The organism is Mycobacterium sp. NGS16 (genome assembly GCF_059813225.1).
Map to the genome: position 1 here is coordinate 223,999 of NZ_JCALEE010000003.1, position 169,420 is coordinate 393,418.

Sequence of the window (169,420 nt, forward strand, 5' to 3'; positions counted from 1 at the left end):
CGCGGCAAGGCGCCGATCGCCGACGTCGCCGGACGGGTGCAGCTCGAAGAGGGCGACAAGTTCTACAAGATCACGATCGTGCCGGACGACGGCGGCGAGGAAGTGGTCTACGACAAGTTGCCCAAGCGTCAGCGGCTGCGGGTGTTCAAGCACGAGGACGGCTCCGAGCGGCTGCTGTCCGACGGCGACCACGTCGAGGTCGGCCAGCAGCTCATGGAGGGCTCGGCCGACCCGCACGAGGTGCTGCGCGTGCAGGGTCCCCGCGAGGTGCAGATCCACCTGGTCAAGGAGGTCCAGCAGGTCTACCGGGCCCAGGGCGTGTCGATCCACGACAAGCACATCGAGGTGATCGTCCGGCAGATGCTGCGCCGGGTGACCATCATCGACTCGGGCGCCACGGAGTTCCTGCCCGGTTCGCTGACCGAGCGGGCCGAGTTCGAGACCGAGAACCGTCGGGTGGTGGCCGAGGGCGGCGAGCCCGCGGCCGGGCGTCCGGTGCTGATGGGTATCACCAAGGCGTCGCTGGCCACCGACTCGTGGCTTTCCGCGGCGTCGTTCCAGGAGACCACGCGCGTGCTGACCGATGCGGCGATCAACTGCCGCAGCGACAAGCTGCAGGGTCTGAAGGAGAACGTGATCATCGGCAAGCTGATCCCGGCCGGCACCGGCATCAACCGGTACCGCAACATCGCGGTGCAGCCGACCGAGGAGGCCCGGGCCGCTGCGTACACGATCCCGTCCTACGAGGATCAGTACTACAGCCCGGACTTCGGCGCGGCCACCGGTGCCGCGGTGCCGCTGGACGACTACGGCTACAGCGACTACCGCTAGATCAACGACGAGAAAGCCCCGGGTGCGCCCGGGGCTTTTCTCATGCCTCCTGCCGAATCGGAATCTGGCGACGGATTCACGGCGTGTCCTGTCGCCAGATTCCGATTCGGCGAACGACGAGCACCTGCACTCGGGTTGCGGTGCCCGCGCCCAGCAGGTTGCATCGTGGGCATGGGGGACGAGGTCAACCGCACCGACTACAGTCGCACCCAACGTCAGCTCTACCGGCGCAAGATCCAACAGTGCCTCGACGTTTTCGAGACGATGCTGGCGCAGTCCAGCTTCGACTGCGACCAGCCGCTGACCGGCATGGAGATCGAAGCCAACCTGATCGGCGCCGACTACCGGCCGGTGATGGCCAATGCCAACGTGCTCGCCGCGATCGATGACCCGGCCTACCAGCGCGAGCTGGGCGCCTACAACATCGAACTCAACGTCGCGCCCCGGCCGCTGCCCGGACGCCTGGGGCTGGAGCTGGAGGCCGACGTGCGCGCCAGCCTCAATGCCGCCGAGGCCAAAGCCCACGCCGACGGGGCCCGCATCGTGATGATCGGCATTCTGCCCACCCTGATGCCCGAGCACCTGACGGGTGACTGGATGAGCGACTCGGCCAGGTATGCGGCGCTCAACGATTCGATCTTCGCCGCACGAGGCGAAGACCTCGCCATCGACATCGACGGCCCCGAACCGCTCGCCCTGCACGCGGCGACCATCGCACCGGAATCGGCGTGCACCAGCATGCAGCTGCACCTGCAGGTCTCGCCGGCCCAATTCGCCGACCACTGGAACGCCGCCCAGGTGCTGGCCGGACCCCAGCTGGCGCTCGGCGCCAACTCGCCGTACTTCTTCGGTCACCGGCTGTGGGCGGAGACCCGGGTCGAGTTGTTCGCGCAATCCACCGACACCCGCCCCGACGAGCTGAAGAACCAGGGCGTGCGGCCCCGGGTGTGGTTCGGCGAGCGGTGGATCACCTCGATCTTCGACCTGTTCGAGGAGAACGTGCGCTACTTCCCGTCGCTGCTGCCGGAGATCTCCGAGGAGGATCCGGCCGCCGAGCTGGCGCAAGGCCGCACACCGCAGCTGGCCGAGCTGCGCCTGCACAACGGGACGGTGTACCGGTGGAATCGGCCGGTTTATGACGTGGTGGACGGACGGCCGCATCTGCGGGTGGAGAACCGGGTGTTGCCGTCGGGACCGACGGTCGCCGACATGCTGGCCAACGCGGTCTTCTACTACGGCCTGCTGCGGCGGATGGCCCGGGAACGACGCCCGCTGTGGACCCAGATGAGTTTTGCCGTCGCGCATCACAACTTTCGCGCGGCCGCTCGCCACGGCATGGATGCCCGGCTGTACTGGCCGGAGCTGGGCGAGGTCAGTGTCGCCGAGCTGACCCGGCGCGAGCTGCTCCCGATGGCCCGCCAAGGCCTCGACGAGTGGGGGGTGGCGGCCGAGGTGTCCGACCGGTTTCTCGGCATCATCGAGGGCCGGGTCGCCTCGGGTCGCAACGGTGCCACCTGGCAGGTGTCGACGGTCCAGGCGTTGCAGGCGCAGGGCATGACCCGCCCGGACGCGCTGGCGGAGATGCTGCGCCGCTACTGCGCGCAGATGCACACCAACCAACCGGTGCACACCTGGGAGGAGGTTGACCCTCCGGCTCCTCCCTCGCCGGCATCGTCGCCGAACTAAGCCGACTGTCCGGCTCCTCAGTCGGCTCCTCCCTCGCCGGCATCGTCGCCGAACTAAGCTGACCGCCGTGTTGATCGGTTCCCATGTGCGCCCTGCTGATCCGTTGGCGGCCGCGGAGGCGGACGGCGCCGATACGGTGCAGATCTTCCTCGGCAACCCGCAGAGCTGGAAGCCGCCCAAACCGCGGGAGGACGCCGAGCGCCTGCGGCAGGCCGCGCTGCCCATCTACGTCCACGCGCCGTACCTGATCAACGTGGCCTCGCCCAACAACCGGGTGCGCATCCCCTCGCGCACGGTGTTGCAGCAGACCTGCGATGCCGCCGCCGACATCGGCGCTGCCGCGGTGATCGTGCACGGCGGACACGTCACCGCCGACGACGACGATCCCGAGGCTGGGTTCGTCCGGTGGCGCAAGGCGCTGGACCAGCTGGAGACCACCGTCCCGGTGTACCTGGAGAACACCGCTGGAGGCGAGCACGCGATGGCGCGGCGCTTCGACACCATCGCCAAGCTCTGGGACCACATCGGCGACACCGGGGTCGGGTTCTGCCTGGACACCTGCCACACCTGGGCGGCCGGGGAGTCCCTGCCCGACGCCGTGGAACGGATCAAGGGCATCACCGGCCGCATCGACCTGGTGCACTGCAACGACTCCAAGGACGCCGCCGGCTCCGGCCGGGACCGCCACGCCAACTTCGGGACCGGCCAGATCGATCCTGACCTGCTGGTCGCCGTGGTCAAGGCCGCCGGCGCCCCGGTCATCTGCGAGACCGCCGACGAGGGCCGCAAGGCCGACATCGCCTTCCTGAAGGAGCGCGTCGGCTGACCTGCCGCCGGGACCCACGTCCCAGACTGATCGTTGTAACACCCGGCCTTTAATCATCCGTTTGGACTGATTTCCCATGAAGCAGATGACAAGCGGTTGGCGGTGTGCTATCAATTTGCTATGACTCCGCCAGTAAAGACGGCTTGCGCGTGCGAACTGGCGGGAACAGTCCTGATGACGAAGCGGCACCGTGGCGGTGCGGCAGGAATGAGCAGCCCATAGCGCGGCGCCCCATAGACGCGGCGGTCACGGCCTGGAACCTCCCGACCTCGGGCCGTGACCGCCGTTTTATTTGCCGGCCATAACTGTAGTTACATCTATTGTGCGTGCGTCGAAATACTGTAATACTGCGCTATGGCCGACACGCATATCGTCACCAACCAGGTCCCTCCGCTGGAGGGCTACAACCCGGCCTCATCGCCGGTTCTCATCGAAGCACTGATCCGCGAGGGCGGTCAGTGGGGCGTCGACGAGGTTACTGAACTCGGCGCCATCTCCGGCTCGCGACAGACCCAGCGCTGGGGTGCCCTGGCCGACCGTAACCGGCCCGTGCTGCACACCCACGACGTCGTCGGCAACCGCATCGACGAGGTGGAGTACGACCCCGCCTACCACGAGCTGATGCGCACCGCGATCGCGCACGGCCTGCACGCCGCGCCCTGGGCCGACCCGCGGCCGGGCGCCCATGTGGTACGTGCCGCCCAGACCGGGGTGTGGACCGCCGAGCCCGGCCACATGTGTCCGATCTCGATGACCTACGCGATCGTCCCGGCGCTGCGGTACAACGCCGAACTGGCCAAAACCTACGAGCCGCTGTTGACCAGCCGGGTATATGACCCGGTGCTCAAGGTGCCCGCCACCAAGGCCGGCATCACCGCGGGCATGTCGATGACCGAGAAGCAGGGCGGCTCGGATGTGCGCGCCGGCACCACCGCCGCGGTGCCCAACGATGACGGCAGCTACACCCTGACCGGGCACAAGTGGTTCACCTCCGCGCCGATGTGTGACGTGTTCCTGGTGCTCGCCCAGGCGCCGGGCGGTCTGAGCTGCTTCTTCCTGCCCCGGGTGTTGCCGGACGGCACCCGCAACCGGATGCGGCTGCAACGGCTCAAGGACAAGCTCGGCAACCACGCCAACGCCTCCAGCGAGATCGAGTACGACGGCGCCACTGCCTGGCTGGTGGGGGAAGAGGGCCGCGGCGTCTCGGTCATCATCGAGATGGTCAACCTCACCCGGCTGGACTGCGCCCTGGGCAGTGCCACCAGCATGCGGATGGGGCTGGCCCGCGCCATCTATCACGCTCAGCACCGAAAGGCCTTCGGCGCCTACCTGATTGATCAGCCGTTGATGCGCAACGTGCTGGCCGACCTGGCGGTGGAGGCCGAGGCCGCCACCATGGTCACCATGCGGATGGCCGGCGCCACCGACAAGGCGGTCGGGGGTGACGACCGGGAGGGGCTGCTGCGCCGGATCGGCTTGGCGGCCACCAAGTACTGGGTGTGCAAGCGTGCCACCCCGCACGCCGCCGAGGCGATGGAATGCCTGGGTGGCAACGGCTACATCGAGGACTCGTTGATGCCGCGGCTGTACCGGGAGGCGCCGCTGATGGGCATCTGGGAGGGTTCGGGCAACGTCAGCGCCCTGGACACGCTGCGGGCGCTGGCCACCCAGCCCGAATCGGTGGCGGTGCTCTTCGACGAGCTGGCGGGCAGTGCCGGGCAGGACCCCCGGCTGGACGCTCACGTCGACGCCCTCAAAGCGCAGCTGGGCGACCTCTCCGACATTGATGGCGCCCAGTACCGGGCCCGCAAGATCGCCGAGGACATCTGCCTGGCGCTGCAGGGCGCGCTGCTGGTCCGGCACGGTCACCCCGCTGTCGCCGAGGCGTTCTTGGCGACCCGGTTCGCCGGGCAGTGGGGCGGCGCGTTCGGCACCCTGCCGGCCGGCCTGGATCTCAGCCCGATCCTCGAACGCGCCCTGGTCAAGGGCTGACCCGGCGTGCGGCACCACATCGCCCCGGTCGAGTTCGACAACCTGCGGACGATGACCTACGAGGTCACCGACCGCATCGCCCGGATCACCTTTAACCGCCCGGAGAAGGGCAACGCCATCACCGCCGACACGCCACTGGAACTGTCGGCCCTGGTGGAGCGCGCCGACCTGGACCCGAACGTGCACGTGATCCTGGTGTCGGGCCGCGGCGAGGGATTCTGCGCCGGGTTCGACCTGGGTGCTTATGCGGAGGGATCGTCGTCGGCGGGCGGTGAGAACTACCGGGGCAGCGTGCTCGACGGCAAGGTCCAGGCCACCAATCATCGCCCGGACCAGCCCTGGGATCCGATGATCGACTACCAGATGATGAGCCGGTTCGTCCGGGGCTTCGCCTCGCTGATGCACGCCGACAAACCGACCGTGGTCAAGATCCACGGCTACTGTGTGGCCGGCGGCACCGACATCGCCTTGCACGCCGACCAGGTGATCGCCGCCTCCGACGCCAAGATCGGCTACCCGCCGATGCGGGTGTGGGGCGTGCCGGCGGCCGGGCTGTGGGCGCACCGGCTCGGCGACCAGCGCGCCAAACGCCTTCTGCTGACCGGGGATTGCATCACCGGCGCCCAAGCCGCCGAATGGGGCCTGGCGATCGAGGCGCCCGATCCGGCCGATCTCGATGAGCGCACCGAACGACTGGTAGGCCGCATCGCGGCCATGCCGGTCAACCAGCTGATCATGGCCAAGCTGGCGCTCAACACCGCACTGCTGCAACAGGGGGTGGCGACGAGCCGGATGGTCAGCACCGTCTTCGACGGGGTGGCGCGGCACACCCCGGAGGGTCACGCGTTCGTCGCCGACGCGGTGGCGCACGGCTTCCGCGACGCGGTGCGACACCGCGACGAGCCGTTCGGGGACTACGGCCGACAGGCTTCCGGGGTCTAAGCGATGACCGAGGCACCAGTTCGTATGACGGCCCGCTCGGTGGTGCTATCGGTGCTGCTGGGCGCGCATCCCGCCTCGGCTACGTCGGCTGAATTGCTCAGGCTCACAGCGGGTTTCGGCATCAAGGAAACCGCTATGCGGGTGGCGCTGACCCGGCTGGTCGCGGCCGGGGATCTGGTCCGCTCCGCGCAGGGCTACGGACTCTCCGAACGACTGCTGGAACGTCAGCGCCGGCAGGACGAGGCGCTGAATCCGCGCACCCGCCCCTGGGGCGGCGACTGGATCGCCGTGGTGATCACCAGCGTCGGCTGCGACGCCCGGACCCGGGCAGCGTTGCGGTCCGGGCTCACCGAGCGGCGATTCGCCGAACTGCGCGAAGGGTTTTGGATGCGGCCGGACAACATCGATGTTGATCTGGGTGCTGGTCTGTCCCCCTACATCCGGCTGCTCACCGCGCGGGACGAACACCCGGCCGACCTCGCCGGCAAGCTGTGGGACCTGACCGGGTGGGCCGCCACCGGCAACGGATTGCTGGCCGAGATGGCGCAGGCCCCCGAGGTGCCCGATCGCTTCATCGTCGCCGCGGCCATGGTGCGCCACCTGCGCCGCGACCCGGTGCTGCCGGCCGAACTGCTGCCACCGGACTGGCCGGGGGAGCGGATCCGCAGTCGCTACGCGGAGTTCGTCGACGAAGTGGCGGAACGGCGCGATGCGGCCCAAACGGTGGAGGTGCGATCATGACGGACGCGGTGCGGGTGGAGCGCAACGGTGCGGTCACCACGGTGATCCTGAACCGGCCGGAGGCGCGCAACGCCGTCGACGGGCCGACCGCGGCCGCGCTGTATCAGGCCTTCGCCGACTTCGACCGCGACGACACCGCGTCGGTGGCGGTGCTGTGGGGGGATCACGGAACCTTCTGTGCCGGAGCCGATCTCAAAGCATTCGGCACCGAGAAAGCCAACCAGACCCACCGCAGCGGACCGGGGCCGATGGGCCCGACCCGGATGACGCTGTCCAAGCCGGTGATCGCCGCGGTGAGCGGCTATGCGGTGGCCGGCGGCCTGGAGCTGGCACTGTGGTGCGACATGCGAGTCGCCGAGGCCGACGCCGTGTTCGGGGTGTTCTGCCGGCGCTGGGGGGTGCCGCTCATCGACGGTGGCACGGTGCGGCTGCCCCGGCTGATCGGCCACAGCCGCGCCATGGACCTGATCCTCACCGGCCGGGCGGTGGACGCCGACGAGGCGCACGCGATCGGATTGGCCAACCGCGTGGTGCCCAAGGGGCAGGCCCGCGCCGCGGCCGAGCAATTGGCCGGTGAGCTCGCCGAGCTGCCGCAGGGCTGCCTGCGCTCGGATCGGCTGTCGGCGCTGCGGCAGTGGGGGATGACGGAAGCCCACGCCATGGATCAGGAGTTCGCCAGTTTGTCGCGGGTGGCCGACGAGGCGGTACACGGGGCGGGCCGGTTCGCCGGCGGCGCCGGCCGGCACGGCGCAAAAGCCTGACGTCGGCCCCGCCTGACGCCCCGGATCAGCGCTTGCCGGCGATGGTGTTGCCCGACCCGCGATCGTCCACCGTCGGCTCGCCGCCGCGGTAGGTGACGGAGTTGTTGAGCCCGGTGACCGTCAAGGACTTCTCGACGCGCTCGACGGTGATCCGGTTGTCGGCCCCGGCGACGTTCACCGCCTCGCAGCGGCCCCGCACCGTCAACTTGTTGTTGGATCCGGCCACGAGAAGCGACTTACCGTCGGCGCAGTCCACCGCCGACGTCGTCCCGACCGAGCCGTAGTCGATCAGGTTGGGATCCGCGCTCGCCGGCAGGCGCCGGACCGGGGGCACCTCCGGCGAACCGGCGCAGCCGGTCAGCCCGCACAGCAGTGTCGTGATCGCGACGCCGACGACCAGAGGTGCTCGCCGGGTCACGCCGGTACGCGGGCGAGCCGGTTGGTCATGCCCAGCTCACGTCCGCGGTCGAACAGCAGCGGGTCGCCGTTGTGGTAGTAGACGGTCTGGTCGTAGCCGTAGACGGTGACGTCGTTGACGATGGTCTCCGCGATGACGGTGTTCTGCGAGCCCTGCATGGTCACCGCCCAGCAGTCCCCGAACGCGTGCACGGTGAGGTTGACCCCGTTGACGAACAGGGTGCCGCCGTTGCAGTCCAGGGTGCGGGTTTCGTGCACCCCGTAGATGTGGATGTCGCCGGGCACGGCGTGTGCGCTCGCGGCGCTACCCAGCGAACCGCCGGCGAAACACAGCAGCGCAGCACCCAGCGCGGTCCATCTCATCTCCCGTGCCCCTCTCGCCGGATGCGATTTCGGCAAAGCTTACGACGCGTCGGCTCGGCCGTACGCGGGTTCCCCCGGTTACCCGTGGATTAGAGTTCTTTGCTGATCTCACATCCGTCTCATCGGTCCGGCACGCACTGTTACGAAGGGCAACCGTCATGTCAGCTCGACCAGACCTGCCGGCGGCGGGCGGTCGCTCGCGTGGCAACGGCAAATCGGGGGCACGCCCGGTCAAGCTGAGTCGGGAGGTCATCGTCAACGCCGCGCTGAACTTCTTGGACCGCGAGGGCTGGGATGCGCTGACCATCAATGCGCTGGCCACCCAGCTCGGCACCAAGGGCCCGTCGCTGTACAACCACGTGCACAGCCTGGGTGACCTGCGCCGCGCGATGCGGATGCGGGTGATCGACGACATCCTCGAGATGCTGACCCAGGTCGGCCAGGGCCGGGCCCGCGACGACGCGGTGCTGGTGATGGCCGGCGCCTACCGCAGCTACGCCCACCATCACCCGGGCCGCTATTCGGCGTTCACCCGGATGCCGCTGGGGGGTGAGGACCCGGAGTACACCGCCGCGGCCACCCGGGCCGCCGCCCCGGTGATCGAGGTGCTGTCGTCCTACGGGCTCGACGGTGAGCGGGCGTTTCACGCGGCGTTGGAGTTCTGGGCGGCGATGCACGGTTTCGTGCTGCTGGAGATGACCGGGGTGATGGACGACGTCGACACCGACGCGATCTTCTCGGACATGGTGCGCCGGCTGGCTTCGGCGATGGAGAGCCGCACCGAGTAGCTGCGGCAGAGGCCGAAGCGGCCGGGGCGACGCGCTTTGACCTGCCGGAGTCCAGCCGGGTATTGTGGTAGCTCGTGCCTGGCCACCGAGGCGCGTTTGGTGACATAACGCGCGCGCCTGGCCCAATTCGCATGTCCATTATGCAGCGGAGCGATCCGAGGCCGGCGCATGCGACACGCCCGACCGCGGGGTAGCGGTAGGGCACAGACTGACATGTTTTACAGAGTTTGAACAGCGATACAGGAAGCCGGTAGATGCCAACCATTCAGCAGCTGGTCCGCAAGGGTCGCCGCGACAAGATCGGCAAAGTCAAGACTGCGGCCCTCAAGGGCAGCCCGCAGCGTCGCGGCGTGTGCACCCGCGTGTACACCACCACCCCGAAGAAGCCGAACTCGGCGCTTCGCAAGGTGGCCCGCGTCAAGCTGACCAGCCAGGTCGAGGTGACCGCCTACATCCCGGGCGAGGGCCACAACCTGCAGGAGCACTCGATGGTGCTGGTGCGTGGTGGCCGGGTGAAGGACCTGCCGGGTGTGCGCTACAAGATCATCCGCGGCTCGCTGGACACCCAGGGGGTCAAGAACCGCAAGCAGGCCCGCAGTCGCTACGGCGCCAAGAAGGAGAAGAGCTGATGCCGCGCAAGGGTCCCGCTCCCAAGCGTCCGCTGGTTTCCGACCCGGTCTACGGGTCGCAGCTGGTCACCCAGCTGGTCAACAAGGTGTTGCTGGCCGGCAAGAAGTCGCTGGCCGAGCGCATCGTCTACGGCGCGCTGGAGCAGGCACGCGACAAGACCGGCACCGACCCGGTCGTGACGCTCAAGCGCGCACTGGACAACGTCAAGCCGGCTCTGGAGGTGCGCAGCCGCCGCGTCGGTGGTGCCACTTACCAGGTTCCGGTCGAGGTGCGGGCCGAGCGCTCCACCACGCTGGCGCTGCGCTGGCTGGTGAGCTTCTCGCGGCAGCGCCGGGAGAAGACCATGATCGAGCGGCTGGCCAACGAGATCCTCGACGCCAGCAACGGGCTGGGTGCCTCGGTGAAGCGCCGGGAAGACACCCACAAGATGGCCGAGGCGAACCGGGCCTTCGCGCACTACCGCTGGTGATCCTGCGGGTGTAGCCGCCGGTCCCGGCGACAACAAGCAATTGAAGTAATCGACAGAGTGGGAAGACTGCTGTGGCACAGGACGTGCTGACCGACCTGAACAAGGTCCGCAACATCGGCATCATGGCGCACATCGATGCCGGTAAGACGACGACGACCGAGCGGATCCTGTACTACACCGGCGTCAACTACAAGATCGGTGAGACGCACGACGGCGCCTCGACCACCGACTGGATGGAGCAGGAGCAGGAGCGCGGCATCACCATCACCTCCGCCGCGGTGACCTGCTTCTGGAACAAGAACCAGATCAACATCATCGACACCCCGGGTCACGTCGACTTCACCGTCGAGGTGGAGCGGTCCCTGCGGGTCCTCGATGGCGCTGTCGCCGTGTTCGACGGCAAGGAGGGCGTCGAGCCGCAGTCCGAGCAGGTGTGGCGGCAGGCCGACAAGTACGACGTGCCGCGGATCTGCTTCGTCAACAAGATGGACAAGCTGGGCGCGGACTTCTACTTCACCGTGCGCACCATCGAGGAACGCCTCGGCGCGCGTCCGCTGGTTATCCAGCTGCCGATCGGCGCGGAGAACGACTTCGAGGGCATCGTCGACCTGGTCGAGATGAACGCCAAGGTGTGGCGCGGCGAGACCAAGCTCGGTGAAACCTACGACACCGTCGAGATCCCGGCCGATCTGGCCGACAAGGCCGAGGAGTACCGGACCGCGCTGCTGGAGGCCGTCGCCGAGACCGACGAGGCGCTGCTGGAGAAGTACCTCGGTGGCGAGGAGCTCTCGGTCGAGGAGATCAAGGCCGGCATCCGCAAGCTGACGGTGGCCTCCGAGCTGTACCCGGTGCTGTGCGGCAGCGCGTTCAAGAACAAGGGTGTCCAGCCGATGCTGGACGCGGTGATCGACTACCTTCCGTCGCCGCTGGACGTGGAGTCGGTGCAGGGCCACGTGCCGGGCAAGGAAGACGAGGTCATCAGCCGCAAGCCCAGCGTCGACGAGCCGTTCTCGGCGCTGGCGTTCAAGATCGCGGTGCACCCGTTCTTCGGCAAGCTGACCTACGTGCGGGTCTACTCCGGCAAGGTGGAGTCCGGCGCCCAGGTGATCAACTCGACCAAGGGCAAGAAGGAGCGGCTGGGCAAGCTGTTCCAGATGCACTCCAACAAGGAGAACCCGGTCGAATCGGTCTCTGCCGGCCACATCTACGCGGTGATCGGCCTCAAGGACACCACCACCGGTGACACGCTGTGCGACCCCAACCACCAGATCGTGCTGGAGTCGATGACGTTCCCGGCGCCGGTCATCGAGGTGGCGATCGAGCCCAAGACCAAGAGCGACCAGGAAAAGCTCAGCATCGCGATCCAGAAGCTGGCGGAAGAGGACCCGACCTTCAAGGTGCACCAGGACTCCGAGACCGGTCAGACCGTGATCGGCGGCATGGGCGAGCTGCACCTGGACATCCTGGTGGACCGGATGCGTCGCGAGTTCAAGGTCGAGGCCAACGTCGGCAAGCCGCAGGTGGCCTACAAGGAGACCATCCGCCGCAAGGTGGAGAAGGTCGAGTACACCCACAAGAAGCAGACGGGTGGCTCGGGCCAGTTCGCGAAGGTCATCATCGACGTCGAGCCGTTCACCGGCGAGGACGGCGCAACCTACGAGTTCGAGAACAAGGTCACCGGTGGCCGCATCCCCCGCGAGTACATCCCCGCGGTGGACGCCGGTGCCCAGGACGCCATGCAGTACGGTGTGCTGGCCGGTTACCCGCTGGTCAACCTGAAGGTCACCCTGCTCGACGGTCAGTACCACGACGTCGACTCCTCTGAGATGGCCTTCAAGGTGGCCGGCTCGCAGGCGCTGAAGAAGGCTGCCGCAGCGGCGCAGCCGGTGATCCTGGAACCGATCATGGCCGTCGAGGTCACCACGCCCGAGGACTACATGGGCGATGTGATCGGCGACCTGAACTCCCGCCGTGGCCAGATCCAGGCCATGGAGGAGCGCAGCGGTGCGCGTGTCGTCAAGGCGCAGGTTCCGCTGTCGGAGATGTTCGGCTACGTCGGAGACCTCCGGTCGAAGACCCAGGGCCGGGCGAACTACTCCATGGTGTTCGACTCCTACGCCGAAGTGCCGGCGCAGGTGGCGAAGGAGATTATCGCCAAGGCGACGGGCGAATAAGCACCACCCGCCCGTGCCGCTACGGTGGCACAAACTAAAAAAGATCAACCCTGCTGTAACCCAGCACCAACAAGTCCAGGAGGACAAGAAGTGGCGAAGGCGAAGTTCGAGCGGACGAAGCCGCACGTCAACATCGGGACCATCGGTCACGTTGACCACGGCAAGACCACGCTGACCGCAGCTATCACCAAGGTTCTGCACGACAAGTACCCGGACCTGAACGAGTCGCGTGCGTTCGACCAGATCGACAACGCTCCCGAGGAGCGGCAGCGCGGTATCACGATCAACATCTCCCACGTGGAGTACCAGACCGAGAAGCGGCACTACGCCCACGTCGACGCGCCGGGCCACGCTGACTACATCAAGAACATGATCACCGGTGCTGCCCAGATGGACGGCGCGATCCTGGTGGTCGCGGCCACCGACGGCCCGATGCCGCAGACCCGCGAGCACGTGCTGCTGGCCCGTCAGGTCGGCGTGCCCTACATCCTGGTGGCGCTGAACAAGTCGGACATGGTCGACGACGAGGAGCTCCTCGAGCTCGTCGAGATGGAGGTCCGCGAGCTGCTGGCCGCCCAGGAGTTCGACGAGGAGGCCCCGGTGGTCCGGGTGTCGGCTCTGAAGGCGCTCGAGGGCGACGAGAAGTGGGTCAAGTCCGTCGAGGAGCTCATGGAGGCCGTCGACGAGTCCATCCCGGACCCGGTGCGTGACACCGACAAGCCGTTCCTGATGCCGGTTGAGGACGTCTTCACCATCACCGGTCGTGGCACCGTGGTCACCGGTCGTGTGGAGCGCGGTGTGATCAACGTGAACGAGGAAGTCGAGATCGTCGGCATCCGCAACGAGGTCACCAAGACCACCGTGACCGGTGTGGAGATGTTCCGCAAGCTGCTGGACCAGGGCCAGGCCGGTGACAACGTCGGTCTGCTGATCCGCGGTATCAAGCGTGAGGACGTCGAGCGTGGCCAGGTTGTGGTCAAGCCCGGCACCACCACCCCGCACACCGAGTTCGAGGGCCAGGCCTACATCCTGTCCAAGGACGAGGGCGGCCGCCACACGCCGTTCTTCACCAACTACCGTCCGCAGTTCTACTTCCGCACCACCGACGTGACCGGTGTGGTGACGCTGCCGGAGGGCACCGAGATGGTGATGCCCGGTGACAACACCGAGATGAGCGTGAAGCTGATCCAGCCCGTCGCCATGGACGAGGGTCTGCGGTTCGCCATCCGCGAGGGTGGCCGCACCGTCGGCGCCGGCCGGGTCACCAAGATCATCAAGTAACACCTTCTCTGCGCGAGCAGACCCGAAGGCCCCCTTTCCCGGTGTGGAAAGGGGGCTTTTGGATCTGCGGGGCGGGCACCGGTGACCAGCGCTAATGTGACGCCCATGTTGTGGCGTTATGTGAAGGCCCAGGCCATGGTGCTGGGCTTCGGCGGCCTGGTCGGACCGATCTTCCTGGTCGTCTATTTCGCGACGGGCCAGCTGGCGGACCTGAAATGGATGTTCTACACCGGGCTGCTGGTCACGTTCTGCGACGTCCTGGCCGCGTTGTGGATGACCGACTACGGCGCGAAATCGGCGGCCAAGAACGAATTTCTGGAACAGCACGGCGTGCTGGCCCTGGCGCAGGTGACCGGCATCCAGGAGACCGGCACCCGGATCAACGACCAGCCCCTGGTCAAACTGGACCTGCATATCGAGGGCACGGGCCTGACGCCGTTCGACACCCAGGACCGGGTGATCGCCTCGGTGACCCGGATGCCGCTGATCTCCGGGCGCAAACTGGCCGTCCTGGTCGACCCGGCCACCAACAGCTACCAAATCGACTGGCAGCGCAGTGCGCTGCTGAGCGGCACGGTGCCCGCCCAGTTCACCCTGGCCGAGGAGAACCGGACCTACGACCTGACCGGCCAGGACGGCCCGCTGATGGAGATCTTCCAGATCCTGCGGGCCAACGGCGTCCCGGTGCAGGGCACGATCGACATCCGGTCCAATCCGGTGGTGCGCCAACAGGTGGCCGCGGTGGTCCGGCGGGCCGCCGAGCAGCGTGCCGGCGTGCCGGCTCCTGAGGTCCCGGAGCCGCGGTCGGCCGGGGAGCGGTTGCAGGAATTGGACGCCTTGCGCAAACAGGGTGTGGTGACCGACGCGGAGTACGCCCAGAAACGTCAGCAGATCATCGCGGACCTGTGAAGGTCCCCCGGCAATAGAACACGTTCCAGTTCCAGCTGCTAGCCTCGTCGCGTGAGCGAGAACCAGAACCACAACTTGGCGGGCAAGGTGGCGTTGGTCACCGGCGCGGCGCGCGGCCAGGGCCGGGCGCACGCGATCCGATTGGCGGCCGCGGGCGCTGACATCATCGCCGCCGACATCTGCGCTCCGGCGTCGGAGGCCATCACCTATCCGCCGGCCACGCCCGACGATCTCGCCGAGATGGTCCGCGGCGTCGAGTCCCACGGCCGCAAGGTGCTGGCTCGGGCTGTCGATGTCCGGGACGACGCCGGCCTGCGCGCCCTGGTCTCCGACGGGGTGGAGCAGTTCGGCCGCCTGGACGTGCTGGTGGCCAACGCCGGGGTGCTGAGCTGGGGCCGGCTCTGGGAGCTGACCGACGAACAGTGGAACACCGTCATCGACGTCAACCTGACCGGCACCTGGCGCACCATCCGGGCGGCGGTGCCGGCGATGATCGAGGCCGGCAACGGCGGCTCGATCGTGATCGTCAGCTCCTCGGCCGGGTTGAAAGCCACCCCGGGCAACGGTCACTATGCGGCATCCAAGCACGCCCTGGTGGCCCTGACCAACACCCTGGCGCTGGAGGTCGGCGAGCACGGCATCCGGGTCAACTCCATTCACCCGTACTCTGTGGACACCCCGATGATCGAGCCGCAGGTGATGGCCAAGATCTTCGGGGAGCACCCCGATTTCCTGCACGCCTTCCCGCCGATGCCGTTGCGCCCCAACGGTTTCATGACGTCCGAAGAAGTCGCCGAGGTGGTTGTCTGGCTCGCCGGCGACGGCTCCGGCGTCCTGACGGGTGTGCAGATCCCGGTCGACAAGGGCGCTTTGAAATACTGAGCGCTCTGCTGGGATCACAACGAGGGGAAGCGACGTGCCCGAACACGGGCCCAAACAGGGAGTAGTCATCGTCGGCGGCGGCCTCGCGGCGGTGCGGACCGCCGAGGAACTGCGCCGCGAGGAGTACGCCGGGCCGATCACCATCGTCTCCGACGAGACCCGCCTGCCCTATGACCGGCCGCCGCTGACCAAGGACGTGTTGCGCGGCGAACGCGACGACACCACCTTGGAGCCGCCGGAGTTCTACGCCTCGCGCGACATCGACCTGCGGCTGGGCTGCGGCGCCCGCGGCGTCGACACCGCAGCGCAGACGGTGGCCCTCGCCGACGGCACCGTGCTGCCCTACGACCAGCTCGTCATCGCCACCGGGCTGGTGCCGCGGCGCATCCCCAGCCTCGGCGAGCTCAACGGCATCCGGGTGGTCCGATCGTTCGACGACAGTCTGGTGCTGCGCGGCGACGCCGCGGCCGCCCGCCGTGCGGTGGTGATCGGTGCCGGCTTCATCGGCTGCGAAGCGGCGGCCAGCCTGCGCAAGCTGGGCGTGGACGTGGTCCTGGTCGAGCCGCAACCGGCCCCGCTGGCTGCGGTGCTCGGTGAGCAGATCGGCGAACTGGTGGCCCGGTTGCACCGGGCCAACGGTGTCGACGTGCGTAGCGGCGTGGGGGTGGCCGAGGTCCGCGGCGACGGCCGTGTGGAGACCGTCGTGCTCGCCGACGGTGCCGAGCTGCCCGCTGACCTGGTGGTGCTCGGCGTCGGTTCGCGGCCGGCCACCGAGTGGCTGGGCGGCTCTGGCATCGATGTCGACAACGGCGTGCTGTGCGATCTGACCGGGCGCACCAGCGCGCCCAACGTGTGGGCCGTCGGCGACGTGGCGTTCTGGCGCGGCCGGGGCGGGCACGAGACGCGGGTGGAGCACTGGAGCAACGTGGTCACCCAGGTCCGAGTCATGGTGCCGACCATGCTGGGCCGCGAGTCCCTGCACGACGTGGCGGTGCCGCCGTACTTCTGGAGCGACCAGTACGACGTCAAGATCCAGTGCCTGGGCGAGCCGCAGGCTACCGACACCGTGCACCTGGTCGAAGACGATGGTCACAAGTTCCTGGCCTACTACGAGCGCGACGGCGTGCTGGTCGGTGTCGTCGGCGCCGGCCGGCCCGGCAAGGTGATGGGCGCGCGGGCCAAGATCGCCACCGGCGCTCCGATCTCCGAGGTGCTCATTCCTTAGCGCGAGTCCGCGCGTCCCCGGCCGATACTCCGTGGCGTCGGCCGAGAAGGCGCACGCCCGAGCGGCAGATCTCCCGGATCGGCCCCGCCGGACCCTTCCCTTTCCCGCGGAGAACGGTATTCTCCGTAGGGAGATTGAAAGGTGCAGGCGATGGGTGGTGTGCAGGATCCTCGGCTCGACGCGGCGGCATTGGGACGCTGGCTCGACGCCAACGGTGCCCCCGGCAACGGTGAAGAGCCGTTATTGGAAGCACTGACCGGCGGCTCCCAGAACACCCTCTACCGGCTGCGCCGCGGCGAGGCCACCATGGTGCTGCGGATGCCGGGCACGCGGGCCGATGCCGCCCGGATCGACGGCCTGCGCCGCGAGATCCGCCTGGTGCGGGCGCTGTCGGGAACCGATGTCCCGCACGCGGAGCTGATCGCCGCCGACGACACCGGCGATCTGCTCGGCATGCCGTGCTACGTGATGGCCGAGGTGGACGGCTGGAACTCCACCGGCAACGCCTGGCCGGCCCCGTTCGACACCGACCTGACCGCCCGCCGCGGCCTGGCCTTCGAGTTGGTCGAGGGCGCCGCCAAGCTGGGCCGGGTGGACTGGCGCGCCCGCGGCCTACAGGGCTTCGGCCGCCCGGACGGCTTCCATGAGCGCCAGGTCGACCGCTGGCTGGCGTTCCTGGACCGCTACCGGGTGCGCGAGTTGCCCGGCCTGGACGAGGCGTCGGACTGGCTGCGGCGCAACCGTCCTGAGCGCTACACCCCGGGGATCATGCACGGCGACTACCAGTTCGCCAACGTGATGTACGGCCACGGTGCCCCGGCGAAGCTGGTCGCGATCATCGACTGGGAGATGACCACCATCGGCGATCCGCTGCTGGACCTGGCCTGGGCGCTGCTGGGCTACGACGGCGAAAACCCGCGCACCCAGGGTTATTACGCCGACCTGGCCGGCATGCCGACCCGCACCGAGCTGCTGGAACGCTACGAGCAGGTGAGCGGGTTGTCGACAGACAACATCGACTACTACCTGGTGCTGGCCAACTGGAAGCTCGGAATCGTGCTGGAAAAGACTTACGCTGCTTCGGTGACCAGCTCTCAGGTCGATCCGGAGATCGCGGCGGCGATGGGCCCGATGATCCCGAAGCTGATCGCCACCGCGGCCGAGTTGGCCCGTTCGTCGACGGGCTGCTGACATGGGTTACGCCGACGGGCTGTTCGACTTGACCGACCGGGTGGTGCTGGTCACCGGCGGCAGCCGCGGCCTGGGCCACCAGATGGCGCTGGCGGCCGCGCGCTGCGGCGCCGACGTGGTGATCGCCAGCCGCAAACTCGACGCCTGCCGGGCCGCCGCCGCGCAGATCGAGGCCGAGACCGGCCGCAGCGCACTGCCTTACGCCGTGCACGTCGGGCGCTGGGATCAGCTCGACGGCCTGGTCGACGCGGCCTATCAACGGTTCGGCCGGGTCGACGTGCTGGTGAACAACGCCGGCATGTCGCCGGTGTACGACAAGCAGACCGACGTCACCGAGAAGATGTTCGACGCGGTGGTCAACCTCAACCTCAAGGGACCGTTTCGGCTCTCGGCGCTGATCGGCGAACGGATGGTGGCCGACGGCCGCGGCTCGATCATCAACGTCAGCACGCACGGCTCACTGCGCCCACACCCGTCCTTCGTCCCCTATGCCGCGGCCAAGGCCGGGCTCAACGCCATGACCGAGGCACTCGCGCACGCGTTCGGCCCGACGGTGCGGGTCAATACGCTGATGCCCGGGCCGTTTCTCACCGACATCGCCGCGGCGTGGAGCTTCGAGGGCGGCAAGAACCCGTTCGGGCACTTCGCCTTGCAGCGGGCCGGAGAGCCGCGTGAAATCGTCGGCGCGGCACTGTTTTTGATGTCGGATGCATCCAGCTACACCACCGGCTCGATCGTGCGCGCCGACGGTGGCATTCCCTAACAGGAGGACGTGGACATGGCATGGGATTTCTCCACCGAACCGGAGTTTCAGGCGAAGCTGGACTGGATCCGGCAGTTTGTCCGCGACGAGGTGGAACCGCTCGAGGTGCTGTTCCCCGGCTGCGAATACCTGCCGCTCGACGACGAGCGCCGCCGGATCGTCGATCCGCTCAAAGACCGGGTGCGCGAGCAGGGCCTGTGGGCTCCGCATCTGGGTCCCGAACTCGGCGGTCAGGGCTTCGGGGCGGTCAAGCTGGCCCTGATCAACGAGATCCTGGGCCGGACCAGCTGGGCACCGATCGTCTTCGGCACCCAGGCTCCCGACACGGGCAACGCCGAGATCCTGGCCCGCTTCGGCACCGCCGATCAGAAGGACAAGTATCTGGCCGGGCTGCTGTCCGGAGAGATCTTCTCGTGCTTCTCGATGACCGAACCGCAGGGCGGTGCCGATCCGCGGGTATTCACCACCCGGGCCGTCAAGGACGGCGAGGAGTGGGTGATCACCGGGCGAAAGTACTTCTCCTCCAACGCTTCGGTCGCGTCGTTCTTCATCGTGGTGGCTATCACCGATCCCGACGTACCGGTGCACCGCGGCGCGTCAACGTTCCTGATCCCGGCCGGCACACCGGGTCTGGTCATCGAAGCCACCCACCACCTGGTGGGTTCGCATCCGCATGAGGCAGGGCACTCGCTGGTGCGTTACGACGATGTGCGGGTGCCGGCTGACGCGATCCTCGGGGAACCGGGGCAAGGCTTCCTGATCCTGCAGAATCGGCTGGCCGGGGGGCGGCTGCACCACGCCATGCGCTCGATCGGGGTGGCTCAGCGCGCCATCGACATGATGGCCCGGCGCGCGAAAAGCCGATTCACGCAAGGAAGTTCACTGGCCGACAAGCAGCTGGTGCAGCAGTTCATCGCCGACTCGTATGCCGAGCTGATCCCGTTCCGGTTGACGGTGTTGCACGCCGCCTGGCTGATCGACACCGCCGGCGAGCACGCGGCCCGCGCCGAGATCGCGGTGTGCAAGATCCTGGCGTCGCAGGTACTCAAGTCAATCGGGCTGCGCGCCATCCAGGTTCACGGCGCGATGGGCCTGACCGAACAGCTGCCGCTGGCCGGGGTGTTGCTGGGTGGGGTGGCGCTCGGGTTGGCCGACGGGCCCACCGAGGCGCACAAGGTGAACCTGGCCCGGCTGCTGCTCAAAGGCTACGAGGCCGAGGACCCGGAATGGCCCAGCGAATTCCTGGACAACCGCATCGAGGCCGCCCGCGCCAAGTACGGCGATCTGGTCGAGCACATTCCCGCGGTGCCCCGGACGTGAGCACCCGGGTCGATGCCGCCGTACACCGGGCACTCGACCTGCGCCAGCAGCAGGCCACCGCCGAGGTGGAACGCATCCTGGCGGCCGCCGTGACGGTGCTGGAGCGGGTCGCCCCCGACGAGCCGCGGGTATCCGACATCGTCGCCGAGGCCGGATCGTCGAACAAGGCGTTCTACCGGTACTTCACCGGCAAAGACGAACTCTTCCAGGCGGTGATGGAGCGCGGTGTCGCGATCGTCGTGTCCTATCTGCAGCACCAGTTGGCCAAGGAGACCACCCCGGCCGGTCAGGTGGAGCGGTGGATACGCGGTACGGTGGCGCAGGTGTCCGACCCCCACCTGTTGAGCATGAGCCGCGCGGCCAGCACCCAGCTGACGGCCGCCGGGGTCTCCGACGACGAAATCCTGCGCCCGCTGCGCGATCTGCTCACCGAACCGGTGGCGGCGCTGGGCGGTTCCGACCCGGGGCGGGACGCGGACACCGTCTTCACCTGCACGCTGGCCACCATGCGCCGCTACCTGGGCGGCAGCGCCCAGCCCAAGCGCGCCGACGTCGATCATCTGGTGGCGTTCTGCCTACGAGGACTGGGAGTCTGATGCGCGCGATCGTCTGCCAACGGTACGGACCGCCGGAAGACCTGGTGCTTCAAGAACTTCCCGACCCCACGCCCGGCCCCGGCACGATGGTGGTGCGGGTGCGGGCCGCGGCGGTCAACTTCCCCGACGTGCTGCTGATCGACGGCAAATACCAGCTGAAGATCCCGACCCCTTTCACGCCCGGCAGCGAACTGGCCGGTGATGTGATCGCCGCCGGTGACGGGGTGCCCTTCGTCCCCGGCGACCGGGTGGTGGGCACCTCGTTCGTGGGTGGCTTCGCCGAGCAGGCGCTGTTGCCCGCCGCGGCGGTCAGCGCGATACCCGACGGCGTCGACTATGCCGCGGCGGCCGGGTTCGGCGTCACCTACCGCACCGCCTATCACGCGCTGCGCTCGGTCGCCCAAGTGGACGAAGGCGATTGGGTGGTGGTACTCGGGGCGGCCGGCGGGGTCGGGCTGGCCGCGGTCGATCTGGGGGTGGCGCTGGGGGCGCGGGTACTGGCCGCCGCGTCCAGCCCGGAGAAGCTCACGGTGTGCACCCAACGCGGCGCCGAAGCCGTGGTCGACTACGACCGCGAGGACCTCAAGGAGCGGATCCGCGCGATCACCGGCGACGGCGCCCGCGCGGTGCTCGACCCGGTCGGGGGACCCTACGCCGAACCGGCGCTGCGCAGCCTGGGCCGCGGCGGGCGCTTCGTCACCCTCGGCTACGCCGCCGGGGCGATCCCGGCGATCCCGCTGAACCTGGTGATGCTCAAGGGCATCACGGTGCAGGGCATGGAGATCCGGACCTTCGCCACCGACTACCCCGAGCAGAACGAGCGCGATCTCGCCGAGCTCGCGCAGCTGTTCGCCGACGGCCGGGTCAGCCCCTACATCGGTGCCCGCTTCCCGCTCGCCGACACCGCCGCGGCGCTGCGCTATGTGGCCGACCGCAAGGCCATCGGCAAGGTCATCATCGACGTCTGACCCAGACCAGCGTGCTGTGGCTGGTCACACCTGAATTGGTGGTCGTCGCCGACAAGGTCAGCCGATCACCGTCCACGGTGGCGCGGCGTAGCTGCGGGGAGGCCAGTAGCTCCGGCAGCATCGACACGCTCACCTCGTGAAGCACCGTCGCGGTGTCCTCGTCGACGCGAAACCTCCCGCCGTAGGCGATGTAGCTCCCGGAGCCGTCGGTCAGTTGCGCCGACATGTAGCCGTCGGCGGTGTAGAGGATCAAACCGCGTGGGGCCGCACCGAACGGATGGGTGACCACGCCGCTGGCCGTGTCAACGGAACTGAACGACGACAGCTCCCAGCCGCCCAGGAGCGCTTCGCGCAGAGTGCTCATCAGGGCATGATGACGGTTCGGGTCACCGGCTCGGCGACCGCCTGCCGGCTACGCAGACCACGCCGCAGGGCGGAAAGCAGCGCATCGCGGGTCTCGCGCGGGTCGATGAGCTCATCGAAGCCGAGCTGTTTGGCGGAGTGATAGGACGCCTGCAACTCGGTGTCGCGCAGCTTGGCCGCCAGGTCCTCCCCGGCGTGCGAGGCGGCGCTGAGCGCGGCCGCACTCATCGCCCCCATCGTCGCCCCCGGATAGGCGAACGTCGCGACCTGGGCGTCGAACCCGAGCAACGACATCACCATGGAACCGAAGCCGTAGGCCTTGCGCAGGGTCAGATGCAGTTTCAGGGTGCTGGCCGCGGTCTGGGCGGCGAACATCCGGGCGCCGGCCCGCAGCACACCGCTGCGCTCCGAACGGCTGCCCGGCAGCATGCCGGGATTGTCGGCCAGGAACACGATCGGCAAATGGAATGAATCGGCCACCATGATGAAGTGGGCGGCCTTGTCCGCGGCGTCGGCGTCGATCGAGCCGGCCAGCACCTGCGGCTGATTGGCCACCACCGCCACCGGATGGCCGCCCAGATGAGCCAGCGCGCAGATGATCGCGGGCCCGAACCGCGGCTGCACCTCGAACCAGTCGGGCGCATCGAAGATGACGTCGAGCACCGCGCGCATGTCATAGACGCGACGGTTGTCGCGCGAGACGATGTCGAGCAGCTCCGGGGTCGGCCGCGACGCGGCGGCCGGGCCGGCCGGTGACGCCGGCGGATACGACCAGGCGCTCGACGGGAAGTAGGACAGGTAGCGGCGGATGTCGTCGAGCACCGCCGCGTCGTCGGCGGCCAAGTTGTGGATCACGCCGCTGTGCAGGGCGACCTCGGGACCGCCCAGGTCCTCCTTCGAGATGTCTTCGCCCGTCGACTCTTTGACCACCGGAGGCCCGGCGGTGAAGATCGCACCCTGCGGGCTCATGATCCGGAAGTCGCAGACCGGCCCCACCAGGGCCCCGTGGCCGGCCGACGGGCCCAGTACCGCGGCGACGGTCGGCACCTTCCCCGAGCACTGCGCCTGCGCGAGCAGGTCGGTGGGGGTACGCCCGTAATGCTCACCGGTGGGCCGGAAGCCGGCGCCTTCGAGCAGCATCACCAGCGGGATCTTGTCGCGCAGCGCCAGTTCGGCGATCCGGTAGCGCTTGGCGTTGCCGCCGGGGCCGATGCTGCCCGCCAGTGTGGTGAAATCCTCGGCGCCCACCATCACCGGGGAGCCGTTGATCTCACCGGAGCCGACCACGATGCCGTCGGCGGCGATCTCCCCGCCGACCATGGTGCCCAACTCACGGAACGTTCCCCGGTCGAGCAGGTGCTCGATGCGGGCCCGCGCGTCGAGCTTGCCCTTGGCGCGGTGCTTGGCCAGCCGCTCGGCGCCGCCCATCGCCTGGGTGTGCCGGCGCCGCCGGTCCAGGTCTTCCAGCGTGTCCTGCCAGCCGTTCGTCATCTACCGGACCTCATTCGTTGACCATACTGAAATTGTTACTGTAGCGTCACGCGGCATGGCCGCCCGGAGCATCGCAGCGATGAGTTCCGTTGCGCCGGAGCGTCCTCGATGAACCGCCGCATCCCGCGGCATCCGCAGGATGTCACCAGCGCGTGGCTCTCGGCTGCCGTCGGCGTCGAGGTGACCGCGGTCGACGTCGTGCCGGTCGGCACCGGACAGACCGGCGCCACCTACCGGGTGTCGGCCACCTACGCCGGCACTCCCGACGGCCTGCCCGGCACCTTCGTGATCAAGCTGCCGGCCGGCGACGACGCGGTCCGTGACCGCGTCGTCCTGGGCTATCGCAGTGAGTGTGCCTTCTACGCTGACGTCGCCGATCGCGTCCGGATACCGGTACCGCAGTGCTTCCACTGCGAAATCAATGCTGACGCAACCGAGTACGCCCTGCTGCTCGCCGACCGGGCGCCTGCAGCCCAAGGCGACCAGATCGCCGGCTGCGATGAGCGGCAGGCGCGGCTGGCGGTGACCGCGCTGGCCGGGCTGCACGCCCCCACCTGGTGCGACGAGCAGTGGCTGACGTTCCCCGGCCTGGCGATGACCCAGCTGGACGAGGCGGGCGCCAAGGGCATGGGCGACATCGCCCGGATGTGCGCCGAGGCCACCGTCGAGCGGCTCGGCGCGCGACTCGGGCCTGCCGACTGTGCGACGTTGACGGATGCACTGGGCCTGATCACGCCCTGGGTGTCCGCGCCGCTGGGCCGGTTCGCGCTGATCCACGGCGACTACCGGCTGGACAACATGCTGTTCAGCCCCGACGGTGAGCAGATCTGGGTGGTCGACTGGCAGACCTTGGGCGTGGGCCTGCCGGCCCGGGATCTGGCGTTCTTCACCGCCACCAGCCTGGCGCCCGAGCTGCGCTCGGCGATCGAGGCCGACCTGGTCGCCGCGTATCACGCCGCGTTGCTGGGCTACGGTGTGACCGCTTATGACTGGGAAACCTGTTGGCAGGACTACCGGTTCGGGATGCTGCAGGCTCCGCTGATCTGTGCGCTCGGGCTGGTCTTCGCGACCGGCACCGACCGCGGCGACGACATGTTCGTCACCATGTTGCGGCGTGCCTGTCAGGCGATCCGGGACCTGGGCACGCTGGAGCTGGTGGGAGAGGTCTGTGCACATGAATGCTGAGTCACCGCGACCGCCCGAAGGCGACTGGCTCGGAACCCCGTTCCTGAAGTTCCGGCGGGAGGGGCCGATCGCGGTGTGCACCCTGGACCGCCCCGAGGCCCGTAACGCGATGACCCCGGCGATGTACTTCGGTATTCGCTACGCGGTGGGCCGGGTCAACGCCGACCCGGACCTGGCCGGGCTGTTGATCACCGGCACCGGTGACGTGTTCGCCCCGGGCGGGGACATGGGCGGCGGCGGTGCGGATGACTGGATCACGTTCGGCTCCGCGCTGGGCATGGACGTCACCCCCTTCGACGCCCTGCGCAGCTCGGTCAAACCGATCGTCTCGGCGGTCAACGGACTGTGCCAGGGCGGCGGCCTGCAGATCGCCCTGTGCAGCGACGTCGCCGTGGTCAGCGACCGGGCGACCTTTCGGGTTCCCGAGCTGTTCCGGGGCATCGCCGACACCTACTACAGCCAGATGCTGGCCCGGGTGGTCGGGCCGGTGCGAACCCGTGACCTGATGTTCACCGGCCGCACCTTCGCCGCGCAGGAAGCGCTCGCGTGGGGCATGGTGGCACGTGTGGTCCCGCATGACGACCTGCCCGACGCCGCCCGCGAGGTGCTGGCGCAGTGCTGCCGGACCGCGCCGGCCGCGCGGGCGGTGGTCAAGTCGAGCCTGGACGCGTATCTGGGTCTGTTCGACCGGATCGGGATGAGCACCAGCCTGGGCGCGCCGGAGGCCGTCGAAGGCTTCCGGGCGTTCAAGGAGCGCAGGTCGCCGGAGTGGGTGCACCCGGCGTTACGGCTCGACGGACGGCTGTAGCTGCGTCGTTTGCTTCAAATGAGAATGCGTGTGCACGAAAATCAGAAGCTGCTATCGCACAAACCAGGAATCGGATAGGATCCACTCGCGTCGTGTCGCCAGTGTGCTGAAGGAGCCTGCCGCTATGGGGATGAAGGAGCTGATTCCGCGGTCCCCGCAGCTGGCGGTCGGGCGCTTGGCCGAGCCGATGCAGGCGATCGGCGGGCTTTTCAGCATGACCGTCGACGCGGTGAAGTTCATGTTCCGGCGCCCGTTTCAGGCCCGCGAATTCCTTGAGCAGTCCTGGTTCGTCGCCCGGGTCTCGCTGGCGCCCACGTTGCTGGTGGCCATCCCGTTCACCGTCCTGGTCAGCTTCATCCTGAACATCCTGCTGCGTGAGCTCGGTGCTGCGGACCTGTCCGGGGCCGGCGCGGCGTTTGGCGCGGTCACCCAGGTCGGGCCGATGGTGACGGTGTTGATCGTCGCCGGCGCCGGTGCCACCGCGATGTGCGCCGACCTGGGCTCCCGCACGATCCGCGAAGAGATCGACGCCATGGAGGTGCTGGGCATCAACCCGGTGCAGCGGCTGGTGACCCCGCGCATGTTGGCGGCCGGGCTGGTGGCGTTGCTGCTCAACAGTCTGGTCGTGATCATCGGCATCCTCGGCGGCTACGTCTTCTCGGTGTTCGTGCAAGACGTCAACCCCGGTGCATTCGCGGCGGGCATCACGCTGCTGACCGGTGTGCCCGAGCTGATCATCTCCTGCGTCAAAGCGGCGCTGTTCGGCCTGATCGCCGGCATTGTCGCCTGCTACCGCGGCCTGACCATCTCCGGCGGCGGCGCCAAGGCCGTCGGCAACGCGGTGAACGAAACCGTGGTGTACGCGTTCATGTCGTTGTTCGTGGTCAACGTGGTCGTCACGGCGATCGGCATCAAGATGACGGCGCGCTGAGCCGTGGCGCTGCGGGCCCTGCAGGCGGTCTATCCGGGCGTGACCCGGCAGGTTCGGCGACCCATCGCCGCGCTGGGCCGGCTCGGTGACCACACCCTGTTCTACGGCCGGGCGATCGCCACCGCGCCGTTCGCATTCACCCATTACCGCCGTGAGGTCGTCCGGCTGATCGCCGAGATCAGCATGGGCACCGGGACCCTGGCGATGATCGGCGGCACCGTGGTGATCGTCGGGTTCTTGACCCTGGCGGCCGGCGGCACCCTGGCGGTGCAGGGCTACAGCTCGCTGGGCAACATCGGCATCGAGGCGCTGACCGGCTTCCTGGCGGCGTTCATCAACGTCCGCATCTCGGCCCCGGTGGTCGCCGGGATCGGGTTGGCGGCCACCTTCGGTGCCGGGGTGACCGCGCAGCTGGGCGCGATGCGGATCAACGAGGAGATCGACGCGCTGGAGTCGATGGCGATTCGCCCGATCGCCTATCTGGTCAGCACCCGCATCGTCGCCGGACTGGTGGCCATCACCCCGCTGTACTCCATCGCGGTGATCCTGTCGTTCCTCGCCAGCCGATTCACCACGGTGTTTCTCTTCGGGCAGTCGGCCGGCTTGTACGACCACTATTTCCGCACGTTCCTCAACCCCATCGACCTGCTGTGGTCCTTCCTGCAGGCCTTCCTGATGGCGGTCACCATCTTGCTGATCCACACCTATTTCGGCTATTTCGCCGCCGGCGGCCCCGCCGGGGTGGGGGTCGCGGTCGGGAACGCGGTGCGCACGTCGCTGGTCGTCGTCGTGTCGGTGACGCTGCTGGTCTCGCTGTCGGTCTACGGCGCCAGCGGCAACTTCAACCTGGCCGGATAGCCGCTGCGACCCGGCCATGTGACATAAGTGGTATTGGCATTCTCATTTTTTGCAAGTACCGTATCCATCGATGAGCGACCCAGTGCAGACCTCCTCGGGAATCCCCCTGAAACCGGTGTACGGGCCGGACGACCGGCGCGAAGAGCCGCCGGCGCCCGGGACGTATCCGTTCACCCGGGGCAACTTCGCGTCCGGCTACCGCGGCCGGCTGTGGACCTTCCGGCAGTACTCCGGGTTCGGCACCGCCGAGGAGTCCAACCGGCGCTACCGCTACCTGCTGGACCAGGGCGGCACCGGCCTGTCGGTCGCGCTGGACCTGCCCACCCAGTGCGGGTACGACTCCGACGATCCCGAGGTCGGTGAGGAGGTCGGCCGGGTCGGGGTGGCGGTGGACACGCTGGCCGACGCCGAGATCCTGTTCGACTCGATCCCGCTGGAGGCGATCAGCACCAGCTTCACCATCAACGGGACGGCGGCGATCCTGCTCGCGTTCTACGTCGCCGCCGCCGAGCGCAAGGGCGTGCCCCGGGCCAAGCTCACCGGCACGATCCAGAACGACATCCTCAAGGAGTACGCGTCGCGTGGCACCTGGATCTGGCCGCCGGAGCCGTCACTGCGGCTGATCGCCGACACCATCGAGTTCTGCGCCGCCGAAGTGCCGCGCTTCAACGCGATCTCGGTGGCCGGTGCGCACTTTCGCGACGCGGGCGCCAACGCCGTGCAGGAGATGGCGTTCACCCTCGCCGACGGTGTCACCTACTGCGACACCGTGGTGGAACGCGGGCGGATGACCATCGACCAGTTCGCCCCGCAGGTCTCGTTCTTCTTCTACACCCACGGCGACTTCTTCGAGGAGGTCGCCAAGTACCGCGCCGGACGGCGCCGCTGGGCCACCATCGTGCGGGAGCGCTACGGCGCCGACTCCGACAAGGCGTCGATGTTCCGGTTCGGTTGCGTGGCCGGTGGGGCGTCGCTGTTCGCGCCCCAGGCGCAGAACAACCTGGTGCGGGTGGCCTACGAGTCACTGGCCGCGGTATTGGGCGGGGTGCAGTCGATGTTCACCGCGGCCTGGGACGAGCCGTTCGCGCTGCCCAGCGAGGAGTCCGCGACGCTGGCCCTGCGCACCCAGCAGATCCTGGCCTACGAAACCGGGGTGACCCGGGTAGCCGATCCGCTCGGCGGCTCCTACTTCGTCGAGGCGCTCACCGACGCCACCGAGGAACGCATCATCGAGATCATGGACGACCTGGAGCGCCACGGCGGCATGGTGCGCGCCATCGAGGACGGCTACCTGCAGGGCCTGATCGCCGACGAGGCGTTCAAGATCCACCACGAGATCGAATCGGGCGAGCGGCCGGTCGTCGGCGTCAACAAGTTCACCAGTGACGAGCCGCCGCCGGAGATCGCCACCTATGAGCTCGACGCCGAGGGCCGCGACACCCAGCTCAAGCGGCTGGCCCGGGTCAAGGCCGAGCGCAACGCCGGCGACGTCGCCGCCACGCTGTCCGCGCTGGCACGCGCCGCCGAAGGCGACGACAACCTCATGCATCCCCTGATCGACTGCGCCAACGCCTACTGCACAGTGGGCGAGATGGTCTCGGCGCTCAAGTCGGTCTGGGGCGAGTTCCAGCAACCGGTGGTGTATTAGATGACTTCTCCGCTCGCTTCTTCTGTGCCGGTCCCGGCCCGGGTCCTGGTCGCCAAGCCCGGCCTGGACGGCCACGACCGTGGCGCCAAGATCGTCGCGCGGACCCTGCGTGACGCCGGCTTCGAGGTCATCTACACCGGCATCCGGCAGCGCGTCGAGGACATCGTCGCCACCGCCCTGCAGGAGGACGTGGCGGTGGTCGGGCTGAGCATTCTCTCCGGCGCCCACGTCGCACTGACCGCCCGCATCGTCGAGGCGCTGCGCGCCGCGGACGGCGGTGACATCGCGGTGGTGGTCGGGGGCACCATCCCGCAGTCCGACGTGCCCAAGCTGCTGTCGCTGGGCGCCGCGGCGGTCTTTCCCACCGGAACCTCGCTGGACGACCTGGTGACCGGGGTCCGGGAGGTCATCGGGCAAGCGGAGGCGAACTGATATGCGACTGGGCGTGATGATCGGGGCCGAGCGCGGCGACATGGCGCGCAAGGTCAAAAAGCTGATCGCCGACATCGAGTGGGCTGACGGCGCCGGGCTGGACACCGCCTGGATGCCACAGGTGCCCGACGATTTCGATCTGATGACCATGGTGGCGCTGATGGCCTGCCACAGCACCCGGATCGAGCTGGGCACCGCCGTGGTGCCGCTGCAGGCTCAGCACCCGATTGCGCTTGCCCGCCAAGCCCTTTCGGTGAACGCCATCTCCGGCGGCCGGCTGGCGCTGGGCGTGGGGCCGTCGCACCACTGGATCATCCGGGACATGCTGGGCCTGCCCTATGACAAGCCGGCCGCCTACACCCGCGACTACCTGCAGGTGCTGGGCGCCGCCCTCGCCGGCCCGGGGCCGGTGGACGTCGAGAACGACACCTTCACCGTGCACAACCCGACCGCGCTCGGGGCCGAGCCCAAGATGCCGGTGCTGGTGGCCGCACTCGGCCCGGTGATGCTGCAGATCGCCGGCGAGCACGCCGACGGCACCTCGCTGTGGATGGCCGATGAGAAGGCGATCGCCGAGCACATCGCGCCGAAGATCAACAAGGCCGCGGCCGAAGCGGGCAAACCCGCGCCGCGCATCGTCGCCGGCATTCCGGTGACCTTGTGTGCCAACGCCGAGATCGAGACCGCCAAACAGCGCGCCAACCGCATCCTGGCCGAGGCCGAGACCTCGCCGAACTATCAGCGGCTGCTCGACCGCGGTTCGGCACGCGATGTCGGCGACCTGTGCGCGGCCGGCGATGAGGAATCAATCCTCAAGCGGTTCAAGCAGTTCGCCGACGCCGGGGTGACCGACCTGTCGGTGCGGTTGTTGCCGATCGGGGAGACTCGCGACGAACTGATCGCCTCCAAGCGCCGCACCCGCGAGGTGATCGCCGAGCTTGCCAAGGAGATTTAAGTGAGCGGACCGCTGTCGGGGATTCGCATCCTCGAAGTGGGAGTGATGCTGGCCGGCCCGTACGCGACCATGCTGCTGGCCGACCTCGGCGCCGAGGTCATCAAGATCGAACCGCCGGGTGGAGAGATCTCTCGCCAGGTCGGCCCGAGCTACTTCGCCAGCCTCAACCGCAACAAGCGCAGCATCACCTTGGACCTGACGTCCGAGGCCGGGCAGGCGAAGCTGGGGGAGCTGGTCGCGGAATCGCATGCGCTGCTGGTGAATATGAAGCCCTCGGTGATCCGCCGTTTGGGTTTGACCTATGACGCGTTGAAGCGTTTCAATTCGCGGATCGTCTGTGTCGCGCTGACCGGATTCGGGCTGGACGGCGGTGACGAGCCGGCCTTCGACTACGTGATTCAGGCGGCCACCGGGATAGCCGCGATGACCGGCGACCCGGACGGGCCGCCCACGCTGCCGGGCTACTCATCGGCCGACAACTCCACCGGGCTGGCGGCCGCCCTGGGCCTGCTGGCCCAGATCGTCAGCGGCCGCGGCGGCCAGGTCGAGGTCTCGTTGCTCGACGTGATGCTGTCCCAACTGAACTACCGTGCGTCGGCCTACCTCAACGACGGCGTCGAGCCGCAACGTCATCCGCACGGTGCGCACTCCTATTACGTTCCGGCTCAGCTCTTTCCGACGGCCGAGGGTTATCTGGCGCTGTTCGTCACCCATGACGGGTTCTGGAAGGCCTTCGCGGGCGAAGCGGGTATCGACGGCTTCGCGACCATGTCCGAGCGCGTGGCGCGGCGCGACCAAGTGCTCGCCGTGGTCACCGCCGCGCTGGCATGCGACACCGCGGCCGGCTGGGAACGGCGGCTGCGGCCGCTGGGCATCCCGGCGGCCGCCGTGCGCACCCTGCCCGAGGCGCTCAAGGAATACACCCACGCGATCGTGGCGGCCGGCGATTTCCGGCTGGTGGGCAGCCCGATTCGTGTCGCCGGGTACGAGCCGGACTACCGGCCGCCGCCCGGGTTGGGGGAGTGACCGGCGTTCTTTCGTGTCGACCGCTTCGTTATTGGAGCAGGGTGATCGCGACCGGGATACCGAGCTGGTCCGCGGCATCGGCCAAGCGGTGGTCGACGGTGACCACGGCCGCCGAGCGTTCCACGGCAACAGCGACACACCGACCGTCGTAGCTTGCGCAGTACGGCTTTGTGAAGGGTGCGTAGCACCTCGCCCGCCATGTGGGCCGGTGCGAGCAAGCCGTCGTCGCCCTAGCACATGCGCATGGCACTGGCTTAGCCGCGGCGGCTCAGACCGTGACGATCGTCGCCGACGCGGTCCCCGGCGCCCCGTAGACCTGGGCGAAGCCCACCTTGGGTTCGCCCGGCACCTGGCGCTCACCGGCCTGGCCGCGCAGCTGGCGCACCAGCTCGTGCAGCTGGCGCAGCCCGGACGCGCCGATCGGCTCGCCGTTGGCGATCAGCCCGCCATCGGTGTTGACCGGCAGCGAACCGGAGATCTCGGTGGCTCCGTCGGCGAGCAGCTTCTCCTGGTCACCGTCGGCGCAGAAGCCGCATTCGGCCATGTGGATGACCTCGGCGCCGGCATCGGTGTCCTGCAGTTGGACCACGTCGACGTCTTCGGGTGCTACCCCGGCCTTTTCGAACGCGGCGCGGGCCGCATAGACCGTGGGCGCGACGTCTTCCTCGATCGGCGCCGACGTCCCGTGCACCTCGTAGGCGCCGTAGGTGCGGGTGCGGATCTCGGTGGCCTGCAGGTACACCGGCTTGTCGGTGTAGCGGTGGGCGATGTCGCCGCGGCACATGATCACCGCGGCGGCGCCCTCATCGGGAGCGCAGAACATGTACTGCGTCAGCGGGTAGTTCAGCACCGTCGAATTGAGGATGACGTCCTCAGGTATCGGCTTGCGCCGGAAGGCATTCGGGTTCAACGCTCCGTTGCGGAAGTTCTTCGCAGCCACCTTGGCCAGCGTCGCCTGGGAGATGTTGTGCTTGTGCAGGTAGCGGTTGGCCTTCATGCCGAAGAACTTCGTGGTGACGAACTGGCCGTTCTCGGCGTACCAGGCCGGCAGGGCCAGCTTGGCCGGATCATCGGTGAACGCCCCGCGAGGGTGCTTGTCCATGCCGATCGCGATCCCGATGTCGTACTTGCCGGACCGGATGTTGTCGGCACAGACCTGGGTGGCGGTCGCGGCCGTCGCGCAGGCGTTGAACACGTTGGTGAATGGGATCCCGGTGAGCCCGACCAGCCGCGTCACTGCGTCCGGGTTGGAGATCTCGTAGCTGCCGCCGACTCCGAATTGGATGTCGCGCCACTCGATTCCGGCGTCGGCCAGGGCGGTGTGGATCGCCTCGGCGCCCATCTGCATCGCCGACTTGTCGAACCGGCCGAACGGGTGCAGGCCGACGCCGATGATCGCCACGTCGTTGTTCGCTACCGTCATGTTCCAGGTCTCCTTAGACGGGCTGGAAAGCCCAGGTGAGAATCTCGGTTCCGTCGTCGTCGACGTAGAACGGCACCATGGTCAGTTCGACGTCCATCCCGAATTTCAGCTTGGCCGGGTCGGATTCGGTCAGCCGGGCCTCAACCTGGATGACGTCGCCGAGTCGGATCAGCCCCACCCCGAACGGTGCGAAGCTCTCGGCGGTCTCGCCTCCGGCGTAGGGCAGCTTCGGGACGAAACCCTGGGTCGTCCAGGCTTCCAACGTGCCCCGGCGGGGCAGCAGCAGATCCTGCATCTGCGGGCCGCTGCAGCGTGGGCAGTGGTCCTGGCGGGGCCATACCGTCGCCTCGCAGGCGCGGCATTGGCTGCCGATCAGCGCCGGGTTCTCGTCGGGCCAGTTGGTGACATCGGGAGCGAGGACTTTACGCATGGGTGCTACCCGCCTCAGACGAGGTGCCGGTGCGCAGAGATGTGGAAATCACATTCTCAATTAGAGCATATGTGACTACGGAAGCGGAAGCCGGCTTCGTTGTCAGCGGAGTCGGGCCAGTGCGCGCGAGCGTGCACAGCTGCACACTTCCCCCCGGCGTGTCGCGGGCAGGCACGCACAGTCGCGGGGAGGGGGCTGCGTCAGTTGGCCAGGCCGTGGGCGCAGAAGTCCCAGACCTCGTCGGCGGTGATGGGATGGGCGGCCGGATCGTCGGTCTCGGCGCTGGACTGGGCCACGAACATGACGGTCTGCATGGTCATCGCCGCCATGCGCCGGGCGTTGACGCCGGGCCGCAGCTCGCCGGCCTCGGCGGCGGCCTCCATCAGCTCGGTGAGCAGAGCCAGCAACGGGGTGAAGGCCACCCGGACCTCCGTGGGGTGCGACACCAGCAGCCGCGGGGCGAAGTCGGTGAACAACGGGCGCTTGGCGCTCGGGTCCGGCCGGGAGAGCTCAAAAAGCAGCTCCACGGCCACTTTCAGCCGTTCCAGCGGTGTGGCCTTGTCTTCGGTGGCGGCGCGGATCTGGTCGGAAGTGCGCACCAGGGCGTCTTCGAACAGCGCCAGCAGTAGCTCGTGTTTGCCGTTGAACTGCAGGTAGAAGCTACGCAGCGACTGCCGTGAGCGCTCGACGACCTCCTGGACGGTGAAGTCGGTGCTGCCCTTTTCGATGATGATGGCCTGGGCGGCGTCCAGGAATCGCTGAACGCGCTGAGCGGCACGCAGGCGCGCGGTCTTGATCGACCGCTCGACCGCCCGCTGCTTCCAGACCGGCTCCTCTTCGGGGTTGCTCACCAGCGGCTCCGGCAGTTGCCTTTTTGGGAGAACACGAATGCACCCTACCGGAGAACGGGCGCAGACCGACGCCGCGGATCCGGAGGCTGCCGTCCCGACACCGAAGATGGTAACTTTCCCAGAATGAGAAGCAGCTTCTCGCGCGGTGCCGGCGGGTCGCGCTCCCGTAACTGACAAGGACGCCCATGTACATCGATTACGAGGTCGCCGAGAAGGTCGCGACGATCACGCTGAACCGCCCCGAGGCCGCCAACGCCCAGAACCCCGAGCTGCTCGACGAACTCGACGCGGCCTGGTCGCGCGCCGCCGATGACGACGAGGTCGCGGTGATCGTGCTGCGGGCCAACGGCAAGCACTTCTCGGCCGGCCACGATCTCAAAGGCGGTGGTCCGGTCCCGGACAAGATCACCCTGGAGTTCATCTATTCCCACGAATGCAAGCGCTACCTCGAGTACACCCTGCGGTGGCGCAATGTGCCCAAGCCGTCGATCGCCGCGGTGCAGGGCCGGTGCATCTCCGGTGGGCTGATGCTGTGCTGGCCGTGCGATCTGATCATCGCCGCCGACGACGCCCAGTTCTCCGATCCGGTCGTGCTGATGGGCATCGGCGGCGTCGAATACCACGGGCACACCTGGGAACTGGGTCCCCGTAAAGCCAAGGAGATGCTGTTCACCGGCCGCGCGATGACCGCGCAGGAAGCCGAGCAGACCGGCATGGTCAACAAGGTGGTGCCGCGGGATGAGCTGGACGCCGAGACTCGCCGGCTCGCCGAGCACATCGCCACCATGCCGTCGTTCGCGCTGCGGCAGGCCAAGCGCGCGGTCAATCAGACCCTCGACGTGCAGGGCTTCCACTCGGCGATCCAGTCCGCGTTCGACATCCACGAGACCGGGCACGGCAATGCGCTCTCGGTGTGCGGCTGGCCGGTGCTGGTCAATCTCGACGACATGAAATCCAAGGTGCAGTAGGCGCGCTCCGCGCCGCCCCACCTCGCCGCGAGATTGCGCGCACGCAGCTAATTGCGCGAACGTTCCTGCGCCAGCCCAATCTCGCGGGCCAGCGAGCGCAGCTCGCGCTTGAGCACCTTGCCGTAGCTGTTCTTGGGCAACGCGTCGACGAACTCGTAGCGCTTGGGGCGCTTGAACCGGGCGATGCGTTCCAGCAGGTGGTCGTCCAGCTCGGCGGCGGAGGCCTCGCCCACGATGAAGGCAACCACGATCTCGCCCCACTCGGAATCCGGGGCGCCCACCACCGCGGCTTCGGTGACGCCCGGATGCGCCAAGAGCGCCTCCTCGACCTCGCGGGGATAGATGTTGCTGCCCCCGCTGATCACCACGTCCTTGGAGCGGTCGCGCAGGCTGAGATAGCCGCGTTCGTCGAAGCAGCCCTTGTCGCCGGTGAACAGCCAGCCATCCCGGATCGCCTCGGCGGTGGCGGCCGGGTTGTTCCAGTAGCCGGCCATCACCACGTCACCGCGGCAGACGATTTCGCCGACCTCGCCCGCCGGCGCGGGGGTGCCGTCCTCGCGCAGCACCGCCACCTCGACACCCGAGCGCGGATAGCCGACCGAGCCCAGGATCGCGTCGTCGCCGGCATGATCGGCGCGCCGCAGGCCGGTGATGGTCATCGGCGCCTCACCTTGGCCGTAGAGCTGGGCGAACACCGGTCCGAACGCGGCCAGTGCGCGCTTGAGATCGCCGAGGTACATCGGGCCGCCGCCGTAGATGATGGTGCGCAGGTTGCCCGGCCGCTCGCGTCCGGTGCGCACCAGGCGGGCCACCATCGTGGGCGCCAGGAACGCGGTGGCGCCGGGGTGGTGCCCGCACAGGTCGAGGAACTCGCCGGCGTCGAACGCGCCCGAGGCCGGGATCACCTGCCGGGCGCCACGCAGCACGTAGGGCGCGATGTACAGCCCGGAACCGTGCGACATCGGGGCGCCATGGATCAGGCTGCAGTCGGCGTCGGGGTCGTCGAGGTCGGCTAGGTGCGCCACCGTCATCGCCATCAGGTTGCGGTGCGTCAGCATCGCGCCCTTCGAGCGCCCGGTGGTGCCGCTGGTGTAGAACAGCCACGCCAGCCGCGATGGCTCCGGGTCCGGCGGTCCGCACGGCGCGCTGGCCAATCGCTCCAGATAGGCGGCGCCACCGATGGTCTCGACCCCGGTGCCGACGACGGCGGTCAGGGCGGGGGCCAGCGTCGGGGACGCGAAGACCTGGGCGGCAGCAGCGTCGTCGAGGATCTCGGCCATCTCGCGCGGGTGCAGCTTGTAGTTGAGCGGCACGACGACGCAGTCGGCCGCCCAGGTGGCGAACATCAGCTCGATGATCTCGGGCCGGTTCTCGCTGGCGATCGCGATCCGCGCCCCGGGTGGCACCGCCGCGCGCAGCGAGGCCGCCAGCCGTCGTGCGCGATCCGCCAGCTCACCCCAGGTATGCAGTTGGCGCTCTCCGTGATACACCGCCCCCCGCTCACCGAATCGGGCCGCGGCCTGGTCCAGCACGGTGAACAGGTTCACTGCTGGACCCAGTGGGAGTCGAGGCCGAAGTCCGAGAGGTATTTGGTCGTGCTCCAGCCGCCGTCGACCACGATGGTCTGGCCGTTGATGAATGCGCCCGCTTCTGAGCACAGAAAGGCGACGGTGTTGGCGATGTCGTCCACTCGCCCCAGTCGCGGATACGGCGTCATCTCGGTGTTGATTTTGTGGAATCGGGGCTCTTCGAGGCGCTTTTCGACCATCGGCGTCACGGTGACCCCGGGCGCCACCGCATTGCACCGAATGCCCTGGGCGCCGTACTGGCAGGCGATGTGGGTGGTCAGGGCGGTCAGGCCGCCCTTGGCCGCGGAGTACGCCCCGCCGCGCAACCCGCCGACCACCGCGAAGGTCGAGGTGACGTTGATGATCGCCGATCCCGGGCGCAGGTGCGGCAGCACATCGCGTGCCAGCCGAAACGGCGCCCGCAGCATCAGGTTCAGGAAGTGGTCCAGGGTTTCGTCATCGGTTTCGTGCAGCGGTTTGGGACTGCCGACCCCGGCGTTGTTGATCAGGAAGTCCACCCGGCCCCAGCGGGCCAGTGCGGCATCGACGATCTGGGCGGGAGCCTGGTCGGTCGTCAGGTCGACGGCCACCGTGGCGATGCGATCGGCGTCGGCGACCTCGGCCGCCAGCCGCGCCAACCGGTTCGCGTCGCGGCCGGTGGCCAGCACCGCCATCCCGTCGGCGGCAAGCTTTGCCGCGCAGCCGAATCCGATGCCGCTGCTGGCGCCGGTCACAATCGCTACCCGCATGTCAACCTCCGATCAGAGCGGCCCGGATCTGCTGCTTGATGACCTTGCCGGCGTCGTTTTTGGGCAGGGCGTCCCAGATCTCCACTTGTTCGGGGGCCTTGAACACCGCGACACCGTGCGCGGTCAGCATGGCGCGCAGCTCCGCGACGTCGGGACCGGTGCCGCCGGCCGGAACGATGACGGCGCAAGCCCGTTCGCCGGTGCGCGCATCGGGCACCCCGACGACCGCGATCTCGGCGATGCCCGGATGGCCGGCCAGGATGTCCTCCACTTCGCGTGCGGAGATGTTCTCGCCGTTGCGGATGATGACGTCTTTGAGGCGGCCGGTGACGAGCAGGTAGTCGTCGTCGACCCAGCGACCCAGATCGCCGGTGGCGAAGTAGCCCTCGGCATCGAAGCAGTCGCGCTCGTCCTCGGGGTGCGCATAGCCCACCAGCATCTGCGGTCCCCGAATGTAGATCTCGCCCTCGCCCGGCGGCGCGCCCTGGTGGGGAACCACCTTGATGTCGGCGATCCCGGCCCGGCCGTCGGTCTCGGCGGCGTAGGAGAGTTCGCCGGCGCCGACGGCGCCGACGGTGCTGACCGGCACCTCGCTGCAGCCGTACACCCGGGTCACGGCGGCGGTGGTGAAGTAGCCGGCCGCGTCCCGGATCAACGACGCGGGGACCGATGCGCCGCCGCAGACGAAGAGCTTCAGGTCGGGCAGGCGGGTGCCGGCGCGCCGGGCGGCGGCCAGCAGCTGGGTCAGAAACGGTGTCGCGCCGGCCAGGTGGGTGCAGTGTTCGGCGAGCATGAGCTGCACGGCGGCATCGGCATCCCAGGTGTCCATCAGCACGGCGGTGGTGCCGAGCAGCAGGGGAGCCTCAAACGCATAGATGGATCCGCCGATGTGGGCGATCGGGGAGGGCACCAGGAAACGATCGCCGGGTTCGATCATCCAATGATCGCCCACTTGCCGGATCAGGGCGTTGATCGAATTATGGCTGTGCAGAACCCCTTTGGACCGGCCGGTGGTGCCCGAGGTGTACAGCAACAGCCGCACCGCGTCGGGATCGAGTCGCGGCAGGCGAACCGGTGCGGGCGGGCCGGCGATCAGCGTACGGTAATCGGCGCCCGGGGCGCCCGCCGCGGCACGCACCAGCACCACCTCCGGCGGCTCGGCGAGCGTGCCGGCTACCCGGGCCAGCATGCCCGCGTAGTCGTGGCCGCGAAAACGTTCCGGCGCGAACAGCATTCGGCTGCCCGAGTCGGTGAGGATGAACGTCAGCTCCGCGTCCCGCAGCGACGGCAGGATCGGGTTGACCACCATGCCGGCCAGGGTCGCGGCCAGGTAGACCACAGCGGCTTCGTGCCAGTTCGGCAGCATGAACGACACCACGCTGCCGGTCGGTATCCGCTGCAGCATCGCAGCGGCCAGCGCCCGCGCGCCGGCGTGCAACTCACCGCAGGTCAGCCGGGTGTCGCCGTCGACGAGCAGCAGGCGGTCGGGGGTCCGATCGGCTTCCTGCGCCGCGGCATCGGCCAGCGTTCGCGCCGTCACTGTTGTCCCGTCACCCGGTGCAGCGTCATCGAGTACCGGTAGTCGGCGCCGGCATGGGTATTCACCGTCACCTGGGCGATCTCGCCCTCGGAGGTGGTGTAGCTGCGTTGCATCTGCAGCGCGGCGGCGCCGGCGTCGACGGCCAGCTGCGCGGCGAGGTCGGCAGTGATGATCACCGCGCGGATGTGCTGGCGTACCTCGACGACGCTGACCCCGAACACGTCCTCGATCAACGGGAAGATCGGTCCCGAGTGCCGCTGCAGCAAGCGGCCGACGCCGGCGAAGGCCCGGTTGATGTAGTACTCGGTCCGGCAGATCGGTGCCGCCTGATTCTCGGCCCGCCGATTGCCACACACCGCCAGCCAGTCGCTACCGGCCGGCAGTCCGGTGCGCGCGGCGGTGTCGTCGTCGAGGGTGATCATGGCGTTGGAGTCGATCTCGAAGGAGGAGCCGGCCGCGAACGCGACCAGATCGTCGATCGACACCACGTCGTGGGCGTAGCAGTTCGTCGCGGTGCGCGGAATCACCACAGTGCCCGCCCGGGGCCGGGAGACCACGAGGTTGTCCTCGCGCAGCCGCCGCAGCGCCTCGCGCACCGTGTAGCGGCTGACGGTGAACCGTTCGCACAGTTCGTGTTCGGTGGGCAGCTGCGAGCCGATCGGATACACCCCGTCGGCGATCTCCTTGCGCAGCACCCGGGCGACCTTGAGGTAGCGGTGGTCGGTCACGGCCCGACCGGCTCTAGCGCCAACACGCTGCCGTCCCCGTCGGCGGCGACGAGCAGGGCACCGTCGGCGCCGCGGGCGATCCCGGCGAACGGGCCCTGCGGGCCGGAGAACGGCGGCATGCCCTTGAGCGGCTTGGGCACCACGCCCGCCGGGGGCCCGATCGGCAGCCCGTCGGCGATGGTGTGCCGCGCCGCGGTGTCGAGGTCGACGGCGAGCACCTGCCGGGCACCGGCATCGACGATGTAGAGCCGGCGGTCGGTCACCAGAATGCCCTGCGGGCACGACAATCCGTCGACCACCGTCTCGACGCCGGAGCCGCTGACCCGCACCACCCGCCCGGCGCCGGATTCGGCCACCAGGTAGCTGCCGTGCGCGCCGAGTGCGATCCCGACCGGGCCCGCCAGCCCGGCAGCGAGTACCTCGACGGTTCCGGCGTCCACGCCCAGCACCCGGCCGGTGCCGAACTCGGCGACGACCACGCCGCCGGATCCCGCGACCACTCCGTAAAGCTGGTCGAAGCCGTCGGCGAGCACCTCGCTGCGCGCCTCGGCCGGTACGTACCGGCTGACCTGCCCGCCGGAGGTGGTGACCACGAACTCGCCGGGACCGACCGCGACCACCCCGCGGATGAAGCCGGGATAGCCGGGGGTGAACAGCATTCCGAGCGTCTGCAGCTGCCCGCCCGGACCGACCGCGTAGAAGTAGGTGCCGTCGGCGACGTAGAGGGTGCCGCCGTCGTCGACCGTGAGATCCAACGGCCAGTTCAGCCCACCCGACAGCGCCGTGCTCACCTCGCCATCGGCGGCGATCTGGGTGATCTCGCCGCTGAAGTTCGAGACGAACAGCCGGCCGTCGACGAAGGTGCAGTTGTCCAGCCCGGGCGCCAGCTGCGCCAGCACGGTGCGCTCGCCGGTGCGCGGGTCGATGCGCAACACCGCACCGCTGGCCGCCTGGGTGGAGACGATGCAGCCGTCGGTGTCGAACTTCACCGAGTCGGGCACGCCCAGATCGGCGGCGACCCGTTGCGGTGCAGCATCTTCGGCGAACGGGTCGATCCGCCAGATCTCGTTGGCGGTCATCACCGGGAAGTACAGCAGCCCGTCCGGCCCGACCTCCATGGCATTGGGCGACGGCAGGTTCTCGGCCAGGATGCGCTGGGCGCCGGTGGCCCGGTCGAGCTCCATCAGGCGCCCGCCGTCGCGGCATTCCCCGACCAACAGTCGATCCTGATACACGGTGATCCCGTTGGCGCAGGGCAGGTCGTCGCGCAGCACCCGGGCGCGGCCGGCGGCGTCGAGCACACTGACCCGGCCGTCCATCACCTCGGTGGCGTACAGATTTCCCGCGCTGTCGAAAGCCACGTCGTCGGGTGCGACGACGTCCCCGCCGCGCGGGCTCACCGCGGCCAGCTCGCCGGTGGTCACGTCCAGTGCACTGATCTGGCTGCCGGTCACCTGCGCGACGTAGACCCGGCCGTCCGGCCCGGTGCGCAGGCCGTTGGCACCGAACAGCCGACTCGGGGCGGTGATCCGTGCCAGCCGCCAGCCCGCTGCGATCACCGGACTCGTGCGGCCGTCACGCGAGAGCGGGTCCGTCATGACTCCGGACGTTATCAAGCCTCGTTAGTCCAGACAATAGCCGCCGCTGATCGACGTCTCGGCCTTGACGCGCGAATAACCGCTGCGGAATAGTGTTCTGCAATACGCAGAACGGAGTATTTTGTCCGAACAATTGATGGCGGATGGCGCTGGGGAGGCCTCGGCGGGTGGTCCGCTGCGCGGGGTGCGGGTCATCGATCTGACGACGATGGTGATGGGCCCGTACTGCACGCAGATCATGGCCGACATGGGGGCCGACGTCATCAAAGTCGAGCCGCCCGAGGGTGACGCCACCCGCTACATCTCCGCCGGCCCCGCACCGGACATGAGTGGGGTGTTCGTCAACGTCAACCGGGGCAAGCGCGGCATCGTGCTGGATCTGCGCACCGACGAGGGCAAGGTGGCGATGACCGCGCTGATCACAGGCGCCGACGTGTTCATCCACTCCATGCGGGCCAAGGCGATCGCCAAACTCGGGCTCGACTATCAGGCGGTGGCCGCCATCAAGCCCGGGATCGTCTACACCAACTGTTACGGCTACGGCCGGCGCGGCCCGGACGCCGACCGCCCGGCCTATGACGACACCATTCAGGCCGAATGCGGGCTGCCCGCCGTGCAGCAGCAGCTCACCGGGCGCGCGGACTACGTGGGCACCATCATGGCCGACAAGATTGCCGGGCTCACGGCCCTGTACGCCACGATGATGGCGCTGTTCCACCGGGAGCGCACCGGGCAGGGCCAGGAGGTCGAGGTCGCGATGTTCGAGACCATGGCCTCGTTCATGCTCGTCGAACACGCCAACGGCGCGATGTTCGACCCGCCGCTGGGCCCGGCCGTCTACCCCCGCACGGTGGCGCCCAACCGGCGGCCCTACGACACCAGCGACGGGCAGATCGCCGCATTGATCTACAACGACAAACACTGGAACGCCTTCATCGACGCGGTGCAGCCGCCGTGGGCTTCGCAGCAGTACGCCACGCTGGCGCAGCGGGCGCAGCGGATCGACACCGTCTACGGCCTGGTGGCCGAGACGATGAAGGAACGCACCACTGCCGAGTGGCTGAAGCTGTTGCGCGAGTTGGAGATCCCGGCCGCCCCGCTGAACACTCCGGGTGCCCTCTTCGACGACCCCCACCTCAACGCGGTCGGTCTGTTCGAGACGGTGGACACCCCGTACGGCGCCGTGCGGTTCCCCGGCGTGCCCACCTGGCTGTCGCGCACCCCGGGCCGGGTCGCCGGCCCGGCGCCGGAGCTGGGGGCGCACACCGCAGCGGTGCTCGCCGAACTCGGCTTGGAGCAGGGCGCCTCATGACGCTGGACTTCGACATGGGCGTCCGGGCCGGTGAGCTGAGGGGGCAGCTGCGCGAACTGATCAGCCAGGAGCTACCGGAGCGGTTTCCGGGCGCGTTCACCGACGATCCCGCCGACCTGGCTGCCGCACAACGGTTCTGCCGCCTGCTGGCCGAGCGTGGACTACTGTGCCTGTCCTGGCCAACGGAGTTCGGCGGGGCGGACGCCTCGGTGTGGGAGCAGACCGTGGTGCGCGAGGAGATGTGGGCGCACCACGAACCGCGCGGCGCGCAGTACATGGGGGTGAACTGGGTCGGGCCGATCATCATGCGCCACGGCACCCCGGAACAGCAGCGCCGGCACCTGCCAACGATCGCGGCCGGGGAGGTGATCTGGTGTCAGGGGTTCTCCGAACCCGAAGCGGGCTCGGACCTGGCGTCGCTGCGCACCCACGCCCGTCGTGAGGGCGGCGGGTGGGTGATCAACGGCCAGAAGATCTGGACGTCGTATGCCACCATGGCGCAGTGGTGCTTCCTGTTGGCCCGCACCACCCGGATGGGGGAGGGCAAGGTTGAACGAAAACAACAGGGCCTGAGCGTCTTTCTGGTCCCGATGGACAACCCGGCGATCACGGTGCGGCCGATCCGCACCATGATGGGCCCGCACCATCTCAACGAGGTGTTCTTCGACGACTTGCGCGTCACCGACGCCGATGTGCTCGGCGACGTCGATGCGGGCTGGTCGATCGTGGCCGACGTGATGTCGTATGAGCGGGTGGGCATCGCGCGGTATGCGCGCTGCGAACGACTGCTGGCCGCCGCCCCGCATGCGCTCGGCGAGCGTTGGGAGACACTGCCGGCCGAACTGGCGGCCCGCTGGGTGCGCATGCTCACCCACTGCCGGCGCGCCCGGCTGATGGCCTACCGGGTGGTGTCGCTGCAGGCCAGTGGGCAGATAGCGCCCGGCGACGGCGCCGCCTACCGGATCGCGGTCACCCGCCTGGACCAGGAGAGCGCGGAGGTGCTGATGGAGATCGCCGCCGAAGCGCCGGCCGAGCCGCAGGCGCAGTGGTTCCGTGCCGAGGTCGAAGATCACTGGCGTTATTCGCAGGCCGCCACCGTCTCCTCCGGAAGCATTGAGATGCAGCGCATCCTGCTCTCCCGTGCCCTGCTGGCGGCGCCGCGATGAACCTCGAACTCGGCGCCGACGCGCACGAATACGGGCGGGCGGCACTGCGGGCGTTCGAAGCCGCCGGCGGTGACGCGTTGGCGGTGCGCGCCGACGCCGACCCGGCCGGGCGCGAACAACTGGTGGGGCCGATCCTGCACGGGCTCGGTGCTTTCGACCTCAAGCCCCGTGCCGATGCCGACGAACTGGAAGCCGCCGCCGCGCTATGCCGCAGCGCCGGCTACTGGGCGGTGCCCTATCCACTGGCCGAATGCCTCTCCGCGCCTGCCGATCTCGACGCCGACGGGCTGATCGTGGTCGCCGAGCATGCCCCGGCCGGTGCGGTGGCCGGCCTGTCGAAGCGCTGGGCGACCGTGACCCTGGCCGGGGCGCGCAGCACGGTGACGGCACAGTCCGCGGCCGGGCCGGCTCTGGTGGCCGAGCTGACGCTGACCGAGGTCGACCGCGACGGCGCCGACGACGTGGCGCTGGCGCTGGCGCTGGGATGCTGGACGCTGCTGGGGATGCTGGATCGGGCCGTGGATCTGACGATCGCCCACGTGCAGCTACGTCACCAATTCGGTCAGCAGCTGGCCAAGTTCCAGGGTGTGCAGTTCCAGCTGACCGACGCCGAGGTGGAGCGCAGTGGGCTGGAGATGCTGGCCAAGTATGCACTGTGGAGCATCGCGACCGGGCGCGGCGAGGCGGTGGACGATGCCCTGGCGCTGCGTTCGGCGGCGCTGGAAGCCGCCGACGTGGTGTTCCGGGTGTGTCATCAGCTGCACGGTGCCGTCGGGTTCTGCGACGAGACGGCGCTGTCCTGGCTGTCGCGCTACAGCCAGCCGCTGCGTCGGCTGCCGTGGGGACTCTCAGCCACCCGTGACCGGCTGGTCCGTCGCACCGGCCGCGCCGGATTGGCGGGACTTTACACATGACGTACGACCTGCCCCAGGAGATCACGGTGACCGGCGACGGGCCGGTGCGCACCGTGACGATCAACCGGCCGGCCGAACTCAACAGCGTCAACGCCGACTTGCATTGGGGGCTGGCCAACGTGTGGCGCCAGCTGGCCGCCGACAAGCAGACCCGGGTGGTGGTGCTCACCGGCGCCGGGCGGGCGTTCTCGGCCGGCGGCGACCTGAACTGGATCACCACGTTCCTTGACGACGAAACCGCCCGGGACGAGAGCATCCGCGAAGGCGCTCAGATCGTGGAGGAGATGCTGCGGTTCCCGCTGCCGATCATCGCCGCCGTCAACGGCCCCGCGGTCGGGCTGGGCTGCAGTGTGGCGCTGCTCTGCGACATCGTATTGCTGTCCGAGACCGCGTATTTCGCCGACCCGCACGTCGCGGTCGGACTGGTGGCCGGGGACGGCGGCGCCGCGCTGTGGCCGCTGCTCACCCCGATCCTGCGGTCGCGGGAGTACCTCTACACCGGTGACCGGATCGACGCCGCCACCGCCGTCGAACTCGGACTGGCCAGCCGCCGGGTCACGTCCGAACAGCTGCTGCCGCAAGCCCACCAGTTGGCCGAGCGGCTGGCCGCCCAGCCGCCCGAGGCGCTGCAGGGCACCAAGCGGGTGGTCAACATGTACCTGTCGCAGGTGCTGGGCGGGCCGCTGCAGGCCGGGTTCGCCGCCGAGGTCGCCACCATGAAGACACCCGAGCACCGGGAGCGCCTGCTGGCGTTCCAGAAGCGGGCGGGCGGGCGATGACACGCTCAGCCGACTTCCGTGCGCACGTGCGTCAGTGGTGCGCCGACAACATCCCGGCCGACTGGCGCCGCACCCAAACCGGGATCGGGGAACGGGATTTCGTCGATTTCCAGCGCAGCTGGTTCGCCACCCTGCACGGCGCGGGGTTCGCGGTTCCGCACTGGCCGCACGCGTGGGGCGGCGGCATGTCGGTAGCCGATCAGGCCGTGCTGTATCAGGAGCTGGCCGCCCACGACGCGCCGCGGCTGGTGCTGGCGTTCGTCGGCATCCACCACGCGGCGGCGACCCTGCTGGCCGCCGGCACCGAGGAGCAGCGCCGCCGGCACCTGCCGGCGATTCTGGACGGCGAGATCTGGTGCCAGGGCTTCTCCGAACCCGAGGCCGGCTCGGATCTGGCGTCGCTGCGCACCTCGGCGCGCCGACTGGGCGACGACTATGTGGTCAACGGCCAGAAGCTGTGGGCCAGCGGCGCGAGCTACGCCCAGTGGTGCCTGCTGCTAGCCCGCACCGACCCGGACGCCCCCAAGCGCAAGGGCATCTCCTACTTTCTGCTGGACATGGCCAGCCCCGGAGTGCAGGTGCGGCCGATCCGCAACGCCGTGGGCGACCAGCACTTCTGCGAGATCTTCCTGGACGACGTGGTGATCCCGGCGGCAAACCTGATCGGGGAAGAGAACGCCGGCTGGCAGGTGGCGCAGGCGACACTGGGCGCCGAACGCGGCATGACCATGCTCGAGCTGGCCGAGCGGCTGGGCTGCGCGGGCTTCCGCTGGCTGGTGCAGGCCGCTCCCACCGACGACCCGGTGGTGGCGGATCGGTTGGCGCAGCTGGAAACCGAGATCAGCGGCCTGCGCGCGATGTGCCGGCAGCTGGTACGCGACGTCGAGGCCGGCACAGCCGGACCGGGCGACGCCTCGATCGTGAAGCTGTTCTACAGCGAACTGCTGCAGCGGCTCACCGATTTCGGCGCCGAGATCGCTGGGTTGGACGCACATACCGCCCTGGCCAAACCGCTGTCCAGCGGCTGGGAGTCGGGTTCGTGGGTGCTGGACTTCATCGGCTCCTGGGAGTGGACGATTCCCGGCGGCTCCAGCGAGATCCAGCGCACCATCATCGGAGAACGCGGTCTGGGACTGCCACGAGAACCGAGCGCGCCATGAGGACAACGGATCTCGCCGAACTGCACGGCGAGCTGCGGGCGGTCGCCGCCGACGTGCTGGCCCGGGGCCGGGTGGCCGACTGGTCCGGGTTGGCCGGCGTCGGCTGGGCCGGGCTGGAGGTCGCCGACGGGCTCGGCGGCGCCGGTGCGACCTTCGCCGAAACTGCGCTGATCTGCGAAGAACTGGGCCGGGCCGCCGCGGCGACGCACTACCTTGGCAGCGCCGTACTGGCCGTCGGTGTGCTGAACACGTTGCAGGACAGCGCGGTCCGCAATGACCTGTTGTCCGGCATCGCGGCCGGACGGGTCCGGGTGGCCGCGGTGCTCGACCCCGGCTTCACGGTCTCCGGCGACCGGCGGCTGGCCGGTCATGCCGCGTTCGTGCCCGATGCCGATGGCGCCGACCGACTGCTGGTGCTGGCCACCGATCACACCGGCGCCGAGGTCGCGGTGGCCACCGACGGTCTCACCGTCACACCGCAACCGGTGCTCGACGAGACGCGTGCGGTGGCCACCGTGGCCGCCGACGGGATCGAGGTCCCCGAACCGCTGCGGTTCGCCGAGGATCGCGGGGCGCACCGAGTGCGCGACCGGGCCGCGCTCGCGGTGGCCTGCGACAGCCTCGGCTTGGCCGAGGCCATGCTCGCCGCCACGGTGTCGTATGCGCAGACCCGGGAGCAGTTCGGCCGCCCGATCGGATCCTTCCAGGCCGTCAAGCATGCCTGCGCCGATATGCAGGTGAAAGCGTCGGTGGCTCGCGCCCTGGTACGCGAGGCCGTAGCGGCCCTGGTGCACGACGACGCTGAGGCCGATGCCGCGGTCGCGATGGCGAAGTCCTACACCTGCGGTGCGGCCGTCGAGGTGGCCGGCAAGGCCATGCAGCTGCACGGCGGCATCGGCTACACGTGGGAGAGCGGCATCCACGTCTATTTGAAACGCGCGGTGTTCAACCGGTCGTTGTTCGGGTCACCGGCCGCGCACCGCCAACGTCTCGCGCAACGGTATTGACAAGCGAAGCAAGGAGTTTCGAGAAGTGGGTGTACCCGTTTACCGCCGGATCCTGGAATTGTTCGAAGCCGAGGGCGTCGACACGCTGTTCGGCATCCCCGACCCCAACTTCGTGCACATGTTCGTCGAAGCCGAACAGCGCGGCTGGTCGGTGGTGGCCCCACACCACGAGGAGAGTGCCGGATTCATGGCAGAGGCCGCGTCACGGATGACCGGCCGGCCGGGCCTGTGCATCGGCACCCTGGGGCCGGGGGTGGCCAACATCGCCGGCGCGATGATGTGCGCGAAGGTGGAGAACTCCCCGGTGGTGTTCCTGGGCGGGCAGCGGGCCCGCATCACCGAGCGGCGGGTGCGGCGCGGGCGTATCCAATTCGTCCGGCAGGAGGAGCTTTTCGCGCCGTCGGTGAAGTACAGCGCGTCGATCGAGTACGCCGACCAGACCGATGAGATCGTGCACGAGGCCATCCGCCGGGCCATGTCCGGCACCCCGGGACCGTCCTACATCGAGTACCCGTCGCACGTGATCCTCGAAGAGCTCGACGTCGCCGGTCCGCCGGAGCCGCACCGCTACCGACTGGTGAACCAGCGGGCCGGCGCGGCCGAGCTCGCCCAAGCCGTCGAGATCATCCGGGCCGCGGCCAGTCCGATCCTGCTGGTGGGCCACGGTGTGCACACTTCGCGTAGCGGGGCGGCGGTCGCCGAGCTCGCGGAGCTGATGGCCTGCCCGGTGATCCAGACCTCCGGCGGTACCGCGTTCATCCCTGGCCTGGAAGAGCGCACCTTCCCCTATGGCTTCTCGCAATCGGCGGTCGAGGCGGTGGCGGCCTCGGACGTCTGCGTGGCCCTGGGCACCGAGCTGGGCGAGCCGGTGCACTACGGCACCACCCGGCACTGGGCGCAGCGCAACGCCGACCGCAAGTGGATCTACGTCGAGCAGGACCCGCTGGCGATCGGGGTGAACCGGCCGATCGACGTGCCACTGGTGGGCGACCTGCGCGGCATCGTCCCGCAACTGGTTGCCGCACTGCGAGACACCCCGCGCACGGCGTCGGCCGAGCTGGACCGCTGGATCCGCCGGGACGCCGAGCAGTTGGCCGAGCTGGCCGAGACCGCGCCGGCCGGTCGTACCCCGGTACATCCGGCGCGCTTCGTGGTCGAGGCCACCAAAGCCTTTCCCGCCGACGGCATCATGGTCCGCGACGGCGGCGCCACCGTGATCTTCCAGTGGACCTATTCGCAGGCCAAGCCGCACGACGTGCTGTGGAACCAGAACTTCGGCCATCTGGGCACCGGGCTGCCCTATGCCGTAGGCGCCTCGGTGGCCGAGGGCGGCAAACGGCCGGTGATGCTGCTGACCAGCGACTCGGCGTTCCTGTTCCACATCGCCGAGCTGGAGACCGCGGCCCGGTTGGGGCTGCCGCTGGTCTGCGTGGTCGGGGTCGATCACCAGTGGGGTCTGGAGGTCGGGGTCTACAAACGGACCTTCGAGCAGCCGTCACCGCAGCCCGGGGTGCACTGGAGCAAGGACGTTCGGTTCGACAAGATCGCCGAAGGCATGGGCTGCCACGGGGAGTACGTGCAGGACGAGGCGGAGATCGGGCCGGCGATCAAACGCGCCTACGCCGCCGGCGGCACCGCGGTGATCCATGTGTGCATCGACCCCAAGGCCAACTCCGAAGAGATGCCCAACTACGCCGAGTTCCGCACCTGGTACGCCGAGGGGACCCAATAGACGAGAATGCTATTCTCGTTTCCGGCTAATGAACGTCCACAAGGGGTGCTGATGGGCTGGAGGAGACCATGTCCGGCGGAATGAGCTTCGAGCTGACCGAGGACCAGCAGCTGATCCGGCAGTCGGTTGCCGAACTGGCGGCGAAGTTCGACGACCACTACTGGATGACCAAGGACCAGGCGCACGAATTCCCGCGGGAGTTCTACGACGCCATCGCCGGCGGCGGCTGGCTGGGCATGACCATCCCCGAGGAGTACGGCGGCCACGGTCTGGGCATCACCGAGGCCACCATCCTGGCCGAGGAAGTGGCGCGATCGGGCGGCGGGATGAACGCCGCCAGCTCGATCCACATGTCGATCTTCGGCATGCAGCCGGTCGTGGTCTTCGGCTCGGACGAGATGAAGGCCGAAACCCTGCCCCGCATCGTCAGTGGCGACCTGCACGTGTGCTTCGGCGTCACCGAACCGACCGCCGGCCTCGACACGTCGCGTATCACCACCTTCGCCAAGCGCGACGGCAGCGACTATGTGGTCAACGGCCGCAAGGTCTGGATCTCCAAAGCCCTTGAGTCCGAGAAGATCCTGCTGCTGACCCGCACCACCCCCCGCGACGATACGGCCAAACCCACCGACGGTCTCACCCTGTTCCTCACCGACATCGACCGCGACCACGTCGACATCCGGCCGATCACCAAAATGGGCCGCAACGCGGTGTCCTCCAACGAGGTGTTCATCGACGACCTGCGCATCCCGGCCGAGCACCGGATCGGTGAAGAGGGCAAGGGCTTCTCCTACATCCTGCACGGGCTCAACCCGGAGCGCATGCTGATCGCCGCCGAGGCCCTCGGCATCGGCCGGGTCGCGCTGGACCGTGCGGTCAAGTACGCCAACGAACGCGTGGTGTTCGACCGACCGATCGGCATGAACCAGGGCATCCAGTTCCCACTCGCCGACTCGCTGGCCCGGCTGGACGCCGCCGAGTTGATCCTGCGCAAGGCCACCTGGCTCTACGACAACGGCAAGTCCTGCGGCCGTGAGGCCAACATGGCCAAATACCTTTGTGCCGACGCCGGTTTCGCGGCCGCCGACCGGGCGCTGCAGACCCACGGCGGCATGGGCTACTCGGAGGAGTACAACATCTCCCGGTTCTTCCGGGAGTCCCGGCTGATGAAGATCGCCCCGGTCAGCCAGGAGATGATCCTGAACTTCCTGGGCTCGCACGTGCTCGGACTGCCGAGGAGTTACTGATGGCCGGCTATTTCGACCTGTCCGGGCGCGCCGCGGTGGTGACCGGGGCGGCCGGCGGCATCGGGTCGGCGGTGGCTGCCGCACTGGCGCAGGCCGGGGCCGCAGTGCTGGTCACCGACATCGACGGTGACGCCGCCGCGCAAGTGGCCGAGCGGATTTCGGCATCCGGCGGCCGGGCGGAGCCGACGGTGCTCGATGTGGCCGATCGGGCCTCCGCCGATGCTGCCGCAGCCAAGGCCGCTGAGCTGGCCGATGGCAAGATCCACATCCTGATCAACAACGCCGGGGTGACCCGCCCGGCGATGTTCGAGAAGACCAGCGCCGAGTCGATGCGCCTGCTACTCGACGTGCACACCGTCGGCGCCTTGAATTGCACCCAGGCGGTGCTGCCGTATGTTCCGACCGACGGCACCGGGCGCATCGTCAACGTGACGTCAGCGGCGGGCCTGACCGGCACCCTCGGGCAGGTCAACTACTCGGCGGCCAAGGCCGCCCTGATCGGCTTCACCAAGTCGCTGGCCCGCGAGCTGGCCGCCAAGCGGATCTGCGTCAACGCCCTGGCACCGCTGGCCGCCACCCCGATGACCGAGACCATCCGCACCAATGAGAAGTTCGCGGCCAACATGATGAACCGCATCCCGATGAAGCGCTGGGCCGAGCCGAGCGAGGTCGCCGGCGCATTCGTCTTCATGGCCTCCGACGCCGCCTCCTACGTCACCGGGCAGGTCTTGCCGGTGGACGGTGGCATGGTGATGTGATGCCTCAACAATCAGCCCCGCTGGCGGGTGTCACCGTGGTGGCCCTCGAACAAGCGGTATCGGCACCGATGTGCACCCGCGCGCTGGCCGACTTCGGAGCCCGCGTCATCAAGGTGGAGAACCCCGATGGCGGCGACTTCGCACGCTACTACGACGACGTCGTCTGTGGTCCTGGAGGCCAGGCCGCACACTTCGTCTGGGTCAACCGGGGCAAGGAATCGGTCACCCTGGACCTGAAAAGCGCTGCGGGACGCGATATTCTGCACCGGCTGCTGGACCGCGCCGATGTGCTGGTGTCCAACCTCGCGCCCGGTGCCACCGCCCGGCTGGGCCTGTCCGCCGAAGACATGGCAAGCCGGCACCCGAACGTCATCGCCGTCGAGATCGACGGGTACGGCAGCGGGGGCCCGCTGTCGCACAAGCGCGCCTACGACCTGCTGGTGCAGGCCGAGTCCGGGGTGTGCTCGGTGACCGGCCACCCGGGTGCTCCGGCCAAACCGGGGCCGCCGGTGGCCGACGTGACCAGCGGCCTGTACTCGGCGCTGTCGATCATGGCGCTGCTGGTCGGCCGCGATCGCAGCGCGCCGGCGCCGTCGGTCACCGTGAGCCTGTTCGACACCATGGCCGAGATGATGGGCTATCACCTGACCTACGCCCGGCACGCCGGGATCGACCAGCAGCCGCTCGGCATGAGCTCACCGGCCGTGGCCCCCTACGGGGCCTACCCGACCGCCGACGGGCAGACCGTGGTGCTCGGCACCACCAACGATCGGGAGTGGCAGCGGCTGGCCCGCGAACTGCTGGGCCGCGACGACCTGGCTGACGACCCGCGGTTCGCCGGAAACGCCGACCGGGTCGCGCACCGGCCGATCCTGGACGAGGCGATTGGCGACTGGTGCGCCCGCCACGACCTGGCCAAGATCCAGGACGCAGCCGATGCCGCCGGAATCGGTAACGCCCGCTACAACACCCCCAGCGACGTGCTGGCGCATCCGCAGCTCGCCGAGCGCGCGCGGTGGCGGCAGATCGACACGCCGGCCGGGCCGATCCCGTCGTTGCTGCCGCCGCCGGTGATCGCCGGCTACGACCCGCCGATGGGGGCGGTGCCGGGCCTGGGTGAACACACCGACGCGGTGCTGGGCGAGCTGGGTTTCACCGCCGCCGAGATCGTCGCGCTGCGCGGACAGGGGGCGATCGGGCAGGCTGGCAGCTGATGGCCGCCGACGATTCCGTCCTGCTGCGCACCGACCGCGACGGCGTGCGCACGCTGACCTTGAACCGGCCCGCCCGCAAGAACGCGATCAACCCGCAGCTGTGGCGGGAACTGCGCGACGCGCTGCGCGACGCCGCCGACGACCGCGATCTACGGACCCTGGTCATCACCGGCGCCGGCGGTGCCTTCTGCTCGGGCGCGGACATCGGCACCGGTGATGACACCCACCCGGTGCGCAAGCTGCAACGACTCACCGACGTCGCGCTGGCCCTGCACGAGCTGTCGATTCCCACCATCGCGAAAGTGACCGGCGTAGCGGTGGGGGCCGGCTGGAATCTGGCCCTGGGCTGCGATCTGGTGGTCGCGACGCCGGAATCGAGGTTCTGCCAGATCTTCTCCAAACGGGGACTGTCGATCGATCTCGGCGGGTCGTGGCTGCTGCCCAAGATCGTCGGGCTGCAGCAGGCCAAGCGGCTGGCGCTGCTGGCCGAGACCATCGATGCCACCGAAGCCCAAGCGTTGAACCTCGTGACGTGGGTGGTGGGCGCCGACGAGATCGACGACTTCGTCGACGATCTCGCCGATCAGCTGGCGGCCGGCCCGCCGCGCGCGCTGGCGCAGACCAAGGCGCTGCTCAACCAAGGGGCCGATACCACCCTGTCGGCCGCCCTGATCAACGAAACACGCGCCCAGATAGTCAATTTCGCGGGCACCGACGCCGCGGAAGCCTATGCGGCCTTCGCCGAGAAGCGCAGCCCGCGCTTCACCGGCGGATGGCCGCCGAAGTAGATCGGAGTAGTTCAGATGCGATCAACGGTGATCGTCGGGGCGGTACGCACCCCAGTCGGCAAGCGCAACGGAGGCCTGGCCGAAATGCACGCCGCGGACCTGTCCGCGCTGGTGCTCAACGAACTGATGGGCCGCACCGGTGTGGATCCCAAGGCTGTCGACGACGTGGTGTGGGGGTGTGTGTCGCAGGTCGGTGACCAGTCCTCCAACATCGGGCGCTACGCGGTGCTGGCCGCGGGTTGGCCTGAGCACATCCCGGGCACCACGGTCAACCGGGCGTGCGGCTCCAGCCAGCAGGCGCTGGACTTCGCGGTGCAGGCGGTGATGTCAGGGCAGCAAGATGTCGTCGTCGCCGGCGGCGTCGAGGTGATGAGCCGGGTGCCGTTGGGGGCAGCCCGGGCCACCGGGGAGCCCTACGGGCCCAAAGCGCTTGCCCGCTATGACGGTTTCGCGTTCAACCAGGGCCTGTCGGCGGAGATGATCGCGCAGCGTTGGGGTTTCGGCCGCGCACGCCTGGATGAGTACTCGGTGCAGTCGCATCAGCGTGCGGCGGCCGCCCGCGGCAGCGGCATGTTCGGCGAACAGATCATGGCGGTGACCACCGGCGACGGCACCGTCGTCGACACCGACGAAGGGGTGCGGCCGGGCAGCACCGTCGAGCGGCTGGCCGGGCTCAAGCCGGCATTCGCCGACGACGGTGTCATCCACGCCGGGAACTCCTCGCAGATCTCCGACGGCGCCGCAGCGCTGTTGGTGATGAGCGAAGACGAGGCCGCCCGACGCGGACTGACGCCGCTGGTGCGCTACGTCGCCGGCGCGGTGACCGGAGCCGATCCGGTGCTGATGCTCACCGGGCCCATCCCCGCCACCGAGAAGGTGTTGAAGCGGGCCGGGCTGCGCCTGGACGAGGTCGGCGTGTTCGAGGTCAACGAGGCGTTCGCGCCGGTGCCGCTGGCCTGGTTGGCCGAGACCGGTGCCGATGAGAAGCGGCTCAACCCGGTCGGCGGGGCGATCGCCCTGGGCCACCCACTCGGTGCGTCCGGTGCGGTGCTGATGACCCGGATGATTCATCACATGCGCGACAACGGTATTCGCTACGGATTGCAGACGATGTGCGAAGGCGGCGGAACCGCCAACGCCACCATCGTCGAGCTGGTCGGGTAGGGGAGACACTCATGCAGCGCACGCTGTTCACCGAAGATCACGAGGCGTTCCGCGCGCTGGCCCGCGACTTCGTCGAAAAGCACGTGGTGCCCGAGTATCCGCAGTGGGAGAAGGCCGGCCGGATGCCGCGCGCGGTCTTCGAGCACCTGGGCTCGCTGGGGATGCTGGGCATGGCGATCCCCGAGCAGTACGGCGGCGCGGGCATCGACGATTACCGCTACAACGTGGTGCTGCAGGAGGAGGCGGCGCGCGCTCTGGTCACGCTCTCCACGGTGCGCACCCAGCTCGAGGTGATCCTGCCGTACTTCCTGCACTACGCCAACGACGAGCAGCGGGCACGTTGGTTCCCCGGGCTGGCGGCCGGCAGGCTGCTGACGGCGATCGCGATGACCGAACCCGGCACCGGATCGGATCTGGCCGGGATGCGCACCACCGCGGTCCGAGACGGCGAGGACTACGTCCTCAACGGCGCGAAGACGTTCATCACCGGCGGCATCCAGGCCGACCTGGTGATCGTGGTGGCGCGCACCTCCACCGACCCCGACAACCGTCGCCGCGGGCTGACGCTGCTGGTGGTCGAGGACGGGATGCCCGGGTTCACCCGCGGCCGCGAGCTGGACAAGATGGGCTGCAAGGTGCAGGACACCGCCGAGTTGTCCTTCGCCGACGTCCGGGTGCCGGTGGCCAACCGGCTGGGCGAGGAGGGCGAGGCGTTCAGCTATCTCGGCCACAACCTGGCGCAGGAACGGCTCACCGTCGCCGTGGGGTCGGTCGCCCAGTCCCGCTCGGCGCTGGCCGCCACCATCGACTACGTCAAGAACCGCAATGTGTTCGGGTCACCGGTGGCGTCGTTCCAGAACACCAAGTTCGAGCTGGCCGCGGTCTCCACCGAGATCGAGGCCGCCCAGTGCATGCTGGACCGGGCGGTCGCCGAACACGTCGAGGGCGAGCTGTCGGCGGCCGATGCCGCGCGGGTGAAGCTGTTCTGCACCGAGATGCAGGCCCGGGTGATCGACCGGTGCCTGCAGTTGTTCGGCGGCTACGGCTACATGATGGAGTACCCGATCGCGCGGCTGTACACCGATGCCCGGGTGGCCCGGATTTATGCCGGGACCAGCGAGGTGATGAAGATGATCATCGCCAAGTCGCTGGGGTTATAGGCCGCCGAGCGTGAAGGTGGCTTCACGTTCGACGGCGAGAGTGAACGCAACTTCACGCTGGGCGTGAGGTCGGCAAAAAAGATTCTTTGATGAGACCCTTGTCACAACTGCCCTAACCAACCTACTGTGTGTTCACTTGGTTGGTTGATCGAAGGAGCCCGGTGACCTCACCACGGCCGTACGCCACACTGCTCGCCAAAGGCGAGGACCGCCGGCAGCGCATCCTGCTGGCCGCCGAACGGCTGCTGGCGCGCAACGGCTGGCGCAACACCTCCCTGGCGCAGATCGCCCGCAACGCCGGTGTCAGTGCGGCGGGCCTGCTGCACCACTTCTCCTCCAAGGAACAGCTGCTGCACGCGGTGCTCGACGCCCGCGACGCCGACGACGACACCCACGCCGACCGAAGCGGCGACCTCATCGAGGAGATCCAGCGGGTGGCCGAGCGGTTCGCCCGCGCACCCGAACTGGTCGGAACGTTCACCGTGCTGCTCGCCGAGAACGTCCTGCCCGAGGCGCCGCTGCACGACCGGATGCTCAAGCGCTACCGCGCCGCGGTGGACATCGTCGCCGACCTGATCCGGCGTGGCCAGGACGCCGGCCGCTACCGCACCGACTTCGACGCGGGCATCAAGGCCGCCGAGATTCTCGCCTTTATCAACGGAATGGAGATGTCATGGCTTCTGGACCCCTCAATACCTCTGAACGAGGTGTTCACGGCGTACACGGAAACACTGGCCCGCGACTTCGCTCCGCCGGTAAAGGACGGGCAGCCGTGAGCAGCGATCCGGACATGCGCTACCGGTTCGACGTGGTCGGCCGCGGCGTGCTGGACGTGGTGACCGCCGCCGGCGGCTGGCTCTACGACCGCGCGACGGCCGGGTGGGACGTCACCGTGATGATCCTCGACGACCGGGAGGACATCCGGCCCTTGCAGATCCTCGGGGCCCAGGTGTTGGACCTGGCGTCGGTGCTCAAGCAGTGGGAGCAGTGGCCGCACCCCCAGACGATCGCTGTCTGCGCCGAGATGTTCGACGGCCACGCCCAAGTGCGCCAGGGCGTGCTCGACGCGCTGGAGCACAGCAGCACCGAGGTGACGCTGTGGGGAGCGGTGCCCGCCGAACTGCATCGCGACGTCGACACCCGACAGCACCGGCTCAGCGCGGCGGCTCGCGCCTTCAAGGCCCAGGCGTTGCGGGCGGCCGGTGTCGACCCGGCGGCCACCGGTTCGGGAACGGCCCAGATTGAGACGTTCCGCTGCGGTCCGGCGGCATGTACCTCAGTCGCTGCGGACCTGAGCCCCGCCAGCTGACGGGCGCTATCGCGCGTTGACCGTGAACGTGTCGGAGCCGCAGTCGCGCTCCCTGGTGTTGGTGACGGACTACCGGGTTCCGGATCCGGCCCGGGTTTGGCCGCTGTTGCAACGTCACCGCGACAGCCTGGCTCACCTGGGTGCGCGCCACGTCCTGATCTACACCTCGTCTGTCGATCCCGGCCGGGTGCTGGCGGTGATGGCGATCCGCGCCGCGCAGCCGGTGGTCGACCTGCTGCGCGACGAGGCGTTCATGGGCTGGTTCGACGCCGTCGGTGTCAGCGACATCCCGGCCGTCTTCGCCGGTGCGCTGGCGGAGCGGATCGACCTGGCCGAGCCGGCGAGCCTCGCCGAACCGCCGGGCGTAGTAGTCGCGGCGGTGGCCGAAGTCGTCGACGCCGGGACGCTGATCGCGCACGTCCATGCCACCGCCAGAGATTTCACCGCGGCAGGCATCCGTAAGATCCTGATATTCCAGGCTTTTGACAATCCCCGTGAGGTGTTCATGCTGCAGGAGGCCTCCGAAGAGGTGGACGAGTTCGGCGCCGCGCGGTGGATCAGCCAACCCGAATTCGCCGCCGAATGGATCACCCGGGCCGGCGTCGGCGTCTATCCGCCGGTCTTCGTCGGCCGGCTCCAGCACGTGATGCGCGTGACGGATCAGCAAGACGACCAAGAAGATCAAGCAGAAGGAGAACCCATTCGATGACCGCTTACGGCGTGGGACTGTTGATCGTGCGGCTCTGCCTGGGCCTGACCATGGCCGCACACGGCTACAACAAGATCTTCTCCGGGGGCCGGATCCCCGGCACGGCACGCTGGTTCGACAGCATCGGGATGCGGCCGGGCACGTTGCACGCCCGGATGGCCGCCGGCACCGAGATCGCCGCCGGATTGGGCCTGGCCGCCGGTCTGCTCACGCCGATTCCCGCGGCGGGCTTCGTCGCGCTGATGTTGGTGGCGGCCTGGACGGTGCACCGCGGCAACGGCTTCTTCATCGTCAAGAGCGGCTGGGAGTACAACCTGGTGCTGGCCACCGTCGCCGTCGGCATCGCCATGCTCGGCGCCGGGCCGCTCAGCCTGGACCAGCTGCTGTTCGGGCAGAACTGGTGCGACGGGTGGACCGGCCTGCTGATCGCGGCCGGGCTCGGCCTGGCCGGCGGAATCGGGCAGCTGGTGGTGTTCTTCCGGCCGCCGGCACCAGAGCAGGCCTGAGCGGGCCGGCGCTGCCGGTCAGTCGCTGGCCGGCAGCGGCTTGGCTTCCTTGATGGTCATCGGCACGTTGCCGATGCTCAACGTCCCGGCGCCGGCCTTGGTGACCAGCACCTCGGCGCCGGCGTCGTCGACGTAGCGCTTGCCCATCACGGCGCCGCCGGCGAAGGCGGGGTCCAGGGTCGCGCCGCCGGCCACGCTGTCCTCCAAGGGCACCATCGGGGCGCCGCCGGCACGCAGCTCATCGAGGCTGTCGGCGGTCTTCACCACGATGACCTGGGTGTCGCACACCTGACTCTTCAGACGGGTACCGGACTTGATCATTGCGCCCCTTCGGCTTGGACGGTTTGCAGTGCTTCGGTCAGTTCAGAAACGAGTTCCCGGCGCAGCACCTTGCCGGTCGGGGTGGTCGGCAGCTCCGGCCGGAAGACGATCCGGTCCGGCGTGCGGGACCCGCGCAGCTGTTGCCGAACATACTCGCGCAGCGCGTCGGGTTGCGGCGCCGCACCCGGTGCCGGGACCACGCACGCGACGATGATCTGACCCCACTCCGGATCGGGGGCCCCGACCACCGCGACCTCCCGGACCTCGGGGTGCTCCACCAGCACGTCTTCGATCTCGGCGGGGGCGATGTTCTCGCCGCCGCGGATGATGGTGTCGTCGGAGCGGCCGACGATGAACAGGTAGCCCGCGCTGTCCAGCACCGCCAGATCACGTGTCGGGAACCAGCCGTCGGCGTCGAGCACCGATCCGATGCCGGTGTAGGTGCCCGAGACCTGCTCGCCCCGGATGAACAGTTCGCCGGGCACGCCGGCGGCAACCGGCCGGCCTTCGTCGTCGCGGATGACGACCTCGATACCGGGCACCGGCCGCCCGACCGAGCCCAACCGCTTGCGGACGTCGTCGTCGCTGGATTCATAAGCGGTGCGGTGGTCTTCGGGGGTGAGTACCGCGACTGTCGAACTGGTCTCGGTCAGCCCGTAGGCGTTGACGAAGCCGACCTCGGGCAGCAGGTCCAGCGCCCGGCGCACCAGGGGCAGGGCCACTTTGGAGCCGCCGTAAGCCAGGTTGCGCAGGGTGGGCAGCGGGGTGGGGTGGGCTTCCAGTTCCGAGACGATGCGCTCGAGCATGGTGGGCACCACGGTCGCGGTGGTCACCGCCTCGGTCGTGACCAGCCGGACCCATTCAGCGGCGCTGAAGCGGCGCAGATACACCGATTTGCGGCCGGCGTAGAGGTTGCTCAGCGCGGCTCCGACGCCGGCGATGTGATACGGCGGAACGCAGATCAGCGCGGCGTCCTGGGGTTCGGCGGAACCGAACTCCACCGTGCCGGTTACGTAGCTGGTCAGGTTGTTGTGGGTCAGCTCAACGGCTTTCGGTGCGGAGGTGGTGCCGGAGGTGAACAGCACGACGGCCACGTCATCGGGATCCGGCCATTGCACCGCGGGTGCGGTGGTGCGGGCCCGCGCGCAGAAGGTGTCGGAGTCCATTACCGCGACGGCGATCCCGCCGCCGCCGAGGTCGCCGACCTCCCCGATCAGATCGAGGTACTCCTTGTCGACGACGACCAGCGGTTGCGGCAGCCGGGCGATCAGCTCTCGCAGCGCCTGCCCGCTGAGCCGGTAGTTCAGCGGCGCGAAGGGCTGCCCGGCGCGCGCCGCGGAGAACAGCAGCAGCGGCAGCATGTCGCCACCCATCCCGACGTAGGCCACACTGCGTGCGCCGGTCTCGTTGATCGCGCCGGCCCCGGCGTCGGCGAGGGCGTTGAGCTCCGCGGTGGTGTAGCGGGCCGATTCCGAGACCACGGCGACCCGGTCCGGGTCGGCGGACACCGCCATTTCCAGCAACAACGAAATGCTCACCGCTCGGCTCCCCGTCATGCGTCGTGAATGAGAACGACATTATCATTTTCTGGTAGTTCCGCTACCGTGCGGAGCATGGTCGCACCCGGCCCTCGGTACGCTGACGTGCGTCATGATCAGCGTGGTCGACCTCCAGGCGCCACCCGACGCCGAGCCCGGCGCCGGGATCATCATCGCGACGGGCACCCGCTTCGACACCGCGCACGCCGAACACTGGCTGCAGCGTGCCAGCTTCACCCTCTCGGAGACCGATGCGACGGATCACCGGGTGATCACCGTGGGATCGGTGGCCGAGGCGCTGGCCGACCTCGCCGATCGGTGCCGGCGCCGTCCGCATGCGGCGGCGATCTGCGACGACGTGCTGCGCGCGGTGGATCCGGCGGCGCCCGCACGCGCCGGGGTGGTCACCGAATCGCTGGCCTACTCGGTGCTGCAGGCCGGCCCGGAGTTCGCCGGCTGGCTGGCCGAGCGGGGGCCGGCCACCGCGCCCGACACCAGCGACCCGGTGGTCATCGATCGGGACGGCGACACGTTGCGGCTGCGGTTCAACCGGCCCCAGCGGCACAACGCCTTCACCAACGCGATGCGCGCCGCCCTGCTCGACGGGCTGGCCGTCGCTACCGCTGACACCTCGATCGACGAGGTGGTGCTGTGCGGGACAGGGCGGTCGTTCTGCAGCGGCGGTGACCTCGCCGAGTTCGGCGGCTTCACCGATGTGCCCAGCGCGCACCTGGCCCGCACCCGCTACAGCCCCGCGCTGGCGCTGGATGCGCTGACCGCTCGGCTCGGCAAGCGCTGCCGCGCCGAGATCCACGGCCAGGTGCTGGGCAGCGGCCTGGAGATGGCGGCCTTCTGCGGCCGGGTGCGGGCCCACCCCGAGACGGTGCTGGGTCTGCCGGAGCTGAACCTCGGGCTGATCCCGGGCGCCGGCGGCACCGTCAGCATCACCCGCCGGATCGGACGGTGGCGCACGGCGTATCTGATCCTGTCCGGCCGCACCATCGACGCACCGACCGCCCTGCGCTGGGGGCTGATCGACGAGATCGCGACGTTTTGATGGCCGAGGCGGCTTGGGGCGCATCCGGTTTGGCTTGGCTGACCGGTGCGCCCGACGGCCGCCCGGATTTCTCCCGCGCCGCGGTGCTGCAGCGCGCCGGGCAGCTCGTCGATCGGCTGGATCTGGGCGTCGACGCCGCGTCGCTGCTGGCCGGCCGCGCCGCGCTGCGGGGCTTTACCCGCGCCGGCCGGGTGTCGCCCGGGGGCGCCTCCCGGCTGCTGCCCGCCGTCGACGGTTGGTGGGCACTCACCTTGTCGCGTCCCGACGACCTCGACGCCGTGCCCGCCCTGATCGAAACCGATTGCCCCGGTGAGCCGTGGGCCGCCATCGCCGCATGGGCGGCCGATCAGCCGGTAGCCGACGTGGTCGGCCGTGCCCGGCTGCTCGACCTTCCCGCCGCCGGGCTGGGGGAGACCGCTGCCGCGCCACCGCTGATCCGCCGAGTCGGTCCTGCGGGCCCGAGCCGCGGACCGGGCGGGGCCCTGGTCGTCGACCTGACCTCGCTGTGGGCCGGGCCGCTGTGCGGGCAGCTGCTGGCGCGGGCCGGCGCCACGGTGGTCAAGGTGGAAAGCCCGGCACGCCCGGACGGGACGCGTGCGGGGGACCGCGCGTTCTTCGACTGGATGAACACCGGAAAACTGTCGTGCGCCATCGATTTCGATCACGACGCGGTGTTTCTGGCGCAGTTGCTGGCGGCCGCCGACGTGGTGTTGGAAGGCTCGCGTCCCGCGGCGCTGGCCCGCCGCGGTCTGGGGCCGCTCGACGTAACGGGCCGGCCGGGGCGGGTGTGGCTGCAGATCACCGCGCACGGCGGTTTCCCCGGCTTCGGTGACGACGCCGCGGTGGCCGGCGGGCTGGTGGGCTTCGACGGTGCTGGCGACCCGGTGTTCTGCGGCGACGCCATCGCCGATCCGCTGACCGGCATCGAAGCGGCCGTCGCGGTGTTCGAGGCGCTGGCCCGCGGCGGCGGCGAGCTGATCACCTTCTCGCTGGCCACCGTCGCCGCCGGGTATGCCGCGCTACCGCTGCAGCCCCCCGGTGAGCACCCGGCGTCGCCGCCAGGCCGCCCGCGGATCGAGGGCCGCGGCCCGCGGCTGGGGGCCGACAATGCGCGGGTCGGCGAACTCGTGCAGGCGGCGTCGCGGTGCTGATCCAGCGCGCGGTGTTGCTGGACGGGCCGGTGGTCGACATCCGGCTCGCCGACACCATCACCGAAGTCGCGCCCCGGCTGGAGGCGCGCCGCGGTGAAGATGTGCTCGATGCGCGCAACGCCACGGTGATTCCCGGGCTCCACGATCACCACCTGCATCTGCGATCGGCGGCCGCGGCGCTGGATTCAGTGTGTCTGGGGCCCCCGCAGGTGCGCACGGTCGATGAGCTGGCCGCCGCCCTGCGCTCCGCAACCCCGGATCGCGACGGTTGGGTGCGCGGCTACGGCTACCACGAATCGGTCGCCGGCGAGCTCAACGCCGCACTGCTGGACCGGCTTTCACCGGAGGTTCCGGTGCGGGTGGCGCACCGCAGCGGCGCGCTGTGGGTGTTCAATTCCGCCGGCCTGGCCCGGACCGCGATGGCCGACCACGGCGACGGACGGCTGCTGCGGGCCCACGGCGACCCGGTGCCCCGGCTGCCGCACCGGGAGCCGTCGCTGACGCGGCTGAGCCGGCGGCTGGCCGCGTGGGGCGTCACCGGCATCACCGAAGCCACCCCAGACCACGGGGATGCCGATCTGGCCGTATTTGCCGCGGCGCGGCGCACCGGTGAGTTGCTGCAGCGCCTGCACTGCCTGGCACCCGCCGGGGTTGTTGCCCCGCCCGGGGTCACCCTCGGGCCGACCAAGACCATCCTCGACGATGCCCGCCTGGACCTGGATGCGCTGGCGAAAGCGCTGTGCGACAACCACTCCCGTGATCACGGCGTGGCGCTGCACTGCGTCACCGATGCCCAGCTCACCGTCGCGATCGCGGCCTGGCAAACCGCCGGGGTGCATCGCGATGACCGCATCGAACACGCCGCGGTGGTGCCCGATGACCGGCTGGCCGACCTCGCCGCGCTCGGCATCATCGTCATCACCCAGCCCAACTTCGTGGCCGAACGCGGTGATGACTACCTGGCCGAGATCGAGGCGGATCGGCACCACGAACTGTGGCGGCTGGCGTCGTTGCGGGACAACGGGATTGCAGTGGCGCTGTCCACTGACACGCCGTTCGGCGACGGCGATCCCTGGGCGGCCATGCGGGCCGCGGTGCACCGGAGCACGCCGAGCGGTGTCGTCTTGGGCCGCACCGAGCGGATCGCGGCCCGCGAGGCGCTGGCGATGTTCACCGGCCGACCCGACCGGCCCGCGGCACTGCGCAGGATCGCCCCCGGTGAACCCGGCGACGTGTGTCTGCTGGCCGCGGATCCGGCCGAGGCACTGGCCGCGCTCGACGCCGACCTGGTCGCGGTGACCGTCGTCGCCGGCGGCGTGGTGTCCCAGCGCAGCGGAAGTCGGTAGCCTGTCTAGGTAACTTTGATCGGGATTTCGGAGGCACGACGATGACGCGCACGGACAGTGACAGCTGGGACCTGGCCAGCAGTGTGGGGGCGACCGCGACCATGGTGGCGGCGCAACGCGCGCTGGCCACGACCGGGCCGGACAAACTGATCGACGACCCGTTCGCGGCGCCACTGGTGCGTGCCGTCGGCATTGACTTCTTCACCCGCCTGGTGGACGGCGAGATCGCCTTTCCCGAAGGCGGCGACTTCGATCCGGTCCGGATGGGCCACGGCATGGGGGTACGCACCCGGTTTTTCGACGAGCACTTCCTGAGTGCAACCGCTAGCGGCATCCGCCAGGCCGTCATCCTCGCCGCCGGGCTTGACGCCCGCGCCTACCGGCTGGCCTGGCCGGCCGGCACCGTGGTCTACGAGGTCGACATGCCGCAGGTGATCGACTTCAAGACCACCACCCTGGCCGGCCTGGGCGCCGAGCCGACCACCGAGCGCCGCACTGTGGCCGTCGACCTGCGCGACGACTGGCCGGCCGCGCTGCGGGCCGCCGGATTCGACTCGCAGGCGCCGACCGTGTGGAGCGCCGAGGGCCTGCTGGTCTACCTGCAGCCTGCGGATCAGGACGCGCTGTTTGACACCATCACCGGGCTCAGTGCCCCCGGCAGCCGGCTGGCCTGCGAGTTCATCCAGGACACGTCGGTGTTCTCCAGCCCGGAGTGGCGCGAGCACCGGGAGAAAATGGCCGCGCTCGGGTTGGAGGTGGAGATCGGCGATCTGATCTATCACGGCGAACGCAGCCACATCGTCGAGTACCTGACCGCGGCGGGCTGGACCGTGTCGGGCCGGCAGGTCACCGAGCTCTACGCCGACGCCGGCTTGGAGTACGGCGATGACGCCTTGGCGGTGGCGTTCGGGGATCTGACCTATCTGAGCGCCGCACTGCCGGGCCCGGGGGTATGAAAAAGGTCACAGCGGCTGCTCCGGTGCTGCGGCGCAGCCGCCGCCACACCGACGTCGATGCGGTGCCCCCAGCAGGGCTCGAACCTGCGACCTGCGGATTAAAAGTCCGTAGCTCTACCAACTGAGCTATAGGGGCCGTGCCGGAACAGGATACTGCCTTCCCGATCGAGCCCGCGTTTGAGGATTGGGCCCGCCGTGCCCTAAGCTAGCGAAGCTCCCAACGTGAAACGTTGCGAGTCCCCGGAGAGATTCGGTTCTGGCCCCCTTCGTCTAGCGGCCTAGGACGCCGCCCTTTCAAGGCGGTAGCGCGGGTTCGAATCCCGTAGGGGGTACTCGTAACGCGGAAACGCGGAGCGAAGAGCAAGGCCCTGTGGCGCAGTTGGTTAGCGCGCCGCCCTGTCACGGCGGAGGTCGCGGGTTCAAGTCCCGTCAGGGTCGCTTCATGCGGCGAGGCACACGTGCCTTCCGGCCAGGTAGCTCAGTTGGTACGAGCGTCCGCCTGAAAAGCGGAAGGTCGCCGGTTCGATCCCGGCCCTGGCCACCAAGGGAACCACCTGGTAGCAGGTGGTTTTTCTCGTTTCTGAAGTGCTCCGAGAGCCGGTCTCGATGACCCACATGGGCCCAGTCCCGATCGGCAAGGCTCGGTTGGCGAGGCTTCCCCGGAAGACGCGTAGGGCACCTATCCTCCGGTCGAGGTGGACTCACGCCTGGCTCTTGGCATCTCGCAGCAGCAGTCGCGCTTGCGCCTCGCCGCTCCGCTCCGGTGGTCGGCAGAGCCGGTCATGGAACAATGTGTCTGGCAGAAGGGATGTCACCCACCTTCGTCGACACCGACAACTGCACCGCACCGTGGCGATCCCCGACCTGACAGGAAGGGATCGACATGCGACAGCAGCCACGCGACGGGCTGCACGAAGCCCTGAACTCGGGCCCGCTGTTCCACGGCCGCATGACCCGCAGGTCGAACGCCGGCACACACTGGATCCGCTGCGACCCCGCGAAGCCCAGCCTCAAGCGATTCGTCGAGGGGGAGCGGGCGCGGTGAGCGGAGCAGACGAGGGGACAGCCCCGGTGGCCGAGGAGTGGGCATGGCTGGAGGAGCATCCGGTGTTCACCACCGGCGGGGAGAAGGGCGGCAACGTCCCCCGGGTGCCGGTCGCAGCGGTCCTGGAGCCGCTGCGGTTCGGGTTCGGGCTCCTCGTGGTCGCGTTCGCCGTCAGCGTCGGATGCACGATCGCGGGTGTGGGGTTCGTCGTCGCCGGCCTCTCGGAAGGCCTCGGGGTGCTCTCCTGGTGGTGGCTCGCGCTCGGGATACCGGCAGCGGGCCTCGCGCTCTTCTGCTTTTCCGGCGTCTATGTGCGGGGCATGGAGCTGACGATGCGCGAGCGTGCCCGCAACCTGGTTCTGCTGGCCGGCCTGCTCGGCGGCATCGCCATCGGCCTTGCTGCGCTGGGCATCTGGTGGCCGTCGAGGTTCTTCGGCCTCTCGGCCGCGGTCACGGCGATCGCCTGTCTGATCACCGCGCTCATCGCCGCCCGCTGGGTGCGCTGTGCTCGACTCGACGTGGCTCGTATCCTCCGCCTGCGCGCCACGGGAACCCGGTACCGGGGCGTGGTGGCAGCGCTGCCCGACCCGGCGACCTGGAATCAGGGCGGGAACGTCCCGATCCGCTACCAGCATCAGACCGGGGAGCGCGTCGTGTCGGTGCGGGTGAACACGTACGCGCACAAGATCCCCGTGCCCGGAACGCCGGTGATCGTGTTCGCCGATCACCGCGGAGATCTCCTCGTCGAACTCGACCCGGCCCACCCGGTCGAATACCACCCCGACAACCGACCGTACGAGTCGGACAGCAGCGGAGGCGGGTCATGAGCGGAGTCCGCACGGGCAGCGGGGTAGCGACCACCGTAGCGACCGGCGGGCACGTCCGAGGATGGTGAACATGTTCAACCCGGCCAGGCACACCCACACCAAGGCAACGGTGATCGCCACCGTGCTGCTGGCGGCCTGCGGGGTACTCATCGGAACCTGGGTGGCAGCCCTCTACGACGTGCTGCGGGTCGGCGTTCTCGACAACGCACTTGCGAACCGGCTCGGCTACATCGGGGAGATCACCGGGGCCAGCGTGGACCCACGCCCGCATGGCATCTCCCGTTCCGCGTTGATCATCATGTTCCTCGTGGGTCTCGTCGGCGGGCTCATCACCTTTGCGACAACCGCCGTCTCGCGGCGAGCCGTGGGCGACCCGGAGGCGGTCGCCTATGCACTGGGGTGCGGATTCGTCGGTGCTGGCGCGGGGTTCGCGTGGCTCGCAACGGGATGGCCTGTGGTCGAGCGCGATCAGGCGGATGCGTTCGGGACGTTCATCCATTTCGGCGGTGTCTGGGTGCCGCTAATCCTGCTCGGCATCGGGGCGCTTTGCCTGCTCGTGTGGTGGGTGGATCCGGACGTCGATGAGCAACGGGACACCGACACACCAACGGAACCGCCGAGCGGCGAAGGCCACGCGTCAACCTCAGAGGACGGCCGTCGGGCAGGCCCATAGACTGGGCCGCTGTGCACGGTGCATCCCTTCGGCGCATAGCTGCGGTCATGGTGGCCGTGGCCGCGCTGATCACCTCGGCGCCGGCCAGCGCCGCAGCCGATGACAAGCTCCTGCTCGGCGGCGGCGCCGGCATCACGCTCAACGACGACACGCTGTGCACGCTGACCGCCATGGGCCACGACAGCACCGGTCGGCTGATCGGTTTCACCTCAGCCCACTGCGGCGCACCCGGCTCGCCCGTGATCGCCGAGGGTGCCGAAGAGCGCGGCACCGTGGGCACGGTGGTGGCCGCCGACGACGCTCTCGGCTACGCGGTGATCGAGTTCGATCCGGTGAAGGCAAAACCGATCGCCGACTACGAAGGCTTTGGGATCTACGGCATCGGCCCCCCGGACCCGGAACCCACCGATCTGGAACCCGCCGCCCCAGCACCCGACAACCCAGAACCCCTCAGCCCAGCACCCGCCGCTGCGACGCACGCCTGCAAACTCGGGCTGGGCACCGGCCTCAGCTGCTTCGACGTCGGGCCCGACGGTGTGAACACCGCCGCTGACCAGTGGTGGCAACCCGGTGACGACGGCGCGCCGATCACCGTCGACAACCTGATCGTCGGCATGATCCGCGACGGAACCGTCCCAACCGCGCCGCTGGACCAGCCGGGTTCGGGAATCGTGCTGTTCAAGGCGATCCTCGACGACGTCAACGCCAAGGGTGGCCCGGGCGCCGGGTTCTTCCTCGGCTAAACCGGCTAAACCTCAGGGCCGCAACGTCTCCGGGCAGAGCTCGGACTGCGCCGCGGCGATCTGGACGTCGGCGGCCTCGGGGCTGTAGTGGAACGTGTTGGTCAGCTGACGCACCACGTCGCCCGGCGAGATCCCGGCCCGGTAGGTCCCGGTGTGCCCGTACATCCGCAACAGGACGCAGACGTAGTGGCCCGAGGTCACCTTGACCTCATCGGCGATCGGGATCGGCACCGGTGATGCGTTGACCTTCGCCAGGTAGCTGGCGTCATCGGCGTGAGCGGCGGGCGCGGCAACTAAGGCCGCGGCGGCCAACAGGGGTGCGGCGATGCGCGCGGTCACATGCATGGTCTCCATCGTGCCACCGTCCCCGCCTTATCGACGTGACCGCTCCGTGCGGCGCAAATCCCCGCGCGCCATCCCGTGGCTGGCTATCGTTGCCAGCCATGGCAGTCAAGGATTCCCGCGAAGTGGTCATCGAAGCCAGCCCGGAGGAGATCTTCGATGTCCTCGCCGACGTCGAGTCCGTCCCCTCCTGGTCCCCGCAGTACCAGAGCGCCGAGGTGCTCGACACCTACGACGACGGCCGGCCGCGCCGGGTGCGGATGAGGATCAAGGCGGCCGGTCTCACCGACGAGCAGGTGGTCGAATACAGCTGGACGGCCGACAGTGTCGGTTGGACGCTGGTGTCGGCCGGCCAACTCAAGGCGCAAGACGCCAAGTACACGCTGACCCCGCAAGGTGACAAGACCAAGGTCCGCTTCGACATGGACGTCGACCCGTCCATCCCGATCCCGGGCTTTCTGCTCAAGAGCACCCTCAAGGGCGGCATGAAGACCGCCACCGACGGCCTGCGGGAACAGGTGCTCAAGGTCAAAAAGGGCCGCTGACTTCGGTTCGGGGAAACCCTGCCGGGCGCTGCCCACGCGGCTAGGCTCAAGGCAGTGGCTGTTCGAGCATCGCGGGAAATTGTCATTGACGCGCCGCCGGAGAAGATCCTCGACGCGCTGGCCGATGTGGCCGACTTGGTGTCCTGGTCGCCGGTGCATAAGCGAGTGGAGATTCTCGACACCTACGAGGACGGCCGTCCCCACCACGTCCGCGCCACCATCAAGGTTCTGGGGTTGGTGGACAAGGAGATTCTGGAATACCACTGGGGACCGGACTGGATGGTCTGGGATGCCAAGGCCACCGCGCAGCAGCGCGCCCAGCACGTCGAGTACACCCTGACCCGGGTAGGCCCGGACAGCACTCGGGTGCGTTTCGACATCACCGTCGAGCCTTCCGGCCCGATTCCGGCGTTCATCGTCCGGCGCGCCAGCAAGGTGGTGCTGCAGACCGCTACCGAGCGGCTGCGTGAGCGGGTGATGCGGGAGTGGACGCCTACCGAGCCGTGACCGGCCCGTCGCGCAGCACCGCCAGGCGGCGGATCGCCTCGTCAAGAGTCTCCTCACGCTTGACAAACGTGAAGCGCACCAAGTGATTCCAGACCTCGGGAGCCGCAGCTTCGGCCGCCGGCACGCAGAACGCCGACAGCGGGATCGCCGCCACCCCGGCCCGATGCGGTAGTTCGGCGCAGAACGCTGTGCTGTCGTGATAGCCCAGCGGCCGCGGGTCAGCACACAAGAAATAGGTGCCGAAGCTGTCGTGCACCTCGAACCCGACCTGGGCCAGCCCGTCGGCGAGCCGATCGCGGCGGGCCTCCATCGTCGCGCGCAGCGCCGCCACCCAGGCGTCCTCGGAGTTGAGGGCCAGCGCCACCGCCGGCTGGAACGGGGCCCCGCCGACATAGCTCAGGTACTGCTTGGCCGCGCGCACCCCGGCCAGCAGCTGCGCCGGCCCGCAAGCCCAGCCGATCTTCCAGCCGGTGCAGTTGAACATCTTCGCCGCACTGGAGATGGTGACGGTGCGCTGCGCCATGCCCTCGAACCCGGCCAGCGGCAGGTGGGTCCGTCCGGCGAAGACCAGGTGCTCGTAGACCTCATCGGCGATGACCAGCAGATCGGATTCCACCGCGATCCGGGCGATCGCCGCCAGCTCGGACTCGGTGAACACCGTGCCGGTCGGGTTGTGCGGCGAGTTGACGATCAGCGCGCGGGTCGCCGGACCGACAGCGCCGCGCAACCTGTCAATGTCCAACGCGAAGCCGCGGCCGTCGGGGACCAGCGGAACCGCAACCCGCCGCGCGCCGGCCATGGCGACCACCGGCGAATAGGAGTCGTAGAACGGCTCAAGCAGCAGCACCTCGGAGCCCGGCTCGACCAGGCCCAGGACCGCGGCGGCGATGGCCTCGGTGGCCCCGACCGTCACCAGGACCTCGGTCTCCGGGTCGTAGTCGATGCCGAAGTGCCGGCTGCGCTGGCCGGCGATGGCCTCGCGCAGGGCGGGGATGCCCAGGCCCGGCGGGTACTGGTTGACGCCGTCGGTGATCGCGGCGCGGGCGGCCTCCAGCATGGCCGGCGGCCCGTCCTCGTCGGGGAAGCCCTGACCGAGGTTGACCGCGCCGATCCGCGAGGCCAGCACCGACATCTCCGCGAAGATCGTGGTGGCATAGGGCCGTAACCGCGACACCGTCATAACCGGCCAGCTTAAAGAGCCGCGCGTCCTCAGCTCGTGGAACGTCGGCCGAACCCCTCGAGGATGTTCCAGGAGCGGCTGCCCTTCACCGCGTGCAGGTAGTAGGCGTAGTTAGCGGTGGTCATAGCGCCGGCGGCGAGCCCGATGCCGATCGCCCGCGCGATCTGGTCGCTGACATCAAGAGCCACCCCGAATGCGCCGAGGGTGATCGTGACTGCCGCCCACACCACACCCTTGCGCCACATGCCCTTGACGAAGAAGTAGAACGGGAAGAACAGGAATGCCAGCACGTTCGAGTTGATACGGATTCGGTCGCGCCACGGCAGCGCCCGCATCGCGTCCCGGGCCTCCGGAGACGACGACGGCAGCCCGTAGGCGTCGAAGAACGCAAAGCGCTGCTGCCAGGATGCGGATAATGGCGCGGGAGCATCGGTGCCGGTCACAACACGGCAGTGTATTCGGGGCGAACCGAAGAGCAGCAGCTCACACGGCCCAACCATCCGGTTGATCGGCCGTCCTGTTAGGGTGGCAAGCAGAGGTCTACGCTCCCAGCTGGGGGCGCCTCCCGCTTGCGGGGGAACGCAATCGAACAATCCGCATCGAACACCCAATACCGAAGAGGAACACCAGTCATGTCCGAAGAAGCCTTCATCTACGAGGCCATTCGCACCCCGCGCGGCAAGCAGAAAAACGGGGCGCTGAACGAGATCAAGCCGGTCAGCCTGGCCGTCGGCCTGGTCAACGAGCTGCGCTCCCGCTACCCGGACCTGGACGTGAACCAGATCAGCGACTCGGTGTTCGGCGTCGTGTCGCCGGTAGGTGACCAGGGCGGTGACATCGCCCGCACCGCGATGCTGGCCGCCGGTATGCCCGAGACCACCGGTGGTGTTCAGCTCAACCGGTTCTGCGCCTCCGGCCTGGAGGCCATCAACACCGCCGCCGCCAAGGTGAAGGCCGGGTTCGACGACCTGGTGCTCGCCGGCGGCGTGGAGTCGATGAGCCGCGTCCCGATGGGCTCCGACGGCGGCGCTTGGGCCAGCGACCCCAACACCAACTACCAGATCGGCTTCGTGCCGCAGGGCATCGGCGCCGACCTGATCGCCACCATCGAGGGCTTCTCCCGTGACGACGTCGACGCCTACGCGCTGCGCAGCCAGCAGAAGGCCGCCGCGGCCTGGTCGGGCGGCTACTTCGCCAAGTCGGTGGTCCCGGTGCGCGACCAGAACGGCCTGGTCGTTCTCGACCACGACGAGCACATGCGGCCCGACACCACCCTGGAGGGGCTGGGCAAGCTCAAGACCGCGTTCGACGGGATCGGCGCGATGGGCGGCTTCGACGACGTGGCGCTGCAGAAGTACCACTTCGTCGAGAAGATCAACCACGTCCACACCGGCGGCAACAGCTCCGGCATCGTCGACGGCGCCGCGCTGGTGCTGATCGGTTCGGAGAAGGCCGGCAAGGAGCAGGGGCTGACCCCGCGGGCTCGCATCGTGGCCGCGGCCACGTCCGGCGCCGACCCGGTCATCATGCTCACCGGCCCCACCCCGGCCACCCAGCGGGTGCTCGACCGCGCCGGGATGACCGTCGACGACATCGACCTGTTCGAGCTCAACGAGGCGTTCGCCTCGGTGGTGCTGAAGTTCCAGAAGGACCTCAACATCCCGGACGAGAAGCTCAACGTCAACGGTGGCGCCATCGCCATGGGCCACCCGCTGGGCGCCACCGGCGCCATGATCACCGGCACCATGGTCGACGAACTGGAGCGCCGCGGTGCCCGCCGCGCTCTGATCACACTCTGCATCGGCGGTGGCATGGGCGTCGCCACCATCATCGAGCGCGTCTGAGAGGGTTTTTCAAAAATGGCAGAGAACACCATCAAGTGGGACAAGGACGCTGACGGCATCGTCACGCTGACCCTGGACGACCCGACCGGGTCGGCCAACGTGATGAACGAGCACTACCGCGAGTCGATGCACAACGCGGTGGAACGCCTTGCCGCGGAGAAGGATTCGATCACCGGCGTGGTCATCACCAGCGCGAAGAAGACCTTCTTCGCCGGCGGCGACCTCAAGGCGATGATCCACGTGGGCCCGGACGACGCCCAGGCGGTCTTCGACCAGTGCGAGGGCATCAAGGCCGATCTGCGCGCCCTGGAGACCTTGGGCAAGCCCGTCGTCGCCGCCATCAACGGCGCGGCGCTGGGCGGCGGTCTGGAGATCGCGCTGGCCTGTCACCGGCGGATCGCCGCCGACGCCAAGGGCAGCCAGCTCGGCCTGCCCGAGGTCACGCTGGGCCTGCTGCCTGGCGGTGGCGGCGTCGCCCGCACGGTGCGCATGCTGGGCATCCAGAACGCGTTCATGAACGTGCTGGCCCAGGGCACCCGGTTCAAGCCGGCCAAGGCCAAGGAGATCGGCCTGATCGACGAGGTGCTCGGAAGCGTCGAAGAGCTGGTGCCGGCCGCCAAGGCCTGGATCAAGGCCAACCCCGACGCCGGTGTGCAGCCCTGGGATGTCAAGGGCTACAAGATGCCCGGCGGCACCCCGTCGACCCCGTCGCTGGCGGCGATCCTGCCGTCGTTCCCGGCGCTGCTGCGCAAGCAGCTCAAGGGCGCGCCGATGCCGGCGCCGCGGGCGATCCTCGCGGCCGCGGTCGAGGGCGCGGCGGTGGACTTCGACACCGCCACCCGCATCGAGAGCCGCTACTTCGTCTCGCTGGTCACCGGCCAGGTCGCCAAGAACATGATCCAGGCGTTCTTCTTCGACCTGCAGCACATCAACGGCGGCGGCAGCCGGCCCGAGGGTATCGGCCAGACCCCGATCAAGAAGATCGGCGTGCTCGGTGCCGGGATGATGGGTGCCGGCATCGCCTACGTGTCGGCCAAGGCCGGCTATGACGTGGTGCTCAAGGACGTCAGCACCGAGGCGGCGCAGAAGGGCAAGGGCTACTCGGAGAAGCTGGAAGCCAAGGCGCTCGAGCGTGGCCGCACCACCGCCGAGAAGTCCCAGGCGTTGCTGGACAAGATCACCCCGACCGGGGACGCGGCCGACCTCAAGGGCGTCGACTTCGTGATCGAGGCGGTGTTCGAGAACCAGGAGCTCAAGCACAAGGTCTTCCAGGAGATCGAGGACATCGTCGAGCCCAACGCGCTGCTGGGGTCGAACACCTCCACGCTGCCGATCACCGGACTGGCCACCGGCGTGAAGCGCCAGGAGGACTTCATCGGCATCCACTTCTTCTCGCCGGTCGACAAGATGCCGCTGGTGGAGATCATCAAGGGCGAGAAGACCTCTGACGAGGCGCTGGCCCGGGTCTTCGACTACGTGCTGGCCATCAAGAAGACCCCGATCGTGGTCAACGACAGCCGCGGCTTCTACACCAGCCGTGTCATCGGCACCTTCATCAACGAGGCGCTGATGATGCTGGGTGAGGGCGTGGAGCCGGCCAGCATCGAGCAGGCCGGTCTGCAGGCCGGCTACCCGGCGGCTCCGCTGCAGCTCTCCGACGAGCTCAACCTGGAGCTGATGCACAAGATCGCCGTCGCCACCCGCGAGGGCATCGAGGCCGCCGGCGGCAAGTACGAGAAGCAGATGAATGAGACGGTCGTCGAGAAGATGATCGAGCTCGGCCGTCCGTCGCGGCTCAAGGGCGCCGGGTTCTACGAGTACGTCGACGGCAAGCGCACCGGTCTGTGGCCGGGCCTGCGGGAGACGTTCAACTCCGGCAGCGCCACCCCGCCGCTGCAGGACATGATCGACCGGATGCTGTTCGCCGAGGCGCTGGAGACCCAGAAGTGCCTCGACGAAGGCGTGCTGACCTCGACCGCCGACGCCAACATCGGCGCGATCATGGGCATCGGCTTCCCGCCGTGGACCGGCGGGACCGCGCAGTTCATCGTCGGCTACGAGGGGCCGCACGGGGTCGGTAAGGACGCTTTCGTGGCGCGGGCCAAGGAACTGGCCGCGAAGTACGGCGACCGGTTCATCCCGCCGTCCTCGCTGCTGTAGCCAGGCGGAAACGACGTGGAGTCCCCCGAACCCTCGTGGCTTCGGGGGATTTCGCGTCTGTTGGACTACCGGGTGAGCATCACCGTCGGCAAGCTGCTGGAGGCGGCGCTGTGGCTGGGCCTGGTCTACGTGGTCATCGGGGTGGTGTGCCTGTTTTTGCGGCCCGACGGGGTGGAGCTCCTGCAGACCCGGGCCGAGCAGCAGTTTGGCATACCGCCCCACAGCATCTACGAGGTGGCGACGGTGGCCGGGGTGCTGCTGTGGCCGCTGATGATGCTGCTGCCCAGCGCCTGCGGGGGCTGACCGGTCAGCAACGGCGCGCCAACAGGTAGTGCCGCACCGGCTGGCCGCCATTGGCGGGCAGATAGTTCGGCTCGTCGCCGGAAGAGATCAGCTCCCACTGCGGGGCGAAGAGCCGGGCGATCTCGGCCTGGTCGACCCCGCGGACGCCGAACAACGCACCCGGGCCGAACGCGACGATCAGCAGCCGCGAATCCGGTCCGGTCACCGCGTTGACCTGTGCGGCGTAGACCCCCCGATCATGATCGTTCATCCCGTGCAGGCAACCGTTGTCGGTCACCAGGTCGAAGTCGTTACCGAGACCGGCCGCGGCGACTTGGGCGATGTCGGCGCAGACGAACCGCACCGACACCTTCCCCGCCTGGGCCTTGGCCCGCGCGATGCGCAGCGCCCGCGGCGCGAAGTCGACGCCGGTGACCCGCCACCCGTTCTGCGCCAGATAGATGGAGGTATCTCCGGTGCCGCAGCCGAGATCCAGTGCGGTGCCCGGCGGCAACCCCACGCCCGCATCCATCTCGACCAGGTTGCGCAGGCCGCGGGCCAGCGCGTGGCCGTCCCACGGGGTGAACCCCAGGCGGTACATCGCCCGGAACAGCAGCCTCCTGGCCCCCATCGCGTCTAGATGGCTCCCATGTCAGCGGAGAGCCAGTGCTGGGGGCGCAGATGAATGGCCACGTAGTCGCCCAGTTCGGTCCGCGCGAACTCGAGGAACTTCTCGGCCCGGTCGGGGGGAAGGTAGCGGTGGGCCAGCTCGGCGTGATGGTCGTCGGTGCCGGGCTCGATGCGGCTGACGGCCCCATCGACGGCGACATAGCGGACGGTCGGCTCCGTACGCTCCACCATGAGCGAAAAGCAGCCGGCGGCCTCGATGAGCCGCCTCTTGCGGGACTCGACGCCGGTAAGGACCCAGGGCTCGCCGCCCGGGGTGTACTGATACCAGATCGGCACGGTCAGTGGGCCACGGCCGTCTCCCGCACTCACCGACAGCGCTGCGATGTGTGGCTCGGCCAGAAAAAGTTCGCGTTCGTCCTTGGATAACGCCATGTTTCGAGGTTAACCGCCTGGCCCCGCCGCGCGCGGATAGCTTGCGCGCGGGTCGCGTCAGATCGCCGGGCCGAGCAGGTCGTCGGCGTCGCGGATGACGTAGCCATAACCCTGCTCGGCCAGGAACCGCTGCCGGTGCGCGGCGTACTCGGCATCCAGACTGTCGCGGGCGACCACGGAGTAGAACACCGCTCCGCCGCCGGCGGCCTTGGGCCGCAGCAGCCGGCCGAGCCGCTGGGCCTCCTCCTGCCGTGAGCCGAAGGTGCCCGAGACCTGCACGGCCACCGAGGCCTCCGGCAGGTCGATCGAGAAGTTGGCGACCTTGGACACCACCAAGGTGGACACCTCGCCGCTGCGGAAGGCGTCGAAGAGCTTTTCGCGTTCGGCGGTGCGCGTCGAGCCCTGAATGACCGGGGCGCCCAACTGCTCGCCCAGCTCTTCCAGCTGGTCGAGATAGGCGCCGATCACCAGGGTCTGCTCACCGGGATGCTGCTTGAGGATCGAGCGCACCACCGCGATCTTGGAGTGCACCGTCGAGCACAGCTTGTAGCGTTCCTCCGGCTCGGCGACGGCGTAGGTCATCCGCTCGCTCTCGGTCATGGTGACCCGCACCTCGATGCACTCGGCCGGCGCGATCCAGCCTTGGGCCTCGATGTCCTTCCAGGGCGCGTCGTAGCGCTTCGGCCCGATCAGGGAAAACACGTCGCCCTCCCGGCCGTCCTCCCGGATCAGGGTGGCCGTCAGCCCGAGCCGGCGCCGCGACTGCAGATCGGCGGTCATCCGGAACACCGGCGCGGGCAGCAGATGCACCTCGTCGTAGATGATCAGCCCCCAGTCGCGGCTGTCGAACAGTTCCAGGTGCCGGTATTCGCCCTTGGTGCGCCGGGTGATCACCTGGTAGGTGGCGATGGTGACCGGCCGGATCTCCTTGCGCTCCCCGGAGTACTCGCCGATCTCTTCTTCGGTCAGCGAGGTGCGCGCGATCAACTCGCGTTTCCACTGCCGGCCGGCGACGGTGTTGGTGACCAGGATCAGCGTGGTGGCACCGGCTTTGGCCATCGCCGCGGCGCCGACCAGCGTCTTGCCGGCGCCGCACGGCAACACCACCACCCCCGAACCGCCCGACCAGAACGAGTCGGCGGCCATCTCCTGGTAGTCGCGCAGCGCCCAGCCGTCCTGGCACAGCTCGATCGGATGCGCCTCGCCGTCGACGTAGCCGGCCAGATCCTCTGCGGGCCAACCGATTTTGAGCAGCATCTGTTTGACCCGGCCGCGCTCGCTGGGATGCACCACGACGGTGTCGTCGTCGATGCGGGCGCCGAGCATCGGGGTGATCTTCTTGTTGCGCAGCACCTCCTCGAGCACCGCGCGATCCAGGCTGACCAGGGTCAGGCCGTGCGCGGGGCTCTTCACCAACTGCAGGCGCCCGTAGCGCGCCATGGTGTCGACGATGTCGACCAACAGCGGCTGCGGCACCGCGTACCGCGAGTAGGTGACCAGCGCGTCGACCACCTGCTCGGCGTCGTGGCCGGCGGCGCGGGCGTTCCACAACGCCAGCGGGGTGATGCGGTAGGTGTGCACGTGCTCGGGGGCGCGTTCCAACTCGGCGAACGGCGCGATCGCAGCACGCGCCGCGCCGGCCTGCTCGTGGTCGACCTCGAGCAGCACGGTCTTGTCGGATTGGACGATCAGGGGCCCGTCGGTGCTCATGGGGCCATTATCCGGAGACCACCGACAGGGGCGCCGCTAACGCCCCGCCTCCCGGCCCTGTTCGAGCAGTCGTAACGGATGCATGCCGTCGACCGCGCCCACAAAAGGCGGATGGATGCTGTAGCCGAGCATGCGTTTGATGTCGTCGGACAGGTCCCGGGCGGTGGCCAACGGCACCGACAGGGTGAACGCTTCCATCGGACGCAACCACGGCTGGCAGTACTGCGCGGTGACGGCCAGCCGTGCGCCGGTCGAGACGTTGGCGCCGCCGCCATGCCACAGCGTCGAGACGAAGAACACGCAACTGCCGGCGGGCATCACGATCGGCCTGCGCTCGTCGGCGTCGCCCGGTTCGCGCCGGCCCCAGCGGTGACTGCCCGGCAGGACGACGGTGGCGCCGTTGTCTTCGGTGAAGTCGTCGATCGCCCAGATCGTTGCCGCTCCCAGCGGCGAGTGCGGCCGCGGAACGGGATAGAACCCGTCATCGACGTGCAGCAGCTGCGCCGATTCGCCCGGCCCGATGTTGATGGCCTGCAGGATCGACAGCAGATAGTTGGGCAGCAGCAGCCGGTCGAGGATCGCCAGCACCCGCGGGTGCTCGACGAGCCGGTCGCACAACCGGGTCTTGTTCAGCAGGCCGTAGGCGCGTTGCGTTCTCTTGCCTTCGAAGGAATTCCGTCCGGTGTGGCCGAGCAGCGGGCTTACCTCGGCGCGGATCGCGGCGCACTGGTCGTCGCTGAGCAGTGCTTCCCACACCAGGTAGCCGTCGCGGTCGAGGGCAGCGAGGTCTTCGCGTACCAGTTCGTCGTCGACAGTCGCTCCGGCACTGGGGGTGGGGTGGTAGCGACCGGCCAGATCACCGCGCAGGCCGGCGTAGTCCAGCGGCTGTTCACGATCGACGGTCACCATGGGCGGTCCCTTCACCCGAACCCGTAGACCATGCTACGAGCCACCGCGGGGAGGCGTGGCCTACTGATCCCCGTCGGCGGCGGAGATGGACGTGATGCGGTGGATGGTGAACTCGCGCATCTGACCCGACGTCGAGTCGAAGGCCACCAACTGCCCGCCGCGGACCAGCACAGGGGAGACCTCCCGCTGGGTGGCCACCCCTGCGGCGTCGACGTAGCTGATCAGCACCGTGGATCCCTCGGCCGCGGCGCGTTTCAACAGAATCATCGCGGTCACCGGCTCCAGGCGGATGTTGTCGAACGGCGCCGACGTCACCGTGCGCAGCACCCGGACCAACGAGGTGAGGCTCTCGCCGCTGGGCCCGGCGACCGGCCGGTGGCTGCGGCGCTCCGCCGGAGTCGGCACCCGCACCCCGCGCGGCCGGATGTCGACGATCGTTCCGGTGGCATCCTCGGCGGCCGGGGCGAAACCGGCATCGCGCAGCGTCGTCAGCACGTCGGCGATCGGGGCCTGGGCCACCGCCGCCGTCGGGGCCAGCAACCGCAGGCCGAGCGCCTCGGCGGCCGGAACCGCCACCGCTTGGGCCAGCAGGGCCGGATCCTCGCAGCGCACGAAGGACGCCGCCATCCCGATCCGCAGCTGCCCGTGCCGGCGCGCGACGTCGTCGATCAAGTAGGTGAGTCCTTGCGGGACCGGGGTTTTCGAGTGCTTGTGGAAGAACGCGTGCAGCCCGGCGCCGGTCCGGCCGACGTCCAGGGCAGCCCGGATGGTCTGTTCGGAGACCCGGTAGACCATCGCCGCGCCGGCCGATTCGACGCTGGCCACGACGCCCAGTTCCTCGGCGAGGTCCCGTTCCAGTGGCCCGGGCACCACCACGGTCAGATCGGCCTGCACCAGGAAATGGTCGATCGGCTCCGGTAGGGCCTTGGTCATCGATGAGACCGTCGCGCTGGTGGCGGGCTCGGCTGCGCCCTCAGACCAGGTTTCCGCCAGCAGAGCGCGCCCCGGGGAGCTGAGGGCGCCGCGGCCCAGCACGCCGAGCGCGTGCGCCTCGTCGAGCAACTCGCCCACCGGCCCGGGCTGCAGACGACTGGCCCAGCGCGGCCGCCGCCAGATCAAAGCCTGCGACGCCGACACCGCGTCGGTCCCGGCACCGTCGGGCAGTTCGGCGAGCATGCCCAGCAGCAGCCGGCGATCCAGCGGGGCGGCGGTGGAAAACAGCGGCGTGGACAGCGCCGCCCGCGGTTTGCCGTCCGCGCCCCGGCTGCCGATCAGGCCCGGCCGGGCCGGCAGCTGCAGCCAGGTGCCGGCCAGCAGGTGCCAGCGTTCGGCGGTTGATCGCTCGGCGAACCGGTCGGCGAGCACCGTCGGCGCCCAGTACGGCCCGTCCGCGTCGGGCCAGTCCCGCTGGTCGACGGTGGCCGGGTCCGGATAGTCGGAGGCGATCAGCCGGGCCGTGGCCGCCACCTCCAGCAGCAAGCCCAACCGGGTCTCGTCGATGCCGGTCGACTTGGCCAGGCGCTTGACCTCACGGACGCCCAACCCGCCGCTGCGCAGCTCCGGCACCGGCGTATCGCCCAGGTTGGCCAGGAGCACGTCGAGTTCGCGCAGCAGGTCGATCACCGCGCCGGCGGCGGTCGCGTCGACGTCGGCGGCCGTGGTCTGTGACACCACCGGGTCGGGCGCTTGCAGCGTGACCGGCCCGGGCTGCTCGCCGCGCAGCACCTGGCCGACCAAGCGCGGCAGGATCACCGTTTCGTCGTCGATGCGGCGCAACAGCCCCGCCGCCAGCAGCCGGGGCACCGGGTGTTCCGGCGGCGCGCCGGGGGCGGCGTCGCGGGTGCGGCCGATCGGGGAGCCCGCAAGCAGCTTGTCCAGCAGGTCCCGCTGCGGCGCGTCGAGGTCGGCGACGGCCTCCCTGATCTGCTCCGGGCTCTGCTCGGGATCCTCCCGGGTGACCTGACCCGGATGCCATGGCAGCCCGGCGCCGGCCTCGGCGACCACCCGCAGCACACCGTCGGGCTGGGGCGAATGCGGCGGTCCCAGCTTCTTCGCCTCTCCTTCGGCGAGCCTCGCTGAACCGCCGTCCGAACCCCAGCACAGGGCCCGTTCGATCAGGTCGGTCAACGCCGCGTGCACCGCGTCGGCGGGGGCGCGGTCACCGATCAACGCCAGCAGGTCGGCCAGCGGCACTGCGGCGGCATCGGCATCCAGCACCAACAGGGCGTCGAGGACGACGAGCCGCAGAAAATCCAGCTCGTCGGTGGCCGCCCGGACCGATTGGCGGGCCTGGGCCCGCGCCGCCAGGGCGGCGATACTGCCCGGCGGCGGCTGGGCGAGGTCGGGCCGCAGCTCCAGCAGCCGGATCAGGCCCTCATCGGGCAGCTCGGCCAGCCACGATCCCAGCGGCACACCCCGGGCGGGTTTGGTCATAGAAGACCAGCGTAAGGCCCGACCGGTGAGCGACGCCGATCGCGACCTGTCAGAATGGGAGCCGTGGCTGCGAAACAGGACAACAAGAACCGGTACGTCGACAACGGGTGGCCCGACACGGACGGCGAACCGGCAGTGAGCGAGCTGCGTACCGACCGGGCCGGTGCGCTGTCCCCGTTCGGGGACCTGGTATTCCCGCTCCCGTCCGACGAGCTGCCCTACCTGCATCCGGTCACCGTCGTCAACCGGTAGGCGTGACCACCATGACCGGGCCGCTCTCACACCTCGATGAACGCGGTGCGGCCCACATGGTCGACGTCAGCGCAAAGGCGGCCACCAAGCGCACCGCTGTGGCCGCCGGAGTGCTGCGCACCACCGCGCAGGTGGTGCAGCTGATCTCGGCCGGCGGGCTGCCCAAGGGCGATGCGCTGGCCACCGCGCGGGTGGCCGGCATCATGGCCGCCAAACGGACCAGCGATCTGGTGCCGCTCTGCCACCAGTTGGCGCTCACCGGCGTCGACGTCGACTTCACCATCGGCGATTCCCACATCGACATCACCGCCTCGGTGCGCACCACCGACCGCACCGGGGTGGAGATGGAGGCGCTGACCGCGGTCAGCGTGGCGGCCCTGACGCTCTACGACATGATCAAGGCCGTCGACCGCGCCGCCGTCATCGACAGCATCCGCGTGCTGAGCAAAGACGGCGGACGCACCGGGGCCTGGGAGCGTCAGTGACTGCCGCGAGGACCCGGACCGCCCACGTCATCATCGCCTCCACACGCGCTTCGGCTGGGGTGTACACCGACCGCACCGGGCCGATCATCGCCGACTGGCTGGCGCAGCGCGGCTTCGCGCCGGCGCAACCGGAGGTCGTCCCCGATGGTGAGGCCGTCGGCGCGGCGTTGCGGGCCGCGGTAGCCGCACCCGTCGACCTGGTCATCACCTCCGGAGGAACCGGGATCTCACCGACCGACGACACCCCGGCGCAGACGGTGGCGGTGCTGGACTACGAGATTCCCGGCCTGGCCGATGCCATCCGCCGCTCCGGGCTGCCGAAGGTGCCGACCTCGGTACTTTCGCGCGGCGTGTGTGGCGTGGCCGGGCGGACGCTGATCGTCAACTTGCCCGGCTCATCCGGCGGAGTGCGCGACGGCCTCGGTGTGCTTGCCGAGGTCTTGGATCACGCGCTGGATCAGCTCGCCGGCGGAGACCACGAGCGATGACGGCCCAGGTATTGCGGGCGGCGGTCACCGAAGCGCCCATCGTGCTGACCGAACACGAGGAGCTGGTGGGGCATCGGGCCGCGGGCGCGATCGTCGGCTTCGTCGGCATGATCCGCGACCACGACCACGGCCGGCAGGTCACCCGGCTCGAGTACTCCGCGCACCCGACCGCGGAGCAGGTGATGGCCGAGGTGCTGGCCGAGATCGCCGAACAGGCCCCCGGGATTCGCGCGCTGGCGGCCAGCCACCGGATCGGCGTCTTGCGCATCGGTGATGCCGCCCTGGTGGCCGCGGTGGCCGCCGATCACCGCCGGGAGGCGTTCGAGGCCTGTGCGCTGCTGGTCGACACCATCAAGGAGCGGTTGCCGGTGTGGAAGCACCAGTTCTTCGCCGACCACACCGAGGAATGGGTCGGCTCGGCTTGAGACCGAGAAACGAAAGAGGGGGCCGGCGAACCGGCCCCCTCTTTCGTGTGGTCGCTAGACGACGCGCGCGGGCTGCTGCGCGAACGCGGCCAGCGCGTCGTTGCCGCTGACGTTCTCCGACCGGATGGCCTGCCACAGCTGCTGGTGGAAGCCGACGGAGACCGCCTGAGGCTTCTCACCCTCGGGGGCCGGGACCGCCTCGTCGCCGGGAGCCGGCGCCTCGGGAGCGGGGGCCTCGGGGGCCGGCGGCAGCTCCTCGGCGATCGGGGGAGCCTCGGGGGCCGGGGCCTCGGGGGCGGGAGCCTCCGGAGCGGGGGCCTCGGGGGCCGGCGGCAGGTCTTCGGCGATCGGGGGTGCCTCGGGGGCCGGGGCCTCGGGGGCGGGAGCCTCCGGAGCGGGCGGCATCCAGCCGGCCGGAGCCACCGGAGCAGCGCCCTCCTCGGCGGGGGCCGGAGCCTCGGGGGCCGGCGGGGCCCACCAGGGTGCCGGCTCGGGGGCGGGCGGCGGAGCCATCGGGTTGTCCATGGCCACGGTCTGGCCGTTGACGTCCGGGTTGTCGATGGGAGCGTCAGCCGGGGTCGCGGGAACCTCCCGCGGGCTCGCGCCGGACAGGCCGCGGCCGCAGACCGGCCACGCACCGCGTCCCTGGGTCGCCAGCACGTGCTCGGCGATCGCGATCTGCTGCTCCCGGCTGGCCAGGTGCGCCGACGGGGCGTACTTGCCGCCGCCGTGCGCGCTCCAGGTGCTCGGGGCGAACTGTAGGCCGCCCTGGTAGCCGTTGCCGGTGTTGATGCCCCAGTTGTTACCGGATTCGCAGCGGGCGACGCTGTCCCATTCGTCATCGGTGGCTGCGGCGGCGTGCCCGGCGAGGGCAAGGCTGCCGCCACCGATCACGGCTCCGGTGAAGGCGATTTTGGCGATGTTGACGTTTGACTGGGTGGGCTTGCGATGCCGTCCACTCATACGGTGGTGAATTCCTCTCTGTCTACGCCTGCGAGGTCAGCGTCGGGTTCGGGCTGGAGAAGACTGCCCGGCCTTGGCGCACCGCGGTGCGTCCTACGGCTTCGCCCCAAGGGGCCGAGGGTGGCCCCAGGTCCGCTCGCGGCGGACCGGTCGGGTCCCCCGCCTCCATCCATCAGGTATTCGTTGGTGTTCCTCGCCCGTTGGATGGAGTTCGGCGCTACGGGAGGGGAAAGGTGGATCGACCGGAAGGTTTTCGATGCACCCGGAGATGTACCGTAACCGGTCTTACCGGCATCGTCACGCTAAGGCGCGCGGGGTGTTTTCTCTGCCGGTTCTTCTCAAAACACCAGGAAACGCCAGCGTTTGCGCAGGTCAAAGCGCTATGTATCAAGCCGTTGTCGGTCCGTGATCAATTCGTTATGTGACGTAGATCATGCTATCCGCCGGCGAACGGGGGCAGTACGTCGATGGTCTCGCCGGGCTTTAGCGCCGCCGCGTGGTCGCGCACCGCGACCCCGTCCCGGAGGTAGGAGCAGCGATCCAGCACCGTCGCCAGCCGCTCATTTCCGCCCGCGAGCGTCTCGGCCAGCTCGGCCACGCCGGCCCCGGAGGGCACCTGGACGATTTCCGATTCGACGCCGGCGGCCGCTCGCGCCGCGGCGAAGTAGCGGACGGTCACCGCAACGACGGTGCTGCTATCGGTCTGCTGCGTCATGGGTCAACCACCTATCGCGCTCATCGGCCGGTCCGGCTGGATGAAATCCGGATTGTTGATGCCGTGGCCGGCCTTCTTCGTCCACATCGCGGCACGCCATGCGTGCTCGATGGCGTCATCGTCAGAGCCGTTGCGCAGCAGGGCCCGCAGATCGGACTCCTCGGCGGCGAACAGGCAGTTGCGGATCTGGCCGTCGGCGGTGAGCCGGGTCCGGTCGCAGTCACCGCAGAACGGGCGCGACACCGAGGCGATGATCCCGAACGTTCCGGCCGGGTGGTCCGGGCCCTCCTCCACCAGCCACACTTCGGCCGGTGCGGAGCCCCGTGGCTTCGGATCGGGCCGCAGGGCGAACTGCGCCTGCACCATCTCCAAGAGTTGCTCGACACCGAGCCCGGCGTGGCGGTTCCAATTGTGGTCGGCGTCCAGCGGCATCATCTCGATAACCCGCAACTGGTAGCCGTGCTGCAGGCAGAAGCGCAGCAGGTTGATGATGTCCTCGCCGGCGACCTTGGGCGCGAGCACGGCGTTGACCTTGATCGGCTTCATCCCGGCCCGCGCGGCGGCGTCGAGACCGTCGAGTACGTCGGGCAGCCGGTCCCGCCGGGTGATCTCGGCGAAGTGGGCACGGTCGACGGTGTCCAGCGACACGTTGATCCGATCCAGCCCGGCGGCCACCAGGGCACCGGCTCGCCGTGCGAGCCCCAGGCCGTTGGTGGTCAGCGCGATCTCGGGACGCGGCCGCAGGCTCGCCGCGGCGGCCACCACGTCCTCGAGATGGCGGGCCAGCAACGGCTCGCCGCCGGTGAACCGGATGTCGGTGATGCCCAGCCGGGTGACGCCGATACGCATCAGCCGGATCAGCTCGTCGTCCTGCAGGAGGTGCTGGCCGGGAAGCCAGTCCAGGCCTTCGGCCGGCATGCAGTAGGTGCAGCGCAGGTTGCAGCGGTCGGTCAGGGATATCCGCAGATCGGTGTGCACCCGGCCGAACGTGTCGACCAGCGGCCCGGAGGTCGGCATCTGTTCGGCGATGGCTCGCTGCACGGCTTCGTCGAAGGCCTGCCGGGCGGCGTTCTTGTCGTCCGCGCCGGCAGCGTCCACCTGCGGTGGTGGTGTCTGCAGACCCCGTTGCCTCAACGTCATATGCGTGTCCGATTCGGTCGGCCGGCAAGCGCCCGGATCAGGTTCAACGTCCGGTGCATATCTTCTCCAGCGGCGCCACCAGCTTACCGAGGAAACCGGGGTGCTCCGCGGGCCGCCTTCCGAGTAGGATCAGCTCTTGACGCGTCCTGCGCAGGCGGGACGCTTCATTTATGTCCCTCAGGTACGTGATCAGTAAGACAGCAGGTGAGACCAGTGCCGACCGGCAAGGTGAAGTGGTACGACGCCGCGAAGGGCTTCGGCTTCTTGTCCCAAGAGGAAGGTGAGGACGTCTACGTCCGCGCCTCGGCTCTGCCGGACGGTGTGGAGGGTCTCAAGGCGGGTCAGCGGGTGGAATTCGGGGTGGCCGCCGGCCGTCGTGGACCTCAGGCGCTGACGCTCAAGCTGATCGACCCGCCGCCGAGCCTGTCCCGCACCCGTCGCGAGGCGGCTCCCGCCGAGCACCGGCACAGCCCCGACGAGCTGCACGGCATGGTCGAAGACATGATCACCCTGCTGGAGGGCACGGTGCAGCCGGAGCTGCGTAAGGGGCGGTACCCGGACCGCAAGACCGCCCGTCGGGTGTCCGAGGTGGTCAAGGCCGTGGCCCGCGAGCTCGACGCCTAAGTCCGCGCCGCGCAAGGTGTAGTGGCCGGCCCGTTTGGGGAACACCGGTTGGTAGTCGCTCAACGAGCGCTGTCGAACCGGGAGGTGCCCGATGGCACAACAGGTAGGCGTCACCGAGGAACAAGCCAGGGCTGTCGCGGAGGAATCCCGCGAAAGTGGTTGGGATAAGCCGTCCTTCGCCAAGGGACTGTTTTTGGGGCGGTTCCCGCTTGAGTTGATTCACCCGTTTCCCAGGCCCTCGGAGACCGACGCCGCCCGCAGCGAGGACTTTCTGGGCCGGCTGCGGGAGTTTCTCGAAACCCTCGACGGCACCGTCATCGAGCGTGACGGGCAGATCCCCGATGCTTACGTCAAAGGGCTGGCCGAGCTCGGCTGTTTCGGGCTGAAGATTCCCGCCGAGTACGGCGGTCTGAGTATGTCGCAGGTCGCCTACAACCGGGCGCTGATGATGGTGTCCAGCGTGCATCCCAGCCTGGGGGCGTTGCTGAGCGCCCATCAGTCGATCGGGGTGCCCGAACCGCTCAAACTGGCCGGCACCGAGGAGCAGAAGAAGAAGTTCCTGCCGCGGTGCGCGGCCGGGGCGGTGTCGGCGTTCCTGCTGACCGAGCCGGACGTGGGCTCTGATCCGGCGCGGCTGGCCGCGACCGCGACACCGATCGAGGACGGTGCCGCCTACGAACTGGACGGGGTGAAACTCTGGACTACCAACGGCGTTATCGCTGAGCTACTGGTGGTGATGGCCCGGGTGCCCAAAGACCAGGGGCGCAGGGGAGGCATCAGCGCCTTTGTCGTGGAAGCCGATTCGCCCGGCATCACCGTCGAGCGCCGCAACACGTTCATGGGGTTGCGCGGTATCGAGAACGGCGTGACCCGGCTGCACCGGGTCCGGGTGCCCGCCGAGAATCTGGTCGGGCGTGAGGGGGACGGCCTGAAGATCGCACTGACCACCCTCAACGGCGGACGGTTGGCCATCCCCGCCATGGCGACCGGATCGGCGAAGTGGGCGCTGAAGATCGCCCGGGAGTGGTCGCGTGAGCGGGTCCAGTGGGGCAAACCGGTCGGCGAGCACGAGGCCGTGGCCACCAAGATCGCGTTCATCGCCGCCACCGGTTACGCGCTGGAGTCGGTGCTGGAGCTCTCCGGTCAGATGGCCGACGAAGGCCGCAACGACATCCGGATCGAGGCGGCGCTGGCCAAATTGTGGTCCAGTGAAATGGCCTGCGTCATCGCCGACGAGTTGCTACAGATCCGCGGCGGCCGCGGTTATGAGACCGCGGAGTCGCTTGCCGCCCGCGGGGAGCGGGCGGTCGCGGTGGAACAGCTGGTGCGCGACCTGCGGATCAACCGCATCTTCGAGGGATCCAGCGAGATCATGCGGCTGCTGATCGCGCGCGAAGCCGTCGATCCACACCTGAGCGCCGCCGGTGATCTCGCCAACCCCAAGGCGAGTCTGCGGCAAAAGGCGAAATCGGCTGCCGGGGCCAGCGGTTTCTACTCAAAGTGGTTGCCGCAACTGGTCTTCGGTGACGGTCAACGCCCCGGCGGGTACCGAGAGTTCGGCCGGCTGGCGCCGCATCTGCGCTTTGTCGAACGGCACTCCCGCAAGCTGGCGCGCAACACCTTCTACGGCATGGCGCGCTGGCAGGCCGGACTGGAGAAAAAACAGGGATTCCTGGGCCGCGTCGTCGATATCGGCGCCGAGCTGTTCGCGATGGCGGCGGCATGCGTGCGCGCGGAGGCGCAGCGGGTGGCTGACCCGCGTGAAGGGCAGCAGGCCTATCAGCTCGCCGATGCCTTCTGTCAGCAGTCGCGGCTGCGGGTCGAGGCGCTGTTCGCCGCGTTGTGGGCCAACACCGACCGCAGCGATATTCAGCTGGCCCACGCGGTGCTCGAGGACCGCTACACCTGGCTGGAGGCCGGCATCCTCGATCCGTCCGAGGGCACCGGACCGTGGATCGCGCACTGGGAGCCGGGCCCCTCCACCGAAACCGACCTGGCCCGACGTTCCGGGGCCGCCTCCAGCGCACACCGAAGCTGAGATCGGCGCTGCACGACTGTGGCACGCTGGTAATCATGGCCAGCTACCTCGCCGGTGGTGACTACGAACGCGACACCGACTACATCACCACCCGGATCACCGCCGATGGCCGCGACGGGTATCCCGTCGAGCCCGGCCGGTACCGGCTGATCGTCGCGCGGGCCTGTCCGTGGGCCAACCGCACCATCATCGTGCGGCGGCTGCTCGGACTGGAAAACGTTCTCTCCATTGGGTTTTGCGGCCCTACTCACGATCAGCGCAGCTGGACCTTCGATCTGGACCCCGGCGGCGTCGATCCGGTGTTGAAGATCCCGCGGCTGCAAGACGCCTACTTCAAACGGTTCCCCGACTATCCCAAAGGCATCACCGTGCCCGCGATCGTCGACGTGCCCACCGGTGCGGTGGTCACCAACGACTTCGCCCAGATCACCCTGGACTTCTCCACCGAATGGGCGGCCTATCACCGCGACGGCGCCCCGCAGCTGTATCCCGAACCGCTACGCGCCGAGATCGACGAGGTGGGTAAAAGGATCTACACCGAGATCAACAATGGGGTTTACCGGTGCGGCTTCGCCGGCAGTCAGGACGCCTACAGCGCCGCCTACGACCGGTTGTTCAGCGCGCTGGACTGGGTCAGTGATCGTCTGACGCACCAGCGCTACCTGGTGGGCGACACCATCACCGAGGCTGACGTGCGGCTGTTCACCACCTTGGCCCGCTTCGACGCGGTCTATCACGGGCATTTCAAGTGCAACCGGCAGAAGCTGTCTGAGCTGCCGGTGCTGTGGGCTTATGCCCGCGACCTGTTCCAGACGCCCGGGTTCGGCGACACCATCGACTTCGTCCAGATCAAGCGGCACTACTACATCGTGCACGCCGACATCAACCCCTCCGGGATCGTTCCCGACGGGCCGGATCTGTCGAATTGGCTATCACCGCACGGCCGGGAAACGTTGGGCGGCAGGCCCTTCGGTGACGGCACCCCGCCGGGCCCGGTGCCGGAGTCCGAGCGGGTGACCGCCGGGCACGGAGCTCAACCGGCAGCGGTCTGACGGCTCCACTGCAGGCCCACCGCCCATTCGGCGTGCGGCACGGCGAATTTCTCGCCGGTGTCCCGGTCGACGACCAGGGTGAGCAGCTGCACCACCAGACCACGCAGGGGCCCGCGTTGCGGGTCGACGGTGGGGATGGTGACCGCCAGGGTGCTGCCCGGTGAATACAACTTGGCGGTGGCTTCGGCCGGATCGTCGTAGAGCCGCAGTAGCCGCCACGGTGCCCGGCCGATCGCGCTGTCCACCGACAGCTGGACCGGATGGCGCGCGTCGACCGTCAGCGTGCCCCGCGCCTCGGTGAGCACGCACTCGTTGAGGTCGAGCACATCGCAGTACATGTAGGGCCCGGCGTGGGTGAGGCGCCCCTTGGAGTAGGCACTGATCTGCGGCGGAGTCGGCTCGTCGCCGCGGGTGAACCACCAGGTCCCGATTCCGGCGAGCGCCGCCGCCATCACCACCAGCACCGTTACCAGCACGGCCGTCGAGCGTTTCACCTGGTCATCACCCCTGTCTGATCGCGGCGGGCGCCGTCCTGCTCGATCCGTACCGGACGGTTGCCACCCAGGCCGGGGATCAGCGAGTCGCCGTGGAAGGAAAGGATGGTCTGGGCCAGCCCCGGGATCAGCAGCGCGGTGATCGCGGTGAAGCCCACCCACAGGTCGGTGTATACCAAGACCCCCAGTGCACCGCCGAGCACCCAGGCCAGCTGCAGGGTGGACTCGGTGCGGCCGAACGCCGACGCCCGGGACTCCTCGGGCAGGTCGTCCTGCAGCGCGGCGTCCAGCGACGCCTTCGCGACCGCGCTGGCAGCGGAGGTGACCAGGGCGGCGATCGCTGCCATCACCAGGGTTCCGGCCACCGCCGCCGCCAGCGCGACGGCGGTCACTGCCATGGTGCAGCGCACCACCAACACCGCGGGCCGGCCCAGTTGCAGCCGGGCGCTGGTGAAGTTGCCCGCGAAGTTCCCCGCCCCGGCGGCGGCGCCGATCAGCCCGAGAATGCCCAGCTGCACCCAGCCGTTGGCGTCGTGCTGCTTGGCCACGAACGCGGGGTAGAGAAACAGAAAGCCGACCATGGCCTTGATGGTGCAGTTGCCCCACACCGCGGCGATGATGTTGCGGCCCAGCGGTTGACGCAGCGGTTGGCTCAGCGCCCCGCCGGCCCGCTTGACCTGTTCGGGCCAGCTGCGGCGAGGTTCGTCGAAGCGATAACTCAGGGTGGTCGGGACTTCACCGGCGGTCACCTCCACCCACCGCGGGATCCGCATCGCCAGGCCCGCCCCCGCCACCGAGACCGCGACGACCACGAACAGCGCCCCGGGCTGCGCCAGCAGCCGGGTGAACACGTATTCGGTGCCCGCGGCAACGCCGCCGCCCACGATCGTCCCGCCGAGCAGACCGAACATCGTCAAGCGGGAATTGACCCGCACCAGATCGATCGACGGCGGCATCACCCGCGGCGTCACCGCGCTGCGCAGCACCGTGAACGACTTCGACAGCACCATCATGGCCAGCGCGCACGGGTAGAGCACCCAGGAGCCGAAGGTGCCGGCGGCGCCGTCGTAGTTGGCGATCAGCACGAGCGCCAGCACGGTGCGCAGTGCGAACGACAAGGCCAGCGCCGCGCGCCGGCCGTGCTGGATGCGGTCCAGCGCGGGACCGATCAGCGGCGCGACCACCGCGAAGGGCGCGATCGTCACCAGCAGGTACAGCGCCACCCGGCCCTTGCTCTCCCCGCTGGCCGCGGCGAAGAACAGCGTGTTGGCCAGCGCCACGGCCATCGCCGCGTCCACCGCGAAGTTGGCCACCACCGGCCAGGTCAGCGCGGTCAGCCCGGATTTGTCGGCACCGTCGGCCGTGGCGGCCCGCTGCACCAGCCCATACATCCGGTAGCCCATTTCACGGCTGCGGGCCGCAGCCGCCCGGGTCACGGTGACGCGGTCACCGCTGCCCGCGTCGCCCGGCGGGCTGTGCCGCCGGGGTGTTTCAGTGTGTTCGCGCAGCGGTGGCAGGTAGCGGTTGGCACTGGGCATCGGCTTGCGATGGCGCTGCTCGCCGGGGCCGTTGCTGGGGTAATTGGCCATGCCGGGGTGCTCGCCGGGCGAGCCGTTGCGGGGCCCGCGGCGCCGGCCCGGTTCGGGGAGATCACGCCGCCGTACAGACACGACTCAATTCTTCCCTATCACCGTCGCCCCGCCGTGCAGGCCGCGTTCGTGCCTGCGTGTGGCTGAGCGGACCGCGCTGCGGCAGTATTAGGGACGTCATTGAAGGGAAGGGACCCGCGTGATGCGACCCAGCGCAGAATCACAGACCGCGACCGTCGCGGTGCCCGCGGTGCTGGCCGCGGCCGTCGAGCAGGCCCGGGCGGCCGTCGCCGAGTTCAGCGGCGCCGACACCGTCGGTGAGCACCTGGGCGTCGACTATGAGGACGCGACCGCCGCCACCCACCGGTTCGCCGCGCTGCTGCCCGGCTATCAGGGCTGGCAGTGGGCGGTCGTCGTCGCCGCCATCCCAGGTGCTGCGCACTCCACAATCAGCGAGGTGGTGTTGGTTCCGGGACCCACGGCGTTGTTGGCGCCGGAATGGGTGCCATGGGATCAGCGGATCCGTCCTGGCGACCTGGGACCGGGGGATCTGCTGGCGCCGCCGGCTGACGATCCGCGACTGGTTCCGGGCTACACCTCGACCGGCGACCCGGAGCTGGACGAGGTGGCTGGCGAGATCGGTCTGGGCCGGCGCTGGCTGATGAGCCCACTGGGCCGCGCCGAGGCGGCGCAGCGCTGGCATGACGGCGAGTACGGCCCGGATTCGGCGATGGCGCGGTCGACCAAGCGGGTCTGTCGTGACTGCGGCTTCTATCTGCCGCTGGCCGGCGCGCTCGGCACGGCGTTCGGGGCGTGCGGCAACGAGATGTCGGCAGACGGTCGGGTGGTCGACGCCGAGTACGGCTGCGGCGCCCACAGTGACACCCCGGCACCGGCGGGCACTGGTTCCCCGGCCTACGACCCCTACGACGACGGGGTGCTCGAGATCGTCGAAAGCGATGCCGCCACCGAGATCAGCACTGCCGAACCGGCTGAGGCGCCGGCCGAGCCGGTTGAGGCGGTGGCCGAGCCGGCCACGGTCGCCCCGGCCGAGACCGAACCGCTCGAACCAGAAGCCGACACCGGTGCTGCCGCCACGGAAACGCCTGCCGAACCCCCGGCCGAACCGGGGGAGCCGGGCACTCCTTAGCCGAAGTTGAAGAGGTACTCGCCCGGGAGCACCACGACCATGTTGAAGACGGTGTTGATCACCAGCCCGGGCAGCCCGAGCACATAGTTGATGATGTCCTGCGGGATGGTGACCGCCTCACTGAAGGCCATCCCGAAGTCGAGGTTGACCAGGCTGGTGACCACGTTCGAGACGTCATTGAACAACGTCCCGGGCAGGCTGAACAGACTATTGAAAAACCCTTGGGCCGCAGCCAGTTCCGCGTTGAACAGCCCGGCGATGTCGAACGCATCGGCCGGGCCGGGGGTGTCGTCGGAGGCCGCGAGGTCGGCGATGATGCCGTCGATGCCGTCGATCAACGCGCTGCCGGTCAACGCCACCTCGGTCGACACCTGGGCGGACGCCTCGGTGACCGCGTGCGTGCTGACCTCGGGTGCGGCCACCGGAGCCAACCCGGCGGCCAGCAGTACTGCCGTCGCTGCGATGCCGCTCAGCATGCCCGGGCCGGATTGCGTTGTTTCCATGGCTCCCTCCCACTTTCGACGCTGGGATACTACTCCACTTGCGGTGCGGGTCAGCGGTGTTCGGCGGCTGCCTTGATCCGATCCAGCGAGGCCTTCATGCCGGCAACCAACTCCTGCTCGAAGCTCTCGACCCCGCCCATGAACTTGTTCGTCAAAAACGTGGAGACCGAGGTGATTCCGTCGTCGGCGCGGCGGCTCTCGGTGACCCGGGTGCCGTCGGCGGTCGGCTCAAGTTCGTAGCTCCACACGCTGTGGTTCTCGGTGACCCGGAAGGCCAGCTTGCGATCCGGGACGAATTCGGTGATGACCGAGGTGGTCGGCCAGAACAACCGGCCGCGCCGGTTGACGTTGATGGTGCGGGTGCCCGGGCGTAGCGCACCGAGCGGTTTCATCCACCGGCACTGCGGGCTCCACTCCGGCATCCGCCGAAAGTCGGAGATCAGGTTCCATACCTCGGTGACCGGTGCCTTGATGTCGATCTCTGCCTTCAACAGCGGGGCTGCCATGTCATTCCTCCTTGATCGGCCGCAACTCTATTCGTGTTCCAGTCCGGATTGGGCGCCGCGCGCACCGCGGCGCGCCGCTTCGCGCTGCACCAGAAAGATCGTGGTGCCCAGGACGCCGACCCCCAGCCCGGCCACGCTCACCGGCCGCCACGACTCCAGGCCCGGTATCGCGAACGCGGCGATGGTCGCGCAGCAGAAGCCGGCGGCCCCGGCACCGATCACCGGCCAGACCCGCAGCAGCGCGGCCGGCAGTGGTGGCGGCTCGGGGGCGGTCTCAGGCGGCAGCTCGGGGGGCATCGCCGTTGACGTTAGCGCCTCGCCGGTAATGTCGCGGCAGTGGCCAGGGTCATCGACGTCGTCGACATCACCGACCCCGCCGATTCCCGGATGGACGATTTCCGCGATCTGAACAGCATCGATCGCCGCCCGGATCTGCCCACCGGCAAGGGGCTGGTGATCGCCGAAGGGGTGCTGGTGGTGCAACGGATGCTCGCCTCGCGCTTCACGCCCCGCGCGTTGCTGGGCACCGACCGCCGCCTCACCGAGCTGGGCGACGATCTGACCGGATGCGATGCTCCCTACTTCCGGGTGTCGGCCGAGGTGATGGCCGAGGTGGTCGGTTTTCATCTCAACCGCGGCGTGCTGGCCGCCGCGTCGCGGGTGTCCGAGCCCACGGTGGCCGACCTGGTCACCGGTGCCCGGACCATCGCGGTGCTCGAGGGTGTCAACGATCACGAGAACCTGGGATCGATCTTCCGCAATGGCGCCGGTCTGGGCGTCGATGCGGTGGTGTTCGGCCCCGGCTGCGCTGACCCGCTCTACCGCCGCGCGGTGCGCGTGTCGATGGGGCACGCCCTGCTGGTGCCGTTCGCCCGTTCGGCGGACTGGCCGAAGGATCTGGCGATGCTGCGCGAGCGCGGGTTTCGGCTGCTCGCCATGACTCCGGACCCGCGGGCCGACGCGCTGTCCACGGCCATGGCGAAGGTGCGCGGTGAGCCGGTGGCCGTGCTGGTCGGAGCGGAGGGGCCGGGCCTGTCGGAGAAGGCCATGCGTGCCAGTGACATGCGGGTGCGCATCCCGATGTCGCGGGGCACCGACTCGCTCAACGTTGCGACGGCGGCCGCGCTGGCCTTCTACGAGCGCACTAGGCTGCCGGAATGAGTCCGACCCAAACCACGCCGTGGGCAACGGGTTTGACTGTGGCGGCGTTCGTCGCGGCGGTGTCCGGGACCGCGATCGTGGTGCTGAGCCTGGGATTGATCCGGGTGCACCCCGCGGTGGCGGTCGTTCTCAACCTGATCGCGGTGGGCGGGCTGGCGCCCACGGTGTGGGGCTGGCGGCGCACCCCGGTGCTGCGATGGTTGGCGCTGGGCGCCGGACTCGGCGTGGCGGGGGCGTGGCTGGTGCTTGTGGTGCTGACGGTCAGCGGTTAAGGCGCTTCGGTTCGCCAGCGCAGCGCTTCCAACGCTACGGCCACCCGGACGCTAGAGACCTCGAGTGGTTGCGGTAGCAGTTCATTTGCCCGGGCAAGTCTGCGCGACAGGGTGTTTCGATGGGTGAACAGCCGGGTGGCGGTCCGCGAGGCGTTGCACTGTTCGTGGATGAATGTCAGGACGGTCCGCTGCAGTTCGGCGTCGGCGGACTTGAATTCCCCGAGCGTGTGGTCGATGAAGCGATCGGCCCGCTCGGCATCTGAGGTGATCAGGGCGATCAGCTCGACGTCGGCGAAAGAGGCGACCCGTCGCGCGGAGCCGAACTGGGTCATCATCTGCTGGGTTCTGACGGCGTCGTGATGGCTGCGCCGGAAGCCGTCGATCCCCGCCGCCGTCGGCCCTATCGCGACTTGCACCGGGGCGAGTGGAGCGATGGCGGTGGCGATAGCGGCCAGGTCCGGACCGGCTGCGCCGGCAAACCACACCCACCGAGCGGTGTCGTCGGCCGGCACCGACAGGGACTGGTGCCGCGCCAGGGCGTGCAGCACAGCTTCGGTGGCGCGGCCGAAACCTGCCGGGTCGACCGTCGATTCGTCGGTCCAGATCACGGCCGCGGTGTGGCTTTGCTCAAGTCGGTAGCCGAGCCTGGCCTCGGCCTGCTGCACATCGAGCGGCGCCTCGTCGAGGATCTCGGTGACGATCTCGCGGCGTTCGGCCTGTCTACCGCGCGCGGCGGCGTTCTGCTCGATCTGGACCTGGCGGCAGGTCTCGGCCACAGTCACGTCGGTGAACGACGTGATCGAGCGTGCTGAGACATCGAGAAGCTCGCGCAATTCATCGGGGTCAGTCGTCAACCCCAGCGCCGTGCGCATCCAGGTTCGCCACGTCACGGCCTGGCCGATCCGGGACGCCTCCACGATCGCGCGTTCGTCCATGCCGCGACGGATCGCGCGGCGGATGAGGTCCAGCGGCTCGGCTCCCTTGTTGGCCTGCACCGGCTCGCCGGGACGATCGAGGTTGGCGACTGCCCAGTGCAGCAGGTGCGAGCGATTGCCTCGGCGGATGGCTTCGGCAAGCACCGGGTCGTCGACCAAGGTCCGCATATACCGCGACCCGAGTGAGGCCTCGTTCAACTCGTCGAGCCACCGCTGAGAACCGTTGACGATCTCCGCCGCGCCTTGCCGCATCAGCTCGCGCACTCGCTCGGACGGCGGCTCCCAGATCACCGGCCCAGCGTATCCACCGCAGTGCAATGTGCACCGTGTGATCGGTGCGAGATGTCCTTGTCTGCGGCCGGCCCGGCTGCCGACAATTGGCGGAGCGCAAAGCGGTTTCATTGGTTACGCACAGGAGCATCACATGTCATATCCGCAGCCAGCAGGACTTCCGGCCGTCGAGCTCAGCAGCCGGCGCTGCTGGGTGCGATCCGGTGCGGTGCCAGCACTCGCAGTGGGTGCATCGGCAATGGTGCTGATGGCTTCGCCTGCGGTCGTCCCGCAGGCGCCGGCCGCCGCGAAGGCCGCCGTCCCGGCCTGGGCGCTGACGGCCTCGCAAGCAGCCAGCCACTACCAATCGGTGATCGACCAGATCATCGCTGCCCAGCAGCAGATCATCGAAACCAACAGCGCATATCCCTTTGCCACCGACTTCGACAAGACATTGTTGCCCGGCTACGTACAGGGCTCCGCCCTGATGCAGCTCTACTTCAATGTCGGGCAATTGAATCACGCCAACGGGTTCGATCAGGCGGCGGACAAATTCGTGTACCTGTGGAATGCTCCGGCGGCTGAGCCGCTGAACTTCTTGAACGACCCGAATCCGGACACCCAGTACTATTTCAACTCGCTCGGTGACGAAACGCAGGTGATCACCATCAGGCCCAACTCGGGAACCGAGGACCTGAGTTTCACGACGATGTCGGGTACCGGAACGCCGACCGGCTTCACCTCGCTACACGCCTACGACCTGTCGCAATTCACTCCCAATGCCGATGGCACCTACACGATCTACGTGAGCCCAACCGAGCATGCCGGAAACTGGGTCAATTCGGCCGGCGCGGAAACCCTGGCGATCCGCAACTCCATCGGCGACTGGGGAATGCCGCACGCTACATTGAAATTCGAATTGGAGAATCAGCCGGGGTTCACACTTCCGGTGCTGTCGGACGAGCAGATCTCGTCGATGCTGTCCAATATCGCGACGGATCTGCCGGGGGCGAATGCCAGCAGCCTGTTGTTCGGGGTTCAGCAAGCCACGAATTCGCTGCCCCCGAACTACATCACTCCGATATTGGGTACCACCGAAGCCACCCCCGGCGGGCCGTTGCTCCCCGGTCAGTTCGGCAGTGGGGTGCACTTCGAACTTCAGCCCGATCAGGCGCTGATCCTCAAGGTGCCTGTTCTGGACGCCTCCTACTCGGGCATCTCGATCGACGACGCCTGGACCACGGGCGCTCCGGCGGCGCTGGCGCAGTCGAGTCTCAACAACACCCAGGCGTTCCATGGCTCCGACGGCTTCGTCTACTACGTCGTGAGCAGCAAGGACCCGGGCGTCGCCAACTGGCTCGACAGCGGCGATCTGCGTGACGGATTGGCCGTGCTGCGCTGGCAGGGCGTGACGGGCACCGTCCCGACTGTGGCGCCGACCGCCCAGGTCGTTGACATCGCTGATGTCCGCGAGCACCTGCCCGCCGACATGCCCCTGGTCACCCCCGCGGAACGGGCAGCCGATCTGCAGGAGCGCATGCTCGAATACTTCTACGTCCAGCACCAAGACCACGACAGCGGCTGGATCACCGCCAACCTGGAGTACGACCAGGTCAAGGCGGCAGTGGGACCCGAGCAGTTCGATGCGTTGTTCGGTGCTCAACAGGATGTGCCGTCGGTGCTGGAACGGCTGATGACACCGGCGTTGGGCCCTGACACCATGTCGGTCTTCTCGTCCGCCCTGGCCGATCCGGCCGGCGCGGCGTCGGCGTTGATCAACAACCTGCCGCTGGCCGTCAAGGACATCAGCTTGCCCATGATTCTGGCGGTGTTGCGGATGGACATGTTCGTCGGTCAAACCGTCCAGGAGCTCAGCAACGGCATCTCGACCGGTCACCTGGGCGAGGTGCTCGCCGACCGGTTCTCGGCCCTGCAAACGGTGCTCGACCTGATCTTCAACGACCCGGCGACCAGCATCGGCGCCGGCTTCCTGAACGCCCGCGACGACCTGGGGGTCGCGCTCCTGCACGCCGGCAGCTACACGCTGGACGCGAACGATTTCGCCTCTGCATGGGCTGAGTTGTCAGCGTTCAACCAGACCGCATCGGAGATGTTGGCGGCAGGATTCGCCTACCTGACCGACCTGGGATAGCGGGCCGGTTCAGCCCTGACCGGCGGAACCGGTGGAGCGCACCCCGAGCAGGACGTCTTCCCAACCCGGAACCGAGGGCTTGCTGCGGCGCGACCGGGACGCCGAGCGCTGGCGGACCGGCTCCTCTTCGACCACCGGCGCGACCGCGGGCTCTTCGAAGTCGAGTTCGGCGACCGTGGCAACCGGCCGCAGCGGACGGTCGAAGCCCGGGTCGATCAACTCCATCGCCGCGTCGTCGACGGCGGTTACCGTGCCGCCGTGTGCGCCCGGGGTGAATCGGAAGTGGGCGACGTTGTCCGAGCGGCCCGCCTTCCACGCCAGCTGCACCGTCCAGCGTCCGTCCTCGTTGCGCCACGCGTCCCAGCTGTTCTGGTCCGGGTTCAGACCGCGGCTCATCAGTGCGCTGGTGACGACCTCCAGCAAGGTGGCCACGGCCGGCCCGTCGGCCAGCACCGGGTGGGCCGCGGCCGCCAGTTCGGCGGCGCGGGACCGCTCGAGCAGCACCGGGTGCGCGAAGCGCTCCACCCGCGAGACGTCCACGCCGGCCGCCGCGGCGACCTGCTCGACAGACGCCCCGGCGCGGATGCGAGCCTGGATGTCCTTCGGGCGCAACATGGTGCTGCCCAGATCGATCTGGGTCTGCCCGACCCGATTGCCCTCGCCGCGCACTGTCGAACGCAGCCGGTCGTCGATGCGCAGCCGGTACATGTCGGCGCGTTCGTCGTCCCCGCAGACGCTCTCGCAGATGATGTGTTTGCCGTCGACGTCGAGACCTACGACCGTCAGTTCCCTCATGACTTCTCCTCGCGAAGGCCCGTTAGCTGCGAACTTTAGTGCAGCAACCGATCGCGGCCGCGGTGACACGCTGGGGTTATAACGAGTTGATTACGGGTGCCGAGGGAGAATTTGACGACGCGACACGCCCGTCTCGCGTCGTCAGATTTCCACTCACGGCGCGCACCGGCGATGGGCGCCCGGCAACGCCGAGTGAGTCGCGCGCTACAGCCGTTCGACGACCCAGTCCACACACTGCGTCAGGGCGCTGACGTCGTCGGGATCGACCGCCGGGAACATGGCGATCCGCAGCTGGTTGCGGCCCAGTTTGCGGTAGGGCTCGGTGTCGACGATGCCGTTGGCCCGCAGCACCTTGGCCACCGCGGCGGCATCCACGCCGTCGACGAAGTCGATGGTGCCCACCACCTGCGACCGCAGCGCGGGGTCGGCGACGAACGGCGTGGTGAACGGCCGCGCCTCGGCCCAGGAGTACAGCCGTTGCGACGAGTCCGCGGTGCGCTTGACCGCCCAGTCCAGCCCGCCGTTGCCCAGTAGCCAGTCCAGCTGCTCGGCCATCAGCGCCAGGGTCGCGATCGCCGGGGTGTTGTACGTCTGGTTCTTGGAGCTGTTGTCCACCGCGATCGGCAGCGACAGGAACTCCGGCACCCAGCGACCCGAAGCGGCGATCGCCTCGATGCGGGCCAGCGCGGCCGGGCTCATGATCGCCAGCCACAGTCCGCCGTCGGAGGCGAAGTTCTTCTGCGGCGCGAAGTAGTAGGCGTCGGTTTCGGTGATGTCGACCGGCAGACCGCCGGCACCCGACGTCGCGTCGATCACGACCAGCGCCCCGTCGGACCCGCTGGGCCGGTGCACCGGCACCGCCACCCCGGTCGAGGTCTCGTTGTGGGCCCAGGCGATGACGTCGACCGACGGGTCGGAGGTCGGCTCGGGCGCGCTGCCCGGGTCGGCCGTGACGATGATCGGGTCCCCGACGAAGGGGTTCTTGGCCACCGCCGAGGCGAACTTCGCGCTGAACTCGCCGTAGGTCAGGTGCAGGGAGCGTTGGTCGATCAGGCCGAACGCCGCTGCGTCCCAGAACGCGGTGGAGCCGCCGTTGCCCAGCACCACCTCGTAGCCGTCGGGCACCGAGAACAGCTCGCGCAACCCGCTGCGGACCCGACCGACCAGGTCTTTGACCGGCGCCTGGCGGTGCGAGGTGCCGAACAGCGGCGCCGCCGTGGTGACCAGCGCGTTCAGCTGCTCCGGCCGGACCTTGGAGGGGCCACAGCCGAACCGTCCGTCGGCGGGCTTGATGTTGTCCGGGATCGTGAGCTGCTGCGCCATGGTCTCTAGCGTAGACAGCGCTCGGCGGCCGCCCGCACGGCAGGTTTATCGTGACGTAGATCACGTGAGACACTCGACACCTGTCACCACCACAAGGCGGCGGAAGGTCTGGACGGGTAGTCGATACCTGCGGTACCGTTGTACATAGATAGGCCAAATGTAAACGTCAGTGGGGGTGTCTCCGATGGCTCAGAAGATGGCTCACAAGCCGGCCCGAACCCGGATGGTGCGGCGGTGGCGGGCCAACATGGACGTGTTCGACGACACCAAGTACGTCGACATGCTCAACACCCTGTCGGAAGGCTCGGTGCGCCGGCACTTCAACCCGTACGTCGACATCGACTGGGACAGCCCGGAGTTCAAGGTCACCGAGAACGACCCGCGATGGATCCTGCCGGCCACCGACCCGCTCGGGAAGCACGCGTGGTACCAGGCCCAGCCTGAGGACCGCCAGATCAAGATCGGGATGTGGCGTCAGGCCAACGTGGCCAAGGTGGGGCTGCACTTCGAGTCCATCCTGATCCGCGGCCTGCTCAACTACGCGTTCTGGGTGCCCAACGGCTCACCGGAATACCGGTACTGCCTGCACGAATCGGTCGAAGAGTGCAACCACACCCTGATGTTCCAGGAGATGGTGAACCACATCGGCGCCGACGTACCCGGCATGCCGCGGTTCCTCAAGTGGCTTGCCGCGTTCATCCCGCTGGTCGCCGGCCCGCTGCCAATCCCGTTCTGGTTCGGCATCCTCGCCGGTGAGGAGCCCATCGACCACATTCAGAAGGACATCCTGCGCGAGGGCAAGACGCTGCACCCGATCATGGAGAAGGTGATGGCGATCCACGTCGCCGAAGAGGCGCGCCACATCTCGTTCGCGCACGAGTACCTCAACAAGCGCATCCCGCACCTGCCGCGCCGCAAGCGGTTCTGGCTCTCGCTGTTCGTGCCGGTCACCATGCGGATCCTGTGCTCGGCGATTGTCGTTCCGCCGAAGGAATTCTGGGTGGAGTTCGACATTCCCCGCTCGGTGCGCAAGGACGTGTTCTTCGGGTCGGCCGACGCCCGCCGGATGCTGTCCGACATGTTCGCCGACGTGCGGATGCTCTGCCACGACACCGGGCTGATGAACCCGGTCGCCAAGCTGGTGTGGCGGATGTGCCGGATCAGCGGGGCGCCGGCGCGCTTCCGTGCCCAGCCGCAGCGCGCTCACCTGTCGCGCGTCGCATAAGTCAGCGAAACCCGCCGTCTCATGCCGCACGTCATCAGCCAGGCATGCTGTAACGACGCGTCCTGCGTCTTCGCCTGCCCGGTCTACTGCATTCACCCCAGCCCGGACGAACCGGACTTCGCCACCTCGGAGATGCTCTACATCGATCCGGACGCCTGCGTCGACTGCGGCGCCTGCGTCCGGGCCTGCCCGGTCGGTGCGATCTACCCGGACACCGCGCTGCCGCAAGAGCAGCTGCCGTTCATCGAGATCAACAAGTCCTACTATCCCAAGCGCCCCGAGGGGGTGAAGCTGCCGCCGACGTCCAAGCTGGCGCCGATCCTGCCGGCCGCTGAAGTGCACAAGCGCGGCCGGTATCCGCTGACGGTGGCGATCGTGGGCTCCGGACCGGCGGCCATGTACGCCGCCGACGAACTGCTGACCCAGCCCGGCGTGCTGGTCAACGTGTTCGAGAAGCTGCCCACCCCCTACGGGCTGGTGCGGGCCGGGGTCGCCCCGGATCACCAGCGCACCAAGCTGGTGACCCGGCTGTTCGACGAGATCTCCCTGCGGCGGGGGTTCAACTTCTTCCTCAACGTCGAGGTCGGCAAGCACCTGAGCCACGCCGACCTGCTGGACTACCACCATGCCGTGCTCTATGCCTCCGGCGCGCTGCACGACCGTCGGCTCGAAATCGACGGCATGGGCCTGCCGGGCACCGGCACCGCCACCGAGCTGGTCGGCTGGTACAACGGTCACCCCGACTTCGTCGATCTGCCAGTCGATCTCAGCCACGAGCGGGTGGTGATCGTCGGCAACGGCAATGTGGCGCTCGACGTGGCCCGCATCCTCACCTCCGATCCCGACAAGCTGGCCGACACCGACATCGCCGATCATGCCCTGGCGGTGCTGCGCGATTCCCGCGTGCAGGAAGTGGTGATCGCCGCCCGGCGTGGACCGATCGACTCGGCCTTCACCCTGCCCGAGCTGGTCGGCCTGACCCAGACCGCCGACGTGGTGCTCGACGCCGAAGACCACGCCCGGGTCCGCAACGATCTCGCCACCGTCCGCGACGACTTCACCCGGCAGAAATTGGAGATCCTGGCCAAGCTGGACAGTGTTGATAGCGCCTCGGCGCAACCTTCCCGGCCGCGCATCCGCTTCGCCTACCAGCTGACCCCGGCCCGGGTGATCGGTGAGGGTCGGGCCGCCGCAGTGGAATTCACGGTGACCGGCACCGACCAGGTGCGCCGGATCGATGCCGGGCTGGTGCTGACCTCGATCGGCTACCACGGCACCCCGATCGCAGATCTGCCGTTCGACGACGCCGCCGGTGTCGTTCCGAACGAGGGCGGCCGCGTCATCGATCCGGCGACCGGCCAGCCGGTTGCCGGAGCGTACGTGTCCGGGTGGATCAAGCGTGGCACCAACGGCTTCATCGGCACCAACAAGTCCGACTCGCTGAACACGATCCAGGCCCTGGTCGCCGACTACAACGCCGGCCAGCTGAGCGAACCCATCGGCGGGCCGCGCTCGGTGGCGCGGATGGTGCATGCCCGTCAGCCCAAGGTGATCGATGCCGCCGGCTGGAAGGCCATCGACTCCTCCGAGATCGCCCGCGGGGACGCGCAAGACCGGCCGCGGGTGAAGTTCACCCGCGTGCCCGACATGCTCGAGCAGGTGGAGGACTACTCCGACGTGCCGCTGCTGCAGAACCTGCTGGGAGCGCTGCGTCGGCGCTGAGCGGGTCGGTGGTCCGGCTCGGCTGGCTGTAATACGTTGGATCGATGCCTCGCCGCCGATTGGACCGGGAAGCCAGTCTGACTGCGCAGACATGCGCCCTCGAGCGCGCCGCGGAATCTCTGCAACCGCCTCATCGCAGGTTGCTCGACGACCCCGATTCGGCGTTGTTCGCCGGTCGGTACGGGCCGCTGTTGGCCAGGCCGGTTATCGCACGGACCTGGCTGCGTGCTCTCGACAGCTACCTGCCGGGGCTGCACCTCTACATCGTCCTTCGGGTCCGCTACACCGATGATGTGCTGCAGCAAGCCATTTCGGCTGGGATCGATCAGGTTGTCCTGCTGGGAGCCGGGTTTGACACCACGAGTCTGCGCGCCGCCACCATGGCTTGCGGTCCGGTGATTTTCGAGGTCGACGCGCCGACCACCCAACAGGAGAAGCGACGCCTGCTCGAGTGCGCCAACCGCGCTGTCGGCTCGCAGGTCCATTGGGTTCCATGCGATTTCGAACATGACCGGCTGACCGAGCGACTCGTTCAGGCCGGTTTCGACCCGACGCGACCCTGCGTCGTCGTCTGGATCGGTGTCTCCGTTTACCTCACCCGGCCGGCGATCGACCAGACGTTGGCGGATCTGGCCGAGATCTGCGCGCCGGGAAGCCGCTTGGTGACTGACTTCGGTGACCCGGAGACGGTCACCGGAAAGCATCGTCTCGCCGGTGCGCGCCGCACCGCGCGCCTGGTGCGGCGTCGTGGCGAGCCCTGGCTTACCGCCTTGTCCCTGCCCGAAGTCACGTGCGCTGCCGAAGACGCCGGTTTCGTCGTCCGCGACCATGCGCGAACCACCGACCTCGCCGAGCGATACGCCCCGAACGGGCAGCCGTGGTGCTCTACCGATGACTGGCTGGGGGTGTTGACCGCCGAGCGGGTGCCGTCGGAGACCGACCGCGACTAGCCGGCTACCGGGCGGGCCAGCTGCTCCCACCCGGCGACCGAATCCGCGCTGCGCGGGCCGGGCCCGACGTAGATCGCCGACGGGCGCACCAGCTTGCCCAGCCGCTTCTGCTCCATGATGTGGGCGCACCAGCCCGCGGTACGTCCGCAGGTGAACATTGCCGGCATCATCGCGGGGGGCACCTCGGCGAAGTCCAGGATCACCGCCGCCCAGAACTCGACGTTGGTCTCGATGGCCCGGTCCGGCCGGCGTTCCCGCAGCTCGGTCAGCGCCGCCTGCTCGAGTGCCGCAGCCACCTCGAAGCGGGGCGCCGCCAGTCGCTTGGCGGTGGCGCGCAGCACCCGGGCGCGCGGGTCCTCGGCGCGGTACACCCGGTGTCCGAAACCCATCAGCTTCTCGCCGCGATCCAGGATGCCCTTGACCACCGCCCGGGCGTCGCCGGAGTCCTCGACCTCGGCGATCATCGGGATCACCCGGGCCGGGGCGCCACCGTGCAGCGGGCCGCTCATCGCGCCGATCGCGCCGGACAGCGCCGCACCGACATCGGCGCCGGTGGAGGCGATCACCCGCGCGGTGAACGTCGAGGCGTTCATCCCGTGCTCGGCCGCCGACACCCAGTAGGCGTCGATGGCCTCGACGTGGCGCGGGTCGGGTTCGCCGCGCCAGCGGGTCATGAACCGCTCGGTGATGGTGGCGCAGTCGTCGATCGCCGACTGCGGCACCGCGGCCTGGGTGCCGCGCGCCGACTGGGCGACGTAGGACAGCACCATCACCGCCGCGCGCGCCAACTGGTCGCGGGCGGTGGCGTCGTCGGTGTCCAGCAGCGGCTTGAAGCCCCACTGCGGCGCCAGCATCGCCACCGCGGCCTGGGCGTCGACCCGCACGTCCCCGGTGCGCACCGACAGCTCCAGCGGCTCGGCGGGGGCCAGCGGACGGGTGAAGTCGCCGTCGACCAGCAGGGCCCACACGTCGCCGAAGCTGACCTTCCCGGCCAGGTCCTCGATGTCGACGCCGCGGTAGCGCAGTGCGCCACCGTCCTTGTCCGGTTCGGCGATCTCGGTGGTGAAGGCCACCGTGCCCTCGAGGCCTGCGACGAAGTTCTCCGGGACTGCAGCAGTCATGCATCCGATTCTTCCACCCGTGCGCCCGGCGGTTGCTACCGGCCGGTAACACCGACCGGGCTGCGCCGGGCGTAGCGTTATGCGGTGCACAGGACGGGCCCCGACAACGAGCACCTGGCGGCGATGCGAGTGGAATACCGGGAGAAGGACAACAGCGGCGACCTCGACGTGGACTGGCTCGAGGACGGCTGGGAGGTTTTGCTGCGCAACTGGATCGGTGACGCCGAACGCGCCGGAATCCCCGAGCCCAACGCCATGGTGCTGGCCACCGTCGAAGACGGCCGACCGGTCAGCCGCTCGGTGCTGTGCAAGAACCTCGACGAGAACGGCGTCACCTTTTTCACCGACGACGGCTCGGACAAGGCTGCCCAACTGGCCGCCACACCCTACGCGTCGGCGACGTTTCCGTGGTACCAGCTGGGCCGCCAGGTGCACATCCGCGGCCGGGTCACCAAGACCGACGCCGCGATCCCCGCCGAGTACTGGGCGCACCGGCCCCGGGCGTCGCAGCTGGGCTTCTGGGCATCGCAGCAGTCCACACCGATCGCCTCACGCGCCGCGTTGCTCGAACAGCTCGTCGAGGTGACCGCCCGATTCGCCGACGCCGAACAGGTCCCGGTCCCGCCCACCTGGGCCGGGTACGTCATCGCCCCGGAGGTGGTGGAGTTCTGGCAGGGCCGGGAAGGCCGGCTGCACAACCGGATTCGGGTGAGCGGCGGGCGCATCGAGCGCTTGCAGCCCTGAGGCGGTGCGGTCGGGGTCAGGGCTAGGCAGTGCCGCCGTCGTGACCGAGCGGACAGTACACGGCCGCTGCCGCCGCGACGAATCTGACGATGCTGCTGGTGCTGCGGGTGGGAATCTCCGGCGCTGCGGCCCCGGCGTCGGGCGGCGTTGTCCCCAGCTGGTGGACCAGGTCCTTGAACGACATACCGCCGTCGAGCAGATCGCACACCCGGTGCGCCGCGGCGACGAGTTCGGGTGCATCCGCCATGGCCACCGGCTGCTGTCGGGCGAGCAACGACAGAAAACGCTCGTCCTGACTCGGTGCCGCAGCCGCGGGGCCGATCGCCGGCAGCGCCGCGGCACCGGACAGCAGCACGGCGGCCACCGGATAGCCGAATCGGACGGGCACCTATCGACGATCGCATATTCGCGGGTACCGGCGAAATACCGGCGCGTGACTAAAATTCCGTCCGTGCCGGACCTAGCCGAGGCAGCTCACTGAGAGTATTCGCCGACACCACCCCGCTGCGCAGCCCCGATTTCCGTCGGCTGTGGCTGGCCGGGATCCCGACCGTCATCGGCGCGAACCTGACCATCTTCGCGGTCCCGGTGCAGATCTACGCGCTGACCGGCAGTTCGGCCTATGTCGGGCTGGCCGGCCTGTTCGCGTTGGTGCCGTTGGTGGTTTTCGGGCTGCTCGGCGGCGCCTGGGCCGACGCGATGGACCGCCGGAAACTGCTGATCATCGCCTCCTGCGGGCTGGGGCTGGCCTCGCTGCTGCTGTGGGTGCAGGCCGTGCTCGGCGGCGGGGTCTGGCTGGTGCTGGGTCTGCTGGCCGTGCAGCAGGCCTTCTACGCGATCAACTCGCCCACCCGCGCCGCGGCGATCCCGCGCATGGTCGCCGGCGGTGACCTGCCCGCTGCCAACTCGCTGAACATGACCGTGATGCAGTTCGGGGCGATCGTGGGGCCGCTGCTGGCCGGCCTGCTGCTCGGCTGGGTCGACCTGTCCACGCTGTACCTGATCGACGCGCTGACCTGCATTTTTCCGATCTGGGCGACATTCCGGCTGGCACCGATGCCGCCCACCGGCACCCCCGAGGCTTCCCGGTTCGGCCTGGTGGCGGTGCTGGACGGGTTTCGCTACCTGGCCGGCAACACCGTGGTGCTGATGTCGTTCGTGGTGGACCTGATCGCGATGGTGCTGGGCATGCCGCGGGCGCTGTTCCCGCAGATCGCCGCCGCGGACTTCGGCGGACCGGTCGAGGGCGGCACCACGATGGCGCTGCTGGCCGCGGCGATGGCGGTCGGGGCGGTGGCCGGCGGGGTGTTTTCCGGTTGGTTGCCGCGGATCACCCGCCACGGCCTGGCGATCGTCGTCGCGATCGTGGTCTGGGGCGCGGCGATGGCCGGTTTCGGGCTGGCGGTCGCCCGCGCCGACGGCCATACCGGCCGAGTGCTGTGGGTGGCGCTGGCGTTCCTGGCGGTCGGCGGCGCCGCGGACATGGTGTCGGCGGCGTTCCGTTCGACGATGTTGCAGCAGGTCGCCTCCGATGAGATCCGGGGCCGGCTGCAAGGGGTGTTCACGGTGATCGTCGCCGGTGGTCCCCGGCTCGCCGACGCCGTGCACGGGGCGGCCGGCGCCGTGGTGGGCACCGCCGCCGCGGCGGCCGGCGGCGGCGCGCTGGTGATCGTCGGAGTGCTGCTCGCCGCGCTCGTGGCGCCGGCTTTCGTCGGCTACCGCCGGCCGGGACCGGCGGCGGCGTCATGACCGGGCCGCGATACCCGGCCCCGGGCGGGCGCGCCAGCCCCGAACCGACTACCTTTTCCTATACACACCCAATCGACTGGTTAGCCGAATAGCGCAAAGGGGTTCCTGTGGCCGCAACCGACGAAACCGCCACCCTGAAGTACCCGGGAGGCGAGCTGGAGCTGCCGATCGTCCACGCCACCGAGGGCTCCGACAGCCTGGCCATCGGTTCGCTGCTCGCCAAGACCGGATACACCACGTTCGACAACGGCTATGCCAACACCTCGCCGGTCAAGAGCGCCATCACCTACATCGACGGCGACGCCGGCATCCTGCGCTACCGCGGCTACCCGATCGAGCAGCTCGCCGAGAAGTCCACCTTCATCGAGGTCAGCTACCTGTTGATCTACGGCGAACTGCCGACCGCCGAGCAGCTGGCGACCTTCACCGGCAAGATCCAGCGGCACACCATGCTGCACGAGGATCTGAAGCGGTTCTTCGACGGCTTCCCGCGCAACGCGCATCCCATGCCGGTGCTGTCCAGCGTGGTCAACGCCCTGTCGGCCTACTACCAGGACTCGCTGGACCCGTCCGACAACGAGCAGGTCGAGGTGTCGACCATCCGGCTGCTGGGCAAACTGCCCACCATCGCCGCCTACGCCTACAAGAAGTCCGAGGGGCAGCCGTTCCTGTACCCGGACAACTCGCTGACCTTGGTGGAGAACTTCCTGCGGATGACCTTCGGCCTGCCGGCCGAGCCCTACGAGGTCGACCCCGAGGTGGTCCGGGCCCTCGACATGCTGTTCATCCTGCACGCCGACCACGAGCAGAACTGCTCGACGTCGACGGTGCGGCTGGTCGGTTCCTCGCGGGCCAACCTGTTCACCTCGATCTCCGGGGGCATCAACGCGCTGTGGGGCCCGCTGCACGGCGGTGCCAACCAGGCGGTGCTGGAGATGCTGGAGAAGATCCGCGACGAGCACGGCAACGTCGGCGACTTCGTCCGCAAGGTCAAGGACCGCGAAGACGGCGTCAAGCTGATGGGCTTCGGTCACCGGGTCTACAAGAACTACGACCCGCGGGCGCGCATCGTCAAGGAGCAGGCCGACAAGATCCTCGGCAAGCTCGGCGGCGACGACGAACTGCTCAACATCGCCAAGGACCTCGAAGAGGCGGCGCTGACCGACGACTACTTCATCGAGCGCAAGCTCTACCCCAACGTCGACTTCTACACCGGCCTGATCTATCGGGCGATCGGTTTCCCGGCCCGGATGTTCACCGTGTTGTTCGCGCTGGGCCGCCTGCCCGGCTGGATCGCCCACTGGCGCGAGATGCACGACGAGGGCGACTCCAAGATCGGCCGCCCGCGTCAGCTCTACACCGGCTACACCGAACGCGACTACGTCACCATCGGCGGGCGGTAACCGCCGTGACGAACCCGGCCAAGCCCCAGATCACCGTTCCGAGCGGCCCGCCCCCGACCGAACTGGTCATCTCCGACATCGTGGTCGGAGACGGACCCGAGGCCGCGCCCGGGGCGCTGGTCAACGTGCACTACCTGGGCGTCGACTACGACACCGGTGCAGAGTTCGACAGCTCGTGGAACCGCGGTGAGTCCTTGGAGTTTCCGCTCGACGGCCTGATCGCCGGGTGGCAGGACGGCATCCCGGGGATGAAGGTCGGTGGCCGGCGCCAATTGGTGATCCCGCCTGAGCTGGCCTACGGCCCGGCCGGCACCGGACATCAACTGGCCGGCAAGACCCTGGTCTTCGTGATCGATCTGCTCGGCACCCGCTGAGTGCGCGCCTGGTGGGTCACGGCGGCGCTGGCTGCGGTGCTGTTCGGCGCGATCAGCTGTGGGCCGCAACAAGGTTCACCGGACCGCACTGATCCCGGCACTGCGGCGCCGGTGTCGATCATCCGCCGCGGCAACGAGATCACGCTGAGCGGGGACGTGCCCGATCCGGCGGCCAAACGGGCGCTGTTGGACGCGGTGATCACCTCGACCGAGGACCTCACCGTCATCGATCGGCTCCGCGTGGCGCCGGGCGCCACCGCACCGGATTTCTCCGTGTCGGCTCCGGTGTTCGAAGCGGCTGCGGTGATCGGCGATTTCACCGTCCGCATGACCGGTGACACCGTGACGCTGGCCGGCACCGCGGCGAAGGCGCCAGAGGCGGCTGCCGTGGCGGACGCGGCCGAGGACGCCTGGCCGCGGGCCGAGATCCTCAACGAACTCGTGGTCAGCTCGCCGGCGACGCGATAAGAGCACGAAGATCGGCTGAAGACCTCCACTGACGAATCGGAAGCCCATAGGATCGCGGTGACTTGGACACCGAGGTGCCTATCGCTCTTCAAGGAGGATCCATGCCAGGCTCGGTATCGCGCTTTTACCGGCGACCTCCCGGCGCCGGCTGGCTCGTGGCACTGGCGGTAATCCCCTTGCTACTAGCGATGATCGGCCTCGGGATGGCGGATCGCTCGAAACTCGACAGCACCGAATCCAGCGTCGCCGCCCCACCGGTGCCCACCGTGGATCCGTCGGGACTATCGTTCGCCCCATTGTCGATTCTGCGCAACGGCAATGTCATCACCGTCAACGGCGAGTTGTCCGACATCGCTACGCGGACATGGCTGTTCGACATGCTCAAGGCGGCATACGGCGAGCGGATCCAACTGGTCGACAACCTCACCATCAAACCTGGCGCCCAGGTGCCCGACATCGCCGCGCTGACATCGGTGTTCACGGCCGCGTCGACCATGCCGGACTTCAGATTCAAAATCAACGGTGACACCGTGACGCTGATCGGTACCGCCGCCTCCGGCGCGGTCAAATCCGCCGTCGAGGCGGCCGCGAAGGCGGCGTGGCCAAACCTGGAGCTGTCCAACAACATTCTGGTGCTGCCTGATGCGGTGCCGGCCCCGGCATCACCGCCCCGATGAGCACACCCGACGGCCGCTAAGGAGCACTCTCAATGGATTTCGTCATTCACTGGCTGTGGTATCTGCTGGCCTTCGTCGCGGGCTCGGCTATCGCCTGGCTACTCACCGTTGTGTCGATTCGCCGCACCAACCGGGAGGATGCCATTGCGGACCTACCCGGCGCAGCTGAGCTTGGGACCCGCTGATGCACGGGGTCCATTACGGGTTGATGGGCTTGTCTTTTGCGCTCGGGCTGCTGCTGACCTTCGCCTTCAGCATCCGGCGGGTCACGGTGCCGGCGCAGCCGGACTCGACGCGCCGGGACGGCTGAGTCAGCGCGGCGGCGGCAGCCGCAGCATCAGCCGCACCCCGCCCATCGGGCTGTCTTCCAGCGACGCGGTGCCGCCGTGCAGCCCGGCCTGCTGTGCCACCAGGGCCAGCCCGAGACCGGAGCCCGAATGCGAGGCCGTCGACCCGCGGGAGAACCGCTCGAACACCACCTGGCGTTCCTCCTCGGGAACCCCGGTGCCGTTGTCGTCGATGGCGATCTCGACGCCCGCGCGGGAGGTGACCGCCGACAACTGCACCTGGGTCGCGCCACCGTGCTTGACCGCGTTGGCGATCGCGTTGTCCACCGCCAGCCGCAGGCCGGCCGGCAGCCCGACGATGATGCAGGTCGGCGATGGCACCAGCGAGACGTTCAGGTCGGGGAAGACCCGCATCGCGTCGTGCGCCGCCCGGTCGAGCAGCTCGGTGATGTCCACCGGAACCTGGTCGTCGGCCGTGGACAGTTCCCCCTGGGCCAGCCGCTCCAGCGCCGACAGGGTGGCCTCGATCCGCGTCTGGGTGCGCACGACATCGTTGAGAACTTCCTTGCGCTGATCGTCAGGCAGATCGAGGGTGGTCAGCACCTCGAGATTGGTGCGCATCGCGGTCAGGGGGGTGCGCAGCTCGTGCGAGGACACCGCGGCGAAATCCCGCGCTGAGGCCAACGCTTCTTTGGTGCGGTCCTGCTCGGTCCAGATCCGCTGCAGCATGCCGCGCATCGCCTCGGCGATCTCCACGGCCTCGGTGGCGCCGCGCACCTCGATCTCGGGTCGCTCGTCGCCGGCGTCGATCGACCGGGCCTGCTGGGCCAGCCGCCGCAGTGGCCGCACCGCGAACGCGGCCAGCAGCCAGCCCAGCACCGCGGCGGCGCCGATCGCGAACGTGCACAGCAGCAACACCCGGCGGTGCAGGTTATTGGTATCGGCGACGGTGGCGTCGTAGGTGGCGCCGACCGCCAGTGTCCGCGGGCCGGGCCCGGGAATCTCGACCGTCCGCACCCGGTAGCGCACCCCGTCGATCTCGGTGTCGGCGTAGCCGGGCTCCAGTTCCGGCAGCACCACCGCGGAGTTCGACGTCACCTCGGTGGGTCGGCGCAGGGTGATCACGGCATCGGTGGCACCGGCCGATCGGGGCAGCTCACCCAGGCCGATCAGCGGGACGGTCAGACCGGCCGCCTCGTCGAGCCGGCGGTCCAGCCAGTACTTGCGGTCGTTGGTGATCCCGACCCACACGATGGCGCCGATGATGACCGTCACGATCGCGGTGCCGATCGCGGTCGCCAGCACCACCCGGGTCCGCAGCGAGGGCGTGCGGGCAAAGATGCGCCGCAGCGCGTTCATGACGTTCATGGTGGTCCTCACTGCGTGCGCAGAACGAAGCCGACTCCGCGCACGGTGTGCAGCAGCCGGGGCGCGCCGCCGGCTTCCAGCTTGCGCCGCAGGTAGCCGATGAACACGTCGACGACGTTGGTGTCGGCGGCGAAGTCATAACCCCAGACCAGCTCGAGGAGCTGGGCGCGCGACAACACCGCGGTCTTGTGCTCGGCGAGCACCGCCAACAGGTCGAACTCCCGCTTGGTCAGATCGACGTCGACGCCCTTGACCCGGGCGCGCCGGCCGGGGATGTCGACCTCCAGCGGGCCGACGGTGATGGTCTCCGACGACGAGCTGGCCGACGACCCCCGCCGCCGCAGCATCGCCCGCACCCGGGCCACCAGCTCGGCGAGCACGAACGGCTTGACCAGGTAATCGTCGGCGCCGGCTTCTAGACCGGCGACCCGGTCGTCGACCGAACTGCGGGCGCTCAATACGCAGACCGGCACGTCGTCGCCCATCGCGCGCAGTGCGGTCACCACGCTCACGCCGTCGAGCACCGGCATGTTGATGTCGAGCACGATCGCGTCCGGGCGGGCCTCCTTGGCGCTGCGCAGCGCTTCGGCGCCGTCGGCCGCCGTGGCCACCTCGAAACCGGACAGCCGCAGTCCGCGTTCCAGCGAGGCGAGCACATCGGAGTCGTCGTCGACGACCAGTACTCGAGGGGAGGCAGCGGCGTTGGCGGGGTTGCTCATGGTCGCCATTTTGCCTGAATGTCGCCGCCAAGCGCGGGATGGCGCCGCGCGGTTCTTGCGGCGATCGCAAGCGCGACGAAGTCGGGCGCCGCACGTCGTCGCCGATCTAGGGTCGATTGCGTGAATCCGGCCTCCGCACTGCGCAGCCTGCTGCCATACCTGCGGCCCTACCGGGCGCGGTGGATCACCATGATCACGGTGGCCGTCGTCAGCCTGGGCGCCACCGTGGCGATCCCGCTGATGACCAAGGCCGTCATCGACGGGCCGGTGGCCCACCGTGACCAGCCCGGGCTGTGGCTGCTGGGGACGGCGGCCGCCGCGCTCGGGGTCGGCGAGGCGCTGCTGTGGCTGGTGCGGCGCTGGCTGGTCGCGCACGCCACCATGGGCGTCGAAGCCGACCTCCGCAAGGATCTCTACGCCCGGCTGCAGGTGCTGCCGATGACGTTTCACGGCCGCTGGCAGTCCGGGCAGCTGCTGTCGCGGATCATGAACGACCTGGCCACCATCCGCCGGTTCCTGTCGTTCGTGGTGGTGTTCCTGCTGCTCAACACGCTGCAGATCGTGGCGGTGACGACCATTCTGTTGCTGCTGTACTGGCCACTGGGCGTGGTGGCCGCGGTGTCGATGGTGCCGGTGACGCTGGCGGTGCAGCACTTCCGACGCCAGTACACCCGGCTGTCGCGCCGCGCCCAAGACCAGGCCGGCCAGGTGGCGACCGTGGTCGAGGAGTCCGCGCTGGGGCTGCGCACCATCAAGGCGTTCGGCCGGGAGGACCACGTGTTCGCCCACTTCGACGCCCAAGCCAAGACCCTGCGCGACCTCGGTATCGACAAGGTGGTGGTGTCGTCGAGGTTCTGGACGCTGCTGGAGGTCATCCCCAACCTGACACTGATCGTGGTGCTGGCGATCGGTGCGTTCGCGGCCGGGCACCACCTGGTCACGATGGGCACCCTGGTCGCGTTCATCACCTTGATGCTGTCGCTGGTCTGGCCGGTGTCGTCGCTGGGCTTTCTGCTGTCGGCCACCCAGGAGGCGATGACCGCCGCCGATCGGATCACCGAGATCTTCGATGCGCCCGTCGAGATCACCGACGGGGACGATCCGGCGCCGCCGTCCGGGCGCCTGGAGCTGCGCGACGTCGGGTTCCGCTTCAACGGCCGCTGGGTGCTGCGCGGCGTCAATCTCTCCGTCGAGCCCGGCGAGACCGTCGCGCTGGTGGGCGCCACCGGATCGGGTAAATCGGTGCTGGCGATGCTGCTGTCACGGCTCTACGACGCGTGCGAGGGGCAGATCCTCATCGGTGGGCGGGATATCCGTTCGCTGACGCTGACGGCGCTGCGTTCGGCGGTGATCACCGCGTTCGACGACCCGACGCTGTTCTCGATGTCGGTGGCCGAGAATCTGCGGCTCGGCCGGCCGGATGCCAGCGACGCGGAGTTGGCGCACGCCCTCGAGGTGGCGTCGGCAGATTTCGTCTATGACCTGCCGGCCGGGCTCGACACCCGCATCGGTGAGCAGGGGATGAGCCTCTCCGGTGGGCAGCGGCAGCGGTTGTCGCTGGCCCGCGCGCTGGTGGCGGCGCCGACGATCCTGGTGCTCGACGACACCCTCTCAGCGCTGGACGTGCACACCGAAGCCGCCGTGACCGAGGCGCTGCGCCGGGTGCTGCGGGACGGGGCGATCACCGGGATCGTGGTGGCCAACCGGGCCTCCACGGTGGCGCTGGCCGACCGGGTGGCGTTGCTTGCCGACGGGGCCATCAGCGCGATCGGCACCCACGCCGAACTGTTGGCGAGCGTGCCGCGGTATCGCTACCTGCTGGCCGCTGACGACGAACTCGACGACGGCGCCGAACACCTCGTCGACTGGGCGCGGCGGTGACGGCCGACCCGGGCCGCGCCGCCGCCCGTGCCCTGCTGTGGTCACTGCTGCGCCCCTACCGCGTCGCGGTCGTGGCGCTGGCGTTGATCGTCGTGGTGGAAAACGCTGCCCGCCTTGCGGTTCCGGTGCTGACTCAGCGTGGGATCGACCGCGGGATCCCGCCGCTCAGCGACGGATCGAGCCGGATGCTGACGGTGATCCTGGTCGCGTTGGGGGCCGTCGTGCTCACCCAGGCCAGTAGCCGGCTGGTGTTTCTGCAATGGTCGGGGCGGATCGGCCAGCGGGTGCTGCTGGAGTTGCGGCGGCGGGTGTTTCGCCATTTCCAGCGCCTCGACATCGGCTTTCACGAGCGCTATACCTCGGGCCGGGTGGTCAGCCGGCTGACTAACGACATCGACGCGATCCAGGAGATGCTGACGAGCGGCTTCGACAGCCTGATCAGCGCCGCGCTCACGCTGGCCGGTACCGCGGTGCTGCTGGTCGTGCTGGACTGGCGACTGGGCCTGATGTGTCTGGGTGCATTCCCGGCACTGGTCGCGCTGCTGCGCTGGTTCCGGGCTGAGTCGTCGAAGACCTATACCGCGGTCCGGGAACACGCCGCGCGGGTGATCGTGCAGTTCGTCGAGACCATGACCGGGATCAAAGCGGTGCAGGCCTACCGCCGCGAAGCCCGCAACCAGCAGATCTTCGCAGCCGTCGCCGACCGTTACCGTGCCGTCAACGAGAAGGCGTTCAAACTGGTCGCCGTCTTCAGCCCCGGCGTCAAGCTGGTCGGCAACCTCACCACCGGGGTGGTGCTGCTCTACGGCGGCTGGCGAGTCCTGCACGGGCACATGACGATCGGCACGTTCACCGCGTTCCTGCTCTACCTGCGGATGTTCTTCGAACCGATGCAGGAGATCACCCAATTCCTCAACACCTTCTCCTCGGCGACCTCGGCGCTGCAGAAACTGGCCGGGGTCCTCGCCGAAACGCCCGCGGTGGCCGACCCGCACACCCCGGCCGCCCTCGGCCAGGTGCGCGGCGAGATCGCCTTGCGCCAGGTGGGTTTCAGCTACTCCGCCGATGCGCCGGTGCTGGCGGGTTTGTCGCTTCAGATCCCGGCCGGCCAGACCGTGGCGCTGGTCGGCAGCACCGGCGCCGGCAAGACGACCATCGCCAAGCTGATCGCCCGGTTCTATGACCCGACCTCGGGTTCGGTGACGCTCGACGGGGTCGACCTGCGCCACCTCACCCAGGCCGAGCTGCGCCGGCACGTGGTGATGGTCACCCAGGAGAACTTCCTGTTCTCCGGGACGCTGGCCGACAACATCCGCTTCGGCCGTCCCGGGGCGACCGACGCCGAGGTGGCTGCGGCCGCGGCGCGGGTGGGCGCCGAGGCGTTCATCGCGGAGCTGCCCGACGGCTATGACACCGACGTGGCCAAGCGCGGCGGCCGGCTCTCGGCGGGCCAACGGCAGCTGGTCGCCTTCGCCCGCGCGTTCCTGGCCGACCCGGCGGTGCTGATCCTCGACGAGGCCACCTCGGCGCTGGACATCCCCGGTGAGCGGATGGTGCAGCAGGCGCTGCGCAGCGTGCTGGCCGACCGCACCGCTTTGGTGATCGCTCACCGGCTCTCCACGGTCGAGATCGCCGACCGGGTGCTGGTGATCGAGGGCGGCGCCGTCGTCGAGGACGGACCGCCGGCCGAGCTGATCCGCGCCGAGGGGCATTACGCCGCCCTGCACGAGGCCTGGCAGCGGTCGCTGGCTTAACCCGGCAGCCCGATCCGCCGGTAGCGCTCCAGCCGGGCGGCCAGCCGCGCCTCGTCAGGCACCCCGCGCAGCGCGTGCAACTCGGCGGCGATGGCCGCCGACATCCGCTTGGCGAAGTCGATCGGCTCCGCGGCGGCATCCGGGTGCTCGGCCACGATCACGTCGACGATCCCGTGCGCCTGCAGATCCGCCGATCGGATGCCCTGGGCGTCTGAGAGCTCCGGGGCGTGCGCGGTGTCGCGGAACACGATGGCGCTGGCGCCCTCGGGGGGCAGCGGCGCCAGCCAGCCGTGCAACGCCGCCAGCACCCGGTCCGCGGGCACCATCGCCAATGCGGGCCCGCCGCTGCCCTGGCCCAGCAGCACCGACACCGTCGGCACCTCGAGGGTGACCAGCTCCGCCAGGCAGGCCGCGATCTGCCCGGCCAGCCCGCCCTGTTCGGCCTCCACCGACAGCGCGGGGCCCGGGGTGTCGATGGCCAGCACCAGCGGCAGCCGAAGGCCCGCGGCCAACGCCATGCCGCGGCGGGCGTCGCGCAGCGCCACCGGATCGGTCAGGCGGTCGGGGCCGCGCAGCTGGCCCAGCACCACCGCGGGCTGGCCACCGAAGCGGGCCAGCGCCAGCAGCATGGTGGCCCCGCGTTCGGCGCTGCCGGTGCCGGACAGGAAGACCCGCTCGGTGGCGCCGTGCCGCAGCAGGAATCCCACGCCGGGCCGGTCCGGGCGCCGCGACGCGCACACCGAGTTCCACGCCGGCACGTCGGGAATCGGCTCGGGGGCCGGTGGTGTAGGTGCGCCGCCGGGGGCGTCGAGGATCACCTTGAGCGCCCGCGCGCAGGTGCGCCGCAGCCACTTCACCGGGATCACGCCATCGATCACGCCGTGCGCTTGCAGGTTCTCCGCGGTCTGGATGCCCGGCGGGAACGGCGCGCCGTAGAGCTGCTCGTAGACCCGCGGCCCCAAGAAACCCACCAGCGCCCCGGGCTCGGCCAGCGTGATGTGCCCGAGTGAGCCCCAGGAAGCGAACACCCCGCCGGTAGTGGGGTGGCGCAGGTACACCAGATAGGGCAGGTGGGCCCGCTTGTGCAGTTCGACGGCGGCGGCGATCTTCACCATCTGCAGGAACGCGACGGTGCCCTCCTGCATCCGGGTGCCACCCGAACTCGGGGATGCCAGCAGCGGCAACCCCTCGGCGGTGGCCCGCTGGATCGCCGAGGTGATCCGCTCGGCGGCCGCCACCCCGATCGAACCGGCCAGGAAGTCGAAGTCGCTGGCGATCACCGCGACCCGCCGCCCGTGGATCCGGCCCTCGCCGGTGATGACGGCCTCGTCGCGGCCGGTGGCGGCCCGGGCGGCGGCCAGCTCGGCGGCGAAATCGTCGCTGACCGGCAGCGGCAGCGGCGCGGCATCCCAGCTGAGGAACGAGCCGTGATCCAATACCGCCTCGCGCAGTTCGTCGGCCCCGGTCCGGCTCACAACAGCAGGCTAATAGGCTTGGACCTCATGATCGGTGTTACCCGCGACGAAGCCGTCACCACCATCGAGTTGCAGCGCCCCGAGCGGCGCAACGCACTGAACTCCCAGCTCGTCACCGAACTGCGCGAGGCGATCGTGGACGCCGCCGACCACGACGTCCGGGCGATCGTGCTGACCGGGCAGGGCACCGTGTTCTGCGCCGGCGCCGACCTGTCCGGCGACGCGTTCGCCGCCGACTACCCCGACAAGCTGCGCGCGCTGCACCAGAGCATCGGCGACGTGCCGGTGCCGGTGATCGGCGCGATCAACGGCGCCGCGATCGGGGCCGGCCTGCAGCTGGCGATGGTCTGCGATCTGCGGGTCGCCACAAACGAGGCGTACTTCCAGTTCCCGGTCGCCAAGTACGGCCTGGCGCTGGACAACTGGAGCATCCGCCGGCTCTCGACGCTGGCCGGCTACGGACGGGCCCGCGCCATGCTGCTGACCGCCGAGAAGCTGACCGCCGAGACGGCGCTGCTGACCGGCATGGTCAACCGGATCGGCACCGTGGCCGACGCGCAGGCCTGGGCGCACGAGATCGCCGGGCTGGCGCCGCTGGCGCTGCAGCACGCCAAACGGGTGCTCAACGACGACGGTGCCCTGCAGGAGCAGGAACCGATCCACAAAGAACTGTTCGACCGGGCCTGGGCCAGCCAGGACGTCATCGAAGCCCAGATGGCGCGCATCGAGAAGCGGCCGCCGAAGTTCCAGGGCGCCTAGCGGGAGGCGCGGTGATGTTGCGCGGAGCACTTCGGCTGGTGGCGGGCACGGCCTCCCTGGCCGTCGGCGGCTGGACGCTTCGCGCGCTGCGCGGCACCTCCGGGGCACTCGGTGCCGCGCCGCACGTCATTGAGGCGGTGGCCGCCCGCTCGCCGCACTACCGCGACGGGGTCTTCCACAACATCGAACCGGTCGCGGTCGTCAACATGGATCGCGAACAACAGCGCCTGATGCTGCGGGAGTTGTTCGCCGATCGCGGCGCGGCCCGGCCCGCGGCCCCGGTGCCACTGGCGGTCCCCGATTTCACCGGCGCCGCCGAACCGCTGGCGATCACCTGGCTGGGCCACGCCACGGCGCTGGTCGAAGTCGACGGCTACCGGGTCTTGACCGACCCGGTGTGGAGCGACCGCTGCTCGCCGTCGGACGCCGTCGGCCCCCGGCGGCTGCACCCACCGCCGGTCGAGCTGGCGGCACTGCCGGCGGTCGACGCGATCGTGGTCAGCCACGACCACTACGACCATCTCGACATCGACACCATCACAGCGCTCGCCCGCAGCCAGCGGGCACCGTTCGTCGTCCCGCTGGGGGTAGGCGCGCACCTGCGGGCGTGGGGCATCCCCTCGGACCGGGTCGTCGAACTCGACTGGGACGAGCACACCACGCTCGGCGAACTGACCTTGACCTGCACCCCGGCCCGGCACTTCTCCGGCCGGTTCCTGACCCGCAACCTGACCCTGTGGGCGTCGTGGGTGATCGCCGGACCTCACCACCGGGTGTATTTCGGCGGCGACTCCGGCTACACCGGCAGCTTCAGCCGGATCGGCGCCGAGCACGGCCCGTTCGACGTGACCCTGCTGCCGATCGGCGCCTACAACACCGCCTGGCCGGACGTGCACATGAACCCCGAGGAGGCCGTCCGGGCCCACCTCGACGTCAAGGGCGGCGCGCTGGTGCCGATCCACTGGTGCACGTTCCGGCTGGCGCCGCACCGGTGGGACGAGCCGGTGGAACGGCTGCTGGCCGCCGCCGCCGAAGCCGGTGTCGCCGTGGCGGTTCCGAGACCCGGCGGTTCAGTGAGGCTCGACGGAGGAGAGCCGAAGCTGGGACCGCCGTATGAACCCGGCGAGCGGATCCGGCTGGGCGCCAACGACGTCGCGCCGTGGTGGCGGCCTTGACCGTCACGCAGAGCGCGGCCGGGCTCACCGACGCCGAAGTCGCGCAGCGGGTTGCGCAGGGACAGACCAACGACATCCCGGTGCGCGCCGCACGCAGTGTGCGCGAGATCATCCGGGCGAACGTCTTCACCCGGATCAACGCGATCCTGGGCGTGCTGCTGGCCATCGTGGTCACCACCGGATCACTGATCAACGGGCTGTTCGGACTGCTCATCGTCTTCAACAGCGTCATCGGCATGGTGCAGGAGATCCGGGCCAAGCAGACGCTGGACAAGCTCGCCATCGTCGGGCAGGCCAAACCCTTGGTGCGCAGGCAATCCGGGACGGTGCCGCTGCCCGCCCGGGAAGTGGTGCTCGGCGATGTCATCGAACTCGGCCCCGGTGACCAGATCGTCGTCGACGGCGACGTCGTCGAGGTGGCCGATCTGGAGGTCGACGAGTCCCTGCTGACCGGTGAGGCCGACCCGGTCGGCAAGAGCATCGGCGATCCGGTGATGTCGGGCAGTTTCGTGATCTCCGGAAGCGGTGCCTACCGGGCCACCCGGGTCGGCCGCGAGGCCTACGCGGCCAAACTGGCCGAGGAGGCCAGCAAGTTCACCCTGGTGAAATCCGAACTGCGCAATGGCATCAACCAGATCCTGAAATTCATCACCTACCTGCTGATCCCGGCCGGCCTGCTGATCATCTACACCCAGCTGTTCACCACCGACGTGGGCTGGCGCGCCTCGGTGCTGGCAATGGTCGGGGCGCTGGTGCCGATGGTTCCCGAGGGCCTGGTGCTGATGACGTCGCTGGCGTTCGCGGTGGGGGTGGTGCGCCTCGGGCGGCGGCAGTGCCTGGTACAGGAACTGCCCGCGATCGAGGGCCTGGCCCGCGTCGACGTCGTCTGCGCCGACAAGACCGGCACCCTGACCGAGAACGGGATGCGGGTGGCTGACGTCACCGAACTTCCCGGCGCCGAAGGACTTCCGGTACACGAGGCCCTGGCCGCGCTGGCCGCCGAGGACGCCCGTCCCAACGCCAGCATCCAGGCGATCGCCGAGGCGTTCCCGACATCGCCGGGCTGGACGTCAAGTGGCTGCGCGCCGTTCAAATCGGCCACCAAGTGGAGCGGCGTGTCGTTCTCCGACCACGGCGACTGGGTGATCGGGGCCCCCGACGTCCTGCTCGACCCGTCATCGGCGGCCGCCGAACAGGCCGAGCGGATCGGGGCGCGCGGCCTGCGGGTGCTGCTGCTGGGGTCCAGTGACCGGCCCGTCGACCACCCCGACGCACCCGGGCAGGTCACCCCGGTGGGGCTGGTGGTGCTGGAGCAGAAGGTGCGGCCCGATGCCCGTGCCACGCTGGATTATTTTGCCGAACAAGAAGTCACGGTGAAGGTGATCTCCGGCGACAACGCGGTCTCGGTGGGCGCGGTGGCCGAGGAATTGGGATTGTCGGGGGGCGCGATGGACGCCCGCCAGCTGCCGACCGAGCCGGACCGGCTGGCCGGCGCGCTGGAGGAACACACCGTCTTCGGCCGAGTGCGCCCGGATCAGAAGCGGGCCATGGTGCATGCCTTGCAGGCCCGCGACCACACGGTGGCCATGACCGGTGACGGCGTCAACGACGTGCTGGCGCTCAAAGACGCCGACATCGGTGTCGCAATGGGCGCGGGCAGCTCCGCGGCGCGCTCGGTGGCGCAGATCGTGTTGCTGGACAACAAGTTCGCCACGCTGCCCTATGTGGTGGGCGAAGGACGCCGGGTGATCGGCAACATCGAACGCGTGGCGAACCTGTTTTTGACCAAGACGGTGTATTCGGTGCTGCTCGCCCTGCTGGTCGGCCTGGTCGGGCTGGCGTCGGCGCTGTTCGGCACCAAGCCGCTGCTGTATCCGTTCCAGCCGATCCACGTCACGATCGCCGCCTGGTTCACCATCGGCATCCCGGCGTTCATCCTGTCGCTGGCGCCGAACAACGAACGGGCACACCCGGGATTTGTTCGGCGGGTGATGAGCGGGGCGCTGCCGGCCGGCCTGGTGGTGGGGGTCGCCACCTTCAGCTCCTACCTGCTGGCCTATCGCGGCAGTGAAGCCACCGCCGTACAGCAGATCCAGGCGTCCACCACCGCCCTGATCACGCTGCTGACCACCGCCGGGTGGGTGCTGGCCGTGGTGGCGCGGCCCTATCAGTGGTGGCGGCTGACGCTGGTGATCTGCTGCGGCCTGGCCTATGTGGGCATCTTCGCGATCCCGTTGGCGCGGGAGAAGTTCCTGCTGGACCCCTCCAACGTCGCGCTGACGTCGCTGGCGCTCGGCGTCGGGGCCCTCGGTGCCGCCGCCATCGAGGCGATCTGGTGGGTGCGCGGCGCGATGCTCGGTGAGCGGCCCAAGTTGTGGCGGGAGCCGGCAACGACCACAATGACCCAGCGATAAACCGTGACACAAGGGGAAAGCACGACATGGCCAAGCTCTCCGGATCCATCGACGTCCCACTGCCTCCCGAGGAGGCCTGGGCACACGCCTCGGATCTGTCGCGCTACAAAGAGTGGCTGACCATCCACCGGGTGTGGCGCAGCGCACTGCCCGAGACCCTGGAGAAGGGCACGACGCTCGAGTCGATCGTCGAAGTCAAGGGCATGCCCAACCGGATCAAGTGGACGATCGTGAACTACAAGCCCCCGACCGGGATGACCCTCAACGGGGACGGCAAGGGCGGCGTCAAGATCAAGCTGCTCGCCAAGGTCACCCCGGTCGGCGACGGCTCCAAGGTCAGCTTCGACGTCCATCTGGGCGGGCCGGCGCTGTTCGGCCCGATCGGCATGCTGGTGGCTGCCGCGCTGAAGAGCGACATCAACGAGTCGCTGCAGAAGTTCGTCGCGGTTTTCGCGCCGGCTTAATCGGTTGCGCACCCCGTCATCTCGCGGCTAGGGTGGCGGACGTTCCCGCACAGGAGGTCTGGAGAATGACAGGCATCGCCGGTCTCGCGCCGCTGTCCGCGCGCTGATCACCGACGAATCGCCGTAGTCGCGTCCCGGTTGTCAGCGCCCCCGCTGACCCTTCCGGAGACCTCATGTCCAAACCCGTTGCTGACGTCAGTTCCGTTGTCACCCTGACCGAGGTCGGCTTCAGCTGGCCCGACGGCAGCACCGCGCTGGCCGGCGTCAGCGGTTCGTTCGGCACCGGCCGCACCGGCGTGGTCGGAGTCAACGGAGCCGGCAAGTCCACCCTGCTGCGCCTGATCGCCGGGGAGCTCGCGTGCTCAACCGGGCGCATCGCCACGGCCGGCGAGGTGGCCTACCTGCCGCAGCTGCTCACCCTCGACGTCGGTGCGTCGATCGCCGAATTGCTCGGCGTTGCTGCACAACTCGCCGCCTTGCGCGCGATCGAACGCGGTGATGCCGACCAGGCGCACTTCGAGGTCCTCGGCGATGACTGGGACATCGAAACTCGCGCTGACGCCGCACTTCGGCCGATCGGGCTGGGTTCGGCCGACCTGGATCGGCGCGCCGGCACGTTGTCCGGCGGCGAGGCGATGCTGGTGGCGTTGACCGGTCTGCGCCTGGCGGCCGCCCCGATCACCCTGCTCGACGAACCGACCAACAATCTCGACCGGGTCGGCCGTGAGCGGTTGGCGCAGCTGGTCGGATCGTGGCCGGGCACGCTCATCGTGGCCAGTCATGACACCGCGTTGCTGGAGCAGATGGACAGCATCGCCGAGCTGTACGACGGGCGGCTGAGTTCCTTCGGGGGGCCCTACAGCGCCTGGCGGGCGCACCTGGACGCCGAGCAGGCCGCCGCCCGGGCGGCCGCCCGCACCGCAGAACAGGTGGTCAAGATCGAGAAGCGCCAGCGCGTTGACGCCGAGACGAAACTCGCCCGACGCAACCGCACGGCCCAGGTCGCCCGTCAGAACAAGCGCGCCCCGAAGATCGTGATGAACCAATGGGGCTCCAACGCGCAGGTTTCGGCAGGCAAGCTGCGCGGCCAGCTCGATGGCCGGGTGCGCGACGCGCAAGCCGAATCCGATGCCGCATCCGCCCGGGTCCGCCACGACGAACACATTCGCGTCGACCTGCCGGACCCGGACGTGCCGGCTAGCCGCCGGCTGGCCGAGTTGCCGGGCGTCGACGGGCCGATCATCGTGGCGGGACCAGAACGCATCGCCCTGGACGGCCCGAACGGGGTCGGCAAGACCTCACTGCTCGAAGCGCTGCTGAGCGGTGCGGGCGGACGGCTGCAGACCGACCGGGTCGGCTATCTTCCGCAGCGGCTGGATCATCTCGATGACACGGTGTCCGCATTCGATGCCGTGTCGGCGATATCCGGTCGCGAGCCGCGGGCCGTGCGCGCCCAACTCGCCCGGTTCCTTTTGGACGCCGACTGTGTGGGCCGGCCGGTCGGCACGCTGTCCGGCGGGGAGCGGTTCCGCGTCGCGTTGGCTCAGCTGCTGCTCGCGGACCCGCCGCCGCAGCTGCTGCTGCTCGATGAACCCACCAACAACCTCGATCTGGCCAGCGTGGATCAGCTGGTCGACGCGCTGGCCGGCTACCGCGGAGCGTTCATCGTGGTCAGTCACGACGACGCCTTCCTGGCGCGGCTCGGCGTGACCCGGACATGGGCGATGCCGCGCCGCGGTGAGCTCGTCGATGCCGGTTAGTGTCACAACATGACCCGCTCGCGTCCCGGTTGGCTCATCGCGCTGTTCGCCGTGATCCTGTCGGTCAGTACGTGGCTGCCATGGCTGACCACCTCGGCCAACGGCGGCGGGCGCGCCAATGCGATCGGCGGCAGTGTCGGCAGCATCGCGCTGCCACCGCGCTTCGGCGTCGGTCAGCTGATCGTGCTGCTAGCGGCCGTCCTGCTGGTGACCGGCGCGATGATCGGCCGGGGACTGTTCACCAGGCTGGCATCGGTTGCCGCCGTGCTGATCTCACTGGCTATCGCAGGGCTGGGGGTGTGGTACTACCGGCTGAACGTGGTCGCGCCGATCATCGCCGGGTATGGGATCTACATCGGGGCCGTGGCCGTGACCGGCGCGCTGGCCTGTTCGGTGTGGGCGCTGGTGTCGGCCGCACGATCGCGGGCTACACGGTGAATCCGCCGTCAACGTTCCAGTTCGCACCGGTGACGTAGCCGGACTCCGGGCCCGCCAGGAAGCTCACGATGGCGGCGACGTCGCTCACCTGCCCGTAGCGCCCCAGTGCCATCACCTTCTTCAGGCCCTCCGGGAACTCGCCACCGTTGTCGGGATTGGCATCAGTATCGATGGGACCGGGCTGCACGTTGTTGACGGTGATGCCCCGCGGACCGAGATCGCGGGCAAGCCCCCGGGTGAACGAGGCCACTGCGCCCTTGGTCATGCCGTATACCGACAATCCGGGGACCGGGATCTTATCGGCGTTGATGCTGCCGATGTTGATGATCCGCGAGCCTTCGCCCAGGTGCTTCACCGCGCTGCGCACCGCCCAGTACATTCCGCCGATGTTGACCGCCACAAGACGGTCGTACTCTTCGGCCGGAAACTCATCGATCGGGGCAATATGAGCAACCGCAGCGTTGTTCACCAGCACATCCAAGCCGCCGAGTTCGGCGACAGCTTGCTCGACTGCGGCCGTGATCTGGGCGGGATCGGCCGAGTCGGCCTTGATCGCAACGGCCTTACCGCCGTTGGCGGCGACTTCGGCGACGAGTTTCTCGGCATCGGTCGCTGAGGCCGAATAGGTAAAGGCCACGGCGGCTCCATCGGCGGCCAACCGCCGTACCGTCTCCCGGCCGATTCCGCGCGAACCTCCGGTGACCAGCGCGCGCCGTCCGGTCAGGGTTGCTGTGCTCATGTCGTCGCCTCCAGACAATTACGAACCGAAATGTTACTAAGTATGCTGAGGTCAAGCGGGGATTGCGGGAGCTGCATTCCTGCTGTGAGCGACATCACAGGAAGGGTGGGGTGTGCGATGGCGGTGGGGCGGCCCCGGGAATTCGACCCCGATCAGGTCGTGGACCAGGCGATGACGCTGTTCTGGGCGCGCGGCTTCGACGGCGTCTCGATCTCAGACATCGCGGCGGCGACGAACACCAATCGCCGCAGCATTTACGCGGAGTTCGGCTCCAAACAGAAGCTGTACGAGCGGGCGGTCCAGCATTACCTCGCCGGGCAGGGCGGTTATGTCATGGACGCGTTGGCGATGCCGAGCGCCCGCGGCGTTGCCGAAGCGCTGGTGCACGGCGCGGCCGAAACGTCTAGCAGCGGTCCGCGTGGTTGCCTGACGCTCGACAGTGGACCGGGAACCGCCGAGATGCGTGAGGCCACGGTGCACCGGATCGCCGAGCGATTCGACGGCGCGGTGGCCGACGGCGAACTGTCCGGCGTGGACACCGTGGTGCTCGCGCGTTGGATTGCCGCGGTCTGTCAGGGCATCGCGATCCAGGCGCGCAGCGGAGCAGACCGCGCGGATCTGCACGCACTGGCCGACCTGGCATTGGCTGGCTGGCCCGCCGGCCGTTAGCCGGTCAGCGCAGCGCGGCAATGACTTTCGCGAAAGCTGCGGCGTGATTCTGCTGGACCGTGAAATAGCTCAACCCGTACCGGCGGCGGTAGTCGCGCAACGTGTCGGCCATCTCGCGCGGTGACCCGGATAACACGGCGGGCATGGCCAGCAGCTCCTGGTTCGACAGGGTCGGGGCGAACTGGCGAGTCAGCGTGAGGTCGGGAATCCCGGAGGCGTCGGTCGGCACGGCCGTTATGGCCAGGTTCAGTTCCAGGGCATCGAACCGATCACCGGCAGCCGCGCGGACAAAGGAGATGCGTTCTGCCAATGGGTCTTCCGCGTCGGCTACCCGCGACCCGGTCAGGCCCACGATGTCGGCGTGCCGGGCGGCCACCGTAAGCAGCCGATCGCCACTGCCGGCGATCAGGATCGGTACCCGAGGCTGGTGAGTCGCCACATAGGTTGTCACGTGCTCCAGGTACTCGATGCGCCGGGCGGCACTGGGGAACGGCAACTCGGCGGCCGCGAACTCCGCGCGAACATAGCCGGCACCCAGTCCGACCTCCAGTCGGCCCCCGGACAGCAGATCGGTGTCGGCGATGTCGCGGGTCAGCAGCGCCGGCTTGTAGAAGCAGGCGTTGAGCACGTAGGTGCCCAGCCGGATCGTCGTGGTGGCCGCCGCGGCCGCCACCAGGGCGGGGAAGGGGGCCGGAGCACCGAGATGATCCGGCACGTGGAGCACATCGAAGCCGAATTCCTCCATGCGACGAGCCATCTCGGCCAGCCCGGCCGCCGACCGGATCGAATGCAAACCCACACCGAAGCGAAACTGCTTGTCCACCAACTACCTCCTACCTAGCCCAGGTGCGGGCCGCGGCCGTCAGGCCACGCACCAGCGCCGACGTCACCGGCGACAGGCCGTCCGCGCCGGGCGGCTGGCTGCGAGGACTGATGCCCCGCACCCGCGGCGACAGTTCCAGCTGGGTCCCGCCGCCCCGCACTTGATTCACCGGATTCGCCGGGTGCAGGCCCCGCAATCCGACCGGGATCGCGTTCAGATCGGTGATCACCTGATAGCCCGGCAGATCGAGGCATCGGGCGACGTGCGCGGCCAGCCGGCGGTTGCAGCCCCCGGCCAGCAGCTGCGTGCTGCGCCCGATCCGGCCGTACCCGTGCAGCGACACCACGACGTCGACATGGTCGAGGAACTCGGCAAGCCGTGCCGACTCCGCGGCGAGGTAGCGGGCCGAGGGCAGGTGGCGCGGATACCCATCGGGATGCCGCACCAGGTACACCGATGCGTCGGCGGCCTCGGCGGCGCGGTCGGCGATCACGTCGGTCATCTGCTCCAGACCCCCACCGTGAACGGCCAGGAATCCGAAGCGCGACCGCAGGTGGCTCTCCTCGATGACCCCGGGGTCGGCCAACAGTTCCGAGAGTGACTGGGGCGCCGCGTCATTGCCGGGTGGGGTGCGCAGCGGCCACTGGACCGGATCCCAGCGGCGGAGAAACTCGATCCACGCCGGGGGCAGCCCATGTTGGCCGGCCGCGCCGATGATGCGTTCCAGGTAGCCGTCCCGCGGCGCACCAGGCTGCACCCGATGGTCGATATACACCCACGCCGGCGCTGACCCGTCGGTGGTGTGCACCGTCAGCCGATCACGGCGGTAGCGCACCGGCACACCTTCGGCGCTGTCCAACGCGGCCAGGTCGCGATCGGACACCCGCCACAGCACCCCGTGCACCCGCGAACCCGGGAACGGCTCAACGGTGGCGACCCCGCGCTGGTTGATCAGCCAATCGTGGTCGGCCAGCACCGCCGGGCGGGGATCGCACGCCTCGGGGCAGCGGCGCGCCATCTGCTGTGCGCACAGGTTGGACCCGTACGCGAAGTAGGCATGCCGCGTCATCGACATTCAGCGTGGCGGCCGTGCCGGAGTGGGAGGTGGTGGAGCTGGCCGGGTATCCGGGCCGGCCGTCTCAAGCGGTTGCGCCTCGGGGAAAACCCACTTGCCGGAGAGGATCTCCCGCTTGGGCTGGTAGAGCCGGACCAGGTAGTTCCATCCCGGGGTGATCGGCAGGCAGTTGGGCGTGTTGCTGGCCGTGCACCCGCCGAACTGCACGGTGACCGAGTTGTCCTCTGCCTTCGTCGCGGTGATGTCGTTGACCGAGTAGGCCTGTTGCGGGTTCTCGGTGAAGTAGCCGTTCTTGTTGTAGACGCTGACCGACCAGAAGGCTTTCACCGGAACGTCTTTGACGGTCAGCCGGTACACGGTGTGGCCGTCGTTGCGGGTCGGGGTGACATTGAGGTACAGCGCGTCGGTCTCGGGGTTGCCGCCCCAGGCCGCAGCGGCCCCGATCAGATGCCGCACCGGGTCGGTGTCGGCCAAGGTGCCGAACATGCCCCGGGTGTCTGGAATGGTCTCGGCCAACTCCAGCAGCGCGTCGCTGACCTTCTTCTGGCTGACCGGATCCCACCGCGGCACATCGAAGCTGCCCGAGTTCTCCTGGGCCACCGTGATCTGGTCCTGCAAGCCGCGTGCCGTGGCCAGATCCGCCGGATCCTTGGGGTCGGCCAGGATGCGGACAGTGACCATGACGTAACGGGTGCCGACCTGCCGTTGATCGAGCGTGTGTTCGCCGCTGCCGTAGAACATGTCGGTGACGTACTCGTCCTGGCTGATCACCTGCGCCGACATGTACCGCTCACCCGGATCGGGCAGCGTGATCGTCACCGGCGCGGCCTGCGAGTCGAACACCGCCGCGGAATACAAGGTGTCCCGGTTGGGCCGCACCACCAGCTGCCGGTCGATCGTGGTGACATCACGCATGTGGAAGAAACGGCCGAAGCCGTTCTCGTTGACGACGTTGGTGAATTCCTGGTCGGTGACGGCCCGCACGAAGTTGTCCGGTGTCACCAACACCATGCCGTTCGGGGTGCTGCGGGCCTGGTGCGTCAGCGGGTCCGGGCCGGCTTTGGTCACCGTCAGTCCACAGCCGGAGAGTGCCAGTGCCGCTAGGCCGAACGTAGAAACCCACCGCTTCCACATGCAGGGCAACCTACCCCCTGCAGTTTGCGGGCGGGCTATTGCACACAGTCTTGCCCGCACGTATGGTCCGAATGAGATTTAACCGTCAATAGGTCGAGTAAATAGTTAACCAATGTGAGGAGAGCGGCCGTGGACCTGACCGGGAGCGCCGAATCGACACGCTCTTCTCGGAGTCAGGCCCGGCGGTTCGGGATCGCCGCAGCAGCAGTCGGCAGCGCGCTGTCGATGGTGGTGGGCACTCCGTTGGTCACTGCTGGCAGCGCCGCACCCGCGGTGGCATTGACCGCGGGATATCAGCAGGCACTCGATGACCTGCTCGCTGCCATGAAGCAAGCCGTCGCCAATGACCTGTCCCTGCCCTACGCCTCACCCGGCGACGCGGACACGCTGATGACGATGTTGCAGAACACCAACTACGAACTGATCACCACCGGGTTGTCGCGGGTCACCGAGCTGTTCAACGGGGTGTTCTTCCAATCGCCCGAAGTGGTCGCCGGCAATGTCGCCGACTCTCGCCAATACTTCGACTACTTCACCCCCGACATCTACTACCACGTCACCGCGGGGCTGGCGCCCGGCGCGACGTACAAGCTCACCGGAACCCTCGGCGGGGGAACCGAGCACTTGTCGATCAGCACCACGGCCGTCACCGGTGCCACCGCCCACACCATCGAGGATCTGGAACTCAACCACGGCCTGGTGGTCGACGCCAACGGCAACTTCACCGTCTACATCGGACCCGAAGCGCCGGCCGGCGCCGTCAACTTCCTGGATTCCACGGACGCCACCGTCGGCGGCGCCGCGTCCCTGCTGATCCGCGACATGATGGGCGACTGGGCCAAGGGGCCCGGCAACATCAGCCTGCAGTGTGTCGCCGACTGCCCGCCGTTCTTCTCCATCCCCGCCGGCGGCTTCTTCCCCACGGAGGGGGGTGGAACCGACGTGCCGAGCGGGCCGGCCAACATCGGCTCCGTCGACGACGTGTTGAACATGCTGTTCAGCGCCTTCGCCCAGATCGTCGTCCCGTTCAACCAGCGCAGCATCGAAGGTGGGGCCTCGGTGGGCATGGAGGTGCCCGCCAACACGATGATGACGCTGGCGCCGGAGACCAGCTACGGAGTCGGTCTGGAGTCCGCGGTCGTCACCGGCGGCAACTGGGATCTGGATCCCGGTGAGGCGCTGATCCTGAAGGTGCCGACCGTCGAGGCGGCCTACAGCGGCATCGAGCTGATGAACGTATACGGTGGTGCGCTGCCCTATGTGATGGCCCAGACCACCCTCAACAACACCACCACCTACCATGCCGATGACGGCTACACCTATTACGTTGTGAGCGCGACGAATCCGGGCGTGGCCAACTGGCTCGACACCGGCGGACTCAGCACAGGTGAGATCTTCGCGCGCTTCGAGAACGTCACCGATCGTGCCGACGCGCTCGGCCTGGGTGTGGAGACGCACGTGGTGTCGATTGACGACATCGACCAGTACCTGCCCACCGACACGCCGACCGTCAGCCCCGAAGAGTTCGCCGCCGACATGGCCCGACGGGTGTTCTCCTACGACTACGCGCTGGATGTGTCGCGGATCCACGCCCAGCCCGCGTGGGTGCTGCAGCATCTTGAGCTGAACGCGCTGTCGGCCCTAATGGGCAAGGAGGACTTCGAGTCGGTGTTCGGCAGCCAGCCCTTCACTCCGATCGACCTGCGGTTCACCGACGCGCTGAGCCCGGACTGGGATGCGGTCATGCGCAGCGTCTTCGAGCACCCGATGGAAAGCCTGACCTCGGTGTGGAATGCCCTGCCGGTGCTGACCAGCGACATCACCCTGCCGATCACGCTGGCGCTGGCCCAGACCGCTATGGCGGTGGTGATGCCGCAGATGCTGGTCACTGCCCTCAACGACGCGCTGTTCAACCCGAACACCAGCATCCTGTCCGGTCTGCTCAACGCCCGCGACGACCTGGCGACGGTGATCCTGAGCGGCAACAGCGACTGGCCGACCGAACTGAGCGCGCAGGCGGCCCAGCAGTGGGCCAACATGGCCGACCTGATCGCGAACACCCCGAGCTTCGACCTCAACTATCTGTTCGGCGGCTGATCCAGCCGTTGACGTCCCGAAAAACGTAACAATCTGGTAACTCGGCGCTGCTTGCCTGCTTGGCGGCAGCTGAGGACGATTGGGCCATGGCTCATGGCCGTCCCAGGACGGCAAAACTGGCTACCCGGAAGGGGACCGCACGCCGCGGTTGGCGCGCGGTGGGGGTGACCGCGGCCAGCGTGTACTCCGCGGTGGGGCTGGGGCTGCTGGCGGCGCCCGAAGCCCAGGCCGATGAGTTCGACGTGATCATCGACCAGGTCCTCAATGCGATCACCGGGTTCTTGGAGCAGGACTCGGTCAGCAGTGTGTTGGGTCCGCAGCTGGACACCGAGCTCGTCAGCTGGTTCAACAGCCTCGATCCGGTTGCCCCGGTCAGCGTTGACGCGTCGCTGATGAGCCAGAACCTGCTGGTCAACCCGGGCTTCGAAATAGCCGATCCCTCCGGGTCGGGCTACAGCGGGGTGACCATACCGGGCTGGACGGAGACCGGCACCCCGACCGTGATCGCCTACGGCAGCCCGGTCGGTTATCCGTCGCCACTGTCATTTCCCCTTCCGACGGTGACGGGCCTGTTTGGCTTTCCGCAGGATGCGCCGCCAGGCGGCGGCGACAATTTCGCCGGCGGCGGCCCGGTGGGCACGTCCAGCATCAGCCAAACCGTCGACCTCACCGGCGCCGCCGGAACGCCGTACTCGCTGAGCGCGGATCTCGGCGGCCAAACCTGGAACCCGTCCTACGCCTCAGTGCAGGTCACCTTCTATGACGCCAATGGAGACGTGCTCGGCACCGGCGCGCTCAATCCGGTCACGGTATGGGATCGCCTGGGCTTCACCGGGTTCGAGCAACGCGAGATCACCGGGACGGTTCCCGAGGGCACCACCTCCGCAACGGTGACCACCACCTTCACCGACACCAACCAGTACCTCGGCGCCTACAACGGCGCCTACGCCGACAACGAGTCGTTCACCGTCGGCGATCCAAACCTCGCCCCGGCGCCGCTGCTCCCACCGGACTCCGATGTCGGCCACCTGGATCACGTGTTCGTGATCTACATGGAGAACAAGGGCTTCGACGACATCGTCGGCAGCCCCAACGCGCCGTACATCAACAGCCTGATCAACACCTACGGGTCTGCGAACAACTACTACGCGCTGAGCCACCCCAGTGATCCCAACTACATCCGGGTCCTGGGCGGATCGGACTTCGGCATCGACTACAACTCCGCCCCGAACTCCATCGACGCACCGAACCTCATGCAAGAAATGGATCAGGCGGGCATTTCGTGGGCCGGCTACGCGCAGAGCATGCCGTCCCCAGGGGCCATCGTGTCATCGGGGGACTACGCCGTCGACGAATTGCCCTTTACCCAATTCAGCTACGTCTACGGCAACACCCCCGACTACCTGGAAGAGCACCTGCTTCCGTTGACGCAGTTGGCCACCGATCTCGCACACCCGAGCACCTTCCCGGGATTCACCTGGATCGCGGCCAACGAGGACAACAACATGGAAGGCCCGGTCGATACGTTTAGTGGGATTCTGCAGTTCATCGCCACCCAGTTGACCGACCATCAGTACAACGTCGCGGCGGGCGACCAGTTCCTCCAGCAAGAGATCTCCACCATCGAGAACTCGGCACTGTGGACTGACCCGACGCAGAAGGACGCGATCATCGTCACGTTCGACGAGGACAACAACAACTTGTCGCTGGGCTTCGGCAACCAAGGCAATCACGTTCCGATGATCGTCATCCCGAGCGAGGGCGCGGTGACGCTCGGTGGAATGCAATCCGGCAACTTCACCACCGACGACTACTACAACCAGTACAGCCTGCTGGCCACCATCGAAGACGCCCTGCGCACCGCGCCCGGAACACTGGCCCCGCTCACCGACAACGACATGTACGCCACACCGATGAATGCCTTCTGGAAGTGATGGTGCCCCGGGCAGCAAGTGATTCCTCTTGAGGCCCGGGTGTTGGCCCCGGCTAGTCGCTACGGGTCAGTCTCGAGTTCTTGAACTCGATCACCTCGGGTCGATAGATCGCGTAAGCGACGCTGCCGCTGGCCATTCCAGGCGGTAGGCACGCGAGTCCAGCCCAGATCCTACGATCACCGCCTGCCGGATGCCGGCGGATAACACGCTGGGAAAGAAACCATCGAAGAATCGCGCGCGTACGGCGAAAAAAGCCATCATCCAACCGGTTTCAACGTCGGCGAGCGCCGGCTCACCGCTGGCCAACCGGGCGAACAGCTCGACACCGACAGCGCGGACGAGGGGTTCGCCGAACGGATCATTGATGATTGGCTCCGCTTGCCTGCTGGCCGCTGCCGTGGCTGCGGCTGCCATGGTTGCCGGTCACGCTGTGAATGCCGGTAACGTTATGCCGACAGCTGCATTCTCCTCTGCCGTTGCCAGTCGGTAACCGAAGCGGTTTGCAGTCTCGGCGAAGCGCGCCACTTCGCGAGCAGTCGGCGGTGGGGAACCAATTGGGCGACCGACTTCCCGAAAGAACCGGCCCATGACTGCCGTTGTGATGACCAGATCGACAGCGGGTTCGCCGGACAGATTGCGATGGGCGTGTGGGGCATTGCCGGCCACGCGGATGTAATCGCCGGGGTGGGCATCGCGCCATTGCGGGCCGTCCTCGCCCTCGACGACAACTTGGTGACCACCCGCGAGGATGAAGAAATCTTCAAAGTCGTCGTGGCTGTGCAGCGGGACGGTGACCCCGGGCGGAAGGACCGCGCGCATGACGCAAATCTGCTCGTTGTCCTTCGGCGTCAGGAACTCAATGATCGGTCCGAAAACGTCCACCGTTGGCCCTCCGGTTCCGTCAGCAAGTCGGCCGAAGATAGCGCCTGTGTCATTGGGCGGTGTCATTCTTTCTGTTTGCCTCTCAAAAGTATTCGGAGTAGTGACGTCGGCATGTCAGCCGTCAGCATCGGTTACACCAATGCCAAGTCTTCGCCGCCCCAGCTGGTTCCGGAGGGCGAGCTGCCCCAATACCGTCCATGGTTCGAGACGTGCGTCGATTTTGGGGGCGAGTCGTGCGGCCCCGACGTACGGCGATCTCATCACCGATCGCGGGAACAGTGAGCCGAGATGGTCGGGCAGCCAAAACGAGTCCATCCAGTTCCCAACCGCGGTGAGATAACTGGCGCTTGCCAACGCTGACGGTGAGTAGCGCGTGTGAAGCGGTTGTTCTATCAGACCGCCCCTAAACACGGCTAAGCCCTTTCACTTGGGCGCGGATTGTGGCCACGGCGACGATCACGAAGGACACCACCATGCGGAATTCCTCGTCGATAGCGTGGATTTCGATGCAACGGACGAGGGCGACCAGTCCAAGACTTCAAGCATCACTTACCCGGTAATTCCCTATGGTGCCGTCTTATCTGGGAAGGTCGGTCGCGGTGGTGTCTCGGGGCACCATCGGTGACGTCGCCTTCTGAGCTACTCCCCGCTTTCGCGACTTCTTGAGTACCCGAAGCATTGTCGACGGGCGCAGCAAGTGGGAGGGTCGGTCAACCAGGTTCATCGACCGCAGAAATTGCTGGACCACTGCTGGATCGGTTTCGGCGGCGGCCAGCACCCGGTCCAGGTAAGCGTTGAAGATCCGCATAGACAGCGATCGCCTCCCCGCTATTTGGGGCAAAGCCAGGTCTGAAGCCACCGCCGCCTGCCAGGCCACACGGATCTCTTTGGCCGACGCGCGAAAGAAACGCTGCGGTAGGTTGCGGTCGCCTTGCTGCAGGCAGTGGCGCAGGACGTGCGCTTCGATGGCGGCCACCGACATGCCCTGCCCGTAGAGTGGATTGAAGTTACATAGTGCGTCCCCCATGACGATCAGGCCGCCGGGCATTCGCCCCAACTGGTCGTAGCGGCGCCACCTGTTCGAGGGAAACCGATAGTGGGTCATGTCGGCGAGTGGCTCGGCGCGGCGCGCGGCGTCCAGCACGTGCCTGGGCGCCATGTCGGCCAGGCAGTCCAGCAGCGCGGCGCGATCGGCGGGCGGTTTTTGTCCGGCCACCGTCTGGACCGCAAGCCGATAGGTGTCGTTCTCGCCGGCGAACATCGCGAAGCACACAGGACGGTTCGGCTCGGGGCCGCTGAAGGCGAGGTACTCGCGCAACGTGCCCGGCGGTAGGTGGACCGGCAGGCCGGCGTAGCTGACGTGCACCGTGAGCTGGTCTTCGCGGGGGCGAGGAAAGCCCAGTTCGTCGAGAAACACCGGTGCCCGTGAGCCACGTCCGGTGGCGTCCACGACAAGGTCGGCCGCCAGGGTCGTCTGGGCGCCAGAGTCGCGCCGCGCCACCACAACACCGGTCACGCGGTCCCGTTTCGGAACCGATGTCAATCTCACCGCATCGTGACCCTGCACGATCTCCACGTTGGGAACGGCAAGCGCCCTGCGACGCAGGATCCACTCGATGAACGGCCGGCTGACGTAGTAGCTGACTATCGAATCAGGGTCGGGAATCGTGCCAGATCGCAAGAACCGGTGCCCGCCAAACGATACCCAAAACCGTGACAGGTCACCGTCGTTCCACACCCGCGCGCCACCGGCGACCAGCTCGTCGACGAAACCGGGAAACAGCTCACCCATGATCTGCACCCCGCGCGCTGCCGGAAGGTGGGGCAGGTCGCCTTGCGCCACACCGCGACGGGGCGCCGGTCCGTCTGGGAGGATATCTCGTTCGACCACTGTCACACTGTTGTAGAAGTCAGCAAGCACCCCGGCGGCCAATAACCCACCGATGCTGGCCCCAAGTACGACTGCGGACTCGCCAAGTTCGGGCCCGTTGTCTCCTTGCCATGGCGAGGCTGTGTTGATGGGCGGTCCGATCGACATCTACTGCCTTTCATGGGTATTAGGTTCGGGCTTCTTACAGCGCGGCAGACGATGGCGCGTGAACCTCCTCGCTTACGCAACCTTCGAAACAGTCTGCTGGAAACAAGGTCTGTCCGCCGACGGCTATTTGAGCCGTCCTTCCCACAAGATCGGACGCGGCCGGCCCATACTCGGACCCGCCTGTCGGCCAACATAACTGGTTGTGGGATGCGGACTTAGTACCTAAATTGCTGATGTCGGAGAACATGCCGGCCACCAGAGCCACCCGATCCCGGCGGCACTCCAAATCAGCAGCATCGTGAATCGCCGTGGGTTTGATGGCGGCTCGGGCTATGGGATTTCGACCAGGGTTTGGTCGGTACGTTGCCCAGCGTAGAAGGTGTCTTCGAACTCGGCCGGAGGCACGTCGTTGAGGTAGCCGTGGAGCCGGGCCGTGTTGTGCCAGTGAACCCAGCTCAGGGTGGCCAGTAGACGTCTTCGGCGGTCTTCCACGGCCCGCTCCGGGTGGGTCCGTAGATCAGCTCGGCACGTTCCCGCGTCATCAAGTGCGCACCGGTGCACATCCGGGAATGGTCATCGATACCGGTCAATGCTTTGGCGCTGGCGCCATCGGCCAGCGGGAACCCGCCGACGATATCCATCTGCCACAGCCCCATCGCAGCGCTACGTTCCCGCGTTTCCATTTCCGCGACCGCCGCTGCCGCGACTCGGCATCGATCATGGCGGCCCGCACCAGCGCCCAAACCGCCGACGCCGACGGCAGCGGCCTCATACCCCGCTTATCCAGCTCGAACACCAACCGCCGCGGCCCCCGATACGGCCGCGACCGCGGCAACTCCAACACCACCGCCTCAACCTCGGCCGGCATCTGATGCGGACAGTGCACCGGCCGATGCGACCGGTCCTTGAGCCCTTCGAAGCCCTCGGCTTCATACCGGGCCAGCCAGCCATGCATCGTCTGCCGCGACACATTCGCCTGTTCAGCGGCCTGCGCCGCTTGATACCGCTGCTCAGCCACGCTCAACTCCCTCATCCAGGGAGTGTCAAGGATCAACCGAAGTAACTGTCAACCATCAGCCGAAACACTGTCAGCCATCACCCGAAGCCGAAACGTCGAGCATCACCCGACGTCATACAGAAGTAATGGTGCCCCCGGGCAGATTCGAACTGCCGACACCGGCTTTAGGAGAGCCGTGCTCTATCCCCTGAGCTACGGGGGCGGGGATCTGTGGAAATAGGTGTTGAGAACTCTAGTGGATCGCCGAGAGACGCACGGTGCGAGACGGTGCGTTCGCCGTTCTGGCCTCAATCGCCGCTCGCAGCTCTGCTCCGCTGGTAGTGCCGGCGCGCCTTCATGCGGTTGCCGCAGATGGCCATCGAGCACCACCGGGCCGTGTTGGGTTTGCTGCGATCGATCAGGAACAACCGGCAGTCGGGATTGGCGCAGGGCCGAAGACGCCCGGGACTGGAGATCCGTAGCGCGTCCCAGGCGAGGATCGCCCGCGCGGCGGCCGGCGGGGTCGCCTGCGTGGTCAGTGTCCAGGTCAGGCCGTCGTCGCTGAGAGCGGGGGACAGGCCGACTCCGTCCAGGAACGGCTGTAGTGCCCGCGGCGACCGGTCGCCGCGCACCACGTCTTGCAGGGCAGTCCGTACGTCGACGAGTTCTTGTAGCTGCTGCTCGTTTGCCGGGCCGGCGTCGCGGGAATCCAACCAGGCTTGTGCGGTAACCGGGTCTTCGAGTTCGTCGCGGGCCACGCCGTCGATGACGGGGGTGGAGTTGAGCAAGTCCAACAGCAACGCCTCGTCGCCGGGCCCGGCCGCAACGATATCCATATAACCTCCAAATGCCTATTGACAGGTTACATCAGAGGTGCTTGGCTCCTAACTATCAAAATCAAGTTAAGGAGTTAGACATGGTGGCTACGGTGCGACACCACTACGCGGCCGTCGACGGGCGCCGGTTGTTCTACCGCGAGGCGGGAAGCGCCGATGCACCGGCGATCGTGCTGCTGCACGGCTTTCCAACAAGCTCGTACATGTTCCGGGACCTCATCACCCGCCTGGGCGAGGACTATCACGTCGTCGCCCCCGACTACCTCGGCTTCGGCTACTCGGATATGCCGCTGGTGACCGAGTTCGACTACACCTTCGACAATCTCGCGGCGCTCACCCAGAAGCTGCTGGATCAGCTCGGGTTGGACCGCTACGCGATCTATGTTCAGGATTACGGGGCGCCGATCGGATGGCGACTGGCGCTGAGCCGGCCCCACACCATCAGTGCGATCGTCACGCAGAACGGCAACGGCTACGACGAGGGCTTCATCGAGAGCTTCTGGAAAACCGTCTGGGACTACCAGCGTGAGCAGACTGCCGAGACCGAGGCGGCCATCCGCACAGCGCTGACTGTCGAGTCGCTCAAATGGCAGTACCTGACCGGTGCACCGGATGAGTCTGTGGTCAGCCCCGACACGTGGACCCTGGACAGCGCACTGCTGTCCCGGCCGGGCAACGACGAGATTCAGCTCGCGCTGTTCCGGGACTACGCGACCAATCCGCCGATGTACCCCGCACTACACGAGTACCTGCGCACCAGCAGAGTCCCGGTGCTGGCCGTCTGGGGACAAGGGGACCCGATCTTCGGCCCGGACGGCGCCCGGGCATTCGACCGGGACGCCCAAGACGCCGAAATCCATCTGCTCGACGGCGGCCACTTTCTGCTGGAGACGGCCGCCGAGGAAATCGGGCAGTTGGTCAAGGACTTCTTGTACCGGGTCAACGGGCGGTGACGGCCATGTCCGGCATCGAGCGGCCCGCCGTGCTGGTCTTCGACGTCAACGAAACCCTTCTCGACATCGAAGCGCTAGAGCCCTTGTTCACAAGGCTTTTCGGTCGGCCCGGTGTGCTACGGGAGTGGTTCGACCAGCTCGTCCTGTACTCGATGACCGTCACCCTGGCGGACTGTTACACCGACTTCAGCTCCCTTGGGCAGGCCGTGTTGCGGATGCTCGCCGAGGTACATGCCGTTGAGTTGTCGGCCAGTGACGCAGCGGCTCTCGCCGACGCGCTGGCCACCATGCCGGCGCATCCCGACGTCGTTCAAGGGCTGTCACGACTGCGTGACGACGGCTACCGGCTGGTGGCGCTGACCAACTCGCCGTTCTATCCCGGTCGTGCGACGGCATTGGAAACCGCGGGTCTCGAAGGTCTTTTCGAGCGCCGGTTCACCGTCGACGAGCTACGGGTCTTCAAGCCCACAACGGCGCTGTATCGGCACACGGCACATGCCCTGGGTGTGCGGCCCTCGGCCTGCATGATGGTCGCCGCGCATGCCTGGGACACCATCGGCGCACAAGCCGCCGGATTCAGCGGCGCCCTCATCACCCGCCGTGGCAACGCGCCGTTGCGCGTCGACGGCGTCTACCAGCCCGCCGTCATCGCAGGAGACCTCGTCGGCCTCGCGCGGCAACTGACCCAGCTTTCCGAAACGTAATACACCAACAACATTCAGAGGAGAATCACCATGACCACGACACCCGCACCGGCTATTCCGACTCACCCAGCGGTGGTGCGAGAAGCCGCGGGCGGCCCGACTATGCGCGCCATCGTTCTCGACGGCTTCGGGGGCCTGGACACCTTGACCTACACCGACATCCCCAAGCCGCTGCCCAAGCAGGGCGAGGTGGTGATCCGGGTCAAGGGATTCGGAATCAACCACGCTGAAATGCATATGCGTCGGGGTGAATGGGCCGAGGCCGCCGAAGTCAGCGGCATCGAGTGCGTCGGCATCGTCGATTCCTGCCCGGGAGGAGAATTCCCGGTCGGCGCCAAGGTCGCGGCGCTGATGGGCGGGCTGGGCCGCACGATCAACGGCAGCTACGCGCAATTCACCCGGGTGCGTGCCGAGAATGTCGCGCTGATCGAATCGGACCTGCCGTGGGCTCAGCTGGCCGCACTTCCGGAAACCTACGCCACTGCCTGGACCTGCCTGTTCCGCAATCTCGGCCTGACTGCCGGCCAGACCCTCGTGATCCGCGGGGCGACATCGTCTTTCGGTCAGGCGGCAGTGAAACTGGCCGTGGAGGCGAAAGCCCACGTGATAGCAACCACGCGTAAGCGGGAACGGTTCGGCTTGCTGACGTCGCTCGGCGCTGAACGTGCCGAGCTGGAGACTCCCGATCTCGGTGCCCACATTGCCGAAGCCAAGCAGGTCGACGCCGTTCTCGACCTCGTCGGCAACAGCACGATTCTGGACTCTTTAGACATGCTGCGCCGAGGCGGTACCGCGTGTTTGGCCGGCTGGCTCGGGGGACTGGACCCGATCGCTGACTTCAATCCGCTGTTACAGATGGCCAGTGGGGTCAACCTCAGCTTCTTCGGCAGCTTCGTGTTCGGCTCCCCGGGGTTCGCGTTATCGGATGTCCCGCTTCAGGACATCGCGAACAAGGTGCGCGACGGTCGCCTGGATGTCAGGCCCTCCCGCGTGTTCACCTTCGACCAGGTTCGCGAAGCGCATCGGGTCATGGAGGCAGGAGAGGCCGGCGGAAAGATGGTGGTGGTCCTCGACTGAGGTCAGTCCGCCAGGTCGGTAGGCGGGGTGTTCACTAGCAGCGGGTCGGGATCCTTGGCCATCGCCAGCAGCCCGCGCACACCGCGGATCATCAGCGGCCAGGTGCGCGGGTTGCGTAGGTTGAGCCCCCCGATGAGCTGCTTGAGCATCGATAAGGTGTCGAAGTAGATCCGTTCGGCGGTCAGGGTCTCGTTCTCGTCGAAGACGAAGTAGGCCGTCATCCGGGTGCGGTGCCGTGATCCGGTCGCCGGTATACCGCCCAGCGGGCCCAAATGCGTGCCCAGGAGCCAGAACTCGACAATCACCGCGTCGGCGCTGTGTCGCAGCGCGATGATCTCGTGGTCTTGGTCGGGGAACGCCACCCGAGTGTCACGGTAGTAGTCGCGGACCTCGGCGTCACCGTCGTGCACGGTCAGCGTGGGGATGATCTCGTAGTGCGGGTGAGGAAACGTGGCCAGCACGTCGTCCCAATCCTGGCGCACCTCGTCGTGAAAATGGTCGAGAACGAGTTTCTCGCGTGCCCGCAACACCTCGGCGGGTGGGATGGCGAAGCGGTCGGTCATGGCATCCTCCAGACAAAAGTCCCCGGGGCGGCAACAATGGGCAGACTAACCCTGGCCGGCGACGCGCCTGCCCGGAAGGAGACGCTCATGATCACACGGAACCGCACGTGACCGGCCCGGCGTCACAAAGTCGCGCGCTGCCTCGTCAACGGGGTATGAACCTCGTCGCGCATCGCGTATGTCTGATCCTTTTGACGATCGTCGGCCTCAGCCTCGGAGTGTGGGCATACTTCGCCCCGTTGAATTGGTACACAACGTTTCCCGGCATGGGCATGCACTGGTTGCCGGTGCTCGGCCCGTACAACGAGCATTTCGTGAAGGATGTCGGCGCGTTGTTCTTCGGGCTCGGGTCGCTCAGCGCCGCGGCGGTGTACTACCTCGATAACCGCCCCGTCGTCGTGATCACGGGAGTCAGCTGGTCGGTCTTCAATGTGCTGCACCTGATCTATCACCTCGGCATGCTGCACATGTACGGCCTGCGTGACGCGGTCCTCAACGTGATCAGTCTCAGCCTGCTTCTGGTGGTATCGCTTATCCTGCTCGTCCCCGCACGCAGTCACAGCGTGGATCGCACATGACTTATGACTACGACGTCGTGGTGATCGGCTCCGGTTTCGGCGGCAGCGTGGCGGCGCTGCGCCTGAGCGAGAAGGGTTACCGGGTCGGCGTGTTGGACATGGGCCGCCGCTGGGCGCCCACCGATTTCCCGCCCAACAACTGGCATGTCCGCAAGGCCATGTGGGCGCCGAAACTGGGCTGCTTCGGCCCGCAGCGCCTCACCGTGCTCGGCAAGACGTTCATCGCCAGCGCGGTCGGCGTCGGCGGCGGATCGCTGATCTACGGCAACACCCTCTACGAGCCGTTGGAGCGGTTCTACACCGACCCGCAGTGGGCGCACATCACCGACTGGAAAGCCGAACTCGCGCCGTACTACGAGCAGGCCCGCCGGATGCTCGGGGTGACGCCCACCCCGCATACCACCCCGGCCGATGAGGTGCTGCTGGCGGTGGCCCGCGACCTCGGGGTCGAGCACACCTACCACCCGACCAACGTCGGGGTGTTCTTCGGCGACGAGCCCGGCAAAACCGTCGAGGACCCGTTTTTCGGCGGCGCCGGACCGGCCCGCACCGGCTGCATCGGCTGTGCGCAATGCTTCACCGGCTGCCCGCATAACGCCAAGAACACCACCGAGACCAACTACCTGTATCTGGCCGAACACGCCGGCGCCCAGATCCATCCGCTGACCATGGTCACCGATGTGCGGCCGCACGGCGACGGTTATGTCGTCAGCACGGTGCGCACCGGCCGGTGGCTGCGCAAGCACAAGCGGGACTTCACCGCCCGCCAGGTGGTGTTCGCCGCGGCCTCGCTGGGCACCCAGCGGCTGCTGCACAAGCTGCGCGACACCGGATCACTGCCGCAGCTCTCGCCGCGGCTCGGCGAGCTGACCCGCACCAACTCCGAAGAGGTGCCGGTGGTGCTGGCGCCCGACCGCGACGACTTCGCCCAAGGGGTGGCGATCACCTCGTCGATTCACCCGGAAGCCAACACCCATGTCGAGGTGTGCCGTTACGGCAAGGGCTCTAACCTGCTCTCGATGATGGGGACCCATCTGGTCGACGGCGGCCCATGGCGTTTCGCCCGGCTGCTGCTGATGATCGCGCGGCACCCGGGGCTGCTGCTGCGCAGCATGTTCCCGCGTGGCGCCTCGGAGCATTCGATCATCATCCTGGTGATGCAGTCATTGGACAACTCGCTGACCACTTACCGCAAGCGTGGCCTGTTCGGCACCCGCATGACCACGAAACAGGGTGCGGGGGAACCTAACCCGGACTGGATCCCGATCGCCCACGACGTCGCCCGCCGGATGGCCGAGAAGGTCGGCGGGTTCGCCGGGGGCACCTATCTCGACGCGCTCAACATTCCGCTGACCGCGCATTTCATCGGCGGCTGCCCGATCGGTGATTCCGCGGATACCGGTGTCATCGACCCCTATCAGCGCGTCTACGGTCACCCGGGTCTGCACGTCGTCGACGGCTCGGCGATCACCGCCAACCTGGGGGTCAACCCGTCGTTCACCATCACCGCGCAAGCCGAACGGGCCATGGCGTTGTGGCCCAACAACGGCGAGCCGGATCCGAGACCGCCGCTCGGGCAGCCCTACCGACGCATCCCGCCGATGTTTCCGCACCACCCGACGGTGCCGGACAGCGCCCCCGGCGCGCTGCGGTTGCCGCTGGCGCCGTCGGGGTAGGAGCCGCGGCGCTATCCTGGCGCGATGCCGACGTTCGCGCAGGTGTATCGCGAAAAGTATCTGCTGCTGACCACCTTCACCAAGGACGGCAGGGCCAAACCGACCGCGGTGTGGGGCGCGCCGGCCGGCGACAAGCTGTTGGTGATCACCGATGACGGATCCTGGAAGACCAAGCGCATCCGCAACACGCCACGCGTGACCATCCAGAAGTGCGGCGTGCTGGGTGCGCCGAAGGGCGAGCCGGTCGAGGCAGTGGCCCGGGTGCTGCCCAAGAGCGAGACCAGGCGCGTCTACAACGCGGTCGTCAGGCGCTACTGGTGGCACGCCTGGTGGTTCGTTCCGCACTCGCTCGTGCGCGGCGGGATCGACAAGGTTCACATCGGCTTGGAGATCGCGCCCGCCGGGGCAGCGCTCTAGCCCAACGTCCTAGCCCGCCCGGCCCAACAGATGCCGCAGCGCCTGTTCGAGTTCGGGCATGCGGAAGCGGTGATCGGCCTCCTCTAGCCGCCCCGGCAGCACTCGCTGGCTCGCGCCGGCAAGCTCACGTGCCCCTTGACCGCCGAGCAGCAATCGTGGTCCGAGCGCCGGAACCGGCAGGATCGTCGGCCGGCGCAGCACTCGTCCGAGGGTTTTGGTGTACTCGCGGTTGCGCACCGGGTTCGGCGCGACGGCATTGACCGCCCCGGACAGCCCGGTGTCCCACAGTGCGCGGTGATAAACGTCGATCAAGTCGTCGATCCCGATCCAGGGCAGCCATTGTCGGCCATCGCCGAGCCGACCGCCCAGCCCGGCGGCGAACAGCGGCCGCATCAGGCGCAGCGTCCCGCCCCGCGGTGATTGCACGATGCCGGTGCGGATCCGCACGACGCGCTTTTCGGCCTGTTCTGCCGGGGCCAGGGCGTCTTCCCAGTCGGCGACGACCTCGGCGAGAAACCCGTCGCCGCGTTGGCTGTCTTCGGTGAGGATCTCGTCGCCGCGGTCGTAACCGTAGTAGCCGACCGCTGATGCGCAGACCAGGGTGCTCGGTCCAGCGCTGCTTCGGGCGACCAACTCGGCGAGTCTGCGGGTCGGTGCGATTCTGCTGTCCCGGATCGCCCGCCGGTGCTCGGCGGTGAAGCGTCCCGCGATCGAGGCGCCGGCCAGATGAATCAACGCATCGACGCCGGCCAGCAGGTCAGGATCCGGGTCGTCGGGATTCCACTGCCGCTCACCGGGATTGGTTGCGGCGCGCCGCACCAGCCGGATCACCCGATGGCCGCCGGTGCTCAAGAACGCGGCCAGAGCCGAACCGACGAGCCCGGATGCGCCGCTGATGGCCACCGTGATCGGCTTCAGGCCGTGTTCTGCGGCGCGCCGGTGGGCGGCCAGGTCATCGGCGAGCTGGCGGTGCCGATAGACCAACATCGGCCGCAGCATCGACTCGGGTAGGGGCGTCTCGATGCGATCGGTCAGCTGTGTTCTTCCGTCGCCGAGATCGTCGAACTCGTGGCTGTGGCGCCACCGCATCGCCGTCCGGGCCGGCAGCGACGCCAGGCCGCGGCCGCCGATGGCATCGACAAAACGCCACGGCGGGTCATAGCCGCCGGGCTGGTGTTCGGCGATCCAGCGCAGTCCGCCGGGAAGTGCCAGTTCGGCGGTGCCGTCACGCAGCGAGTCCGCTTCGGCGATCAGGTGCATCGGCTGCCACGGCGGGCTCAACCGGGTGAACGCACCCGGCCTCTCGTGCCACGCGAAGACGTCCGCCGGCGGCGCCTCGACGACGCTGGAAAAGACCAGGCCCATGCCTCGACGCTACTCGGCAGCGGCGGCGCTACCGGCTGGTTGAGGTCAGCCCGGCGTAGCGGGCCAGGTGCCGGTCGCGGGAGCCGAACTGGAACTCGATCGCGGTGAGCCGTTTGAAGTAATGCCCGATCGCCAGCTCCTCGGTCATGCCCATCGCGCCGTGCAGCTGCACCGCGCTCTGCCCGACGAACCGGGCGGCCCGCGCGACCGTGGCCTTGGCCGCCGAGACCGCCCGGGCGCGTTCTTCGGCGCCGGCGTCGAGCTTCATCATCGCCAAGTGCTGTGCGGCCACAGCCTGCTCGACCTCCAGGTACATGTCCACCATCCGATGCTGTAGCACCTGGAACGCCGCGATGGGCTGGCCGAACTGCTGCCGTTGCTTGGTGTAGGCGACGGTGTCGGCCAGGACGCGCCGCAGGCAGCCGACCGCCTCGGACACGATCGCGGCGGTGGCCACGTCGACGGTGTGCTCCAGCGCCGGCCACGCTTGGCCCTCGCCGCCCAGCAGCGCGTCTGCGGGCAGCCGAAGGCCGTCGAGCGTCAGGTCGGCGGCGCGACGGTCGTCGATGGTGCGCAACGGTTCCATGGTGAGACCCGCTGTGGCATCGCTCAATTCGAGCAGGAACAGCGACACCCCGGCGGTGTCACGCCGATCGCCCGACGTCCGCGCCGTCACCAGTAGGTGGGTGGCGATCGGTGCCGCCGACACCGCGATCTTGGCCCCGTCGAGCACCCAGTGCTCACCGTCGCGGCGTGCGGTGGTGGCCACGTCGTGCCAGGTCCCCGCCGACGCCGGCTCCTCGGCGGCGACCGCAACGACGGCGTTCCCGAGTGCGATGCGCTCCAACAGGTGAGCAGCCTGCGGGCCTCCGGTGCGTTGCAGCAACCCGCCGGCGAGCACGACGGTCTCCACGAAGGGTTCGATGACCAGCGCATGCCCGAGTGCTTCGGTGATGATCATCAGCTCGGTAGCGCCACCGCCGAGCCCGCCGGCGCTCTCCGGCAGGGTCGCCCCGAGGATGCCCAGGTCATCGGCGAAGGCACGCCAGATGGGCGGCTGCCAGCCGGCTCCCGTTTTGGCCGCAGCGCGACTCGTCTCCAAGTCGTAGCGGTCGGCGAGGAACTTGCCGACGGTGTTGCGCAGCAGGTCCTGTTCGTCGGTGAATGAGAAGTCCATCTATAACCCCAGGGCTGCCTTGGCCAGAATGTTGCGTTGAATCTCGTTGCTGCCGGCGTAGATCGAGCCGGCGCGGTCGTTGAAGTAGCGCAGCGGGGCCACCGCCTGCCACGGCTGGCCGCTGACGTAGCCGTCGGCGGGCGGGACGAAGTCGGGCACCGGTCCGCCGGGCATGGTGGCGTGCGGCTGGTAGACCCGGCCGCGCGGGCCGGCGGCCTCCAGCGCCAGTTCGGTGATCGTCTGGCTCAGTTCGGTGCCCAGGATCTTCAGCATCGACGCCGCCGGTCCGGGATTGTGGCCCTTGGCCAGGGCGGCGATGGTGCGAAATTCCAGGATCTCCAAGATGTCGGTGCGGACCCGGGCATCGGCCAGCCGCAGCCGGAAGACCGGATCGTCGGCCAGCGAGGTGCCGTCCGGCCCGTGTTGTCCGGCAGCCTGTTCGGCGACCGCATCGGCCCACACCTGCAGCATCGGGGCCATCGCGCCGCCCCGCTCGAAGTTGAGCAGGTATTTCGCGACGGTCCAGCCGTCGTCGATCCGGCCCAGCACGTTGGCCTTGGGCACCCGCACCGAGTCGAAGAACACCTGGTTCTGCACCTCCTCGCCGGAGGTCATGACCAGCGGCCGGATCTCGATACCCGGTGTGGTCATGTCGATCAGCAGGAAGGTGATGCCTTCCTGCTTCTTGCCGGTGCGCGACGTGCGGACCAGACAGAAGATCCAGTTGGCCTCGGTTGCGTGGGTGGTCCAGATCTTGCTGCCGGTGCATACTAGGTGATCACCGTCATCGACCGCCGCCATCGACAGCGACGCCAGATCCGAGCCGGACTCCGGCTCGGAGTAGCCCTGGCAGAAGAACACTTCACCGGTGAGGATCCGCGGCAGGAACCAGTTCTTCTGCTCGTCGGTGCCGAAGCCGATGATCGCGTGCGCCACCATCTTGATGCCCATCGGGGAGAGATACGGCGCGCCGGCCAGTGCGCATTCGCGGCTGAAGATGTAGTGCTGCAACGGGGTCCAGTCGCAGCCGCCGTATTCGACCGGCCACGCCGGTGCGGCCCACCCGCGTTCGTGCAGGATCGCCTGCCAGCGCATGCTCGCCTCGTGATCGGCGTAGACACTAGTCATCAACTGTCCGGCCCGGCGCAGGTCCGGTGTCAGGTGCTCATCGAGGAACGCACGAACCTCGTCGCGGAATGCTGCCTCTTCGGCCGACCAATCCAGATCCACGTCCCCTCCTAGCCGTACGTCTTGCGTAACAGCGGTTTGACCACCTTGCCGCTGGCATTGCGGGGCAACTCGTCGACCAGGACGAGTTCCTTCGGGTGCTTGTAACGGGCAAGCCGCTCGTTGAGGAAGGGTTCGAGGTCGCTCAGCGTCAGCGATTCATCACCGGCGACAACGGCGACCGGGACCTCACCCCACCTGTCGTCGGGGCGCCCGATCACGGCGGCCTCCCGGATCCTCGGGTGCTCGAAGAGCACGTTCTCGACCTCGGCGCAGTAGATGTTCTCCCCGCCGGAGATGATCATGTCCTTCTTGCGGTCGACGACGTAGACGAAGCCCTCGTCGTCGACACGCACCAGGTCACCGGAGTGGAACCAATCACCGGCGAACGCCTCAGCGGTCGCCTCCGGCTTGTTCCAGTAACCCTGCATCAGAGTCGGTCCGCGGTAGACGATCTCGCCGATCTGACCGGGCGGGACGTCGTTCATGTCATCGTCGACCACCCGTGCGGCGATGGTCGGGATCACCTTGCCCACCGACCCCAGTTTGCGGATGGCGTCGGCACCGTTGAGCACGCAGGTGATCGGCGACATCTCGGTCTGGCCGAATACCGCGACGTTGAGCGCGTCGGGAAAAGTCTCGGCCATCGCCCGCAGCACGGTGTCCGACGCCGGCGCGGCTCCCCAGCTGATCACCTCCAGAGCCAGGTCCCGTTGCCGCACAGTCGGATCTGCGCAGATCAGTTGCCACTGCGCCGGAACCAGGAAGACCGAGGTGGCGCGCTCGCGCTCCCAGGCATCGAGGGTGTCGGCGGCGTTGAATGCCCCGAGCGGGTGGATCACCGTCTTGGTGCCGACCACCAGGTTGGGCGTGATGCTGCCCAGGCCCGCGATATGGAACATCGGTGCGGCACAGAAATATACGCTCTCCGGGCTGGTGTGCAGGGCCTGGATGCAGGTCAGGGACTGGGCCTGCAGGTTCGAATGGGAGAGGATGGCGCCCTTGGGGCTGCCCGTGGTGCCCGACGTGTACATGATCAGCGCCGGGGTGTCTTCGGGGATATCGGCGGCGGGGTGCGGCTCTCCGGGTTCGGCGATCAGCGACTCGTAATCGTCGCCGAGCACGACGGCCACATCGAGCCCGACGGCGTTCTTACGCACCGCGTCGATCAGTGGTGCGAGGAGTTGGTCGGTGATGACGCCCTTGGCGCCGCTGTCGGAGACGATGTAGCTGATCTCGGGGTCGGTGAGCCGGAAGTTGACCGGCACGGCGATGGCGCCCAGGGCGTTGATCGCCAACACGGACTCGATGTACTCGGTGTGGTTGAGCATCACGATGAGAACGCGGTCACCGAAGGAGATCCCGCGACGGAACAGTGCTCCGGCCAGCCGTTGCGAGCGGTCATGCAGCTGGCGCCAGGTGGTGTCGGTGCCGCGGCACCGAAATGCCACGGCATCGGGGCGCATCTCGGCGTGGATCGCCACCTGATTCATCCAGTGGTTGCGTCGGGAACGCAGTGGCTGTGCGATCATTCGGCGAACACCGCCTGTCGCTTCTGCAGCATTGCGGTGGCCCCTTCGATGAAGTCCGGCGAGCCCAACAGCTCCACCTGGCCGGCCTTCTCCCGGGCCAGCGCGGCGCCGAGTGAGGCGAGGCTGGTGGCGTTGAGCGCCTGTTTGGTCAGCTCCAGAGCACGACGCGGCCCGTGGGCCAGCTTCGCGGTGGCCTCATCCACCCTGGCGTCCAGCTCCGCGTCGGCCAGCGCGATCCCCACCCCGACACCGGCGGCCGCCCCGTTGACCCGGGCGATCACCGGCACCGGGCTTTCGGCGATCGCCGTCACCAGCCGGGCGGCGCAATCCATCACCTCCTCGGCGGTGACCCCGCCGGCCGTGGCGGACAGGTCGGCGCCGGTGCAGAACGCCTTGCCTTCGCCGGTGATCACGACCGCGCGCACCGCAGGATCGCCGGACGCTTCGGCGAACACGTCGCCCAGGGCCGCCATGGTGGCGTAGTCGATGGCGTTGAGCCGTTCCGGATTGGTCAGCGTCACCCGCAGGACCCGGCCGTCCCGGGCCGCGGTGAGCTTGGCAGAGGTGGTGGTCTCGGTCATGGACAGCCCCGCACGTTGCTTCCTTAGTGGTCTGAAATGTAAATTGTGGTTAACTTATGGGTGTCGGGCCGAACTGTCAACAACGGGGGGCGAACGGTGGCGGCAGGGGATCTGGATGCGCCAGCCACCGCGGTGCGGCGTCGTCCCAAGGACCGCAAGGTCCAGATCGTGCGGGCCGCGGCGCGCGCCTTCAGCGACCGCGGCTATCACGCGGTCGGCGTCGACGAGATCGCTGCCGACGTCGGGATCTCCGGGCCGGCCCTATACCGGCATTTCGCCAACAAATACGCGCTGCTGGTCGCCACGGCCGAATACACCGCGCAGACGCTGGTGGCCGCCGCCCGCGGCGCCGACGACCCGGCCCGGCCGGCGCACGAACGGTTGCGCGCGATCATCGACGCACTGATCGAGACCACCATCGGCATGCGACGCGAGGGCGCGTTCTACCGGTGGGAGCGGCGCTACCTGCAACCGCCGGACCGCAAGCACATCCGCGCCAGCTACGACGCTCTGAACGCCGCCCTCGCCGAACCGTTGACATTGCTGCGCCCCGGGCTCCCCGACGCCGACACCGCGATGCTGGCCGCCGCCGTGCTCAGCGTCATCGGCAGCATCTCCGCGCACCGCACCCGCCTGGCCGCCGCGACGCTTCACACGCTGCTGGCCGACCTGTGCTGGTCGGTATTGACCACCGAGTTGCCTGCCGCGCCGGCCCGTGCTGCGCCACGGCGCGCCGAGCGGGGGCTGCCGAGCACCTCCAAACGAGAACGGCTGCTCGCCGAAGCCATTCGCGTGTTCGGGCAACGCGGCTTCTACGAAGCCAGTATGGAAGAGATCGGCGGTGCCGCCGGCCTCAACGGCTCCAGCGCCTACCGCTACTACCCGAGCAAGGCCGCTCTGCTCGCCGCGGCGTTCCAGAGGGCCGGCGACCGGGTGTTACTGATCATCACCGATGCCCTGGCCGAGTCGAGCAACCCGCGCGAGGCGGCCACCCGCATCGCCGAGCGCTATACCGCGCTGGCCTTCGCCGCACCGGAGCTGATCAACATCTACTTCGCCGAGTTCGCCAACCTGCCCGACCAGGACCGGACCCACCTGCGCGGGTTGCAGCGGCAGAACGTCCAGGAATGGGCCCACCTGCTCTGTCAGCTCGGGGCGGCCGAGACTGAAGCGGTCTTCCGGGTCCACGCGGCCCTTGGCCTTGTCGTCGATGTCGGACGCCTGGTTAACTTCGACGACTCCGCGGAGCAACGCGCCCGGGTCAACACCTTGATGGCGGCCGTGCTCTTCGGCGATCAGCGGCCGTGACCGCTGCGCGCGGTCAGACCTGGCCGTAGCGGCGGCGGAACTTCTCGACCTGCCCGGCCGAGTCGACGATCCGGCTCGTGCCGGTCCAAAACGGGTGCGACGCCGAGCTGATCTCCACGGTCACCAGTGGGTAGCTGTCGGTGCCCGCCGCCGTGGGCCAGTCGATGGTGCGTTCGCTGGTGACGGTGGAGCGGGTCAGGAACGCTTCCCCGGTGGGGGCGTCCTGAAAGACCACGGGGTGGTAGTCGGGGTGGATGTCGGGTTTCATCACTGGTCTCCGTCTCGGTTGCGGTACAAGGAGATAGCGGTTGTGGCCGTGGCGTTTTCCTCGCACGGCTCCTCGTGATGGTCGCCGAACGGGTCGCGGTAGCCGGCCCATTGGTTCGGCCGACGCAACTCGTGGTCGGTGAGCAGTGCGGCAGACAAGGTCGCTCGGATCTGCGCGGGGTCAGCGCCGCAGATCAGGATCACCAGCGAGGTGTGCCGATCCCCGTAGCGGTGATCCCAGATCAGATCGGCGAACGCATGCCGTTGCGGGGCGACGCGGGCGGCCTCTGCGGCTGTCATCGCGGCCAGCCACTTGCCCGCCGAAGAGGTGTGCAGCCCGCCGCCCGCCGACTCCAGCCAGATGGCCTGCTCACCCCGGTTGGCCAACCACAGCCGCCCGCGCGCACGCACCACTCCTTCGAGTAAGACGTCGAGGGCGTCGTGGAGGCGTTGCGGGTGAAAAGGCCGGCGGGCGTGGAACTCGATCATCTCGACCGGGCCCTCGGCCTGCAGCGACGGTTGACCGGCCAGCAGCGGGGCGTGCGGGTCCTCATCGCGGCCGCGGCGGGCGTCGGCGTCGAGGTGGGTCAGCGCTTGTTCGAGGCGGTCCGTTCCGGCGGTGATGCGTGCCAGCGGAGCCAATCGGCGCAACACCGCCAACGCAGTCGGGTCCGGATCGAAAACCACCAGGACATCGGCAGATTCGGCCTGGCCGACCACCACTTGCGCGACGGTCCGGCCGTCGTCGAGTTCGTCGTCCCCGAGGGCTTGGGGCAGCCAGGTCGTCGAATCGACACACGTGACGACCGCGGCGACCGCCACATCGTGGCCGGCCGGGCCGTCGATGTACCCCGGCCCGACGCGGACCCGGACGTGGCGGATCGCCCAACAGATGGGTTGCGGCTCTAACCAGTCGGGCAAGGAGACCACGATGCGTTCGACGCCGGCACGCCGGTGCAGCCTGCGCAACAGCACCAGCAGGTCGTTGCGCAGCGTGCAGGACACGCAGCCATGCGCCAACTCCAGGGCCGAGGTCGTGGCAGGCGTTGTCCCCTGAGTGGTTTCGCGAACCACCACATGACCGTCCAGCCCGTAGCAGACGGTGACCGTGCCCGCCTTCGACTGCAAAGCCCTGGTCGCTGCACCGATGCCGTACTGCCCGGCCACCAGGATCACCGGAGTCCGCATCACCCTCCTATTGAAAATCATTGTCATTAACGTCAGTCCTACGGTAGCCTTCAGTTCATCGCTTGTCGACAATCATTTTCAATAAGGTTGGAGGAGGGGTCTGTTGTCTGCCCGCTGCCAAGTCACCGGCCGGACGCCCGGATTCGGGAACGCGGTGTCGCATTCGCATCGCCGCACCCGGCGCCGCTGGTCGCCCAATATCCAAGTCAGGACCTACTACCTGCCTTCGCAAGACCGTCGCATCACGCTGCGGGTGAGCGCCAAAGGCATCAAGGTCATCGACCGTGACGGAATCGAGGCTGTGGTGGCCCGATTGCGCCGGGAAGGGCAGCGGATCTGATGGCGCGCACCGACATCCGCGCCCTCGTCAAACTGCGCTCGAGCGCGGGCACCGGCTACACCTACGTCACTCGCAAGAACCGGCGCAACGACCCCGATCGTCTCGTGCTGCGCAAGTATGACCCCATCATTCGACGCCATGTCGACTTTCGCGAGGAGCGCTGAGTCATGGCCAAGAGATCCAAGATCGTCAAAAACGAGCAGCGCCGAGCGCTGGTGGCCCGCTACGGTGAGCGTCGCGCTGAACTCAAGGCGATCATCAGCTCGCCGTTGAGCAGCCCGGAGCAACGATTGGCCGCCGGGCGTGCGCTGGCGCGCCAACCGCGCGATGCCAGCCCGGTGCGGCTGCGCAACCGCGACAGCGTCGACGGGCGTCCCCGCGGTTACCTGCGCACATTCGGGGTCTCCCGGGTAAGGGTGCGCCAGCTCGCCCACGACGGGCATTTGCCCGGCGTCCGGAAGGCGAGCTGGTAGATGGCAACCAAACCCTTGGGGGCGCGGCGCGTTCGGCAGGCCGGAGCCAGGCCCAAGAAGCAGAACCTGCTCACCAAACTGAAAGTGGCGGCCGTCGACTACAAAGACACCGCGACCCTGCGGATCTTCATCTCGCCGCGCGGCAAGATCCGCTCACGTGAGGTCACCGGACTCACTGTGCGCCAGCAGCGCCAGGTCGCCGGCGCCATCAAGAACGCCCGCGAAATGGCATTGCTGCCTTATCCGGGTGTCACTGCCGAGTGATTCGGTCGATGGCCCGGGGCTCAGCCGATGTGGAACACGACTTCTAGGGCCAGGAATCCGAAGACGAGCAATCCGAGGATTCCGGCGATCACCGGAAGAACAAGTACGGGGTCTTTCATGGACCGAGACGGTATACAGCTTTGGGTTGCAAATATTCGGAAAGTGCTGTCGATCACCCCAACTCGGGACTTTGGTCTGTGAGCTGCGACACGGCCGTCGGGTCAGGTGTAGGCGACGCGGACCCGATGGATCTGGCCCTGGAACGGGAACGGTGCGCGTTCCCGGTAGTCCAGGGATACCGGCGAGCCCAGGCAGGTGCCGATGTCGAGGCAGTCGTTGGCGGTGAACAACAACGGTGCGCTGACCGGCACCTGGCCCTCGGCAACGGTGTCGCCGTTGACGGCCACGGTGATGTCGAGTGCTCCCGCCGGGCGCGGTTCGGCGTAGTGCGTGGTCACGGTGATGGTGGCGCGTCCAGGTGGCACCTTGGCCGCGGTGCGGATCTTGGTGCGCGACAAGATGAACAGGTTGTACTCATAGCAGAGAAAGCCCTCGTCGAAGTAGCACGTCAGCCCGCCGGCTCCACCTCCGAGCGCGTACAGCACGCCGCTCGCGTGGGCCGGTATATCGGCGTCGATCGTGACCACGTTGTTCTTGTTGCCGAGTGCGGGAGCGCAGAATTCGGGCATCCGCACGGTATCCCCGGGAAAGTCCCACTCGGTATAGGGCGGGGCGATCCGCAGCTCGGGGTGGTAGACCGGCACCCACAGGCCGCCGCCGATGGGCAGCACTGAGTTGCGGGCCGCCTCGACCATGAAGATCTCGCGCATTTGAGCGAGCTTCTCCGGCATCTGCTCGGCCAGGTCGTGCGCCTGTGACCAGTCCTCGTCGAGGTGGTAGAGCTCCCACACATCTTCATCGGGAGTCCAGGTGGCGATACCCGGCGGTTGACCGGGCACCCACGGCAGGCGGGGTCCGCGCGCCGACGCCATCCACCCGTCGTGGTAGATCGCCCGGCTGCCCATGATTTCGAAGTACTGGGTCTGCTTGCCGCCGGGCGCATGCCGGTCGGCCAGCGTGCGCGCGAAACTCGCTCCCGCCAAGGGTATCTGGGGTTGCCCGTGGACGGTTCGCGGTGCTTCGATCCCGACTACCTCATAGATGGTCGGGACGATGTCATTGCAATGCAGGAACACCTCGCGCGGGGCTGGGTCCGCGGCGACCTTGGCCGGCCAGCGCACCACCATTGGGTTGCGGGTGCCACCCAGGTGGGAGGCCAGCAGCTTCATGCCCTTATACGGGGTGGAACCGGCCCATGCCCATGCAGCGTGGTACTGATTGTCGACCAGCGGCGATCCCAACACAGCCAAGCCACCGAGCGCGTCGAGGGCGTCGATATGCTGGCGCACGGTAGTCGGAATGCCGTTCTGGGCCAACAGTTCCGAGATGGTGCCGTTCTGCCCTTCGCCGGAGGAGCCGTTGTCTCCCCAGATGTAGAAGAACAGCGTGTTATCGGCGTAGCCGAGGGTCTCCAGCTCGTCGGCGATTCGGCCGACCTGGACGTCGACGTGTTCGGCGTATCCGGCGGCGACCTCCATCAGGCGGCGCTGGAAAGGCTTCTCGTCCTCCGGGATGTCCTCCCACGCGGTCAGCGTCTCGTCGCGTTCGGTCAGCGAACAGTCTTGGGGAATCCAGCCTTTGGACTTGGCGCGTTCGAACACCCGCTGGCGGTAGGCGTCCCAGCCGTCGTCGAACTTGCCGGCGTACTTGTCGGCCCACTCCTTCATGATGTGGTGTGGGCCGTGCAGGCAGCCGCTGGCCCAATACATGAAGAACGGCTTGTTGGCGTTGAAGGCTTTGTGCCGCCGCAGCCAGGAGATGGCGTCGTCGGCCAGATCCTCGGACAGGTGGTAGCCCTCTTCGGGAGTCCTTGGCGGGGCCACCACGGTGGTGTTGCGGACCAGGTTCGGTTCGTATTGGGATGCCTCACCGGCCAGGAAGCCGTAGAAGTATTCGAAGCCCAGCCCGGTGGGCCAGTTTTCGAACGGCCCTGCCGCGGTGGTTTCCTCCGCGGGCGTGTTATGCCACTTGCCGAACGCCGAGGTGGCGTAACCGTACTGCTTGAGCACCTCAGCCACCGTGGCGCTCGACGCCGGAATCTTGCCGGCGTAGCCGTCCCAATCGTTGGCCAATTCTGCGATCTGGCCATTGCCGATCTCGTGATGGTTGCGTCCGGTGAGCAAGGACGCCCTGGTAGGGGAGCACATCGCCGTGGTGTGGAACCGGTTGTAGGACACGCCTTGCCGGCTGATCCGGTCGAGGGTCGTGGTGTTCACCTCACCGCCGAACGTCGACGGTAGCCCGGGGCCGGCATCGTCGATGAGCACGATGACGATATTGGGCGCGTCGGCGTGCAACCGCTGGGGGGTCACCCGTGGGCGGTAAGTCGATTCCTGCAATGTCCGGCCCGCGATACTGCCCGAGCTGACCGGTGGGAACGGCAATACCGCACCGTTCGGCAACACCGGAGCCACCACCTGATCACCCAACGCCAGCCTCCCTATCTCGGGTACATCGTCGTCTACGGCTGCGCGCTCATGTGTGCGCGTCGCCTCTCGGTGGGTCCGGCGCCAGACTGCCGTCCGGGGCGATGTGGGCGAAGATCTGCTGGAGCAGGGTCAAGATGTGCGGATCGTCGACGGTATAGATGTGATGACGTCCTTCGCGTCGGGCGTTGATCAACCCGGCCAGCCGCAGCTTGGTCAAGTGCTGGCTCATGGTCGCGACGTTGATGCCGGCCCGGCCCGCCAGGGTCGTCACGTCATAGGCGTCTTGGGCGGCCAGCCACATCACGTACAGCCGGGCTGGGCTGCTGAGCAGTGCGAACGTGCTCGCGGCGGAGGCCAGTTGGGGAGGGGTCGGCTCGTCGGGCCGGTTGGCTGAACTGATTTCTTCGGATAGCCGTTCTCGATCTTTTGCCATGGCGGCATTCATTTTGTCCCAACTCCCATGGCGGGGTTCGCCGAACGACACATTCATACAGTTGCGCAAACACCAAAGTGTGGCCCAGAATTGGGCGGTCCACGCGGGAGATTGGCCGCCCGGGAGGGTGCGATCCGAACCCGCCGTCAGACCACACGATTGGTTACCGCCGAATTGATTGCGACATCGTTGCTGCTGCGCCCGACTGCCATGGGACTGCGGGCGGCGTCGGCCCTCGTCGACGCAGCAGCCCGCGGTGCGTCGGCCACCACCGAGGCGGTCGGCGCCATCACCGTGGCCAGCCTGCAGGTCGCCGCGGTGCCGGTTCGCGAAGCCACCCGGATGCTGTCCGGCCAGTCCGCCTCGGCGCCGCTGGGCCGCCGATGTTGGCAAGGCGCCGACCGGGCCTGGATCGAGGTGCGCGGGCTGAGCGACAGCGCCGAGCTCGGCGACCGCGTGCTTGAGGTCCTGGTCGCCGAACCGGGTGTGATCTCGGTCCGGCTGAACCGCCCACTGTCGCGCGTCGTGGTGCAGTTCGGAAACGCCCCCGACGTCGATGGCGACCGGGTATCACTGCATGACTTGTGCCGGCGGGTCGCCGAGACCGAACGGAGCTACCGCCGGGTCGGCGGCTCGGACTCCCCGGCCGTGCAACCCGCCGCGCTGCCCGGCGACGGATTGCTGCTGATGGCCCGGGGCGTGATGGTCGGCGTCAACATTGCGGGGTTGGCCGTCGCGGTCGCCGGGCGCGCGCTGCGGCTGCCGCAGGCGCCGATCACCGTCGATGCCGCCGCCGCCCTGGCGAACTACCAACCGTGGCTGCGCCGCCAACTCGTCGATCGAATCGGCGTCGGGCCCGCCCACACGGTGCTGTCGTTGATCTCGACGGGGGCGCGCATCGCCACGCTGTCGCCGGCCACGCTGGCGGTGGATTTGGCGTTGCAGGGCATCAAGGCCGCGGAGAACCAGGCTGCGGCACAGGCCTGGAGCCACCACGAGCCGCACCTGGCCCGGCACGCCGACCATGCGCAGGTTCACCTGCCCTCGCGGCCGGTGCCCCTGCCGGAGGGAGCCGCCGACCGCCACGGCAGAAGGGCCGCCTCGGTGCAACTGTTCGGCGCCGGCCTGGTCGGCTTGCTCACCGCAAACGTCACCACCGCCGCCACCGCCGCCGTCGTCGCCGCTCCAAAGGCCATGCGCACCACCACCGAATCGTTTGCTGCGACGCTGAGCCGCGCGTTGGTCGAGCAGCACGCAGCGCTGCCGCTGCGTCCGGAGGGTCTGCGCCGACTCGACCGAGTCGACGCCGTGCTCATCGACCCGCGGTTGCTCTACCGCGGGGCGGCGCGCCACCCGCTGGCGTCAGCGCTGCTGGCCGAAGCGCGGGCCTCGGGTGCCGAACTGGTGACCCTCGACGTCGAATCCCTGGGCGAGCTGCGGCCGGCGTTCGACGAATTGGCGCCGGTCGTTGCGGGCGCCGGCGACGAGGAACTCGACGACGCGTTGGCCGCCGCCTTGACGGCTCGCCAGCAGGCCGGCCGCACGGTTGCAGTGCTCACCTCCACCGGTGGGCAGGCCCTCTGCTGTGCCGATGTGGGTTTGGGGATCCTGAGCGATGATGCGGAGACGGCGCCGCCGTGGGACGCCGATCTGCTACTGGCCGATCTGACCGGCGCCTGGCGGGTGCTGCATGCGATACCGGCGGCACGGGCGGCCACCCAGCGCGGCATCTCCCTGTCCACCGGCGCATCGACCCTGGGTGCGCTGCTCATGGTGCCCGGTGTCCGGGGCGGGCGCGGGCCGGGGCCAGTCACCGCCGGGGCGGCCACCGGTCTGCTCTCGGGATACCTGTTGGCGCGCGGCGCGGCGCGCACTCCCGCGCCGCGGCCCGCGCCGGCCTACGAGTGGCATGCGATGTCGATCGAGCAGATCCGAGAGGTCCTGCCGACACCGGACCGCGCGGCAGTCGCCGCCGACCTCGATGTTCGCCCCCCGACGATGGCCTGGCAGTTCGTCAAGGCGGTGCGCGCCGAACTGTCGGACCCGCTGATGCCAGTGCTGGCACTGAGTTCGGCGGCCACCGCGATGCTGGGTTCTCCGGTCGACGCGCTGATGGTCAGCACGGTGCTGATCGGCAATTGCATGCTCGCGGCGGCGCAGCAGCTGCAGGCCGAGAACCGGCTGAACCGGCTGCTGGCCCAGCAGACCCCGCCCGCGCGGGTCGTCGAGGAGGACGCCGACGCCTACGGTGAGATCGTCGCGGACCGGTTGCTGCCCGGCACCGTGATAGAGGTCCGCAGCAACGAGGTCGTGCCTGCCGACGCGCGGCTCCTTGAAGCGACCGACCTCGAGGTCGACGAGTCCTCGCTCACCGGCGAATCGCTGTCGGTGGACAAGCAGACCGCGGCGACACCGGGTGCCGAACTCGCCGATCGGCGCTGCATGCTCTACGCGGGCACCACGGTGGTCGCCGGAACCGCCCGGGCGGTGGTTACTGCCGTCGGCGCTGACACGCAGGCCCGCCGTGCCGCCGAACTGGCCGCCGGGGAGCTGCCCGTCGTCGGCTTGCAGCATCAGCTGAGTCAGCTGATGAGTCGCGCCTTCCCGGCCAGCGCGGCCGGCGGGCTGATGGTGGGCCTGCTCGGGATGCTGCGGGGCGGCGGCCTGCGGCTGGCTCTGGGCAACGCGATCGCGGTCGCGGTGGCCGCCGTGCCCGAGGGCATGCCGTTGATGGCGACGCTGGCGCAACATGCCTCCGCGCAACGCCTGACCGATTCCGGTGCGCTGGTCCGCATCCCCCGTTCGGTGGAAGCCCTCGGGCGGGTCGAGGTGGTCTGCTTCGACAAGACCGGAACGCTGAGCGAGAACCGGCTTCGGGTGACCCGGGTGCACCCGGTCTCGGGGTATTCGGACGACGACGTGCTGCGGTCCGCGGCCAACGCCGCCCCGGCACCCGAAGGCGACCCGCACGCACACGCCACCGACCAGGCCGTCACCGAGGCGGCCGCCGGCTTATCCAGCGCCGACGAGCCGTTGTGGACCGCCCCGGATGCCCACCTGCCGTTCCGCTCCGGCCGGGCGTTCTCGGCGTCGGTGTCCGGTACCGAGCTGATGATCAAGGGCGCACCGGAAGTGGTGCTGGCCGCCTGCACCGGCCTCGGCCCCGACAGCGACGCCCCGGTGGCCGAACTCGCGGCTGAGGGCCTGCGGGTGATCGCCGTGGCTCAACGCCGGCTCACTGCCGCACAAGTGAAGTCACTGGCCGACGACCCGGACGCCATCACCGGCCTGTGCCAGAGCGGATTGACGTTGATCGGGTTCCTGGGCATCTCTGACACTCCGCGCGCCGAAGCGCCGCAATTGCTCGCCGACCTGGCAGATCGCGGCGTGAGCATCCGGCTGATCACCGGCGATCATCCCGTCACCGCCACCGCGATCGCCGCGGAACTGGGGATGCCGGTCACCGCCGACCAGGTCATCACCGGAGCGGAGTGGAATGCGTTGTCGCGCAAGGGCCAAGAACGAGCGGTAGGCGAGCGAGTGATCTTCGCCCGGATGTCCCCGGAGAACAAGGTGCAGGTCGTCCAGACCCTCGAACGCAGCGGCCGGGTCTGCGCCATGGTCGGCGACGGTGCGAACGACGCGGCGGCCATCCGGGCCGCCAGCGTGGGGCTGGGCGTGGTGGCCCGCGGCAGCGACTCGGCGCACCTCACCGCCGACATCGTGCTGACGGATGGACGCATCGGCGCCCTGGTGGATGCCATCGACGAGGGCCAGCGGCTGTGGCGCGGAGTGCAGTTGGCCGTGACCGGCCTGCTCGGCGGCAACGTCGGCGAGGTGATCTTCGGTGTCATCGGCACCGCCTTGTCGGGAACCTCACCGCTGAACAACCGCCAGCTGCTGCTGATGAACATGCTCACCGACGCGCTGCCGGCCACCGCAGTCGCGGTCAGCACCCCGTCCGGCTCTGCGCACCGAGTCGCGCACGGCATCGATGAACGCAGCCTGATGCGCGCCGTCGCCGTCCGCGGCGCGATCACCGGGGCTGCGGCCAGCGTGGCCTGGGGGATGGCTGCACTGACCGGGCGTCGGCAACGTGCCGCCACGGTCGCCCTGATCACGCTGGTCACCACCGAGCTTGCCCAGACATTGGTCGATTCCCGTGCCCCGCTGGTGCTGCTCACCGCAGCGGGCTCCTTTGCGGCGTTCGCGGCGATGATCAGCCTTCCGGGCATCAGCCAGCTGTTGGGTTGCACCCCGGTGGGCCCGCTGGGCTGGTCGCAGGCCCTGGGCGCCAGCGGTGCCGCCGTCCTGGCGATCGCCGCGGCGCCGCACGTGCTGCCGGCCGCCCGGAACCAGATGCCGGAGATCGATGCTGGGCCCGGCCCGCTGGCCACGGTGCAGACCCTGCGCCCACCAGATGCCCGGTCCAGCTCGGCTGCCGCCGATGAGGGGGCTACCGTGATGGCCAGTCGTACCAACTGACCAGCGGAGGCCGGGCATGCACCCATTCCGGCAGGCCGTCGAGGCCCGCGACAGCGCGGCTATGGAGGCGCTGCTGTCCGACGATGTCGTGTTCACCAGTCCGGTGGCGTTCAAGCCTTATCCGGGCAAGCCGATCACGGCGGCGATCCTGCGCGCCGTCATGCGTGTCTTCGAGGATTTCCGCTACGTGCGGGAGATCGCCGACCCCTCGGGGCGCGACCACGCGCTGATGTTCGAGGCGTCGGTCGGTGGCAAACGCCTCAGCGGCTGCGACTTCCTGCATATGGACGACGACGGCAAGATCGACGACTTCGTGGTCATGGTCCGGCCGCTCTCGGCGGCCACCGCGCTGGCCGAGGCCATGGGACAGCAGTTCGAGCAGATCACGCGCGAGGCCGCCGCCGGTTAGCGCAAAAGCGCATCGGCGCCGCCCGACCGGCGGTTATAGTTGAGCACGGCGATGAAGCTCGCCTTGAACCGCCGCCCCGGCTGATGGCTTCTACCAGATCCGATGACATATGGGCTGGGAGGCATTGCATGACTTGGCACTCAAAAGATTTAGGCGACCATAACCGCTACCGCATGCGCGTTTGAGCGATGCCGACACCCGGATCCGATGTGTCCGACGGCCTTGAGCTGTTCGTTCGGCACCGGCGGTCTCGTGCGGTGCGGGAACAGGCCCCAGTCGTTGCGGCGGTTGCGGTCGGCGGCGCCATCGGTGCATGCGCTCGATACGGCATTGAACTGGCATGGCCGACGCCGTCCGGCGGTTTTCCGTGGGCCACAATGCTTGTCAACGTCAGCGGCTGCGCTCTGATGGGGGCGTTGATGGTGGCGATCACCGAACTGTGGGTCGGGCACCGGCTGCTGCGGCCGCTGCTGGGCACCGGTGTGCTGGGCGGCTACACGACGTTCTCCACGTTCGCCGGTGACGTCGACTCCCTCGCCGCCGCAGGCCATCTGGCCCGGGCCTTGGTCTATCTACTGACCACCCCGGTGCTGGCGCTGCTCACCACCTGGACCGCCGCGGCTCTGACCCGCGGTCTGCTCATCAGGAGGCCATCATGACCCAGCTAACCGGATCGGCGCTGCGCCTGACGGTATTCATCGGCGAGAGTGACACGTGGCACCGCAAGCCGCTGTTCAGTGAGATCGTGCACCGGGCGCGCCGGGCTGGTCTGGCCGGCGCGACGGTGTTCCGTGGCGTCGAGGGGTACGGCGCGTCCTCGGCCATCCACACCACCCGGCTGCTGTCCCTGTCGGAGGACCTTCCGGTCTCGGTGATCATCGTCGACACCGCCGAACGGATCCGCGCCTTCCTGCCGCAGCTGGACGAATTGGTCACCGAGGGCTTGATCCTGCTCGACGAGGTCGAGGTCGTCCGGCACGTCGGCCGAACCGCCGAGGGCCAGTGAACTGGCTGCTGGTGATCGCCGGTGCCGCGGTGGGGGCACCGTTGCGGTACTTGACCGATCGATTCGTCCAAGCGCGGCACAACACCACCTTCGGGTGGGGCACGTTCACCGCCAATGTGCTCGGCAGCCTGATCCTGGGTGCGCTGACGGGTGCAACGAGCGCCGGTGACGAGCGGTTGCAGCTGCTGGTCGGTACCGGCCTGTGCGGGGCGCTCACCACTTACTCGACCTTCTCCTACGAAACGCTGCAGCTGGCCGGCGCCGGAGCAAGGCTTTATGCGCTGGCCAACCTGGTGCTCACCCTGACGTGCGGTCTCGGCGCCTACTATGCGGGCGGCCTTGCCGCGCAGGCGGTCTGGGGATAATCGGCGTCAGCCGGACGAGCCAGGAGCTCGCGACCGATTCAGAGACGCGCGACATGTAGCCACATGCGGCAGCGGACAATTCGGCACAAAGAACCTGCCAGGCCCCTGCGGTGCTTAGGCGATCCTCATCGCCCATCGGAAAGCTACACCGACGGGGTCGCCGTGGGAACGGGGTGCCACAATCGAACCGGCGGTTTCGAGTCGCCGCCCCGGATTCTCAGGAGTAGCCATGTCGTTCTCGATAGAGCTCAGTGACGACGTGATCGAGGTGCGGGACTGGGTACATCAGTTCGCCGCCGACGTTGTTCGCCCGGCCGCCGCCGAATGGGACGAACGCGAGGAGACGCCGTGGCCGATTATCTCCGAGGCCGCCAAGATCGGCCTGTACTCGCCGGAGTTGTTCGCCACCCAAGCCGCCGAACCGAGCGGAATCGGCATGCTCACGGTGTTCGAGGAGCTGTTCTGGGGAGACGCCGGCATCGCGCTGTCGATTCTGGGCACCGGATTGGCGGCAGCAGCCCTGGCGGGCAACGGAACCCCCGAGCAGCTGGGACAGTGGCTGCCCGAGATGTTCGGCACCGCAGACGCCCCCAAGCTCGGCGCTTTCTGCTCGTCGGAACCGGACGCCGGCTCCGACGTCGGTGCGATCCGGACCCGCGCCCGCTATGACGAAGCGACCCGCGAATGGGTGCTGAACGGCACCAAGACCTGGGCCACCAACGGCGGCATCGCCAACGTGCACATCGTGGTCGCCTCGGTCTATCCGGAACTCGGTTCGCGCGGACAGGCCACGTTCGTCATCCCGCCGGGCACCGCCGGCCTGTCCCAGGGGCAGAAGTTCAAGAAGCACGGCATCCGGGCTTCGCACACCGCCGAGATCGTGCTGGACAACGTCCGGCTGCCCGAGGACATGATCCTGGGCGGCCGGGACAAGTTCGAGGACCGCGTCGCCCGCGTCAAGTCCGGTGCCTCCGCGCGCGGACAGGCGGCCATGAAGACCTTCGAACGCACCCGGCCGACCGTCGGCGCGATGGCGGTCGGGGTGGCCCGCGCCGCCTACGAGTACGCCCTCGAATACGCCTGCCAGCGTGAGCAGTTCGGCCGCAAGATCGGCGAATTCCAGGCCGTGGCGTTCAAGCTCGCCGACATGAAGAGCCGGATCGACGCCGCCCGGCTGATGGTCTGGCGGGCCGGCTGGATGGGCCGCAACAACAAGGCCTTCGACAATGCCGAGGGCTCGATGGCCAAGCTGTTCGCCAGCGAGACCGCGGTTTATGTCACCGATGAGGCGATCCAGATCCTCGGCGGCAACGGCTACACCCGCGACTACCCGGTCGAGCGGATGCACCGCGACGCCAAGATCTTCACCATCTTCGAGGGCACCAGTGAGATCCAGCGGCTGGTCATCGCGCGGGCGCTGACCGGCCTGCCGCTGCGCTGAGCGCCCGGCGCGCACGTCAAGACTGTCAACCGGCGAAGACGAACCGGGTGCAGTCGGTCGGGAACGCGAACCAGGCCAGTGCCCGCCGCGGGACGATCATGCGCAGTCCGCCGCCGTCCGGCCCCGCCCAGGCGTCGGGGCCAGGAGCGTACTGCGGATGGTATTTCTCGAACGCTTTCGCCAACCGGGCTCCGAGGTCGTCCGGGTCTGCCGAGGTGGCCGTCGAGACTCCCTCGACGATCACCACCTGGGTACCGCTCTCAAGGGTCAAGGTGCAGGCCGGGTTGTGCTGGAGGTTGCGCGCGTGGCGGGTGGTCGGTGCGCCGTCGTAAAAGAAGCGGCCATCGAGCCACACGCCCCACCGCGGCACGGAGTGCGGCGTGCCGTCCGGGCGCACCGTGGTCAACCAGTAGTGCTGCGATGAGGTCAAGTGCTGTTCGACCTCTGGCCAGCTCAACAGGCCTTCTGTCGAACTCGGTAGCCCGTATCCCTCGGGCAGCGCAGGACGTGTCGCAGTGGGGCCCAGTGTCGAATCCATGACGCGCACGCTAGCTCTGATGTCCGACGCGGGATGCCCTACCCGGCCGTCTTCCCGTTGTCGGTCAGATACACCGCGCCGTGCACCGCGGCCGCGGCGTCGCTGGCCAGAAACGCGATCACCTCGGCGACATCGGCCGGTGCGCTCATGCCGCGCGGGGAGGCCACCCGCATGATCAGGTTGACGTCAGCGCCCTCGGGCAGCTGGAAGTTCGTCACCTGCGGGGTCAGCATCCCGCCCGGGCACACGGCATTGACCCGCGCCTTCTCCGCGGTGAACTCCACGGCCAACGCCCGGGTGAGCCCGACCAGGCCGTGCTTGGCCGCGCAGTAGCCCGCCGAGTAGGCCTGGCCCTCCACCCCGGCGATCGAGGCCACGTTGACGATGTTGCCGGCGGTCTCCAGCAGGTGCGGCAGCGCCGCGCGGCACAGAAAGAACGGGCCGTTGAGGTTGACCGCCAGGTCATGGGCCCACTCGTCGTCGGTGACGGCCAGCGTGTGGCGCATCTGATGAGCGCCGGCGACATTGACCAGGACATCTAGCCGGCCGAACTGCGCGACGCATTGCTCGACGGCCGCCGCGCAGGCCGGCGCGGTGCTGATGTCGGTCACGCAGTACTGCCCGCCGGGTACGTCGGCGAACACTGTGGCCAGCCGTTCGGCGTCGCGGGCCAGCCCGAACACCGTCGCGCCGCGCCGGGCGAACAGCTGCGCCACCGCGGCGCCCAGCCCCGACGAGGCGCCGGTCACCAGCGCGACTTTGCCTGACAGATCGGTCATGGGCACAACCGTATCCGCCGGGGTCAGCGGCGCGTGCGCCGGCGTAACGCCGCGCGGCCGAACGCGACCACCGTCCCGGGTGAACTGACGGACAGCTGCAGCACCTGCAGCGGATGTCGGGTGGAGCGCACCTTCAAGAAGCTGTAGACGTGCACGTCGCGGACCTTGGACTGCGGGTCGAACCGCCAGACTTCGATCCCGCAACCGTCGTGCCGCCCATGCGGGCCGCCCCACCACTCGTTGACGATGGTGTCGTCGGTGGCAGCGACCAACCGCTTGGACAGCCGGAACCGGCGCGCCTCGAACACCGCGCACGACCGCGCCCACGCCGTGTGAATGGCTTGCAACCCAACCGATTCCTCGCGTGCACCGTCGGCGATCATCACCAACCGGGCGTCGGGCGCGTAGATCTGAAAGATCACGTCGGGCAGATAAGCGTTGGTGGTGTCCTGTACGAATTCGACGAACGCGGCGGCATCGGCGGGGCGCCGCCCGATGACACCGGTCACCGGCCGCTCCACCGTGAGCGCAGTGCCGCGATACCCAACCGAACACCGGCCCGCCACAGCGCGAGCAGTCCACGCGGCCGCAGCGCCGCCGACATCAGCTGCGCCGAGTCGCAGTACAACACGCGTCGCCGAACCCGCCCCACCTCGTCGAGTTCGTAGCGGTCGATGGCCGGCCAGCTCACCGGTCTGCCACCGAGGGTGCCGAGGATCCGAAACTCGATGTACACCATGTGATCCGGCGACACCGCCGAGTTGACCACCTCAAGGTGCAGATCCGGTATCAGGGTGAAGATCCGGCGCCAGTAGGTGCTGGCGGCTTCGCGGCCCCGCACATCGGGGAGCAGCGGCTGGACATAACAGACGTCGGGGTTGGTCAAGGCGTCGAGGCGTTCGACGCTCGGCGCGGCCCAGACCGCCCGGAAGTGGTCGACGAATTCGGTCGTCACGCCGGGCTCCGTTCGGCGCAGACGATGCCGAGCCAGTCGTCGCCGGCCAACCCGCTGGCATGGGATGGGTCGTAGCGCTGCAGCAGATCGGCGACGCCGGCGTGGTCGCGGCTGGTGAATCCGTGGCGACCGAGTAGGGCCTCGAACTCCGGTGCGGTGAAGCCGCTGCGGTACGGTTCGCCGCGCCGGGCGACGACTCGGGCGATGCGCCGGGCGCTGAGCCACGGGGTGTCTCCGGTGACCACCGCGGCGTCGAGGTAGTCGGCGACCAGCCGGCTGCCGGGTGCGCACAGTGCCGCCAGATCGTCCAGCGTCGCTTCGATTGCGTGGCGGCTGAGGTACATGCTGACCCCGAGCCAGACGACGAGGGTGGGTGTGTTCGTATCAAATCCACTGGCCACCAGTCGGTCTCGCAGGGCACCCTGCTCGAGGTCGCAGGGCACCCAGACGACGTGGGCAGTGCGCGGCGACGGCAACAGCCGTTCGACGGTGGGGCGTTTTTCGGCTTGGGTTGCAGGCGCGTCGACCTCGAAGATGGTCACCGCGGCGTGGGCCTTGCGCAGGCTGGTGGTGTCGAATCCGGCCCCTAGCAGCACGAGTTGACCGGTGCCGCTTCGCAGCGCCGCCGTGCATACGTCATCGGTGAAGCGCGCCCGCAACACGATGTGGGCGTGCAACCCGCCCCATTTGCGGTCGAAGGCCCGCACCGCGGCACGGGCAAGCCACCGATTGGTAAGCAGCACACGCAGCGCCCGATGGCGGACGAGATGCCGGGACCAGGGATCGTCGAGCAGGCGGCGCTGCGGCGGCTGCAGGGATTCGGCGGCTCGTTGAGCGGCGTTGATCTGCGCGGTCAAACTTGCCGCCCGATTCAGGCGCCGTTCGCTCAGCGGGGCAGGAGCATGCACAGCGACAACGCTATGACCAGACCGGTCCGCGAGTAAGGTCCAATTCTATGCCGGATTCGTGGACCAATAATGCCGCCGGCGTGGATCTGCATCTCGAACTCCCGCCCGGGCACGGGCGCCGCGCAGCACTGGAAAACGCGCTGCGACAGGCGATTCGGGACGGGCGTCTGGCAGCAGGGGAGCGGTTGCCGTCCTCGCGAGCGCTGGCCGGACAACTCGGCCTCGCCCGCGGAACCGTCGTAGAGGCGTATTCGCAACTGGTCGCCGAGGGTTACCTGCGCAGTCGGCAGGGGGCGGTCACCGAGGTCGCCCGGAGCCCGGGCATGCCGCCGACGCCCGCGACCGTACCGGCCCCGACTCGGGTGGTGGCGGATTTCCGGCTCGGCCGTCCCGACCTGAGCCTGTTTCCGCGTGCCGAATGGCTCCGCGCGCTGCGGCGAGCCCTGCACGTCACCCCGCACGCGGAGCTGGGTCCGCTCGACCCACGAGGCGCGTTGCGACTACGCACCGCGCTGGCCGGCTACCTGGGCCGCGCGCGCGGAGTGCTGACCACACCCGAGCGCATCGTGATCTGCAGCGGCTTCACCCAGGGACTGCGTCTGGTGTGTGACGCACTCGCCGTCGCCGGTGCCACGTCGATCGCCGTGGAGAACCCGTGCTTGCCCGACCACCGCGCCACCCTCGCCGCCGCCGGGCTCGACAGCATTCCGCTGGATGTCGACCAGCACGGGGCACGCCCGGACGCGGATGCCGCGCCGGCCGCCGCCGTGCTGCTCACCCCCGCCCATCAAGCGCCGATGGGCGTCACGCTGGCCGCCGACCGGCGCTCCGAATTCGTCCGGCTGGCCACCGCAGCCGGTACCTACCTGATCGAAGACGACTATGACGGCGAATTCCGCTATGACCGCCACCCGGTCGGCGCGCTGCAGGGGCTGGCCCCCGAGCAGGTCGTCTACGCCGGCAGCGCCAGCAAGAGCCTGGCCCCTGGGCTACGTCTGGGCTGGCTCGCATTACCGGCCGATCTGGTCGACGCAGTAGTCGAAGCCAAGCGCCGTGCCGACCGCGGCACCGATGTCCTCGCCCAGTTGGCCCTGGCCGAGCTGATCGAATCCGGGGCGCTGGACCGTCACATCCGGCGGATGCGGCGACGCTACCGCCAGCGCCGCGACGCACTGGTGCACACCCTTGGCCGCGCGGTCCCGGCGATCCCGCTGCAGGGCATCGCCGCCGGTCTGCACGCGGTCCTCGTGCTGCCCGAGGGGCAGTCAGAAGCCGACGTCCTGGCCGCCGCGCGGCAGCGCCAGATCGCGCTGACCGGTTTGGCGCCGTTCTGGCACGGGCCACCGAAAGCCGAGGGAATCGTGTTGGGTTACGGCACCCCGGCCGAGCATGAATACCGCCGAGCGCTGGCACATCTCGGGCAGTTACTCGGTGGTTTAGCGAGCCTCGACGGAGGAGAGGCGAAGCTGGAACCGCCGCGTAAGTTCGGTGGTTTAGCGAGCCTCGACGAAGGAGA

170 protein-coding genes, 5 tRNA genes, 3 pseudogenes and 2 riboswitches (1 of these 180 cut by a window edge) are annotated in these 169,420 nt (G+C 68.6%); of the genes and pseudogenes, 113 read left to right on the plus strand and 65 right to left on the minus strand.

Annotation, left to right across the window (positions count from 1 at the left end; translation table 11 throughout):
* The 7 genes from AC5Y4Q_RS10815 to AC5Y4Q_RS10845 all read left to right on the plus strand — a co-directional run.
* A protein-coding gene (locus AC5Y4Q_RS10815; RefSeq protein ID WP_064920018.1) for a DNA-directed RNA polymerase subunit beta' crosses the window boundary here: on the plus strand, nt 1-831 show its 3' portion. The gene continues 3,120 nt to the left of window position 1, outside the view; 831 of the gene's 3,951 nt are visible here — the last part of the coding sequence; its start codon lies off the left edge, out of view; it ends in the stop codon at nt 829-831.
* Between the two features lie 171 nt (nt 832-1,002).
* Complete coding sequence (locus AC5Y4Q_RS10820) at nt 1,003-2,517, plus strand: glutamate-cysteine ligase family protein (RefSeq protein WP_499959054.1); 1,515 nt, start codon at nt 1,003-1,005, stop codon at nt 2,515-2,517.
* Between the two features lie 67 nt (nt 2,518-2,584).
* On the plus strand, nt 2,585-3,343 hold the full coding sequence (locus tag AC5Y4Q_RS10825) for a deoxyribonuclease IV (protein WP_064920016.1): 759 nt from the start codon (nt 2,585-2,587) through the stop codon (nt 3,341-3,343).
* A gap of 354 nt (nt 3,344-3,697) precedes the next feature.
* Complete coding sequence (locus AC5Y4Q_RS10830; RefSeq protein WP_064920015.1) at nt 3,698-5,335, plus strand: acyl-CoA dehydrogenase family protein; 1,638 nt, start codon at nt 3,698-3,700, stop codon at nt 5,333-5,335.
* Between the two features lie 6 nt (nt 5,336-5,341).
* Nucleotides 5,342-6,277: a crotonase/enoyl-CoA hydratase family protein gene (locus AC5Y4Q_RS10835; protein ID WP_064920014.1), complete on the plus strand. Its 936-nt coding sequence runs from the start codon at nt 5,342-5,344 to the stop codon at nt 6,275-6,277.
* Between the two features lie 3 nt (nt 6,278-6,280).
* Nucleotides 6,281-7,018 (plus strand): PaaX family transcriptional regulator C-terminal domain-containing protein, encoded by a 738-nt coding sequence (locus tag AC5Y4Q_RS10840; protein WP_234786454.1) that lies wholly within the window; start codon nt 6,281-6,283, stop codon nt 7,016-7,018.
* A complete protein-coding gene (locus AC5Y4Q_RS10845) occupies nt 7,015-7,779 on the plus strand; it encodes a crotonase/enoyl-CoA hydratase family protein (RefSeq protein WP_064920012.1) in 765 nt (254 codons plus the stop codon). The genes AC5Y4Q_RS10840 and AC5Y4Q_RS10845 overlap by 4 nt, the downstream gene beginning before the upstream one ends.
* Before the next feature lie 25 nt (nt 7,780-7,804).
* Here AC5Y4Q_RS10845 and AC5Y4Q_RS10850 read toward each other — a convergent pair whose 3' ends face one another.
* Both AC5Y4Q_RS10850 and AC5Y4Q_RS10855 read right to left on the minus strand, forming a co-directional pair.
* Entirely contained in the window at nt 7,805-8,197 is a 393-nt protein-coding gene (locus AC5Y4Q_RS10850; RefSeq protein WP_064920011.1) for a DUF3060 domain-containing protein, read from the minus strand.
* Entirely contained in the window at nt 8,194-8,559 is a 366-nt protein-coding gene (locus tag AC5Y4Q_RS10855) for a DUF3060 domain-containing protein (RefSeq protein WP_064920010.1), read from the minus strand. The genes AC5Y4Q_RS10850 and AC5Y4Q_RS10855 overlap by 4 nt, the downstream gene beginning before the upstream one ends.
* A 158-nt stretch (nt 8,560-8,717) precedes the next feature.
* On the opposite strand from AC5Y4Q_RS10855, the gene AC5Y4Q_RS10860 reads away from it, so the two are divergent.
* The 13 genes from AC5Y4Q_RS10860 (at nt 8,718) to AC5Y4Q_RS10920 (ending at nt 21,755) form a co-directional block, all read left to right on the plus strand.
* Nucleotides 8,718-9,347, plus strand: coding sequence for a TetR/AcrR family transcriptional regulator (locus AC5Y4Q_RS10860; RefSeq protein ID WP_064920009.1), 630 nt, complete (start codon nt 8,718-8,720; stop codon nt 9,345-9,347).
* Nucleotides 9,348-9,601: 254 nt separating this feature from the next.
* On the plus strand, nt 9,602-9,976 hold the full coding sequence (gene rpsL / locus AC5Y4Q_RS10865; protein ID WP_003879423.1) for a 30S ribosomal protein S12: 375 nt from the start codon (nt 9,602-9,604) through the stop codon (nt 9,974-9,976).
* Complete coding sequence (rpsG, locus tag AC5Y4Q_RS10870) at nt 9,976-10,446, plus strand: 30S ribosomal protein S7 (protein ID WP_019738494.1); 471 nt, start codon at nt 9,976-9,978, stop codon at nt 10,444-10,446. Before rpsL ends, rpsG begins: the two co-directional genes overlap by 1 nt.
* 71 nt (nt 10,447-10,517) lie before the next feature.
* On the plus strand, nt 10,518-12,620 hold the full coding sequence (gene fusA, locus AC5Y4Q_RS10875) for an elongation factor G (RefSeq protein ID WP_064920008.1): 2,103 nt from the start codon (nt 10,518-10,520) through the stop codon (nt 12,618-12,620).
* Between the two features lie 90 nt (nt 12,621-12,710).
* Entirely contained in the window at nt 12,711-13,901 is a 1,191-nt protein-coding gene (gene tuf, locus AC5Y4Q_RS10880; RefSeq protein ID WP_064920007.1) for an elongation factor Tu, read from the plus strand.
* Nucleotides 13,902-14,006: 105 nt separating this feature from the next.
* Nucleotides 14,007-14,810, plus strand: coding sequence for an SHOCT domain-containing protein (locus AC5Y4Q_RS10885; RefSeq protein ID WP_064920006.1), 804 nt, complete (start codon nt 14,007-14,009; stop codon nt 14,808-14,810).
* 51 nt (nt 14,811-14,861) lie between these two features.
* The gene (locus AC5Y4Q_RS10890) at nt 14,862-15,692 is read left to right on the plus strand and encodes a mycofactocin-coupled SDR family oxidoreductase (protein ID WP_499958923.1); all 831 of its coding nucleotides are present in this window, start codon (nt 14,862-14,864) and stop codon (nt 15,690-15,692) included.
* A 34-nt stretch (nt 15,693-15,726) separates the two neighbouring features.
* Nucleotides 15,727-16,917, plus strand: a complete 1,191-nt coding sequence (locus AC5Y4Q_RS10895) for an NAD(P)/FAD-dependent oxidoreductase (protein WP_499958925.1) — start codon at nt 15,727-15,729, stop codon at nt 16,915-16,917.
* A gap of 150 nt (nt 16,918-17,067) precedes the next feature.
* Nucleotides 17,068-18,108, plus strand: a complete 1,041-nt coding sequence (locus AC5Y4Q_RS10900) for a phosphotransferase family protein (RefSeq protein ID WP_499958927.1) — start codon at nt 17,068-17,070, stop codon at nt 18,106-18,108.
* 1 nt (nt 18,109) lies between these two features.
* Entirely contained in the window at nt 18,110-18,871 is a 762-nt protein-coding gene (locus AC5Y4Q_RS10905; protein ID WP_064924290.1) for an SDR family NAD(P)-dependent oxidoreductase, read from the plus strand.
* A gap of 15 nt (nt 18,872-18,886) precedes the next feature.
* Nucleotides 18,887-20,191 carry an acyl-CoA dehydrogenase family protein gene (locus tag AC5Y4Q_RS10910; RefSeq protein WP_064924303.1) on the plus strand — a complete coding sequence of 435 codons (1,305 nt, stop codon included), beginning with the start codon at nt 18,887-18,889 and terminating at the stop codon, nt 20,189-20,191.
* A complete protein-coding gene (locus tag AC5Y4Q_RS10915) occupies nt 20,188-20,787 on the plus strand; it encodes a TetR/AcrR family transcriptional regulator (RefSeq protein ID WP_064924289.1) in 600 nt (199 codons plus the stop codon). The genes AC5Y4Q_RS10910 and AC5Y4Q_RS10915 overlap by 4 nt, the downstream gene beginning before the upstream one ends.
* Nucleotides 20,787-21,755 (plus strand): NADPH:quinone oxidoreductase family protein, encoded by a 969-nt coding sequence (locus tag AC5Y4Q_RS10920; protein ID WP_064924288.1) that lies wholly within the window; start codon nt 20,787-20,789, stop codon nt 21,753-21,755. Before AC5Y4Q_RS10915 ends, AC5Y4Q_RS10920 begins: the two co-directional genes overlap by 1 nt.
* Here the strand turns inward: AC5Y4Q_RS10920 and AC5Y4Q_RS10925 are convergent.
* Both AC5Y4Q_RS10925 and AC5Y4Q_RS10930 read right to left on the minus strand, forming a co-directional pair.
* Nucleotides 21,742-22,119 carry a lipocalin-like domain-containing protein gene (locus AC5Y4Q_RS10925; RefSeq protein ID WP_064924287.1) on the minus strand — a complete coding sequence of 126 codons (378 nt, stop codon included), beginning with the start codon at nt 22,117-22,119 and terminating at the stop codon, nt 21,742-21,744. The genes AC5Y4Q_RS10920 and AC5Y4Q_RS10925 overlap by 14 nt on opposite strands.
* Nucleotides 22,119-23,609, minus strand: a complete 1,491-nt coding sequence (locus AC5Y4Q_RS10930) for an acyl-CoA carboxylase subunit beta (RefSeq protein WP_064924286.1) — start codon at nt 23,607-23,609, stop codon at nt 22,119-22,121. Before AC5Y4Q_RS10930 ends, AC5Y4Q_RS10925 begins: the two co-directional genes overlap by 1 nt.
* Before the next feature lie 108 nt (nt 23,610-23,717).
* Between AC5Y4Q_RS10930 and AC5Y4Q_RS10935 the strand changes: the two genes are divergently transcribed.
* From AC5Y4Q_RS10935 to AC5Y4Q_RS10970, 8 genes are all read left to right on the plus strand, one after another.
* Nucleotides 23,718-24,794, plus strand: a complete 1,077-nt coding sequence (locus AC5Y4Q_RS10935; RefSeq protein ID WP_064924285.1) for a phosphotransferase family protein — start codon at nt 23,718-23,720, stop codon at nt 24,792-24,794.
* Nucleotides 24,784-25,602: an enoyl-CoA hydratase/isomerase family protein gene (locus tag AC5Y4Q_RS10940; protein WP_064924284.1), complete on the plus strand. Its 819-nt coding sequence runs from the start codon at nt 24,784-24,786 to the stop codon at nt 25,600-25,602. Before AC5Y4Q_RS10935 ends, AC5Y4Q_RS10940 begins: the two co-directional genes overlap by 11 nt.
* A 130-nt stretch (nt 25,603-25,732) precedes the next feature.
* Nucleotides 25,733-26,533: an MlaE family ABC transporter permease gene (locus AC5Y4Q_RS10945; protein ID WP_109535785.1), complete on the plus strand. Its 801-nt coding sequence runs from the start codon at nt 25,733-25,735 to the stop codon at nt 26,531-26,533.
* Between the two features lie 3 nt (nt 26,534-26,536).
* Complete coding sequence (locus AC5Y4Q_RS10950) at nt 26,537-27,391, plus strand: MlaE family ABC transporter permease (RefSeq protein ID WP_064924282.1); 855 nt, start codon at nt 26,537-26,539, stop codon at nt 27,389-27,391.
* 70 nt (nt 27,392-27,461) lie between these two features.
* The gene (locus tag AC5Y4Q_RS10955) at nt 27,462-29,039 is read left to right on the plus strand and encodes a methylmalonyl-CoA mutase family protein (RefSeq protein ID WP_125225172.1); all 1,578 of its coding nucleotides are present in this window, start codon (nt 27,462-27,464) and stop codon (nt 29,037-29,039) included.
* Nucleotides 29,040-29,471, plus strand: coding sequence for a cobalamin B12-binding domain-containing protein (locus AC5Y4Q_RS10960; RefSeq protein WP_065019080.1), 432 nt, complete (start codon nt 29,040-29,042; stop codon nt 29,469-29,471).
* A gap of 1 nt (nt 29,472) precedes the next feature.
* Entirely contained in the window at nt 29,473-30,426 is a 954-nt protein-coding gene (locus AC5Y4Q_RS10965; RefSeq protein ID WP_064924279.1) for an LLM class F420-dependent oxidoreductase, read from the plus strand.
* The gene (locus tag AC5Y4Q_RS10970) at nt 30,427-31,452 is read left to right on the plus strand and encodes a CaiB/BaiF CoA transferase family protein (protein ID WP_499958933.1); all 1,026 of its coding nucleotides are present in this window, start codon (nt 30,427-30,429) and stop codon (nt 31,450-31,452) included.
* Nucleotides 31,453-31,720: 268 nt separating this feature from the next.
* Here AC5Y4Q_RS10970 and AC5Y4Q_RS10975 read toward each other — a convergent pair whose 3' ends face one another.
* The 3 genes from AC5Y4Q_RS10975 to AC5Y4Q_RS10985 all read right to left on the minus strand — a co-directional run bounded on the left by AC5Y4Q_RS10975 (nt 31,721) and on the right by AC5Y4Q_RS10985 (nt 34,156).
* Nucleotides 31,721-32,875, minus strand: a complete 1,155-nt coding sequence (locus tag AC5Y4Q_RS10975) for a thiolase family protein (RefSeq protein WP_064924278.1) — start codon at nt 32,873-32,875, stop codon at nt 31,721-31,723.
* Nucleotides 32,876-32,888: 13 nt separating this feature from the next.
* Entirely contained in the window at nt 32,889-33,305 is a 417-nt protein-coding gene (locus AC5Y4Q_RS10980) for a Zn-ribbon domain-containing OB-fold protein (protein ID WP_064924277.1), read from the minus strand.
* Between the two features lie 200 nt (nt 33,306-33,505).
* Complete coding sequence (locus AC5Y4Q_RS10985) at nt 33,506-34,156, minus strand: TetR/AcrR family transcriptional regulator (protein WP_185746640.1); 651 nt, start codon at nt 34,154-34,156, stop codon at nt 33,506-33,508.
* Nucleotides 34,157-34,341: 185 nt separating this feature from the next.
* On the opposite strand from AC5Y4Q_RS10985, the gene AC5Y4Q_RS10990 reads away from it, so the two are divergent.
* The gene (locus AC5Y4Q_RS10990) at nt 34,342-35,124 is read left to right on the plus strand and encodes an enoyl-CoA hydratase (protein ID WP_064924276.1); all 783 of its coding nucleotides are present in this window, start codon (nt 34,342-34,344) and stop codon (nt 35,122-35,124) included.
* 47 nt (nt 35,125-35,171) lie between these two features.
* Here AC5Y4Q_RS10990 and AC5Y4Q_RS10995 read toward each other — a convergent pair whose 3' ends face one another.
* From AC5Y4Q_RS10995 to AC5Y4Q_RS11015, 5 genes are read right to left on the minus strand one after another with little or no spacing between them, the layout of a single operon-like run.
* Nucleotides 35,172-36,671, minus strand: coding sequence for an AMP-binding protein (locus tag AC5Y4Q_RS10995; RefSeq protein WP_499958937.1), 1,500 nt, complete (start codon nt 36,669-36,671; stop codon nt 35,172-35,174).
* Complete coding sequence (locus AC5Y4Q_RS11000) at nt 36,668-37,441, minus strand: SDR family NAD(P)-dependent oxidoreductase (protein WP_125225168.1); 774 nt, start codon at nt 37,439-37,441, stop codon at nt 36,668-36,670. The genes AC5Y4Q_RS10995 and AC5Y4Q_RS11000 overlap by 4 nt, the downstream gene beginning before the upstream one ends.
* Nucleotide 37,442: 1 nt before the next feature.
* On the minus strand, nt 37,443-38,981 hold the full coding sequence (locus tag AC5Y4Q_RS11005; RefSeq protein ID WP_499958939.1) for an AMP-binding protein: 1,539 nt from the start codon (nt 38,979-38,981) through the stop codon (nt 37,443-37,445).
* The gene (locus AC5Y4Q_RS11010; protein WP_499958941.1) at nt 38,978-39,709 is read right to left on the minus strand and encodes a GntR family transcriptional regulator; all 732 of its coding nucleotides are present in this window, start codon (nt 39,707-39,709) and stop codon (nt 38,978-38,980) included. Before AC5Y4Q_RS11010 ends, AC5Y4Q_RS11005 begins: the two co-directional genes overlap by 4 nt.
* On the minus strand, nt 39,706-41,307 hold the full coding sequence (locus AC5Y4Q_RS11015) for an SMP-30/gluconolactonase/LRE family protein (protein WP_499958943.1): 1,602 nt from the start codon (nt 41,305-41,307) through the stop codon (nt 39,706-39,708). The genes AC5Y4Q_RS11010 and AC5Y4Q_RS11015 overlap by 4 nt, the downstream gene beginning before the upstream one ends.
* 175 nt (nt 41,308-41,482) lie before the next feature.
* Between AC5Y4Q_RS11015 and AC5Y4Q_RS11020 the strand changes: the two genes are divergently transcribed.
* From AC5Y4Q_RS11020 to AC5Y4Q_RS11100, 17 genes are all read left to right on the plus strand, one after another.
* Complete coding sequence (locus tag AC5Y4Q_RS11020; protein WP_125225175.1) at nt 41,483-42,619, plus strand: CaiB/BaiF CoA transferase family protein; 1,137 nt, start codon at nt 41,483-41,485, stop codon at nt 42,617-42,619.
* Nucleotides 42,616-43,785, plus strand: a complete 1,170-nt coding sequence (locus tag AC5Y4Q_RS11025; RefSeq protein WP_499958945.1) for an acyl-CoA dehydrogenase family protein — start codon at nt 42,616-42,618, stop codon at nt 43,783-43,785. Before AC5Y4Q_RS11020 ends, AC5Y4Q_RS11025 begins: the two co-directional genes overlap by 4 nt.
* Nucleotides 43,782-44,699, plus strand: a complete 918-nt coding sequence (locus AC5Y4Q_RS11030) for an acyl-CoA dehydrogenase family protein (RefSeq protein WP_499958947.1) — start codon at nt 43,782-43,784, stop codon at nt 44,697-44,699. The genes AC5Y4Q_RS11025 and AC5Y4Q_RS11030 overlap by 4 nt, the downstream gene beginning before the upstream one ends.
* Nucleotides 44,696-45,478, plus strand: a complete 783-nt coding sequence (locus AC5Y4Q_RS11035) for an enoyl-CoA hydratase/isomerase family protein (RefSeq protein WP_499958949.1) — start codon at nt 44,696-44,698, stop codon at nt 45,476-45,478. Before AC5Y4Q_RS11030 ends, AC5Y4Q_RS11035 begins: the two co-directional genes overlap by 4 nt.
* Nucleotides 45,475-46,638, plus strand: a complete 1,164-nt coding sequence (locus AC5Y4Q_RS11040; protein ID WP_499958951.1) for an acyl-CoA dehydrogenase family protein — start codon at nt 45,475-45,477, stop codon at nt 46,636-46,638. The genes AC5Y4Q_RS11035 and AC5Y4Q_RS11040 overlap by 4 nt, the downstream gene beginning before the upstream one ends.
* Nucleotides 46,635-47,645, plus strand: coding sequence for an acyl-CoA dehydrogenase family protein (locus AC5Y4Q_RS11045; protein WP_499958953.1), 1,011 nt, complete (start codon nt 46,635-46,637; stop codon nt 47,643-47,645). The genes AC5Y4Q_RS11040 and AC5Y4Q_RS11045 overlap by 4 nt, the downstream gene beginning before the upstream one ends.
* A gap of 25 nt (nt 47,646-47,670) precedes the next feature.
* Complete coding sequence (locus AC5Y4Q_RS11050; protein WP_499958955.1) at nt 47,671-49,377, plus strand: thiamine pyrophosphate-binding protein; 1,707 nt, start codon at nt 47,671-47,673, stop codon at nt 49,375-49,377.
* A 68-nt stretch (nt 49,378-49,445) separates the two neighbouring features.
* Nucleotides 49,446-50,624, plus strand: coding sequence for an acyl-CoA dehydrogenase family protein (locus tag AC5Y4Q_RS11055; protein WP_082952790.1), 1,179 nt, complete (start codon nt 49,446-49,448; stop codon nt 50,622-50,624).
* Nucleotides 50,624-51,382 (plus strand): SDR family NAD(P)-dependent oxidoreductase, encoded by a 759-nt coding sequence (locus AC5Y4Q_RS11060; RefSeq protein ID WP_499958957.1) that lies wholly within the window; start codon nt 50,624-50,626, stop codon nt 51,380-51,382. Before AC5Y4Q_RS11055 ends, AC5Y4Q_RS11060 begins: the two co-directional genes overlap by 1 nt.
* The gene (locus AC5Y4Q_RS11065) at nt 51,382-52,596 is read left to right on the plus strand and encodes a CaiB/BaiF CoA transferase family protein (RefSeq protein ID WP_064924262.1); all 1,215 of its coding nucleotides are present in this window, start codon (nt 51,382-51,384) and stop codon (nt 52,594-52,596) included. The genes AC5Y4Q_RS11060 and AC5Y4Q_RS11065 overlap by 1 nt, the downstream gene beginning before the upstream one ends.
* Nucleotides 52,596-53,384 carry an enoyl-CoA hydratase/isomerase family protein gene (locus AC5Y4Q_RS11070; protein ID WP_065019081.1) on the plus strand — a complete coding sequence of 263 codons (789 nt, stop codon included), beginning with the start codon at nt 52,596-52,598 and terminating at the stop codon, nt 53,382-53,384. Before AC5Y4Q_RS11065 ends, AC5Y4Q_RS11070 begins: the two co-directional genes overlap by 1 nt.
* Nucleotides 53,385-53,399: 15 nt before the next feature.
* Nucleotides 53,400-54,548 (plus strand): thiolase family protein, encoded by a 1,149-nt coding sequence (locus AC5Y4Q_RS11075; protein WP_499958960.1) that lies wholly within the window; start codon nt 53,400-53,402, stop codon nt 54,546-54,548.
* 11 nt (nt 54,549-54,559) lie between these two features.
* A complete protein-coding gene (locus AC5Y4Q_RS11080) occupies nt 54,560-55,708 on the plus strand; it encodes an acyl-CoA dehydrogenase family protein (RefSeq protein WP_064924259.1) in 1,149 nt (382 codons plus the stop codon).
* 161 nt (nt 55,709-55,869) lie between these two features.
* On the plus strand, nt 55,870-56,484 hold the full coding sequence (locus AC5Y4Q_RS11085; protein ID WP_109535783.1) for a TetR/AcrR family transcriptional regulator: 615 nt from the start codon (nt 55,870-55,872) through the stop codon (nt 56,482-56,484).
* A gap of 14 nt (nt 56,485-56,498) precedes the next feature.
* The gene (locus tag AC5Y4Q_RS11090) at nt 56,499-57,017 is read left to right on the plus strand and encodes a hypothetical protein (protein WP_064924298.1); all 519 of its coding nucleotides are present in this window, start codon (nt 56,499-56,501) and stop codon (nt 57,015-57,017) included.
* Nucleotides 57,018-57,045: 28 nt separating this feature from the next.
* The gene (locus AC5Y4Q_RS11095) at nt 57,046-57,726 is read left to right on the plus strand and encodes a fatty-acid--CoA ligase (RefSeq protein WP_499959057.1); all 681 of its coding nucleotides are present in this window, start codon (nt 57,046-57,048) and stop codon (nt 57,724-57,726) included.
* Nucleotides 57,723-58,232, plus strand: a complete 510-nt coding sequence (locus AC5Y4Q_RS11100; protein ID WP_064924258.1) for a DoxX family protein — start codon at nt 57,723-57,725, stop codon at nt 58,230-58,232. The genes AC5Y4Q_RS11095 and AC5Y4Q_RS11100 overlap by 4 nt, the downstream gene beginning before the upstream one ends.
* 18 nt (nt 58,233-58,250) lie before the next feature.
* Here the strand turns inward: AC5Y4Q_RS11100 and AC5Y4Q_RS11105 are convergent, their stop codons facing one another.
* Entirely contained in the window at nt 58,251-58,553 is a 303-nt protein-coding gene (locus AC5Y4Q_RS11105) for a hypothetical protein (RefSeq protein WP_499958963.1), read from the minus strand.
* Nucleotides 58,550-60,091, minus strand: a complete 1,542-nt coding sequence (locus AC5Y4Q_RS11110; protein WP_499958965.1) for a class I adenylate-forming enzyme family protein — start codon at nt 60,089-60,091, stop codon at nt 58,550-58,552. The genes AC5Y4Q_RS11105 and AC5Y4Q_RS11110 overlap by 4 nt, the downstream gene beginning before the upstream one ends.
* Nucleotides 60,092-60,203: 112 nt before the next feature.
* On the opposite strand from AC5Y4Q_RS11110, the gene AC5Y4Q_RS11115 reads away from it, so the two are divergent.
* The 4 genes from AC5Y4Q_RS11115 to AC5Y4Q_RS11130 are packed head-to-tail and all read left to right on the plus strand — an operon-like array spanning nt 60,204 to nt 64,601.
* Entirely contained in the window at nt 60,204-61,148 is a 945-nt protein-coding gene (locus AC5Y4Q_RS11115; RefSeq protein ID WP_064924255.1) for an enoyl-CoA hydratase/isomerase family protein, read from the plus strand.
* Complete coding sequence (locus AC5Y4Q_RS11120) at nt 61,148-62,299, plus strand: CoA transferase (RefSeq protein WP_499958967.1); 1,152 nt, start codon at nt 61,148-61,150, stop codon at nt 62,297-62,299. The genes AC5Y4Q_RS11115 and AC5Y4Q_RS11120 overlap by 1 nt, the downstream gene beginning before the upstream one ends.
* On the plus strand, nt 62,293-63,645 hold the full coding sequence (locus AC5Y4Q_RS11125) for an amidohydrolase family protein (RefSeq protein WP_499958969.1): 1,353 nt from the start codon (nt 62,293-62,295) through the stop codon (nt 63,643-63,645). The genes AC5Y4Q_RS11120 and AC5Y4Q_RS11125 overlap by 7 nt, the downstream gene beginning before the upstream one ends.
* Before the next feature lie 41 nt (nt 63,646-63,686).
* Entirely contained in the window at nt 63,687-64,601 is a 915-nt protein-coding gene (locus tag AC5Y4Q_RS11130) for a class I SAM-dependent methyltransferase (protein ID WP_064924252.1), read from the plus strand.
* A gap of 63 nt (nt 64,602-64,664) precedes the next feature.
* Here AC5Y4Q_RS11130 and AC5Y4Q_RS11135 read toward each other — a convergent pair.
* Nucleotides 64,665-64,737: transfer RNA gene (locus AC5Y4Q_RS11135), tRNA-Lys, on the minus strand.
* A 123-nt stretch (nt 64,738-64,860) separates the two neighbouring features.
* Between AC5Y4Q_RS11135 and AC5Y4Q_RS11140 the strand changes: the two genes are divergently transcribed.
* From AC5Y4Q_RS11140 to AC5Y4Q_RS11170, 7 genes are all read left to right on the plus strand, one after another.
* Nucleotides 64,861-64,933 (plus strand) — tRNA-Glu (locus tag AC5Y4Q_RS11140).
* 32 nt (nt 64,934-64,965) lie between these two features.
* Nucleotides 64,966-65,039, plus strand: a tRNA-Asp gene (locus tag AC5Y4Q_RS11145).
* Nucleotides 65,040-65,068: 29 nt separating this feature from the next.
* Nucleotides 65,069-65,145, plus strand: a tRNA-Phe gene (locus AC5Y4Q_RS11150).
* Between the two features lie 339 nt (nt 65,146-65,484).
* Complete coding sequence (locus AC5Y4Q_RS11155; protein WP_165604310.1) at nt 65,485-65,646, plus strand: hypothetical protein; 162 nt, start codon at nt 65,485-65,487, stop codon at nt 65,644-65,646.
* Between the two features lie 26 nt (nt 65,647-65,672).
* A complete protein-coding gene (locus tag AC5Y4Q_RS11160) occupies nt 65,673-66,473 on the plus strand; it encodes a hypothetical protein (protein ID WP_499958971.1) in 801 nt (266 codons plus the stop codon).
* 70 nt (nt 66,474-66,543) lie between these two features.
* A complete protein-coding gene (locus AC5Y4Q_RS11165) occupies nt 66,544-67,146 on the plus strand; it encodes a hypothetical protein (protein ID WP_499958973.1) in 603 nt (200 codons plus the stop codon).
* A gap of 11 nt (nt 67,147-67,157) precedes the next feature.
* A complete protein-coding gene (locus AC5Y4Q_RS11170; protein ID WP_499958975.1) occupies nt 67,158-67,889 on the plus strand; it encodes a chymotrypsin family serine protease in 732 nt (243 codons plus the stop codon).
* 12 nt (nt 67,890-67,901) lie between these two features.
* Here AC5Y4Q_RS11170 and AC5Y4Q_RS11175 read toward each other — a convergent pair whose 3' ends face one another.
* Nucleotides 67,902-68,243: a DUF732 domain-containing protein gene (locus AC5Y4Q_RS11175; RefSeq protein WP_064924226.1), complete on the minus strand. Its 342-nt coding sequence runs from the start codon at nt 68,241-68,243 to the stop codon at nt 67,902-67,904.
* An 89-nt stretch (nt 68,244-68,332) separates the two neighbouring features.
* Between AC5Y4Q_RS11175 and AC5Y4Q_RS11180 the strand changes: the two genes are divergently transcribed.
* Both AC5Y4Q_RS11180 and AC5Y4Q_RS11185 read left to right on the plus strand, forming a co-directional pair.
* A complete protein-coding gene (locus tag AC5Y4Q_RS11180) occupies nt 68,333-68,776 on the plus strand; it encodes an SRPBCC family protein (RefSeq protein ID WP_499958977.1) in 444 nt (147 codons plus the stop codon).
* A gap of 54 nt (nt 68,777-68,830) precedes the next feature.
* Nucleotides 68,831-69,283, plus strand: a complete 453-nt coding sequence (locus tag AC5Y4Q_RS11185; protein ID WP_064924224.1) for an SRPBCC family protein — start codon at nt 68,831-68,833, stop codon at nt 69,281-69,283.
* Here the strand turns inward: AC5Y4Q_RS11185 and AC5Y4Q_RS11190 are convergent.
* Entirely contained in the window at nt 69,270-70,463 is a 1,194-nt protein-coding gene (locus tag AC5Y4Q_RS11190; protein WP_499958979.1) for a pyridoxal phosphate-dependent aminotransferase, read from the minus strand. The genes AC5Y4Q_RS11185 and AC5Y4Q_RS11190 overlap by 14 nt on opposite strands.
* A 29-nt stretch (nt 70,464-70,492) precedes the next feature.
* On the minus strand, nt 70,493-70,906 hold the full coding sequence (locus AC5Y4Q_RS11195; RefSeq protein WP_064924222.1) for a DUF2628 domain-containing protein: 414 nt from the start codon (nt 70,904-70,906) through the stop codon (nt 70,493-70,495).
* Nucleotides 70,907-71,095: 189 nt separating this feature from the next.
* On the opposite strand from AC5Y4Q_RS11195, the gene AC5Y4Q_RS11200 reads away from it, so the two are divergent.
* The 3 genes from AC5Y4Q_RS11200 to AC5Y4Q_RS11210 all read left to right on the plus strand — a co-directional run bounded on the left by AC5Y4Q_RS11200 (nt 71,096) and on the right by AC5Y4Q_RS11210 (nt 74,770).
* Nucleotides 71,096-72,307, plus strand: coding sequence for an acetyl-CoA C-acetyltransferase (locus AC5Y4Q_RS11200; protein WP_064924221.1), 1,212 nt, complete (start codon nt 71,096-71,098; stop codon nt 72,305-72,307).
* 15 nt (nt 72,308-72,322) lie between these two features.
* Entirely contained in the window at nt 72,323-74,467 is a 2,145-nt protein-coding gene (locus AC5Y4Q_RS11205) for a 3-hydroxyacyl-CoA dehydrogenase NAD-binding domain-containing protein (RefSeq protein WP_499958982.1), read from the plus strand.
* A 72-nt stretch (nt 74,468-74,539) separates the two neighbouring features.
* A complete protein-coding gene (locus tag AC5Y4Q_RS11210; RefSeq protein ID WP_234786429.1) occupies nt 74,540-74,770 on the plus strand; it encodes a hypothetical protein in 231 nt (76 codons plus the stop codon).
* A 4-nt stretch (nt 74,771-74,774) separates the two neighbouring features.
* On the opposite strand, the gene AC5Y4Q_RS11215 is transcribed toward AC5Y4Q_RS11210, so the two are convergent.
* From AC5Y4Q_RS11215 to AC5Y4Q_RS11235, 5 genes are read right to left on the minus strand one after another with little or no spacing between them, the layout of a single operon-like run.
* Nucleotides 74,775-75,380, minus strand: coding sequence for a class I SAM-dependent methyltransferase (locus tag AC5Y4Q_RS11215; protein WP_064924219.1), 606 nt, complete (start codon nt 75,378-75,380; stop codon nt 74,775-74,777).
* 5 nt (nt 75,381-75,385) lie between these two features.
* Nucleotides 75,386-75,811: a pyridoxamine 5'-phosphate oxidase family protein gene (locus tag AC5Y4Q_RS11220; protein WP_064924218.1), complete on the minus strand. Its 426-nt coding sequence runs from the start codon at nt 75,809-75,811 to the stop codon at nt 75,386-75,388.
* A 57-nt stretch (nt 75,812-75,868) separates the two neighbouring features.
* A complete protein-coding gene (locus AC5Y4Q_RS11225) occupies nt 75,869-77,521 on the minus strand; it encodes a DNA repair helicase XPB (RefSeq protein WP_064924217.1) in 1,653 nt (550 codons plus the stop codon).
* Between the two features lie 36 nt (nt 77,522-77,557).
* Nucleotides 77,558-78,430: a phytanoyl-CoA dioxygenase family protein gene (locus AC5Y4Q_RS11230; protein ID WP_499958985.1), complete on the minus strand. Its 873-nt coding sequence runs from the start codon at nt 78,428-78,430 to the stop codon at nt 77,558-77,560.
* Between the two features lie 60 nt (nt 78,431-78,490).
* Complete coding sequence (locus AC5Y4Q_RS11235) at nt 78,491-80,863, minus strand: helicase-associated domain-containing protein (RefSeq protein ID WP_499958987.1); 2,373 nt, start codon at nt 80,861-80,863, stop codon at nt 78,491-78,493.
* A 54-nt stretch (nt 80,864-80,917) separates the two neighbouring features.
* Between AC5Y4Q_RS11235 and AC5Y4Q_RS11240 the strand changes: the two genes are divergently transcribed.
* The 4 genes from AC5Y4Q_RS11240 to AC5Y4Q_RS11255 are packed head-to-tail and all read left to right on the plus strand — an operon-like array spanning nt 80,918 to nt 82,513.
* Entirely contained in the window at nt 80,918-81,115 is a 198-nt protein-coding gene (locus AC5Y4Q_RS11240) for a hypothetical protein (protein WP_064924214.1), read from the plus strand.
* An 11-nt stretch (nt 81,116-81,126) separates the two neighbouring features.
* Entirely contained in the window at nt 81,127-81,600 is a 474-nt protein-coding gene (moaC, locus tag AC5Y4Q_RS11245; protein ID WP_064924291.1) for a cyclic pyranopterin monophosphate synthase MoaC, read from the plus strand.
* A gap of 29 nt (nt 81,601-81,629) precedes the next feature.
* Nucleotides 81,630-82,088: a MogA/MoaB family molybdenum cofactor biosynthesis protein gene (locus tag AC5Y4Q_RS11250; RefSeq protein ID WP_419179729.1), complete on the plus strand. Its 459-nt coding sequence runs from the start codon at nt 81,630-81,632 to the stop codon at nt 82,086-82,088.
* Nucleotides 82,085-82,513: a molybdenum cofactor biosynthesis protein MoaE gene (locus AC5Y4Q_RS11255; protein ID WP_499958989.1), complete on the plus strand. Its 429-nt coding sequence runs from the start codon at nt 82,085-82,087 to the stop codon at nt 82,511-82,513. Before AC5Y4Q_RS11250 ends, AC5Y4Q_RS11255 begins: the two co-directional genes overlap by 4 nt.
* Before the next feature lie 54 nt (nt 82,514-82,567).
* Here the strand turns inward: AC5Y4Q_RS11255 and AC5Y4Q_RS11260 are convergent, their stop codons facing one another.
* From AC5Y4Q_RS11260 to moaA, 3 genes are all read right to left on the minus strand, one after another.
* Nucleotides 82,568-83,476: a transglycosylase family protein gene (locus tag AC5Y4Q_RS11260; RefSeq protein WP_499958991.1), complete on the minus strand. Its 909-nt coding sequence runs from the start codon at nt 83,474-83,476 to the stop codon at nt 82,568-82,570.
* A 9-nt stretch (nt 83,477-83,485) separates the two neighbouring features.
* Nucleotides 83,486-83,665, minus strand: a riboswitch (cyclic di-AMP (ydaO/yuaA leader).
* 247 nt (nt 83,666-83,912) lie between these two features.
* A complete protein-coding gene (locus tag AC5Y4Q_RS11265; RefSeq protein ID WP_064921133.1) occupies nt 83,913-84,191 on the minus strand; it encodes a MoaD/ThiS family protein in 279 nt (92 codons plus the stop codon).
* A gap of 3 nt (nt 84,192-84,194) precedes the next feature.
* The gene (moaA, locus tag AC5Y4Q_RS11270) at nt 84,195-85,331 is read right to left on the minus strand and encodes a GTP 3',8-cyclase MoaA (RefSeq protein ID WP_499958993.1); all 1,137 of its coding nucleotides are present in this window, start codon (nt 85,329-85,331) and stop codon (nt 84,195-84,197) included.
* 213 nt (nt 85,332-85,544) lie between these two features.
* Here moaA and AC5Y4Q_RS11275 point away from each other — a divergent pair, with 213 nt between their 5' ends.
* From AC5Y4Q_RS11275 to AC5Y4Q_RS11285, 3 genes are all read left to right on the plus strand, one after another.
* Complete coding sequence (locus AC5Y4Q_RS11275; protein ID WP_064921134.1) at nt 85,545-85,955, plus strand: cold-shock protein; 411 nt, start codon at nt 85,545-85,547, stop codon at nt 85,953-85,955.
* Between the two features lie 91 nt (nt 85,956-86,046).
* Complete coding sequence (locus tag AC5Y4Q_RS11280) at nt 86,047-87,993, plus strand: acyl-CoA dehydrogenase family protein (RefSeq protein WP_499958996.1); 1,947 nt, start codon at nt 86,047-86,049, stop codon at nt 87,991-87,993.
* Between the two features lie 35 nt (nt 87,994-88,028).
* Nucleotides 88,029-89,045, plus strand: coding sequence for a glutathione S-transferase family protein (locus AC5Y4Q_RS11285; protein WP_499958998.1), 1,017 nt, complete (start codon nt 88,029-88,031; stop codon nt 89,043-89,045).
* Here the strand turns inward: AC5Y4Q_RS11285 and AC5Y4Q_RS11290 are convergent.
* Nucleotides 89,027-89,539 carry a DUF2771 domain-containing protein gene (locus AC5Y4Q_RS11290; RefSeq protein ID WP_499959000.1) on the minus strand — a complete coding sequence of 171 codons (513 nt, stop codon included), beginning with the start codon at nt 89,537-89,539 and terminating at the stop codon, nt 89,027-89,029. The genes AC5Y4Q_RS11285 and AC5Y4Q_RS11290 overlap by 19 nt on opposite strands.
* Nucleotides 89,536-91,128: an MFS transporter gene (locus AC5Y4Q_RS11295; RefSeq protein ID WP_499959059.1), complete on the minus strand. Its 1,593-nt coding sequence runs from the start codon at nt 91,126-91,128 to the stop codon at nt 89,536-89,538. Before AC5Y4Q_RS11295 ends, AC5Y4Q_RS11290 begins: the two co-directional genes overlap by 4 nt.
* 202 nt (nt 91,129-91,330) lie before the next feature.
* Here AC5Y4Q_RS11295 and AC5Y4Q_RS11300 point away from each other — a divergent pair, with 202 nt between their 5' ends.
* Nucleotides 91,331-92,278, plus strand: a complete 948-nt coding sequence (locus tag AC5Y4Q_RS11300; protein WP_064921139.1) for a DUF3027 domain-containing protein — start codon at nt 91,331-91,333, stop codon at nt 92,276-92,278.
* Here the strand turns inward: AC5Y4Q_RS11300 and AC5Y4Q_RS11305 are convergent.
* From AC5Y4Q_RS11305 to AC5Y4Q_RS11315, 3 genes are read right to left on the minus strand one after another with little or no spacing between them, the layout of a single operon-like run.
* On the minus strand, nt 92,275-92,781 hold the full coding sequence (locus AC5Y4Q_RS11305) for a hypothetical protein (RefSeq protein ID WP_064921140.1): 507 nt from the start codon (nt 92,779-92,781) through the stop codon (nt 92,275-92,277). The genes AC5Y4Q_RS11300 and AC5Y4Q_RS11305 overlap by 4 nt on opposite strands.
* Before the next feature lie 50 nt (nt 92,782-92,831).
* Complete coding sequence (locus tag AC5Y4Q_RS11310) at nt 92,832-93,287, minus strand: SRPBCC family protein (RefSeq protein ID WP_499959003.1); 456 nt, start codon at nt 93,285-93,287, stop codon at nt 92,832-92,834.
* A gap of 27 nt (nt 93,288-93,314) precedes the next feature.
* A complete protein-coding gene (locus AC5Y4Q_RS11315) occupies nt 93,315-93,584 on the minus strand; it encodes a DUF2530 domain-containing protein (RefSeq protein WP_064921142.1) in 270 nt (89 codons plus the stop codon).
* A gap of 90 nt (nt 93,585-93,674) precedes the next feature.
* On the opposite strand from AC5Y4Q_RS11315, the gene AC5Y4Q_RS11320 reads away from it, so the two are divergent.
* Together AC5Y4Q_RS11320 and AC5Y4Q_RS11325 are read left to right on the plus strand one after the other, a co-directional pair.
* Nucleotides 93,675-94,448 carry a TrmH family RNA methyltransferase gene (locus tag AC5Y4Q_RS11320; protein ID WP_499959061.1) on the plus strand — a complete coding sequence of 258 codons (774 nt, stop codon included), beginning with the start codon at nt 93,675-93,677 and terminating at the stop codon, nt 94,446-94,448.
* The gene (locus AC5Y4Q_RS11325; protein ID WP_499959005.1) at nt 94,445-94,720 is read left to right on the plus strand and encodes a DUF2537 domain-containing protein; all 276 of its coding nucleotides are present in this window, start codon (nt 94,445-94,447) and stop codon (nt 94,718-94,720) included. The genes AC5Y4Q_RS11320 and AC5Y4Q_RS11325 overlap by 4 nt, the downstream gene beginning before the upstream one ends.
* On the opposite strand, the gene AC5Y4Q_RS11330 is transcribed toward AC5Y4Q_RS11325, so the two are convergent.
* On the minus strand, nt 94,717-95,823 hold the full coding sequence (locus AC5Y4Q_RS11330) for a PucR family transcriptional regulator (protein WP_499959063.1): 1,107 nt from the start codon (nt 95,821-95,823) through the stop codon (nt 94,717-94,719). The genes AC5Y4Q_RS11325 and AC5Y4Q_RS11330 overlap by 4 nt on opposite strands.
* Nucleotides 95,824-95,878: 55 nt before the next feature.
* Between AC5Y4Q_RS11330 and AC5Y4Q_RS11335 the strand changes: the two genes are divergently transcribed.
* Nucleotides 95,879-98,077 carry a hypothetical protein gene (locus tag AC5Y4Q_RS11335; protein ID WP_499959007.1) on the plus strand — a complete coding sequence of 733 codons (2,199 nt, stop codon included), beginning with the start codon at nt 95,879-95,881 and terminating at the stop codon, nt 98,075-98,077.
* 9 nt (nt 98,078-98,086) lie between these two features.
* On the opposite strand, the gene sepH is transcribed toward AC5Y4Q_RS11335, so the two are convergent.
* Together sepH and serC are read right to left on the minus strand one after the other, a co-directional pair.
* Nucleotides 98,087-98,872, minus strand: coding sequence for a septation protein SepH (gene sepH / locus AC5Y4Q_RS11340; protein WP_064921146.1), 786 nt, complete (start codon nt 98,870-98,872; stop codon nt 98,087-98,089).
* Nucleotides 98,873-99,076: 204 nt separating this feature from the next.
* A complete protein-coding gene (gene serC / locus AC5Y4Q_RS11345; RefSeq protein WP_125224870.1) occupies nt 99,077-100,195 on the minus strand; it encodes a phosphoserine transaminase in 1,119 nt (372 codons plus the stop codon).
* A 196-nt stretch (nt 100,196-100,391) separates the two neighbouring features.
* Here serC and AC5Y4Q_RS11350 point away from each other — a divergent pair, with 196 nt between their 5' ends.
* Genes AC5Y4Q_RS11350 through AC5Y4Q_RS11360 form a run of 3 tightly spaced genes read left to right on the plus strand, consistent with a single transcriptional unit; the run spans nt 100,392 to nt 104,092 of the window.
* The gene (locus AC5Y4Q_RS11350; RefSeq protein ID WP_064921163.1) at nt 100,392-101,420 is read left to right on the plus strand and encodes an AurF N-oxygenase family protein; all 1,029 of its coding nucleotides are present in this window, start codon (nt 100,392-100,394) and stop codon (nt 101,418-101,420) included.
* 21 nt (nt 101,421-101,441) lie between these two features.
* Nucleotides 101,442-103,142 (plus strand): FAD-dependent oxidoreductase, encoded by a 1,701-nt coding sequence (locus AC5Y4Q_RS11355; RefSeq protein WP_499959009.1) that lies wholly within the window; start codon nt 101,442-101,444, stop codon nt 103,140-103,142.
* A gap of 44 nt (nt 103,143-103,186) precedes the next feature.
* On the plus strand, nt 103,187-104,092 hold the full coding sequence (locus AC5Y4Q_RS11360) for a class I SAM-dependent methyltransferase (protein ID WP_064921149.1): 906 nt from the start codon (nt 103,187-103,189) through the stop codon (nt 104,090-104,092).
* Here the strand turns inward: AC5Y4Q_RS11360 and AC5Y4Q_RS11365 are convergent.
* Complete coding sequence (locus tag AC5Y4Q_RS11365) at nt 104,089-105,213, minus strand: citrate synthase 2 (RefSeq protein WP_064921150.1); 1,125 nt, start codon at nt 105,211-105,213, stop codon at nt 104,089-104,091. The genes AC5Y4Q_RS11360 and AC5Y4Q_RS11365 overlap by 4 nt on opposite strands.
* An 84-nt stretch (nt 105,214-105,297) precedes the next feature.
* On the opposite strand from AC5Y4Q_RS11365, the gene pdxH reads away from it, so the two are divergent.
* Nucleotides 105,298-105,957, plus strand: coding sequence for a pyridoxamine 5'-phosphate oxidase (pdxH, locus tag AC5Y4Q_RS11370; RefSeq protein WP_267887743.1), 660 nt, complete (start codon nt 105,298-105,300; stop codon nt 105,955-105,957).
* A gap of 22 nt (nt 105,958-105,979) precedes the next feature.
* Here the strand turns inward: pdxH and AC5Y4Q_RS11375 are convergent, their stop codons facing one another.
* Nucleotides 105,980-106,345, minus strand: coding sequence for a DUF732 domain-containing protein (locus AC5Y4Q_RS11375; protein WP_064921151.1), 366 nt, complete (start codon nt 106,343-106,345; stop codon nt 105,980-105,982).
* An 89-nt stretch (nt 106,346-106,434) separates the two neighbouring features.
* Here AC5Y4Q_RS11375 and AC5Y4Q_RS11380 point away from each other — a divergent pair, with 89 nt between their 5' ends.
* The 7 genes and pseudogenes from AC5Y4Q_RS11380 (at nt 106,435) to arfC (ending at nt 110,938) form a co-directional block, all read left to right on the plus strand.
* Nucleotides 106,435-107,706, plus strand: coding sequence for an MFS transporter (locus AC5Y4Q_RS11380; protein ID WP_064921152.1), 1,272 nt, complete (start codon nt 106,435-106,437; stop codon nt 107,704-107,706).
* A gap of 107 nt (nt 107,707-107,813) precedes the next feature.
* Nucleotides 107,814-109,109 carry a citrate synthase gene (locus AC5Y4Q_RS11385; protein WP_064921153.1) on the plus strand — a complete coding sequence of 432 codons (1,296 nt, stop codon included), beginning with the start codon at nt 107,814-107,816 and terminating at the stop codon, nt 109,107-109,109.
* Between the two features lie 5 nt (nt 109,110-109,114).
* Nucleotides 109,115-109,483: an FKBP-type peptidyl-prolyl cis-trans isomerase gene (locus AC5Y4Q_RS11390; protein WP_064921154.1), complete on the plus strand. Its 369-nt coding sequence runs from the start codon at nt 109,115-109,117 to the stop codon at nt 109,481-109,483.
* A complete protein-coding gene (gene arfA / locus AC5Y4Q_RS11395; protein WP_064921155.1) occupies nt 109,484-109,951 on the plus strand; it encodes a channel-forming protein ArfA/OmpATb in 468 nt (155 codons plus the stop codon). It abuts the gene before it with no gap.
* A gap of 101 nt (nt 109,952-110,052) precedes the next feature.
* Nucleotides 110,053-110,619 (plus strand): annotated as a pseudogene (gene arfA / locus AC5Y4Q_RS11400) (channel-forming protein ArfA/OmpATb); the annotation flags it as partial.
* A gap of 41 nt (nt 110,620-110,660) precedes the next feature.
* The gene (gene arfB / locus AC5Y4Q_RS11405; protein WP_165604316.1) at nt 110,661-110,813 is read left to right on the plus strand and encodes a channel accessory protein ArfB; all 153 of its coding nucleotides are present in this window, start codon (nt 110,661-110,663) and stop codon (nt 110,811-110,813) included.
* A complete protein-coding gene (gene arfC, locus AC5Y4Q_RS11410; RefSeq protein ID WP_267887744.1) occupies nt 110,813-110,938 on the plus strand; it encodes a channel accessory protein ArfC in 126 nt (41 codons plus the stop codon). The genes arfB and arfC overlap by 1 nt, the downstream gene beginning before the upstream one ends.
* Before the next feature lies 1 nt (nt 110,939).
* On the opposite strand, the gene AC5Y4Q_RS11415 is transcribed toward arfC, so the two are convergent.
* Nucleotides 110,940-112,274, minus strand: a complete 1,335-nt coding sequence (locus AC5Y4Q_RS11415; protein ID WP_064921166.1) for a sensor histidine kinase — start codon at nt 112,272-112,274, stop codon at nt 110,940-110,942.
* 17 nt (nt 112,275-112,291) lie between these two features.
* On the minus strand, nt 112,292-113,002 hold the full coding sequence (prrA, locus tag AC5Y4Q_RS11420; protein ID WP_064921165.1) for a two-component system response regulator PrrA: 711 nt from the start codon (nt 113,000-113,002) through the stop codon (nt 112,292-112,294).
* A 189-nt stretch (nt 113,003-113,191) separates the two neighbouring features.
* On the opposite strand from prrA, the gene AC5Y4Q_RS11425 reads away from it, so the two are divergent.
* Nucleotides 113,192-114,883 carry an ABC transporter ATP-binding protein gene (locus AC5Y4Q_RS11425; RefSeq protein ID WP_234786414.1) on the plus strand — a complete coding sequence of 564 codons (1,692 nt, stop codon included), beginning with the start codon at nt 113,192-113,194 and terminating at the stop codon, nt 114,881-114,883.
* Nucleotides 114,880-116,637, plus strand: a complete 1,758-nt coding sequence (locus tag AC5Y4Q_RS11430; RefSeq protein ID WP_235663890.1) for an ABC transporter ATP-binding protein — start codon at nt 114,880-114,882, stop codon at nt 116,635-116,637. The genes AC5Y4Q_RS11425 and AC5Y4Q_RS11430 overlap by 4 nt, the downstream gene beginning before the upstream one ends.
* On the opposite strand, the gene AC5Y4Q_RS11435 is transcribed toward AC5Y4Q_RS11430, so the two are convergent.
* On the minus strand, nt 116,634-118,112 hold the full coding sequence (locus tag AC5Y4Q_RS11435) for an acetyl-coenzyme A carboxylase carboxyl transferase subunits beta/alpha (RefSeq protein ID WP_064921158.1): 1,479 nt from the start codon (nt 118,110-118,112) through the stop codon (nt 116,634-116,636). The genes AC5Y4Q_RS11430 and AC5Y4Q_RS11435 overlap by 4 nt on opposite strands.
* Before the next feature lie 27 nt (nt 118,113-118,139).
* Between AC5Y4Q_RS11435 and AC5Y4Q_RS11440 the strand changes: the two genes are divergently transcribed.
* From AC5Y4Q_RS11440 to AC5Y4Q_RS11465, 6 genes are all read left to right on the plus strand, one after another.
* Nucleotides 118,140-118,871 carry an enoyl-CoA hydratase gene (locus AC5Y4Q_RS11440; protein WP_064921159.1) on the plus strand — a complete coding sequence of 244 codons (732 nt, stop codon included), beginning with the start codon at nt 118,140-118,142 and terminating at the stop codon, nt 118,869-118,871.
* 14 nt (nt 118,872-118,885) lie between these two features.
* A complete protein-coding gene (locus AC5Y4Q_RS11445; protein ID WP_125224877.1) occupies nt 118,886-120,046 on the plus strand; it encodes an MBL fold metallo-hydrolase in 1,161 nt (386 codons plus the stop codon).
* Nucleotides 120,043-122,460 carry a cation-translocating P-type ATPase gene (locus tag AC5Y4Q_RS11450; RefSeq protein WP_125224878.1) on the plus strand — a complete coding sequence of 806 codons (2,418 nt, stop codon included), beginning with the start codon at nt 120,043-120,045 and terminating at the stop codon, nt 122,458-122,460. The genes AC5Y4Q_RS11445 and AC5Y4Q_RS11450 overlap by 4 nt, the downstream gene beginning before the upstream one ends.
* Before the next feature lie 26 nt (nt 122,461-122,486).
* The gene (locus AC5Y4Q_RS11455; RefSeq protein ID WP_064923737.1) at nt 122,487-122,924 is read left to right on the plus strand and encodes a type II toxin-antitoxin system Rv0910 family toxin; all 438 of its coding nucleotides are present in this window, start codon (nt 122,487-122,489) and stop codon (nt 122,922-122,924) included.
* Between the two features lie 173 nt (nt 122,925-123,097).
* On the plus strand, nt 123,098-124,684 hold the full coding sequence (locus tag AC5Y4Q_RS11460; protein WP_064923738.1) for an ABC-F family ATP-binding cassette domain-containing protein: 1,587 nt from the start codon (nt 123,098-123,100) through the stop codon (nt 124,682-124,684).
* Between the two features lie 9 nt (nt 124,685-124,693).
* Entirely contained in the window at nt 124,694-125,122 is a 429-nt protein-coding gene (locus tag AC5Y4Q_RS11465; RefSeq protein WP_064923739.1) for a hypothetical protein, read from the plus strand.
* On the opposite strand, the gene AC5Y4Q_RS11470 is transcribed toward AC5Y4Q_RS11465, so the two are convergent.
* Complete coding sequence (locus AC5Y4Q_RS11470; protein WP_499959017.1) at nt 125,112-125,861, minus strand: 3-oxoacyl-ACP reductase family protein; 750 nt, start codon at nt 125,859-125,861, stop codon at nt 125,112-125,114. The genes AC5Y4Q_RS11465 and AC5Y4Q_RS11470 overlap by 11 nt on opposite strands.
* A 117-nt stretch (nt 125,862-125,978) precedes the next feature.
* Between AC5Y4Q_RS11470 and AC5Y4Q_RS11475 the strand changes: the two genes are divergently transcribed.
* The gene (locus AC5Y4Q_RS11475; protein WP_064923741.1) at nt 125,979-126,530 is read left to right on the plus strand and encodes a TetR/AcrR family transcriptional regulator; all 552 of its coding nucleotides are present in this window, start codon (nt 125,979-125,981) and stop codon (nt 126,528-126,530) included.
* A gap of 4 nt (nt 126,531-126,534) precedes the next feature.
* On the opposite strand, the gene AC5Y4Q_RS11480 is transcribed toward AC5Y4Q_RS11475, so the two are convergent.
* From AC5Y4Q_RS11480 to AC5Y4Q_RS11490, 3 genes are read right to left on the minus strand one after another with little or no spacing between them, the layout of a single operon-like run.
* Nucleotides 126,535-127,353 (minus strand): TIGR03621 family F420-dependent LLM class oxidoreductase, encoded by an 819-nt coding sequence (locus AC5Y4Q_RS11480; RefSeq protein WP_499959018.1) that lies wholly within the window; start codon nt 127,351-127,353, stop codon nt 126,535-126,537.
* Nucleotides 127,354-127,363: 10 nt separating this feature from the next.
* On the minus strand, nt 127,364-128,428 hold the full coding sequence (locus AC5Y4Q_RS11485; RefSeq protein WP_185746602.1) for a poly-gamma-glutamate hydrolase family protein: 1,065 nt from the start codon (nt 128,426-128,428) through the stop codon (nt 127,364-127,366).
* Nucleotides 128,429-129,430 (minus strand): DUF1214 domain-containing protein, encoded by a 1,002-nt coding sequence (locus AC5Y4Q_RS11490; RefSeq protein ID WP_499959067.1) that lies wholly within the window; start codon nt 129,428-129,430, stop codon nt 128,429-128,431.
* A 261-nt stretch (nt 129,431-129,691) separates the two neighbouring features.
* Between AC5Y4Q_RS11490 and AC5Y4Q_RS11495 the strand changes: the two genes are divergently transcribed.
* Both AC5Y4Q_RS11495 and AC5Y4Q_RS11500 read left to right on the plus strand, forming a co-directional pair.
* Nucleotides 129,692-131,659, plus strand: coding sequence for a hypothetical protein (locus AC5Y4Q_RS11495; protein WP_499959020.1), 1,968 nt, complete (start codon nt 129,692-129,694; stop codon nt 131,657-131,659).
* Between the two features lie 164 nt (nt 131,660-131,823).
* Entirely contained in the window at nt 131,824-133,593 is a 1,770-nt protein-coding gene (locus tag AC5Y4Q_RS11500) for an alkaline phosphatase family protein (RefSeq protein WP_499959022.1), read from the plus strand.
* Nucleotides 133,594-133,683: 90 nt separating this feature from the next.
* Here AC5Y4Q_RS11500 and AC5Y4Q_RS11505 read toward each other — a convergent pair whose 3' ends face one another.
* The 7 genes and pseudogenes from AC5Y4Q_RS11505 to AC5Y4Q_RS11535 all read right to left on the minus strand — a co-directional run bounded on the left by AC5Y4Q_RS11505 (nt 133,684) and on the right by AC5Y4Q_RS11535 (nt 138,346).
* Nucleotides 133,684-134,007, minus strand: a complete 324-nt coding sequence (locus tag AC5Y4Q_RS11505; protein ID WP_499959024.1) for a class I SAM-dependent methyltransferase — start codon at nt 134,005-134,007, stop codon at nt 133,684-133,686.
* A 9-nt stretch (nt 134,008-134,016) separates the two neighbouring features.
* Entirely contained in the window at nt 134,017-134,475 is a 459-nt protein-coding gene (locus tag AC5Y4Q_RS11510) for a cupin domain-containing protein (protein ID WP_499959026.1), read from the minus strand.
* Between the two features lie 577 nt (nt 134,476-135,052).
* Nucleotides 135,053-136,513, minus strand: coding sequence for an FAD-dependent oxidoreductase (locus tag AC5Y4Q_RS11515; protein WP_499959028.1), 1,461 nt, complete (start codon nt 136,511-136,513; stop codon nt 135,053-135,055).
* 330 nt (nt 136,514-136,843) lie between these two features.
* Nucleotides 136,844-137,043, minus strand: a pseudogene (locus AC5Y4Q_RS11520) (IS3 family transposase); the annotation flags it as partial.
* Nucleotides 137,029-137,546: pseudogene (locus AC5Y4Q_RS11525) on the minus strand (helix-turn-helix domain-containing protein); the annotation flags it as partial. The pseudogenes AC5Y4Q_RS11525 and AC5Y4Q_RS11520, both read right to left, overlap by 15 nt.
* Nucleotides 137,547-137,657: 111 nt before the next feature.
* Nucleotides 137,658-137,733: transfer RNA gene (locus tag AC5Y4Q_RS11530), tRNA-Arg, on the minus strand.
* Nucleotides 137,734-137,818: 85 nt separating this feature from the next.
* Nucleotides 137,819-138,346 (minus strand): CGNR zinc finger domain-containing protein, encoded by a 528-nt coding sequence (locus AC5Y4Q_RS11535; RefSeq protein WP_064923747.1) that lies wholly within the window; start codon nt 138,344-138,346, stop codon nt 137,819-137,821.
* A gap of 80 nt (nt 138,347-138,426) precedes the next feature.
* Here AC5Y4Q_RS11535 and AC5Y4Q_RS11540 point away from each other — a divergent pair, with 80 nt between their 5' ends.
* The 3 genes from AC5Y4Q_RS11540 to AC5Y4Q_RS11550 are packed head-to-tail and all read left to right on the plus strand — an operon-like array spanning nt 138,427 to nt 141,080.
* The gene (locus AC5Y4Q_RS11540; RefSeq protein ID WP_064923748.1) at nt 138,427-139,299 is read left to right on the plus strand and encodes an alpha/beta fold hydrolase; all 873 of its coding nucleotides are present in this window, start codon (nt 138,427-138,429) and stop codon (nt 139,297-139,299) included.
* Nucleotides 139,300-139,313: 14 nt separating this feature from the next.
* Complete coding sequence (locus AC5Y4Q_RS11545) at nt 139,314-140,003, plus strand: haloacid dehalogenase type II (RefSeq protein WP_185746604.1); 690 nt, start codon at nt 139,314-139,316, stop codon at nt 140,001-140,003.
* A gap of 30 nt (nt 140,004-140,033) precedes the next feature.
* Complete coding sequence (locus AC5Y4Q_RS11550; protein ID WP_064923749.1) at nt 140,034-141,080, plus strand: zinc-binding alcohol dehydrogenase family protein; 1,047 nt, start codon at nt 140,034-140,036, stop codon at nt 141,078-141,080.
* Nucleotides 141,081-141,082: 2 nt separating this feature from the next.
* On the opposite strand, the gene AC5Y4Q_RS11555 is transcribed toward AC5Y4Q_RS11550, so the two are convergent.
* Complete coding sequence (locus AC5Y4Q_RS11555; protein ID WP_064923750.1) at nt 141,083-141,643, minus strand: ester cyclase; 561 nt, start codon at nt 141,641-141,643, stop codon at nt 141,083-141,085.
* Between the two features lie 107 nt (nt 141,644-141,750).
* Here AC5Y4Q_RS11555 and AC5Y4Q_RS11560 point away from each other — a divergent pair, with 107 nt between their 5' ends.
* The 3 genes from AC5Y4Q_RS11560 to AC5Y4Q_RS11570 are packed head-to-tail and all read left to right on the plus strand — an operon-like array spanning nt 141,751 to nt 144,314.
* Nucleotides 141,751-142,221 carry a hypothetical protein gene (locus AC5Y4Q_RS11560; RefSeq protein WP_234786412.1) on the plus strand — a complete coding sequence of 157 codons (471 nt, stop codon included), beginning with the start codon at nt 141,751-141,753 and terminating at the stop codon, nt 142,219-142,221.
* Complete coding sequence (locus AC5Y4Q_RS11565; RefSeq protein ID WP_499959031.1) at nt 142,218-143,897, plus strand: GMC oxidoreductase; 1,680 nt, start codon at nt 142,218-142,220, stop codon at nt 143,895-143,897. The genes AC5Y4Q_RS11560 and AC5Y4Q_RS11565 overlap by 4 nt, the downstream gene beginning before the upstream one ends.
* Nucleotides 143,898-143,921: 24 nt before the next feature.
* On the plus strand, nt 143,922-144,314 hold the full coding sequence (locus AC5Y4Q_RS11570; protein ID WP_064923753.1) for a PPOX class F420-dependent oxidoreductase: 393 nt from the start codon (nt 143,922-143,924) through the stop codon (nt 144,312-144,314).
* Between the two features lie 9 nt (nt 144,315-144,323).
* On the opposite strand, the gene AC5Y4Q_RS11575 is transcribed toward AC5Y4Q_RS11570, so the two are convergent.
* From AC5Y4Q_RS11575 to AC5Y4Q_RS11595, 5 genes are read right to left on the minus strand one after another with little or no spacing between them, the layout of a single operon-like run.
* On the minus strand, nt 144,324-145,679 hold the full coding sequence (locus AC5Y4Q_RS11575) for a TIGR01777 family oxidoreductase (RefSeq protein WP_064923754.1): 1,356 nt from the start codon (nt 145,677-145,679) through the stop codon (nt 144,324-144,326).
* Nucleotides 145,680-145,707: 28 nt separating this feature from the next.
* On the minus strand, nt 145,708-146,856 hold the full coding sequence (locus AC5Y4Q_RS11580) for an acyl-CoA dehydrogenase family protein (RefSeq protein ID WP_499959033.1): 1,149 nt from the start codon (nt 146,854-146,856) through the stop codon (nt 145,708-145,710).
* A complete protein-coding gene (locus AC5Y4Q_RS11585; protein ID WP_499959035.1) occupies nt 146,857-148,086 on the minus strand; it encodes an acyl-CoA dehydrogenase family protein in 1,230 nt (409 codons plus the stop codon).
* Nucleotides 148,087-148,094: 8 nt separating this feature from the next.
* Nucleotides 148,095-149,615: a fatty-acid--CoA ligase FadD5 gene (fadD5, locus tag AC5Y4Q_RS11590; protein ID WP_499959037.1), complete on the minus strand. Its 1,521-nt coding sequence runs from the start codon at nt 149,613-149,615 to the stop codon at nt 148,095-148,097.
* Nucleotides 149,612-150,196, minus strand: a complete 585-nt coding sequence (locus AC5Y4Q_RS11595; protein ID WP_064923758.1) for an enoyl-CoA hydratase-related protein — start codon at nt 150,194-150,196, stop codon at nt 149,612-149,614. Before AC5Y4Q_RS11595 ends, fadD5 begins: the two co-directional genes overlap by 4 nt.
* A gap of 96 nt (nt 150,197-150,292) precedes the next feature.
* Between AC5Y4Q_RS11595 and AC5Y4Q_RS11600 the strand changes: the two genes are divergently transcribed.
* Entirely contained in the window at nt 150,293-151,504 is a 1,212-nt protein-coding gene (locus AC5Y4Q_RS11600) for a TetR/AcrR family transcriptional regulator (protein WP_064923759.1), read from the plus strand.
* A gap of 13 nt (nt 151,505-151,517) precedes the next feature.
* Here AC5Y4Q_RS11600 and AC5Y4Q_RS11605 read toward each other — a convergent pair whose 3' ends face one another.
* Nucleotides 151,518-151,772 (minus strand): type B 50S ribosomal protein L31, encoded by a 255-nt coding sequence (locus AC5Y4Q_RS11605; RefSeq protein WP_064923760.1) that lies wholly within the window; start codon nt 151,770-151,772, stop codon nt 151,518-151,520.
* The gene (gene mrf / locus AC5Y4Q_RS11610) at nt 151,772-152,959 is read right to left on the minus strand and encodes a ribosome hibernation factor-recruiting GTPase MRF (protein WP_064923761.1); all 1,188 of its coding nucleotides are present in this window, start codon (nt 152,957-152,959) and stop codon (nt 151,772-151,774) included. Before mrf ends, AC5Y4Q_RS11605 begins: the two co-directional genes overlap by 1 nt.
* 103 nt (nt 152,960-153,062) lie before the next feature.
* On the opposite strand from mrf, the gene rpmB reads away from it, so the two are divergent.
* The 4 genes from rpmB to rpsR are packed head-to-tail and all read left to right on the plus strand — an operon-like array spanning nt 153,063 to nt 154,036.
* Nucleotides 153,063-153,299, plus strand: coding sequence for a 50S ribosomal protein L28 (gene rpmB, locus AC5Y4Q_RS11615; protein ID WP_064923762.1), 237 nt, complete (start codon nt 153,063-153,065; stop codon nt 153,297-153,299).
* On the plus strand, nt 153,299-153,463 hold the full coding sequence (gene rpmG / locus AC5Y4Q_RS11620; protein ID WP_064923763.1) for a 50S ribosomal protein L33: 165 nt from the start codon (nt 153,299-153,301) through the stop codon (nt 153,461-153,463). The genes rpmB and rpmG overlap by 1 nt, the downstream gene beginning before the upstream one ends.
* A gap of 3 nt (nt 153,464-153,466) precedes the next feature.
* Nucleotides 153,467-153,772 carry a 30S ribosomal protein S14 gene (gene rpsN / locus AC5Y4Q_RS11625; RefSeq protein WP_064923764.1) on the plus strand — a complete coding sequence of 102 codons (306 nt, stop codon included), beginning with the start codon at nt 153,467-153,469 and terminating at the stop codon, nt 153,770-153,772.
* Nucleotides 153,773-154,036, plus strand: a complete 264-nt coding sequence (gene rpsR, locus AC5Y4Q_RS11630; RefSeq protein WP_064923765.1) for a 30S ribosomal protein S18 — start codon at nt 153,773-153,775, stop codon at nt 154,034-154,036.
* Nucleotides 154,037-154,257: 221 nt separating this feature from the next.
* Here the strand turns inward: rpsR and AC5Y4Q_RS11635 are convergent, their stop codons facing one another.
* Together AC5Y4Q_RS11635 and AC5Y4Q_RS11640 are read right to left on the minus strand one after the other, a co-directional pair.
* Nucleotides 154,258-156,585, minus strand: a complete 2,328-nt coding sequence (locus AC5Y4Q_RS11635) for an arylsulfatase (protein WP_064923766.1) — start codon at nt 156,583-156,585, stop codon at nt 154,258-154,260.
* 46 nt (nt 156,586-156,631) lie between these two features.
* Nucleotides 156,632-157,018: an ArsR/SmtB family transcription factor gene (locus AC5Y4Q_RS11640; RefSeq protein WP_064923787.1), complete on the minus strand. Its 387-nt coding sequence runs from the start codon at nt 157,016-157,018 to the stop codon at nt 156,632-156,634.
* A gap of 210 nt (nt 157,019-157,228) precedes the next feature.
* Here AC5Y4Q_RS11640 and AC5Y4Q_RS11645 point away from each other — a divergent pair, with 210 nt between their 5' ends.
* The 6 genes from AC5Y4Q_RS11645 (at nt 157,229) to AC5Y4Q_RS11670 (ending at nt 164,724) form a co-directional block, all read left to right on the plus strand.
* Complete coding sequence (locus AC5Y4Q_RS11645) at nt 157,229-161,503, plus strand: cation-translocating P-type ATPase (protein WP_499959069.1); 4,275 nt, start codon at nt 157,229-157,231, stop codon at nt 161,501-161,503.
* A 16-nt stretch (nt 161,504-161,519) separates the two neighbouring features.
* Nucleotides 161,520-161,912, plus strand: a complete 393-nt coding sequence (locus tag AC5Y4Q_RS11650; RefSeq protein ID WP_064923768.1) for a nuclear transport factor 2 family protein — start codon at nt 161,520-161,522, stop codon at nt 161,910-161,912.
* A gap of 38 nt (nt 161,913-161,950) precedes the next feature.
* Nucleotides 161,951-162,012: riboswitch (Fluoride riboswitch) on the plus strand.
* Between the two features lie 88 nt (nt 162,013-162,100).
* Nucleotides 162,101-162,571: a fluoride efflux transporter FluC gene (locus tag AC5Y4Q_RS11655; protein WP_125224894.1), complete on the plus strand. Its 471-nt coding sequence runs from the start codon at nt 162,101-162,103 to the stop codon at nt 162,569-162,571.
* Nucleotides 162,568-162,918: a DUF190 domain-containing protein gene (locus AC5Y4Q_RS11660; protein WP_064923770.1), complete on the plus strand. Its 351-nt coding sequence runs from the start codon at nt 162,568-162,570 to the stop codon at nt 162,916-162,918. The genes AC5Y4Q_RS11655 and AC5Y4Q_RS11660 overlap by 4 nt, the downstream gene beginning before the upstream one ends.
* Nucleotides 162,915-163,283 carry a fluoride efflux transporter FluC gene (locus AC5Y4Q_RS11665; RefSeq protein WP_125224895.1) on the plus strand — a complete coding sequence of 123 codons (369 nt, stop codon included), beginning with the start codon at nt 162,915-162,917 and terminating at the stop codon, nt 163,281-163,283. The genes AC5Y4Q_RS11660 and AC5Y4Q_RS11665 overlap by 4 nt, the downstream gene beginning before the upstream one ends.
* 229 nt (nt 163,284-163,512) lie before the next feature.
* Nucleotides 163,513-164,724, plus strand: coding sequence for an acyl-CoA dehydrogenase family protein (locus AC5Y4Q_RS11670; RefSeq protein ID WP_064923772.1), 1,212 nt, complete (start codon nt 163,513-163,515; stop codon nt 164,722-164,724).
* 25 nt (nt 164,725-164,749) lie between these two features.
* Here the strand turns inward: AC5Y4Q_RS11670 and AC5Y4Q_RS11675 are convergent, their stop codons facing one another.
* From AC5Y4Q_RS11675 to AC5Y4Q_RS11695, 5 genes are read right to left on the minus strand one after another with little or no spacing between them, the layout of a single operon-like run.
* Complete coding sequence (locus AC5Y4Q_RS11675) at nt 164,750-165,262, minus strand: pyridoxamine 5'-phosphate oxidase family protein (protein WP_064923773.1); 513 nt, start codon at nt 165,260-165,262, stop codon at nt 164,750-164,752.
* Between the two features lie 38 nt (nt 165,263-165,300).
* A complete protein-coding gene (locus AC5Y4Q_RS11680) occupies nt 165,301-166,041 on the minus strand; it encodes an SDR family NAD(P)-dependent oxidoreductase (protein WP_125224896.1) in 741 nt (246 codons plus the stop codon).
* Nucleotides 166,042-166,064: 23 nt separating this feature from the next.
* A complete protein-coding gene (locus AC5Y4Q_RS11685; RefSeq protein WP_125224897.1) occupies nt 166,065-166,550 on the minus strand; it encodes a hypothetical protein in 486 nt (161 codons plus the stop codon).
* The gene (locus AC5Y4Q_RS11690) at nt 166,547-166,996 is read right to left on the minus strand and encodes a nuclear transport factor 2 family protein (protein ID WP_064923776.1); all 450 of its coding nucleotides are present in this window, start codon (nt 166,994-166,996) and stop codon (nt 166,547-166,549) included. Before AC5Y4Q_RS11690 ends, AC5Y4Q_RS11685 begins: the two co-directional genes overlap by 4 nt.
* Nucleotides 166,993-167,886: a class I SAM-dependent methyltransferase gene (locus tag AC5Y4Q_RS11695; RefSeq protein WP_125224905.1), complete on the minus strand. Its 894-nt coding sequence runs from the start codon at nt 167,884-167,886 to the stop codon at nt 166,993-166,995. Before AC5Y4Q_RS11695 ends, AC5Y4Q_RS11690 begins: the two co-directional genes overlap by 4 nt.
* Before the next feature lie 98 nt (nt 167,887-167,984).
* Here AC5Y4Q_RS11695 and pdxR point away from each other — a divergent pair.
* A partial coding sequence (gene pdxR / locus AC5Y4Q_RS11700; protein WP_499959071.1) for a MocR-like pyridoxine biosynthesis transcription factor PdxR occupies nt 167,985-169,420 on the plus strand: 1,436 nt, incomplete at its 3' end.

Bases quoted from the DNA above. Each gene is read 5' to 3' on its own strand.
- AC5Y4Q_RS10820 (WP_499959054.1), top strand. From the start codon at position 1,003: ATGGGGGACGAGGTCAACCGCACCGACTACAGTCGCACCCAACGTCAG.
- AC5Y4Q_RS10830 (WP_064920015.1), top strand. From the start codon at position 3,698: ATGGCCGACACGCATATCGTCACCAACCAGGTCCCTCCGCTGGAGGGC.
- AC5Y4Q_RS10840 (WP_234786454.1), top strand. From the start codon at position 6,281: ATGACCGAGGCACCAGTTCGTATGACGGCCCGCTCGGTGGTGCTATCG.
- AC5Y4Q_RS10845 (WP_064920012.1), top strand. From the start codon at position 7,015: ATGACGGACGCGGTGCGGGTGGAGCGCAACGGTGCGGTCACCACGGTG.
- AC5Y4Q_RS10855 (WP_064920010.1), bottom strand. From the start codon at position 8,559: ATGAGATGGACCGCGCTGGGTGCTGCGCTGCTGTGTTTCGCCGGCGGT.
- AC5Y4Q_RS10860 (WP_064920009.1), top strand. From the start codon at position 8,718: ATGTCAGCTCGACCAGACCTGCCGGCGGCGGGCGGTCGCTCGCGTGGC.
- rpsL (WP_003879423.1), top strand. From the start codon at position 9,602: ATGCCAACCATTCAGCAGCTGGTCCGCAAGGGTCGCCGCGACAAGATC.
- rpsG (WP_019738494.1), top strand. From the start codon at position 9,976: ATGCCGCGCAAGGGTCCCGCTCCCAAGCGTCCGCTGGTTTCCGACCCG.
- AC5Y4Q_RS10885 (WP_064920006.1), top strand. From the start codon at position 14,007: ATGTTGTGGCGTTATGTGAAGGCCCAGGCCATGGTGCTGGGCTTCGGC.
- AC5Y4Q_RS10900 (WP_499958927.1), top strand. From the start codon at position 17,068: ATGGGTGGTGTGCAGGATCCTCGGCTCGACGCGGCGGCATTGGGACGC.
- AC5Y4Q_RS10905 (WP_064924290.1), top strand. From the start codon at position 18,110: ATGGGTTACGCCGACGGGCTGTTCGACTTGACCGACCGGGTGGTGCTG.
- AC5Y4Q_RS10910 (WP_064924303.1), top strand. From the start codon at position 18,887: ATGGCATGGGATTTCTCCACCGAACCGGAGTTTCAGGCGAAGCTGGAC.
- AC5Y4Q_RS10920 (WP_064924288.1), top strand. From the start codon at position 20,787: ATGCGCGCGATCGTCTGCCAACGGTACGGACCGCCGGAAGACCTGGTG.
- AC5Y4Q_RS10925 (WP_064924287.1), bottom strand. From the start codon at position 22,119: ATGAGCACTCTGCGCGAAGCGCTCCTGGGCGGCTGGGAGCTGTCGTCG.
- AC5Y4Q_RS10930 (WP_064924286.1), bottom strand. From the start codon at position 23,609: ATGACGAACGGCTGGCAGGACACGCTGGAAGACCTGGACCGGCGGCGC.
- AC5Y4Q_RS10935 (WP_064924285.1), top strand. From the start codon at position 23,718: ATGAACCGCCGCATCCCGCGGCATCCGCAGGATGTCACCAGCGCGTGG.
- AC5Y4Q_RS10940 (WP_064924284.1), top strand. From the start codon at position 24,784: ATGAATGCTGAGTCACCGCGACCGCCCGAAGGCGACTGGCTCGGAACC.
- AC5Y4Q_RS10945 (WP_109535785.1), top strand. From the start codon at position 25,733: ATGAAGGAGCTGATTCCGCGGTCCCCGCAGCTGGCGGTCGGGCGCTTG.
- AC5Y4Q_RS10955 (WP_125225172.1), top strand. From the start codon at position 27,462: ATGAGCGACCCAGTGCAGACCTCCTCGGGAATCCCCCTGAAACCGGTG.
- AC5Y4Q_RS10960 (WP_065019080.1), top strand. From the start codon at position 29,040: ATGACTTCTCCGCTCGCTTCTTCTGTGCCGGTCCCGGCCCGGGTCCTG.
- AC5Y4Q_RS10965 (WP_064924279.1), top strand. From the start codon at position 29,473: ATGCGACTGGGCGTGATGATCGGGGCCGAGCGCGGCGACATGGCGCGC.
- AC5Y4Q_RS10975 (WP_064924278.1), bottom strand. From the start codon at position 32,875: ATGACGGTAGCGAACAACGACGTGGCGATCATCGGCGTCGGCCTGCAC.
- AC5Y4Q_RS10980 (WP_064924277.1), bottom strand. From the start codon at position 33,305: ATGCGTAAAGTCCTCGCTCCCGATGTCACCAACTGGCCCGACGAGAAC.
- AC5Y4Q_RS10990 (WP_064924276.1), top strand. From the start codon at position 34,342: ATGTACATCGATTACGAGGTCGCCGAGAAGGTCGCGACGATCACGCTG.
- AC5Y4Q_RS11000 (WP_125225168.1), bottom strand. From the start codon at position 37,441: ATGCGGGTAGCGATTGTGACCGGCGCCAGCAGCGGCATCGGATTCGGC.
- AC5Y4Q_RS11015 (WP_499958943.1), bottom strand. From the start codon at position 41,307: ATGACGGACCCGCTCTCGCGTGACGGCCGCACGAGTCCGGTGATCGCA.
- AC5Y4Q_RS11025 (WP_499958945.1), top strand. From the start codon at position 42,616: ATGACGCTGGACTTCGACATGGGCGTCCGGGCCGGTGAGCTGAGGGGG.
- AC5Y4Q_RS11030 (WP_499958947.1), top strand. From the start codon at position 43,782: ATGAACCTCGAACTCGGCGCCGACGCGCACGAATACGGGCGGGCGGCA.
- AC5Y4Q_RS11035 (WP_499958949.1), top strand. From the start codon at position 44,696: ATGACGTACGACCTGCCCCAGGAGATCACGGTGACCGGCGACGGGCCG.
- AC5Y4Q_RS11040 (WP_499958951.1), top strand. From the start codon at position 45,475: ATGACACGCTCAGCCGACTTCCGTGCGCACGTGCGTCAGTGGTGCGCC.
- AC5Y4Q_RS11045 (WP_499958953.1), top strand. From the start codon at position 46,635: ATGAGGACAACGGATCTCGCCGAACTGCACGGCGAGCTGCGGGCGGTC.
- AC5Y4Q_RS11055 (WP_082952790.1), top strand. From the start codon at position 49,446: ATGTCCGGCGGAATGAGCTTCGAGCTGACCGAGGACCAGCAGCTGATC.
- AC5Y4Q_RS11060 (WP_499958957.1), top strand. From the start codon at position 50,624: ATGGCCGGCTATTTCGACCTGTCCGGGCGCGCCGCGGTGGTGACCGGG.
- AC5Y4Q_RS11065 (WP_064924262.1), top strand. From the start codon at position 51,382: ATGCCTCAACAATCAGCCCCGCTGGCGGGTGTCACCGTGGTGGCCCTC.
- AC5Y4Q_RS11070 (WP_065019081.1), top strand. From the start codon at position 52,596: ATGGCCGCCGACGATTCCGTCCTGCTGCGCACCGACCGCGACGGCGTG.
- AC5Y4Q_RS11075 (WP_499958960.1), top strand. From the start codon at position 53,400: ATGCGATCAACGGTGATCGTCGGGGCGGTACGCACCCCAGTCGGCAAG.
- AC5Y4Q_RS11080 (WP_064924259.1), top strand. From the start codon at position 54,560: ATGCAGCGCACGCTGTTCACCGAAGATCACGAGGCGTTCCGCGCGCTG.
- AC5Y4Q_RS11090 (WP_064924298.1), top strand. From the start codon at position 56,499: ATGCGCTACCGGTTCGACGTGGTCGGCCGCGGCGTGCTGGACGTGGTG.
- AC5Y4Q_RS11100 (WP_064924258.1), top strand. From the start codon at position 57,723: ATGACCGCTTACGGCGTGGGACTGTTGATCGTGCGGCTCTGCCTGGGC.
- AC5Y4Q_RS11105 (WP_499958963.1), bottom strand. From the start codon at position 58,553: ATGATCAAGTCCGGTACCCGTCTGAAGAGTCAGGTGTGCGACACCCAG.
- AC5Y4Q_RS11115 (WP_064924255.1), top strand. From the start codon at position 60,204: ATGATCAGCGTGGTCGACCTCCAGGCGCCACCCGACGCCGAGCCCGGC.
- AC5Y4Q_RS11120 (WP_499958967.1), top strand. From the start codon at position 61,148: ATGGCCGAGGCGGCTTGGGGCGCATCCGGTTTGGCTTGGCTGACCGGT.
- AC5Y4Q_RS11130 (WP_064924252.1), top strand. From the start codon at position 63,687: ATGACGCGCACGGACAGTGACAGCTGGGACCTGGCCAGCAGTGTGGGG.
- AC5Y4Q_RS11155 (WP_165604310.1), top strand. From the start codon at position 65,485: ATGCGACAGCAGCCACGCGACGGGCTGCACGAAGCCCTGAACTCGGGC.
- AC5Y4Q_RS11165 (WP_499958973.1), top strand. From the start codon at position 66,544: ATGTTCAACCCGGCCAGGCACACCCACACCAAGGCAACGGTGATCGCC.
- AC5Y4Q_RS11175 (WP_064924226.1), bottom strand. From the start codon at position 68,243: ATGGAGACCATGCATGTGACCGCGCGCATCGCCGCACCCCTGTTGGCC.
- AC5Y4Q_RS11180 (WP_499958977.1), top strand. From the start codon at position 68,333: ATGGCAGTCAAGGATTCCCGCGAAGTGGTCATCGAAGCCAGCCCGGAG.
- AC5Y4Q_RS11190 (WP_499958979.1), bottom strand. From the start codon at position 70,463: ATGACGGTGTCGCGGTTACGGCCCTATGCCACCACGATCTTCGCGGAG.
- AC5Y4Q_RS11200 (WP_064924221.1), top strand. From the start codon at position 71,096: ATGTCCGAAGAAGCCTTCATCTACGAGGCCATTCGCACCCCGCGCGGC.
- AC5Y4Q_RS11205 (WP_499958982.1), top strand. From the start codon at position 72,323: ATGGCAGAGAACACCATCAAGTGGGACAAGGACGCTGACGGCATCGTC.
- AC5Y4Q_RS11215 (WP_064924219.1), bottom strand. From the start codon at position 75,380: ATGGGGGCCAGGAGGCTGCTGTTCCGGGCGATGTACCGCCTGGGGTTC.
- AC5Y4Q_RS11220 (WP_064924218.1), bottom strand. From the start codon at position 75,811: ATGGCGTTATCCAAGGACGAACGCGAACTTTTTCTGGCCGAGCCACAC.
- AC5Y4Q_RS11225 (WP_064924217.1), bottom strand. From the start codon at position 77,521: ATGAGCACCGACGGGCCCCTGATCGTCCAATCCGACAAGACCGTGCTG.
- AC5Y4Q_RS11230 (WP_499958985.1), bottom strand. From the start codon at position 78,430: ATGGTGACCGTCGATCGTGAACAGCCGCTGGACTACGCCGGCCTGCGC.
- AC5Y4Q_RS11235 (WP_499958987.1), bottom strand. From the start codon at position 80,863: ATGACCAAACCCGCCCGGGGTGTGCCGCTGGGATCGTGGCTGGCCGAG.
- AC5Y4Q_RS11240 (WP_064924214.1), top strand. From the start codon at position 80,918: ATGGGAGCCGTGGCTGCGAAACAGGACAACAAGAACCGGTACGTCGAC.
- moaC (WP_064924291.1), top strand. From the start codon at position 81,127: ATGACCGGGCCGCTCTCACACCTCGATGAACGCGGTGCGGCCCACATG.
- AC5Y4Q_RS11255 (WP_499958989.1), top strand. From the start codon at position 82,085: ATGACGGCCCAGGTATTGCGGGCGGCGGTCACCGAAGCGCCCATCGTG.
- AC5Y4Q_RS11260 (WP_499958991.1), bottom strand. From the start codon at position 83,476: ATGAGTGGACGGCATCGCAAGCCCACCCAGTCAAACGTCAACATCGCC.
- AC5Y4Q_RS11265 (WP_064921133.1), bottom strand. From the start codon at position 84,191: ATGACGCAGCAGACCGATAGCAGCACCGTCGTTGCGGTGACCGTCCGC.
- moaA (WP_499958993.1), bottom strand. From the start codon at position 85,331: ATGACGTTGAGGCAACGGGGTCTGCAGACACCACCACCGCAGGTGGAC.
- AC5Y4Q_RS11280 (WP_499958996.1), top strand. From the start codon at position 86,047: ATGGCACAACAGGTAGGCGTCACCGAGGAACAAGCCAGGGCTGTCGCG.
- AC5Y4Q_RS11285 (WP_499958998.1), top strand. From the start codon at position 88,029: ATGGCCAGCTACCTCGCCGGTGGTGACTACGAACGCGACACCGACTAC.
- AC5Y4Q_RS11295 (WP_499959059.1), bottom strand. From the start codon at position 91,128: ATGGCCAATTACCCCAGCAACGGCCCCGGCGAGCAGCGCCATCGCAAG.
- AC5Y4Q_RS11300 (WP_064921139.1), top strand. From the start codon at position 91,331: ATGCGACCCAGCGCAGAATCACAGACCGCGACCGTCGCGGTGCCCGCG.
- AC5Y4Q_RS11305 (WP_064921140.1), bottom strand. From the start codon at position 92,781: ATGGAAACAACGCAATCCGGCCCGGGCATGCTGAGCGGCATCGCAGCG.
- AC5Y4Q_RS11310 (WP_499959003.1), bottom strand. From the start codon at position 93,287: ATGGCAGCCCCGCTGTTGAAGGCAGAGATCGACATCAAGGCACCGGTC.
- AC5Y4Q_RS11315 (WP_064921142.1), bottom strand. From the start codon at position 93,584: ATGCCCCCCGAGCTGCCGCCTGAGACCGCCCCCGAGCCGCCACCACTG.
- AC5Y4Q_RS11320 (WP_499959061.1), top strand. From the start codon at position 93,675: ATGGACGATTTCCGCGATCTGAACAGCATCGATCGCCGCCCGGATCTG.
- AC5Y4Q_RS11325 (WP_499959005.1), top strand. From the start codon at position 94,445: ATGAGTCCGACCCAAACCACGCCGTGGGCAACGGGTTTGACTGTGGCG.
- AC5Y4Q_RS11330 (WP_499959063.1), bottom strand. From the start codon at position 95,823: ATGCGGACCTTGGTCGACGACCCGGTGCTTGCCGAAGCCATCCGCCGA.
- sepH (WP_064921146.1), bottom strand. From the start codon at position 98,872: ATGAGGGAACTGACGGTCGTAGGTCTCGACGTCGACGGCAAACACATC.
- serC (WP_125224870.1), bottom strand. From the start codon at position 100,195: ATGGCGCAGCAGCTCACGATCCCGGACAACATCAAGCCCGCCGACGGA.
- AC5Y4Q_RS11350 (WP_064921163.1), top strand. From the start codon at position 100,392: ATGGCTCACAAGCCGGCCCGAACCCGGATGGTGCGGCGGTGGCGGGCC.
- AC5Y4Q_RS11355 (WP_499959009.1), top strand. From the start codon at position 101,442: ATGCCGCACGTCATCAGCCAGGCATGCTGTAACGACGCGTCCTGCGTC.
- AC5Y4Q_RS11360 (WP_064921149.1), top strand. From the start codon at position 103,187: ATGCCTCGCCGCCGATTGGACCGGGAAGCCAGTCTGACTGCGCAGACA.
- AC5Y4Q_RS11365 (WP_064921150.1), bottom strand. From the start codon at position 105,213: ATGACTGCTGCAGTCCCGGAGAACTTCGTCGCAGGCCTCGAGGGCACG.
- arfB (WP_165604316.1), top strand. From the start codon at position 110,661: ATGGATTTCGTCATTCACTGGCTGTGGTATCTGCTGGCCTTCGTCGCG.
- arfC (WP_267887744.1), top strand. From the start codon at position 110,813: ATGCACGGGGTCCATTACGGGTTGATGGGCTTGTCTTTTGCGCTCGGG.
- AC5Y4Q_RS11415 (WP_064921166.1), bottom strand. From the start codon at position 112,274: ATGAACGCGCTGCGGCGCATCTTTGCCCGCACGCCCTCGCTGCGGACC.
- prrA (WP_064921165.1), bottom strand. From the start codon at position 113,002: ATGAGCAACCCCGCCAACGCCGCTGCCTCCCCTCGAGTACTGGTCGTC.
- AC5Y4Q_RS11425 (WP_234786414.1), top strand. From the start codon at position 113,192: ATGATCACGGTGGCCGTCGTCAGCCTGGGCGCCACCGTGGCGATCCCG.
- AC5Y4Q_RS11440 (WP_064921159.1), top strand. From the start codon at position 118,140: ATGATCGGTGTTACCCGCGACGAAGCCGTCACCACCATCGAGTTGCAG.
- AC5Y4Q_RS11445 (WP_125224877.1), top strand. From the start codon at position 118,886: ATGTTGCGCGGAGCACTTCGGCTGGTGGCGGGCACGGCCTCCCTGGCC.
- AC5Y4Q_RS11455 (WP_064923737.1), top strand. From the start codon at position 122,487: ATGGCCAAGCTCTCCGGATCCATCGACGTCCCACTGCCTCCCGAGGAG.
- AC5Y4Q_RS11460 (WP_064923738.1), top strand. From the start codon at position 123,098: ATGTCCAAACCCGTTGCTGACGTCAGTTCCGTTGTCACCCTGACCGAG.
- AC5Y4Q_RS11465 (WP_064923739.1), top strand. From the start codon at position 124,694: ATGACCCGCTCGCGTCCCGGTTGGCTCATCGCGCTGTTCGCCGTGATC.
- AC5Y4Q_RS11470 (WP_499959017.1), bottom strand. From the start codon at position 125,861: ATGAGCACAGCAACCCTGACCGGACGGCGCGCGCTGGTCACCGGAGGT.
- AC5Y4Q_RS11475 (WP_064923741.1), top strand. From the start codon at position 125,979: ATGGCGGTGGGGCGGCCCCGGGAATTCGACCCCGATCAGGTCGTGGAC.
- AC5Y4Q_RS11485 (WP_185746602.1), bottom strand. From the start codon at position 128,428: ATGTCGATGACGCGGCATGCCTACTTCGCGTACGGGTCCAACCTGTGC.
- AC5Y4Q_RS11505 (WP_499959024.1), bottom strand. From the start codon at position 134,007: ATGGCAGCCGCAGCCACGGCAGCGGCCAGCAGGCAAGCGGAGCCAATC.
- AC5Y4Q_RS11515 (WP_499959028.1), bottom strand. From the start codon at position 136,513: ATGTCGATCGGACCGCCCATCAACACAGCCTCGCCATGGCAAGGAGAC.
- AC5Y4Q_RS11535 (WP_064923747.1), bottom strand. From the start codon at position 138,346: ATGGATATCGTTGCGGCCGGGCCCGGCGACGAGGCGTTGCTGTTGGAC.
- AC5Y4Q_RS11540 (WP_064923748.1), top strand. From the start codon at position 138,427: ATGGTGGCTACGGTGCGACACCACTACGCGGCCGTCGACGGGCGCCGG.
- AC5Y4Q_RS11550 (WP_064923749.1), top strand. From the start codon at position 140,034: ATGACCACGACACCCGCACCGGCTATTCCGACTCACCCAGCGGTGGTG.
- AC5Y4Q_RS11555 (WP_064923750.1), bottom strand. From the start codon at position 141,643: ATGACCGACCGCTTCGCCATCCCACCCGCCGAGGTGTTGCGGGCACGC.
- AC5Y4Q_RS11565 (WP_499959031.1), top strand. From the start codon at position 142,218: ATGACTTATGACTACGACGTCGTGGTGATCGGCTCCGGTTTCGGCGGC.
- AC5Y4Q_RS11570 (WP_064923753.1), top strand. From the start codon at position 143,922: ATGCCGACGTTCGCGCAGGTGTATCGCGAAAAGTATCTGCTGCTGACC.
- AC5Y4Q_RS11575 (WP_064923754.1), bottom strand. From the start codon at position 145,679: ATGGGCCTGGTCTTTTCCAGCGTCGTCGAGGCGCCGCCGGCGGACGTC.
- AC5Y4Q_RS11580 (WP_499959033.1), bottom strand. From the start codon at position 146,856: ATGGACTTCTCATTCACCGACGAACAGGACCTGCTGCGCAACACCGTC.
- fadD5 (WP_499959037.1), bottom strand. From the start codon at position 149,615: ATGATCGCACAGCCACTGCGTTCCCGACGCAACCACTGGATGAATCAG.
- AC5Y4Q_RS11595 (WP_064923758.1), bottom strand. From the start codon at position 150,196: ATGACCGAGACCACCACCTCTGCCAAGCTCACCGCGGCCCGGGACGGC.
- AC5Y4Q_RS11605 (WP_064923760.1), bottom strand. From the start codon at position 151,772: ATGAAACCCGACATCCACCCCGACTACCACCCCGTGGTCTTTCAGGAC.
- mrf (WP_064923761.1), bottom strand. From the start codon at position 152,959: ATGCGGACTCCGGTGATCCTGGTGGCCGGGCAGTACGGCATCGGTGCA.
- rpmG (WP_064923763.1), top strand. From the start codon at position 153,299: ATGGCGCGCACCGACATCCGCGCCCTCGTCAAACTGCGCTCGAGCGCG.
- rpsN (WP_064923764.1), top strand. From the start codon at position 153,467: ATGGCCAAGAGATCCAAGATCGTCAAAAACGAGCAGCGCCGAGCGCTG.
- rpsR (WP_064923765.1), top strand. From the start codon at position 153,773: ATGGCAACCAAACCCTTGGGGGCGCGGCGCGTTCGGCAGGCCGGAGCC.
- AC5Y4Q_RS11640 (WP_064923787.1), bottom strand. From the start codon at position 157,018: ATGGCAAAAGATCGAGAACGGCTATCCGAAGAAATCAGTTCAGCCAAC.
- AC5Y4Q_RS11645 (WP_499959069.1), top strand. From the start codon at position 157,229: ATGGGACTGCGGGCGGCGTCGGCCCTCGTCGACGCAGCAGCCCGCGGT.
- AC5Y4Q_RS11650 (WP_064923768.1), top strand. From the start codon at position 161,520: ATGCACCCATTCCGGCAGGCCGTCGAGGCCCGCGACAGCGCGGCTATG.
- AC5Y4Q_RS11655 (WP_125224894.1), top strand. From the start codon at position 162,101: ATGCCGACACCCGGATCCGATGTGTCCGACGGCCTTGAGCTGTTCGTT.
- AC5Y4Q_RS11660 (WP_064923770.1), top strand. From the start codon at position 162,568: ATGACCCAGCTAACCGGATCGGCGCTGCGCCTGACGGTATTCATCGGC.
- AC5Y4Q_RS11670 (WP_064923772.1), top strand. From the start codon at position 163,513: ATGTCGTTCTCGATAGAGCTCAGTGACGACGTGATCGAGGTGCGGGAC.
- AC5Y4Q_RS11675 (WP_064923773.1), bottom strand. From the start codon at position 165,262: ATGGATTCGACACTGGGCCCCACTGCGACACGTCCTGCGCTGCCCGAG.
- AC5Y4Q_RS11680 (WP_125224896.1), bottom strand. From the start codon at position 166,041: ATGACCGATCTGTCAGGCAAAGTCGCGCTGGTGACCGGCGCCTCGTCG.